The 223,709-nt window shown below is 61.4% G+C and carries 216 protein-coding genes, 1 tRNA gene and 5 pseudogenes (1 of these 222 running past the window's edge); 106 read left to right on the top strand and 116 right to left on the bottom strand.

Annotated elements, in window-relative coordinates; genetic code table 11:
* Positions 1–128, top strand: the final stretch of a protein-coding gene (locus tag CGA22_RS16535; protein WP_041022603.1) for an efflux RND transporter periplasmic adaptor subunit. The gene continues 1,072 nt to the left of window position 1, outside the view; only the last 128 of its 1,200 coding nucleotides appear in the window; its start codon lies off the left edge, out of view; it ends in the stop codon at positions 126–128.
* Between the two features lie 182 nt (positions 129–310).
* On the top strand, positions 311–1,840 hold the full coding sequence (locus CGA22_RS16530; protein ID WP_041021522.1) for a DHA2 family efflux MFS transporter permease subunit: 1,530 nt from the start codon (positions 311–313) through the stop codon (positions 1,838–1,840).
* Between the two features lie 142 nt (positions 1,841–1,982).
* Here the strand turns inward: CGA22_RS16530 and CGA22_RS16525 are convergent, their stop codons facing one another.
* Both CGA22_RS16525 and CGA22_RS16520 read right to left on the bottom strand, forming a co-directional pair.
* Positions 1,983–2,735, bottom strand: coding sequence for a UDP-2,3-diacylglucosamine diphosphatase (locus CGA22_RS16525; protein WP_041021521.1), 753 nt, complete (start codon positions 2,733–2,735; stop codon positions 1,983–1,985).
* Entirely contained in the window at positions 2,732–3,235 is a 504-nt protein-coding gene (locus CGA22_RS16520) for a peptidylprolyl isomerase (RefSeq protein WP_041021520.1), read from the bottom strand. The genes CGA22_RS16525 and CGA22_RS16520 overlap by 4 nt, the downstream gene beginning before the upstream one ends.
* A 250-nt stretch (positions 3,236–3,485) precedes the next feature.
* Between CGA22_RS16520 and CGA22_RS16515 the strand changes: the two genes are divergently transcribed.
* The 3 genes from CGA22_RS16515 to CGA22_RS16505 all read left to right on the top strand — a co-directional run bounded on the left by CGA22_RS16515 (position 3,486) and on the right by CGA22_RS16505 (position 7,358).
* Positions 3,486–5,183, top strand: a complete 1,698-nt coding sequence (locus CGA22_RS16515; protein WP_041021519.1) for a glutamine--tRNA ligase/YqeY domain fusion protein — start codon at positions 3,486–3,488, stop codon at positions 5,181–5,183.
* Between the two features lie 21 nt (positions 5,184–5,204).
* The gene (gene cysS / locus CGA22_RS16510; protein WP_041021518.1) at positions 5,205–6,587 is read left to right on the top strand and encodes a cysteine--tRNA ligase; all 1,383 of its coding nucleotides are present in this window, start codon (positions 5,205–5,207) and stop codon (positions 6,585–6,587) included.
* A 315-nt stretch (positions 6,588–6,902) separates the two neighbouring features.
* Positions 6,903–7,358, top strand: a complete 456-nt coding sequence (locus CGA22_RS16505) for a DUF2214 family protein (protein WP_041021517.1) — start codon at positions 6,903–6,905, stop codon at positions 7,356–7,358.
* A 196-nt stretch (positions 7,359–7,554) separates the two neighbouring features.
* Here CGA22_RS16505 and csrA read toward each other — a convergent pair whose 3' ends face one another.
* Positions 7,555–7,749 carry a carbon storage regulator CsrA gene (gene csrA, locus CGA22_RS16500; RefSeq protein ID WP_003179932.1) on the bottom strand — a complete coding sequence of 65 codons (195 nt, stop codon included), beginning with the start codon at positions 7,747–7,749 and terminating at the stop codon, positions 7,555–7,557.
* Positions 7,750–7,997: 248 nt separating this feature from the next.
* Between csrA and CGA22_RS16495 the strand changes: the two genes are divergently transcribed.
* Entirely contained in the window at positions 7,998–8,363 is a 366-nt protein-coding gene (locus CGA22_RS16495) for an SPOR domain-containing protein (protein ID WP_041021516.1), read from the top strand.
* Between the two features lie 135 nt (positions 8,364–8,498).
* Here CGA22_RS16495 and CGA22_RS16490 read toward each other — a convergent pair whose 3' ends face one another.
* Together CGA22_RS16490 and CGA22_RS16485 are read right to left on the bottom strand one after the other, a co-directional pair.
* The gene (locus tag CGA22_RS16490; protein ID WP_041024381.1) at positions 8,499–9,188 is read right to left on the bottom strand and encodes an endonuclease; all 690 of its coding nucleotides are present in this window, start codon (positions 9,186–9,188) and stop codon (positions 8,499–8,501) included.
* Between the two features lie 5 nt (positions 9,189–9,193).
* Positions 9,194–9,493 carry a DUF1654 domain-containing protein gene (locus CGA22_RS16485; protein WP_052435195.1) on the bottom strand — a complete coding sequence of 100 codons (300 nt, stop codon included), beginning with the start codon at positions 9,491–9,493 and terminating at the stop codon, positions 9,194–9,196.
* Between the two features lie 287 nt (positions 9,494–9,780).
* Here CGA22_RS16485 and CGA22_RS16480 point away from each other — a divergent pair, with 287 nt between their 5' ends.
* Genes CGA22_RS16480 through CGA22_RS16450 form a run of 7 tightly spaced genes read left to right on the top strand, consistent with a single transcriptional unit; the run spans position 9,781 to position 16,733 of the window.
* Positions 9,781–10,737 (top strand): sugar ABC transporter substrate-binding protein, encoded by a 957-nt coding sequence (locus CGA22_RS16480; RefSeq protein ID WP_041024379.1) that lies wholly within the window; start codon positions 9,781–9,783, stop codon positions 10,735–10,737.
* A 56-nt stretch (positions 10,738–10,793) separates the two neighbouring features.
* Positions 10,794–12,347, top strand: a complete 1,554-nt coding sequence (locus CGA22_RS16475; RefSeq protein ID WP_041024378.1) for a sugar ABC transporter ATP-binding protein — start codon at positions 10,794–10,796, stop codon at positions 12,345–12,347.
* The gene (locus tag CGA22_RS16470) at positions 12,344–13,321 is read left to right on the top strand and encodes an ABC transporter permease (RefSeq protein WP_041024377.1); all 978 of its coding nucleotides are present in this window, start codon (positions 12,344–12,346) and stop codon (positions 13,319–13,321) included. Before CGA22_RS16475 ends, CGA22_RS16470 begins: the two co-directional genes overlap by 4 nt.
* A 3-nt stretch (positions 13,322–13,324) precedes the next feature.
* Entirely contained in the window at positions 13,325–14,344 is a 1,020-nt protein-coding gene (locus CGA22_RS16465; RefSeq protein ID WP_041024376.1) for a LacI family DNA-binding transcriptional regulator, read from the top strand.
* Between the two features lie 23 nt (positions 14,345–14,367).
* Positions 14,368–15,282: a ribokinase gene (gene rbsK, locus CGA22_RS16460; protein WP_041024375.1), complete on the top strand. Its 915-nt coding sequence runs from the start codon at positions 14,368–14,370 to the stop codon at positions 15,280–15,282.
* Entirely contained in the window at positions 15,279–15,683 is a 405-nt protein-coding gene (gene rbsD, locus CGA22_RS16455; RefSeq protein ID WP_024779379.1) for a D-ribose pyranase, read from the top strand. Before rbsK ends, rbsD begins: the two co-directional genes overlap by 4 nt.
* Positions 15,684–15,704: 21 nt before the next feature.
* Complete coding sequence (locus CGA22_RS16450; RefSeq protein ID WP_041024374.1) at positions 15,705–16,733, top strand: nucleoside hydrolase; 1,029 nt, start codon at positions 15,705–15,707, stop codon at positions 16,731–16,733.
* Positions 16,734–16,859: 126 nt separating this feature from the next.
* Here the strand turns inward: CGA22_RS16450 and CGA22_RS16445 are convergent, their stop codons facing one another.
* Positions 16,860–17,057, bottom strand: a complete 198-nt coding sequence (locus tag CGA22_RS16445) for a hypothetical protein (protein ID WP_041024373.1) — start codon at positions 17,055–17,057, stop codon at positions 16,860–16,862.
* A 150-nt stretch (positions 17,058–17,207) separates the two neighbouring features.
* Here CGA22_RS16445 and CGA22_RS16440 point away from each other — a divergent pair, with 150 nt between their 5' ends.
* Together CGA22_RS16440 and CGA22_RS16435 are read left to right on the top strand one after the other, a co-directional pair.
* On the top strand, positions 17,208–17,513 hold the full coding sequence (locus tag CGA22_RS16440) for a hypothetical protein (RefSeq protein ID WP_041024372.1): 306 nt from the start codon (positions 17,208–17,210) through the stop codon (positions 17,511–17,513).
* 166 nt (positions 17,514–17,679) lie between these two features.
* Complete coding sequence (locus CGA22_RS16435) at positions 17,680–17,994, top strand: I78 family peptidase inhibitor (protein WP_041024371.1); 315 nt, start codon at positions 17,680–17,682, stop codon at positions 17,992–17,994.
* A gap of 68 nt (positions 17,995–18,062) precedes the next feature.
* On the opposite strand, the gene CGA22_RS16430 is transcribed toward CGA22_RS16435, so the two are convergent.
* Both CGA22_RS16430 and CGA22_RS16425 read right to left on the bottom strand, forming a co-directional pair.
* Positions 18,063–18,275, bottom strand: a complete 213-nt coding sequence (locus CGA22_RS16430) for a cold-shock protein (protein ID WP_003179963.1) — start codon at positions 18,273–18,275, stop codon at positions 18,063–18,065.
* A 290-nt stretch (positions 18,276–18,565) separates the two neighbouring features.
* Complete coding sequence (locus CGA22_RS16425; protein ID WP_041024370.1) at positions 18,566–18,868, bottom strand: hypothetical protein; 303 nt, start codon at positions 18,866–18,868, stop codon at positions 18,566–18,568.
* 495 nt (positions 18,869–19,363) lie between these two features.
* On the opposite strand from CGA22_RS16425, the gene thrS reads away from it, so the two are divergent.
* The 9 genes from thrS (at position 19,364) to CGA22_RS16380 (ending at position 26,830) form a co-directional block, all read left to right on the top strand.
* The gene (gene thrS / locus CGA22_RS16420) at positions 19,364–21,286 is read left to right on the top strand and encodes a threonine--tRNA ligase (protein ID WP_024779373.1); all 1,923 of its coding nucleotides are present in this window, start codon (positions 19,364–19,366) and stop codon (positions 21,284–21,286) included.
* Positions 21,286–21,837, top strand: coding sequence for a translation initiation factor IF-3 (infC, locus tag CGA22_RS16415; protein WP_169432615.1), 552 nt, complete (start codon positions 21,286–21,288; stop codon positions 21,835–21,837). The genes thrS and infC overlap by 1 nt, the downstream gene beginning before the upstream one ends.
* 60 nt (positions 21,838–21,897) lie before the next feature.
* Positions 21,898–22,092: a 50S ribosomal protein L35 gene (gene rpmI, locus CGA22_RS16410; RefSeq protein WP_002553160.1), complete on the top strand. Its 195-nt coding sequence runs from the start codon at positions 21,898–21,900 to the stop codon at positions 22,090–22,092.
* A 30-nt stretch (positions 22,093–22,122) separates the two neighbouring features.
* Positions 22,123–22,479, top strand: coding sequence for a 50S ribosomal protein L20 (gene rplT / locus CGA22_RS16405; protein WP_041024369.1), 357 nt, complete (start codon positions 22,123–22,125; stop codon positions 22,477–22,479).
* A 109-nt stretch (positions 22,480–22,588) separates the two neighbouring features.
* Positions 22,589–23,605: a phenylalanine--tRNA ligase subunit alpha gene (gene pheS / locus CGA22_RS16400; protein WP_041024368.1), complete on the top strand. Its 1,017-nt coding sequence runs from the start codon at positions 22,589–22,591 to the stop codon at positions 23,603–23,605.
* Positions 23,606–23,641: 36 nt separating this feature from the next.
* Entirely contained in the window at positions 23,642–26,020 is a 2,379-nt protein-coding gene (gene pheT, locus CGA22_RS16395) for a phenylalanine--tRNA ligase subunit beta (RefSeq protein WP_041024367.1), read from the top strand.
* Between the two features lie 3 nt (positions 26,021–26,023).
* The gene (gene ihfA / locus CGA22_RS16390) at positions 26,024–26,326 is read left to right on the top strand and encodes an integration host factor subunit alpha (RefSeq protein ID WP_002553164.1); all 303 of its coding nucleotides are present in this window, start codon (positions 26,024–26,026) and stop codon (positions 26,324–26,326) included.
* Complete coding sequence (locus CGA22_RS16385; protein ID WP_003179985.1) at positions 26,307–26,663, top strand: MerR family transcriptional regulator; 357 nt, start codon at positions 26,307–26,309, stop codon at positions 26,661–26,663. The genes ihfA and CGA22_RS16385 overlap by 20 nt, the downstream gene beginning before the upstream one ends.
* 90 nt (positions 26,664–26,753) lie before the next feature.
* A tRNA-Pro gene (locus CGA22_RS16380) sits at positions 26,754–26,830 on the top strand.
* 89 nt (positions 26,831–26,919) lie between these two features.
* On the opposite strand, the pseudogene CGA22_RS16375 reads toward CGA22_RS16380, so the two are convergent.
* The 5 genes and pseudogenes from CGA22_RS16375 to CGA22_RS16355 form a co-directional block, all read right to left on the bottom strand.
* Positions 26,920–27,308 (bottom strand): annotated as a pseudogene (locus CGA22_RS16375) (integrase); the annotation flags it as partial.
* 905 nt (positions 27,309–28,213) lie between these two features.
* Entirely contained in the window at positions 28,214–29,230 is a 1,017-nt protein-coding gene (locus CGA22_RS16370; protein ID WP_156996973.1) for a hypothetical protein, read from the bottom strand.
* 26 nt (positions 29,231–29,256) lie between these two features.
* Entirely contained in the window at positions 29,257–30,756 is a 1,500-nt protein-coding gene (locus CGA22_RS16365; protein WP_041024365.1) for an MBOAT family O-acyltransferase, read from the bottom strand.
* Between the two features lie 299 nt (positions 30,757–31,055).
* Positions 31,056–31,382 (bottom strand): DUF2388 domain-containing protein, encoded by a 327-nt coding sequence (locus CGA22_RS16360; protein ID WP_041024364.1) that lies wholly within the window; start codon positions 31,380–31,382, stop codon positions 31,056–31,058.
* Positions 31,383–31,495: 113 nt separating this feature from the next.
* The gene (locus CGA22_RS16355) at positions 31,496–31,879 is read right to left on the bottom strand and encodes a winged helix-turn-helix transcriptional regulator (RefSeq protein WP_041024384.1); all 384 of its coding nucleotides are present in this window, start codon (positions 31,877–31,879) and stop codon (positions 31,496–31,498) included.
* A gap of 111 nt (positions 31,880–31,990) precedes the next feature.
* On the opposite strand from CGA22_RS16355, the gene CGA22_RS16350 reads away from it, so the two are divergent.
* Positions 31,991–32,725, top strand: a complete 735-nt coding sequence (locus CGA22_RS16350) for an SDR family NAD(P)-dependent oxidoreductase (RefSeq protein WP_041024363.1) — start codon at positions 31,991–31,993, stop codon at positions 32,723–32,725.
* Positions 32,726–32,965: 240 nt separating this feature from the next.
* The gene (locus tag CGA22_RS27145) at positions 32,966–33,103 is read left to right on the top strand and encodes a hypothetical protein (protein WP_223194795.1); all 138 of its coding nucleotides are present in this window, start codon (positions 32,966–32,968) and stop codon (positions 33,101–33,103) included.
* A gap of 28 nt (positions 33,104–33,131) precedes the next feature.
* Here CGA22_RS27145 and CGA22_RS16340 read toward each other — a convergent pair whose 3' ends face one another.
* Complete coding sequence (locus tag CGA22_RS16340) at positions 33,132–33,506, bottom strand: winged helix-turn-helix transcriptional regulator (protein ID WP_041024362.1); 375 nt, start codon at positions 33,504–33,506, stop codon at positions 33,132–33,134.
* Between the two features lie 102 nt (positions 33,507–33,608).
* On the opposite strand from CGA22_RS16340, the gene CGA22_RS16335 reads away from it, so the two are divergent.
* Together CGA22_RS16335 and CGA22_RS16330 are read left to right on the top strand one after the other, a co-directional pair.
* Complete coding sequence (locus tag CGA22_RS16335; protein ID WP_041024361.1) at positions 33,609–34,727, top strand: NADH:flavin oxidoreductase; 1,119 nt, start codon at positions 33,609–33,611, stop codon at positions 34,725–34,727.
* A gap of 464 nt (positions 34,728–35,191) precedes the next feature.
* Entirely contained in the window at positions 35,192–35,530 is a 339-nt protein-coding gene (locus CGA22_RS16330) for a hypothetical protein (protein ID WP_052435194.1), read from the top strand.
* 19 nt (positions 35,531–35,549) lie between these two features.
* Here CGA22_RS16330 and CGA22_RS16325 read toward each other — a convergent pair whose 3' ends face one another.
* Positions 35,550–36,212, bottom strand: a complete 663-nt coding sequence (locus tag CGA22_RS16325; RefSeq protein WP_041024360.1) for a class I SAM-dependent methyltransferase — start codon at positions 36,210–36,212, stop codon at positions 35,550–35,552.
* A 165-nt stretch (positions 36,213–36,377) separates the two neighbouring features.
* Here CGA22_RS16325 and CGA22_RS16320 point away from each other — a divergent pair, with 165 nt between their 5' ends.
* Positions 36,378–37,079: a TetR/AcrR family transcriptional regulator gene (locus tag CGA22_RS16320; protein WP_041024359.1), complete on the top strand. Its 702-nt coding sequence runs from the start codon at positions 36,378–36,380 to the stop codon at positions 37,077–37,079.
* Positions 37,076–37,861, top strand: coding sequence for a pyrroline-5-carboxylate reductase family protein (locus tag CGA22_RS16315; RefSeq protein ID WP_041024358.1), 786 nt, complete (start codon positions 37,076–37,078; stop codon positions 37,859–37,861). Before CGA22_RS16320 ends, CGA22_RS16315 begins: the two co-directional genes overlap by 4 nt.
* A 108-nt stretch (positions 37,862–37,969) precedes the next feature.
* On the opposite strand, the gene CGA22_RS16310 is transcribed toward CGA22_RS16315, so the two are convergent.
* Positions 37,970–40,006 carry an NADH:flavin oxidoreductase gene (locus CGA22_RS16310; RefSeq protein WP_041024357.1) on the bottom strand — a complete coding sequence of 679 codons (2,037 nt, stop codon included), beginning with the start codon at positions 40,004–40,006 and terminating at the stop codon, positions 37,970–37,972.
* 288 nt (positions 40,007–40,294) lie between these two features.
* On the opposite strand from CGA22_RS16310, the gene CGA22_RS16305 reads away from it, so the two are divergent.
* Together CGA22_RS16305 and CGA22_RS16300 are read left to right on the top strand one after the other, a co-directional pair.
* On the top strand, positions 40,295–41,197 hold the full coding sequence (locus tag CGA22_RS16305) for a glycine betaine ABC transporter substrate-binding protein (RefSeq protein WP_041024356.1): 903 nt from the start codon (positions 40,295–40,297) through the stop codon (positions 41,195–41,197).
* A gap of 106 nt (positions 41,198–41,303) precedes the next feature.
* Positions 41,304–41,909: a dimethylsulfonioproprionate lyase family protein gene (locus CGA22_RS16300; protein WP_041024355.1), complete on the top strand. Its 606-nt coding sequence runs from the start codon at positions 41,304–41,306 to the stop codon at positions 41,907–41,909.
* A 44-nt stretch (positions 41,910–41,953) separates the two neighbouring features.
* On the opposite strand, the gene CGA22_RS16295 is transcribed toward CGA22_RS16300, so the two are convergent.
* Positions 41,954–42,421 (bottom strand): MaoC/PaaZ C-terminal domain-containing protein, encoded by a 468-nt coding sequence (locus CGA22_RS16295; RefSeq protein WP_041024354.1) that lies wholly within the window; start codon positions 42,419–42,421, stop codon positions 41,954–41,956.
* 241 nt (positions 42,422–42,662) lie between these two features.
* On the opposite strand from CGA22_RS16295, the gene CGA22_RS16290 reads away from it, so the two are divergent.
* From CGA22_RS16290 to CGA22_RS16275, 4 genes are all read left to right on the top strand, one after another.
* On the top strand, positions 42,663–43,679 hold the full coding sequence (locus CGA22_RS16290; RefSeq protein ID WP_041024353.1) for an AraC family transcriptional regulator: 1,017 nt from the start codon (positions 42,663–42,665) through the stop codon (positions 43,677–43,679).
* A gap of 249 nt (positions 43,680–43,928) precedes the next feature.
* On the top strand, positions 43,929–45,272 hold the full coding sequence (locus tag CGA22_RS16285) for an MFS transporter (protein ID WP_041024352.1): 1,344 nt from the start codon (positions 43,929–43,931) through the stop codon (positions 45,270–45,272).
* 55 nt (positions 45,273–45,327) lie between these two features.
* On the top strand, positions 45,328–46,068 hold the full coding sequence (locus CGA22_RS16280) for a nitroreductase (protein WP_041024351.1): 741 nt from the start codon (positions 45,328–45,330) through the stop codon (positions 46,066–46,068).
* Positions 46,065–47,717, top strand: coding sequence for an AMP-binding protein (locus CGA22_RS16275; RefSeq protein WP_041024350.1), 1,653 nt, complete (start codon positions 46,065–46,067; stop codon positions 47,715–47,717). The genes CGA22_RS16280 and CGA22_RS16275 overlap by 4 nt, the downstream gene beginning before the upstream one ends.
* A gap of 49 nt (positions 47,718–47,766) precedes the next feature.
* Here the strand turns inward: CGA22_RS16275 and CGA22_RS27515 are convergent.
* Positions 47,767–48,303, bottom strand: a pseudogene (locus CGA22_RS27515) (methyl-accepting chemotaxis protein); the annotation flags it as partial.
* 324 nt (positions 48,304–48,627) lie between these two features.
* Positions 48,628–49,710 (bottom strand): annotated as a pseudogene (locus CGA22_RS27510) (cache domain-containing protein); the annotation flags it as partial.
* A 251-nt stretch (positions 49,711–49,961) separates the two neighbouring features.
* Here CGA22_RS27510 and CGA22_RS16265 point away from each other — a divergent pair.
* Entirely contained in the window at positions 49,962–50,990 is a 1,029-nt protein-coding gene (locus CGA22_RS16265; protein ID WP_041024348.1) for a GlxA family transcriptional regulator, read from the top strand.
* 100 nt (positions 50,991–51,090) lie between these two features.
* On the opposite strand, the gene CGA22_RS16260 is transcribed toward CGA22_RS16265, so the two are convergent.
* A complete protein-coding gene (locus tag CGA22_RS16260; protein ID WP_041024347.1) occupies positions 51,091–51,813 on the bottom strand; it encodes a pirin family protein in 723 nt (240 codons plus the stop codon).
* 338 nt (positions 51,814–52,151) lie between these two features.
* Here CGA22_RS16260 and CGA22_RS16255 point away from each other — a divergent pair, with 338 nt between their 5' ends.
* Both CGA22_RS16255 and CGA22_RS16250 read left to right on the top strand, forming a co-directional pair.
* Entirely contained in the window at positions 52,152–53,102 is a 951-nt protein-coding gene (locus CGA22_RS16255) for a GlxA family transcriptional regulator (protein WP_041024346.1), read from the top strand.
* Positions 53,103–53,283: 181 nt separating this feature from the next.
* Entirely contained in the window at positions 53,284–54,747 is a 1,464-nt protein-coding gene (locus tag CGA22_RS16250; RefSeq protein WP_041024345.1) for an ATP-binding protein, read from the top strand.
* On the opposite strand, the gene CGA22_RS16245 is transcribed toward CGA22_RS16250, so the two are convergent.
* Positions 54,694–57,498, bottom strand: coding sequence for an ATP-binding protein (locus CGA22_RS16245; RefSeq protein ID WP_041024344.1), 2,805 nt, complete (start codon positions 57,496–57,498; stop codon positions 54,694–54,696). The two genes, CGA22_RS16250 and CGA22_RS16245, sit on opposite strands and share 54 nt — an antisense overlap.
* 250 nt (positions 57,499–57,748) lie before the next feature.
* Between CGA22_RS16245 and CGA22_RS16240 the strand changes: the two genes are divergently transcribed.
* From CGA22_RS16240 to CGA22_RS16210, 7 genes are all read left to right on the top strand, one after another.
* On the top strand, positions 57,749–58,570 hold the full coding sequence (locus CGA22_RS16240) for an alpha/beta fold hydrolase (protein WP_041024343.1): 822 nt from the start codon (positions 57,749–57,751) through the stop codon (positions 58,568–58,570).
* A 131-nt stretch (positions 58,571–58,701) separates the two neighbouring features.
* Positions 58,702–59,649: a LysR substrate-binding domain-containing protein gene (locus CGA22_RS16235; protein WP_041024342.1), complete on the top strand. Its 948-nt coding sequence runs from the start codon at positions 58,702–58,704 to the stop codon at positions 59,647–59,649.
* On the top strand, positions 59,646–60,059 hold the full coding sequence (locus CGA22_RS16230) for a DoxX family protein (protein ID WP_041024341.1): 414 nt from the start codon (positions 59,646–59,648) through the stop codon (positions 60,057–60,059). The genes CGA22_RS16235 and CGA22_RS16230 overlap by 4 nt, the downstream gene beginning before the upstream one ends.
* On the top strand, positions 60,052–60,678 hold the full coding sequence (locus CGA22_RS16225; RefSeq protein WP_041024340.1) for an antibiotic biosynthesis monooxygenase: 627 nt from the start codon (positions 60,052–60,054) through the stop codon (positions 60,676–60,678). The genes CGA22_RS16230 and CGA22_RS16225 overlap by 8 nt, the downstream gene beginning before the upstream one ends.
* A gap of 74 nt (positions 60,679–60,752) precedes the next feature.
* The gene (locus CGA22_RS16220) at positions 60,753–62,591 is read left to right on the top strand and encodes an amidohydrolase (RefSeq protein ID WP_041024339.1); all 1,839 of its coding nucleotides are present in this window, start codon (positions 60,753–60,755) and stop codon (positions 62,589–62,591) included.
* Positions 62,592–62,732: 141 nt separating this feature from the next.
* Positions 62,733–63,362, top strand: coding sequence for an isochorismate family cysteine hydrolase YcaC (gene ycaC, locus CGA22_RS16215; protein ID WP_041024338.1), 630 nt, complete (start codon positions 62,733–62,735; stop codon positions 63,360–63,362).
* Between the two features lie 254 nt (positions 63,363–63,616).
* Complete coding sequence (locus CGA22_RS16210) at positions 63,617–64,495, top strand: LysR family transcriptional regulator (RefSeq protein ID WP_041024337.1); 879 nt, start codon at positions 63,617–63,619, stop codon at positions 64,493–64,495.
* A gap of 48 nt (positions 64,496–64,543) precedes the next feature.
* On the opposite strand, the gene CGA22_RS16205 is transcribed toward CGA22_RS16210, so the two are convergent.
* Entirely contained in the window at positions 64,544–65,020 is a 477-nt protein-coding gene (locus CGA22_RS16205) for a hemerythrin domain-containing protein (RefSeq protein ID WP_041024336.1), read from the bottom strand.
* A 315-nt stretch (positions 65,021–65,335) separates the two neighbouring features.
* Positions 65,336–66,442 (bottom strand): NAD(P)/FAD-dependent oxidoreductase, encoded by a 1,107-nt coding sequence (locus tag CGA22_RS16200; protein ID WP_041024382.1) that lies wholly within the window; start codon positions 66,440–66,442, stop codon positions 65,336–65,338.
* A 219-nt stretch (positions 66,443–66,661) separates the two neighbouring features.
* Between CGA22_RS16200 and ltnD the strand changes: the two genes are divergently transcribed.
* The 5 genes from ltnD to otnI all read left to right on the top strand — a co-directional run bounded on the left by ltnD (position 66,662) and on the right by otnI (position 71,939).
* Positions 66,662–67,567 (top strand): L-threonate dehydrogenase, encoded by a 906-nt coding sequence (gene ltnD, locus CGA22_RS16195; protein WP_041024335.1) that lies wholly within the window; start codon positions 66,662–66,664, stop codon positions 67,565–67,567.
* Positions 67,568–67,576: 9 nt separating this feature from the next.
* Positions 67,577–68,869: a 3-oxo-tetronate kinase gene (gene otnK, locus CGA22_RS16190; protein ID WP_041024334.1), complete on the top strand. Its 1,293-nt coding sequence runs from the start codon at positions 67,577–67,579 to the stop codon at positions 68,867–68,869.
* Positions 68,866–69,504 carry an aldolase gene (locus CGA22_RS16185; protein WP_041024333.1) on the top strand — a complete coding sequence of 213 codons (639 nt, stop codon included), beginning with the start codon at positions 68,866–68,868 and terminating at the stop codon, positions 69,502–69,504. The genes otnK and CGA22_RS16185 overlap by 4 nt, the downstream gene beginning before the upstream one ends.
* Before the next feature lie 181 nt (positions 69,505–69,685).
* On the top strand, positions 69,686–71,146 hold the full coding sequence (locus CGA22_RS16180; RefSeq protein ID WP_041024332.1) for an SLC13 family permease: 1,461 nt from the start codon (positions 69,686–69,688) through the stop codon (positions 71,144–71,146).
* A 10-nt stretch (positions 71,147–71,156) separates the two neighbouring features.
* Positions 71,157–71,939, top strand: a complete 783-nt coding sequence (otnI, locus tag CGA22_RS16175; protein WP_041024331.1) for a 2-oxo-tetronate isomerase — start codon at positions 71,157–71,159, stop codon at positions 71,937–71,939.
* 187 nt (positions 71,940–72,126) lie between these two features.
* Here otnI and CGA22_RS16170 read toward each other — a convergent pair whose 3' ends face one another.
* The 14 genes from CGA22_RS16170 to CGA22_RS16105 all read right to left on the bottom strand — a co-directional run bounded on the left by CGA22_RS16170 (position 72,127) and on the right by CGA22_RS16105 (position 88,062).
* A complete protein-coding gene (locus CGA22_RS16170) occupies positions 72,127–72,945 on the bottom strand; it encodes a DeoR/GlpR family DNA-binding transcription regulator (RefSeq protein ID WP_041024330.1) in 819 nt (272 codons plus the stop codon).
* Positions 72,946–73,118: 173 nt separating this feature from the next.
* On the bottom strand, positions 73,119–74,582 hold the full coding sequence (gene nuoN / locus CGA22_RS16165) for an NADH-quinone oxidoreductase subunit NuoN (RefSeq protein ID WP_024779325.1): 1,464 nt from the start codon (positions 74,580–74,582) through the stop codon (positions 73,119–73,121).
* 7 nt (positions 74,583–74,589) lie between these two features.
* A complete protein-coding gene (gene nuoM / locus CGA22_RS16160) occupies positions 74,590–76,122 on the bottom strand; it encodes an NADH-quinone oxidoreductase subunit M (RefSeq protein WP_041024329.1) in 1,533 nt (510 codons plus the stop codon).
* A 39-nt stretch (positions 76,123–76,161) separates the two neighbouring features.
* Entirely contained in the window at positions 76,162–78,015 is a 1,854-nt protein-coding gene (gene nuoL / locus CGA22_RS16155; protein WP_041024328.1) for an NADH-quinone oxidoreductase subunit L, read from the bottom strand.
* Positions 78,012–78,320, bottom strand: a complete 309-nt coding sequence (gene nuoK, locus CGA22_RS16150; RefSeq protein WP_024779322.1) for an NADH-quinone oxidoreductase subunit NuoK — start codon at positions 78,318–78,320, stop codon at positions 78,012–78,014. The genes nuoL and nuoK overlap by 4 nt, the downstream gene beginning before the upstream one ends.
* Before the next feature lie 4 nt (positions 78,321–78,324).
* Complete coding sequence (nuoJ, locus tag CGA22_RS16145; RefSeq protein WP_024779321.1) at positions 78,325–78,825, bottom strand: NADH-quinone oxidoreductase subunit J; 501 nt, start codon at positions 78,823–78,825, stop codon at positions 78,325–78,327.
* 9 nt (positions 78,826–78,834) lie between these two features.
* Entirely contained in the window at positions 78,835–79,383 is a 549-nt protein-coding gene (gene nuoI / locus CGA22_RS16140; protein ID WP_024779320.1) for an NADH-quinone oxidoreductase subunit NuoI, read from the bottom strand.
* Positions 79,384–79,394: 11 nt separating this feature from the next.
* Positions 79,395–80,402 carry an NADH-quinone oxidoreductase subunit NuoH gene (gene nuoH, locus CGA22_RS16135; protein ID WP_041024327.1) on the bottom strand — a complete coding sequence of 336 codons (1,008 nt, stop codon included), beginning with the start codon at positions 80,400–80,402 and terminating at the stop codon, positions 79,395–79,397.
* Positions 80,399–83,113 carry an NADH-quinone oxidoreductase subunit NuoG gene (gene nuoG, locus CGA22_RS16130; protein WP_188258647.1) on the bottom strand — a complete coding sequence of 905 codons (2,715 nt, stop codon included), beginning with the start codon at positions 83,111–83,113 and terminating at the stop codon, positions 80,399–80,401. Before nuoG ends, nuoH begins: the two co-directional genes overlap by 4 nt.
* A gap of 137 nt (positions 83,114–83,250) precedes the next feature.
* Positions 83,251–84,609, bottom strand: a complete 1,359-nt coding sequence (gene nuoF, locus CGA22_RS16125) for an NADH-quinone oxidoreductase subunit NuoF (protein WP_041021075.1) — start codon at positions 84,607–84,609, stop codon at positions 83,251–83,253.
* Entirely contained in the window at positions 84,606–85,103 is a 498-nt protein-coding gene (gene nuoE, locus CGA22_RS16120) for an NADH-quinone oxidoreductase subunit NuoE (protein WP_024779316.1), read from the bottom strand. Before nuoE ends, nuoF begins: the two co-directional genes overlap by 4 nt.
* Positions 85,104–85,105: 2 nt before the next feature.
* Entirely contained in the window at positions 85,106–86,890 is a 1,785-nt protein-coding gene (gene nuoC, locus CGA22_RS16115) for an NADH-quinone oxidoreductase subunit C/D (protein WP_041021074.1), read from the bottom strand.
* A 73-nt stretch (positions 86,891–86,963) separates the two neighbouring features.
* Positions 86,964–87,638 (bottom strand): NuoB/complex I 20 kDa subunit family protein, encoded by a 675-nt coding sequence (locus CGA22_RS16110; protein ID WP_024779314.1) that lies wholly within the window; start codon positions 87,636–87,638, stop codon positions 86,964–86,966.
* A 10-nt stretch (positions 87,639–87,648) separates the two neighbouring features.
* Positions 87,649–88,062 carry an NADH-quinone oxidoreductase subunit A gene (locus CGA22_RS16105; protein ID WP_024779313.1) on the bottom strand — a complete coding sequence of 138 codons (414 nt, stop codon included), beginning with the start codon at positions 88,060–88,062 and terminating at the stop codon, positions 87,649–87,651.
* A 658-nt stretch (positions 88,063–88,720) separates the two neighbouring features.
* On the opposite strand from CGA22_RS16105, the pseudogene CGA22_RS27505 reads away from it, so the two are divergent.
* A pseudogene (locus CGA22_RS27505) lies at positions 88,721–89,740 on the top strand (methyl-accepting chemotaxis protein); the annotation flags it as partial.
* A complete protein-coding gene (locus CGA22_RS27500; protein ID WP_370444485.1) occupies positions 89,726–90,643 on the top strand; it encodes a methyl-accepting chemotaxis protein in 918 nt (305 codons plus the stop codon). The pseudogene CGA22_RS27505 and the gene CGA22_RS27500, both read left to right, overlap by 15 nt.
* A 96-nt stretch (positions 90,644–90,739) precedes the next feature.
* Here the strand turns inward: CGA22_RS27500 and aceA are convergent, their stop codons facing one another.
* From aceA to CGA22_RS16055, 9 genes are all read right to left on the bottom strand, one after another.
* Positions 90,740–92,065 (bottom strand): isocitrate lyase, encoded by a 1,326-nt coding sequence (gene aceA, locus CGA22_RS16095; RefSeq protein WP_041021072.1) that lies wholly within the window; start codon positions 92,063–92,065, stop codon positions 90,740–90,742.
* 492 nt (positions 92,066–92,557) lie between these two features.
* The gene (locus CGA22_RS16090; RefSeq protein WP_041021071.1) at positions 92,558–93,319 is read right to left on the bottom strand and encodes a secretin N-terminal domain-containing protein; all 762 of its coding nucleotides are present in this window, start codon (positions 93,317–93,319) and stop codon (positions 92,558–92,560) included.
* 191 nt (positions 93,320–93,510) lie between these two features.
* A complete protein-coding gene (locus CGA22_RS16085) occupies positions 93,511–93,936 on the bottom strand; it encodes a GNAT family N-acetyltransferase (protein ID WP_041021070.1) in 426 nt (141 codons plus the stop codon).
* Positions 93,929–95,095, bottom strand: a complete 1,167-nt coding sequence (locus tag CGA22_RS16080; protein WP_041021069.1) for a cupin domain-containing protein — start codon at positions 95,093–95,095, stop codon at positions 93,929–93,931. The genes CGA22_RS16085 and CGA22_RS16080 overlap by 8 nt, the downstream gene beginning before the upstream one ends.
* An 84-nt stretch (positions 95,096–95,179) precedes the next feature.
* A complete protein-coding gene (gene purB / locus CGA22_RS16075; RefSeq protein ID WP_041021068.1) occupies positions 95,180–96,550 on the bottom strand; it encodes an adenylosuccinate lyase in 1,371 nt (456 codons plus the stop codon).
* Between the two features lie 125 nt (positions 96,551–96,675).
* Entirely contained in the window at positions 96,676–97,299 is a 624-nt protein-coding gene (hflD, locus tag CGA22_RS16070) for a high frequency lysogenization protein HflD (protein WP_041021067.1), read from the bottom strand.
* Positions 97,296–98,420: a tRNA 2-thiouridine(34) synthase MnmA gene (gene mnmA / locus CGA22_RS16065; RefSeq protein ID WP_041021066.1), complete on the bottom strand. Its 1,125-nt coding sequence runs from the start codon at positions 98,418–98,420 to the stop codon at positions 97,296–97,298. Before mnmA ends, hflD begins: the two co-directional genes overlap by 4 nt.
* Positions 98,421–98,479: 59 nt before the next feature.
* Positions 98,480–98,926: an NUDIX hydrolase gene (locus CGA22_RS16060; RefSeq protein ID WP_041021065.1), complete on the bottom strand. Its 447-nt coding sequence runs from the start codon at positions 98,924–98,926 to the stop codon at positions 98,480–98,482.
* Between the two features lie 233 nt (positions 98,927–99,159).
* Entirely contained in the window at positions 99,160–101,385 is a 2,226-nt protein-coding gene (locus tag CGA22_RS16055; RefSeq protein WP_188258646.1) for an NADP-dependent isocitrate dehydrogenase, read from the bottom strand.
* 482 nt (positions 101,386–101,867) lie between these two features.
* Between CGA22_RS16055 and icd the strand changes: the two genes are divergently transcribed.
* Positions 101,868–103,124, top strand: coding sequence for an NADP-dependent isocitrate dehydrogenase (gene icd / locus CGA22_RS16050; RefSeq protein WP_024779303.1), 1,257 nt, complete (start codon positions 101,868–101,870; stop codon positions 103,122–103,124).
* Positions 103,125–103,198: 74 nt separating this feature from the next.
* Here the strand turns inward: icd and cspD are convergent, their stop codons facing one another.
* Positions 103,199–103,477, bottom strand: a complete 279-nt coding sequence (cspD, locus tag CGA22_RS16045) for a cold shock domain-containing protein CspD (protein WP_041023704.1) — start codon at positions 103,475–103,477, stop codon at positions 103,199–103,201.
* Between the two features lie 226 nt (positions 103,478–103,703).
* On the opposite strand from cspD, the gene clpS reads away from it, so the two are divergent.
* Positions 103,704–104,066 carry an ATP-dependent Clp protease adapter ClpS gene (gene clpS / locus CGA22_RS16040; RefSeq protein ID WP_041023703.1) on the top strand — a complete coding sequence of 121 codons (363 nt, stop codon included), beginning with the start codon at positions 103,704–103,706 and terminating at the stop codon, positions 104,064–104,066.
* A gap of 29 nt (positions 104,067–104,095) precedes the next feature.
* A complete protein-coding gene (gene clpA / locus CGA22_RS16035; protein ID WP_041023702.1) occupies positions 104,096–106,366 on the top strand; it encodes an ATP-dependent Clp protease ATP-binding subunit ClpA in 2,271 nt (756 codons plus the stop codon).
* 230 nt (positions 106,367–106,596) lie between these two features.
* On the opposite strand, the gene infA is transcribed toward clpA, so the two are convergent.
* From infA to trxB, 4 genes are all read right to left on the bottom strand, one after another.
* Positions 106,597–106,815 (bottom strand): translation initiation factor IF-1, encoded by a 219-nt coding sequence (gene infA / locus CGA22_RS16030; RefSeq protein WP_002553999.1) that lies wholly within the window; start codon positions 106,813–106,815, stop codon positions 106,597–106,599.
* 100 nt (positions 106,816–106,915) lie between these two features.
* A complete protein-coding gene (locus CGA22_RS16025) occupies positions 106,916–107,623 on the bottom strand; it encodes an arginyltransferase (protein WP_041023701.1) in 708 nt (235 codons plus the stop codon).
* A gap of 56 nt (positions 107,624–107,679) precedes the next feature.
* The gene (aat, locus tag CGA22_RS16020) at positions 107,680–108,360 is read right to left on the bottom strand and encodes a leucyl/phenylalanyl-tRNA--protein transferase (RefSeq protein ID WP_041023700.1); all 681 of its coding nucleotides are present in this window, start codon (positions 108,358–108,360) and stop codon (positions 107,680–107,682) included.
* A gap of 84 nt (positions 108,361–108,444) precedes the next feature.
* Complete coding sequence (gene trxB, locus CGA22_RS16015) at positions 108,445–109,404, bottom strand: thioredoxin-disulfide reductase (RefSeq protein WP_041023699.1); 960 nt, start codon at positions 109,402–109,404, stop codon at positions 108,445–108,447.
* A 318-nt stretch (positions 109,405–109,722) separates the two neighbouring features.
* On the opposite strand from trxB, the gene ftsK reads away from it, so the two are divergent.
* The 6 genes from ftsK to cysG all read left to right on the top strand — a co-directional run bounded on the left by ftsK (position 109,723) and on the right by cysG (position 117,398).
* Complete coding sequence (ftsK, locus tag CGA22_RS16010) at positions 109,723–112,128, top strand: DNA translocase FtsK (protein WP_084213792.1); 2,406 nt, start codon at positions 109,723–109,725, stop codon at positions 112,126–112,128.
* Positions 112,129–112,184: 56 nt separating this feature from the next.
* Positions 112,185–112,808 carry an outer membrane lipoprotein chaperone LolA gene (gene lolA, locus CGA22_RS16005; RefSeq protein WP_024779296.1) on the top strand — a complete coding sequence of 208 codons (624 nt, stop codon included), beginning with the start codon at positions 112,185–112,187 and terminating at the stop codon, positions 112,806–112,808.
* Positions 112,809–113,009: 201 nt separating this feature from the next.
* A complete protein-coding gene (locus CGA22_RS16000; protein ID WP_041023697.1) occupies positions 113,010–114,335 on the top strand; it encodes a replication-associated recombination protein A in 1,326 nt (441 codons plus the stop codon).
* Complete coding sequence (gene crcB / locus CGA22_RS15995) at positions 114,332–114,709, top strand: fluoride efflux transporter CrcB (RefSeq protein ID WP_041023696.1); 378 nt, start codon at positions 114,332–114,334, stop codon at positions 114,707–114,709. The genes CGA22_RS16000 and crcB overlap by 4 nt, the downstream gene beginning before the upstream one ends.
* A gap of 13 nt (positions 114,710–114,722) precedes the next feature.
* On the top strand, positions 114,723–116,003 hold the full coding sequence (gene serS, locus CGA22_RS15990) for a serine--tRNA ligase (protein ID WP_041023695.1): 1,281 nt from the start codon (positions 114,723–114,725) through the stop codon (positions 116,001–116,003).
* Positions 116,004–117,398, top strand: coding sequence for a siroheme synthase CysG (gene cysG, locus CGA22_RS15985; RefSeq protein ID WP_041023694.1), 1,395 nt, complete (start codon positions 116,004–116,006; stop codon positions 117,396–117,398).
* 144 nt (positions 117,399–117,542) lie between these two features.
* Here the strand turns inward: cysG and CGA22_RS15980 are convergent, their stop codons facing one another.
* From CGA22_RS15980 to CGA22_RS15950, 7 genes are all read right to left on the bottom strand, one after another.
* Positions 117,543–118,541 (bottom strand): glutathione S-transferase family protein, encoded by a 999-nt coding sequence (locus CGA22_RS15980; protein WP_041023693.1) that lies wholly within the window; start codon positions 118,539–118,541, stop codon positions 117,543–117,545.
* A gap of 88 nt (positions 118,542–118,629) precedes the next feature.
* Positions 118,630–119,631, bottom strand: a complete 1,002-nt coding sequence (locus CGA22_RS15975; protein WP_041023692.1) for a glycosyl transferase family protein — start codon at positions 119,629–119,631, stop codon at positions 118,630–118,632.
* Entirely contained in the window at positions 119,628–119,963 is a 336-nt protein-coding gene (locus tag CGA22_RS15970; RefSeq protein WP_041023691.1) for a TusE/DsrC/DsvC family sulfur relay protein, read from the bottom strand. The genes CGA22_RS15975 and CGA22_RS15970 overlap by 4 nt, the downstream gene beginning before the upstream one ends.
* Positions 119,960–120,253: a sulfurtransferase complex subunit TusB gene (tusB, locus tag CGA22_RS15965; protein ID WP_041023690.1), complete on the bottom strand. Its 294-nt coding sequence runs from the start codon at positions 120,251–120,253 to the stop codon at positions 119,960–119,962. The genes CGA22_RS15970 and tusB overlap by 4 nt, the downstream gene beginning before the upstream one ends.
* Complete coding sequence (gene tusC, locus CGA22_RS15960; RefSeq protein WP_041023689.1) at positions 120,253–120,615, bottom strand: sulfurtransferase complex subunit TusC; 363 nt, start codon at positions 120,613–120,615, stop codon at positions 120,253–120,255. Before tusC ends, tusB begins: the two co-directional genes overlap by 1 nt.
* Positions 120,615–121,007 carry a sulfurtransferase complex subunit TusD gene (gene tusD / locus CGA22_RS15955; RefSeq protein ID WP_041023688.1) on the bottom strand — a complete coding sequence of 131 codons (393 nt, stop codon included), beginning with the start codon at positions 121,005–121,007 and terminating at the stop codon, positions 120,615–120,617. The genes tusC and tusD overlap by 1 nt, the downstream gene beginning before the upstream one ends.
* 121 nt (positions 121,008–121,128) lie before the next feature.
* A complete protein-coding gene (locus CGA22_RS15950) occupies positions 121,129–121,464 on the bottom strand; it encodes a DUF6388 family protein (RefSeq protein ID WP_041023687.1) in 336 nt (111 codons plus the stop codon).
* Positions 121,465–121,602: 138 nt separating this feature from the next.
* Between CGA22_RS15950 and CGA22_RS15945 the strand changes: the two genes are divergently transcribed.
* Positions 121,603–121,953, top strand: a complete 351-nt coding sequence (locus CGA22_RS15945) for a hypothetical protein (protein WP_041023686.1) — start codon at positions 121,603–121,605, stop codon at positions 121,951–121,953.
* A 180-nt stretch (positions 121,954–122,133) separates the two neighbouring features.
* Here CGA22_RS15945 and CGA22_RS15940 read toward each other — a convergent pair whose 3' ends face one another.
* Positions 122,134–122,559, bottom strand: coding sequence for a GNAT family N-acetyltransferase (locus CGA22_RS15940; protein ID WP_041023685.1), 426 nt, complete (start codon positions 122,557–122,559; stop codon positions 122,134–122,136).
* Between the two features lie 131 nt (positions 122,560–122,690).
* On the opposite strand from CGA22_RS15940, the gene ggt reads away from it, so the two are divergent.
* Positions 122,691–124,418 carry a gamma-glutamyltransferase gene (gene ggt, locus CGA22_RS15935; RefSeq protein WP_041023684.1) on the top strand — a complete coding sequence of 576 codons (1,728 nt, stop codon included), beginning with the start codon at positions 122,691–122,693 and terminating at the stop codon, positions 124,416–124,418.
* Between the two features lie 69 nt (positions 124,419–124,487).
* The gene (locus tag CGA22_RS15930; RefSeq protein ID WP_041023683.1) at positions 124,488–125,021 is read left to right on the top strand and encodes a cysteine hydrolase family protein; all 534 of its coding nucleotides are present in this window, start codon (positions 124,488–124,490) and stop codon (positions 125,019–125,021) included.
* 68 nt (positions 125,022–125,089) lie between these two features.
* Here CGA22_RS15930 and CGA22_RS15925 read toward each other — a convergent pair whose 3' ends face one another.
* The gene (locus tag CGA22_RS15925) at positions 125,090–125,950 is read right to left on the bottom strand and encodes a CAP domain-containing protein (protein WP_041023682.1); all 861 of its coding nucleotides are present in this window, start codon (positions 125,948–125,950) and stop codon (positions 125,090–125,092) included.
* Between the two features lie 165 nt (positions 125,951–126,115).
* Positions 126,116–127,087 (bottom strand): EamA family transporter, encoded by a 972-nt coding sequence (locus tag CGA22_RS15920; protein WP_041023681.1) that lies wholly within the window; start codon positions 127,085–127,087, stop codon positions 126,116–126,118.
* Between the two features lie 279 nt (positions 127,088–127,366).
* On the opposite strand from CGA22_RS15920, the gene CGA22_RS15915 reads away from it, so the two are divergent.
* Entirely contained in the window at positions 127,367–128,458 is a 1,092-nt protein-coding gene (locus tag CGA22_RS15915) for an SMP-30/gluconolactonase/LRE family protein (RefSeq protein ID WP_188258645.1), read from the top strand.
* Between the two features lie 73 nt (positions 128,459–128,531).
* On the opposite strand, the gene CGA22_RS15910 is transcribed toward CGA22_RS15915, so the two are convergent.
* The 4 genes from CGA22_RS15910 to CGA22_RS15895 form a co-directional block, all read right to left on the bottom strand.
* Positions 128,532–128,918 (bottom strand): DUF1850 domain-containing protein, encoded by a 387-nt coding sequence (locus tag CGA22_RS15910; protein WP_188258644.1) that lies wholly within the window; start codon positions 128,916–128,918, stop codon positions 128,532–128,534.
* A complete protein-coding gene (locus tag CGA22_RS15905; protein WP_041020300.1) occupies positions 128,915–130,942 on the bottom strand; it encodes a TRAP transporter permease in 2,028 nt (675 codons plus the stop codon). The genes CGA22_RS15910 and CGA22_RS15905 overlap by 4 nt, the downstream gene beginning before the upstream one ends.
* Positions 130,943–131,018: 76 nt before the next feature.
* Entirely contained in the window at positions 131,019–131,969 is a 951-nt protein-coding gene (locus CGA22_RS15900; protein ID WP_041020299.1) for a TAXI family TRAP transporter solute-binding subunit, read from the bottom strand.
* 102 nt (positions 131,970–132,071) lie between these two features.
* Positions 132,072–133,097 carry a LacI family DNA-binding transcriptional regulator gene (locus CGA22_RS15895; RefSeq protein ID WP_041020302.1) on the bottom strand — a complete coding sequence of 342 codons (1,026 nt, stop codon included), beginning with the start codon at positions 133,095–133,097 and terminating at the stop codon, positions 132,072–132,074.
* A 179-nt stretch (positions 133,098–133,276) separates the two neighbouring features.
* On the opposite strand from CGA22_RS15895, the gene CGA22_RS15890 reads away from it, so the two are divergent.
* The 3 genes from CGA22_RS15890 to CGA22_RS15880 all read left to right on the top strand — a co-directional run bounded on the left by CGA22_RS15890 (position 133,277) and on the right by CGA22_RS15880 (position 136,952).
* A complete protein-coding gene (locus CGA22_RS15890) occupies positions 133,277–134,452 on the top strand; it encodes a Gfo/Idh/MocA family protein (RefSeq protein WP_041020298.1) in 1,176 nt (391 codons plus the stop codon).
* Positions 134,449–135,528 (top strand): sugar phosphate isomerase/epimerase family protein, encoded by a 1,080-nt coding sequence (locus tag CGA22_RS15885; RefSeq protein ID WP_041020297.1) that lies wholly within the window; start codon positions 134,449–134,451, stop codon positions 135,526–135,528. Before CGA22_RS15890 ends, CGA22_RS15885 begins: the two co-directional genes overlap by 4 nt.
* A 194-nt stretch (positions 135,529–135,722) precedes the next feature.
* Positions 135,723–136,952 carry a nucleoside permease gene (locus tag CGA22_RS15880; protein WP_041020296.1) on the top strand — a complete coding sequence of 410 codons (1,230 nt, stop codon included), beginning with the start codon at positions 135,723–135,725 and terminating at the stop codon, positions 136,950–136,952.
* Between the two features lie 26 nt (positions 136,953–136,978).
* Here the strand turns inward: CGA22_RS15880 and CGA22_RS15875 are convergent, their stop codons facing one another.
* Positions 136,979–137,635 carry a polysaccharide lyase family 7 protein gene (locus CGA22_RS15875; RefSeq protein WP_041020295.1) on the bottom strand — a complete coding sequence of 219 codons (657 nt, stop codon included), beginning with the start codon at positions 137,633–137,635 and terminating at the stop codon, positions 136,979–136,981.
* Positions 137,636–137,897: 262 nt separating this feature from the next.
* Here CGA22_RS15875 and CGA22_RS15870 point away from each other — a divergent pair, with 262 nt between their 5' ends.
* The gene (locus CGA22_RS15870; protein ID WP_041020294.1) at positions 137,898–138,233 is read left to right on the top strand and encodes a lipoprotein; all 336 of its coding nucleotides are present in this window, start codon (positions 137,898–137,900) and stop codon (positions 138,231–138,233) included.
* Between the two features lie 58 nt (positions 138,234–138,291).
* Here CGA22_RS15870 and CGA22_RS15865 read toward each other — a convergent pair whose 3' ends face one another.
* Both CGA22_RS15865 and CGA22_RS15860 read right to left on the bottom strand, forming a co-directional pair.
* Positions 138,292–140,055, bottom strand: coding sequence for an L-lactate permease (locus tag CGA22_RS15865; RefSeq protein WP_041020293.1), 1,764 nt, complete (start codon positions 140,053–140,055; stop codon positions 138,292–138,294).
* Between the two features lie 137 nt (positions 140,056–140,192).
* Positions 140,193–140,750: a thioesterase family protein gene (locus CGA22_RS15860; RefSeq protein WP_041020292.1), complete on the bottom strand. Its 558-nt coding sequence runs from the start codon at positions 140,748–140,750 to the stop codon at positions 140,193–140,195.
* 260 nt (positions 140,751–141,010) lie between these two features.
* On the opposite strand from CGA22_RS15860, the gene CGA22_RS15855 reads away from it, so the two are divergent.
* Positions 141,011–142,441 carry a mechanosensitive ion channel family protein gene (locus tag CGA22_RS15855; protein WP_041020291.1) on the top strand — a complete coding sequence of 477 codons (1,431 nt, stop codon included), beginning with the start codon at positions 141,011–141,013 and terminating at the stop codon, positions 142,439–142,441.
* 179 nt (positions 142,442–142,620) lie between these two features.
* On the opposite strand, the gene CGA22_RS15850 is transcribed toward CGA22_RS15855, so the two are convergent.
* The 4 genes and pseudogenes from CGA22_RS15850 to CGA22_RS15835 all read right to left on the bottom strand — a co-directional run bounded on the left by CGA22_RS15850 (position 142,621) and on the right by CGA22_RS15835 (position 145,738).
* Positions 142,621–143,001 carry a RidA family protein gene (locus tag CGA22_RS15850; RefSeq protein WP_041020290.1) on the bottom strand — a complete coding sequence of 127 codons (381 nt, stop codon included), beginning with the start codon at positions 142,999–143,001 and terminating at the stop codon, positions 142,621–142,623.
* A gap of 72 nt (positions 143,002–143,073) precedes the next feature.
* Positions 143,074–143,940, bottom strand: coding sequence for an NmrA family NAD(P)-binding protein (locus CGA22_RS15845; RefSeq protein ID WP_041020289.1), 867 nt, complete (start codon positions 143,938–143,940; stop codon positions 143,074–143,076).
* 20 nt (positions 143,941–143,960) lie between these two features.
* Entirely contained in the window at positions 143,961–144,638 is a 678-nt protein-coding gene (locus CGA22_RS15840; protein ID WP_041020288.1) for an SOS response-associated peptidase family protein, read from the bottom strand.
* 198 nt (positions 144,639–144,836) lie between these two features.
* Positions 144,837–145,738 (bottom strand): annotated as a pseudogene (locus CGA22_RS15835) (LysR family transcriptional regulator).
* Positions 145,739–145,839: 101 nt separating this feature from the next.
* Between CGA22_RS15835 and CGA22_RS15830 the strand changes: the two are divergent.
* Positions 145,840–146,703, top strand: coding sequence for an aldo/keto reductase family oxidoreductase (locus CGA22_RS15830; protein ID WP_041020287.1), 864 nt, complete (start codon positions 145,840–145,842; stop codon positions 146,701–146,703).
* Positions 146,704–146,768: 65 nt separating this feature from the next.
* Here CGA22_RS15830 and kefC read toward each other — a convergent pair whose 3' ends face one another.
* From kefC to CGA22_RS15810, 4 genes are all read right to left on the bottom strand, one after another.
* Positions 146,769–148,595 carry a glutathione-regulated potassium-efflux system protein KefC gene (gene kefC / locus CGA22_RS15825; protein ID WP_041020286.1) on the bottom strand — a complete coding sequence of 609 codons (1,827 nt, stop codon included), beginning with the start codon at positions 148,593–148,595 and terminating at the stop codon, positions 146,769–146,771.
* A gap of 1 nt (position 148,596) precedes the next feature.
* The gene (gene kefF / locus CGA22_RS15820; RefSeq protein ID WP_041020285.1) at positions 148,597–149,118 is read right to left on the bottom strand and encodes a glutathione-regulated potassium-efflux system oxidoreductase KefF; all 522 of its coding nucleotides are present in this window, start codon (positions 149,116–149,118) and stop codon (positions 148,597–148,599) included.
* 98 nt (positions 149,119–149,216) lie between these two features.
* Positions 149,217–150,566, bottom strand: a complete 1,350-nt coding sequence (locus CGA22_RS15815) for an ATP-binding protein (protein WP_041020284.1) — start codon at positions 150,564–150,566, stop codon at positions 149,217–149,219.
* The gene (locus tag CGA22_RS15810; RefSeq protein WP_041020283.1) at positions 150,563–151,273 is read right to left on the bottom strand and encodes a response regulator; all 711 of its coding nucleotides are present in this window, start codon (positions 151,271–151,273) and stop codon (positions 150,563–150,565) included. Before CGA22_RS15810 ends, CGA22_RS15815 begins: the two co-directional genes overlap by 4 nt.
* Positions 151,274–151,602: 329 nt before the next feature.
* Here CGA22_RS15810 and CGA22_RS15805 point away from each other — a divergent pair, with 329 nt between their 5' ends.
* The 4 genes from CGA22_RS15805 to CGA22_RS15790 all read left to right on the top strand — a co-directional run bounded on the left by CGA22_RS15805 (position 151,603) and on the right by CGA22_RS15790 (position 154,687).
* The gene (locus CGA22_RS15805; protein WP_041020282.1) at positions 151,603–152,379 is read left to right on the top strand and encodes a VacJ family lipoprotein; all 777 of its coding nucleotides are present in this window, start codon (positions 151,603–151,605) and stop codon (positions 152,377–152,379) included.
* Complete coding sequence (locus CGA22_RS15800; protein ID WP_041020281.1) at positions 152,372–152,608, top strand: hypothetical protein; 237 nt, start codon at positions 152,372–152,374, stop codon at positions 152,606–152,608. Before CGA22_RS15805 ends, CGA22_RS15800 begins: the two co-directional genes overlap by 8 nt.
* Before the next feature lie 157 nt (positions 152,609–152,765).
* The gene (locus CGA22_RS15795) at positions 152,766–154,067 is read left to right on the top strand and encodes an Nramp family divalent metal transporter (protein ID WP_041020280.1); all 1,302 of its coding nucleotides are present in this window, start codon (positions 152,766–152,768) and stop codon (positions 154,065–154,067) included.
* 140 nt (positions 154,068–154,207) lie between these two features.
* Positions 154,208–154,687 (top strand): VOC family protein, encoded by a 480-nt coding sequence (locus CGA22_RS15790; protein WP_041020279.1) that lies wholly within the window; start codon positions 154,208–154,210, stop codon positions 154,685–154,687.
* 116 nt (positions 154,688–154,803) lie between these two features.
* Here CGA22_RS15790 and CGA22_RS15785 read toward each other — a convergent pair whose 3' ends face one another.
* Positions 154,804–155,205: a RidA family protein gene (locus CGA22_RS15785; RefSeq protein ID WP_041020278.1), complete on the bottom strand. Its 402-nt coding sequence runs from the start codon at positions 155,203–155,205 to the stop codon at positions 154,804–154,806.
* Between the two features lie 136 nt (positions 155,206–155,341).
* Between CGA22_RS15785 and CGA22_RS15780 the strand changes: the two genes are divergently transcribed.
* On the top strand, positions 155,342–156,268 hold the full coding sequence (locus tag CGA22_RS15780) for a LysR family transcriptional regulator (RefSeq protein WP_041020277.1): 927 nt from the start codon (positions 155,342–155,344) through the stop codon (positions 156,266–156,268).
* A gap of 94 nt (positions 156,269–156,362) precedes the next feature.
* Positions 156,363–156,752: a GFA family protein gene (locus tag CGA22_RS15775; RefSeq protein WP_041020276.1), complete on the top strand. Its 390-nt coding sequence runs from the start codon at positions 156,363–156,365 to the stop codon at positions 156,750–156,752.
* A 4-nt stretch (positions 156,753–156,756) separates the two neighbouring features.
* Here the strand turns inward: CGA22_RS15775 and CGA22_RS15770 are convergent, their stop codons facing one another.
* A complete protein-coding gene (locus CGA22_RS15770; RefSeq protein WP_041020275.1) occupies positions 156,757–158,217 on the bottom strand; it encodes an aldehyde dehydrogenase family protein in 1,461 nt (486 codons plus the stop codon).
* A 570-nt stretch (positions 158,218–158,787) separates the two neighbouring features.
* Here CGA22_RS15770 and CGA22_RS15765 point away from each other — a divergent pair.
* The 12 genes from CGA22_RS15765 (at position 158,788) to CGA22_RS15710 (ending at position 173,017) form a co-directional block, all read left to right on the top strand.
* Positions 158,788–159,456 (top strand): haloacid dehalogenase type II, encoded by a 669-nt coding sequence (locus tag CGA22_RS15765; RefSeq protein WP_024779244.1) that lies wholly within the window; start codon positions 158,788–158,790, stop codon positions 159,454–159,456.
* Between the two features lie 35 nt (positions 159,457–159,491).
* Entirely contained in the window at positions 159,492–160,766 is a 1,275-nt protein-coding gene (locus tag CGA22_RS15760; RefSeq protein ID WP_041020274.1) for an NAD(P)/FAD-dependent oxidoreductase, read from the top strand.
* Positions 160,767–160,852: 86 nt separating this feature from the next.
* Positions 160,853–162,496, top strand: a complete 1,644-nt coding sequence (locus CGA22_RS15755; RefSeq protein WP_041020273.1) for an ABC transporter substrate-binding protein — start codon at positions 160,853–160,855, stop codon at positions 162,494–162,496.
* Positions 162,497–162,541: 45 nt separating this feature from the next.
* On the top strand, positions 162,542–163,498 hold the full coding sequence (locus CGA22_RS15750) for an ABC transporter permease (RefSeq protein WP_041020272.1): 957 nt from the start codon (positions 162,542–162,544) through the stop codon (positions 163,496–163,498).
* On the top strand, positions 163,495–164,370 hold the full coding sequence (locus tag CGA22_RS15745; RefSeq protein ID WP_041020271.1) for an ABC transporter permease: 876 nt from the start codon (positions 163,495–163,497) through the stop codon (positions 164,368–164,370). The genes CGA22_RS15750 and CGA22_RS15745 overlap by 4 nt, the downstream gene beginning before the upstream one ends.
* A 1-nt stretch (position 164,371) precedes the next feature.
* Positions 164,372–166,216: an ABC transporter ATP-binding protein gene (locus CGA22_RS15740; protein ID WP_041020270.1), complete on the top strand. Its 1,845-nt coding sequence runs from the start codon at positions 164,372–164,374 to the stop codon at positions 166,214–166,216.
* Positions 166,213–166,521 (top strand): (2Fe-2S)-binding protein, encoded by a 309-nt coding sequence (locus CGA22_RS15735; protein WP_041020269.1) that lies wholly within the window; start codon positions 166,213–166,215, stop codon positions 166,519–166,521. Before CGA22_RS15740 ends, CGA22_RS15735 begins: the two co-directional genes overlap by 4 nt.
* Positions 166,503–167,879, top strand: coding sequence for an NAD(P)/FAD-dependent oxidoreductase (locus CGA22_RS15730; RefSeq protein WP_041020268.1), 1,377 nt, complete (start codon positions 166,503–166,505; stop codon positions 167,877–167,879). The genes CGA22_RS15735 and CGA22_RS15730 overlap by 19 nt, the downstream gene beginning before the upstream one ends.
* Positions 167,876–169,033, top strand: coding sequence for an NAD(P)/FAD-dependent oxidoreductase (locus CGA22_RS15725; RefSeq protein WP_041020267.1), 1,158 nt, complete (start codon positions 167,876–167,878; stop codon positions 169,031–169,033). The genes CGA22_RS15730 and CGA22_RS15725 overlap by 4 nt, the downstream gene beginning before the upstream one ends.
* Positions 169,030–170,187 carry an acetylornithine deacetylase gene (gene argE, locus CGA22_RS15720; RefSeq protein ID WP_041020266.1) on the top strand — a complete coding sequence of 386 codons (1,158 nt, stop codon included), beginning with the start codon at positions 169,030–169,032 and terminating at the stop codon, positions 170,185–170,187. The genes CGA22_RS15725 and argE overlap by 4 nt, the downstream gene beginning before the upstream one ends.
* A gap of 252 nt (positions 170,188–170,439) precedes the next feature.
* Positions 170,440–171,897, top strand: coding sequence for an NAD-dependent succinate-semialdehyde dehydrogenase (locus tag CGA22_RS15715; protein WP_041021341.1), 1,458 nt, complete (start codon positions 170,440–170,442; stop codon positions 171,895–171,897).
* A gap of 40 nt (positions 171,898–171,937) precedes the next feature.
* Positions 171,938–173,017: a tartrate dehydrogenase gene (locus CGA22_RS15710; RefSeq protein WP_041021340.1), complete on the top strand. Its 1,080-nt coding sequence runs from the start codon at positions 171,938–171,940 to the stop codon at positions 173,015–173,017.
* 248 nt (positions 173,018–173,265) lie between these two features.
* Here the strand turns inward: CGA22_RS15710 and CGA22_RS15705 are convergent, their stop codons facing one another.
* From CGA22_RS15705 to CGA22_RS15695, 3 genes are all read right to left on the bottom strand, one after another.
* The gene (locus CGA22_RS15705; RefSeq protein ID WP_041021339.1) at positions 173,266–173,973 is read right to left on the bottom strand and encodes a cupin domain-containing protein; all 708 of its coding nucleotides are present in this window, start codon (positions 173,971–173,973) and stop codon (positions 173,266–173,268) included.
* 27 nt (positions 173,974–174,000) lie between these two features.
* Positions 174,001–174,858, bottom strand: coding sequence for a GNAT family N-acetyltransferase (locus tag CGA22_RS15700; RefSeq protein ID WP_041021338.1), 858 nt, complete (start codon positions 174,856–174,858; stop codon positions 174,001–174,003).
* Positions 174,859–175,310: 452 nt separating this feature from the next.
* Positions 175,311–176,237, bottom strand: coding sequence for a 2-hydroxyacid dehydrogenase (locus tag CGA22_RS15695; RefSeq protein ID WP_041021337.1), 927 nt, complete (start codon positions 176,235–176,237; stop codon positions 175,311–175,313).
* A 194-nt stretch (positions 176,238–176,431) separates the two neighbouring features.
* Here CGA22_RS15695 and gabT point away from each other — a divergent pair, with 194 nt between their 5' ends.
* From gabT to CGA22_RS15680, 3 genes are all read left to right on the top strand, one after another.
* Positions 176,432–177,724, top strand: a complete 1,293-nt coding sequence (gabT, locus tag CGA22_RS15690; RefSeq protein WP_188258643.1) for a 4-aminobutyrate--2-oxoglutarate transaminase — start codon at positions 176,432–176,434, stop codon at positions 177,722–177,724.
* A gap of 89 nt (positions 177,725–177,813) precedes the next feature.
* Positions 177,814–178,470 (top strand): HAD family hydrolase, encoded by a 657-nt coding sequence (locus tag CGA22_RS15685; protein ID WP_041021335.1) that lies wholly within the window; start codon positions 177,814–177,816, stop codon positions 178,468–178,470.
* Between the two features lie 44 nt (positions 178,471–178,514).
* Positions 178,515–179,003, top strand: coding sequence for an Lrp/AsnC family transcriptional regulator (locus CGA22_RS15680; protein WP_003203167.1), 489 nt, complete (start codon positions 178,515–178,517; stop codon positions 179,001–179,003).
* A 127-nt stretch (positions 179,004–179,130) separates the two neighbouring features.
* On the opposite strand, the gene CGA22_RS15675 is transcribed toward CGA22_RS15680, so the two are convergent.
* A complete protein-coding gene (locus CGA22_RS15675) occupies positions 179,131–180,087 on the bottom strand; it encodes an alpha/beta fold hydrolase (protein WP_041021334.1) in 957 nt (318 codons plus the stop codon).
* 279 nt (positions 180,088–180,366) lie between these two features.
* Between CGA22_RS15675 and CGA22_RS15670 the strand changes: the two genes are divergently transcribed.
* Positions 180,367–181,116 carry a substrate-binding periplasmic protein gene (locus CGA22_RS15670; RefSeq protein WP_041021333.1) on the top strand — a complete coding sequence of 250 codons (750 nt, stop codon included), beginning with the start codon at positions 180,367–180,369 and terminating at the stop codon, positions 181,114–181,116.
* A 4-nt stretch (positions 181,117–181,120) separates the two neighbouring features.
* Here CGA22_RS15670 and CGA22_RS15665 read toward each other — a convergent pair whose 3' ends face one another.
* Together CGA22_RS15665 and CGA22_RS15660 are read right to left on the bottom strand one after the other, a co-directional pair.
* Positions 181,121–181,282, bottom strand: coding sequence for a hypothetical protein (locus CGA22_RS15665; protein WP_156996864.1), 162 nt, complete (start codon positions 181,280–181,282; stop codon positions 181,121–181,123).
* A gap of 88 nt (positions 181,283–181,370) precedes the next feature.
* Positions 181,371–182,171, bottom strand: coding sequence for a hypothetical protein (locus CGA22_RS15660; protein WP_041021331.1), 801 nt, complete (start codon positions 182,169–182,171; stop codon positions 181,371–181,373).
* Positions 182,172–182,251: 80 nt separating this feature from the next.
* Here CGA22_RS15660 and CGA22_RS15655 point away from each other — a divergent pair, with 80 nt between their 5' ends.
* On the top strand, positions 182,252–182,416 hold the full coding sequence (locus tag CGA22_RS15655; RefSeq protein ID WP_084213720.1) for a DUF2986 domain-containing protein: 165 nt from the start codon (positions 182,252–182,254) through the stop codon (positions 182,414–182,416).
* 79 nt (positions 182,417–182,495) lie between these two features.
* On the opposite strand, the gene CGA22_RS15650 is transcribed toward CGA22_RS15655, so the two are convergent.
* On the bottom strand, positions 182,496–183,317 hold the full coding sequence (locus CGA22_RS15650) for an AraC family transcriptional regulator (protein WP_041021330.1): 822 nt from the start codon (positions 183,315–183,317) through the stop codon (positions 182,496–182,498).
* Positions 183,318–183,412: 95 nt separating this feature from the next.
* Here CGA22_RS15650 and CGA22_RS15645 point away from each other — a divergent pair, with 95 nt between their 5' ends.
* From CGA22_RS15645 to CGA22_RS15635, 3 genes are all read left to right on the top strand, one after another.
* Positions 183,413–184,624 (top strand): MFS transporter, encoded by a 1,212-nt coding sequence (locus CGA22_RS15645; RefSeq protein ID WP_041021329.1) that lies wholly within the window; start codon positions 183,413–183,415, stop codon positions 184,622–184,624.
* Between the two features lie 490 nt (positions 184,625–185,114).
* Positions 185,115–185,576 carry a hypothetical protein gene (locus CGA22_RS15640; protein ID WP_041021328.1) on the top strand — a complete coding sequence of 154 codons (462 nt, stop codon included), beginning with the start codon at positions 185,115–185,117 and terminating at the stop codon, positions 185,574–185,576.
* A 667-nt stretch (positions 185,577–186,243) separates the two neighbouring features.
* Entirely contained in the window at positions 186,244–188,229 is a 1,986-nt protein-coding gene (locus CGA22_RS15635) for a M10 family metallopeptidase C-terminal domain-containing protein (protein ID WP_041021327.1), read from the top strand.
* A gap of 77 nt (positions 188,230–188,306) precedes the next feature.
* On the opposite strand, the gene CGA22_RS15630 is transcribed toward CGA22_RS15635, so the two are convergent.
* On the bottom strand, positions 188,307–189,059 hold the full coding sequence (locus tag CGA22_RS15630) for an SDR family NAD(P)-dependent oxidoreductase (RefSeq protein ID WP_041021326.1): 753 nt from the start codon (positions 189,057–189,059) through the stop codon (positions 188,307–188,309).
* A gap of 109 nt (positions 189,060–189,168) precedes the next feature.
* On the opposite strand from CGA22_RS15630, the gene CGA22_RS15625 reads away from it, so the two are divergent.
* From CGA22_RS15625 to CGA22_RS15615, 3 genes are all read left to right on the top strand, one after another.
* On the top strand, positions 189,169–190,083 hold the full coding sequence (locus CGA22_RS15625) for a LysR family transcriptional regulator (protein WP_041021325.1): 915 nt from the start codon (positions 189,169–189,171) through the stop codon (positions 190,081–190,083).
* Positions 190,084–190,544: 461 nt separating this feature from the next.
* Positions 190,545–191,504 (top strand): hypothetical protein, encoded by a 960-nt coding sequence (locus tag CGA22_RS15620; RefSeq protein ID WP_041021324.1) that lies wholly within the window; start codon positions 190,545–190,547, stop codon positions 191,502–191,504.
* Between the two features lie 162 nt (positions 191,505–191,666).
* Positions 191,667–192,347, top strand: coding sequence for a phytanoyl-CoA dioxygenase family protein (locus CGA22_RS15615; protein ID WP_041021323.1), 681 nt, complete (start codon positions 191,667–191,669; stop codon positions 192,345–192,347).
* Positions 192,348–192,363: 16 nt separating this feature from the next.
* On the opposite strand, the gene CGA22_RS15610 is transcribed toward CGA22_RS15615, so the two are convergent.
* From CGA22_RS15610 to CGA22_RS15545, 14 genes are all read right to left on the bottom strand, one after another.
* Positions 192,364–192,921 (bottom strand): GNAT family N-acetyltransferase, encoded by a 558-nt coding sequence (locus CGA22_RS15610; RefSeq protein ID WP_041021322.1) that lies wholly within the window; start codon positions 192,919–192,921, stop codon positions 192,364–192,366.
* Positions 192,922–193,084: 163 nt separating this feature from the next.
* Positions 193,085–193,714 carry a response regulator transcription factor gene (locus CGA22_RS15605; protein ID WP_041021321.1) on the bottom strand — a complete coding sequence of 210 codons (630 nt, stop codon included), beginning with the start codon at positions 193,712–193,714 and terminating at the stop codon, positions 193,085–193,087.
* Positions 193,707–194,759 (bottom strand): sensor histidine kinase, encoded by a 1,053-nt coding sequence (locus CGA22_RS15600; RefSeq protein WP_041021320.1) that lies wholly within the window; start codon positions 194,757–194,759, stop codon positions 193,707–193,709. Before CGA22_RS15600 ends, CGA22_RS15605 begins: the two co-directional genes overlap by 8 nt.
* A gap of 60 nt (positions 194,760–194,819) precedes the next feature.
* Positions 194,820–196,124: an AAA-associated domain-containing protein gene (locus CGA22_RS15595; protein ID WP_041021319.1), complete on the bottom strand. Its 1,305-nt coding sequence runs from the start codon at positions 196,122–196,124 to the stop codon at positions 194,820–194,822.
* Between the two features lie 11 nt (positions 196,125–196,135).
* A complete protein-coding gene (locus tag CGA22_RS15590) occupies positions 196,136–197,743 on the bottom strand; it encodes an ABC transporter permease (protein WP_411157121.1) in 1,608 nt (535 codons plus the stop codon).
* A gap of 729 nt (positions 197,744–198,472) precedes the next feature.
* Positions 198,473–199,540 carry a chemotaxis response regulator protein-glutamate methylesterase gene (locus CGA22_RS15585; RefSeq protein ID WP_041020024.1) on the bottom strand — a complete coding sequence of 356 codons (1,068 nt, stop codon included), beginning with the start codon at positions 199,538–199,540 and terminating at the stop codon, positions 198,473–198,475.
* Between the two features lie 2 nt (positions 199,541–199,542).
* Positions 199,543–200,052 (bottom strand): chemoreceptor glutamine deamidase CheD, encoded by a 510-nt coding sequence (cheD, locus tag CGA22_RS15580; protein ID WP_370444469.1) that lies wholly within the window; start codon positions 200,050–200,052, stop codon positions 199,543–199,545.
* Positions 200,049–200,885 (bottom strand): CheR family methyltransferase, encoded by an 837-nt coding sequence (locus tag CGA22_RS15575; RefSeq protein ID WP_041020023.1) that lies wholly within the window; start codon positions 200,883–200,885, stop codon positions 200,049–200,051. Before CGA22_RS15575 ends, cheD begins: the two co-directional genes overlap by 4 nt.
* Positions 200,882–201,418, bottom strand: coding sequence for a chemotaxis protein CheW (locus tag CGA22_RS15570; protein WP_024778565.1), 537 nt, complete (start codon positions 201,416–201,418; stop codon positions 200,882–200,884). The genes CGA22_RS15575 and CGA22_RS15570 overlap by 4 nt, the downstream gene beginning before the upstream one ends.
* Before the next feature lie 38 nt (positions 201,419–201,456).
* Positions 201,457–203,115 (bottom strand): methyl-accepting chemotaxis protein, encoded by a 1,659-nt coding sequence (locus CGA22_RS15565; protein ID WP_041020022.1) that lies wholly within the window; start codon positions 203,113–203,115, stop codon positions 201,457–201,459.
* Between the two features lie 33 nt (positions 203,116–203,148).
* Positions 203,149–205,239, bottom strand: coding sequence for a chemotaxis protein CheA (locus CGA22_RS15560; RefSeq protein WP_041020026.1), 2,091 nt, complete (start codon positions 205,237–205,239; stop codon positions 203,149–203,151).
* Positions 205,240–205,325: 86 nt separating this feature from the next.
* The gene (locus CGA22_RS15555) at positions 205,326–205,610 is read right to left on the bottom strand and encodes a lipid asymmetry maintenance protein MlaB (protein ID WP_041020021.1); all 285 of its coding nucleotides are present in this window, start codon (positions 205,608–205,610) and stop codon (positions 205,326–205,328) included.
* 15 nt (positions 205,611–205,625) lie between these two features.
* Positions 205,626–205,994, bottom strand: coding sequence for a response regulator (locus CGA22_RS15550; protein ID WP_003203044.1), 369 nt, complete (start codon positions 205,992–205,994; stop codon positions 205,626–205,628).
* 11 nt (positions 205,995–206,005) lie between these two features.
* Positions 206,006–206,917, bottom strand: a complete 912-nt coding sequence (locus CGA22_RS15545) for a methyl-accepting chemotaxis protein (protein WP_370444470.1) — start codon at positions 206,915–206,917, stop codon at positions 206,006–206,008.
* A gap of 743 nt (positions 206,918–207,660) precedes the next feature.
* Here CGA22_RS15545 and CGA22_RS15540 point away from each other — a divergent pair.
* Together CGA22_RS15540 and CGA22_RS15535 are read left to right on the top strand one after the other, a co-directional pair.
* The gene (locus tag CGA22_RS15540; protein WP_041020019.1) at positions 207,661–209,007 is read left to right on the top strand and encodes an MATE family efflux transporter; all 1,347 of its coding nucleotides are present in this window, start codon (positions 207,661–207,663) and stop codon (positions 209,005–209,007) included.
* Positions 209,008–209,148: 141 nt separating this feature from the next.
* Positions 209,149–209,814: an HAD family hydrolase gene (locus tag CGA22_RS15535; RefSeq protein WP_188258641.1), complete on the top strand. Its 666-nt coding sequence runs from the start codon at positions 209,149–209,151 to the stop codon at positions 209,812–209,814.
* 126 nt (positions 209,815–209,940) lie between these two features.
* Here the strand turns inward: CGA22_RS15535 and ppnN are convergent, their stop codons facing one another.
* Entirely contained in the window at positions 209,941–211,314 is a 1,374-nt protein-coding gene (ppnN, locus tag CGA22_RS15530) for a nucleotide 5'-monophosphate nucleosidase PpnN (protein WP_024777331.1), read from the bottom strand.
* Positions 211,315–211,531: 217 nt separating this feature from the next.
* Here ppnN and CGA22_RS15525 point away from each other — a divergent pair, with 217 nt between their 5' ends.
* On the top strand, positions 211,532–212,065 hold the full coding sequence (locus CGA22_RS15525; RefSeq protein ID WP_041024893.1) for a DUF3087 family protein: 534 nt from the start codon (positions 211,532–211,534) through the stop codon (positions 212,063–212,065).
* Between the two features lie 57 nt (positions 212,066–212,122).
* Here CGA22_RS15525 and CGA22_RS15520 read toward each other — a convergent pair whose 3' ends face one another.
* From CGA22_RS15520 to CGA22_RS15485, 8 genes are all read right to left on the bottom strand, one after another.
* Positions 212,123–212,350 (bottom strand): hypothetical protein, encoded by a 228-nt coding sequence (locus tag CGA22_RS15520; protein ID WP_084213833.1) that lies wholly within the window; start codon positions 212,348–212,350, stop codon positions 212,123–212,125.
* Between the two features lie 63 nt (positions 212,351–212,413).
* The gene (locus CGA22_RS15515; protein WP_024777334.1) at positions 212,414–212,596 is read right to left on the bottom strand and encodes a general stress protein; all 183 of its coding nucleotides are present in this window, start codon (positions 212,594–212,596) and stop codon (positions 212,414–212,416) included.
* Between the two features lie 264 nt (positions 212,597–212,860).
* Positions 212,861–213,424: an ATP-dependent Clp protease proteolytic subunit gene (locus CGA22_RS15510; protein ID WP_041024891.1), complete on the bottom strand. Its 564-nt coding sequence runs from the start codon at positions 213,422–213,424 to the stop codon at positions 212,861–212,863.
* A gap of 105 nt (positions 213,425–213,529) precedes the next feature.
* A complete protein-coding gene (locus CGA22_RS15505) occupies positions 213,530–214,585 on the bottom strand; it encodes a DNA topoisomerase IB (protein WP_041024890.1) in 1,056 nt (351 codons plus the stop codon).
* A gap of 236 nt (positions 214,586–214,821) precedes the next feature.
* A complete protein-coding gene (modC, locus tag CGA22_RS15500) occupies positions 214,822–215,901 on the bottom strand; it encodes a molybdenum ABC transporter ATP-binding protein (RefSeq protein ID WP_041024889.1) in 1,080 nt (359 codons plus the stop codon).
* A gap of 3 nt (positions 215,902–215,904) precedes the next feature.
* Positions 215,905–216,585: a molybdate ABC transporter permease subunit gene (gene modB, locus CGA22_RS15495; RefSeq protein ID WP_041024888.1), complete on the bottom strand. Its 681-nt coding sequence runs from the start codon at positions 216,583–216,585 to the stop codon at positions 215,905–215,907.
* The gene (gene modA / locus CGA22_RS15490; protein WP_041024887.1) at positions 216,586–217,338 is read right to left on the bottom strand and encodes a molybdate ABC transporter substrate-binding protein; all 753 of its coding nucleotides are present in this window, start codon (positions 217,336–217,338) and stop codon (positions 216,586–216,588) included. It abuts the gene before it with no gap.
* Positions 217,339–217,568: 230 nt separating this feature from the next.
* A complete protein-coding gene (locus CGA22_RS15485; protein ID WP_041022213.1) occupies positions 217,569–218,642 on the bottom strand; it encodes an NAD(P)H-dependent flavin oxidoreductase in 1,074 nt (357 codons plus the stop codon).
* A gap of 149 nt (positions 218,643–218,791) precedes the next feature.
* Between CGA22_RS15485 and CGA22_RS15480 the strand changes: the two genes are divergently transcribed.
* Positions 218,792–219,280, top strand: coding sequence for a GyrI-like domain-containing protein (locus tag CGA22_RS15480; RefSeq protein WP_041022212.1), 489 nt, complete (start codon positions 218,792–218,794; stop codon positions 219,278–219,280).
* Here CGA22_RS15480 and ada read toward each other — a convergent pair.
* The 5 genes from ada to CGA22_RS15455 form a co-directional block, all read right to left on the bottom strand.
* Positions 219,244–220,317 carry a bifunctional DNA-binding transcriptional regulator/O6-methylguanine-DNA methyltransferase Ada gene (ada, locus tag CGA22_RS15475; protein WP_041022211.1) on the bottom strand — a complete coding sequence of 358 codons (1,074 nt, stop codon included), beginning with the start codon at positions 220,315–220,317 and terminating at the stop codon, positions 219,244–219,246. The two genes, CGA22_RS15480 and ada, sit on opposite strands and share 37 nt — an antisense overlap.
* 88 nt (positions 220,318–220,405) lie before the next feature.
* A complete protein-coding gene (gene alkB, locus CGA22_RS15470; protein ID WP_041022210.1) occupies positions 220,406–221,086 on the bottom strand; it encodes a DNA oxidative demethylase AlkB in 681 nt (226 codons plus the stop codon).
* Complete coding sequence (locus CGA22_RS15465; RefSeq protein WP_041022209.1) at positions 221,073–221,783, bottom strand: 2OG-Fe(II) oxygenase; 711 nt, start codon at positions 221,781–221,783, stop codon at positions 221,073–221,075. The genes alkB and CGA22_RS15465 overlap by 14 nt, the downstream gene beginning before the upstream one ends.
* Before the next feature lie 132 nt (positions 221,784–221,915).
* The gene (locus CGA22_RS15460) at positions 221,916–222,086 is read right to left on the bottom strand and encodes a hypothetical protein (protein WP_177329247.1); all 171 of its coding nucleotides are present in this window, start codon (positions 222,084–222,086) and stop codon (positions 221,916–221,918) included.
* A gap of 25 nt (positions 222,087–222,111) precedes the next feature.
* The gene (locus tag CGA22_RS15455; protein WP_041022208.1) at positions 222,112–222,414 is read right to left on the bottom strand and encodes a DUF1883 domain-containing protein; all 303 of its coding nucleotides are present in this window, start codon (positions 222,412–222,414) and stop codon (positions 222,112–222,114) included.
* Positions 222,415–222,697: 283 nt separating this feature from the next.
* On the opposite strand from CGA22_RS15455, the gene CGA22_RS15450 reads away from it, so the two are divergent.
* A complete protein-coding gene (locus tag CGA22_RS15450) occupies positions 222,698–223,048 on the top strand; it encodes a hypothetical protein (RefSeq protein ID WP_041022207.1) in 351 nt (116 codons plus the stop codon).
* Positions 223,049–223,073: 25 nt separating this feature from the next.
* Here the strand turns inward: CGA22_RS15450 and CGA22_RS15445 are convergent, their stop codons facing one another.
* The gene (locus CGA22_RS15445) at positions 223,074–223,355 is read right to left on the bottom strand and encodes a lipoprotein (RefSeq protein WP_041022206.1); all 282 of its coding nucleotides are present in this window, start codon (positions 223,353–223,355) and stop codon (positions 223,074–223,076) included.
* A gap of 116 nt (positions 223,356–223,471) precedes the next feature.
* The gene (locus tag CGA22_RS15440) at positions 223,472–223,687 is read right to left on the bottom strand and encodes a hypothetical protein (protein WP_041022205.1); all 216 of its coding nucleotides are present in this window, start codon (positions 223,685–223,687) and stop codon (positions 223,472–223,474) included.
* Positions 223,688–223,709: the final 22 nt, after the last annotated feature.

Here is a 223,709-nt window from a genome sequence, read left to right as displayed (position 1 = left end):
AGCAACCTCCGCAGAAGGCTTCGTTCAGCACCCAGGTCTACGAGCGCCAGCTGGCCGATGCCGACGCGATGATCACGCGCCTGATCCACGAAAACAGCGCCGCCGCGAGCAAGACTGCGCAGCGTTGATGATCAGGTGAGACATCTATCGACCTGTGGGAGCGAGCCTGCTCGCGATGGCGGCATGACAGTCGACTTTTATGTCATCTGATACACCGCTATCGCGAGCAGGCTCGCTCCCACAGGGGTGGCCTCTCTTCGCCGGATTCGTCTGCGAGTTTCACGTCCGTTTCGCTTCCTAGGATTTCGCAATGAGCAATAACGCATCTTTCTCGCCGCCCAGCCTGTTGCTCAGTACCATCGGGCTGTCGCTGGCGACGTTCATGCAAGTGCTCGACACCACCATTGCCAACGTCGCCTTGCCGACCATTTCCGGCAACCTGGGCGTCAGTTCGGAGCAGGGCACCTGGGTGATCACTTCGTTCGCGGTGAGCAACGCCATCGCGCTCCCGCTGACCGGCTGGTTGAGCCGTCGGTTTGGCGAGGTGAAGCTGTTTTTATGGGCAACCATGCTGTTCGTGCTTGCGTCGTTCCTGTGCGGCATTTCCACGTCGATGCCGGAGTTGATCGGCTTCCGCGTGCTCCAGGGCCTGGTGGCCGGGCCGCTGTACCCGATGACCCAGACCTTGCTGATTGCCGTGTATCCACCCGCGAGGCGGGGGATGGCCCTGGCGTTGCTGGCGATGGTCACGGTGGTGGCGCCGATTGCCGGGCCGATCCTGGGTGGATGGATCACTGACAGCTACAGCTGGCCGTGGATCTTCTTCATCAACGTGCCCATCGGGGTCTTTGCGGTGATGGTGGTGCGCCAGCAGCTCAAGGCGCGGCCGGTGGTGACCAGTTATCAGCCGATGGACTACGTCGGGCTGATCACGCTGATCATCGGCGTCGGCGCGCTCCAGGTGATTCTCGACAAGGGCAACGACCTGGATTGGTTCGAGTCGAACTTCATCATCATGGGGGCCTTGATTTCGCTGGTTGCCCTGGCCGTGTTCGTGATCTGGGAAATGACCGACCGTCACCCGGTGGTCAATCTCCGCTTGTTCGCCTATCGCAACTTTCGTATCGGCACCATTGTGCTGGTGGGCGGCTATGCCGGGTTCTTCGGCATCAACCTGATCCTGCCGCAATGGTTGCAGACGCAGATGGGCTACACCGCCACCTGGGCCGGGCTGGCCGTGGCGCCCATCGGTATCCTGCCGGTGTTGATGTCGCCCTTCGTCGGCAAGTACGCCCATAAATTCGACCTGCGCCTGCTGGCCGGGTTGGCGTTCCTGGCCATCGGCCTTAGCTGTTTCATGCGCGCCGGGTTTACCAACGAAGTGGACTTCCAGCACATCGCCCTGGTGCAGCTGTTCATGGGGATCGGGGTGGCGCTGTTCTTCATGCCGACCCTGAGCATCCTGATGTCCGACCTGCCGCCGCACCAGATTGCCGACGGCGCGGGGTTGGCCACATTCCTGCGGACCCTGGGGGGCAGCTTTGCCGCGTCCCTGACCACCTGGATCTGGATCCGTCGGGCGGACCAGCACCATGCGTACCTGAGCGAGAACATCAGCACCTTCGACCCGGCCACCCGCGAGGCGCTCAACCAGCTCGGCGGCGCGAACCCACCGGCCTATGCCCAGCTCGATCACATTCTGACCAGCCAGGCGTACATGCTCTCCACCGTGGATTACTTCACGCTGCTGGGCTGGGCGTTCATGGGCTTGATCGTACTGGTGTGGCTGGCGAAGCCGCCGTTTGCGGCGAAAGCGGGGCCGGCGGCCAGCGGGCACTGATCGGGACCTGAAACACAATCCGCTGTGGGAGCAAAGCTTGCTCGCGACAGCGGTGTGTCAGTCAACATCCATGCTGGCGGCGATAGTTATCGCGAGCAAGCTTTGCTCCCACAGGTCGTTCCCACAAGGAGGGCTGTGGCTGTCAGTGGGTGGGGGCTGCCAGCTGTGGCGGCGGGGCAAATCCAAACGGCGCCAACGCAAACCCCTGTTCATCCACCTGCAACGCCCAACCCTGCTTATCCCAATCCCCCAGCACAATGCGCCGGGCGGCGTGTTCGCCGAGTTGCAGCTTATGAATGGCGGGGCGGTGGGTGTGGCCGTGGATCAGGGTCTTCACGCCATAGTGCTGCATGATCCGCGGAATTTCCTCGGGGGTGACATCTACGATGTCGTTGGCTTTCATCCGCACCTGGGTCGTGCTTTCACTGCGCAGCTTGCGCGCCAGCTTCTGGCGACTGCCCAGTGGCAGGTGACGCAGGATGAACAGCGTGACTGGGTTGCGCAGCCAGCGCCGCAGCTTCATGTAGCCTTCGTCGCGGGTGCAGAGGCTGTCGCCGTGCATCAGCAGCACCGGTTCGCCGTTGAATTGCACGACACTCGGGTCCTTGATCAGGGTGCAGCCGGCCGCTTTGCAGAAGGCTTGCCCCAGCATGAAGTCGCGATTGCCATGCATCAGGAAAATGGCCGTGCCGCTGTCGCTGAGTTCGCGCAGGGCCTGGCAGATGGAACGCTGGAACGGCGTCATGGCATCGTCACCGATCCACGCTTCGAAGAAGTCGCCGAGAATGTACAACGCCTGCGCCGAGCGGGCGCGGGTGGCGAGTAGATCCAGAAACGCCCGGGTGATGTCCGGGCGCTCCTCTTCCAGATGCAAATCTGAAATCAGTAGGATCACTCAATGATCTCGGCTTTCTCGATGATCACGTCATCCTTCGGAACGTCCTGGTGGCCGGCCTTGGAAGTGGTGGCAACGCCTTCGATCTTGTCGACCACGTCCTGGCCTTCGATCACTTCACCGAATACCGCATAGCCCCAGCCCTGAGCGGTCTTGGCAGTGTGGTTGAGGAAGCTGTTGTCGCTGGCATTGATGAAGAACTGGGCCGATGCCGAATGCGGATCCATGGTGCGCGCCATGGCGATGGAGTATTTCTTGTTCGGCAGGCCGTTGTCGGCTTCGTTCTGGATGCTCGGGCTCTTGTCCTTCTTTTCCTGCATGCCAGGCTCGAAACCACCGCCCTGGATCATGAAACCCTTGATCACGCGGTGGAACACGACGTTTTCGTAGTGACCCTTCTTGACGTACTCAAGGAAGTTGGCAACGGTCTTCGGCGCCTTCTCGGCGTTCAGTTCCAGGACGATGTCGCCGTGGTTGGTGGTCAGTTTGACTTTGCTCATGATGACTACTCTTTCTAGGAATTCGTGGGTTTCGGGGCCCGGAAGCCCGCAACCGGGTCCGGCTGCAATCGGCCAGGTTGGGCAGTTTAGCGTGCCAGGCACGAAATTCGAGGCGGTTTTTCACCCGGCGGCCGATTAAATTCAATCGTTTGCCGGCCTGGCCTGTCAGCGGCTTGACAGCATCGGCTATGATACGGGCTTTGATTTATCAGGCCGCACCCGGCCGCGCACTTGTAAGTTCAAGGATCCTATGAGCAAGCCCACTGTCGACCCTACCTCGAATTCGAAGACCGGCCCGGCCGTACCGGTCAATTTCCTGCGCCCGATCATCCAGGCGGACCTGGATTCGGGTAAGCACACACAGATCGTCACCCGTTTCCCGCCGGAGCCCAACGGCTACCTGCACATCGGCCACGCCAAGTCGATCTGCGTGAACTTCGGCCTGGCCGAGGAGTTCGGTGGCGTCACGCACCTGCGTTTCGACGACACCAACCCGGCCAAGGAAGACCAGGAATACATCGACGCGATCGAAAGCGACGTCAAGTGGCTGGGTTTCCAATGGTCCGGTGAAGTGCGCTATGCCTCGCAGTATTTCGACCAGTTGCACGACTGGGCCGTCGAGCTGATCAGGGCCGGCAAGGCCTATGTCTGCGACCTGACGCCGGAGCAGGCCAGGGAATACCGTGGCAGCCTGACCGAGCCGGGCCGGAACAGCCCGTTCCGTGATCGCAGCGTGGAGGAGAACCTGAACCTGTTCGCCCGCATGCGCGCCGGCGAATTCCCGGACGGCGCGCGGGTGCTGCGGGCCAAGATCGACATGGCCTCGCCGAACATGAACCTGCGCGACCCGATCATGTACCGCATCCGTCACGCCCATCACCACCAGACCGGTGACAAGTGGTGCATCTACCCGAACTATGACTTCACCCACGGTCAGTCGGACGCCATCGAAGGCATCACCCACTCGATCTGCACCCTGGAGTTCGAAAGCCATCGTCCGTTGTACGAGTGGTTCCTCGAGCACCTGCCGGTGCCGGCCAACCCGCGCCAGTACGAATTCAGCCGCCTGAACCTGAACTACACCATTACCAGCAAGCGCAAGCTCAAGCAGCTGGTGGATGAAAAGCACGTCAACGGCTGGGACGACCCGCGCATGTCGACGCTGTCGGGCTTCCGTCGTCGGGGCTATACGCCGAAATCGATCCGCAACTTCTGCGAGATGGTCGGCACCAACCGTTCCGACGGCGTGGTGGACTTCGGCATGCTGGAATTCAGCATCCGCGAGGACCTGGACCAGAGCGCTCCGCGCGCCATGTGCGTGCTGCGTCCGCTGAAGGTTGTCATCACCAATTATCCGGAAGGTCAGGTCGAGAACCTCGAGCTGCCTCGCCACCCGAAAGAAGACATGGGCGTGCGCGTCCTGCCGTTCGCCCGGGAAATCTACATTGACCGTGAAGACTTCATGGAAGAGCCGCCAAAAGGCTACAAGCGCCTGGAACCCGCCGGTGAAGTGCGTTTGCGCGGCAGCTACGTGATCCGTGCCGACGAAGCCATCAAGGATGCCGACGGCAATATCGTCGAGCTGCGTTGCTCGTACGATCCCGACACCCTGGGCAAGAACCCGGAAGGTCGCAAGGTCAAGGGCGTGATCCACTGGGTGCCGGCCGCCGCCAGCGTCGAGTGTGAAGTGCGCCTGTACGATCGCCTGTTCCGTTCGCCGAACCCGGAAAAGGCCGAAGACAGCGCCAGCTTCCTGGACAACATCAACCCTGACTCCCTGCAAGTGCTCACTGGTTGTCGTGCCGAACCCTCGCTGGGCAACGCACAGCCGGAAGACCGTTTCCAGTTCGAGCGCGAAGGCTACTTCTGCGCGGATATCAAGGACTCGAAACCCGGTGCTCCGGTCTTCAACCGTACCGTGACCTTGCGCGATTCCTGGGGTCAGTGATCAAGTCTTAAGGGAAACCCTGTGCTTACGATCTACAACACGCTCACCAAGAGCAAAGAAGTCTTCAAGCCGCTGGATGGCAACAAGGTGCGCATGTACGTGTGCGGCATGACCGTGTACGACTTCTGCCACCTGGGCCACGGCCGCAGCATGGTCGCCTTCGACCTGGTGACCCGCTGGCTGCGTTTCAGCGGTTATGACCTGACGTATGTACGCAACATCACCGACATCGACGACAAGATCATCAACCGCGCCAACGAGAACGGCGAGTCGTTCGAGGCGTTGACCGAGCGCATGATCGCGGCGATGCACGAGGATGAGGCGCGCCTCAATATCCTCAAGCCGGACATGGAGCCGCGGGCCACCGATCATATCCCCGGCATGCACGCGATGATCCAGGCCCTGATCGACAAGGGTTATGCCTACGCACCGGGCAACGGCGACGTGTACTACCGCGTCGGCAAGTTCATGGGCTACGGCAAGCTGTCGCGCAAGAAGATCGAGGACCTGCGCATCGGCGCCCGGATCGAAGTCGGCGAGTCGAAACAGGACCCGCTGGATTTCGTCTTGTGGAAAGCCGCCAAGCCGGGTGAGCCGAGCTGGGATTCGCCGTGGGGCAAGGGCCGTCCGGGCTGGCACATCGAATGCTCGGTGATGTCCACCTGCTGCCTGGGTGAGACCTTCGACATTCATGGCGGCGGCAGCGACCTGGAGTTCCCGCACCACGAAAACGAGATCGCCCAGAGCGAAGCGGCCACCGGCAAGACCTACGCCAACGCGTGGATGCATTGCGGCATGATCCGGATCAACGGCGAGAAGATGTCCAAGTCCTTGAACAACTTCTTCACCATCCGCGACGTGCTCGACAAGTACCACCCCGAGGTCGTGCGTTACTTGCTGGTGTCGAGCCACTACCGCAGCGCCATCAACTACTCGGAAGACAACCTCAAGGATGCCAAGGGCGCCCTGGAGCGTTTCTACCATGCGTTGAAAGGCCTGCCGAACGTGCCGGCTGCCGGTGGCGAGGCATTCGTGGCGCGGTTTACCGAGGTGATGAATGACGACTTCGGTACGCCGGAAGCGTGCGCGGTACTGTTCGAGATGGTGCGCGAGATCAACCGCCTGCGTGAGAGCGATCTCAATGCGGCGGCGGGCCTGGCGGCGCGCTTGAAGGAACTGGCCAGTGTGCTGGGCGTGTTGCAGCTCGAGGCGGACGACTTCCTCCAGGCCGGCGCCGAAGGCCGTGTGGACGCTGCCGAGGTCGAGGCATTGATCCAGGCGCGCCTGACCGCGCGGGCCAACAAGGACTGGGCCGAATCCGACCGCATCCGCGACCAGCTCACCGCCATGGGCGTTGTGTTGGAAGACGGGAAGGGCGGGACGACCTGGCGCTTGGCTGACTAAGGCCTTCGTGTGGGAGCGGGCCTGCTCGCGATGGCGTCAGATCAGTCACCACCTTCGTTGAATGCTGGACCGCTATCGCGAGCAGGCTCGCTCCCACAGAAGTCGGGGTGAGTTTTGATAGCGGGTTCACCCCGGAACAGTGTGGGAGCGAGCCTGCTCGCGATGGCGTCAGATCAGTCAGCCTCTTCGTTGAATGTTGGACCGCTATCGCGAGCAAGCCCGCTCCCACAATTTTTTGTGTCTAACCTCCCGATCTTTCTTTTATGAGCTAGTACTGTCAGGTCGATTCGACGTTCTCTCTGACGGGTACCCTCCATGTTGGCTCATTGGTCTCTCGCGGCAATTCATCTCCTGGCGTTCGCCCTCGGCTTATGGGCAGTGCTTACGCGCGGTACGGCGCTGCGACGCCTGGCCGGTGGTGCGGATGCGGTTCGAAATGTATTGATGGCAGATACCGTGTGGGGCCTGTCGGCCCTGGTCCTGCTGGTGACCGGCGGGATGCGCGCTTTCGGTGGCTATGAAAAGGGTTCGGACTATTACCTGCATCAACCGTTGTTTCACCTGAAGATGACCTTGCTCCTGTTGATCCTGCTGCTTGAACTCGTGCCGATGATCACCTTGATCAAATGGCGGGTAGCGCTGGGCAAAGGGGCGACGGTCGATGCTTCAAGGGCCGGCCGCTTGGCCCGGATCAGCCACATCGAGGCCTTGCTGCTGATGTTGATGGTGATTGCCGCCACTGGCATGGCTCGGGGCGTGAGTTTCGGCTGATCAGCGCGAACGCCCGCTTCACCGCCATTAAAACGAAACGTCCGACAGCCATGCTACGAGTCATGGCATTAATATCGGTTTCACGGGGTGGATGCAAAAGCAGGGGCGGGGTGATGCGGGGAGGCACGGACGGCCTGAATCTTTAGCCAGCCATTGCGATGATGCAAACGGGCTGGCTAACGGACTGCTGCAAGGCTCAGGGAGTTTGCGGCTTGTCGGGGGCAGTGAGGCCCGCCTGAATGCGCTGATAGATCTCTTCGCGATGCACTGCAACGTTTTTCGGGGCATTGATGCCGATCCGGACCTGTTGGCCGCTAACGCCCAGAATGGTGATCGTGATGTCGTCACCAATGTTTATGCTTTCACCGACTTTGCGGGTGAGTATCAGCATGGTGTTCTCCTTGATTACTTTATTAGGGCACCTGATTCAGACAGTGCAGATGTCGGTACTGCTTATAGATTAGTGCTAAGTGTCACAATGTGGGTGCCTCTTTCTGACGTGCAGATGCAGCATTAATTCCCAGGGTGCGACTATACAGAGAGACCGGGCAGGATTCTCGTGTTTTGCGTACTGTTTGCGGGGTTCTTGGTGGATGTGAGTGCTAAAATCTTTCCCTCATGTCTTCCAGAGGAAACGTTGTGCGCAAATTGGCTTGGGTTATCGCGGTGCTGATGCTGGCGGGATGTGGTGAGGGGCGTGAAGTCGAAGCACCGAAGCCGAAGCCAGCAGCGTCCTCCGCACCGGCAGTCGCTGCTGCGCCGCAATGGGGGGTCGAGGTTCGGGGCGAGACGCCGCAGGCTGTCAGCGATCTGACCGGGTGGCTGATCGAGCACAGCTTCATGTCGAGCGTGGTCAGGGAAAATGGCAAGGAGCGGGTCCTGGTCGGACCGTTCAGCTCCAGGGCCGAGGCTGAGGCCAAGCAAGAGCAGGTCACTGCCGCCCTGGTTCGTGCCAAGAAGCGCAACATCGAGACGCAGGTGGTGGATTTCCCGACGCCTCAATGATCGGGTAGCACAAACCCTGTGGGAGCGAGCCTGCTCGCGATAGCGGTGAATCAGTCGCTGCTGAAATAGCTGACATACCGCTATCGCGAGCAGGTTCGCTCCCACAGTTGCTTTGTGCTGTTCACGAATGCAAGGTCAGCCGCAGGCTTTCAGGTCCACCGGGCCCACGAACTCGTTACCACGTCCCATGACGCAGGCCACGCTCTGGTTGCGCTGGCGCTCCCAGCCTTCCACCGGGTAAGTCTTGTCCCAGGCTTCGTAGAGGCGCCGGTCCTGTTTCGACAGCTGCAGGCCATATTGCTTGCTCATGTAGAAATACGTTCGGGCGATCATCCCCCGGATGGACGGGCGGGGCATGACTTTCTTCGCCTTGAAATCCACCTGGGTCAGGCATGAGCCGTACTGGCCCTTCTGCACCGGCAGCCAGCCGAAGCTGAAGTTGTTCCGATCACCATTCACTTCCCCGATGCTGGGCACCAGGTTGTGAAGATCGGCTTCGGCCCGTTGATAGACCGGGTCGTAGCGGGTGCAGTTCTTGCGCCCGCCTTGTTGCCAGCACTGACGCTGATGACCGATCTGCCACGCCGGAACGATATGTTCCCACTCGATACGGGCGGCACGACTGGCGTTCTTGCGCGGCACATAACCGCAGGCCGCCAGGTTGACGCGATTGCCGGTGTACTTGCAGCCGCAATAGAACTCGGTGGATTGCGGGGCGTAGAGTTTCCAGGCGACTTTCTTGGCTTCGTTGAAGGTACGAGGGGCCCCGGCCTGGGCGCCTGTGGCGATGAGCACAAGCAGTAAAGCAACACAGCGGACATTCATCGGACTCAATCTTCCTTCGGCACAACCCAGAAAACCTGCACACCACCATCGTCGCGATAGGCGAGGGTCACGTTGTCGTTCTCGTCGATTTCTTCCAGCAGGCGCTCCCATTCCTCCATGGGCTCGTCGGGAAGGCGAAAGATCAGGGCTGCCTTGGCTTTTTGTGCGGTGGGGGCGTTGATGATTTTCGAGACCCGCAGGCCAAGTTTTGTATAGGAGTCTAAGGGGGTAGTTGCAGCGGAGGGCGTGGCCACAGGATTATCCTCATTAAGCTGTACGTGCATACAGTATTTAACCGTAGGCATTTACGCAACTGCTTAAAATTCAAGAAAATCGTCTGACAGCGCTTTTGACGTTTTGGTGTGGGAAAAAATGATTATTTATCGCTGAGACCGAAAAGCCGACAGCGGTAACTTCAGGTACGCTGTCCGGCGCGATGGGTTCGAAGCGGTGGCGTGATCCAAGACTCTGCGAACGCAACCGCAACGTTGACAAATCCCCAAAGCCTTACCATAGTTCACTTCACGCAAACGTTTGCGCGGCGTTCCGTGCACTGATTTGCTCACAATAATCATAAGATCGGAGTGAACCCATGAAGTTGCCATTCGCTGGACGCCTTCTCGCTGTCGCCATGCTCGCGGCCGCCTCCACTGCATTGCCATTCTCCTCGGCATTCGCCCAGACCGCTGAAAAACCCAAGGTCGCCCTGGTCATGAAATCCCTGGCCAACGAATTCTTCCTGACCATGGAAGACGGCGCCAAGGCCTATCAGAAGGAACACTCCGCCGATTTCGACCTGATCTCCAACGGGATCAAGGATGAAACCGACACCGCCAACCAGATCCGCATCGTCGAGCAGATGATCGTCTCCAAGGTCGACGCCCTCATCATCGCGCCCGCCGACTCCAAGGCCATGGTGCCGGTGATCAAGAAAGCCGTCGACGCCGGTATCACAGTCATCAACATTGACAACCAGCTCGATCCCGCCGTGGTCAAGAGCAAGAACATCAACGTGCCGTTCGTAGGCCCCGACAACCGCAAGGGCGCGCGCCTGGTCGGTGAATACCTCGCCAAGCAGCTCAAGGCCGGTGACGAGGTCGGCATCATCGAGGGCGTGTCCACCACCACCAATGCCCAGGCGCGAACCGCAGGCTTCAAGGATGCAATGGAAGCGGCGCAGGTCAAGGTCGTTTCCCTGCAATCGGGCGACTGGGAGATCAACAAGGGCAACCAGGTGGCCGCGTCGATGCTCAGCGAATACCCGAACATCAAGGCGTTGCTGGCCGGTAACGACAGCATGGCGGTCGGCGCGGTATCCGCGGTGCGCGCTGCGGGCAAGGCCGGCAAGGTGCAAGTGGTCGGCTACGACAACATCAATGCCATCAAACCGATGCTCAAGGACGGTCGTGTCCTGGCGACCGCCGACCAGTTTGCCGCCAAGCAGGCGGTATTCGGTATCGAGACGGCCCTGAAGATCCTCAAGGGCGAGAAAGTCGACAGCGGTGCCAATGGCGTGATCGAAACGCCGGTCGAGCTGGTTACGAAGTAATCGTCCTGACGATGTAGTGGTGCTCGCCCATCCGGGCGAGCGCATGGAGAGTCTTTATGTCCGTTTTCGACCCGAACGCTGTCCTGACTGTCAGTGGCATCGGTAAAACCTATGCCCAGCCGGTACTGTCCGACATCGACCTGACGTTGATGCGCGGTGAAGTGCTGGCACTGACCGGTGAAAATGGCGCCGGTAAAAGTACCCTGTCCAAGATCATCGGTGGGCTGGTGACACCGACGACCGGGCAGATGCAATTCCAGGGGCAGGACTATCGCCCTGGCAGTCGTACCCAGGCTGAAGAACTGGGCGTGCGGATGGTGATGCAGGAACTCAACCTGCTGCCGACCCTGTCCGTGGCCGAAAACCTGTTCCTGGACAACCTGCCCAGCCGCGGCGGCTGGATCAGTCGCAAGCAATTGCGCAAAGCCGCCATGGAGGCCATGGCCCAGGTGGGGCTCGATGCAATCGATCCTGACACCCTGGTCGGCGAGCTGGGCATCGGTCACCAGCAGATGGTCGAGATCGCCCGCAACCTGATTGGCGATTGCCATGTGCTGATTCTCGACGAACCGACCGCCATGTTGACGGCGCGCGAGGTCGAGATGCTGTTCGAACAGATCACTCGCCTGCAGGCTCGGGGCGTTTCGATCATCTACATTTCCCATCGCCTCGAAGAACTGGCACGGGTCGCCCAGCGCATTGCGGTGTTGCGCGACGGCAACCTGGTCTGCGTCGAGCCGATGGCCAATTACAACAGCGAGCAGTTGGTGACGCTGATGGTCGGTCGGGAGCTGGGCGAGCACATCGACCTGGGCCCACGGCAGATCGGCGCGCCGGCACTGACCGTCAAGGGTCTGAGCCGTTCCGACAAGGTCCGCGATGTGTCCTTCGAAGTCCGCAGTGGCGAGATATTCGGCATCTCCGGTCTGATCGGGGCAGGTCGCACCGAACTGCTGCGGCTGATCTTCGGCGCCGATGCGGCCGACAGCGGCACCGTGGCGTTGGGTTCGCCGGCCACCGTCGCCAATATCCGTTCGCCGGCCGATGCGGTGGCCCATGGCATTGCCTTGATCACCGAGGACCGCAAGGGCGAGGGCCTGTTGTTGACCCAATCCATTGCCGCCAACATCGCCTTGGGTAACATGCCGGAGATATCCAGTGCCGGTATCGTCAACGGCAATGACGAACTGTCCCTGGCCCGGCGACAGATCGATGCCATGCGCATCCGCAGTTCCAGCCCGACCCAACTGGTGTCCGAGCTGTCGGGTGGTAATCAGCAAAAGGTGGTGATCGGCCGTTGGCTCGAACGCGATTGCTCGGTGCTGTTGTTCGACGAGCCGACCCGCGGTATCGATGTCGGCGCGAAATTCGACATCTATGCGCTGCTCGGCGAATTGACTCGGCAAGGCAAGGCGCTGGTCGTGGTGTCCAGCGACCTGCGGGAGCTGATGCTGATCTGTGACCGGATCGGCGTGCTGTCCGCCGGACGCCTGATCGACACCTTCGAGCGCGACAGCTGGACCCAGGATGACTTGCTTGCCGCCGCATTCGCCGGCTACCAGAAACGTGACGCGTTGCTCAACGAAGCGGCGCCTAGGGAATTTTCATGAAAACCGCATCTGCCGTCAGCAAGCCGAGTGGCAACTTCTACGGCCTCGGCACCTACCTGGGCCTGGCCGGCGCGCTGCTGGCCATGGTCGCGCTGTTCTCGGTCCTGAGCAGCCACTTCCTCTCCTATGACACGTTCAGCACCCTGGCGAACCAGATCCCTGACCTCATGGTGCTGGCGGTCGGCATGACGTTCATCCTGATCATCGGCGGCATCGACCTGTCGGTGGGCTCGGTGCTGGCGCTGGCGGCCTCGACAGTCAGCGTCGCGGTGCTCGGCTGGGGCTGGAGCGTCTGGCCATCGGCCTTGCTGGGCATGGCCGTGGCGGCGCTGGCGGGGACCGTTACCGGTTCGATTACCGTGGCATGGCGGATTCCATCGTTCATCGTCTCCCTGGGCGTGCTGGAGATGGCCCGCGGCCTCGCTTACCAGATGACCGGGTCCCGGACGGCTTATATCGGCGACTCCTTCGCCTGGTTGTCCAATCCGATTGCATTCGGTATTTCACCGTCCTTCATCATTGCCCTGCTGGTGATCTTCATTGCCCAGGCCGTTCTGACCCGTACGGTGTTCGGTCGCTACCTGATCGGCATCGGCACCAACGAAGAAGCGGTGCGTCTGGCAGGTATCAATCCGAAACCCTACAAGATCCTGGTATTCAGCCTGATGGGCTTGCTGGCCGGTGTGGCGGCGCTGTTCCAGATTTCCCGTCTGGAAGCGGCGGACCCGAATGCGGGTTCCGGGCTCGAGCTGCAGGTCATTGCCGCCGTGGTGATCGGTGGTACCAGCCTGATGGGCGGGCGCGGTTCGGTCATCAGTACCTTCTTTGGCGTGTTGATCATCTCCGTGCTGGCGGCGGGCCTGGCGCAGATCGGCGCGACCGAGCCGACCAAGCGCATCATTACCGGTGCAGTGATCGTGGTCGCGGTGGTGCTGGACACCTACCGCAGCCAGCGCGCCAGCCGGCGGTCCTGAGCCATGGCGACGATCAAGGATGTAGCGGCGCTCGCGGGGATTTCCTATACGACGGTGTCCCATGTCGTAAACAAGACCCGGCCGGTCAGCGAAGAGGTGCGGCTCAAGGTCGAGGCAGCGATCAAGCGCCTCGATTATGTACCCAGTGCGGTGGCCCGTTCCCTCAAGGCCAAGACCACGGCGACCATCGGCCTGCTGGTGCCCAACAGCCTCAACCCTTACTTTGCCGAACTGGCCCGGGGGATCGAGGATTACTGCGAGCGCAACGGTTATTGCGTGATCCTGTGCAACTCCGACGACAACCCGGACAAGCAGCGCAGTTACCTGCGGGTGCTGCTGGAAAAACGCATTGATGGCCTGATCGTCGCTTCCGCCGGTGGCGACGTCGGCCTGGCCCAGGGACTGGCCGGGGTGCGCACGCCCATGGTTATCGTCGACCGTGGGCTGGATGGCGTCGATGCGGACCTGGTGCGCATCGATCACGAATACGGCGCGTACCTGGCGACCCGGCACCTGCTGGAGTTGGGGCACCACGATATCGCCTTTATCGGTGGGCCGGCGGACACCAGCGTGGCGCAGATGCGCCTGGCCGGTTACTGCCGTGCGCTGAAGGAGGCGGGGATCGAGTTGCCCGTCGAGCGCATGTTCGAAAGCGATTTCACCAGCACGGGCGGTTACCGCGCCGCAGCCGAGTTGCTTGAACGCCAGCCCCCCAGCGCGATTTTTGCGGCCAACGACATGATTGGCATCGGTGTACTGCGAGCCGCCGCCGAGCGCAATGTGCGGGTGCCCAGCGAGCTGTCGGTCATCGGTTTCGACGATATCCAGATGAGCCGCTATGTCTACCCTGCGCTGACCACGGTGGGACAATCGATCCTGCAACTTGGCGAGATGGCGGCAGAAGTGTTGTTACGGCGGATCGCCACGCCCGGGCTTGTCACTGATCAACGGATCGTGACGCCCAGCATTGTCTTGCGGGAGTCGACCGCGCCGCTGTCCGGCGCATTCGCCCAATACCGCTGAACCGAATGGATGAGTAGTGACGTATGTCTGCAAAAGTAGTGGTAATTGGCAGCCTGAACATGGACCTGGTGACGCGCGCGCCGCGTCTGCCCCGGGGCGGTGAAACGCTGATCGGCGAGTCGTTCTCCACCATTGCGGGGGGCAAGGGCGCCAACCAGGCGGTGGCTGCCGCGCGCCTGGGGGCGCAGGTGTCCATGGTCGGGTGCGTGGGCAGCGATGCCTACGGCCAGGCATTGCGGGGTGCGCTGCTGGCCGAGGGCATCGATTGCCAGGCCGTCAGTGTCGTGGAGGGAGCCAGCGGCGTAGCGCTGATCGTGGTCGACGACAACAGCCAGAATGCGATTGTCATCGTCGCCGGCGCCAATGGTGCGCTCACGCCTGAGGTCCTGGACGGTTTCGACCAGGCGCTGCAGGACGCCGATGTCATCATCTGCCAGCTTGAAGTGCCCGACGTCACGGTCGGCCATGCACTCAAGCGCGGCCGCGAGCTGGGCAAGATCGTCATCCTCAACCCGGCACCGGCTTCCCGTGCGCTGCCGGCCGACTGGTACGCGTGTGTCGACTACCTGATTCCCAATGAGAGCGAAGCCGCCATGCTGAGCGGGTTGGCGGTGGACTCCCTGGAAACCGCCGAAGCGGCCGCGGCGCAGTTGATTGCCGCCGGCGCCGGCAAGGTGGTCGTGACACTGGGCGCCCAGGGGTTGATGTTCGCCAACGGCTCGAGTTTCGAACACTTCCCGGCGCCGCGGGTCAAGGCTGTGGACACCACGGCGGCGGGGGATACCTTTGTCGGTGGCTTCGCGGCGGCCCTGGCCAATGGAAAGAGCGAAGTCGACGCGATTCGCTTCGGTCAGGTCGCCGCGGCGCTGTCGGTCACCCGCGTCGGGGCCCAGCCCTCCATCCCCACTTTGCTGGAAGTACAGGCTTTCCAATCATGAAAAAGACACCCTTGTTGAATGTGGCCCTCTCACGACTGATCGCCTCCCTCGGTCATGGCGATAAGGTGGTCATTGGTGATGCCGGGCTGCCGGTCCCTCCCGGGGTCGAGTTGATCGACCTGGCCCTGACCCACGGCATTCCCGATTTCGTCAGTACCCTGAAAGTGGTGCTCAGCGAAATGCAGGTGGAAAGCCATGTGCTGGCCACTGAAATTTTCGATAAACAACCCTCGGCCCTGTCGACGCTCGAATCGTTGCAGGCCGAAGGTGCAATGGGGGCACGGGAGTTGGTCAGTCATGAGCAATTCAAGGTCCTCAGCCGCCAGGCTCGAGCGATTATTCGCACTGGAGAATGCTCTCCGTACTGCAACGTTGTGCTGATTGCTGGAGTCACCTTCTAAACCCCGCACAAGGAGTGCACCATGCACCGCTATGCTCAGAAAATGCATCAACTGTTCCGGAGTCTGCTGCTGTTGTCACTGATCACCGCTACGAGCGCCCAGGCGGCGGAAAAAATCGATCTGATCATCGACACCGATCCCGGGGCCGACGACGTGGTCGCCTTGCTGTTCGCCCTGGCCTCTCCCGAAGAACTGCAGATCCGTGCGCTGACCACCGTTGCGGGCAACGTGCGCCTGGACAAGACCTCCCGCAATGCTCGCCTGGCCCGGGAATGGGCAGGGCGCGAAGAGGTGCCGGTGTACGCCGGTGCGCCGAAGCCGATGATGCGCACCCCGATCTACGCGGAAAACATCCATGGCAAGGAAGGCCTGTCGGGTGTCACCGTTCATGAGCCGAAAAAGGGGCTGGCCAAGGGCAATGCCGTCAACTATCTGATCGACACCCTCAAGGCGGCCAAACCCCACAGCATCACCATTGCCATGCTCGGCCCACAGACCAACCTGGCCCTGGCGCTGATCCAGGAGCCGGACATCGTCCAGGGCATCAAGGAAGTGGTGGTCATGGGCGGTGCGCACTTCAATGGCGGGAACATCACGCCGGTGGCTGAATTCAATCTGTTCGCCGACCCGCAGGCAGCCGAGGTAGTCGCCAAAAGCGGCGTGAAGCTGACCTACCTGCCGCTGGACGTGACCCACAAGATCCTCACCAGCGAAGCTCGCCTCAAGCAGATCGCGGCCGTGAACAACAATGCCAGCAAGCTGGTCGGCGATATCCTCAATGAGTACGTCAAGGGCGACATGGAGCACTACGGTATGTCGGGCGGGCCGGTGCATGACGCTACGGTGATTGCCTACCTGCTCAAGCCGCAGTTGTTCACCGGTCGCTCGGTCAACGTCGTGGTGGACAGTCGCGAGGGTCCGACCTTCGGGCAGACCATCGTGGACTGGTACGACGGCCTGAAGGCGCCCAAGAATGCATTCTGGGTGGAAAACGGCGATGCCCAGGGCTTCTTTGACCTGTTGACCGAGCGTCTGGCACGTCTCAAGTAATCCGCCCCAAGCACAAGGCCTGTGGGAGCGAGCCTGCTCGCGATAGGATCTTCAGTCGACAATAAATGTTGGCTGGTCCGCCGCCATCGCGAGCAAGCTCGGCTCCCACCGGTTCCAGGTGTTGCCTCACTTCACGGCGTCGATGACGCTCGGGTAGCGTTCGAATGCCTGCTGGATGAAGTTCCGGGCAACCTCCGTCCCCAGTTCCTTCACCAAAAGCTCTATACCGATGATTGCCAGTTCCTCGGGGCTGCCAGGGCTATAGGAGCTGTGGCCCTCCGACCATTTGGCATTGATGGTGGCTTCGATGCTGATGATGCTCATGGCAGGACTCGCGGGTTGGGAGGTCTTAGGCTTTTCGTACAGAGGCTAGGTTGAGTTAACCACTTTTGCCCTGGGTTTGGCACTGCGACTTAGGCATCAGGGGAGGGCTGTGCGACACTTGTTTTTTTGATTGCTCAAGGAGCCCCTGCCGTGCAGATCGATTTGAACGCGCCTGAAGGGCTGACCCTCGACGCCGTTCGCCAGTTGCTGGCATCGGCCAGCGATGACGAACACACCCAATTGCGCGTGACCAAGGGCGGTATCGCCTATCTGTCTTCAGGCGTGGTAGGTGGTGCCGATATCGATGGCTTGCTGTTTCGTCTCGAAACGTGGGCGAAGGGGTCGGGGTATGTCGGACGGGTCGCTGCCAGTGATGAGGTCTGGGTCATGCAGATCTACAACGCCCTGAAAGACAACTGGCCGAATCCACCCTTCGACTACATTGACGTTTATTGAGCGTCGAACATATCCAGTCACGATTCATGTCTGACCAGCGGTGTCGGGCTCAGGCAAACTGCCGGTTTTCCAGGTAGAGGAGCGGGGCGGTGGCCCTTCTACTGAAACCAAGCTTCGTTTGGGTTGTCGCACGCTCTCTGTTTATTGATCAACGAAAGGAGGCTTCATGCCTTGGAAGCTCGCGTCATTGAGTATTTTGCTGGCCGCCGGGTTCTTGCACGGTTGTAGCAGCAGCGCTGAATCGTCCCCTGATCCGGTTGCCGCCGAGACCCATTACGACCGCTGCGAAGCGAAGGCCGCCGAGTTTGCCATCGGCAAACAGGCCTCGCCGCAATTGCTGGAACAGGCCCGCACCCGTTCCGGCGCGCAGATTGCCCGGATCCTCAAGCCCAACGACATGGTGACGCTTGAGTACCGCTCCGATCGCCTGAATCTCAATACCGATGCCAACCTTGTGGTCAATCGGGTGAACTGCGGCTGAGCCGTTGTTTTCAACCGCCCATAAAAAACCCCGTCACATGGACGGGGTTTTTTTAGCGCGCCGAGAAATTACTCTGGGCGAACTTGTGCAGCTTGCATACCCTTTTGGCCTTTCTCAGCCACGAAGGAAACGGTTTGGCCTTCTTTCAGGCTTTTGAAACCGTCGCTTTCGATAGCTTTGAAGTGTACGAACAGGTCGTCACCGCCACCTTGAGGAGTGATGAAGCCGAAGCCTTTTTCATCGTTGAACCATTTAACGGTGCCGGTTTGGCGATTAGACATGGTGTATCTCCAAGAAACATATATTTTCAGTAGTGCTGTGCTGCTCAGGCCAACTGGGCACACCTGGGTATCATAGTCGAAATGTTCGATTTGGGAGCCCCCCGGACGTGCTGTTTGCCGAACAGTCGTCCTTTCTTTACTGCCTTGACCCGCTGAAAGCCCCGGTTTTAAAGGCTTTCAGCCAAAAGTAAAGGCGATAAAAAAAGCTGTAAAACCTGCAAAATTCGTCTGAAAAAAGGCAAATTCGGGGTTTTTCATGGGCTCAGGACGGTCTTGAAAGGCCTGTCTGCTCATTTTTTCTTCGAGGGATCGGCCTTGCATTTGGCGATCTGTCCGAGTGCTTTCTGCTGCAGTTCCACAGGCGCCTTGTTATCCATCAGGGCCTGGATGTCGGCGGCCGGGTAGGACTTGATCGCATCGGCACCACAGGCGCAGTGGGACTTGGCTGCTGCCGCGCCGATCTGGGGGGTGGCCGCCTGAGTGCACTGGGCCATGTATTTGTCACGCTCGCCTTTTGGCCAGTCGGCGTGGGCGGTCAGCGGGAGCAGCAGGGCGAAGGGGGCGACTGCTGCCAATAACGTGTTCAGACGCATGCTGGGATGCTCCTTTTGGGTCGATGTCTTGTTATCAGAGGTATTGCGGGGCGTTTCAGTTCAGCACTCTGGCATAAAAACCAGGGGTTTACGCTTGTTGCCGAGCAGGGCCTGTGGGAGCAAAGCTTGCTCGCGATGCTCACGATAGTAGGGCGGGCGGGCCTGAAACATTGTGGTCGGCTGTTATACCTGATCGCGAGCAAGCTTTGCTCCCACAGGTTGCAATTCGAGCACGGCGATGACCGTTCATCTGTGCTAGCATGCCGGGCTCGGGTATTTTCAGGCACCGGATGACGACAGGTCCCGGCCGCGGCAAATGTTCGAATAACCCTGATTTGAATCCCAGTCACTCTGGTTCGGTTTCCCGGTTGGCCGCAAGGCTCCTGCCGCTGTAAGGCAGGCGTTCATGATTGAATGGCCTGGACTGGATCTTGTACTGGCTCATCCCAACCCACGTGACCTTTGGTAGGGGTCACCACTAGGAGAGGAGGCGCCATGCCAACTATTACTCTTCCCGACGGCAGTCAACGTTCATTCGATCATCCGGTATCCGTAGCCGAGGTCGCCGCATCCATCGGTGCAGGCCTGGCCAAGGCCACCCTGGCCGGCAAGGTCAACGGCAAACTGGTTGATGCCAGCGATGTCATCGACAGCGATGCCACGCTGCAAATCATCACCCCCAAGGATGAAGAGGGACTGGAGATCATTCGCCACTCCTGCGCGCACCTGGTCGGCCATGCGGTCAAGCAGTTGTACCCGAGCGCGAAGATGGTCATCGGGCCGGTCATCGACGAAGGCTTCTATTACGACATCGCCTTCGAGCGTCCTTTTACCCCGGACGACATGGCCGCTATCGAGCAGCGTATGCAGCAGCTGATCGAGAAAGACTACGACGTCATCAAGAAGGTCACCCCGCGCGCCGAAGTCATCGAAGTCTTCAAGGCCCGTGGCGAGGACTACAAGCTGCGTCTGGTGGAAGACATGCCGGACGAGCAGGCCATGGGCCTGTACTACCACGAAGAATACGTCGACATGTGCCGCGGTCCGCACGTGCCGAACACCCGTTTCCTGAAGTCCTTCAAGCTGACCAAGCTGTCCGGCGCCTACTGGCGTGGCGACGCGAAGAACGAGCAGTTGCAGCGCGTCTACGGCACTGCCTGGGCTGACAAGAAACAGCTGGCGGCCTACATCCAGCGCATCGAGGAAGCCGAGAAGCGCGATCACCGCAAGATCGGCAAGCGCCTGGGCCTGTTCCACACCCAGGAAGAATCCCCGGGCATGGTGTTCTGGCACCCTAACGGCTGGACGATGTACCAGGTGCTCGAGCAGTACATGCGTCAGGTCCAGCGTGAAAACGGCTACCTGGAGATCAAGACGCCGCAAGTGGTGGACCGTAGCCTGTGGGAGAAATCCGGGCACTGGGCCAACTACGCGGACAATATGTTCACCACCCAGTCGGAAAACCGCGACTACGCCATCAAGCCGATGAACTGCCCATGCCACGTGCAGGTGTTCAACCAGGGCCTGAAGAGCTACCGCGAGCTGCCGATGCGTCTGGCCGAGTTCGGTGCGTGCCACCGTAACGAGCCGTCGGGTGCGTTGCACGGCATCATGCGCGTGCGTGCATTTACCCAGGACGATGCGCACATCTTCTGCACCGAAGAGCAGATGCAGGCTGAATCCGCCGCGTTCATCAAGCTGACCATGGACGTCTACCGCGACTTCGGCTTCACCGAAGTCGAGATGAAGCTGTCCACTCGTCCGGAAAAACGCGTGGGCTCCGACGAGCTGTGGGATCGCGCCGAAGCCGCCCTGGCGGCCGCCCTCGATAGCGCGGGCCTTGCGTACGACCTGCAGCCGGGGGAAGGGGCTTTCTACGGTCCGAAGATCGAATTCTCCCTGAAAGATTGTCTGGGTCGCGTCTGGCAATGTGGTACCTTGCAGCTCGATTTCAACCTGCCGATCCGTCTGGGCGCCGAATACGTGTCCGAAGACAACAGTCGCAAGCACCCGGTCATGCTTCACCGTGCGATCCTCGGTTCCTTCGAGCGTTTCGTCGGGATCCTGATCGAGCATTACGAGGGCGCGTTCCCTGCGTGGCTGGCGCCGACCCAGGCAGTGATCATGAATATCACTGATAAACAGGCAGATTTTGCCGCCGAGGTCGAAAAAACTCTCAACCAAAGCGGATTTCGTGCCAAGTCTGACTTGAGAAATGAAAAGATCGGCTTTAAAATCCGCGAGCATACTTTGCTCAAGGTTCCCTTTCTCTTGGTTATTGGAGATCGGGAGGTCGAGATGCAGACTGTCGCTGTGCGTACTCGTGAAGGTGCTGACCTGGGCTCGATGCCCGTCGCCGAATTCGCCGAGTTCCTCGCGCAAGCGGTTTCCCGGCGTGGTCGCCCAGATTCGGAGTAATTATTATTAAGCGTGAAATGAGACAAGATAAACGAGCTGCACCGAAGGCCCCGATCAACGAGAATATCTCGGCACGCGAGGTTCGGTTAATTGGCGCTGACGGCGAGCAGATTGGCATCGTCTCGATTGATGAAGCGCTTCGTATTGCTGAAGAAGCCAAGCTTGATCTGGTGGAAATTTCCGCAGACGCAGTCCCACCTGTTTGCCGGGTGATGGACTACGGCAAGTCGATCTTCGAGAAGAAGAAACAGATTGCTGCGGCGAAGAAAAACCAGAAGCAGATTCAGGTAAAAGAAATCAAGTTTCGTCCAGGGACGGAGGAAGGGGATTACCAGGTAAAACTGCGCAACCTGGTACGTTTCCTGAGTGACGGGGACAGGGCCAAGGTATCCTTGCGATTCCGCGGCCGTGAGATGGCCCACCAGGAGCTGGGGATGGAACTCCTCAAGCGGGTTGAACAAGACCTGCTCGAGTACGGTTCGGTCGAACAGCATCCTAAGATGGAAGGACGCCAGCTGATCATGGTCATCGCCCCGAAAAAGAAGAAGTAATCACCAGGGCACGGCAGGCCTTGCGATTATGTTTATCAACTGAATGCGGAGTATCCGAACATGCCAAAGATGAAAACCAAAAGTGGTGCTGCTAAGCGGTTTCTGAAAACTGCTAACGGCATCAAGCACAAGCACGCTTTCAAGAGCCACATCCTGACCAAAATGTCGACCAAGCGTAAGCGTCAACTGCGCGGTAGCAGCTTGCTGCATCCGTCTGACGTGGCAAAAGTCGAGCGCATGCTGCGCCTTCGTTAATTTTTGGATCAAGAATAGAGGAAGTAACTCATGGCTCGTGTAAAGCGTGGCGTCATTGCCCGTAAGCGTCACAAGAAAATTATGAAACTTGCTAAAGGCTACTACGGTGCGCGTTCCCGCGTATTCCGTGTTGCCAAGCAAGCCGTAATCAAGGCAGGCCAATACGCCTACCGTGACCGTCGTCAGAAAAAACGTCAGTTCCGCGCTCTGTGGATCGCTCGTATCAATGCTGGTGCTCGTATCAACGGTCTGTCCTACAGCCGTTTGATCGCTGGCCTGAAAAAGGCGTCCATCGAGATCGACCGTAAGGTTCTGGCTGATCTGGCAGTGAACGAAAAAGCGGCGTTTGCTGCGATTGTCGAGAAAGCTAAAGCCACCTTGGCTTAAGTACCCCCGGCAGTCACCGGGGTCCACCTCTGTGGGCTCAGGTGTTAAACGTCATAAATAGGGGAAGAGCCTTAAAGCTCTTCCCCTATTTTGTATCTGGAGTCTGTACATGGAAAACCTGGATGCGCTGGTCTCTCAAGCACTAGAGGCTGTGCAAAGCGCTGAAGATATCAATGCCCTGGAGCAAATCCGGGTTCAGTACCTTGGCAAGAAAGGCGAGTTGACTCAGGTGATGAAGACCCTGGGGAACCTGCCGGCCGAAGAGCGTCCGCAGGTCGGTGCGCTGATCAACGTCGCCAAGGAACGTGTCACAGAAGTCCTCAATGCGCGCAAGGCGTTGTTCGAGGAGGCGGACCTGGCTGCCAAGCTCGCTGCCGAGTCCATCGACGTGACCCTGCCTGGCCGCGGCCAGACCTCCGGCGGCCTGCATCCGGTGACCCGGACCCTGGAACGCGTCGAGCAGTTCTTCACCCGCATCGGCTACGGCATCGCCGAGGGCCCTGAGGTCGAAGACGACTACCACAACTTCGAAGCGCTCAACATCCCAGGCCATCACCCGGCCCGGTCGATGCACGACACTTTCTATTTCAACGCGAACATGCTGCTGCGCACCCATACCTCGCCGGTACAGGTCCGCACCATGGAATCGAAAAAGCCGCCGATCCGCATCGTCTGCCCAGGCCGTGTGTACCGTAGCGACTCGGATATCACCCACTCGCCGATGTTCCACCAGGTCGAAGGCCTGCTGGTCGATCGCGACATCAATTTCGCCGACCTCAAAGGCACCATCGAAGAGTTCCTGCGGGTGTTCTTCGAGAAAGAGCTGGCCGTGCGTTTCCGCCCTTCGTACTTCCCGTTCACCGAGCCATCGGCTGAAGTCGACATGGAATGCGTGATGTGCAGCGGCAAGGGCTGCCGGGTCTGCAAGCAGACCGGCTGGCTGGAAGTCATGGGCTGCGGCATGGTTCACCCGAACGTGCTGCGCATGTCCGGGATCGATCCGGAAGAGTTCTCGGGGTTTGCTTTCGGCATGGGCGTCGAGCGTCTGGCCATGCTGCGTTACGGTGTGAATGACTTGCGCCTGTTCTTCGACAACGACTTGCGGTTCCTTGCGCAATTTCGCTAGGTCGCGGGTCCGTAACGAATCTATTAGGAGAGCAGGATGAAATTCAGTGAACAATGGCTGCGCGGCTGGGTTAGCCCGCAGGTAAGCCGGGACGAGCTGGTTGCTCGCCTGTCGATGGCCGGTCTTGAGGTCGATAGCGTGACGCTGGCCGCCGGTGAATTCAGCGGCGTGGTGGTGGGTGAGGTGCTGAGCACCGAACAACACCCGGACGCTGACAAATTGCGGGTTTGCCAGGTCAGCAATGGCGGGGAAACCTTTCAGGTGGTCTGCGGCGCGCCAAACGTGCGCCCGGGCCTGAAGATCCCGTTCGCGATGATCGGCGCCGAGCTGCCGGGCGACTTCAAGATCAAGAAGGCCAAGCTGCGTGGCGTCGAGTCCAACGGCATGTTGTGCTCCCAGGCCGAACTGCAGATCGGCGAAGGCAACGATGGCTTGATGGAACTCCCGGCCGATGCGCCGGTGGGCCAGGACATTCGTGAATACCTGGGCCTGGACGATGCCAGCATCGAGGTCGACCTGACGCCGAACCGTGGCGACTGCCTGTCCCTGGCCGGTCTGGCCCGGGAAGTGGGCGCCTTGTACGACACCCCGGTGACGCGCCCGACGGTCGCGCCGGTTCCGGCAGCGCATGACGAAGTGCGTTCGGTCGAGGTCCTGGCACCCACCGCGTGCCCGCGTTACCTGGGCCGGGTGATCCGTAACGTCGACCTGTCGAAGCCGACACCGTTGTGGATGGTCGAGCGCCTGCGCCGCGCCGACGTGCGCAGCATCGACGCTGCCGTCGACATCACCAACTACGTGATGCTGGAGCTGGGTCAACCCCTGCACGCGTTCGATCTCGCCGAAATCAATGGCGGCATCCGCGTGCGCATGGCCGAGGAGGGCGAGAAGCTGGTCCTGCTCGACGGCCAGGAAGTCACCCTGCGCAGCGATACCCTGGTGATTGCCGACCACTCCCGCGCCCTGGCCATTGCCGGCGTGATGGGCGGTGAGCACAGCGGTGTTTCCACGTCGACTCGCGACGTATTCCTCGAAAGCGCGTTCTTCGATCAGATCGCCGTTGCCGGCAAGGCCCGTTCCTATGGCCTGCACACCGATGCCTCGCACCGCTACGAGCGTGGCGTGGACTGGCAACTGGCCCGTGAAGCCATGGAGCGTGCCACTGGCCTGCTGCTGGAAATCACTGGCGGCGAAGCCGGCCCGATCATCGAAACCGTCAGCGAACAGCACCTGCCCAAGATTGCACCGGTCACTCTGCGTGCCCAACGCATTTCCCAGATGCTGGGCATGGACATGGACGCCGCCGAAGTCGAGCGTCTGCTCAGCGCCCTGGGCCTGAACATCAGTGCCGATGGAGCAGGGCAATGGCGCGTCGAAGTGCCAAGTCATCGTTTCGACATCAGCCTGGAAGTCGACCTGATCGAAGAGCTGGCGCGCCTGTACGGCTACAACCGTCTGCCGGTTCGCTACCCGCAGGCTCGCCTGGCTCCCCAGGCCAAGGCTGAAGCCCGCAGCGACCTGCCGGAACTGCGCCGCCTGCTGGTGGCTCGCGGGTATCAGGAAGCGATCACCTACAGCTTCATCGATCCGCGCCAGTTCGAACTGTTCAATCCGGGTGTCGAGCCGCTGTTGCTGGCCAATCCGATCTCCAACGACATGGCGGCCATGCGCTCGTCCCTGTGGCCTGGCCTGGTCAAGTCGCTGCAACACAACTTGAACCGTCAGCAGGATCGCGTGCGCCTGTTCGAAAGCGGTCTGCGCTTCGTCGGCCAACTGGATGGCTTGAAGCAGGAGCCGATGCTCGCCGGTGTCGTCTGCGGCAGTCGTCTGCCGGAAGGCTGGGCGCAGGGTCGCGATGTCGTCGACTTCTTCGACGTCAAGGCTGATGTGGAAGCGTTACTCGGCTTCGCCGGTGCGCTTGATGCATTCACCTTCGTGCCGGGCAAGCATCCAGCCCTGCATCCGGGTCAGACAGCGCGCATCGAGCGAGAGGGGCGTGAAGTCGGCTATGTCGGCGCCATTCACCCTGAACTGTCGAAAACCCTGGGCCTCGATCGTCCGGTGTTCGTCTTCGAACTGGTTCTGGCCGAAGTGGCACTGGGGAAAATGCCGAAATTCCAGGAGTTATCGCGCTTTCCTGAAGTGCGCCGTGACCTGGCGTTGCTGGCTGACCGCGACGTTGCTTCCAGCGCTGTGCTGGACGTAATCCGTGAAAATGCAGGTGAATGGCTGACGGACCTCAGGCTATTTGACGTGTATCAGGGTAAAGGCATTGATCCGCATAGAAAAAGCCTTGCAGTCGGCTTGACCTGGCAGCATCCATCGCGCACTCTTAATGACGATGAGGTGAATACCGCAACGCAGAATATCCTCACCTCGCTCGAAAACAGGTTGAACGCCACGTTAAGGAAGTGACGTATGGGGGCTCTGACGAAAGCTGAGATGGCGGAACGTCTGTATGAGGAGCTGGGCCTGAATAAACGGGAGGCCAAAGAACTGGTCGAACTGTTTTTCGAAGAAATCAGGCACGCTCTCGAAGACAACGAACAGGTCAAATTGTCCGGTTTCGGCAATTTCGACCTTCGGGACAAACGCCAGCGGCCTGGCCGCAATCCGAAAACGGGAGAAGAAATCCCGATCACGGCTCGCCGTGTGGTCACCTTTCGTCCAGGGCAGAAGTTGAAGGCCCGAGTTGAGGCTTATGCTGGAACCAAGTCATAACGACGAGCTACCCGTCATCCCGGGCAAACGCTACTTCACCATTGGTGAAGTCAGCGAGCTGTGTGCGGTAAAACCACACGTGCTGCGCTATTGGGAGCAGGAGTTTCCTCAACTCAACCCGGTCAAGCGCCGCGGAAACCGCCGGTACTATCAACGACAAGACGTGTTGATGATCCGGCAGATCCGCGCGCTGCTGTACGACCAGGGCTTCACCATCGGCGGCGCGCGCCTGCGCCTCTCCGGTGACGAGGCCAAAGACGATACCACCCAGTACAAACAGATGATCCGCCAGATGATCGCCGAGCTTGAAGATGTACTGGTGGTGCTCAAGAAATAAAATTCTGCTTTTAAATACTTCCAGTTTTCAAAAGCTTGCGTTATATTCCTGAGCGTTCCGCTGAGAAGCGGAACAAGATTCACGCCTAGTCGGGGCGTAGCGCAGTCCGGTAGCGCACTAGCATGGGGTGCTAGGGGTCGAGTGTTCGAATCACTCCGTCCCGACCATTATTCCTGAGTAAAATCAGACACTTAAGCCGATCAGCTGGATCGGCTTTTTTGTGCCTGCGTAAAAATCGCGCAAAACTCGCGTAAAACTATCCGGTGATTTCACTGATATTCAGGTCCGGAATCGCCTCGGACCAAACGATTTCCGCATCGTCCCGCTGGTAGTTTTTTGTCATGGTTTCGCTCGCGTGCCCAGCGATTTTCTGCCCGTCCTTTCCGACTTTCTGATATAGGTGCCGCGCCGATACTCGCACTTCGTGGAAACCCGGCATTTGCTCTTCCTTCCATCCCGCGAAGCAGTTCGCCGCTTCCCTGGCTTCCTTGAACGCACGCGTCAAATATCGCTCCTCGACCTGGGTCCAGTGATCCTTTGTCTGCGCCTGCTTCTGTGTCTTGCGATCAGGCCGGCGATGGGCCAGATAAAGGAGGCGATGTCATCACGGCATCGGCTGATTACGGCCGCGCGAGAACGAAAACGTCGCTGCCGAACTGAACAAGCTGCTCGACGACGTTGAAGATTTATTCCGCTCGAGCTTCCTCCAGTGGGCTCTCGCTCACTGGAGAAGGCAACTGAGCGTCGAGGCGCTCCTGGCTGAGTTTCCAAGCTGCGCTCATCATCGCCTCCGGATGGCATTATTCGGTGGGGATCGGCGGGGCGGCATCCAGTGGCCGGGGTCGCCATACCTGAAGCACCAGCCGAGCGTTGTCTCGCTTGCTCACTTTGCTCTGTTTCATGCCTTATGCAGGTAGGCGGTTATAGGCCGCAGTTTCGTCCACCTCGGGGTGTGATCTGGCCGGGGCTCAACCGGCATTCGGCGGAAGGGGTAGCCCTATAGGCAACCGGGCTCATCCGCGGCCCGAGACTTAGCCTCAGATCATACCCAATGCGCTGTCCATAGAGAGGATGGGGCAGTTAACGACAGGCTGTCGTGGCGCTGGTTGTTCAGATGATCGCGTCGCCCGGCTCGTCAGTATTGGGCTTGTGAAAAGGTCCGTCACACCAGTTCGAAGTAGTCGCGAATGCGGGCTGGAACCTGCTCGAGAGTGCGGGGATATCGAGAGCCAACCAGGCCGCGTTCAGCGAGCACTGACTGGCAATGCATTTTTCCGTAACCGTGTAGATATGGAGCTGCAGAACGGCGGCAGGCCTGACTGGCGGGGGCGAAGGCTACATCGATGTGTGCCAAAGGCCTTGGCGGTTCAGTTGCTGGAACAAGGCGATCCGAATCAGTCGTATCTGTCCGGCGCCAACCGGCGGCGCTACACGCTATTACGCAACCACGATGCCGGCAGCGCCGAAATGCGTGAGTTATGCGAAGACGGCTGCTTGGAAGTCCCATACCAAGCGCGGAAAGATCCTGACAGACAGTGATAAACTGAAGGTTATGTGTCTTTATGTAAGACGTCCTTTAGGATGTTATACATTCTTGATGTGCGCTCTGGAGTTGATTCGCAGTTTATATGGAAAGAAGTATCATAAAAGCTTGTTTTTGGAAAGAAGAAGTCCTCTGGCGTACCCACGGCTGGTATTCCCGCTTTTCTGATTTGGTCCATGATACTTCCCAGCGCTAGGTGGTACCACTGCTGCACAGAGCGTTCGTCCTCAACTGTGACACTCGGCATGATGTAAAAATTCACGCCTTTATCGTTAAGTCTCTGGGCGGTTTGTTTCAAAAGCTTCAAGACTTGAGGGTTTACTTTAGGTTCCAGAGCGAGTTGAACGCTGGCTATTGTAGCGCCAGGCTGGTTACCACATGCCCCTTGCATATCGCCATACTCGTTCATGTTCAAGAATGTGTATGAAAACGGTTGCGGGACGGTCCAGTCTATTTTAGCGTGTTGATCTTTAACTTCTTGGGCTGTGAGCGCCCTGCGGTTTGGAAATTCTTGCAGTATGGCGACTCTGCGAAATTTTGCATCCACATTCACGGAAAGCGTTTTGACATCCACTGCCGAAATATATTTCAATTTTGTTTTTAAAGGAAGGCCATAGAAATAATCGCTATACCATGCAACCATTTCTCGCAGAATCCAATCTTTGGGGACTCTGTAATCATTGAGATAATATATCCACACAGGTGCCAGGACGACAGTATCGCCTGCGCGAGAATTTTTGATGGCTGATTCCGTGATGGCGTCTAATGGCAATGCTCCATGCAATGCCAGGTTGGCAACAGGGACGCCGAGCTTTTCTGACAGGGTTTTGCTATTGACTCCGAAGACCGTGCTTGAATCTCCAAACAGCAACAGGCGTTTACCTTCAGTGTTATTGCCTACAAGCTCTTTATAAGTTATCCAGTTGGCGGCGTCATAACCCGATGCGATTGGAGCTCCGAACTGGTAAAAGAAAAGTGCAATATAAGCCACTACGCAAGCAGCCAGGCTTAAGGCTGCTGTCAAGACGAATTTTCTATACAAGTTCATAGTCAAAATTGAAAATACAGGAAAGGGCTGATGATGTTGCTTCCAAACGTTGAAAGCAGGCTGGTCACCACAATTGCCACGCAGGTCATCGCCGCAGCTACGCATACTGTGGAGCTTATTCTCTGGCCTTCTTGATCGTTAACGGCAACTCGATTTTCTAACAGATCAATGACCTCATAGATATTAGGTAGCGCCCAAATGATAAACATCGACGCGAGGATATAGCTTACATAGGTGATAAAGCTGAGATTTTTGAAAATAGAATCCCAGGAGACAGCTTGTTCAGAACCTAGCATCGCATGAGCTATCGCGATGGCAGAATGGACGTTTTCCGCGCGAAAGAAAACCCACGCGAAAATGACAGCAGCGAATGTCATTGCCACGCAAATCGCATTGGTTGCGAAGCGAGGAATCAACCCCGATAAGTATGAGCGAGGCAGTTTTTGGAAGATATGGTTAACACACAGGTATGCGCCATGGAGCCCGCCCCAAATGATAAAAGTCCAACTCGCGCCGTGCCATAGACCACCGAGTAGCATAGTAAGCGACAAATTCACGAGGCGCCGAATTTCACCTTTACGATTTCCACCTAATGGGATGTAAAGGTAGTCTCTCAAGAACTGAGATAGCGTCATATGCCAGCGACGCCAGAACTCAATTATGTTCGTGGCTTTGTATGGCGAGTTAAAGTTTATGGGTAAGCGTATCCCGAAAAGCAAGGAAAGCCCCACAGCCATGTCGGAGTAGCCAGAGAAGTCGAAATAAATTTGCAGGGTGTACGCCACTGCGCCTGCCCACGCGACCATTGTTCCGATCGCCTGTCCAGTAGCCGCTGCGTGGAATAGTGGATCCGCATAGGTGCTAATCGGGTCTGCAAGTAAAAGTTTCTTTCCAAGGCCTACGGCGAATAAGGCGATCCCTATTGCTATGTTTCTGGAGCTGGGTTTATAAATTGCCGGGTCTTTGAATTGGGGCATCATTTGTCCGTGATGCAGAATCGGACCGGCTATCAAGTGGGGGAACCAAGTTACAAATAGTATGTAATGCGAGAAGTTGTATTCTTTCGCCTTGCCTTTCCATGTGTCTACCAAAAAAGCAATTTGTGTAAATGTGAAGAAAGAAATGCCTAACGGCAGGATCAAACTCAAGGAGGGGATATGGACGCCTGTGAGCCTGCTGATTTCTCCAAGGAAAAAATTTGTGTACTTGTAGTAACAAAGCAAGGCCAGGTTGCTGACTATTCCCACGTATAAGGCTGTTTTGGCTACGTGTATGTTTGCTTCCTGATTTTTGCAGATCAGATACCCAATGCAGTAGTTAAACAGGATGGAAGATAGCAAGAGAGCGATATAGGTCGTACTCCACCATCCGTAGAAAAACAAAGATGCCGCTGCCAACCATATCGCCGCAGCTTCTCGTCCCCAGAAGCGTGCGAGCAGAAAAAAACCCAGAAATGCAACCGGTAGGAACGCGAATATGAATTCGAACGAAGTGAAAAGCATGACGCACGCTGTCCTGATTTTGAGACGCGGAGTTTACGTCACTTGCATGGGCCAAGACAGATAGACGGCTGATCTTTTTGGATCATTACCGACATGCCTATAACTGCTGCGACTGTTCCGGCATCGCGGGCCTTGCAGGCTACGCCAACGGGGTATTACAACAGCTGTGGGGAGCATATATGAACAAGTTGATTGGGGCAGGGCGCCATAGGTCCCTCGATTTTCCTCTTCAAGATCTCAACACCGGCCCCGGGAGTCGGTTGCTGATACCTTCTTTGTCGCCGTAATGAAGGCCTACCTCAGAATGAAGTAGCGATCGCCTGAGCCAACTGCATGTCGGACATGAGGGGAGAATTGTAGTTCGAGCGATAGTACCGAGATGCCTGTTCAAACTGGGCGCCGCGGATCTGTCCATCGGAACCAATGAAAGTCAGCGCATCGTTCTTTGCTTTTTTCATTATTGAAGGTCCGTTGACCGTAAAGGCCGTGGTTGCTCCTAGCACCAGCGTTGGGAACAGGGTCGTGGCTGTCAGCGCTCGCTCGATGGGATTCTCGACATACCACGCCATCGCGTCCGCGCTGATCGATACCATCATAATGGCCGCCAAAGTCTTCCATGAATCCATTCTTCATTGCTTCCATTGCGATACGAGGGCGCCACGATAACAAAGCAATGCGCTTGCCAAGAAGCCCAGCGCTGGACCGGGTTTAGCTAAGCCCCTGCGCAAAATCGTCCCTCTCAGCGATTCGCCTGCATTCCCCCAGGCAAAGCGTCGCGCTCAGCGAAGATGCTTGCCATTTGCGTCGCGTTCTCGTTTCCCCAGGTGCACAGCGGGATGATCGCATCAGCCAGACTATGGCCGAGGGGCGTCAGCGTGTAGTCCACGCGCGGGGGCACTTCCTTGTAGTCGGTCCGTGCAAGCACCTGATCGGCTTCCAGATCCTTCAACTGCTGGATCAGGACCTTGTCGCTGACGCCAGGGATCAAACGCTTGAGCTCGCCATAGCGTTTCGGGCCGCCGCGCAGGAAAAATATGACCAGCGGTTTCCACTTGCCCGAGATGATGCGTAGCGTGGCGTTGAGCCCGCAACCGCTGTCGCAGATTTCAGTTATCTTCGTCATTTTTTTCATACTTACCAAAAGGTGCATACTTGTCCTTAGGTTATCAGCGCTGCATCCTCGTCTCAAGCAAGCAATTTCCTGCTTGGGTACAACCAACGAAGGATGCACATCATGACCAGACTGAATGGAAAGACCGCAGTGATCACCGGTGGCGCTACCGGTATCGGCCTCGCCGCAGCGAAGCGTTTCATCGAGGAAGGTGCCTTCGTCTTCATTTTCGGTCGCCGCCAGGAAGCGCTCGACGCCGCGATGGCTGACCTCGGGTCCAATGCTCGCGCGGTGCAGGGCTCGGTATCCGATCCGGACGACCTCGATCGGCTCTACGCGGTGGTAAAGGCCGAGCGCGGAACCCTCGACATTGTCTTCGCCAATGCCGGGGCGGGAAGCCCGCTTGCGCTCGGCAAGATCACCGCCGAGCACATTGACGAAACCTTCGAGACCAACGTAAAGGGCTTGATCTTCACGGTCCAGAAGGCGTTGCCGCTGATGGGGCAGGGCGGTTCGATCATCCTGACCGGATCGAGCGCCGGTACCACGGGCGCTCCGGCATTCAGCGTCTACAGCGCAAGCAAGGCGGCAGTGCGCAACCTGGCGCGGACTTGGGCGGAAGACCTGAAGGGCACCGGTATCCGGGTCAATGTGTTGTCGCCCGGGCCGACCGCGACTGAACTCGCGAAGACAGCGTTAGGCGAGGAAGGCATGAAGGTCTTCGCCTCGATGAATCCGCTCCAACGCATGGCCGATCCGGCGGAGATCGGAGCGGCAGCCGCGTTTCTCGCGTCCCAGGACAGCAGTTTCATGACCGTCAGTGAGGTCGCCGTCGACGGCGGTCTGGCGCAAATCTGATTCGCTACGTCCGAGCGGTCACTCCATGCCATCTTCGGAGCCCGCAGGGCGTGGTAAACCAAAGGAGATTCTTATGAGCTACGCAATTATCGGCCTCGGCAAACTCGGCCAGGCGCTTGCCAAGGCGTTTGCCCACAGGTGCAAGACTGGTCAAGAGCTTCAACCATCTGGTCGCTGCCGTTCTTGACCAAGACCCGGCCGTAGCGGGTGGCAGGAGAGTCGTGTTCCTGGCCAGCGACGATGACGGCGCCGCTTGCCGAACATCTCGGTTTCTCGCCGATCAACCTTGGCGGGCTTTCTGAAGGTGGGCTGCTTGTGCAGGCACGCGGAAATAGCTGGGGGCAACTGATCTTCAAGGACCTGGTCAAGTTCGATTGATGGATCCGCTCACGGCGGAACGGCTAGATCAACTCATCTCCGCAACCTCATCAAACTTCGACCGCGCCGCCTCCACCTCAGGCAATTTATCAAGCGTCCACTTATGCAGTTCACGAAGCGGCTCCTGCAAGGTTCGCCCCAGCGGGGTGATCTCGTACTGCACCGCTACGGGCGAGAACGAAATGACCTTGCGCGAGACGAGGCCATTACGTTCCAACCGCCGCAGGCACTGGGTAAGCGCCTTCTGCGTGACACCTTCCAAGCGGCGCTTGATGGCGTTGAAGCGATGCGGCCCGTCATCGAGCACCGCCAGGACCATCATTGACCACTTATCTGCAATCTGGTCGAACAGTGCCCGACTTGGGCACTCCGACGAGAAACATTGCGGCTTCAATTCCAGCATTGAGGTTTCCTCGAAGATACCTAGGCGACTCTAGGTGCCTAATTGACATTTGGTTTACAAAATATACTTATGTGGCTTCCAAAAGCAAACCGAGTCCATCCAATGGCAAACCTTGATACCAGCATTTTATTCCGTCCTTTTTCCATCCGGTCGCTTGAGCTGAAAAACCGGATTGTCATGGCGCCGATGACCCGGCAGTTTTCGCCGGAGGGGGTTCCCGGCGAGGGGAGTGCCGCGTATTACCGGCGGCGGGCTGAGGGGCGGGTTGGGTTGATCTTGTCGGAAGGGACCGTCGTTGATCGGCCCGCTTCGCGTAACGATGCCAACATTCCTTTTTTCCACGGCGATGCCGCGCTGGCCGGATGGAAGAACGTGATTGACGCGGTTCACCATGCGGGTGGTCGTATGGGGCCGCAGATCTGGCACACCGGTGCCGTGCGTAACGTCAACGGCTGGGAGCCCGATGCTCCCGTCGAAAGCCCATCCGGTCTCGATTCGCCAAATGACCCGCGTGGTGTGGCGATGAGCGAAGAGGACATTGCAGACACGGTTGCGGCATTCGCCAGGGCCGCGGCGGATGCCAAACGCCTGGGTTTCGACACGGTGGAGATCCACGGGGCTCATGGTTATCTGATCGATCAGTTCTTCTGGTCGGGTACCAACCGGCGCACCGATCGTTACGGCGGACCGACGATCAAGGAGCGCTCCCGCTTTGCCGCGGAGATCGTGTCGGCCGTTCGTCATGCGGTCGGTCCCGAGTTCCCGATCATCATGCGGGTTAGCCAATGGAAGCAGCAGGACTTTAGCGTACGCCTCGCTGAGACCCCGGCCTTGATGGAAGACTGGCTGCTGCCGTTGGTCGAGGCCGGTGTCGATGTTCTGCATTGCTCGCAGCGGCGCTTCTGGGAACCTGAGTTCCCCGAAATCGACGGTGAGAACGGGCTGAACTGCGCGGGTTGGGCGAAGAAGGTCACTGGCGCCACAACCATCAGCGTCGGCTCGGTTGGGCTGGATAATGATGTCACTAACGCTTTCGCCGGCATGGGATCAACCCCTGCGAGCCTGGATCGACTCGTCGAGCGCATGGAGCGCGAAGAGTTTGATCTGATCGCTGTGGGGCGTGTTCTGCTGAGTGACCAGGATTGGGTCGCCAAAGTGGAAAATGCCGATTACACCGATCTGAAGGGCTTCAATCCAGCCTCTCTGGCCGAATTGATTTAAGCCCTATTGCAAAGAGGACAGTAAAAAGCCCGGACTCTGCCGGGCTTTTCTGGAAAAGCATTCAGCGAGAATCCACCTCTTGCAAGCTATCGGCGGCTGATCTTCCCTTACGCCTCCGAACCCAACCAAAGAAGGCGTGAACCGGGTGTAGAACAGCCGTAAGCAAACACAGCAGCAAGATGACGAACATTAGGATCAAAGGGGGGCTTTCGTGCGAGAACATGGTGGGTACTCCTGTAGTCACTATGTTGTAACCCGCAGGGTAGACGCGTTTGATCATGATTGGGATGAACGTATGTTCACCCTCGGGCGCTTGAATTGTGGTACGGCGGAGCTTGCCCAAAGGGTCGATTCTGCTTCGAAAAACCTATTGCGACCTGTAACGATGTTCGCGAAACAGCGTGATAAAGTTCGCCTGTTTTGGCCGACAGATGGCCTGGGTTCTATGATCAAGGAGCGTTTGAATGTCGTCGTTAAGGATGTCCACACTTTCACTGTGCCTGGCAGGGATGGGTTTTGCTGGCGGCGTCTTCGCGAATCAGCAGGATGAAAAGCATCAGGGCCTGGTCGCCATGGTTGCCATGGAGCAGGTGTGCAACAAAACCAACCCTGGCCTGAACGGTGACGTGGAGAATGCCATGGCCGCTGATCCTAGGATCGACGAAGCGACCAAGGCGCAAGTCAGAAAGATAAAATCCGATCCGGCTTATAAATTCCAAGTGATGAGCATGGCGAATAACCTCGTCAACTCGCCATTGGCTGGTGCCGCGCAGGGTATGTGCAAGGATTATGCGCCGAAGTAATCCCGCGCATCGGCGGCCCTCATTCAGCCACCAGCAACAATGATTGCGGCACCGCACGCTGAGGGTGTTGCGGTTCCTGCAGGCCCGTCAGCCGAAAGCCGGCCATGTCCAGGGCATTGAACCAGCTGGGCAGGGTGCGCAGGTACCACGGCATGGGCTGCCATTGTCCCTCGAAGCCGTTGAAGTGCTCCTGCCGCCAGCCATCCTGATAGTCGCCCGCGGCGGCGACCCAGGGATGCAAGGTCTGGATCACCAGGGCGCCGCCAGGGACGAGCAGGGCTTTCAGGGCGGTGAGCAGGGGGATGATGTCCTGGTGCAACAGGGCGAAGTTGGCGCAGATCAGGTCGTAGTCGCTGCCGATATCCACCTTCGCTTGCTCCAGCGCTTCATAGCTGGCCAGGTACACGGGCGAAGAGCCGGCCGCTTGTGCTGACGCCACCAGCGTGGCATCGCCATCCACCCCAACGGCCTGGATGCCTCGCCCAGCCAGGGCCCGCAATAACCAGCCTTCACCGCAGCCCAGGTCGAGCACGCGCTCGGGTTGGCGACCGAGTACTGCCAGCAGGATGGCCTGGTCGGTGACTTCGCGCCGGCTTTCGATGGCGCCGGTGCGGACGGCATCGATCCAGGCCAGGGCGTTGTGCTGCCAGCTTTGAAGGAGCTCTGATTCATGGGTGGGCATGTCGGTGTCCGGTGGAGGCCTGAATACAAGAATAGAATACGTTCTCCAGTCGCTTTATCTTGGGTTCGGCTTCACTTCGACCGACAAGTCGACAAAATGTACTTCGGTGTACATTCTCGGGGCGGCAGGGTACATTCAACTCACGTTTTTTATAAGGTGAGCGAGATGTCCCAGTTGGGTAAGGCCCGTGGCAAAGCGCAGGACACCGGTTGGCGCGGGTCGCCGGAGGGTTGGCTGGAGGCCGCTTACGATGCCTTGAAGGAGTCGGGTATCGACGCTGTCCGGGTCATGCCGCTCGCCAAACGCCTCGGCCTGTCGCGAACCAGTTTCTACTGGTTTTTCGAAGACCGTGAGCAGTTGTTGGCCGCCTTGCTTTCCCGTTGGCGCGAGACCAACACGGGAGGCCTGATCCGGCAGAGCGAAAGCTATGCGGAGAGCATTTCCGAAGCGATCCTGAATGTCTTCGAGTGTTGGCTCAACCCGCGATTGTTCGATTCGCAATTCGAGTTTGCCGTGCGCAGTTGGGCACTGCAGTCGGCTGAGGTGGCCCAGGAGGTCGCGACGGTGGACGAACAGCGGATCAGCGCCCTGGCGAGCATGTTCAAGCGTTTTGGCTACGACAGCCAGGGTGCCGACACCCGGGCCCGAACGATTTACCTGACCCAGATCGGCTATATCAGCATGAACACCAGTGAGCTGATCACTACGCGCTTCGAGCGCATTCCTCATTACGTCAGCATTTTCACCGGCAAGGTCCCCAAGCAGCGCGAGCTGGATCGTTTCTATGGGAAGTTCGGCTACGCCGAGAAAGAACCTGGGGTTTTCGTTCCCTTGACGGACACTTTCGAAGAGGTCTCGGCAAAGTGATCAGCGAAACGCTCGGTATCATCGGCGGAACGGGTTGGTTGGGCGGGGCGATTGCCCAAGCGGTCATGGCGAAGTCCCTGTTACCGGCTGGCAATCTGATCATTTCAAATCGCTCAGGCAGTCATCCGTTGGCGCAACAAGGCGTTTGCCTGGTCACGGACAACCAGGCGCTGGTGACGCGCAGCGACGTGGTCATCATCGCGGTACGCCCCGAGCATTTCGCCAGCCTGGGCATTGACGCGACAGGCAAGATCGTCGTTTCCCTGATGGCTGGGATCACGGCGCAGGCGATTGCCGCACAGACCTCGGCTTTGGCGGTCGTGCGGGCGATGCCCAACGCGGCGGTGGAAATCCGGCAATCCTTTACGCCGTGGTTTTGTTGGGGGGCGGTGAGTGAGGCGACGAAGGCGCTGATGCAGCGGCTGTTCGAATCTGTGGGCATTGCGGCTGAGGTCCGGGAAGAAAGCTTCATCGACTACCTGTCTGCGCTGTCGGGCACCGGTCCTGCCTTGCCGGCCTTGCTGATGACGGCGTTGACCAACCAGGCGGTGGCCGCCGGCCTGCCTGCCGATATTGCGCAATTGGCTGCAAGGAACGTCGTGGTCAATAGCAGCCAGCTCCTGCGAAGCCACGATGCGCAGGAGATGATCGACACCTTGGTCGCCTATCGAGGTGTTACGGCCGCAGCGTTGCAATCAATGATCGACAGTCGCTTCGAGGAGCATGTCGGCCGGGCATTGCAAGCCGGCGCCGCGGTTGCCCGAAAAGGGCTTCATGCCTGATGGGGCTATTTCAGGTCCCTCGCCACAAAACCACTTCTCGTGGCGAGGGAGCTTGCTCCCGCTGGACTGCGCAGCAAGCTCCTAGTGCTTGACGCCAGGGGCACGACCTCAAATGTCCTTGAGCAACCGCAGCGCATCGTAGATGGCGGCATGGGTATTACGCGCCGACACGGCGTCGCCGATCCGGAACAACTGGAAACGGCCCTCGGGGTTGGTCACGATGTTCTGGGTTTTCCCGGCGATCAGATCATGCTGTTCCACCGCACCGTTGTTGCGCGAATGGGGACGCAGCTCAAAGTACAGGTCGTCGAGGGGCAGGGTGCCGTGGTTGATCACCACCTGATCGACCACCCTTTGTTTGTGCACCTGGCCATAATCGCTGCCGAAACTCGCCACCAATTGCCCGTCGCGTTTTTCCACGGAGTCGACCCGATAGGTGACGGTAAAGGTGACGTTCAGGTCTTGCAGGCTGCGCATGTAGGGCACCAGGTTCATCGCCATTACCTCGGGCGCGAACGAACGGTCCGGTGTGACGATCTCCAGTTTCGCCCCGCTGTTGGCGATGACCTCGGCCGCCTGCAGCGCCGCGTGGTCGCCCGCGTCGTCAAAGATCAGCACGTTCTGACCGGGTTTCACGTCGCCGGAAATGATGTCCCAGGTGGACACCACCAGTTCATTGCCGTGCTTGAGCACTTCGGTGTGCGGCAAGCCACCGGTGGCGACGATCACCACGTCCGGGTTTTCCGCCAGTACCGTCTCGGCCTCGGCCCAGGTGTTGAATCGAAATTTCACGCCCAGTCGTTCGCATTGCGCCATGCGCCAGTCGATGATGCTGATCATCTCGCGGCGGCGCTCGCTCTGCGCCGTCAGGCGGATCTGGCCACCAGGTTGATCGGCCACCTCGAACACCGTGACGTCGTGGCCACGTTCGCCGGCCACCCGTGCTGCTTCCAGCCCCGCCGGGCCGGTGCCGATCACCACCACGTTGCGCTTGGTCGGTGCCTTGGATATCTCGTGGGGCATGGTGGTTTCACGCCCGGTGGCGGCGTTGTGAATGCAGTACGCGGCACCGCCCTGATAGATGCGGTCCAGGCAGTAGTTGGCACCGACGCAGGGGCGAATCTCTTCTTCGCGCTTCTCGATGATTTTGCGCACGATGTGCGGATCGGTCATGTGCGCACGGGTCATGCCGATCATGTCCACCTTGCCTGAGGCGATGGCATGGCGGGCCGTGGCAACGTCGGGAATCTTCGCGGCATGGAAGGTGGGGAAGCCGGTGGCCGAGCGGATCTCGCCGGCAAAATCCAGGTGCGGGGAGTTGCGCATGCCCTGGATCGGAATCACATCGGTGAGGCCGGCATCGGTGTCGATGTGGCCGCGAACGACGTTGAGAAAGTCGACCAGGCCGCTGTCCTTGAGCATGTGCGAGATCTGGATGCCGTCGCTCGCACCGAAGCCACCGGGCAAGTCTTCATCGCCGGTGTAGCGAACGCCCAGCAGGAAATCTTCGCCGCAACGCTGGCGGATGCCGCGCAGGACGTCGAAGGTAAAGCGCAAGCGGTTCTCCAGCGAGCCGCCGTAGGGGCCGTCAAGGTCATTGGTCAATGGTGACCAGAACTGATCCATGAGGTGTCCGTAGGCTTGCAGTTCGAGGCCATCCAGCCCGGCGGCTTTCATGCGTTCGGCGGCATCCACGTAATCCTTGATGATGCGGTCGATGTCCCAGTCTTCCAGTTTTTTCGGGAAAGACCGGTGTGACGCTTCACGACGGTGTGAAGGCGAGACCACGGGTAGCCAATCAGCCTTGTCCCAGCGCGTACGCCGCCCCAAGTGGGTCAGTTGAATCATCACCGCCGCGCCATGCTCATGGCATTCGTCGGTCAGGTCCTTCATCCATTTGACCACTTCGTCCTTGTAGGCCAGCACGTTGTTGAACACCGGCGGACTGTCGCGGGAAACCGCGGCGGAGCCTGCGGTCATGGTCAGCGCCACGCCGGCCTTTGCCCGTTCAACGTGGTACGCCCGATACAGTTCCTTGGGCATGCCGTCGACAGGGTAGGCCGGCTCATGGGAGGTGGTCATGATCCGGTTCTTGAGCGTCAGGTGTTTGATCGTATAGGGCTGCAGCAAGGGATCGCTGGACATGGTGTTGCGCTCCGGGAACAGAACATCAGGCTGGTTTTGACATAACCGTATGTTCAATGTTCATGTGTGTCAACAGTGTGTGACACACGTGTACATTTCTCTTGCGTGGCAAAAAAACCGGGACTAGTATCGGTTCGCAACCCGGTCGAACGACCTGAATGCGCGAATCATTTGCATAACTAGATCCAAGCGTTCCCTCGGAGGCGCAGGACCACTGCGCTTCACGAGGGAGCATTAGTCTTTCTGCTGCCCTGCCAATAACGATTAATACAGACGCGGAGATGCATCATGATGACGTTATTCAGCAAAACGAGTATCGGATGGCTCGCCGGCCTGGCGATGGCGTCCAGTTGCCTGATGGCTCAAGCCGAGGAACCCACTCCCATCCGGATTGGCTGGGTGAATTGGTCGGATACGGAAATCGCTGTAAAGCTGGCAGACACGGCGCTGCGAGACCACCTGAAACAACCGGTCAAATTGGTCCTGGCCGATATCGGCATCCAGTTCCAGGCGTTGGCGAACGGCAGTATCGATCTGATTCCGATGGTCTGGCTGCCAAGCACCCACAAGTCTTTTTATGACAAGTACAAAGACAAGCTTGAAGACCTCGGCTCACTGTACGAAGGGCGAATCGGCATGGCGGTGCCCACGTCCATTCCGACCAGTGAGCTCGCCAGTGTCGAAGACCTCAACAAGCCCGAAGTGCGGGAAAAACTTGGCGGCAAGATCCTCACCTCCGAAGTCGGTAATGGTCAGTACAAGCTCACGGAGAAAGCCATCCAGGAATACAAGCTCGATGGCTACAAGATGGTCGCCTCTTCGGAGTCCGGCATGCTGAGTGAGCTGGACCGTAATATCAAACGTGACAAATGGTCGTTGATCAATGCCTGGAGTCCGCACTGGATGTTCTCCAAGTGGTCGCTGCGCTATCTGGATGATCCGAAGCAGATTTTCGGCGGGGCTGAGCAGATCCACGCGGTTGCCCGCAAAGGTTTCAGTGCCGAACATCCCGACGTTGCCCGATTCTTCGCCAACTTCAAGATTCCTCAGGCTGACCTTGAGAAGTTGATGGCGACCGCCCGTGACAGTTCTGCCGACAAGGTGGTGGCTGAATACTATGCTGCCAACAAGCCGCGCTTCGAGGCCATGTTCGGCAATCAAACGGCCTCCACGACAACCGCTCAACCCTGACGGCGGCTGTCCAGAACTCGCAGGAGGTCGAGACCAGTCTTCCGTTGGCACTGCTGGATGAGTGAGCGGTGTCTAATCCACTTCGGGCTCAGAAAGGAATGGAACGATGGCTTCGCCCTTGAATGCGAATTTGATTGAAAGCGCGCAGTTGCTCCAGCGATCGCTGCATAAGCTTCTGTTGAACAGCGCGTGTCCTGGCGCCCAGGCCTGTGCCGCTTCCGTCGACGCGACTCAATGGACGTACAAACCCCCGTCGGATGCCTCGAATGCGCTGCCGAAACGCCTGCAACCCTACTTGTCCCTGGCAATCGATGCAGCACCAAGGACCCACGAGCATCTGGACGGTGTGCTGGATGCGTTAAGTCCCCTGTTGCCCCATGTCGCCTGGATCAAGCGTCAGGCCCAGGCTGGCCAGGACGATTCGTTCGTGCAGAGGCATCGTCATGGGATGATCACTGGCCCCACGGGATTGTTCGAGTGTCCTTCTCTGACCTTGGGCTTGGCGATCATGGCGCCGGATACCTGCTACCCCTTTCACCAGCATCCTCCGGCCGAGTTCTACCTCGTGCTTTCGCCGGGCGAATGGTACCGGGAGGGCGTCGGCTGGTGGAGCCCCGGAGCTGGCGGCGTTGTGTTCAATCCCCCATCGTGCATCCATGCCATGAGGTCGGCGAACGTGCCGCTCCTGGCGCTTTGGGGGTTGATTCATTAATGCCTCGCTGCTGACCAGTCGGACGTTCGCACGTCACCGCTGGATCAGCAGCCTTCGAATCCACGGCGCATGATCAGCACCGACACCTCGTAGGTGAGCACTTTTCTAAGGTTGTCGGTGAACACTTCAACCGCCAGGACAACCCAGCCTCGGTCATTTCTCCGGGGGTGGGAGGTTGAGGTCAGTACCTTGGCGCCGATGCTGATCACATCCCCCGGCAGCACCGGGGACAACATCCGGAATTTATCGAACTGTCCACCCGCGACGATGCGGGTCCGCAGGTACAAGACCTCGCACATGAGGCGTTGCACGATCGCGAAGGTCTGTATCCCGCTGGCACAGTGAACGCCGAGGGGGCTTTTGCGAGCCTGCTCCGGGTCAATGTGCATGTCCAGGGGGTCATACTCCAAGGCAAAGGCGATGATCTCTTCTTCACTCATCGCTTCAGGCCGAGATGCCGTCCATGTATGGCCTGGCTTGAAGTCTTCCCAGAAGAGCGTTGCGTGCGTCATGGGGTCAATCCCCTCATTTGTTTTTCAAACCACGAGTCCTTTACAAGTCCCCCTGATCTTGGAGAGCGTACTTGACTGCGGCAATGTTCAAATACCTCAGCCCAAGTGAACGTTTTGGACATTGACAGAGGAATGCGGGCAATCGAACGTGGTTATGATCGAGCCAGGATCCCGCCGGCAAAGCCACGTAGCGCGGACCGGTGAAGGCAGTCCCGTCCGCACATGGCTTTATGGAGAAAAGATGGCACAGGCTCAATACAAGGGGACCACTTCAATCGGATTGGTACGTGAAGCGTTGTCCGGCGCGATTCAACGTGGCCTGGATGTACAACCGATTCTGCAGTTCGCCCGTATTGACCCTGAACTTCTGAACGCCCCGCAGGCGCGAGTCGAGGCGTCCGCCTTTTCCCGTCTGTGGATCGCCTTGTCGGATCAGTTGGATGACGAGTTTTTCGGAATCGATAGTCATCCGATGCGCAGGGGAAGCTTCCAACTGATGTGCCATGCCGTCATCGGATGCCGTTCCCTGGAACACGCTTTACAGCGCATCCTGGCTTTTCTTCGAAGCATTCTCGATGACATCTACGGGACGCTGGAGATCGAGGGAGATGAGGCGCGGATCATCATTCATGACCATGGGATCGAGCGCCGCCTATTTGCCTATGGCACTTGGCTGATCCTGGTGCACGGCCTGCTTTGTTGGTTGGCCAACAGGAGAATCCCGTTGCAGGAAGTGCGCTTTCGACCCGCCCGTCCAGAGGACGACAGCGACTACCGGATGCGTTTTTGTGCGGACATCGAATACGGTTCGGCGACGACGTGGATTCGCTTTGACCGTAGTTTCCTGAGCCTGAAAATTGCCCAGAACAACAGTCATCTGTCCGCCTTTCTTCGCGAAGCGCCCGGCAATCTTTTGGTGAAGTACCGCAACGATGAAAGCCTGAGTGCTTTGATTCGGCATCGTCTGCGAGAGCAAGGCCCAGATGATTGGCCGGAGTTGGATGCAATCGCCAAAGACCTGCGAATCTCCAGCTCGACCTTCCAGCGCCGTCTCCAGGCCGAAGGCACCAGCTATCAACGTCTGAAAGACGATCTTCGGCGGGACATGGCAATCAACCTGTTGAGCCGGGCTGAGCTGAGTGTGAGCGATGTCGCGGCCCTCACCGGATTTCAGGAAACCAGTGCGTTTCACCGCGCCTTCAAGAAGTGGACGGGCGTCAGCCCAGGGGCCTATCGCAGTAATCCCGCCGCTCCCTAGCGGCCTGTACTTGCCTTGATGCCAGTCAGTTAAAGACCAAACGGTGCAAGTCCCGTGGGAACAAGCTTTGCTTCCACGGTTTGTGGCTTGACTGGCAAGTCCATCGGGTGCCCGGATCGGTCATTCACAACGATGTCTTCGGGCATGGGCCAACTTCATTTTGAATTCTAGGATGCGTCACAGGTAGCCCAACAGATCGGCAACCCCTGTGCACTTCTCCAATAAGAACAAGATCGAAGGAGACACCCTATGCAATCGGTCAATGTGTATGCGCTCACGGGCGACTCAAGGTTCAATCGCTTCCATGGTCTTATCCTGTTCTGGTGCGTGCTCATTCTGATTATCGATGGGTATGACCTGGCTGTCGTGGGCGCGGCATTGCCGGCCATCATGACTGATATGAACATTGAACCGACCAGTGCGGGAGTCATGGCCGGCTCCGCGCTGTTCGGAACCATGCTCGGGGCAATCTTCCTCGGGACGTTGGCAGACCGCATCGGTCGGCCGAGGATGGTCGCCATCTGCGTGGCGCTGTTCAGTCTTTTCACCGCCGCGGCGGGCCTCACGAACGATCCGATCAGTTTCAGCACCGCGCGGTTTATCGCCGGTCTTGGCATTGGCGGCGTCCTGCCGATCTGTACGGCGCAAATGGGCGAGTTCTCTCCCATCAAGTTGCGTACCCGCATGGTGACGCTGGTGTTCGCAGGCTATTCGGTCGGGGGCATTCTGGTGGCCCTGACCGCCAAGCAACTCATCGAAAGCCATGGCTGGCAGTCGGTTTTCTATGTGGCGGGCCTGCCGGTGTTCTTGATCCCCTTCATCTTGAAAACCATGCCCGAGTCCATTGGGAATCTGCTCAAGAAGGGGCGCCAGGACGAGCTGCGTGCAATCGCCCGGAAAATCGATCCGGGGCTGGTGATCAGTGACGACGCGGTCATGACCGGCAACGCGGAAGTATTGGACAAGCAGGAAGCGCCGGTTCGAAATCTCTTTCGAGACGGCCGAGGGTTCAGCACCGTAATGATCTGGGCGGCTTTCATGACCGGCCTGTTCATGGTCTACGCACTCAACTCCTGGCTCACCAAGTTGATGGCCATGGCCGGGTTCAGCCTCGGGTCTGCGCTGAACTTCGTCATCGTCTTCAACGTGGGGGCGATAGCGGGTGCGCTCGGGGGCGGTTGGCTCAGCGACAAGTTGAATATCAAGCATGTACTGGTCGCGTTTTATCTGATCGGTGCAATCGCGTTGACGGTGTTGGGATACACCCGGTCCACGAGCCTGTTATTTGCAGTCGTATTCATCGTCGGTGCATCGACCCTGGGCACGCAGCTTCTGGCGTATGCCTATGCGGGCGATTTCTACCCTTCGACCATTCGCTCTACCGGCGTCGGTTTCGCCTCCGGGGTTGGCCGTGTCGGCGCCATCGTCGCGCCGGTGCTCATTGGCTGGTTGGTGTCGATCAAGTTGCCCCTCGAACAGAACTTCATGGCGATCAGCCTGGCCGGTCTCATTGGCGCCGCCGCCGTTTCCCTGATCAATCAGACCCGCGCCGATTCGGCCCGCGTGCGAAAGGCCGCTGCGCTGCCTGGCTGACCCTACGGTTGAAACGCCGAGGCTTTCCTGAATTCGTCACCCATGGGAAAAGAGCATGAACCGCTTATCACAACCTCCACTCTCGCCTGAATTGCTGAGTCGAACGGTGGATTGGGCGATCACCACGCGTCGCAGCATGAGGGCCTATTTGCCAACCCCGGTGCCGCTCGAAGAGGTCGAAGCCATTCTCGACATCGCTCGTTTCTGTCCCACCGGCGTGAACATGCAGCCGTGGCGGGTCCACGTGGTGACGGGGGAGGTCAAGGACCAGCTGTCCCAGGTCATCGCCCAGCTCGATGACGATCCGGCGTCGAGTCTTGGCCTTGAAGATGCCTACGAGTATTACCCCCGCCAATGGGTCACGCCTTACATCGACAGGAAGAGACAGGTGGGGTGGGAGTTGTACGGCCTGCTGGGTATTGAAAAGGGCGACAAGCAACGCATGCATCAGCAGCACGGTCGCAATTATCGATTTTTCGATGCGCCGGTGGGCCTGCTGTTCACCATCGATCGAGTGCTTCAGAAAGGGAGTTTGCTCGACTACGGCATGTTCCTGCAGAGCGTGATGGTCGCGGCCCGTGGCAGAGGATTGCATACCTGTCCCCAAGCCGCCTTCTTGAAGTATCACCAAGTGATTGCCGAGTTACTCGGTATCCCCTCCGATCAGATGCTGGTGTGCGGTATGAGCCTTGGCTATGCGGACGAGTCCAGCCTGGAAAACAGCCTGGTGACTGATCGAGAGCCGGTGAGCGCGTTCGCAACGTTCCATCACAATAATAAGGAGTCAGTGGTATGAGTCGTGAAGCCTATGAGTACGGTCTCGACCGAAGTCCTGCGAACCATCTGCCTCTCACGCCTCTTGGGTTCCTGGACCGCGCGGCACTGGTGCACCCAAGTCGGGTTGCGGTCATTCATGGCGATCTACGCAGAACCTGGGCTGAAACCCGCGACCGCGCCTTTCGCCTCGCCTCTGCACTGGTCGCCAGAGGAATCGGGAAGGGCGACACGGTTTCGATTCTATCGCCTAACACGCCCGCGATGTTCGAAGCGCATTACGGTGTGCCTTTATCCGGCGCGGTTCTGAACTGCGTCAACTATCGGCTGGATGCAGAGGGCGTGGCGTTCATTCTTCGTCACGGGGAGTGCAAGGTGCTCTTTGTCGATCGCGAATTTGCCGCGCTGGCCGGGGCGGCTACCGAACTGCTTGAGGAGCGCCCGATAGTTGTCGATATCAACGATCATCTGGCGCCGGTGGGCTCAGCGATCGGTGAAATCGATTATGAGTCGCTGCTGCATGAAGGCGATCCTGAGTTTGCTGGCGTTTGGCCGGCTGATGAATGGCAACCCATCGCGCTCAATTACACCTCTGGCACCACCGGCGACCCTAAAGGGGTGGTTGCCAGTCATCGGGGAACGTACCTGATGAGCATGCTGCAACTCACCAACTGGCCGGTCTCCAGAGCGCCGCGCTATTTGTGGACGCTCCCGATGTTTCATGCCAACGGATGGTGTTTTACCTGGGCGATCACGGCGGCGGCGGGTACGCATGTGTGCCTTCGCAAGGTCTCTGCAGACGCCGTGTTCGATGCCATCGAACAACATGGGATCGATCATTTCTGTGCCGCGCCCATTGTCATGGCGATGATTGCCAACTCAACGGCGCGACCACCGCTGGCGTCTCCGGTGCGGGTATTGACTGCTGGTTCACCACCCCCCGCGGCGGTATTGAATGCGGTCGTCTCGCTCGGTTTCGATGTTGACCACGTCTACGGGATCACCGAGGTCTGTGGCACGCCTGTCAGTTGCGTATGGCAGGACGATTGGTCTGATCGCCCATCGTCTGAGCAGAGCTCGCTTCGGGTACGCCAGGGCGCGCGAGCGGCCGCATTCGAAGGGTTGATGGTGGCGGATGCCGAGACCTTCGAGCCTGTCCCGCACGACGGCCGGACCACCGGTGAACTGTTGCTTCGCGGCAATACGGTGATGATGGGCTACCTGAAAAACCCCCGTGCAAACGAAAAGGCGTTTGGCGGCGGTTGGTTCCATACGGGCGACGTCGCAGTGGTGCATGAGAATGGTTATGTACAGATCACTGATCGCTGTAAGGACGTGATCATCTCGGGTGGGGAAAATATCTCGTCCATCGAAATCGAGGACGTGATTCATGGCCATCCGGCGGTGTTGCATGCGGCAGTGGTCGCTCAGCCCGACGATAAATGGGGCGAGGTGCCTTGTGCGTTCATCGAACTCAAGGTCGGCGTAACGCCGCCCGGTGAAGCGGAACTGATTGCCTTCTGCCAGGAACGTTTGGCGCGGTTCAAGTGCCCGCGCAGGGTCGTGTTCATGGAACTGCCGAAAACGGCGACCGGGAAAATCCAGAAATTCATTCTTCGCGAACAAGCGGGAAGTCGGGAAGCGATTATTCGACTGGCGTCGGGAGGGTAAGTCCTCGGCTATAGAGCGAGCCGTCCCTGGCTCGTTCAGGCAATTTTGTTTAGAACTTGAACCGTCCCACCAAGCCTCTCAGTTGACCGGAAATGTCCGTCAGGCGGCCCGAACCGGTCTGTGCCGAGTGGGCAAATTCCTCGACCAACTGCGCATCGGCATGGATCTGCGCGATGTGCCGGTTGATGTCTTCGGCCACTTGGTGCTGTTCCTCGGCGGCGGTGGCGATCTGAGTGTTCTGGTCGCGAATCGAGTCCACCGAGTTGCGGATCTTGTCGAAACTGTCGCGGGCCTGCTGGATACGTTCCACGCTGGTTTGCGACACCTGCAGGCTGCTCTGCATCTGCTGGGTCACTTCCTGGGTACGGCGGGCCAGGTTACCGAGCAGGCTGTCGATCTCGCCGGTGGAGTCGGCGGTGCGCCGTGCCAGGGCTCGCACTTCATCGGCTACCACGGCGAAACCGCGACCCTGATCGCCGGCGCGTGCGGCTTCGATGGCGGCGTTGAGGGCCAGCAGGTTGGTCTGCTCGGCAATCGAGCGGATGGTGTCGAGGATGGTGTTGATGTTCTTGCTGTCCTGCTCGAGCGCCTGCATGGTCTGGGTCGACTGTTGCAGGTCTTCGCTCAGTTTCAGCACGCTGCCGGTGGCTTCGCCGATGTGGTGCTGGCCGTCATGCACGTCACGGTAGCCGGTGTCCGCGCTGGTGGCGGCCTGGCTGCAGGAGCGGGCCACTTCGTTGGCGGTCGCGACCATTTCATTGAAGGCGGTACTGACCAGCTCCACCGCCTGGCGCTGGCGGCCGGCGGCTTCGTTCATGTTGGTGGCGACTTCGCTGGTGTCGGCCGCAGCGCTTTGCAAATCGGAGGAAGCACTGCCGATTCGCTGTACCAACTGCGCAATCATACCCAGGAACTGGTTGAACCAGCTGGCTAGGGTGGCCGTTTCGTCCTTGCCTTGTACGGAGAGTTGACGGGTGAGGTCGCCTTCACCTTCGGCGATTTCCTGCAAGCCGTTTGCAACGCCGCGAATCGGTCGCACGATGACGCTGGCGAAGCTGGCGCCGACCACGGCGAAGATCACAGCCAGTACAGCCGCGATAATGGCGATCAACCAGGTCAGGCTGGAGGCTTCGGCCATGACTTCGTCGCTTTTGATCAGGCCGATGAAGCGCCAGCCCAGGGTCTTGGAGGTCACGATGTTGACCATGTAGGACACGCCATCGATCTCGACCTGGGTCATGCCATCGCTGCTCTTGGCCAGCGCCGCGTAGTTGGGGCCGAGGTCGGCGAGGGGCTTGAAGTTGTGCTTGGCGTCGTGGGCATCCACCAGTACGTTGCCGTTCCCCTCGACGAGGATGAGGTAGCCGCTTTCGCCCAGCTTGATGTTCTTGACCAGTTCGGTCAGTTGCTTGAGCGACACGTCGAGGCCGACGACGCCCACCAGCTTGCCGGCAGCGTCTGACACCGTGTGAACGATGCCGATCAGCGAAATATCATCCGGCGCCCAGTAATAGGCATCTGTACGCACAGTCACGCCAGGCGAGGCGATGGCGGCCTTGTACCATGGGCGCACGCGAGGGTCGTAGTTGGAGATCTTGGGGTCATCAGGCCAGCTGGCGTAGCCGCCATCGGCAAGGCCCACGGAAAGATAGGCAGTGGTCGGGTGGCTCTTGGCGAAGCGGTCGAAAATATCCAGGAGCTGTTTATTGGTTTCAGGGAGTGGCGTTTGTGCAGCGTCGGCGGCGGAATAGTTTTTCAGGTCCTTTGCCGCCACGATCCGCGGGTCCTTGGCGAAGAATTCGACGTTCTGACTGATGCCATCGAAGAACGTCTTCATGCCATTGTCGATCTGCCGGATTTCCCGGCCGCTGCTGTCGAGGAAGTTGGTTTTTGCCGCTTCGCGCAGGTTCAGCACGACGAGCACCGCCACCAGGACGACCGGAAGGCAGGCGATGGTCGCGAACGCCCATGTCAGCTTCTGTTTGATATTCATGACTTCTCCCGCGGGTATTTATAAGTGTTGGGTCGGCGGAAACAATGGCGGTGTACGTTGCGAGTGCTGGAAAGAAAGCGCCCATGTCTACTCTCAGCCTATCGACTAAAGGCGAGCAGACTTTAGAGCCGCAGGTACTTAAAGGCGTCCCGCGTCGCTAATCCACACGATGGCGACGTTCCCCACACCATGGCCCCTTGCCTGAGATGCGAGAGTGACGCAAGTCTGATCGTCTTCAGGAAAGAGGCCCTATGCCAAGCGCATTCGAGAGCGTACTTAAAAACAAGAACATGGCTTATCGGCCACTCGGCGCGCCGGGGGTCGATCAGGCTCCCACCCGTGTCGCGTTCGTGTTGATGGACAATTTCTCGATGATGTCCTTCACCGGTGCGGTGGATGCCCTGGTAACGGCCAACCTGATGTGTGACATGCCCCTCTACGAGATTCTGACGGTCGGCGTGTCGGGGAGCCAGGTGACGAGTGACCTGGGGATTGTCATTTCCACCGACCTCGAGCTGGCGCAATTGCCGGAAAACCAGGACGTTCTCATCGTCGCCGGGGGCTTTCGCGTGAAGCTGCAAGGCGTACCCCTGCTGCGGCGCAAGCTGCGCGCCAATGCGGCATCGGGGGCGATACTGGGAGGGCTGTGGAACGGGGTTTTCTTCGTTGCCGACGCCAGCCTGCTGGACGGTTTCGAATGCGCCGTTCACCCGGAAAGCCGAGCGATGATGGTGGAGGTCTTCCCCCATGTGAAGGTATCGAGCCGGGCCTATGTCGTCGACCGCGGACGGGTTAGTTGTGCCGGCGCAAACAGTTCGCTGCGCATGATGCTCCAGTTGATCCGCCAGACGGGAGGGGAGGCCCTGGTGGGGGCCATCGAGGAAATTTTGCGGTGTGACGAATCGGGCGATGCGTCGGATTTGCCGCCGGTCTTCGTCGAGACGGACCCGAGGCTGCCGGAAAGCCTCAAGCTGGCGCTGGAGTTGATGTGGCAAAACATCGAAGAGCCATTGACCATCGATGAACTGGCGGCCTGCGTGAAGATTTCCAAGCGTCAGCTGGAGCGGCGCTTCTGCAGCTTTCTCGGTGCGACCCCAACCCGTTACTACCTGGAATTGCGCCTGACCCGGGCACGCCAACTCATCCAACAGACGAATCGATCGATGACAGAAGTCGCCGTGGCGACGGGCTTTGTCAGCTCCCCGCATTTCCAACGGCGTTTCCGGGATTTTTTCGGCGTTCCGCCTGGCAGCTATCGTTCGACGTTTGGGCGAAAGTAGGGGCCGGGGCAGCGACGTGTTCGCGGGGTATCAGCCGGCTTGCATCCATGCCGGCCGATATTCCACTGTCGTAAGCAAGCTCGCTCCCCCGGTGAGGGGCTCATGGCATCTGCGGCAGTTCCTGTGGCCGCAGATCGAACACCAGCACCTCGGCATCCTGGCCGTTGCTCAAGGTCAGCACTTGCTCCTTGCGCACTCGGACGCCATCGCCTTCCTGTAGCGACACGCCATTGAGTTCGACGTTGCCCCGGGCGACATGCACATAGGCATAGCGATCAGGTGCCAATGTCAGGGTGGCGCTTTCGCTGCCATCGAACAGCCCGGCATAGACCCGTGCATCCTGGCGCACCTCAAGGGAACCGTCGGCGCCGTCCGGCGAAATGATCAATTGCAGGCGACCGCGTTTCTGCCCGGCGCTGAAATGCTCCTGTTGGTAGCGTGGCTTGGCGCCGCTGACGTTCGGCACGATCCAGATCTGCAGGAAGTGCACTGGCTCATCCGCGCTGTGGTTGAACTCGCTGTGAGCTACGCCACTGCCGGCGCTCATCAATTGCACATCCCCCGGACGAATGACCGAGCCCGTACCCAGGGTGTCTTTGTGTTCCAGCGCGCCTTCGAGCACATAGGAAAAAATCTCCATGTCCCGGTGGGGGTGCTGGCCGAAACCCTTGGCGGCGGCGACCCGGTCGTCGTTGATGACCAGCAGGTCGGAGAAGCCTTGTTGATTGAGGTCACGGTAGTTGGCGAAGGAAAAGGTGTGGAACGAGGTCAGCCAGCCGTGACGGGCGATTCCGCGGTCCGCAGCTTTGCGAAGGGTCAGCATGGTAGTTCTCCTGGTTCAGTGAGCGACGGCTTTGGCCGTTCGCCGGGGACTGAAGAAGGTTAATGGTTATGCCATCGCTTAATAAGTAGGTGGAAAACGAAAGACTGTCACTTATAGGTGGACAATAAGCAGGCCTGTCAGCCGGCGCGGTGCGTTAACATGATGTCGAAGCCGCGCCTGATACTAAATCGGACCTGTGGGAGCGAGCCTGCTCGCGATGGCGTTGATGCAGTCAGCATCCCTGCAAGCTGACCCACCGCTATCGCGAGCAGGCTCGCTCCCACAGGTTTTATCAGGCGAGCTTGCTGTGTTCCTCTGGATTTTTGGCGTGTTAACTGATGAAAACCATTGCAATGGTGCTGTTCCCGGATTTTCTGCTACTCGACATGGCCGGGCCGATGGAGGTGTTTTCCATCGCCAACCGCTATCTTGAGCCGGATCAACGCTATCAATTGCTGACTCTGGGCACTGAGCGCGGCCCATTGCGGGCGTCCAACGGTGTGGCGGTAGAAGCCGACATGCATATCGACCAGGCCTGGGCGGCCTATGATGTACTGCTGGTGCCGGGCGGGCCGGGGGCCTACAACGATCGGCATCCGGGGTTGCACATCTGGCTGCGGGCCGCGACGCAACGGGCCAAGCGCTACGGCTCCATTTGCACTGGGGCCTTTGTGCTGGGTGAGGCGGGATTGCTCGACGACTACCGCGTCACCACGCACTGGCATTACACCGAACGCCTGATCCGGCGTTTCCCCAAGGCATTGGTGGAAACCGACAAGATCTTCCTGCAGGACCGGCGCCTGTTCACCTCCGGCGGCGTCACCGCCGGCATCGACCTGGCATTGGCCATCGTCGCCCAGGACCATGGCCGCAAAGTCGCGCTGGATGTGGCCAAGGTACTGCTGGTGGTCATGAAGCGGCAAGGCGGGCAAGCCCAGTTCAGCCCCCTGGTGGCGGCGGTGGCGTCTCAGGAGTCGGCCATCACCCGGGTGCAGCATTATGTGATGGAACACCTGGAAGAGCCGTTCACCGTCGAGCGCATGGCGACGCTGGCCTCCATGAGCCCGCGGCATTTCGCCCGGATGTTCGCCCGCGAAGTGACGATGACGCCGATGGAGTTCCTGCAAGGAGCCCGTATCGACCGGGCCCGTCAGTTGCTGGAAAGCACGGACTTGCCCCTCAAGACCGTGGCGTTTCGCAGTGGGTTCGGCAGCGTCCGGCACATGCGTTCCCTGTTCAGCGAAAAGCTCGGCCTGACCCCCGTACAGTATCGCCAGCAGTTCAGTTGAGCCTCCGGTGTCCGTCCAGGGCACCGTGATGTCCGTCATGCACCCTGTGCCAGCATTGTTCTCCGGTCGTGGGCTGCCAAGATAACGGCGAACCCTCTGGAAAGGATGCAAGAGAGCCGAGGCAGACGCGTCCGATGACCGCGACGCCATGCCCACACCGGCTTTTTGGCACTGGATCACCATGAACAGTTTCGTCAAACCCGATACCGAACCGACGGTGGGCTTCGGTCCGTTTGCCTTCTACCGGCAGCAGCGGCTGGTCACCCGAGACGGCGAACCGCTCACCTTGGGCGGGCGGGCGCTGGACGTTCTCCAGGTGCTGGTGGATCACGCCGGCAGCTATATCAGCAAGCAAGCGCTCATCGCCGGGGTCTGGCCGGACAGTGTGGTGGAAGACATCAACCTGCGGGTGCACATTGCCGCGCTGCGTCGGGCGTTCGGTGACGGGCGGGACGGGTGCCGGTACATCCTCAACGATCCGCGGCGGGGCTATTGCTTTGCCGCGCCGCTGGCTTCGTCCATACGTGAAAAGCACAATCTGCCTGCACGGCTGAGCCCGGTGATCGGCCGCGATAAAGTGCTGGGCCGGTTGCTGGTCGAGGTGCCACGCCAGGGCCTGACCACCGTGACCGGCCCAGGCGGCGTTGGCAAGTCCACCGTGGTACTGCGGGTCGCGGAACTGTTGTTGGAACACTTTGACGACGGTGCGTGGTTCGTCGACCTGGCGGCTATCACCGAGCCTTGCCAGGTGCGGGCACGGATTGCCTGCACGCTGGGCCTGGAACCCGAGACCCTGATCGGGGGACTCGAACGTCGCCGGATACTGCTGGTGCTCGATGGCTGCGAACACCTGCTGGAGGCCTGTCGTGAGTTGGCCTTGGCGCTGCGGGCGTCGGCACCGGGCGTGTCGCTGTTGTTGAGCAGTCGCGAGCCGCTGCACCTCACCGATGAACACGTCGTGCAACTGCCAGGCCTGACGGTGGCATCGCCCCTTGAGCCCGAACATCAACTACTGGCGTGTCCTGCGGTACAGTTGCTGGTGGACCGGGTCGGTGCCCGGCAGCAAGGTTTCAAAGCCAGCGACCGTGACTTGGTCGCGATTGCGCAGATCTGCCAACGCCTGGACGGTTTGCCGCTGGCCCTGGAGCTGGCGGCGGCCCAGGTCTGTGCCTTGGGCGTGGCAGGCGTGCTGGAGCAACTGGACTTCGGACTGTCACTCCTGAGCTTTGGCCGGCGCACGGCCGTGCCCCGTCACCGGAGCCTGGAGGCCTTGTTGGACTGGAGTTTCGAGCGCTTGAGTGCCCCGGAGCAGGTGGTGTTCCAGCGCCTCTCGGTGTTCGACCGGCCTTTTACTGTCAAGGCGGCCATTGCCGTGATCAGTTGTCCGGAGCTGGGTGTCGGGCAGTTGCCCTGGCTGCTGTCTAGGTTGGCCCAGCAGTCGCTATTGGGCGTCGAACAATGCGCCAGTGGATTGCGTTTCCACTGGCTCCACACCACGCGTGCCTATGCTCAGGAAAAACTGCGGCGCAGTGGCCAAGGGCATTTGTATCAGCGGCGTTATGGGCTGCAGGACGCTTGGGAGCCTGTCCATTCAAGCCCCGCACTGTCCAGACAAGCTGTGGAGCAGCGCGTTGGCCTCCACTAGGTCCGGGGTATCGAAGCCTTCGGTGAAACGTCGATAGACCGGCCCGAGCAATGCTTGCGCGGCCTGTTCCCGGCCCTGGCGTTGCCAGAGTCGCGCCAGGGTCATGGCGCTGCGCAGCTCCCAGGCCAGGGCACCCTGGCTGCGGGCCACGTCCAGGGCGGTCACCAGTTGTTCCTCGGCGCTGTCGTCAAGGGCGGGTTCGTTGCGTGCCAGCAAGGCTTGCGCCTCGGCCCGCAGGATTTCGGCCGTGCACCAGCCCGCGGCACCGCTGCGGGCGCGATCGAGTTGCTCGGCGCTGAGCCGGTCGGCACGCAGGGTCACGACGATGTCCTGGATCAGTCCGCTGACCGGATTCGCCTCGAGGGGGGCGTCATTGAACGCACCGTCGTAGTGGCAGGCCCAGTCATGAAACAGCAGTACCGAATGTTTGTTGGCCTGGTATCGCAACAGATCGAGCCTTTCCCGCGCGACTGAATGATCGCCGTTGTAACGGGCGATCACGCAGCCGGCCAGCGCGAGGGTGTAGCAGATCGAGGTGCCGTGATTGATCTGCAAGGCAATCTGCAGGGCGAGATTGGCGGCCCGCCGGGCTTTTTCGGCAAAGCCTTGCAGCCAGAGTATGCGCGCCAGCGTGGTCAGCGACGCCACGCTCTGGTCGTATTGCACGCCGAAACCATGGGTGAAGCGGCTGAGGTGACCACTCTGGGCCAGGCGCTGGATGACCTGCTCGGCATCTTGTCGGGCCGCGCCCTGGTCGCCGGCAAAGTGCAGCGCCAGCACCCGCAAGCGTTGGGCGCTCAAGGACAAGAGCGGGTCGCCCTGGGTGCCCAGCCGGTCGAAATCCTGGCTCTGTTCCAGTGCCTCTTGGTAATGTCCGCAACTGAGATTGACCGCCATGTGCCCAGACACGGCCCGGAGCTCGCCGGCGCGGTTCTGGCATTGTTGCGCCAGTCGTCGGGCGGTGACGAAGGCGCGGATCGTGGCCGGCGTGCCGCCCTCGGTGTGGTAGTTGAAGCTGGCGTGGGCCAACTCCAGGGCGAGGCTCAGCCTGGGGCAAGGCGACGGGGTGGCCCGCAGTAAGTGCAGCGCCTTGTTGACGTAAAGCCCATGCTCCTTGAGCAATGACAGCTCCTGCCAGAGGGGTAGGGTGCTCGCGGTCAAGCGGATTGCCACTTGATGGGAACCGTGCGGGCCCAAACCCCGGTCGAGGGCGGCGCGGATGTCATCGCGATAAGTGGCGTAGCGCTCGATCCACACTGGCGTGGCGGTGTTTTCCCAATCCTGCTCGGCTTGTTCCATCAGGGCCAGGCAGCGCTCGGCATGGCGTTCCTGGCTGTCTGCCAGTTCACCGGCTTCGGCCAGTTTCTCCAGGGCATAGCTGCGGGTGGTGTCCAGCAGGCGATAGCGCACCTCCTCATCGCCGACTTCGACGTTGAGCAGGGATTTGGCCACCAGCTGACTGATCGACACCAGCACCTGGTCGGGCGCGACATGCGGACCGATGATCACCGCGGCGGCCGACGTCAGGTTGAAACTGCCCATGAACATCGACAACCGTCGCAGGCAGACCTGTTCGCACACGGTGAGCAGTGCGAAGCTCCAATCCAGCGTGGCGCGCAGGGTTTGCTGGCGCGGCGCAACGTCGCTGTCGTTGTGGAGCTGGGTGACGCTGCCTTGCAGTTGCCGGTGAAGCGCCTCCAGCCCGAAGCGGCCCACTTGCGCGGCGGCCAGTTCGATGGCCAGGGGAATCCCGTCCAGTCGCTGGCAGATGTCCGCCACCAAGGGCACCTCGCGGTCGGTCAGCTCGAAGTCTTCCTGGCTGGCCATCGCCCGCTCGGCGAACAGTTGCAGGGCCGGGTATTCGAGAGCCGGGTAGCCTTCGAAGGGGGTCTCCCGGGGTGGGCAGGCCAGGGCGTCGAGGCGCTGCACGTGTTCGCCTTCGGCTCGCAGGCCTTCGCGGCTGGTCGCCAGGATATGCAGGTGCGGGGCACCGCGCAGGAGGGTTTCGCAGAACTGGGCGATGGTGTCGATCAGATGTTCGCAATTATCGATCACCAGCAACAGATGCCGGTCCTTGAGCTGTCGCGCGATGGTCGCCAGCGGATCGCTGTCCGGCTGTGGCAAATCCAGCAGCGCGCACAGCTCCGGCACGATCGAGGCCGGATCGTTGAGTAATGACAAGTCCAGCAGATAAGTGCCATCGCGGTACTGATCGATCAGCCGCTCGGCGACCCGCAGGGCCACGGTGGTCTTGCCGATGCCACCGGTCCCGACCAGGGTGATGAAGCGTTTGCGCGGCAGGTGGGTTACCAGGCTTTCCACTACCGCTTGGCGTCCGATCATCCGGTTACGCCGCGGCGGCAGGTTGTGGGCCAGTGACGCAGGCGGAATATCCGCCATGGGGGCGAGAGGCTCGGTCGACACCGGTGCGACAAAACTGTAGCCGCGTTGCGCCACGGTAACGATGTAGCGCTGCCCGGCCTGACCATCCCCCAGCGCCTTGCGCAGTGCCGCGACATGCACCCGCAGGTTGGTGTCTTCCACGACACTCCTGGGCCAGACACGGGCGATCAGTTGTTGTTTGCTCACCACCTCGCCGGCGTGCTCGAGCAGCACCAGCAGGATCTCCACCGCCCGCCGCCCCAGGCGTAGCGGCTGTCCGCCCTCCAGCACCAGGCGCTGACGAGGATGGACGTGGTAAGGGCCGAAATGCACGGTCTGTTCGACGGGCAGGGCGCTGGGGTGGCTCATTGTGTACTCAATGTCAGATCTGGTGCAGAAGGCATATCCGAGTATGTTCCTCAGGTTTGCTGACAAGTGCAACGGTCCAGAGCCGACCGGTGCAGTCTTCCTGCCTTGCCGCTCCAGGACAGCAATGGAGAATCCACAAAAAACACCACAGTCCTGCCCTCAATCAAAAAAATTAACAACGTTTAACTCACGCATATACCCCCTCTGACCGGACCATGGAGACCTCCACCCCTCTCAAGGAAGTCATGTCATGAGCACTTTCATCACCCGCGACGGCACCGAGATCTACTACAAGGATTGGGGCAGTGGTCAGCCGGTTGTCTTCAGTCATGGCTGGCCGTTGAACTCGGACAGTTGGGAGGCGCAGATGATGTTCCTGGCGTCCAACGGTTATCGGGTGATCGCCCACGACCGCCGTGGGCATGGGCGCTCCAGCCAGCCTTGGGACGGCAACGACATGAACACCTACGCCGATGACCTGGCCGAGCTGATCGAGCGGCTGGACCTGAAGGACGCCGTGTTGCTCGGCTTCTCGACCGGCGGTGGTGAGGTGGCACGCTATATCGGCCGTCATGGCGCCGCTCGCGTCGCCAAGCTCGGGCTGATCTCGGCGGTAACGCCACTGATGCTCAGGACTCCGGCCAACCCGGGCGGCCTGCCCATCGAAGTGTTCGACGGTTTCCGCCAGGCCTCCCTGGTCGACCGTTCTCAGCTATACAAGGATGTGGCCAGCGCGTTTTTCGGCGCCAACCGTCCGGGTGCCAAGGTGTCCCAAGGCATGATCGACTGGTTCTGGATGCAAGGCATGCTCGCCGGCCACAAGAACACGTACGACTGCATCAAGGCGTTCTCGGAGACCGATCTTTCCGAAGACCTGCGCAACATCGACGTGCCGACCCTCGTGGTCCATGGCGATGACGACCAGGTGGTCCCCATCGAAGCCGCCGGCATCGCAGCCGCCAAGCTGCTCAAGCACTCGCAACTGCTGGTCTACCCCGGCGCGCCCCACGGCCTGACCGATACCCACAAGGATCGACTGAATGCGGATCTGCTGGCATTCATCCGAGGCTGATCGAGCATAGAACCTGTGGGAGCGAGCCTGCTCGCGATAGCGGTGGGTCAGCTTGTGACGATGTCGGATGTGCCGACGCTTCGCGAGCAGGCTCGCTCCCACAGGATCGGTAATCCACAGGACCCTAATCGATGAATCGCAACGATTTACGCCGTCTCGACATGAACCTGCTGGTGATCTTTGAGGCGTTGATGTTCGAGAAGAACCTGACCCGCGTCGCTGAAAAGCTGTTCATGGGCCAGCCTGCCGTGAGCGCGGCGCTGGGACGGCTGCGGGATCTGTTCGATGATCCGCTGCTGATCCGCCACGGTCGCGGCATGGAGCCGACGCCGCGGGCGATGGCGATCCTGCGTGAGCTGCAACCGGCCATGGACACGATTTCCGGCGCGGTCAGCCGGGCCAAGGCGTTCGATCCGTCCACCAGTTGCGACGTGTTTCGTATCGGTTTGTCGGACGACGCCGAGTTCGGCCTGTTTCCGCCCTTGCTGAGCCAACTGCGTGAAGAAGCGCCGGGCATCATCGTGGTGGTACGCCGGGCCAATTACCTGCTGATGTCGTCGTTGCTGGGCAGCGGGGAAATCAGCGTCGGGGTCAGCTACACCACCGATCTGCCGGCCAACGCCAAGCGCAAGAAACTGCGGGACATTCCCTGCAAGGTCTTGCGCGGCGACAAGCGTCCGGGCCCGCTGACCCTGGACGAGTACTGCGCGCGCCCCCATGCCATGGTGTCGTTCTCGGGTGACCTGAGCGGCAACATCGACCTGGACCTGGCGCGTATTGGCCGGACCCGCAAAGTGGTGCTGGGGGTCCCGCAGTTCAGTGGCTTGCGGGCGTTGTTGGCCGGCACCGAGCTGATCGCCACCGTGCCCGACTACGCAGCCTGCGCGCTGGTGGAAGGCTGCGCGTTGCGGGCCGAGGATCCGCCGTTCGAGATCAACGCGGCCGAGTTGTCGATGGTCTGGAGTGGCGTGCATGACAACGACCCGGCCGAGCGCTGGCTGCGCTCGCGCATTGCCACCCACATGTCCCAATCATTGCCGGCCGCTGCCTATGCGGACCCGGACGGAGCACACCGATGAACGTCACCGACGAACGTACCCTGCAGGACTGGGGACTGCTGTTCCTTCGCCTCAGTGGCGCGTTGTTTCTGCTATGGGTCCACGGACTGCCGAAGTGGCTGCACTACAGCGACGAGCTGACCCGGATCGAAGACCCGTTTCACCTGGGGGCGAGCCTTACCCTGATGCTGGCGATCTTTGCCGAAGTGCTGTGCCCGTTGCTGATCGCAGCCGGTGTCCTGGTGCGCCTCGCGTGCCTGCCCATCCTGTTCCTGTTGGCGGTTGCGCTGTGGGTGGTCCACCCGCAATGGAGCCTCGAAGAAGGGCAGTTCGGCTGGCTGCTGCTGATCATCTTTACCAGCGTGTTCATCGCCGGGCCGGGTCGCCTGGCACTGAATGCGCGTTTTACCGGAGTGTTACGCCATGTCTGAATCTCAAGTTGTCGAGCCCACAACGGGCACTGCCACACCTGGCTTCGATGAAATCGTGACCCTGATCGTCAAGCACCGGGTCAAGGCCGGCCAGGACGCGGCCTATGAGGCCTGGTTGCGCCGCATCGTGACCGTGGCCGGTAGTTGGCCGGGACACCTGGGCGTCGATGTCGTGCGGGGCAAGCAGGGCGGGTTGTCGCTGTTCACTTGCGTGCTGCGTTTCTGTTCCACCGAGGCCATGCAGCGCTGGCTCGATTCGCCCGAGCGCCGCGAGCTGGTGGAAGAGGCCACGCCGTTGCTGGCCGACGGTGACCAGACCGAGGTCGCCTCCCACAAGGAGTTCTGGTTCGCCCCGCTGGCCGACGCCTCCACGCCGCCACCGCGCTGGAAGCAGGCCGTGGTGACGCTGTTGGTCATCCTGCCGCACACCTTGCTGGTGCCGCTGATCTGGGGCCCCGTGCTGCAACTCAACGCATTTCTCTCCAACTACGTCGTTGCCACGTTCCTGATCACCGTGACCATCGTGCTCTCGGTCTGTTACGTGTGCATGCCGTTGGCGACCCGTCTGTTCGCACCCTGGCTGCAAGCCTCGACAGCGCACGAGCATTTGGAACCATGAGCCTGTCGAGCCGTTGTGCCTAGCCACAACAAGCTCCCTGGTCACACATTTTTTGATAGTTGAAGGAGAACCCTATGAACGCCGATCTGATTCTGTTCAATGGCCAGTTCCACACCGTCGACCGGGAAAAGCCCCGGGCCAGCGCCGTGGCCATCAGCCAGGGCAAGTTCGTTGTCGTGGGCACCGACGCCGAGGCCATGGCCCTGCGTGGCGGCGGTACCCAGGTCATCGACCTCAAGGGCCGCACCGTCATCCCCGGGCTTAACGACTCGCACCTGCACCTGATTCGCGGCGGCCTGAACTACAACCTCGAACTGCGTTGGGAAGGCGTGCCGTCCCTGGCCGATGCCCTGCGCATGCTCAAGGACCAGGCCGACCGTACGCCGACGCCGCAATGGGTACGTGTGGTGGGCGGCTGGAACGAATTCCAGTTCGCCGAAAAGCGCATGCCAACCTTGGAAGAACTCAACCAGGCCGCCCCCGATACACCGGTGTTCGTGTTGCACCTGTATGACCGCGCCTTGCTCAACCGCGCCGCGCTGCGGGTGGCCGGTTACACCCGTGACACGCCGAACCCACCGGGCGGCGAGATCGTGCGCGACAGCAAGGGCGAACCCACCGGCATGCTGGTGGCGCGTCCCAACGCGATGATCCTCTACTCCACGTTGGCCAAGGGGCCGAAGTTGCCGCTGGAGTACCAGGTCAACTCCACTCGCCAGTTCATGCGTGAACTCAACCGCCTGGGGCTGACCAGTGCCATCGACGCGGGCGGTGGTTTCCAGAATTACCCCGACGACTACGCGGTGATCGAGCAGTTGGCCCGGGAAGAACAGTTGACGGTGCGCATCGCCTACAACCTGTTCACCCAGAAGCCCAAGGAAGAGCTCAGCGACTTCAAGAACTGGACCGGCAGCGTCAAGCTGCACCAGGGCGATGATTTCCTGCGGCACAACGGCGCCGGTGAAATGCTGGTGTTCTCGGCGGCGGATTTCGAAGACTTCCTCGAGCCGCGTCCGGACCTGCCGCCCGGCATGGAGCAGGACCTGGAGCCGGTGGTCCGGCACCTGGTGGAGCAGCGCTGGCCGTTCCGCCTGCATGCCACCTACAACGAGTCCATCAGCCGCATGCTCGACGTGTTCGAGAAGGTCAACCGCGACATCCCGTTCAACGGCTTGCCATGGTTCTTCGACCACGCCGAAACCATCACCCCGCAAAACATCGAACGGGTCCGCGCACTGGGCGGCGGTATTGCCATCCAGGACCGCATGGCCTTCCAGGGCGAGTACTTTGTCGACCGCTACGGCGCCAAGGCCGCCGAGGCGACGCCGCCGATCAAGCGCATGCTGGCCGAAGGCGTGCCGGTGGGTGCCGGCACCGACGCCACCCGAGTATCGAGCTACAACCCTTGGACCTCGCTGTACTGGATGGTCAGCGGTCGCACGGTCGGTGGTCTGGCGCTGCACGAAGAAGGCCTGCCGCGCTTGACCGCGCTGGAGCTGTTCACCCATGGCAGTGCCTGGTTCTCCTCGGAGCAAGGCAAGAAGGGCCAGATCAAGGTCGGCCAACTGGCGGACCTGGCGGCGCTGAGCGCCGACTTCTTCAGCGTCGAGGAAGAAGCCATCAAGTGGATCGAGTCCGTGCTGACGGTGGTCGACGGCAAGGTGGTGTACGCCGCCGGCGACTTCGAAAAACTCGGCCCTGCCAGTGTCCCGGTACTGCCGGACTGGTCGCCGGTGGTCAAGGTGCCAGGTCACTGGCGCCCGACCTCGCCGTTGCAGGCCCAGGTTCACCAGTGCAGCGGTCCTTGCACGGTGCATTCCCATAGCCATGAGCGGGCGCGGCTGTCGAACGTCCCGGTCAGCGATTTCCAAGGTTTCTGGGGCGCGTTCGGCTGTTCCTGCTTCGCGTTCTGACCGACATCAACATCCCCCCTGTGGGAGCGAGCCTGCTCGCGAAGAAGTCGGCGCATCCGACACTTTCGCAACAGGCACACCGCTTCGCGAGCAGGCTCGCTCCCACAGGATTTGTAACAACCATGCATAAGGAGTCATCCCATGAGCAACGCCCCTGTCTACAACCGCCTGAACAAAGATGATGCAGTCGTCCTGCTGGTCGATCACCAGACCGGCCTGATCTCCCTGGTCCAGGACTTCTCGCCCAACGAGTTCAAGAACAACGTGCTGGCCCTGGCCGACCTGGCGAAGTTCTTCGGTCTGCCGACCATCCTGACCACCAGCTTCGAAAAAGGCCCTAACGGCCCGCTCGTGCCGGAGCTCAAGGAAATGTTCCCGGACGCGCCGTACATCCCGCGTCCAGGCCAGATCAATGCCTGGGACAACGAAGACTTCGTCAAGGCGATCAAGGCCACCGGCCGCAAGCAACTGATCATCGCTGGCGTGGTGACCGATGTCTGCGTGGCGTTCCCGACCTTGTCGGCGCTGGCCGAAGGTTTCGACGTGTTCGTCGTCACCGACGCCTCGGGCACCTTCAACGAAACCGTGCAGCAGGCCTCCTGGGCTCGCATGACCGCTGCCGGCGCACAGCTGATGAACTGGTTCTCGGTGGCTTGCGAACTGCATCGCGACTGGCGCAACGACATTGAAGGCCTGGGCAACCTGCTGTCCCAGCGCATTCCGAACTACCGCAACCTGATGAACAGCTACGCGGCGCTGACTGCCAAGTAAGCTTCAGTGGTTGTTGCTGGACGACGCCCGCCTTGTGCGGGCGTTTTGGTTTTTGGTCGACTGACAGGCCGCCATCGCGAGCAGGCTCGCTCCCACATGGGTTTTGTGGTGGACATGCCTCTTGAGAACGCCCGAATCCCCTGTGGGAGCGAGCCTGCTCGCGATGGCGTCAGTCCATCCAATCCTTTCCAATCTGTCCCACTCCGACCACAATGCTCAACTGAACTCCCTCACTGTCCACCCCTGGAGTGACAATGAACCCCTTCGAAGAAATGCGCATTTTTGCCCAGGTCATGGAGTCGGGCAGCTTCACGGCGGCGGCGGACAAGTTGGGATTGTCCAAGCAATTCGTCAGCCGCAAGCTCATGGAGCTGGAACAGCGGCTGGGGGTACGCCTGCTCAACCGCTCGACGCGGCGTCTGGATGTCACCCCGTTGGGCCAGCGCTATTACGAGGCCGCCCTGCGCCTGCTCAGCGAGATCGAACAGGTGGAACTGGGCATCAGCGGACAGACCAGCGAGCCTCGGGGCACCCTTCGACTCAGCGCGCCGCTGTCCTTTGCCGTGGCGCACCTGGGCTGTCTGCTGCCGTTGTTCTTGCAGCGTTATCCGCAGGTCAGCGTCGAAGTGGACCTGAGTGACCGCTCGGTGGATTTGCTGGGGGAGGGTTACGACCTGGCGCTACGAATCGGCGTGCTGGAGGATTCGACCTTGATTGCCCGCCGCATCGCGAGCATCGATCGGGTCTACTGCGCCAGCCCGTCCTACCTGGCGCAACGCGGCACACCCTCGCGCCCCGAGGACCTGCGCAACCATGACTGCCTGCCCTATGGTCACAGCCGTCAGGTGCAGTGGCGTTTCGGAGGAGGGGGGAAACCGCTGGTGTTGGAGGTCGCTGGACGCATGCGCGCCAACAACGGTGATCTACTCCGGGATGCGGCCATCGCCGGCATGGGCATTACCTATCTCCCTACCTTCATCCTCGGCGATGCGCTGAAGGATGGACGGTTGGTCAAGGTACTGGAGGGCTTCGAAACCGAGCCGCTGGCGCTGTCGGCGGTCTACCCGCAACATCGCCAGAGTTCGCGCCCGGTGCAGGCGCTGGTGGAATTTCTACGGGAACATATGCAGTAGCTGAGTTTTCAACCGTCCCAGGACGGCTGAAAACTCAGCCAGGCCCGATCAGGCGGCCATATTGGCGCTGCCCAGTTCCTTCTTGTACTGCGCCTTCATGGTTTCCATCTGTTCACCCAAGGCATCCAGCTTGGCTTTGCCCAGCAGTTTCTTGGCTTGCGGGAACATCTCTTTCTCTTCTTCTTCGATATGGTGCTCAAGCAGTTCCTTGACCACTTTCACCCGGCCGGCAAATTCCGGTTGAGAAGGATCGGTGGCCTTCAGGTCCGGCAGCACCAGCGAATCGACTGTGCGATGTTCTTCCTTGGCCTCGTAGTACATTTCAGCCTCGTCCTTGCCCCCCGCTTGCTTGAAGGCCGGGTACAGGATCTCTTCTTCCAGTCGGGTATGAATGGTGACTTCCATTTCCAGCTTCGCCAACAGGTCAGTACGTTTCTTGACGCCGCGTTCGGTGGATTCGCTCAGTTGAGCCAGAATACCTTTGACGCGTTCATGGTCAGCTTTCAACAGATCGATGGCGTTCATATACAGCTCCTCGGCAATTCACGGTTACGAGCCGGCTTCAAGCGCCGACGTCGCGTTAACCAAGGATTGCATCGGCCGTGCCAGCCAGGTGGCTTTGTAAAACCCTTTAAAAACAATTGGTTGGGATGATCGCCGTTTTTATCATCGTGCAGGCTGCATGAAGAGGGGCCAAATTGCCTTGCACTTTGCGCTGCCCTGACCAAGAACCCCCTTGTGGGAGCGAGCCTGCTCGCGATAGCGGTCGTTCAGCCAATGATGATGTCGACTGGCCTGGCCCCATCGCGAGCAGGCTCGCTCCCACAGAGGATTTGCAGTTCAGTCATCGAGCAATTGCCGCACCTGCCCGGCAATCGCCAGGCAAGCGGTCAGCCCCGGCGATTCGATGCCGAACAGGTTGATCAGCCCCGGCACCTGGTGCTCGGCGGCGCTGCTGATGAGGAAGTCGCGGGCGGGATCGCCGGGGGCGGAGATCTTTGGGCGGATGCCGCTGTAGGCCGGTTGCAGGCTGTGGTCGGGCAGGTCGGGCCAGTAAGTGCGAATCGCCGGGTAGAAGGTTTCGGCGCGCGCCGGATCGACCCGGTAGTCCTCGTGTTCTAGCCATTCGATATCAGGACCGAAACGGGCCTGGCCCGCCAGGTCCAGGGTCATGTGGATGCCCAGCCCGGCGGCTTCCGGGGCCGGGTAGACCAGATGCCGGAAAGGCGCACGTCCGGCCAGGCTGAAGTAGTTGCCCTTGCACAAATAGTCAGGGGGCACTGTTTGCGCCAGCAGGCCCTCCATGCGACGGGCGAGGGCGGGCGCCTGGAGGCCGGCGGCGTTGATCAATCGACGGCAGGACAGGTTCATCTGGGCGGTGCCACCCAATTCCAGCAGGAAGTGTCCGGCGCCGATGCGAACCCCCAGCAACGGCGTGTGGAAGGCCAGGTTCGCGCCGGCCGCTTCGGCATCGCCTTGCAAGGCCAGCATCAATGCATGGGAATCGACAATGCCCGTGGAAGGCGAATACAACGCGGCGACACACGCCAGCGCCGGTTCCAGGGCCAACGCCTGCTCCCGATCAAGCAGGCGCAGGTCGTCCACACCGTTCATCAAGCCGCGTTCCAGCAACACCTGGAGTCCGGCCACCTGCGCCGGGTCCTTGGCGACGATCAGCTTGCCGAGCCGACGAGTCATCACGCCGTGGCTTTCGCAATAGGCGTACAGCCGGTGCCGACCTTCGACGCACAACCGGGCCTTGAGGCTGCCCGGTGGGTAGTAGATGCCGGCATGGATGACTTCGGAATTGCGCGAGCTGGTGCCCATGCCGATGGCGCCGCCGGCTTCGATCAGCAGCACCTCATGGCCGGCCTGGGCCAGCTCCCGGGCCACGGCCAGACCGACGACCCCCGCGCCCACCACCACGCATTCGATATCGACGTTCAACCGCATTTCTCCTTCAGGGGCTGCGTGACGTTGCAGGGTAGCCCTGCCTGGGAGTCAGGTGAAGACGATGCCTCTGGAAAAAGAGCTGTGTTAAAAAATGTTAGATTGAAAAAATACTTCACAAGATCTGTTCATTGGTGGATGATCGAAACCAACCTGTAGGACAAAGCTTGCTACAAGACCCACCAGAACGGTTTGCTGTCTCTCCCGGAGTGCCTCATGAATAACAAGAATGTCGGTGTGATCGGTCTCGGCGCGATGGGCCTGGGCATTGCCCACTCGTTGCTGCGCGCAGGCTTCAATGTGCATGCCTGTGATGTGCGTGCCGCCGTCACCGAACAATTTGCCGGCGAGGGCGGGGTGGCCTGTGCGTCGCCTGCCGACATGGCGGCTCACTGCGATGTGATCATCACCGTGGTGGTGAACGCCGAGCAGACCGACACCGTGTTGTTTGGCGAGAACGGTGCCGTGCAAGCCTTGCGCGAGGGCAGCCTGGTCATCGGGTGCGCCACCGTGGCGCCGACCTTTGCCGTGGAACTGGGCCAGCGCCTGGCGCAGACCGGCCTGCTGTACCTCGACGCGCCGATCTCCGGCGGTGCGGCCAAGGCCGCGGCTGGCGAGATGACCATGATGACGTCGGGCCCGGCCCCGGCCTACGCCAAGGCCGAAGCGGTCCTGGCGGGCATGGCGGGCAAGGTCTATCGCCTGGGCGATGTCCATGGCTTGGGCTCCAAAGTCAAAATCATCAATCAATTGCTGGCCGGCGTACACATCGCCGCCTCGGCCGAAGCCATGGCCCTGGGGCTGCGCGAAGGCGTGGATGCCGATGCGTTGTATGAAGTGATCACCCACAGCGCCGGCAACTCCTGGATGTTCGAAAACCGCGTGCCGCACATCCTCAAGGCTGACTACACGCCCCTGTCGGCGGTGGATATCTTCGTCAAGGATCTGGGCCTGGTGCTCGATACCGCCCGCGCCAGCAAATTCCCGTTGCCGCTGTCGGCCACCGCGCACCAGATGTTCATGCAGGCTTCCAGCGCCGGTTTCGGTCGGGAGGATGATTCGGCGGTGATCAAGATTTTCCCGGGCATCGACCTGCCGACCGCCAAGCCCGATTCGATCTGAGGAGCCGCCATGACCCCTTCCAACGCGCGCCCGCTGCTGGGCTGCATTGCCGACGATTTCACGGGTGCCACGGACTTGGCCAACATGCTGGTGCGCGGCGGCATGCGCACGGTGCAGAGCATCGGCATTCCCGGTACCGACGAAGCTGAAGGCCTGGCGGCCGATGCGATCGTGATTGCCCTCAAGTCGCGAACCCTGCCTGTGGCCGAGGCCATCGACGAATCCCTCGCGGCGCTGGCCTGGTTGCGTGAACGCGGCTGCCGGCAGATTTTCTTCAAATACTGCTCGACTTTCGATTCGACCGCCGCGGGCAATATCGGCCAGGTCAGCGAAGCCCTGCTCAAAGCCCTGGACAGTGATTTCACCTTGGCTTGCCCGGCGTTTCCGGAAAACGGCCGGACGATTTTCCGCGGCCACCTGTTCGTGCAGGACCAATTGCTGAACGAGTCGGGCATGCAACACCACCCGTTGACGCCGATGACCGACGCCAACCTGGTGCGTGTGCTGCAAGCCCAGACTTCCCTCGAGGTTGGCCTGTTGCGCTACGACAGCGTCGCCCAGGGCGTGGACGCCGTGCGGGCGAAGATGACCGAGTTGCGCGACCAGGGCGTCGGCATGGCCATCGCCGACGCATTGTCCGATGCGGACCTGTACACCCTCGGTGCGGCCTGTGCTGACTTGTCCTTGCTGACGGGCGGTTCCGGGCTGGCCCTGGGGCTGCCGGACAACTTCCGGCGAGCCGGCCGACTGAGGGATTTCGACGTGTCGACGCTGCCCCAGGTCCCTGGCGGTGAAGTGGTCTTGGCCGGCAGTGCGTCAATCGCCACCAATGGACAAGTGGCCGCCTGGCTCGAGGCTGGGCGGCCGGCCTTGCGCATCGATCCCGTGGCGCTGGCGGCCGGTGAGCCGGTGGTCGCCCGAGCGCTGGCGTTTGCCCGCGACGCGGCGGACACCGTGCTGATCTATGCCACTAACAGCGCCGATGAGGTCAAGGCCGTGCAACAACAGTTGGGCGCTGGGCGGGCCGGTGCGCTGGTGGAAAACGCCTTGGGCGAGATCGCCCGAGGTTTGCGCGAACAAGGTGTACGGCGTTTCGTGATTGCCGGTGGCGAAACTTCAGGCGCGGTGGTCAAGGCGCTGCAGGTGACGTTGCTGCAGATCGGCGCGCAGATCGATCCGGGTGTGCCTGCGACCCTCAGCAGCGGCGCAGAACCGCTGGCCCTGGCGCTCAAGTCGGGCAATTTCGGCGGTCGCGATTTCTTCGCCAAGGCCCTCGCGCAATTGGCCGGAGGCGCCCGATGAGCCCGGAAAGCGCCTTGCGCGAAGAGATCTGCGAAGTCGGCCTTAGCCTCTATCAGCGCGGCTACACCGTCGGCAGCGCCGGCAACATCAGCGCCCTGCTCGACGATGGCTGGCTGATCACGCCGACCGATGCCTGCCTGGGACGTCTCGATCCCGGGACCATCGCCAAGGTCAATGCCGCTGGCGATTGGGTGTCCGGGCACAAGCCGTCCAAGACCCTGGCGCTGCATCGCCAGGTCTACGACCGCAACCCGACGGTCGGGGGCGTGGTGCACACCCACTCCACTCATCTGGTGGCGCTGACCCTGGCCGGTGTCTGGCGGCCCGACGACATCTTGCCGCCGCTCACGCCTTATCAGGTGATGAAGGTCGGGCACATTCCATTGATCGGCTACCAGCGCCCCGGCTCGCCTGACGTGGCGGAGCAGGTGGCGCAACTGGCCAATCGGGTTCGCGGCGTGATGCTCGAACGCCTGGGCCCGGTGGTCTGGGAAAGTACGGTGTCCCGGGCCAGCTACGCCCTGGAAGAGTTGGAAGAGACCGCGCGGCTCTGGCTGATGAGCAATCCCAGGCCCGAGCCGCTCGATCAGGCGGCACTGGATGAGCTGCGCGCTATCTTCGGCGCCGATTGGTAAGGGATCCGCCACAAGAACCAAAGCCTTGCACAGCCAGTGGCGAGGGGACTGATCCCCTTGCTACCGGTGTCGTGCGGGCTGGCTGAAAAAACAATAACAACAGGATTCACTCCATGACCCATTTCAATCGCAGTGTTTGTCGCGCAAGCGTTCTCCCGATCCTCTCCGGAGGGTCGCGCCCATGAGCCCGGTCATCCTGATGATCACGGCCGGTGCCGGGATCGCGCTGTTGCTGTTCCTGGTGCTCAAGTACAAGTTTCAACCGTTCGTGGCGCTGATGCTGGTGAGCATCCTGGTGGCGCTGGTGGCCGGGGTCAAACCGGCCGACCTGGTGGCGACCATTGAAGGCGGCATGGGCAAGACCCTCGGCCATATCGCAATCATCATCGCCCTGGGCGCGATGATCGGGCGCATCATCGAATTGTCGGGCGGCGCCGAGGCCCTGGCGAAAACCCTGATCGAGCGCTTTGGCAACCGGCGTACACCGCTGGCCCTGACCATCGCCGGCTTCATCATCGGCGTGCCGGTGTTCTTCGAGGTGGGTGTCATCATCCTCATGCCGCTGGCCTATGGCGTGGCTCGCAGCGCCCGCAAGCCGTTGCTGGTGTTCGCCTTGCCGATGTGTGCGGCGTTGCTCACGGTGCATGCGTTCCTGCCACCGCATCCGGGGGCGGTGGCGGCGGCCAGCCAGTTGGGGGCCGACCTGGGCCGTGTGTTGATGTTCGGCCTGCCGTTGACCGCGTTCCTGTGTTTTGTCGGCTATAAAGTGGCGGGGCGCATGACGCGTCGCTTCTATCCGATGACCGACGACATCCGCGCCGAAGTCTACGGTCCCCATGTCACCAATGAAGACCTGGCCGCCTGGAGCAACGGTAACGGCAGGGATCCGGTGCAAGCCGCCGTCGCGGTGTCCCATATGGGGCTGGAAGAGTCCACCGGCTCGCTGGTCGCCAAGCTGCCACCGGCACCGCCACCGGGGTTCGGCCTGATTGTCGGGCTGATCCTGTTGCCCATCGTGCTGATCCTGCTGGGCACGCTGTCGACCACGCTGCTGCCGATGGAGTCTGCGATTCGCGGTGTCATGACGGTGCTGGGGGCGCCGCTGGTGGCCCTGCTGATCGACACCTTGCTCTGCGCCTGGCTGTTGGGCTCACGGCGGGGCTGGAGTCGCACCCAAGTGTCCGATGTGATCGGCTCGGCGTTGCCCGGTGTGGCGATGGTGATCCTGATCGCCGGTGCCGGCGGCGTCTTTGGCAAGGTGCTGGTGGATACCGGGATCGGTGCGGTGGTGTCCGAGATGTTGCGCACCACCGGGTTGCCGGTGCTGGCGCTGGGCTTTTTGCTGACCATGCTGTTGCGCGCCGTGCAAGGTTCGACCACGGTAGCGCTGGTGACCACCGCCGGTATCATCAGTCCGTTGATCGCTACGCTCGGCCTGACCCCCAATCACCTGGCGCTGCTGTGCCTGGCCATGGGCGGTGGCGGGCTGGCGATGTCCCACATCAACGACGCCGGTTACTGGATCTTCACTAAACTGGCAGGGCTCAACGTGGCGGACGGCCTGCGCACCTGGACCGTGATTACCACGCTGCTCGGTACACTCGGTTTCGGTATCACCTTGTTGATCTGGCCTTTCGTTTAAGGAATATCGTATGCCTCGTTTCGCAGCCAACCTCAGCATGCTCTATTCGCAACATGATTTCCTCGACCGTTTCGCGGCCGCGGCGGCCGATGGTTTCGATGCCGTGGAATACCTGTTCCCCTACGAGTACAGCCCCGAGGTGCTCAAGCAGCGGCTGGATGACTACGGCCTCGTCCAGGCGCTGTTCAACGCACCGCCCGGGGATTGGGCGGCGGGGGAGCGGGGGCTGGCAACGTTGCCCGGACGCGAGCAGGGATTTCGTCAAGGCTTCGAGCGCGCCCTGGAATACGCCGCTGTGCTCGGCAACTCGAACATTCATGTGATGGCGGGCTTGCTCCCGTCCGAAGCCGAGCGTGCCCGGCACCACGCCGTGTACCTGGAAAACCTCGCCTACGCCGCGACCCAGGCGGCGAAGGCCGGGATCACGGTATTGCTGGAACCGATCAACACCCGGGACATGCCGGGCTTTTTCCTCAACCGCCAGGATCAGGCCCATGCCATCTGCCGAGAGGTCGGGGCGGACAACCTCAAGGTCCAGTTCGATTGCTACCACTGCCAGATTGTCGAGGGCGACCTGGCGAGCAAACTCAGGCGCGACTTCAGTGGCATCGGGCATATCCAGATCGCCGGCGTGCCGGATCGGCATGAGCCGGACCGGGGGGAAGTTCATTATCCGTTCCTGTTCGAACTGCTGGACGAGTTGGGCTATGACGGCTGGGTCGGCTGCGAATACCGTCCCCGTGGTGATACCTCGGCCGGCCTGCAATGGCTGCGGGACTGGAAAGCGCGCTAAAACCTTGTGGGAGCGAGCCTGCTCGCGATGGCGGCGGATCAGTCAACATCGATGCCGGCTGACCCACCGCTATCGCGAGCAGGCTCGCTCCCACATTGGCCTAGGGTGAACAAAAATTCCGGGCTTGGCCCACCCCTCTGTGGGAGCGAGCCTGCTCGCGATAGCGATGGACCGGCTTGCGACGATCTTAGGCAGGCTGCCCATCCGGCAGCAGCAATTCGACGCCCTGCTTGCGAATGCCGTCGGCCGCCGCCGGTGCCAGGGCGTTGTCGCTGATGATGAAGTCGAACTGCTCCAGCCCGGCGATGCGGTACATGCTGAAGGTGCCGTACTTGGAACTGCTGGCCACCAGCACCACTTGCGAGGCCGACTGCATCGCCACCTGCTTGACTTCCACTTTCAAGGCCGACGGCGTGGTGATGCCCCGTTGCAGGTCCCACGAACTGGTGGACATGAAGGCAATGTCCGTCACCACCTGACGCAAGGTCGCCACCGCCAGCCCGCCGACGCAGGAGTGGTTGGAATGATCCAGCTGTCCGCCGGTATGAATCACCGTCACCTGCGGCGCTTCCATCAGCGCCTGGACCACGCCGAAATCGTTGGTCACCACCGTCATCCCCGACAACGCCTTGATATAGGGCACGATCTCCAGCGTGCTGGTGCCGGCATCCAGGTACACCGTCATGTCATCCTTCAACAGCCTGGCCGCCAGTTTGGCCATGGCCTGCTTCTGCGGCAGCTCCACCACAGCCTTGGACTGGTGGCTCGGCTCGCTGTGCAATTGGCTGGCGATACGCACCCCACCCGTCACCGAATAGGCCCGGCCTTCCTGCTCTAGCAGGGCGATGTCGCGACGCACGGTCATGTGCGAGCAATCGAACATCTCCATCAACTGATGGACGCTCAGCACCTGATGCTTGCGCAACTGACGCAGGATCTGTTCCCGGCGCTGCTCGGGAATCATCGGTGCGGGGCTGTCGTTGGCCATGTCCTTGGGGGTGGGCATCGGTGTGGACTCGGTGACTGATAGGGCAGGGGAGCGGACATAGTAACGAATCTGCGGGAGGCGGACGAGGAACAAAGCCGAGCAAGCTCCCGCGCCACGATTGTCTTTCCACAGGCATAAAAAAACCCGCATCTCGCGATACGGGTTTTTTCACAGCGCCGAGGCTCAGGCAATCAGCCTGTCAGGCCCGCCTGCTGGACCAGGGTCAGCAACGGCTGCGGGTACACACCGAGGAAGAACGCCAGGATGGCGATGGCCAGCAGCATCACGCCGCCTGCTTTCTGTTCCCAGTGCAACTCGGCGTCGTGGCGACGCAGGTTGGGTTCCATCAGGTACAGGGTGACCATGACGCGCAGGTAGTAGAACACGCCGATGGCACTGCCCAGCACCAGGGAGCCGACCAGCCACCATTGGTGAGCCTCGACGCCGGTGGCGACGATGTAGAACTTGCCGATGAAGCCGGCGGTCAGCGGGATGCCGGCCAGGGACAGCATCATCACGGTCAGCACGGCGGTCAGGTACGGACGGCGCCAGAACAGGCCGCGGTATTCGTACAGGGCGTCGGCGTCGCGGCCGTTGTACGGCGAGGACATCAGGGTGATCACGCCGAAGGCGCCGAGGCTGGTGATCACGTAGGTGACCAGGTACACGCCGATGGCTTCCACCGCCAGGCCCTTGCTGGCGATCAGCGCGATCAGCAGGTAACCGAAGTGGGCGATGGACGAGTAACCCAGCAGACGCTTGAGGTTGCTTTGGGTCAGTGCCAGCAGGTTACCGAACAGGATCGACACGATGGCGATGATGGTCAGCACGTTGCTCAGCACGCCGCTGCTGGCCACTGGCGAGATCTGGAACAGACGCACCATCACCGCGAACACCGCCACTTTCGAAGCGGTGGCCAGGAACGCCGCCACCGGAGCCGGGGCGCCCTCGTAGACGTCCGGGGTCCAGAGGTGGAACGGTACCAGCGACAGCTTGAACGCCAGGCCGATCAGCATCATGCCCAGGCCCAGTTGCGCGATCGGGCTAGGCAGGCCGGTGGCCGCCAGGGCCTGGCCGATGCCGACGAAGCTCAGGGTACCGGCTTCCGCGTAGAGCAGCGCCATGCCGAACAACAGGAACGCCGAACCGGCCGCCGACAGCACCATGTACTTGATGCCGGCTTCCAGGGAGCGCTTGTTGAAGAAGGCGTAGGCCACCAGGCCGTAGACCGGCACCGACAGCAGTTCCAGGCCGATGAACAGGCTGGCCAGGTGCTGCGCGCTGACCAGGACCAGGCCACCGGCGGCGGCCATCAGGATCAGCAGGTACAGTTCTTCGCGGTTGCCCGGGTAACCCGAACCGCCGTCGCCGAGGTAGGCGTGGGCGAGGGTGACGCAGGCCAGGGTGGCGACCAGGATCAACGCCATGTACAGGCAGGCGAAGCTGTCGATCTGCAGCAACGGCGTGACCGCCAGCGGCGCGACTTTCAGGGCCGGCAGGATCGACAGCAAGGCCAGGTTCAGCCCCGCCACCGACAGCAGGAAGGTCTGTGAGTGATTGCGCCGCCAGGCGATCGCCAGCATCACCACGATGATCGTGGCGCTGGTGATCAACAGCGGTGCAAGCGCGATAAAGTGTTGAATCGTGAATTCCATAGCGCTCTTACCGGGCCGAAGCGAGTTGAGAGAAGGCGGTGCCGAGCCACTGCTGCACGCCATGCATGGTGGCGGCAGACGTGTCGAGGAACGGCTGCGGGTAGACGCCGAGGTAGACCAGCAGCATCGCCAGGCCCAGCACCATGATCAGTTCGCGACCGTCCATGCCGCGCAGCACTTCGTCCGACTTCGACGGGCCGAAGTAGGCGCGGTGGATCATGATCAGCGAATAGACCGAACCGAACACCAGGCCGGAGGTGGCGATGGCGATGATCCACGGCGCGCTGACGAAGCTGCCGATGAGGATCAGGAACTCACCGACGAAGTTGCCGGTACCTGGCAGGCCCAGGGAGGCGGCCGCGAAGAACAGGCTGATGGCCGGCAGGTAGGCGATGCGCGACCACAGGCCACCCATCTCACGCATGTCCCGGGTGTGCAGGCGCTCGTACAACTGGCCGCTGAGGATAAACAGCGCCGCCGCCGACAGGCCGTGGGCGAGCATCTGGATCACCGCGCCTTGCAGGGCGAGTTGGCTGCCGGAGTAGATCCCGATCAGCACGAAGCCCATGTGCGAGACGCTGGAGAAGGCGATCAGGCGCTTGATGTCGGTCTGGGCGAACGCCAGGAACGCACCGTAGAAGATCCCGATCAGGCCCAGGGTCATCGCAATCGGCGCGAACTCGGCCGAGGCGTTGGGGAACAGCGGCAGAGCGAAACGCAGCAGGCCGTAGGCCGCTGTCTTCAGCAGGATACCGGCCAGGTCCACGGAACCGGCGGTCGGCGCCTGGGCGTGAGCATCCGGCAGCCAGGAGTGGAACGGCACCACCGGCAGCTTCACCGCGAAGGCGATGAAGAAGCCCAGCATCAGCACGTACTCGGTACCGCGCGACATCTGCACTTTCAACAGGTCGGCGTAGTTGAAGGTAATCACGCCGGTGTTGTTGAAGTTGACCAGCACCAGGCCCAGGATCGCCACCAACATGATCAGGCCGGAAGCCTGGGTGAAGATGAAGAACTTGGTCGCCGCGTAAATCCGGGTCTTCTTGCCGTCCGAAGAACTGTGACCCCAGAGCGCGATGAGGAAGTACATCGGCACCAGCATCATTTCCCAGAAGAAGAAGAACATGAACAGGTCCAGCGCCAGGAACACGCCGACGACACCGCCCAGGATCCACATCAGGTTCAGGTGGAAGAAGCCGACGTGACGCTGGATCTCTTTCCAGGAGCAGAGTACCGAGAGGATACCCAGCAGGCCGGTCAGCAGGATCATCAGCAGCGACAGGCCGTCGAGGGCCAGGTGCACGCTGATGCCGAAGCGCTCGATCCAGAGGTGCTTGAACTCCAGCGCCCAGGTCGGGTTGGCGCCAGGGGCCGGGGCGAATGAATAGTCGCCGGTCGCCCACAGCCAGAGGCCGAGCGCGAGTTCCAGGGACATGGTCAGCAGCGCAATCCAGCGCGGGAGCGTGGAGCTGGAGCGCTCCGCGATCCAGCACAGCAGGCCGCCGATGAAGGGGATCAGGATTAGCCAGGGCAGAATCATGACGGGCTCGTTTCCTTTCGCAAGTTCGCAAGGTTCATATCAGACCGCTACCAGCACGATGGCGCCGATAACCAGCACGGCGCCAGCCGCCATGGAAGCCGCATACCAACGCAGTTGACCGGTCTCGGTACGGCTCAGGGCAGTGTGGCCGCCCTTGGCCATGCGCGGGATCAGGCCAATGGTCTGGTCGAGCGGGTCTTTGCGCAGAATGTGGCTGATCGCAAGGTATGGCTTGACGAACAGTTTGTCGTAGATCCAGTCGAAGCCCCAGGCAGCGAACCACCAGGCCGAAAGGATACGGCCGAGGCCGCTGTTGGCGATGGCCGTGACGAAGCGACGCTTGCCCAGGAACAGCAGGGCGGACAGCAGGATACCCGCCAGGGCGATGGCACCGGAGGCGATTTCCAGGCTGTGCTTGGCTTCGCCGCCGGCATGGCCGACGCTCTCCGGCAGCACACCGTGCAGCGGCGGGGTGATCATGGCGCCGACGAACGTCGACAGCACGATCAACACCGACAGCGGCAGCCAATGGGCAATCCCGTGGCCGGCGTGGGCTTCGGTCTTGGCTTCACCATGGAACGCGATGAAGATCAGTCGGAAGGTGTACAGCGAGGTCATGAACGCACCCACCAGGCCAGCATAGAGCAGGCCCTGGTTACCGCTGGCGAACGCTTCCCAGAGGATCTCGTCCTTGGAGTAGAAACCGGCGGTCACCAGTGGCAGGGCCGCCAGGGCAGCGCCGCCGACGATGAAGCTGGCGTAGGCCAACGGCAGTTTCTTCCACAGGCCGCCCATCTTGAAGATGTTCTGCTCGTGGTGGCAGGCGACGATCACCGCACCGGAAGCAAGGAACAGCAGGGCCTTGAAGAAGGCGTGGGTCATCAGGTGGAAGATCGCGCCTTCCCAGGCACCGACGCCCAGGGCCAGGAACATGTAGCCGATCTGGCTCATGGTCGAGTAGGCGAGGATCCGCTTGATGTCGGTCTGTACCAGGGCGGCAAAGCCGGCCAGTACCAGGGTCACGCCGCCGACGATGCCGACCAGGTGCAGGATGTCCGGCGCCAGGACGAACAAGCCGTGGGTACGGGCGATCAGGTAGACGCCCGCGGTCACCATGGTGGCGGCGTGGATCAACGCCGATACCGGGGTAGGGCCGGCCATCGCGTCCGCCAACCAGGTCTGCAGCGGCAGTTGCGCGGATTTACCGACGGCGCCGCCCAGCAGCATCAGGGTCGCCAGGACGATCCAGAAGTCGCCGACCTTGAAGTGCTCGGGTGCCTTGACCAGCAGTTCCTGGATGTTCAGCGTGCCCAGTTGTTGGAACAGGATGAACAGGCCGATGGCCATGAACACGTCGCCGATGCGGGTGACGATGAACGCCTTGAGTGCCGCGTTGCCGTTGTTGCGGTTGCTGTAGTAGAAACCGATCAACAGGTACGAGCACAGGCCCACGCCTTCCCAGCCGAAGTACAGGAACAACAGGTTATCGCCGAGCACCAGGAACAGCATGCTGGCGATGAACAGGTTGGTGTAGGCGAAGAAGCGCGAGTAACCGGCTTCACCGCGCATGTACCAGGACGCGAACAGGTGGATCAGGAAACCCACGCCGACCACGACGCCCAGCATGGTGATCGACAGGCCGTCGATGTACAGGGCGAAGTTCGGCGTGAAGCCTTCCACCGCCATCCATTGCCACAGCACCAGGGTGTAGTGACCACCTGCGGGCGGGGCGACGTTGAACTGCCAGATCACGTACGCGGCAACGATCGCCGACAGGCCGATGGAGCCGACGCCAACCAGTGCCGAGAGGTTTTCCGACCAGCGTCCACGGGAGAACGCCAGCAGCAGGAAACCGATCAGGGGAAATACGAAAGTCAGAAAGATCATGTTCATCCGTGCATCTCACTGGCAGCGTCGATATCGAGCGTGTGGAAGCGGCGATACAGCTGCAACAGGATCGCCAGGCCGATACTGGCCTCGGCGGCTGCCAGGCTGATCACCAGGATGAACATGATCTGTCCATCGGGCTGCGCCCAGCGAGCGCCCGCGACGATGAAGGCCAGGGCGGCGGCATTCATCATGACCTCCAGGCTCATCAGCACGAACAGAATGTTGCGGCGGACCATCAGGCCGACCAGACCGAGACAGAACAGGATGCCGGCAACCGCCAGACCGTGTTCGAGAGGGATAGCAGGCATGTGATTACTCCTTCGCCTCGTTACGGCCCAAATGGAACGCCGTGACGGCTGCGGCAAGCAGCAGCATCGAGGCGAGTTCGACCACCAGCAGGTACGGACCGAACAGGCTGATGCCCACGGTCTTGGCGCCTACGGTGGTGTGACCGATGGCCTGGCCGCTCTGGTGAGCGAACAGCACATACAGCAGTTCACCCAGCAGCAGGGCGGCGAGAATCACCGGCCCCGCCCAGATGCCGGGCTTGAGCCAGTTGCGCTCCTGCTGGACCGAGGCCGGGCCGAGGTTCAGCATCATCACCACGAACACGAACAGCACCATGATGGCGCCGGCGTAGGCGATCACTTCCAGGGCCCCGGCAAACGGTGCACCGAGGGCGAAGAAGGTCATGGCCACGGCGATGAGCGAAATGATCAGGTAGAGCAGGGCATGTATGGGGTTGGTGTTGGTGACCACACGAAGCGTGGACACCACCGCGATACCCGATGCGAAATAGAAAGCGAATTCCATCTTTCTTCCTTAAGGCAGCAAGCTCTTCACGTTGATCGGTTCGGCTTCGTTCTGCGCGGCGCCTTTCGGCTTACCGGCAATGGCCATACCTGCAACACGATAGAAGTTGTAATCAGGGTTTTTACCGGGACCGGAAATCAGCAGATCTTCTTTCTCGTACACCAGGTCCTGACGTTTGAAATCCGCCATTTCGAAATCCGGTGTGAGCTGGATTGCGGTGGTCGGGCATGCTTCCTCGCAGAGGCCGCAGAAAATGCAGCGCGAGAAGTTGATGCGGAAGAAGTCCGGGTACCAGCGACCGTCTTCGGTTTCAGCTTTCTGCAGCGAGATGCAGCCTACCGGGCAGGCCACGGCGCACAGGTTGCACGCCACGCAGCGCTCTTCGCCGTCGGGGTCGCGGGTCAGGACGATGCGGCCGCGGTAACGCGGTGCCAGGTAGACCGGCTCTTCCGGGTATTGCAGGGTGTCGCGCTTGCGGAAGCCATGGCCGAAGATCATGACCAGGCTTCGCAGTTGGGTACCGGTACCCTTAACGATGTCGCCAATATATTTGAACATGGGTCAAATCCTCACTGAACCGCGGCCGCAGGCGTGTTCAACAACACGATCGCAGCGGTCACCAGCAAATTGATCAGGGTCAGTGGCAGGCAGAATTTCCAGCTGAAGTCCATCACCTGGTCGTAGCGCGGGCGCGGGATAGCGGCGCGCAGCAGGACGAACAGCATGATGAAGAACGCGGTCTTCAGGGCGAACCACACGAAGGACAGTTGCGGCAGGATGTCGAACGGACCGTGCCAGCCGCCGAAGAACAGCGTCACCAGCAATGCCGAGATCAGGACGATACCGATGTACTCGCCCACGAAGAACATGCCCCATTTCATGCCGGCGTATTCGATGTGGTAACCGTCGGCCAGTTCCTGCTCCGCTTCCGGCTGGTCGAACGGGTGACGGTGAGTCACGGCCACGCCAGCGATGAAGAAGGTACAGAAGCCGAAGAACTGCGGAATGATGAACCACAGGTTCTGGGCCTGGTACTCGACGATGTCGCGCATGTTGAACGAGCCGACCTGGACCACCACGCCCATCAGCGCCAGGCCCATGAACACTTCGTAGGACACGGTCTGGGCCGATGCCCGCAAGCTACCCAGCAGGGCGTACTTGTTGTTGCTCGACCAGCCGGCGAACAGCACCGCGTAAACCGACAGGCCGGCCATGGCGAAGAAGAACAGCAGGCCGATGTTCAGGTCCGCGACGCCCCAGGTCGGGGTGATCGGGATGATCGCGAAGGCAATCAGCAAGGCGCTCATGGCCACCACCGGCGCCAGGGTGAAAATCACCTTGTCGACAAAGGGTGGCGTCCAGTCTTCCTTGAAGAACATCTTGATCATGTCGGCGGCGATCTGGAACATGCCGAACGGGCCGACGCGGTTCGGACCGTAGCGGTCCTGCCACCAGCCCAGCAGACGACGCTCGACAAAGCTCAGCAATGCGCCTGTGACCACCACGGCCAGCAGGATCACGATGGCCTTGAGGACCGTCAGGATCACAGCGATCACATCAGGGGTGAACCAGCTCATTGCGCTGCCTCCTGCAGACCGTCGACGGTTTTACCGAACACCGCCGGTGGGATTCCCGCCAGGCCGGCCGGCAGGGCCACCAGGCCGGCGCCCAGTTCTTCATTGATGCGCAGCGGCAGACGCAGGGTCTGGCCGGCCACGTTCAGGCTCAGCAGGGCGCCGTCGTTGACCCCCAGGCGGTCGGCTTCGGACTTGGCCAGCGCCACGTAGGCGGCCGGAATGCGTTCCTGCACCGGCGCGGCCTTGGAAGAGTTCTCTTCGCTGCCGAACAGGTGATGGAACGGCACGACCTGCCAGGTGCCCGGTGCCGGGTTGAAGGCGCGCGGTACGCTGGCGAACCAGCTCAGGCCATCGCCCTGGCTTTCGATCAGGCGGGTGCCCGGGTCACCGGCACGCAGGTGACCACCGACTTCGTCCTGGAACTTGTTCCAGGCCTGCGGCGAGTTCCAGCCCGGCGACCAGGCGAACGGCACTTGCGAGCGCGGTTCGGCGGAGCCCGAGTAACCTTCCATGGAGAAGGCGAACGCGGTGTCCGTGTCCTGCGGGGTGCGTGGTTCGTGAACGTTGATGTTCGCGCGCATGGCCGTGCGGCCGGAGTAACGCAGCGGTTCACGGGCCAGTTTCAGACCCTTGATGCGGAACGAGGCGGACGGCGCGGCGTCGACGATGCGGGCCAGTTGCGCGGTGCTGGAGGCACAGGCAGCGGTGACGTGGTCGAGTTGCGTCCAGTCGATCGGCTGGTTCAGCAGGGTGGCGCGCAGGGCGTGCAGCCAGCGCCAGCCTTCGTGGACCAGGATGCTGGCGTCCAGGTATTGCGGGTCGAAGACCTGGAAGAAGCGCTGGGCGCGGCCTTCCTGGCTGACCAGCGTACCGTCGCCTTCGGCGAAGCTCGCCGCCGGCAGCACCAGGTGGGCGCGGTCGGTGGTGGCGGTCTTCTGGTGGTCGGCGACGATCAGCACTTTCGCAGCGTTCAGGGCGGCGTCCACACGGGCTTTGTCGGTGCGGGTGTACAGGTCGTTTTCCAGCACCACGATGGCGTCGGCGCTGCCGTCGATGACCTTTTGCAGGGCGGCATCCACCGATTCGCCACCGAGCATGGCGAGGCCGAGGCTGTTGGCTTCCGGCACGACCAGGCTGATGGAACCGTTCTTCTCGCGCAGCTTCAGGGCCTTGGCGATGTTGGCGGCGGCCTCGATCAGGGCCTTGGAGCCCAGGGACGTACCGGCGATCACCAGCGGCCGCTTGGCCGCCAGCAGGGCGTCGGCGATGCGCTGGACCAGGGCGGTCGCTTCGCTGTCCAGGCCTTCGACGGCCGGGGCGCTGGCGTCCAGGGCGTGAGCCACGGCAAAGCCGATGCGCGCCAGGTCGTCAGGCGCGGCGTGAACGCATTCCTCGGCGACGTCGTCGAGCTTGGTTTCAGCCAGACTGGCGATGAATAGCGGGTTCAGCTCATGCTGGCCGATGTTCTTCACGGCAGCGTCGAGCCACGGCTGGACGCGCATGGCGTCGGCCATGTCTTCGGCCTTGCCCTTGACCGACTGGCGCAGGGCCAGGGCCATGCGGGCGGCGGTCTGGGTGAGGTCTTCGCCGAGGACGAACACGGCGTCGTGGTCTTCGATGTCACGCATCGTCGGCACGGGCAGCGGGCTGTCCTTGAGCACTTGCAGCACCAGGCGGATGCGCTCCAGCTCACCGGCTTCGATACCGCTGTAGAAGTGCTCGGCACCGACCAGTTCGCGCAGTGCGTAGTTGCTTTCCAGGCTGGCCCGTGGCGAACCGATGCCGACGATGTTGCGGCCGCGCAGCAGTTCGGCGGCCTTGTCCAGGGCTGCGTCCAGGCTCAGCTTGGTACCGTCGGCCAGCAACGGCTGGCGTGGACGGTCCGTGCGGTTGACGTAGCCGTAGCCGAAGCGGCCACGGTCGCACAGGAAATACTGGTTCACCGAACCGTTGTAGCGGTTCTCGATGCGACGCAGTTCGCCGTAGCGCTCGCCCGGGCTGATGTTGCAACCGCTGGAGCAGCCGTGGCAGATGCTTGGCGAGAACTGCATGTCCCACTTGCGGTTGTAGCGCTCGGAGTGGGTCTTGTCGGTGAACACACCGGTCGGGCAGACCTCGGTGAGGTTGCCGGAGAATTCGCTTTCCAGGGTGCCGTCTTCAACGCGACCGAAGTACACGTTGTCGTGGGCACCGAACACGCCCAGGTCGGTGCCGCCGGCGTAGTCCTTGTAGTAGCGCACGCAGCGGTAGCAGGCGATGCAGCGGTTCATCTCGTGGGAGATGAACGGGCCCAGTTGCTGGTTCTGGTGGGTGCGTTTCTTGAAGCGATAACGGCGCTCGTTGTGGCCGGTCATCACGGTCATGTCTTGCAGGTGGCAGTGACCGCCTTCCTCGCAGACCGGGCAGTCGTGCGGGTGGTTGGTCATCAGCCATTCGACGACACTGGCGCGGAACGCCTTGGATTCTTCATCGTCGATGGAGATCCAGGTGTTGTCGGTGGCCGGGGTCATGCAGGACATGACGATCCGGCCGCGGGTGTCGTTCTCGTCGGTGTACTGCTTGACCGCACACTGCCGACAGGCCCCGACGCTACCAAGCGCGGGATGCCAGCAGAAATAAGGGATGTCGAGGCCTAGCGACAGACATGCCTGTAACAGGTTGTCTGCCCCGTCGACTTCGAGCGCTTTGCCGTCTACGTGGATAGTGGCCATGGTTCAAAGTTCTTCGTTGGCCCGGTGTCAGCGGGCGTGGCTAATGGAATCTTGTCGTTCGTCCGAATCCAAACAGCCTGCAAAGGCGTCATCGGACGAAAGGCGAAGGGCACGGACCCTTCGCCTTCTTAAGCGTGTTACGCGCCGACCATGGTCGGCGTGACCACCTGATTGAGATCGCCTGCGCGGGTAGGCGCGATGCCGGCCTCGAATTCAGAGCGGAAGTATTTGATCGCGCTGCCCAACGGCTCCACGGCACCCGGTGCGTGAGCACAGAAGGTCTTGCCTGGGCCGAGGAAACCCACCAGACCCAGCAGGGTCTCGATGTCGCCGGGCTGGCCTTCGCCGTTCTCGATGGCCATCAGCAGCTTGACGCTCCAGGGCAGGCCATCGCGGCAAGGGGTGCAGAAGCCGCAGGACTCACGGGAGAAAAACTGCTCCATGTTGCGCAGCAGCGAAACCATGTTGACGCTGTCGTCCACCGCCATGGCCAGGCCGGTACCCATCCGGGTGCCCACCTTGGCGATGCCGCCGGCATACATCTGTGCGTCCAGGTGCTCCGGCAACAGGAAACCGGTACCGGCACCGCCGGGCTGCCAGCACTTGAGCTTGTAGCCGTCGCGCATGCCGCCGGCGTAGTCCTCGAACAGCTCGCGGCCGGTGACGCCGAAAGGCAGTTCCCACAGGCCGGGGTTCTTGACCTTGCCGGAGAAACCCATGAGCTTGGTGCCCATGTCTTCGCTGCCGTCGCGGGCCAGGGATTTGTACCATTCCACGCCGTCGGCGATGATCGCCGGCACGTTGCACAGGGTCTCGACGTTGTTCACGCAGGTCGGCTTGCCCCACACGCCCACGGCGGCCGGGAAGGGCGGCTTGGAGCGCGGGTTGGCGCGGCGGCCTTCCAGGGAGTTGATCAGTGCGGTTTCTTCACCGCAGATGTAGCGCCCGGCGCCGGTGTGGACGAACAGCTCGAAATCGAAGCCGCTGCCCAGGATGTTCTTGCCCAGCAGGCCTGCGGCCTTGGCTTCTTCCACGGCACGGTTCAGGTGCCTGGCGGCGGTGGTGTATTCGCCGCGCAGGAAGATGTAGCCACGGTAGGTTTTCAGCGCACGGGCGCTGATCAGCATGCCTTCGATCAGCAGATGGGGCAGTTGCTCCATCAGCATGCGGTCCTTCCAGGTGTTGGGTTCCATTTCGTCCGCGTTGCAGAGCAGGTAGCGGATGTCGATGGATTCGTCCTTGGGCATCAGGCCCCACTTCACGCCGGTGGGGAAGCCCGCACCGCCGCGACCCTTGAGGCCGGAGTCCTTCACGGTCTGGACGATGTCGTCCTGGGCCATGTCGGCGAACGCCTTGCGCGCGGCGGCATAGCCGTTCTTGGCCTGGTACTCGTCCAGCCACACGGCTTCGCCGTCGTCACGCAGGCGCCAGGTCAGGGGATGGGTTTCGGCCGAGCGCTTGATGCGGTTGGCGGGCCCGAAGGAAGTCAGGGTCATACGTAGCCCTCCAGCAATTTGGCGACGCCAGCGGGTGCAACGTCACCGAAGGTGTCGTCGTCGATCATCAGCGCCGGGGCCTTGTCGCAGTTGCCCAGGCAGCACACCGGCAGCAGCGTGAAGCGGCCGTCGGCGGTGGTCTGGCCGAGGCCGATGCCCAGCTTGCTCTGGATTTCGCTGACCACGGATTCGTGGCCACCGATGTAGCAGACCATGCTGTCGCAGACGCGAATGATGTGGCGGCCTACGGGCTGGCGGAAGATCTGGCTGTAGAAGGTGGCGACGCCTTCGACGTCGCTCGCCGGGATGCCGAGGATCTCGCCGATGGCGTAGAGCGCGCCGTCAGGCACCCAGCCACGTTCCTTCTGGACGATCTTCAGGGCTTCGATCGACGCCGCGCGCGGGTCTTCGTAGTGATGCAGCTCGTGCTCGATGGCCGAGCGCTCGGTTTCGCTCAGGGCGAAACGGTCTGTCTGGATAAGCGTGCTGTTCATGCTTAGCGGTCCACGTCGGCCATAACGAAATCGATACTACCCAGGTACGCGATCAAGTCCGCGACCATGCTGCCTTTGATCACCGAAGGGATCTGCTGCAGGTGCGGGTAGCTTGGGGTGCGGATCCGGGTGCGGTAGCTCATGGTGCCGCCGTCGCTCGTCAGGTAGTAACTGTTGATGCCCTTGGTCGCTTCGATCATCTGGAAGGACTCGTTGGCCGGCATGACCGGGCCCCACGAAACCTGCAGGAAGTGCGTGATCAGGGTCTCGATGTGCTGCAGCGTGCGTTCCTTGGGCGGCGGCGTGGTCAGCGGGTGATCCGCCTTGTACGGGCCTTCCGGCATGTTGCGCATGCATTGCTCGATGATCTTGACGCTCTGGCGCATCTCCTCGACGCGAACCATGCAGCGGTCATAGGCATCGCCGTTGACCGCCAGCGGTACTTCGAATTCGAAGTTCTCGTAGCCGGAGTAGGGGCGTGCCTTGCGCAGGTCGAAGTCGCAACCGGTGGAACGCAGGCCGGCACCGGTGACGCCCCATTCCAGGGCTTCCTTGGTGTTGTAGGCGGCGACGCCGATGGTGCGACCCTTGAGGATGCTGTTCTGCAAGGCGGCCTTGGTGTATTCGTCCAGGCGCTTGGGCATCCACTCGACGAAGTCCTTGACCAGCTTTTCCCAACCACGTGGCAGATCGTGGGCAACGCCACCGATGCGGTACCAGGCCGGGTGCAGGCGGAAACCGGTAATGGCTTCGATCACCGTGTACGCCTTCTGGCGGTCGGTGAAGGTGAAGAACACCGGCGTCATGGCGCCCACGTCCTGGATGTAGGTGCCCAGGAACAGCAGGTGGCTGGTGATACGGAAGAACTCGGCCATCATGATGCGGATGACGTCGACCCGGTCCGGCACCTTGATCCCGGCCAGCTTCTCGACCGAAAGCACGTACGGCAGGTTGTTCATCACCCCGCCGAGGTAGTCGATGCGGTCGGTGTACGGAATGTAGCTGTGCCAGGACTGGCGCTCGGCCATTTTCTCGGCACCACGGTGGTGGTAGCCGATGTCCGGGACACAGTCGACGATCTCTTCGCCGTCCAGTTGCAGGATGATGCGGAACGCACCGTGGGCCGAAGGGTGGTTCGGGCCCAGGTTGAGGAACATGTAGTCCTCGTTGGCGCCCGAACGCTTCATGCCCCAGTCTTCAGGCTTGAAGCGTGCGGCCTCTTCCTCGAGCTGTTGCTTGGCCAGGGACAGGCTGAACGGGTCGAACTCGGTGGCACGGGCCGGGAAGTCCTTGCGCAGCGGGTGACCTTCCCAGGTCGGCGGCATCATGATGCGCGTCAGGTGCGGATGGCCGGGGAAATCGATCCCGTACATGTCCCACACTTCACGTTCGTACCAGTTGGCGTTCGGCCAGATGCCGGTCACGGTCGGCACGCTGAGGTCGCTCTCGGACAAGGCGACCTTGATCATTACGTCACTATTACGCTCGATCGACATCAGGTGATAGAACACGGTGAAGTCGACGCCGTCGGGCAGGCCCTGGCGCTTGGTGCGCAGGCGCTCGTCCACGCCGTGCAGGTCATAGAGCATGACGTACGGCTTGGGCAGGTTGCGCAGGAAGGTCAGGACCTCGACGAGTCTGGCGCGGGCAACCCAAAGCACCGGCATGCCGGTGCGGGTCGGCTGGGCGGTGAACGCCTCGGGGCCAAAACGGTTGTTCAGTTCGACGACCACATCCTGGTCGTCTGCCTTGTAGGGCGGGATGTACAGAGCACTGCCTGTAGTCATGGTTATTTATCGCTTTCGGTCAACGTAAAGAATGAAGCCAGGTTCGTGTTTCTTGTTCAGGAACAGAGCTGGATCAGACTTCGTCGGGGCTGCGCAGGTTGGTGACTGCGATACGCTGTTCGCGGCGCTGTTCCTTTTGCGACGGCATCTCGGCGCGATACACGCCTTGATCGCCAACGACCCAGGACAGTGGGCGACGCTCCTGGCCAATCGATTCCTGCAACAGCATCAGGCCTTGCAGGAAAGCTTCGGGGCGGGGCGGGCAGCCAGGCACGTAGACGTCCACGGGCAGGAACTTGTCCACCCCTTGAACGACGGAATAGATGTCGTACATGCCACCGGAGTTGGCGCACGAACCCATGGAGATGACCCACTTCGGTTCGAGCATTTGCTCATAGAGACGCTGGATGATCGGCGCCATCTTGATGAAGCAGGTACCGGCGATAACCATGAAATCCGCCTGACGCGGCGATGCCCGGATCACCTCGGCGCCAAAGCGCGCGATGTCATGGGGCGCCGTGAAGGCGGTGGTCATTTCCACGTAGCAGCACGAAAGGCCGAAGTTGTACGGCCACAGGGAGTTCTTGCGACCCCAGTTGACCGTGCTGTTCAGCACGTCTTCGAGCTTGCCCATGAAGATGTTTTTGTGGACTTGATCTTCTAACGGATCGGAGACGGTTTCCCGTTCGCCAATCGGATACTGCTCGTTAGGAGCATCGGGGTCGATCCTGGTGAGATTGTATTGCATTGCCAAAGCCTCATTGTTTCAGCTTCGCTTGCCGCTTGCGCCGAGCTTCCGGAGCCCAATCAAGTGCCCCCACCCGGAATAGGTAGACAAGACCTGCCAACAGAATTGCTATGAAAACGAGAGCTTCGACAAATCCGGTCCAGCCGCTTTCGCGGACGGACACAGACCAGGCAAAGAGAAAGAGGGCTTCGATATCGAAGATCACGAAGAGCATCGCGACCAGATAGAATTTGGCTGAGAGCCGCAAGCGGGCGCCACCGGTAGGCAGCATGCCGGACTCGAACGGTTCATTTTTGCTGCGGCCCCAGGCTTTTGACCCGAGCAGGCTCGACAGCCCGAGCATGAAGGCACACAGGCCGACGACACCCAGAAGGAAAATGGCAAAGCCCCAGTTGTGGGCCATGAGTCCTGTCGCTTCGGGCATGCTGGAAATCCTTAACAGAGGGCAATGGCCTCTGAGCTTGAAAGAAATAACGCAGTGACGATATGTCGCAGCAATCAATCGCGGTGATTTTATGGCTAAACACCGGGCAAGTAAAATTCCTATAGCGAAATTATTTATTGGAATAAGGACATAGCGCACCTCCAAGGCTGCGCAGCCCAGGCCCAACGGGCATTGGCCGTTAATTCGATCCATTTATTCCGTGCGCGCTGTAATAATGATAATGCCTTCCAAATGATAATTATTATTGTTTGTCGAGGCTTTTCATGAATTACCTATGCAGTAGCTGAGAACTTTTCTTACAGGGGCGCTACTGCAATTGTCAGCGCCGGCCGTTTTACTCTTTTTCAGACTGCCCGTTACTGCGTTCGATCAATTTTTCTGTCGGGGCCGCTCCCCTGGAAGCCAGGCTTGTTCGCGCTGTCAGCAACGCGGTCCCGGGGCATTGGAGCGTCAAGCTAAACCTCTTTTCAGAAAAAATCGGCACGAGGCCCGGCCTAGAGCCTTGAAGGATTGATGGCAAATAGCTATCTTTGCTATTCACTCATCTAATCATCTATATCAATGTTTGGTTAGACAATCGCTCCCTTCATAGCTGCGTCAGTGTTCACCGTTCGCGGCTGATTACCAAAGGAATGTCATGAACTCTTGGATCGCGAATATCAGCGTTATGCTCAAGCTGGCTTTGGGCTTTGCCGTTGTGCTGCTTCTGACCGCTGTCCTTGCCGCGACCGGCTGGTTCAGTCTGGGGAAAATGATCGAGCGCACTGATCGAATGACCAGCATTACCGAACTCGGCAACCGTCTTGATCTCTTGCGCAGGGCTCGCTTGCAATACCAGCTGGACAAGGGCGATGAACAAAAGGGGGCATTGATCCAGGCGGCGCTGGAGCAGTTTGTCGCCAAGCAGAAAAGCCTTGCAAGCGAGTTGAAGAAGCCTGAAAACCTGAAAAAACTTGCGCTGATCGAGCAGGCCAGCACGCAGTATCAAGTGGCACTGAATGCGATGCGCGAGGCCTATCGCAATGACGCAGCCATGCGCAAGGAGATGGGTGTCAATGCGGTCAAGGGGGCCGCGCTGATTGCCAAGGTCATCAATGACGTAGAAGCAATGCCTGCTTCGGATGAGCGACGTTTCGAGTTGTACAGGATCATCCTCAAGGCCAAGGAGGACGTGGCGTTGGTCCGTTATGAAGTGCGTGGCTACACCGGCAATCCCAACAGCACCACCGAACAGGCCGCCAGCCGCCAGATCGAAAATACGCTCAAGGGCATTGAAACCCTCAACGGCGCTTTCGGCCCGGCCTATGCCGACACCATCAAGCAGCTGGAAACCGCACTGATTGCTTACCGCCGTTCCGTGCAGAACTTCACCGCCAGCAACCAGGCCATTGGCAAGGCTGTGCAGGACACCATCGATTTGGGTGACACCATTACCCGTCTCTCTGAAGAAATGTATGCCAGCCAACTGGTCTCCCGTGACGAAGACAGCGCCCAGGCCCGCATTCTGCAACTGAGCTGTACGGCCTTGGCAATGCTGTTGGGGATTCTTGCGGCCATGATCATCACTCGCCAGATTACGCGGCCGTTGCAGGACACATTGGCGGTGGTCGAGCGCATTGCAGCAGGCGACCTCACGCAAGACATGGTCGTGACCCGCAGTGATGAACTGGGTGTCTTGCAGCAAGGTATCCAGCGCATGGGCACCACGTTGCGCGACCTGATCGGTGGCATCCGCGATGGTGTCACCCAGATCGCCAGCGCCGCCGAAGAGTTATCGGCCGTCACCGAGCAGACCAGTGCCGGGGTCAATAGTCAGAAGACCGAGACCGACCAGGTGGCTACCGCCATGCACGAAATGTCGGCCACCGTGCATGAAGTCGCGCGTAATGCCGAACAGGCTTGCACGGTCGCCTCGGAGGCCGATGCACAGGCCCGTATTGGCGACCAGGTCGTCGCGCAGGCCATCGTTCAGATCGAGCGTTTGGCCAGCGAAGTCGGGCGCTCCGTCGACGCCATGGATGAGTTGGAACAGGAAAGCGCGCGCATCGGCAAGATCATGGACGTGATCAAGGCGGTGGCCGAGCAGACCAACTTGCTGGCCCTTAACGCCGCTATCGAAGCTGCCCGCGCGGGTGACGCCGGGCGCGGTTTTGCCGTGGTCGCCGATGAAGTGCGTGGGCTGGCCCAGCGTACCCAGCATTCCACCGAAGAGATTGAAAGCCTGGTGGCGGGCTTGCAGAACGGCACGCGCCAGGTGTCGAGCATCATGCGAAATAGCCGCGAACTGACCGACAGCAGCGTGGAATTGGCTGGCAAGGCTGGCATCTCCCTGGGCAACATCACCCAGGCGGTTTCTGGCATCCAGGCCATGAACCAGCAGATTGCCGCTGCTGCGGTGCAACAAAGCTCGGTGGCCGAGGACATCAGTCGCAGTATCCTGAGCGTGCGCGATGTATCCGAGCAGACCGCCTCGGCCAGCGAAGAAACCGCCGCTTCCAGCGTCGAGCTGGCGCGCCTGGGTAACCAGTTGCAGCAACTGGTCAGTCACTTCAAAGTGTAAAAAACGGCGAAAAAAAAGCCCCGAACCAGTCGGGGCTTCAGATCGTCGGCTTTGCGTTTAGTTTTTATTCGGTCCGCAAGGGCCGTTACTCATCGATCAGTGGAACTGTTCTTCTTCGGTCGAACCGGTCAGAGCGGTCACCGACGAAGTGCCGCCCTGGATCACGGTGGTCATGTCGTCGAAGTAGCCGGTGCCCACTTCCTGTTGGTGAGCCACGAAGGTGTAGCCCTTGGCGGCGTCGGCGAATTCCTGCTCCTGCAGCTTCACGTAGGCGGTCATGTCGTTGCGGGCGTAGTCGTGCGCCAGGTTGAACATGCTGTGCCACATGTTGTGAATGCCGGCCAGGGTGATGAACTGGTGCTTGTAGCCCATGGCGGACAGTTCGCGCTGGAACTTGGCGATGGTCGCGTCGTCCAGGTTTTTCTTCCAGTTGAAGGAAGGCGAGCAGTTGTACGACAGGATCTGGTCCGGGTATTCCTTCTTGATGGCTTCGGCGAAACGGCGAGCCTCGTCCAGGTCCGGCTTGGCGGTTTCGCACCAGATCAGGTCGGCGTATGGCGCGTAGGCCAGGCCACGGGCGATGGCCTGGTCGAGGCCGGCGCGGACCTTGTAGAAGCCTTCCTGGGTGCGGGTGCCGGTCACGAACGGCTGGTCGTACGGGTCGCAGTCGGAGGTCAACAGGTCAGCGGCGTTGGCGTCGGTACGGGCCAGGATGATGGTCGGTACACCGGCAACGTCGGCGGCCAGACGGGCAGCTGTCAGTTTCTGCACGGCTTCCTGGGTCGGTACCAGTACCTTGCCGCCCATGTGGCCGCATTTCTTCACCGACGCCAGCTGGTCTTCGAAGTGAACGCCGGCGGCGCCTGCCTCGATCATGCTCTTCATCAGTTCGTAGGCGTTCAGGACGCCGCCGAAACCGGCCTCGGCGTCAGCCACGATTGGCGCGAAGTAGTCGATGTAGCCTTCATCGCCCGGGTTCTTGCCGGCTTTCCACTGGATCTGGTCGGCGCGACGGAACGAGTTGTTGATGCGCTTGACCACGGTCGGAACCGAATCCACCGGGTACAGCGACTGGTCGGGGTACATCGATTCGGCGGAGTTGTTGTCCGCGGCCACTTGCCAGCCCGACAGGTAGATCGCCTGGATGCCGGCCTTGACTTGCTGTACGGCCTGGCCGCCGGTCAGGGCGCCCATGCAGTTGACGAAATCTTTCTCGGGACGGAAGGATGGCTTGGCGCCCTGGGTCACCAGGTTCCACAGCTTTTCGGCGCCCATTTTCGCAAAGGTGTGCTCAGGTTGAACCGAGCCACGCAGGCGGACGACGTCAGCAGCGGAATAATTGCGCTTCACGCCTTTCCAGCGTGGGTTCTCAGCCCAGTCTTTTTCAAGGGCTGCAATTTGCTGTTCGCGTGTCAGTGCCATGGAAATAAACCTCGTCGCATCGTCGGGTGTGGAAGATTCCTGCTCCTGCCGATCCGCCAGTCATTGGCGAAGAAGGCTGCTCGCTGGCCAGGGGGCCGGGCATACAAGTCGGTTCAGGCGGGGAGGCGACGGGATGAACGATGGGCTCGAGGGGAAAGTGAGCAGGTAGAGGCGAACTGCGGGCGCATTCGGGCGTCGTGGGCCCTTGTACGAACTCAGAGTGATGCCGGGTTACCTAGTTACGCTTCCGTCCCTCGGGACAACTTCGTTCCAGTCGCAACCTCGTCAAACACACCTTGTGGGCAGTACAGACACGAATCGGCTTGCGGGGTAGGTGCAAGCGGCGACCCGAAGGCCCTTGCCAGGGCCCCTGATTAGCGGGAGCGAGGCCATCATGCCTTCGGTTTTTTGGCTCGTCAAACGTTTTGTAGTGCTTTTTTTCAAGCACTACATCTTTGGTCTAATACGACTCATCAGTCAGTTTTTGGTGCTTCAGTTCAGGGTATCGACTTTGACCCGCAGAATCATGTCGTCGCGGCCTTGTGTCGAGTAGCTGCGGGTCAGGCCCTGTTTATCGGCCTGAGTCTGGCGATTCACGCCCGCCAGGGTGATCCATTCACCCAGCCGTCCGCTGACAGTTGTGTCGGTACTCTGAACGTTCACTACATCGGGACGTTCCTGGCTCATGCGGTCACGGTTGGTACTGATGCTCAGATGAACGGTCTCGCCGGTGACGCTCGCCGTGACATAAAAACCCTGGGTGACGTTGCGGTATTCGGTCTGGCTTTGCATGCGACCGTAGCTGTCGGTCTGGTTGCTGGTGAACGGTACGCTCTGGCCGACCTGGATCAGCGCCGGTTGGCCTTCGCTGGCTTGTACCTGTTGCACGCCACCGTCACGGCTGGCCGTGCTGCGGTTGATGATGCGGGTCTGGCTGGGGGCGGCACCGTTGATGGAATACCCCTGGTCGCCTTGTAAGTTGTTTTCGTTGGTGTCGACCGTGATCAGCAGACGCTTGGGGGCGGTGTCCAGTTGCGCGAGGAATTGCCGGAGTTCCTCGATCTTGCCGGGCTCGGCATTGACGATCAGTTGATTGCCATAGGCGCTGACCTGGCCATCCTTGCCGATGAAGTTCTGCGCCACCGGAAGCAGGTCGGCGCTGGTGCGGTAGTTCAACGGCACGATTTGCGTGTCGGCCATGACCGACAGGCTGCAGCCGAGCAGCAGGGTGGCCAGGAGGGTGCGTAGCGACATTCCATTTCTCCGCGGGACAAAGGCTTGATATTGCCAGTTTGTCGGCCCAGGGTGGGGCAAGTTGAATGATAGACGGCAAAACGCCCCGGCATCGGTGGGTGGCGGGGCGTTCCAGGTGTTGCAAGGTGGTCTTGTGGCGAGGGGATAAATCCCCTCGCCACAGATAAATCCCCTACTCACAGAGGATCGCATCAAGCCGAATGCCGCACCATATCCACATGGGGAATCCCGGCTTCCAGGAATTCCTCGCTGACCACCGCAAAACCCAGCCGCTCATAGAACGGCGTGGCATGCACCTGGGCGCTGAGCTTCTGTTGCTGGAGCCCGCGCTTCTCGGCTTCGGCGATCAGCGCGTGCATCAGCGCATCGCCCACTTTCAGGCCGCGCCAGTCCTTGAGCACCGAAACACGGCCAATATGACCGTCGGTCAGCAGGCGTGCGGTGCCGATGGGGAAGTCGCCTTCGAAGGCGAGGAAGTGCACCGCGCCCTGATCGTCGGCATCCCATTCCAGCTCGGGCGGGACGCATTGCTCGACAATGAACACGCTCTCACGAATGCGCCGGATCTCGGCGTTATCCTTTTGCCAGTCTGCGACACGAACGTGGATTTTATTCATCGGCGAACCCCAGGCTGCCTTGCTTGACCAACTCGCAGATCAGGCCGCGACCGTCTTCGTCGGCCAGCCATGGGCCGAGGTTTTCAATGTGCAGGGCATCGGCCGCGCAGATCATTTTCAACAGCTCGCGCAGCTTGCCCGGCAAGTAGCGGCTCTGGCCGCTGGCGAACAGCAGCAGGTCGTCATCGACTTCCGACCAGGCCAGGCGCGCGCTCGGGTTACGGATGATCACGGCGCCCTGTTCAAGGCCGGCCAGCAGGTCGTCTTCTTCCAGCTCGGGGCCTACCACCAGTTCCGGGTAGCGCGGCTCGGTCATGAACTGGCCGAACCAGGTCAGCAACAGGCGCTCGTCGCTCATGTGCTCGGCCAGCAAACCCTTGAGGCGGTCGAGGGCGTCGTGTTGGATCTGGTGCGGATCGCTCACCGGGCGCGCGTCGGCGTCGGTGTAGCGTTCCTCGTCCGGCAGGAACTGGCTAAGGAAATCGGTGAAGTGGGTCAGCACTTCGGCGGCGCTCGGTGCGCGGAAACCCACGGAGTAGGTCATGCAGTCATCCACGGCCACGCCGCAGTGGGCCAGGCGTGGCGGCAGGTAGAGCATGTCGCCCGGCTCCAGGACCCACTCGTCGGTGGCCGCGAAGTCGGCGAGGATGCGCAGGTCGGCGTGGGGCAACAGGGGGCTGTCGGAGTCGCACATCTGGCCGATTTTCCAGTTGCGCTTGCCATGGCCTTGCAGCAGGAACACGTCGTAGTTGTCGAAGTGCGGACCTACGCTGCCACCCGGGGCGGCGAAGCTGATCATCACGTCGTCGATACGCCAGCTCGGCAGGAAGCGGAAGTGCTCCAGCAGTTCGCTGACTTCCGGGACGAACTGGTCGACCGCCTGCACCAGCAGGGTCCAGTCACGCTCCGGCAGTTTGCTGAATTCGTCTTCGGCGAACGGGCCACGACGCAGTTCCCAAGGGCGCTCGCCGTGCTCGAGCACCAGGCGCGATTCGACTTCTTCTTCCAGGGCCAGGCCGGCCAGTTCGTCGGCATCGATCGGGCTTTCGAAGTCGGGAATCGCCTGGCGGATCAACAGCGGTTTTTTCTGCCAGTAGTCGCGCAGGAACTCCCGTGCCGTGATGCCGCTCAGGAGTTGCAGAGGAATGTCAGGATTCATGTGTAACCTATTGAAAAAATATACTTTTCAGACGCGAATAAAAACGCCCGGCGCGGCCGGGCGTCTCAAGGGTGCAGCGATGTGTCAGATGCGCTTGGCTTGTGCCGCCGCGTTGCCGATGTAGCTGGCCGGGGTCAGCTTCTTCAGCTCCGACTTGGCATCGGCAGGCATGTCCAGGCCGTCGATGAAAGTCTGCAGCGCTTCAGGGCTGATGCCCTTGCCACGGGTCAGTTCTTTCAGCTTTTCGTACGGGTTTTCGATGTTGTAGCGACGCATCACGGTCTGGATCGGTTCGGCCAGGACTTCCCAGCAGGCGTCCAGGTCGGCGGCGATCTTCTGCTCGTTCAGTTCCAGCTTGCCGATGCCCTTGAGGCTGGCTTCGTAGGCGATGACGCTGTGGGCAAAGCCCACGCCCAGGTTGCGCAGCACGGTGGAGTCGGTCAGGTCGCGCTGCCAGCGGGAGATCGGCAGTTTGCTCGCCAGGTGCTGGAACAGTGCGTTGGCGATGCCCAGGTTGCCTTCGGAGTTTTCGAAGTCGATCGGGTTGACCTTGTGCGGCATGGTCGAGGAACCGATTTCGCCGGCAATGGTGCGCTGCTTGAAGTAACCCAGGGAGATGTAGCCCCAGATGTCGCGGTCGAAGTCGATCAGGATGGTGTTGAAGCGTGCGATCGCATCGAACAGCTCGGCGATGTAGTCGTGCGGCTCGATCTGGGTGGTGTACGGGTTGAAGCTCAGGCCCAGTTCGTCTTCGATGAAGGCGCGGGCGTTGGCTTCCCAGTCGATCTGCGGGTAGGCCGACAGGTGGGCGTTGTAGTTGCCCACGGCGCCGTTGATCTTGCCCAGCAGCGGCACGGCGGCGACTTGAGCGATCTGACGCTCCAGGCGGTACACCACGTTGGCCAGTTCCTTGCCCAGGGTAGTCGGCGACGCCGGTTGACCATGGGTACGGGACAGCATCGGCACGTCGGCAAAACGGATTGCCAGCTCGCGGATCGCCTGGGCGACCTGGCGCATCAGCGGCAGCATCACCTCATCACGGCCTTCGCGCAGCATCAGCGCGTGAGACAGGTTGTTGATGTCCTCGCTGGTGCAGGCGAAGTGGATGAACTCACTGACGTTGGCCAGTTCCGGCAGCTTGGCCGCCTGCTCCTTGAGCAGGTATTCGATCGCCTTGACGTCGTGGTTGGTGGTGCGCTCGATCTCTTTGACGCGCTCGGCGTGCTCCAGCGCGAAGTTGTCCGCCAGGGTGTTGAGCACCGCGTTGGCTTCGGCGGAAAACGCCGGGACTTCGCCGATGGCGGGGTGGGCGGCCAGGCGCTGGAGCCAGCGCACTTCAACCAGGACGCGGGCACGGATCAGGCCGTACTCGCTGAAAATCGGGCGCAGGGCCTGGGTTTTGCCGGCGTAGCGGCCGTCTACAGGGGAAACCGCAGTGAGCGAAGAGAGCTGCATGGGGTGTTCTCGGACAGTCGGGCAACGAAATGGGGCGCGTATCATACATGAAAACAAGCGCCGGTCCGTCGCCAACTGACCGGCGTATTACGCGTGATGAAGTAAAAAAAACGGGTTGAGGCGACTTATTCGTTGCGCATCAACGGGTAAAGCTCTTTCAGCAATTTGCGTCGGCTGATCACCAACTGCCAGCGATGCCCACCCAATTGCCGCCACAGCCGTGCCGAACGGATGCCCGCCAGCAACAGGGCGCGAATCTTCGAGGCGTTGCTGGGTTGCTGCAGGTTGCGCATGTCGCCGTGCACCTGGATACGCTGGCGCAGGGTGCTCAGGGTGTCCTGGTACAGCGCGCCGCAGGCGGCGATGACGTTTTCGTGGGAGGGGCCGAAATGCTCGACCTGGGACTGGATCTGCGGCAGGCGCTTGCCGATGGTGTCCAGCAGGTCGTCGCGCTTGGCGAGCTGGCGCTCGAGGCCCAGCATCGACAGGGCATAGCGCAGCGGCTCGCGTTGCAGGGCGCTGGGGTCGCGCTCCAGGGCGCCGATCAGCGCACGATAGCCTTCGCGCAGGTTCAGGTCGTCGCCGCCATAGACTTCCAGGGTGTCCTTGGGGTCGCGTACCAGCAGGCTGCCGAGCATGCAGCTCAGGCCGGCCTCGGAGGTCTGGCCGGTCTTGGCGATCCGGTCCACCAGCACGGCGGCGAGGAATACACCGCCCAACGCTGTCAGTTGCTCCTGGGTCGGGCTCATACCTTGCTGCTCCACGGCTCAGCGACTTCGATCACGCCGCCGCCCAGGCAGATTTCCCCGTCATAGAACACCACGGACTGGCCGGGCGTCACTGCACGTTGTGGATCGTCGAAGGTGGCACGGTAGCCCGTGGCGGTCTTTTCCAGGGTGCAGGGCTGGTCGCTCTGGCGATAGCGCACCTTGGCCGTCAGGCGGCGCGGCTCGCTCAGGTCGATGGGGTTGACCCAATAGATGTCGGAAGCGAGCAGGGCGCGGGAAAACAACCAGGGGTGGTCGTTGCCCTGGCCGACGATCAGCTCGTTGTGCTCCAGGTCCTTGATCAGCACGTACCACGGTTCTTCGCCGGCGTCCTTCAACCCGCCGATGCCCAGGCCCTGGCGCTGGCCGATGGTGTGATACATCAGGCCATGGTGACGGCCGATGACTTCGCCTTCGGTGGTCTTGATCTCACCCGGTTGGGCCGGCAGGTACTGCTTGAGGAAATCGCTGAAGCGCCGTTCGCCGATGAAGCAGATCCCGGTGGAATCCTTCTTCTTCGCGGTGGCGAGGGCGTGTTTCTCGGCGATGGCCCGGACTTCGGGCTTTTCCAGTTCACCTACCGGGAACAGGGTCTTGGCAATCTGCTCGCCGCCGACGGCGTGCAGGAAGTAGCTCTGGTCCTTGTTCGGGTCCAGGCCCTTGAGCAGTTCGGTGCGCCCGTCGATGTCGCGGCGGCGCACGTAGTGACCGGTGGCGATCAGGTCGGCGCCCAGCATCATGGCGTAGTCGAGGAACGCCTTGAACTTGATTTCGCGGTTGCAGAGGATGTCCGGGTTCGGCGTGCGGCCGGCCTTATACTCGGCCAGGAAGTGCTCGAACACGTTGTCCCAGTACTCGGCGGCGAAGTTGGCGGTGTGCAGCTTGATGCCGATCTTGTCGCACACGGCCTGGGCGTCCGCCAGGTCGTCCATGGCGGTGCAGTATTCGGTTCCGTCGTCTTCTTCCCAGTTCTTCATGAACAGGCCTTCCACCTCATAACCCTGCTCGATCAGCAGAAGGGCGGAAACGGAAGAGTCCACGCCGCCGGACATGCCGACAATGACGCGCTTCTTGGTGGTGCCGGAAGGAGCTGGATCACGCATAGGGATTCAATGAGTGTCTTGAAAAAGGACGCGATTCTATCAGGCCCGGGCGCGCAAGGCTAAAGGGAAGGACGGATCAGTGCCAGGCTGTGGCGATGGCCGGCCAGATAATCGTCGATGCAGCGGATGATCAGCTCGCTGCGCCAATGGTCGCGTCGTTCGAGCAGTTCGTCGCGGCTCAGCCAGCGGGCCCCCAGGATGCCGTCGTCCAGTTGATAGTCGGGGTGGTGCTTGAGCGCTCTGGCGGCGAAGCAGACCCGCTGGTAGGTCACGCCATTGCTGGGGGCGGTATACAGGTAGATGCCGATCACGCTGGTGGGTTCGACGTCCCAGCCGGTTTCTTCCAGGGTCTCGCGCACGGCGGCTTCGATCAGGGTCTCGTCCGGGTCCAGGTGCCCGGCGGGCTGGTTGAGCACGGCGCGCCCGCCCTTGGATTCTTCCACCATGAGGAAGCGGCCGTTGTCCTCGACGATGGTGGCGACGGTGATGTGGGGTTTCCAATCCATGTGGTTTCCTCGAAATTTGAATAGTGAAACACAAGCCCTGTGGGAGCGAGCCTGCTCGCGATAGCGGTGGGTCAGCCAATACAAGTGTTGGATGATAAACCGCTATCGCGAGCAGGCTCGCTCCCACAGGGGCGGTGAATTCAAAAACTGCAGCTGATCCCCAGCCAGAAGTGAATGGGCTGGAAACACAAACCCCGGCACAAGGCCGGGGTTTGTGTTGCTTCCTTACAACCTTACACCAGCGCAGCGATGGCCGCGTTGAAGGTGGCGCTCGGGCGCATGGCCTTGCTGGTCAGCTCAGGGTTGGCGAAGTAGTAGCCGCCGATGTCCACTGGCTTGCCTTGAACGGCATTGAGCTCGGCAACGATTTTTTCTTCGTTGTCGGTCAGCGTCTTGGCCAGGGTGGTGAACTGCGCCTTGAGGGCTGCGTCGTCATCCTGGGCGGCCAGTGCCTGGGCCCAGAACAGGGTCAGGTAGAAGTGGCTGCCGCGGTTGTCGATACCGCCGACCTTGCGCGAAGGCGACTTGTTGCGGTCCAGGAACTCGCCAGTCGCCTGGTCGAGCGTCTTGGCCAGCACCAGCGCTTTCGGGTTGTTGTAGGTCACGCCCAGGTGTTCCAGGGAAGCGGCCAGAGCCAGGAATTCGCCCAGGGAATCCCAACGCAGGAAGTTTTCTTCCAGCAGTTGTTGGACGTGCTTGGGTGCCGAACCGCCAGCGCCGGTTTCGAACAGGCCGCCACCGTTCATCAGCGGCACGATGGACAGCATCTTGGCGCTGGTGCCCAGTTCCATGATCGGGAACAGGTCGGTCAGATAGTCGCGCAGTACGTTGCCGGTCACCGAGATGGTGTCCTTGCCTTCGCGGGTGCGAGCCAGGGTGAACTTCATCGCGTCGACCGGCGACATGATGCGCAGGTCCAGACCGCTGGTGTCGTGGTCCTTCAGGTAAGCCTGAACCTTCTCGATCACCACGCCGTCATGGGCGCGCATCGGGTCCAGCCAGAAGATGGCCGGGGTGTCGCTGGCGCGGGCACGGTTGACGGCCAGCTTGACCCAATCCTGGATCGGTGCGTCCTTGGTCTGGCACATGCGGAAGATGTCGCCAGCCTCGACGTTCTGCTCCAGCAGGGTGCGACCGGTGCTGTCCGAGACACGGACCACGCCGTCGGCCTTGATCTGGAAGGTCTTGTCGTGGGAGCCGTACTCTTCGGCTTTCTTGGCCATCAGGCCGACGTTCGGCACGCTGCCCATGGTGGTGGGGTCGAAGGCGCCATTGGCCTTGCAGTCTTCGATCACCGCCTGGTAGATGGTGGCATAGCAGCGATCCGGGATCACGGCCTTGGTGTCGTGCAGCTGGCCGTCGGTGCCCCACATCTTGCCGGAGTCACGGATCATGGCCGGCATCGAGGCGTCGACGATGACGTCGCTCGGCACGTGCAGGTTGGTGATGCCCTTGTCGGAGTTGACCATCGCCAGGGATGGGCGCGCCGCGTAGACCGCCTGGATATCGGCTTCGATCTGCGCCTGCTGCTCGGCCGGCAGGGCCTTGATGCGGGCGTACAGGTCGCCGATGCCGTTGTTCAGGTTGAAGCCGATCTGCTCCAGGACCTGGGCGTGCTTGGCCAGGGCGTCTTTATAGAACTCGGCGACGATCTGACCGAACATGATCGGGTCGGAGACCTTCATCATGGTGGCCTTGAGGTGAACCGACAGCAGTACGCCTTTTTGCTTGGCGTCTTCGATTTCGGCGGCGATGAAGTCGCGCAGGGCGTTCTTGCTCATCACGGCGCAATCGAGGATCTCACCGGCTTCAACGGTGGTCTTTTCCTTCAGGACGGTGGCAGTGCCATCCTGGGCGATCAGCTCGATTTTCACGCTGCCGGCGGCGTCGATCAGGGCGGCTTTTTCGCTGCCATAGAAATCGCCGGTGCTCATGTGGGCCACGTGGGATTTGGAGTCGGCTGCCCAGGCGCCCATCTTGTGCGGGTGCTTGCGGGCATAGTTCTTGACCGACAGCGGTGCGCGGCGGTCGGAGTTGCCTTCACGCAGGACCGGGTTCACGGCGCTGCCCTTGACCTTGTCGTAGCGGGCCTTGGCTTCTTTGTCGGCTTCGCTGGTCACGGTTTCCGGGTAGTCCGGCAGTGCGTAGCCCTGGGCCTGCAATTCCTTGATCGCGGCCTGCAGTTGCGGCACCGAGGCGCTGATGTTCGGCAGCTTGATGATATTGGCTTCAGGCGTAACGGCCAGGTCGCCCAGTTCGGCGAGGTGGTCGGCTACGGCTTTGTCACCCAGTTGCTCGGGGAAGCTGGCCAGGATGCGCCCTGCGAGGGAGATGTCGCGGGTTTCCACGGCGATCTCGGCCGAAGCGGTGAAGGCTTCGATGATCGGCAGCAGTGAATAGGTGGCGAGGGCGGGCGCTTCGTCGGTGAAGGTATAGATGATCTTCGAGCGGGTGGGCATATTCGGATTAACTCTCTTCTTTGCTAAAGCATGCGCAGAAACTCGAGGGGCGCCGGGTAAGCGCGTTCGTTCAAAGTCAGCCGTGAGCCGAATGTCGAGGTTTCTTCGCGGTGATGTTGGGTGCATCAGTCGAGCGTCAAGCGGTCGGGCCGCGGTAACGGTCCGGCTTTGCAACTGGCGGGAAGGCCCTTGGTAGAGCAGTCAGCCGTCGTGACCCTGCGGTCAGCGGCGGCATTATACATAGGTAGCTGGCAATCTGCCGATGGTTCATAGACCTCCGTACACGTCCATTGGTCTAAACGTCGCAGGCCCGGCGTGGTGGGCTATGCTCATATTTGGCGCTTTTCCCTTGTTTTTCAGGCTTGTACGCCTCGAACTGTGCGACTTTCCCGTCGATGGGCCTAACGTAGGGTTTGCGCGTCGATTCAACTGGGGTACGCTCGAACGCAGCCAGATGTTCAATCCAAGCAATGGAGTTCAGCATGGGGTATCAAAAGATTCAGGTTCCGGCCGTCGGTGACAAAATCACCGTCAATGCAGACCATTCTCTTAATGTTCCCGACAACCCGATCATCCCCTTCATTGAAGGCGACGGCATTGGCGTCGACATCAGTCCGGTCATGATCAAGGTTGTGGACGCTGCGGTTCAGAAGGCCTACGGCGGCAAGCGCAAGATTTCCTGGATGGAAGTCTATGCCGGTGAAAAAGCCACCCAGGTCTACGACCAGGACACCTGGCTGCCCCAGGAAACCCTGGACGCGGTCAAGGATTACGTGGTTTCCATCAAGGGCCCCCTGACCACGCCGGTCGGTGGTGGTATCCGTTCGTTGAACGTGGCCCTGCGTCAGCAATTGGACCTGTATGTCTGCCTGCGCCCGGTGCGCTGGTTCGAAGGCGTGCCGAGCCCGGTGAAGAAGCCTGGCGATGTGGACATGACGATCTTCCGCGAGAACTCCGAAGACATCTATGCCGGCATCGAGTGGAAGGCCGGTTCGGCCGAAGCCACCAAGGTCATCAAGTTCCTGAAAGAAGAAATGGGCGTCACCAAGATCCGTTTCGACGAAGATTGCGGCATCGGCGTCAAGCCGGTCTCCAAGCAGGGCACCAAGCGTCTGGCGCGCAAGGCCTTGCAATATGTGGTCGACAATGACCGCGATTCGCTGACCATCGTGCACAAAGGCAACATCATGAAGTTCACCGAAGGTGCCTTCAAGGAGTGGGCCTACGAGGTGGCAGCGGAGGAATTTGGCGCCACGCTGCTCGATGGCGGGCCGTGGATGCAGTTCAAGAATCCGAAGACCGGCAAGAACGTGGTCGTCAAGGACGCCATCGCCGATGCGATGCTCCAGCAGATCCTGCTGCGTCCGGCCGAGTACGACGTGATCGCAACCCTCAACCTGAACGGCGACTACCTTTCCGACGCCCTGGCGGCGGAGGTGGGTGGTATCGGTATCGCGCCGGGGGCCAACCTCTCCGACACCGTGGCGATGTTCGAAGCCACCCACGGTACCGCGCCCAAGTATGCGGGCAAGGACCAGGTCAACCCGGGGTCGCTGATCCTGTCGGCAGAAATGATGCTGCGTCACATGGGCTGGACCGAAGCGGCCGACCTGATCATCAAGGGCACCAACGGCGCGATTTCGGCCAAGACCGTGACCTATGACTTCGAACGCTTGATGGAAGGCGCCAAGCTGGTGTCGTCCTCGGGCTTCGGCGATGCCTTGATCTCGCATATGTAAGCGGAATCGCACAATAAAAACGCCCGGCTCGAGTGATCGAGCCGGGCGTCTTGTTGACCGATGACTACAGCTGGTCAGTGGGTTTCGGTGACTCTGGTTTTGACTTTGATTTTTTCGGGAGTGGAGGGCTTGTCGACCTCGACCGGCGAAATATTGACCGCATGCAGGCCCTTGGGCCCTTGAATCACTTCAAATGTCACAGGCTGCCCGGCCTTCAGGGTTTTATAACCATCCATCCTGATTGCCGAGAAATGTGCGAAAAGGTCTTCATCCCTGCCAGACGCCAGAATAAAGCCGTAGCCCTTGGCGTTGTTGAACCATTTCACCTTGCCACTCATCTTGACGACCGACATAGACCATTTCCCTCTGCAACGCACTCCATCACTGGAGTATCATCCAGTTCATCCGCAATCTAATCTTGTTTTAAGGATCGATTCCACGGACCTTTTTAACCCACGATGGGCTCTATTGGTTGTAACACCGTTTTGCTGATAGTCAAGGTGACCTGGCGGCGGCGGTTGAAATCGCCAGCCAGCGCCCCCATCACTGTATTTGCCAACTAAACGAACCTTTCTTTCCATGCATGCAATCAGCCAGATTCGACTAACATTCAATCAGGATCGCCCGGATCTACATGACGACGATTCCGCAGGCATTGCTGTTCAGGAAGCAAAGCCTACGTTGCAGGCGCCACCGATGTATAAGGTGGTTTTGTTCAACGATGACTACACACCGATGGATTTCGTCGTCGAAGTGCTCGAGGTGTTTTTTAACCTGAATCGCGAGCTGGCGACCAAGGTCATGCTGGCCGTTCATACAGAGGGACGGGCAGTATGCGGAGTGTTTACCCGCGACATCGCCGAGACAAAGGCCATGCAGGTCAACCAGTACGCCCGGGAAAGCCAGCATCCGCTACTCTGTGAAATCGAGAAGGACGGTTAACGCCGACCACTTGGGTATGAGGTGAAGCCATGTTAAACCGCGAGCTCGAAGTCACCCTCAATCTAGCCTTCAAGGAGGCCCGTTCGAAGCGTCATGAATTCATGACCGTCGAGCACCTGCTGCTGGCCCTACTGGATAACGAGGCTGCCGCCACCGTTTTGCGTGCCTGTGGCGCAAACCTCGATAAACTCAAGCATGACCTGCAGGAGTTCATTGACTCCACCACGCCATTGATCCCCGTTCATGACGAGGATCGTGAAACCCAGCCAACCCTGGGCTTCCAGCGTGTCCTGCAACGTGCTGTCTTTCATGTGCAGAGCTCGGGCAAGCGTGAAGTCACCGGTGCCAACGTGCTGGTTGCCATCTTCAGCGAACAGGAAAGCCAGGCGGTCTTCCTGCTCAAGCAGCAGAGCGTTGCCCGTATAGATGTCGTCAACTACATCGCCCATGGCATTTCCAAAGTGCCGGGGCATGGCGATCATTCCGAAGGTGAACAGGATATGCAGGACGAGGAGGGTGGTGAGTCTTCTTCTTCGGGCAATCCGCTGGATGCCTATGCCAGCAACCTGAACGAACTGGCGCGCCAGGGACGTATCGATCCGTTGGTCGGGCGCGAAGTCGAGGTCGAGCGCGTTGCGCAGATCCTGGCCCGGCGTCGCAAGAACAACCCGTTGCTGGTGGGCGAGGCGGGCGTGGGTAAAACCGCGATTGCCGAAGGCCTGGCCAAGCGCATCGTCGACAACCAGGTGCCGGACCTGCTGGCCAACAGCGTGGTGTACTCCCTCGACCTGGGCGCCCTGCTGGCCGGCACCAAGTACCGCGGCGATTTCGAGAAGCGCTTCAAGGCATTGCTGGGCGAGTTGAAGAAACGTCCGCAGGCGATTCTGTTCATCGACGAGATCCACACCATCATCGGTGCGGGTGCCGCGTCCGGCGGGGTCATGGACGCCTCGAACCTGCTCAAGCCCCTGCTGTCGTCGGGCGATATCCGTTGCATCGGGTCGACCACCTTCCAGGAGTTCCGCGGGATCTTCGAGAAGGACCGTGCCCTGGCCCGGCGTTTCCAGAAAGTCGATGTCTCGGAGCCTTCGGTGGAAGACACCATCGGTATCCTGCGCGGCCTGAAGGGACGGTTCGAGCTGCACCACAGTATCGAGTACAGCGATGAAGCCCTGCGGGCCGCGGCCGAGCTGGCATCGCGCTACATCAATGACCGACACATGCCGGACAAGGCCATCGACGTGATCGACGAGGCGGGTGCCTATCAGCGCCTGCAGCCGGTAGAGAAGCGCGTCAAGCGCATCGAAGTGCCTCAGGTCGAGGACATCGTGGCGAAAATCGCACGTATTCCGCCCAAGCACGTCACCAGTTCCGACAAGGAACTGCTGCGTAACCTTGAGCGTGACCTGAAGCTGACGGTGTTCGGCCAGGACGCGGCCATCGACTCGTTGTCGACCGCCATCAAGTTGTCCCGCGCCGGTCTCAAGTCGCCGGACAAGCCGGTCGGTTCCTTCCTGTTCGCCGGTCCTACCGGTGTGGGCAAGACCGAGGCTGCGCGGCAACTGGCCAAGGCGATGGGGATCGAGCTGGTACGTTTCGACATGTCCGAGTACATGGAACGCCACACCGTATCGCGTCTGATCGGTGCGCCTCCGGGGTATGTCGGGTTCGACCAGGGCGGCCTGCTGACCGAAGCCATCACCAAGCAACCCCACTGCGTGCTGCTGCTCGATGAAATCGAGAAGGCGCACCCGGAAGTCTTCAACCTGCTCTTGCAGGTCATGGACCACGGTACGCTCACCGATAACAACGGGCGCAAGGCGGACTTCCGCAACGTGATCGTGATCATGACCACCAACGCCGGTGCCGAAACCGCGGCGCGCGCTTCGATCGGTTTCACCCATCAGGACCACTCGTCCGATGCGATGGAAGTGATCAAGAAGAGCTTCACGCCTGAATTCCGCAACCGCCTGGATACCATTATCCAGTTTGGTCGCCTCAGCCATGAGGTCATCAAAAGCGTGGTGGACAAGTTCCTCACCGAACTTCAGGCGCAGCTCGAAGACAAGCGGGTGCTGCTGGAAGTCACCGATGCGGCCCGCAGTTGGCTGGCAGAAGGTGGTTACGATGTGACGATGGGCGCGCGGCCGATGGCTCGCTTGATCCAGGACAAGATCAAGCGTCCGCTGGCCGAGGAAATCCTCTTTGGCGAACTGGCCGAGCATGGCGGTGTGGTCCACATCGACATCAAGGACGGCGAGCTGACCTTCGACTTCGAAACCACGGCCGAAATGGCCTGATCGAAACCTGTAATAAGCAGAAAGGCGCCGGAAGGCGCCTTTCTGCTGTCTTGAAGATATCGAGCCTGTGGGAGCGAGCCTGCTCGCGATAGCGCCGACACATTCAGCATCAATGCAGGCTGATCCACCGCTATCGCGAGCAGGCTCGCTCCCACAGGGAATCTGCGTGGTTATCAAATCCCAGGCAAACAAAAACGCCCGGTATCAGCCGGGCGTTTTGTATTGACCTGTTAGCGGGCGCGGTAAGTGATGCGCCCTTTGCTCAAGTCATAGGGCGTCAGCTCGACGCGCACTTTGTCGCCGGTAAGAATACGAATGTAGTTCTTGCGCATCTTGCCGGAGATGTGCGCGGTAACGACGTGCCCATTTTCCAACTCCACGCGAAACATGGTGTTGGGCAGGGTGTCGACGACAGTGCCTTCCATTTCGAAGCTGTCTTCTTTCGACATGCAGTAAAGCCCTCGGTATCCAGTGAATGGCCCGGTGCAACTGCGCCAGGCAAAAGCGGCGTGCATTGTGCCCGAAAAAGGGGGGGCAAGCCAAGGGGTTCTAGCTGAGGACAACCCAACGTTGGTTAATCAGCAGTTCAATCGGCCGATATTGGGTCTTGTAGTTCATTTTCTTGCAGTTTTTTATCCAATAGCCGAGGTACACCGCTTCCAGGCCAAGGCGTCGTGCTTCGTTGATTTGCCAGAGGATGGCAAAACGTCCCAGGCTGCGCCGTTCTTCTTCCGGCTCATAAAAGGTGTACACCGCCGACAGCCCGTTGGGCAGCAAGTCCGTGACGGCAATCGCCACCAATCGCCCTTCGAGACGGAACTCATAGAAGCGGGAAAACGGCAGGTCGCGCACCAGGAAGGTCGAAAACTGATCGCGGCTGGGCGGGTACATGTCGCCGTCGGCATGGCGCTGCTCGATGTAGCGCTGGTACAGGTCGAAATATTCTTCGCTGAACTGTGGCTTGGCCGGCCGGACCTGGAGATCGGCATTGCGCTTGAAAATGCGTTTCTGCTGGCGATCAGGGGTAAATTGCGCCACGGGAATACGCGCCGGCACGCACGCATTGCAGTGCTGGCAATGGGGCCGGTAGAGATGATCGCCACTGCGCCGAAAACCCATTTCCGACAGGTCTGCATAGACATGCACATCCATGGGCTGGCTAGGGTCGAGGAACAGCGTCGTGGCCTGCTCTTCGGGCAGATAACTGCAAGAGTGAGGTTGAGTGGCATAAAACTTCAAGCGCGCCAACTCGGTCATGATCAACCCTCGGGGTAAGCTTTGGATTAAGTGTAAGCCAATGGGGCAAATGTCGCTCAGCAAACCCAGGTTGCGTGGTTGGGCTGGTCCAGGTGCGCCTTGAGGTAGCCGGCAAATGCCGTGCGGGCAATCGACCGGGCGCCCAGGCTGTGCAAGTGCTCGGTGGGCATCTGACAGTCTATCAGCACAAAACCGGCCGCCTTGAGGTGTTGGACCAGGGTAGCGAAGCCGAATTTCGACGCGTTGTCGGCCCGGCTGAACATGGATTCGCCGAAAAACAGCTGGCCCATGGCCAAGCCGTACAGGCCGCCCACCAACAGGCCCTGGTCCCAGACCTCCACCGAATGGGCGTAACCGCGTCGATGCAGCTCCAGATAGGCGGTTTGCATGGCTTCGGTGATCCAGGTGCCTTCAGCATACGCCCGCGGCGCAGCGCAGGCCTGGATGACCGCGGCGAAGTCCTTGTCGAACGTCACTTCATAGCGCTGCTTGCGCAGGAGCTTGCCCAGGCTGCGCGAGATGTGCAGTTCGTCGGGAAACAACACCGTGCGAGGGTCGGGAGACCACCACAGGATCGGTTGTCCCTCGGAAAACCAGGGAAAACAGCCATGGCGATAAGCCTGGATCAGTCGGTCCGCAGACAGATCGCCACCGGCGGCCAGCAAGCCGTTGGGATCGCGCATGGCTTTTTCCAGGGGTGGAAAGTCGAATGTGTTGCGTTGTAACCAGGTCAGCATTGTTGTCCGAACTTGCAGAAGGGGAGGGCGATGTGGCGAGGGGGTGAAGCCCCTCGCCATGAGCACTGGTTCGAAGATTAACCGTCAAACGGCCGGGATGTCATCGAGATACTTCTCCGCATCCAGCGCGGCCATGCAGCCGGCACCGGCCGAGGTAATGGCCTGTCGATACACATGATCGGCCACATCGCCGGCCGCGAACACGCCTTCGATATCGGTGGCGGTGGCATTGCCTTCGCTGCCGCCGCGCACCAGCAGGTAGCCGTCGCGCATGTTCAACTGGCCCTGGAACAAATCGGTATTGGGCTTGTGGCCGATGGCGATGAACACCCCGGCCAGTTGCAATGTGCTGGTTTCGCCGCTCTGGCTGTTGCGCAGGCGCGCGCCGGTCACGCCGCTGGCGTCCCCGAGCACTTCGTCGAGGTTCTGGTTCCAGTGCAGCCTGATATTGCCGTTGGCGGCTTTTTCGAACAGCTTGTCCTGCAGTATTTTTTCCGAGCGCAGCTTGTCCCGGCGGTGGATCAAATGCACCTCCCGGGCAATGTTGGAGAGGTACAGGGCCTCTTCTACGGCGGTGTTGCCGCCGCCGACCACGGCCACCACCTGGTTGCGGTAAAAGAATCCGTCACAGGTCGCGCAAGCGGAAACGCCTTTGCCGGCGAAGGTTTCCTCCGACGGCAGGCCCAGGTACTGGGCTGACGCGCCGGTGGCGATGATCAGGGCATCGCAGGTGTAGGTGCCGCTGTCGCCGATGAGCTCGAACGGTCGCTGCTGCAACTTGGCGGTGTGGATATGGTCGTAGACGATCTGCGTGTCGAAGCGCTCGGCGTGTCGCTGCATGCGCTCCATCAGGACCGGGCCGGTCAGCCCTTCGACGTCGCCGGGCCAGTTGTCGACCTCGACCGTGGTGGTGAGCTGGCCTCCGGCCTGCATGCCAGTAATGACGACGGGCTTGAGGTTGGCTCGGGCCGCGTAGACGGCGGCACTGTACCCGGCGGGGCCGGAACCGAGAATGATCAGGCGTGAATGCTTCACTTCGTTCATAAAAACACCTCATAAGCCTTTGTCACAAAAGACAATGCATGGTCCAATTGGCGCTTGTACGGTCCGTTTCCGGCTGGCCTGTCACCCGGCGTGCGGGCAATGCCTTGGAGCCGACAAACCCGTACAATGCTTGAGTTTTGAACGCAGGATGGGCTAAAGATCAACATCTTCGGCAACACCTGCGGTTTTCTGGACGCACCTCTCAGTGGTAAAAGTAGTACCGGTTGTGCACATTCACTTTTTTACCTGCTTGTAATGAGCAGTTTTTTATAGTCATTCAACAGATGGACGCGCCATTGGCGCAGGAAAAGAAGCGTTTTGAAGAAATCCACCGCAGCACCTAAAACAGTCGTTCCGCTCTGGCGCCAGCAATTGCACTACCGGCTCAAGGAAGGTGCATTGATCGCCATCGGTGCCTTGTGCCTGTTCCTGATGATGGCCTTGCTGACCTACGGCAAGGACGATCCGGGTTGGAGCCATAACAGCAAGATCGACGACGTGCAGAACTTCGGCGGTCCGGCCGGCTCCTACAGCGCCGACATCCTGTTCATGGTGCTGGGTTATTTCGCCTATATCTTCCCGCTGTTGCTGGCGATCAAGGCGTACCAGATCTTTCGCCAGCGCCACGAGCCGTGGCAGTGGAGCGGCTGGCTGTTCTCGTGGCGGTTGATCGGCCTGGTGTTCCTGGTGCTGTCGGGGGCCGCGCTGGCCCACATCCATTTCCATGCGCCCACCGGCTTGCCGGCAGGGGCGGGCGGTGCCCTGGGGGAAAGCCTCGGCGATCTGGCCAGGAACGCCCTGAACATCCAGGGCAGCACGCTGCTGTTCATCGCCCTGTTCCTGTTTGGCCTGACGGTGTTCACCGACCTGTCGTGGTTCAAGGTCATGGACGTCACCGGCAAGATCACCCTCGACCTGATCGAACTGATCCAGGGTGCCGTGAATCGCTGGTGGGCGGCGCGCGTCGAGCGCAAGCAACTGGTGGCGCAACTGCGTGAAGTGGACGACCGGGTCCATGACGTGGTGGCCCCGACGGTGCCCGACAAGCGCGAGCAGGCCAAGGTCAAGGAACGCCTGATCGAGCGCGAGCAGGCCCTGAGCAAGCATATGTCCGAGCGCGAGAAGCAGGTGCCGCCGGTGATCACCATGGCCCCGGCCAAGGCGCCGGAACCGAGCAAGCGCGTGCAGAAGGAAAAACAGGTGCCGCTGTTCGTCGACAGCGCGGTGGAAGGGACCTTGCCGCCGATCTCGATCCTGGACCCGGCGGAAAAGAAACAGCTCAATTATTCCCCCGAATCCCTGGCGGCCGTCGGTCATCTGCTGGAGATCAAGCTCAAGGAATTCGGTGTCGAGGTATCGGTGGATTCGATTCACCCTGGCCCGGTCATCACCCGTTACGAAATCCAGCCGGCCGCCGGCGTGAAGGTCAGCCGCATCGCCAACCTTGCCAAGGACCTGGCGCGTTCGCTGGCCGTGACCAGCGTGCGGGTGGTGGAAGTGATTCCCGGCAAGACCACCGTGGGTATCGAGATTCCCAACGAGGACCGTCAGATCGTGCGCTTCTCCGAAGTGCTGTCGACCCCCGAGTACGATAACCACAAGTCGCCGGTCACCCTGGCCCTGGGCCACGACATCGGCGGCAAGCCGGTCATCACCGACCTGGCGAAGATGCCCCACCTGCTGGTGGCCGGTACCACCGGTTCCGGTAAGTCGGTGGGTGTGAACGCGATGATCCTGTCGATCCTGTTCAAGTCCGGCCCGGAAGACGCCAAGCTGATCATGATCGACCCGAAAATGCTTGAATTGTCGATCTACGAAGGCATTCCGCACCTCCTGTGTCCGGTGGTCACTGACATGAAGGACGCCGCCAACGCCCTGCGCTGGAGCGTCGCCGAGATGGAGCGCCGCTACAAGCTGATGGCGAAGCTGGGCGTGCGCAACCTGTCGGGCTTCAACGCCAAGGTCAAGGAAGCCGAGGAGGCCGGTACGCCATTGACCGACCCGCTGTACCACCGCGAGAACATCCACGACGAGGCGCCGCTGCTGCACAAGCTGCCGACCATCGTGGTGGTGGTGGACGAATTCGCCGACATGATGATGATCGTCGGCAAGAAGGTCGAAGAACTGATCGCCCGTATCGCCCAGAAGGCCCGTGCGGCCGGTATCCACCTGATCCTCGCCACGCAGCGGCCGTCGGTGGACGTGATCACCGGCCTGATCAAGGCCAACATCCCGACCCGCATGGCGTTCCAGGTGTCCAGCAAGATCGACTCGCGGACCATCATCGACCAGGGCGGCGCCGAGCAACTGCTCGGTCACGGTGACATGCTCTACATGCCGCCGGGCACCAGCCTGCCGATCCGGGTGCACGGTGCGTTCGTCTCCGACGATGAAGTGCACCGCGTGGTGGAAGCCTGGAAACTGCGCGGCGCTCCCGAATACAACGACGACATCCTCAACGGCGTCGAAGAGGCCGGCAGCGGTTTCGAGGGCGGTGGCGGCGGTGGCGACGAGGACGCGGAAACCGATGCGCTCTACGACGAAGCGGTCCAGTTCGTTCTGGAAAGCCGCCGGGCATCGATCTCTGCCGTCCAGCGCAAGCTCAAGATCGGCTACAACCGTGCCGCACGCATGATCGAAGCCATGGAAATGGCCGGGGTCGTGACGGCCATGAACACCAATGGTTCGCGCGAAGTGCTGGCGCCGGGCCCGATGCGCGACTAATGACCCGAGCGGCCCGGTACGCGCCGCTCGCCCCCCACGAATTCATGAGGACTCCCATGCGCCTGATTCGCATGCTGCTGTTGCCCGTACTGGCCCTGACCACCTTGTCGGCCCATGCCGACGAAAAGGACGTGGCTCGCCTGACCCAGCTGTTGGAAACATCCAAGACCCTGACCGCACGCTTTTCCCAGCTGACCCTGGATGGCAGCGGCACCCAGTTGCAGGAAACCGCCGGTGACATGGCGCTCCAGCGTCCGGGGCTGTTCTACTGGCACACCGATGCACCGGCCGAGCAGCTGATGGTGTCTGACGGCAAGAAAGTCTCCCTGTGGGACCCGGACCTGGAGCAGGTCACCATCAAGAATCTCGACCAGCGCCTGACCCAGACGCCGGCTTTGTTGCTGTCGGGCGATATTTCCAAGATCAGCCAGAGCTTCGACATCACGGCCAAGGAAGCGGGCGGCGTGATCGACTTCACCCTCAAGCCCAAGACCAAGGACAGCCTGTTCGACAGCCTGCGCCTGTCGTTCCGCAACGGCCTGGTCAATGACATGCAACTGATCGACAGCGTCGGCCAGCGCACCAATATCCTGTTCACCGGGGTCAAGGCCAACGAGCCGATCGCGGCGTCCAAGTTCAAGTTCGACATCCCCAAGGGTGCCGATGTAATCCAGGAATAAACACAGCCCCCTGTGGGATGTGTCCTGTGGGAGCAAGGCTTGCCCGCGATACAGACATCTCGGTGCATCAGGTAGACCGAGGCGATGCAATCTCGGGCAAGCCTTGCTCCCACAGAGCTGTTCCAGCAGAGCTGCTCCAACAGAGCAGCCCTCCGGTAGAGAGTATCGGCACCAGGATCAAGTGAGGTTGCATAAGCAGTGATGGACCTGTTTCGAAGCGCCCCGATTGCCCAGCCATTGGCCGCCCGCCTGCGCGCGACCAATCTGGATGAGTACGTCGGCCAGGAGCATGTGCTGGCTCGGGGCAAACCCCTGCGCGAGGCCCTGGAGCAGGGTGCGCTGCATTCGATGATCTTCTGGGGGCCGCCGGGTGTGGGCAAGACCACCCTGGCCCGGCTGCTGGCGGAAGTGTCCGATGCCCATTTCGAAACGGTTTCGGCGGTCCTGGCCGGGGTCAAGGAGATCCGCCAGGCGGTGGAAGTCGCCAAGCAGCAGGCCGGGCAGTACGGCAAGCGCACCATTCTGTTCGTCGACGAAGTGCACCGCTTCAACAAGTCCCAGCAGGATGCGTTCCTGCCGTATGTCGAGGACGGCACGCTGATCTTCATCGGCGCCACCACCGAGAACCCTTCGTTCGAGCTCAACAACGCCTTGTTGTCCCGGGCGCGGGTCTATGTGCTCAGGAGCCTCGACGAGGCCGCGATGCGCAAGCTGGTGCACCGGGCGCTGACCGAAGAGCGCGGCCTGGGCAAGCGCAAGCTGAGTCTCAGCGACGAAGGTTTCCAGATTCTGTGTTCAGCCGCCGATGGCGATGGCCGCCGCCTGCTCAATTTGCTGGAAAACGCTTCGGACCTGGCCGAGGACGACAGCGAGATCGGTGTCGAGCTGCTGCAAAGCCTGCTTGGGGACACCCGGCGGCGTTTCGACAAGGGCGGCGAGGCGTTCTACGACCAGATCTCGGCGCTGCACAAGTCCATACGCGGTTCCAACCCCGATGCCGCCCTGTACTGGTTTGCGCGGATGATCGACGGTGGCTGCGATCCGTTGTACCTCGCGCGGCGGGTGGTGCGCATGGCCAGCGAGGACATTGGCAATGCCGATCCCCGGGCCCTGAGTCTGTGCCTGGCGGCCTGGGATGTGCAGGAGCGCCTGGGCAGCCCCGAAGGCGAGCTCGCCGTGGCCCAGGCCATCACGTACCTGGCCTGTGCGCCGAAAAGCAACGCGGTGTACATGGGCTTCAAGGCGGCCATGCGCAGCGCCACCGAACATGGTTCCCTAGAGGTGCCGCTGCATTTGCGCAACGCGCCGACCAAGCTCATGAAGCAGTTGGGCTATGGCGAAGAATACCGTTACGCCCACGATGAGCCGGACGCCTATGCCGCCGGCGAGGACTATTTCCCCGAAGCGCTCGACCCTCAGTCGTTCTATCAGCCGGTGCCCCGTGGCCTGGAGCTGAAGATCGGCGAGAAGCTGAACCATCTGGCGCAACTGGATCGTCTGAGCCCACGGCAGCGGAGAAAGCCTTGATCCCCCTGATACTTGCAGTTTCCGCTGGCGGTATCGCCGGCACCCTGGCACGTTTCGCCGCCGCTAATTGGGTCAATGCAAATTGGCCCCGGCACTTCTATACCGCGACGCTGACCGTTAATATCGTGGGCTGTCTGCTGATCGGCGTTTTATACGGTCTGTTCCTGATTCGTCCCGAGGTGCCTGTCGAAGTGCGCGCGGGGCTGATCGTCGGCTTCCTTGGCGGCCTGACGACCTTTTCGTCCTTTTCACTGGATACGGTGCGCCTGCTGGAAAGCGGGCAGGTGCCGCTGGCCCTGGGCTATGCGGCTGCCAGCGTATTCGGCGGGCTGCTCGCCACCTGGGCCGGCCTGTCCCTGACCAAACTTATCTAAACGAGAGACCGACATGCTCGATTCCAAACTGTTACGCAGCAACCTTCAGGACGTAGCGGACCGCCTGGCGTCCCGTGGCTTCGCCCTGGACGTTGCGCGCATCGAAGCGCTGGAAGAGCAGCGCAAGACCGTCCAGACCCAGACTGAAAAGCTGCAAGCCGAGCGTAACGCGATCTCCAAGAGCATTGGCCAGGCCAAGCAGCGCGGTGAAGACATCGCGCCGTTGATGGCGAACGTCGAGAGCATGGGCACCGAGCTCAACAACGGCAAGGTGGCCCTGGACAAGATCCAGTCCGAACTGGATTCGATCCTGCTGGGTATCCCGAACCTGCCCCACGAGTCGGTGCCGGTCGGTGAAGACGAAGAGGGCAACGTCGAAGTCCGTCGCTGGGGCACGCCAACAGCGTTCGATTTCCCGGTGCAGGACCACGTGGCCCTGGGCGAGAAGTTCGGCTGGCTGGACTTCGAAACCGCCGCCAAGCTGTCCGGCGCCCGTTTTGCCTTGCTGCGCGGGCCAATTGCCCGCCTGCACCGCGCCCTGGCCCAGTTCATGATCAATCTGCACGTCACCGAGCACGGTTACGAGGAAGCCTACACCCCGTACCTGGTCCAGGCCCCGGCCCTGCAAGGCACCGGCCAGTTGCCGAAGTTCGAGGAAGACCTGTTCAAGATCGGCCGCGACGGCGAAGCCGACCTGTACCTGATCCCGACGGCCGAAGTGTCGCTGACCAACATCGTGGCCGGCGAGATCGTCGACGCCAAGCAACTGCCGATCAAGTTCGTCGCCCACACGCCGTGCTTCCGCAGTGAAGCCGGGGCGTCGGGTCGCGATACCCGCGGCATGATCCGCCAGCACCAGTTCGACAAGGTCGAGATGGTGCAGATCGTCGAGCCGACAAAATCCATGGAAGCCCTGGAAAGCCTGACCGCCAACGCCGAGAAGGTCCTGCAACTGCTGGAGCTGCCGTATCGGACGCTGGCCCTGTGCACCGGCGACATGGGGTTCAGCGCGGTCAAGACCTATGACCTGGAAGTGTGGATTCCGAGCCAGGACAAGTATCGCGAGATTTCGTCGTGCTCCAATTGCGGCGACTTCCAGGCCCGTCGCATGCAGGCGCGTTTCCGCAACCCTGAAACCGGCAAGCCGGAACTGGTCCACACCCTCAATGGCTCCGGCCTGGCGGTGGGCCGTACCCTGGTGGCGGTGTTGGAAAACTACCAGCAGGCCGACGGTTCGATCCGTGTGCCTGAGGTGTTGAAACCGTACATGGGTGGCATCGAGGTCATCGGCTAAATGGACTATCTGCCACTGTTCCATAACCTGCGCGGCAGCCGCGTGCTGGTGGTCGGCGGCGGCGAGATTGCCTTGCGCAAGTCCCGTCTGCTGGTCGATGCCGGCGCGTTGCTGCGGGTGGTCGCACCCGAAATCGAGCCGCAACTGCGGGAACTGGTCAGTGGCAGTGGGGGCGAATGCGTCCTGCGCGGTTACCTCGAAACGGACCTGGACGGTTGCGGGTTGATCATCGCCGCCACCGACGACGAAACCCTCAACGCCCGGGTGTCGGCCGACGCCCACAAGCGTTGTGTGCCGGTCAACGTGGTGGACGCGCCGGCGCTGTGCAGCGTGATCTTCCCGGCCATCGTCGACCGCTCGCCACTGGTGATCGCGGTGTCCAGTGGCGGCGATGCGCCGGTGCTGGCAAGGCTGATCCGGGCCAAGCTGGAAACCTGGATTCCCTCGACCTACGGGCAACTGGCGGGTTTGGCGGCGCAGTTTCGCAACCAGGTCAAGCGGCTGTTCCCGGACGTGCAACAACGCCGGGCGTTCTGGGAAGAGGTGTTCCAGGGGCCCATCGCCGACCGTCAACTGGCCGGGCAGGGCGCCGAAGCCGAGCGCCTGCTGCGCGAGAAAATCGCCGGCCAGGCGCCGCACGCACCGGGCGAAGTCTATCTGGTGGGGGCCGGGCCGGGGGATCCCGATCTGCTGACTTTCCGCGCCCTGCGCTTGATGCAGCAGGCCGATGTGGTGCTGTACGACCGTCTCGTCGCGCCCGCGATCCTTGAGCTGTGCCGGCGTGACGCCGAGCGGATCTACGTCGGCAAGCGCCGCGCCGAGCATGCTGTGCCCCAGGACCAGATCAACCAGCAGTTGGTCGAGTTGGCCCGGCAAGGCAAGCGGGTGGTGCGCCTCAAAGGCGGCGATCCGTTCATCTTCGGGCGTGGCGGGGAAGAGATCGAGGAACTGGCGGCCCAGGGCATCCCGTTCCAGGTCGTGCCGGGCATCACCGCAGCCAGTGGTTGCGCGGCGTATGCTGGCATTCCACTGACCCATCGCGACTACGCCCAGTCGGTGCGTTTCATCACCGGCCATCTCAAGGATGGCACCACTGATCTGCCGTGGGCGGACCTGGTGGCCCCGGCCCAGACCCTGGTGTTCTATATGGGGCTGGTGGGGCTGCCGAGCATCTGCAGCGAGCTGATCAAGCACGGTCGCGCGGCCGATACGCCGGCGGCGCTGATCCAGCAAGGCACGACGTCCAACCAGCGGGTGTTTACCGGCACCCTGACGGATCTGCCGAAGCTGGTGGCCGAGCATGAGGTCCATGCGCCGACGCTGGTGATCGTGGGGGAAGTGGTGCAGCTGCGCGAGAAACTGGCGTGGTTCGAAGGGGCTCAGGGGCAGGTCTAGCGATAGACCGTGTCGCCTTCAATCGCGAGCAGGCTCGCTCCCACAAGAGATCTGTGTACAGCCATGAATTTTTGGTTGCACCCAGTCCAGTGTGGGAGCGAGCCTACTCGCGATGAGGCCTTTACATCCACGACAAATCCCGGATCAATTCTCGCCCCAGATCCCTTTCCCCACCAACCGCGCCCGATCATGGGCCCCGCTGAAGTCCTGCTCCGGCCCCTTGGGCACGATCCCGTTGGGATTGATGGTCTTGTGGCTACCGTAGTAATGCCGCTGGATGTGGGTGAAATCCACCGTCTCGGCAATGCCCGGCCATTGGTACAGCTCCCGCAGCCAGTTCGACAGGTTCGGGTAGTCGGCGATGCGCCGCAAGTTGCATTTGAAGTGGCCGAAATACACCGCATCGAAACGGATCATGGTAGTGAACAAGCGGATATCCGCTTCGGTCAGGTAGTCGCCGGCCAGGTAGCGCTGTAATCCCAGCAGTGCATCCAGCCGATCGAGCTCGGCGAACAACTGATCGAACGCTTCTTCGTAAGCCTGTTGGGTGGTGGCGAACCCGGCACGGTAGACGCCGTTGTTCACCGCCGGATAGATCCGTTCGTTCAGCGCATCGATCTTGCCGCGCAGGTGTTCGGGATACAGGTCCAGGTGGTTGCCGGTCAGGTCATTGAAAGCGCTGTTGAGCATGCGGATGATTTCCGCCGATTCGTTATTCACGATGCGCTGTTGCCGCTTGTCCCACAGCGCCGGCACGGTGACGCGCCCGGTGTAATCCGGCGTGTCGGCGGTGTAGCGCTGGTGCAGGAAGCGCAGGTTGTCCAGTTTGTCGCCGGTGGAGCCGTGGGCCTTGTCGAAGGTCCAGCCGTTTTCCAGCATCAGATAGCTGACCACCGAGACATCGATCAGGTCTTCCAGGCCCTTGAGTTTGCGATAGATCAGGGTGCGATGGGCCCAGGGACAGGCCAGGGACACGTACAAATGATAGCGCCCGGCCTCGGCGGCAAAGCCGCTCTCGCCGGTGGGGCCGGCGCTGCCGTCGGCGGTGATCCAGTGACGGCGTTGCGCCTGTTCGCGCTGGAAGGTGCCGTCCTTGCTTTCATACCACTGATCTTGCCAGCGGCCTTCGACTAACAAGCCCATCTCGATCTCCTCGGCCAATAAACATTGGAGGCGAGTCTATTCCGATAGGTTCGAACTAAAAGCGCAAAGGTTGGGCGTTGATCATCGATTAAATCGATCGATCCCGGGCGTCCCAATACTGCCGGGCCCGCTCGAACGCGTCTTCACGGGCCAGGCCGAGGCCGCGCAAGGCCAGGGCCATGGTGGCGACCAGGGCCAGTTGCGGGTAGCTGTCCTCCACGTCGCCGCGCCAGATGGCTTTCAGATGCTCGGGGTCGAGGCTCTCCGGCTTGACGTGACGCTGTTGTGACAGCCGTGGCCATTCTTCATCCCAGCTCGCGCCGCCGCTGGTGCCATACAGGTGGCTGTCGGCATCCGGGTTGACTTCGATCTCGCCACCGTCGCCCTTGATCACGAGAGCCGTATCCCCCAACAAGCCGCTGGCATCGCGATGCACGGCCTGGTAGCCAGGATGGAAGATGCTTTGCAGCCCGCACCGGGCTTTCAGCGGATTGAGGATCCGCGCCAGGGAATGGATCGGCGAGCGCAGGCCCAGGGTGTTGCGCAGGTCGATCATGCGTTGCATCTGGGGTGCCCAGTCCACCAGCGGCATGAAGGCCAGGCCGCCGTTGTCCAGCGCTGTGCCGGCCTGCTGCCAGTCACGGCACAGCGGGATTTGTAGAAACCCCAGCAACTGCTCGGTATAAAGCCGACCCGCCGTATGGGCACCGCCGCCGTGCATGAAGATTCGCACGCCGTTCTGTCCGAGGCATTTGGCTGCCAACAGGTACCAGGGCAGATGACGTTTCTTGCCGGCGTAGGTTGGCCAGTCGAGGTCCACCGCCAGCGCCGGGGCATCCAGGCGTGCACGCAGGGCTTCGGTGAAGCCGGCCATTTCCTCGGCGCTTTCTTCCTTGTGCCGCAACAGCATCAGGAAGGCGCCAAGCTGGGTGTCCTCGACCTGCTCGTCGAGCACCATGCCCATGGCCTCACGGGCTTCTTCACGGGTCAGGTCACGAGCGCCGCGCTTGCCTTTGCCAAGGATGCGCACGAACTGGGCGAACGGATGTTCGGCCGGGGTCTCGAGGGTCAGCGATGGAAAGTCGGTCATAAGCAATTCGTCGGTTTGGGCAGGCCCGCCAGCTTGGCGGCGAGTTTGGCGGGAGTGCCTTTGAACAATCGGTTCAGGTGCAGGCTGTTGCCCTTGTCGGCGCCCAGTTTCAGCGCGGTGTACTTGATCAGCGGCCGGGTGGCGGGGGAAAGCTGGAATTCGTCGTAGAAAGCCCGCAGCAGTTCGAGGATTTCCCAGTGCTCGGGGCTCAACTCGATGTCTTCGGCGGCGGCCAGGGCCGTGGCCACCTCTGCTGACCAGTCGTCCCGGTCGGCAAGGTAGCCGTCCTTGTCCAGCGCGATGGCGCGTTCGCCTACGTTCAGCGCATTCATAGCCAGGTGTTGACCTTGTCATGCAGGATCGACAGTTCGACGAAGGCCGGGTAGTCGATGGCCTCGGCCCAGTCAGGGGCCGGCAAGCCTCGGGCCTGGAGGTCTTCGGCCAGTGCGAACAGCTTCAGGCCGGCGGCTTGCACTTTTGCAAACGCTGCGGTGCCGGGTTGCAAGGCGTAAGTCGCATCGCCACACAGCAGCAGCGCATCCTGGTCTCCCAGGACCCGCAGGCAGCTGGCGAGGCGGTTATCGCCAAAAGGTGAATGGGACAACACATGCAAAGTCGACATCAGAGGGTAATCACCTGGTCGTAACGGTCAATGAGGGCGGTGATGTCCGGCGCGGTCAGTATCTTCAGGTCAGCCAGGGCCAGGGCATCGGTGTCGATGCCGCGTTCGGCGGCGCTGTCTGCGCAGACGAAAAGGTCTTCGACGCCGAACATGGGCAATGCCTGCAGGTTCGCGCTCAGGTCTTTTTGCTGGACGGCCTTGGCGTTCTGGCCGGGGATCAACTGGTGTACGCCGTCATCGAGAAACAGCAGGCCGATGGGCAGGTCGAACGCCCCGCCGGCCAGGACGATGTCCAACGCTTCCCGGGCGCCGGGGCCCGACCATGGGGACTGGCGGCTGATGAGCAACAGGGACTTGGCCATCATGGGCCTCCAAAACAGATCAAGCGGTCGGCATCCTGGATCGCATCGTGCAACTGACCGAGCCCGGACAGGGCCCAGGGGGCCTCGACGCTCACGGCCGAGCGTTGGTAGCGCTGGGCTTCCTCGGCATTCAACACCCCACGGCGCAATGCCGCCGCGATGCAGACCACGCCGTCGAGCTGGTGGTCGCTGACAAAGCTGCGCCACTGTTTGGGCAGGTCCTGTTCGTCCTGGGGGGGGACCACGCCGCTGTCGGCGTTGTAGACACCGTCCTGATAGAAAAACAGCCGCACGATCTCATGCCCGCCGGCCAGCGCGGCCTGGGCGAACAGCAAGGCACGGCGCGAGGACGGCGCATGGGCGGCGGAAAACAGCGCAATGGCGAACTTCATGGCAGATCCGATCAGCAAAACTGCGGCCATGATAAAGCTTTATCGGCAGGGGGGCGATTGGCACTGCAGGTTCGTGGGGACATCCTTGTGGCGAGGGGATAAATCCCCTCGCCACACTGATTCAGCGGTCGTCCGTGAGCCCGTGCAATTCGCAATATTCCGCCCAATCCATCCCCGCCATCTCTGCCACTTCCCTGTGCACGTCCATCCGCTGGGACTGGTAGTCCTCTGGCGAAGCGGCGGTCAATTGCAAGGTCAGTTCCCAGGCGAACAGGCCCTGGCGCTCGGCCTCGGCTTCGAAGGCTTCATGCAACCGTTCGGCGCGGTATTGTTCCGCTGTCTCGCCCTTGGCCTGGGCCAGCAGTGGGTTGAGGTGGTCCAGTTCGACGCGCAGTTCGGGGCGTTCATCGAGAAACTTTTCCAACGCCCGCTCATGCTGCTGTTCGGTTGCCGCCATGCTGACTCCCTGGTTGTGATGAAAGGCGTGACAGGTTGCGCGAATCGTCGTCCGCTGTCGCGTATAAATTTCAGCAAAGCCGCACGAAGACTGGGGGCGCGGTGCTACAGTCCGTTTTTTTCTCGATGAGTGAACGCAATGCGAATGCTGACGGTGGCCCTGGCCGCCACCTTGCTGGCCGGCTGCGCGGGTTCGGCGATGAACCAGGCCCGGACCCAGGCGCCTTACAAGACGCTGGCCTCGGACAAGCCGGAACAGGTCGTGGCCCAGTGCGTGCAGTTTTCCTGGCAGGACGAAACGGTGTTCGGCGTCGATGCCGGGGCTTACCTGCAACCAAACAAGAAAGGCGGCTCGACGGTGTACACCCGCTCCGCTGAATCCTTTGTCGACCTGGAAACCGGCGCTACCGGTACGACGTTGAACTACTACGCCAAGCACGACGACTTCATGGCCAAGCGCCGGTTGGCGGCGTTGGCGACTTGCCTGTAGGCCGGTAGAGCATCGCGAGCAGGCTCGCTCCCACAGGGATTGGTGGTGGATAGAGATCTTGCGGCCAGTCCGGAACCCATGTGGGAGCGAGCCTGCTCGCGATGGCGGTGGATCAATCGACCACAGTGTTGACAGGCAGACCGCGTTCACGAGCAAGCCCGCTCCCATGGGATGTGTGTTTCAAGTCAGGCGCTTCTGAAGGAAGAAGTGCTGGTGCCCCGGTGGGTAATCGTCGATCTGGCCGATGTCCGTGAAGCCGTGTTTGCGGTAGAACTCCGGCGCCTGGAAGTCGAACGTGTCCAGCCAGATGCCGACGCAGTTCTTCTCCCTGGCCAGTTCTTCGGCCTTGCGCATCAATGCCGACCCGGTGCCTTGGCCGCGGGCCTGTTCCGGCACCACCAACAACTCGATATAGAACCAGCGGAAAAACACCCGACCGTAGAGCCCGCCCAGGATTTCATTGCTGTGTTCGTCCCGAACCAGCCAGGCGACCAGTTCCGGCACCGTGCCGCCGGTCTTGGCGGTGTTGTAGGCGCGCAGCGGCGCCAGGATGGCCTGGCGCTCTTCGTCGGTGGGAGCGTCGGTACGTTCGATTCGCAGCGTCATCGGCGATGTCCTTATTGCGGGGAGGATGAACGGCATGAGCCTACCCCAAAAGACCGTCCGGCAGCGAACGGGCGTATTTCGCAAACCGGGCCATACTTCCTGGGATTTCCAAAACAAGAAGAGAGCGACTCATGAAGTTCGAATCCTTGACCCGGACCCTGGTTGCGACATCCCTGACCCTCAGTTGCTTTTACGTGCAGGCCGCGTCCCAGGCTCCGGTCGCCGCCGAGAACGGCATGGTGGTCACCGCCCAGCACCTGGCGACCCATGTGGGCGTCGATGTGCTCAAGAACGGCGGCAATGCCGTGGATGCGGCGGTGGCGGTGGGGTATGCCCTGGCGGTGGTGTACCCGGCGGCGGGGAACCTGGGGGGCGGTGGTTTCATGACCCTGCAACTGGCCGACGGGCGCAAGACTTTCCTGGATTTCCGCGAAAAAGCGCCGTTGGCCGCCACGGCGGACATGTACCTGGACAAGGACGGCAACGTCGTCCCCGATCTCAGCACCCGTGGGCACCTGGCGGTGGGTGTGCCCGGCACCGTGTCTGGCATGGAGCTGGCGCTGAAGAAGTACGGCAGCAAACCCCGGGCCGAGCTGATCGCCCCGGCCATTCGCCTCGCCGAGGACGGTTTTACCCTGGAGCAGGGCGACGTCGACCTGCTGGAGACGGCCACTGACGTGTTCAAGAAGGACATGCGTGACTCGGGTTCGATCTTCCTGCACAACGGCGAGCCGATGCAGGTCGGCCAGAAGCTGGTGCAGAAAGACCTCGCCAGGACCCTGCGGGAAATCTCCACCAAGGGCGCCGATGGCTTCTACAAGGGTTGGGTCGCCGATGCCCTCGTCACCTCCAGCCAGGCCAATAAAGGCATCATCACCCAGGCCGACCTGGACAAGTACAAGACCCGTGAGCTGGCGCCGGTGGAGTGCGACTATCGCGGCTACCACATCGTCTCGGCGCCGCCGCCCAGTTCCGGCGGCGTGGTGCTGTGCCAGATCATGAACATCCTCGACGGCTATCCGATGAAGGAGTTGGGCTTCCATTCGGCCCAGGGCATGCACTACCAGATCGAAGCCATGCGCCATGCTTATGTGGATCGCAACAGCTACCTGGGTGACCCGGACTTCGTGCAGAACCCCATCGACCATCTGCTGGACAAAAGCTACGCCGCGAAACTGCGGGCCGCCATCGAACCGCAAAAGGCCGGTGACTCGCACGCGATCAAGCCCGGTGTGGCGCCTCACGAAGGCAGCAACACCACCCACTACTCCATCGTCGACAAGTGGGGCAACGCCGTCTCCGTCACCTACACCCTCAACGACTGGTTCGGCGCGGGCGTCATGGCGAGCAAGACCGGGGTGATCCTCAACGACGAAATGGACGATTTCACCGCCAAGATCGGCGTCCCCAACATGTATGGCCTGGTGCAGGGAGAGGCCAACGCCATCGCGCCGGGCAAGGCACCGTTGTCGTCCATGAGCCCAACCATCGTCACCAAGGACGGCAAGACCGTCATGGTGGTGGGGACGCCGGGCGGCAGCCGGATCATCACTGCGACCTTGCTGACCATCCTCAATGTGATCGACTACGGCATGAACCTGCAGGAAGCCGTCGACGCACCGCGCTTCCACCAGCAATGGATGCCCGAACAGACCAACCTGGAAACCTTCGCCGCCAGCCCCGACACGCAAAAGATCCTGGAAAGCTGGGGGCATAAGTTCGCAGGTCCCCAGGACCCCAATCACATTGCCGCCATTCTGGTGGGCGCCCCGTCGCTGGGTGGGAAGCCGGTGGGCAAGAATCGGTTCTACGGGGCCAACGATCCGCGTCGCAACACGGGGTTATCGTTGGGCTATTAAGCCGAGGGGGGGCTGCGGCAGACTTCGGCAGCCCCCAGGCCGTTTATCACTGTTTTGAAGAGGAAAACCATGAGCACCGCTTTGCTGATCATCGATGTCCAGAGCGCCCTGTGCACCGGTGAAGAAGAATGTTTCGAGAGCCAGCGCGTCATCGGGACCATCAACGACCTCAGCGCCCGGGCCAGGGCTCTAGGCCTGCCGGTGATCCTGGTCCAACACGAAGAACTGCAAGGTTCGCTGGTATACGGTTCGGCAGCCTGGCAACTGGCCGACGGCCTGTTGACCGCTGCGGACGATCTGCGGGTGCGCAAGACCACGCCAGACGCGTTCTACCAGACGGACCTGCTGTCGTTGCTGCAGGCCCGGAGCATCGACCGCCTGGTGATCTGCGGCATGCAGACCGACTATTGCGTCAACGCCACGGTGCGCCAGGCCCACACCCTCGGGTATGAAGTGGTCCTGGCCGCCGATGCCCATACCACGGTGGACAACGGCAGCCTGGCGGCGGAGCAGATCATCGCCAACCACAATGATCGGTTGGGACGCCTGAGCAGCGCGGTGTCGCGGATTGATGTGGTGCCGGCGGCTGAGGTCCGTCTGTAAGCGATATCAACCTGTGTGGGGAGCAAGCTCCTTGCCACAACGCTACGAGAGAGGGTGTTCGCACTCGCTCAAGGCGCCCCGAATACCATCGTCCAGTACACCCCCGCATCGCTGCGTGAGTCGCTGGCGGAGGCGGCGCCCACTTGCGTGAACATCGGGTTCATCAGGTTGGCGCAATGTCCGGGACTGGCGATCCAGTCTTGCATGGCCTGGTTCGGCGAGCCTTGGCCGGCGGCGATGTTTTCGCCGAACTTGCGGCCACGGTAGCCGGCGCCCTTGGCCCGGTCGGCGACGGAGCGGCCGTCGGGGTCGCGGTGGGCGAAATAGTTGCCGTGGGCCATTGCCTGGCTGTGTCCCAGGGCGGCCGACCCGAGTGCGGCGTTCCAGCTCAGTGGCCGGGCGGCGGCAAAGCGTTGGCGACCACACACACGGGACTTGGCCCTTGCCGCGTTGACCTGGGCCAGCAGTGCCTTGCCGATCGATGAAGTGTCGCCGACCGGTGCACCGCCCATGGGCTGTGCCAGCACCACTCGCCACTCATCACCGACCCGGTTGACGCCGATGTCGGCGTACTGGTTGTCCAGCAAGGCGTCGCAGTGCTCGTCTGCCAACATGTCGAAAGCCTCTTCGGCATCCCGCGCATCCGTCAGGCGGATGCTGCGCACGGCTTGGGCTCGATAGCCGGCATCTTTCAAGGTTTCCCGCAAACCGTCACGGAAGCCGATCGGCAAGGCCAGGCGCGAGCGCAGCACCAAGGGCGGAGAGGCCCGGACCGTGCGCCATTCGCAGCGGCGGGACTGGCTGCGGTAGTCGTTGATGGCGGCCACCAGTTGCCCCTCGCCTCGGGCGTGGGCAGGGCTGGCGAATAAGGGCAGCAGGGCGAGCAGGCAAAGCGAAGCGAGACGGCAAGAGCGAACAGGGTGGCGCATGGGGCGGACGGCTCAAGAGGGGGAGTTGCGAGGGCGCCAGGCCTGGCGCCGATCAGCCGCGAAGCGCTTCGCACAGGATGGCGAGGTGTTCACGGCTGGGGTAGGACTGTGGGTTTGAAGACAAGTTTCAGAGGGGCACATAAACCCCTCGCCACAGATGCGAGTTCAGTTGTGCCCAGGCGCTCCGGCCACGGGCGCCTTGACCCGTTCGACCTTGCGATAGGTCAACAGCACGATCCCGGCCACCACGATAGCGCCGCCGAGCACCTGGCCAGGGCTGAGCATCTGGTCCAGCACCAGCCAGCCGATCAGCAGGGTGGCCAGCGGTTCGACGTTCATCACCGGGGCATTGCGCGGCATGTCCAGGCGCGGCACGGACATGAACAGCACGATAAACCCGGTGCCGTAGAGTGTCATCAGGGTGGCCAGGGCCAACCAGCCGGTGCTGGTGGCCGGCAGGTTGAAGCCGCCGGGGAGGGCACCGCTCAGGCCGGCGAGGTTGACGCTGCTGAACACAATGAAGATCGTCAGCAGGCTGCGCACCGAGCCGCGTACCTGAGACAGCTTGTGATCGGTGATCCACAACGCGCAAGCGAACGTACAGGCCGCGCAGAAAGCCAGGCCGACGCCCAGCAGCCATTGCGGGCCGACGCTCTGTTCGGACGATAACCGGGCTGGCACCTCCAGCACGAAGACCAGGCCCACCAGTATCATCCCCATGAGCGCGGCGGTGCGGGTAGTGGGGCGGGGGCCACCCAATGCCCAGGTCAGTAGTGCGAGCAGAATCGGGAACACATTGCCCACCAGCAGTGCCAGCGCCACCGGAACCCTCGCCACGGCCGAGTATAGACACAGGCTTTGCGTGCCGATCAACAGTCCAAGCAGCAACTGCCAACGCCAGGCGCCCGGTGGAAGGCGCAGCCTCTGGCGCTGCCACAGCACCATCAAGGCCAGGACCAGCAGCGTCCCACCCGAGCGCATCAGGATCGCCAGCAGCACACCGGCACCGTCATCGAACGCCACTCGCGCCGCGACATGGTTGCCGGCGAAGGCACACCCCATGCACAGCAGGATGAGCACGGCGAGGTGACGTGGAAACGGGGCGGGGGTGTCCGATGCGGCGGTGGAGCGGGCCATGGCAGGATTTCTCAAATGAACGCCCGCCGAAGCGAGGGGGGCCGGCGGTAGATTTTTAGTTATTGTTGTCGTACAACGTGTCGGAATTTTTACCGTATCTTGTCCATTGAGACAAGTGGTGAAAAGGTCGTAGACCTCTATAGAACTTCGCATAAGGCTGCCTTGAGCGCTCGCTCGTTCGTATTCTTTCAACGGCGAGTAAATGACATTCTTGTACGATGTCTTATCACGTAGTAAAACTGTCGTCCCGTCCAATAATAATTAACGGAGAGACGCACGATGGAGATTTCGCAACTGACAAGCCCCGCCGACCAAGGCCGTCGGGTATTCCTGAAAAAATCCCTGGTGGTCTCGGCGGCTGCCGCCAGCCTCGGGAATCTGCCCGGGCTCGCCCAGGCCGAGCCGTTGAGCCAGCGTTACCCGGACCCGCTGATCAACCTTCTCGACCCCAGCTTCATGGACCTGCGTATCTTCAACGCCAGCGTGGAAAAACTTGCCACGGGCCTGCGCTGGGCCGAAGGGCCGGTGTGGGTGGGTGACGGCCGCTACCTGCTGGTCAGCGACATCCCCAACAACCGCATTGTGCGTTGGGATGAGATTACCGGCGGCCTGTCGGTGTATCGCGAAAACTCCAATTTCTCCAACGGCATGTGCCGTGATCGCCAGGGGCGGTTGCTGGTGTGCGAAGGCTCCACCACCTCGAACGAGGGACGGCGCGTCACCCGTACCGAACACAACGGCACCATCACGGTGCTGGCCGACAGTTTCGAGGGCAAGCCTTTCAATTCGCCCAACGATATCGTGTGCAAGCGCGACGGTTCGGTCTGGTTTACCGACCCGCCGTTTCAAACCGGCAACAACTACGAGGGCCACAAGGTCACGCCGTCCCAGCCACACGCGGTGTACCGTATCGATGGCGAAACCGGCAAGGTCAGCCGGGTGATCGATGACCTGGCGGGGCCGAACGGCCTGTGTTTCTCCCCGGACGAGAAGATTCTCTATGTGGTGGAAGGCAGGGCCAAGCCCAACCGGCTGATCTGGGCAATCACGGTTAAAGACGACGGTTCGCTGGGTGAGCGGCGCAAGCACATCGAAGGCCTGGACTACGCCGCCATCGATGGCATCAAGTGCGACGAAAGCGGCAACCTCTGGTGCGGTTGGGGCGGCAACGGCGACCCCAAGGCTGACCTGGAAAAGCTTGATGGTGTACGGGTGTTCAACCCGGAAGGCAAGGCCATCGGGCACATTTCCCTGCCGGAACGCTGCCCCAATATCTGCTTCGGCGGGCGGGAGGGTAATCGCTTGTTCATGGCCGGCAGCCATTCGCTGTATTCGCTGTTCGTGAATACCCGAGGCGCCACATTCAGCTGATTGAATGGCTTGGACAGCGAGCCGCGTCGCTCACTGTGGCGAGGGCTGAAAAGCCTCGCCGCAGTGGGTTGGCTCAGGACGGGTCACAACTCCATAATTCGACGAATGGCCGATCTGCCGCAGGCGGCCCCAGCCAATGGCTCATTGGCTGGCAGTGTCCATTCAGACACAGCTGATAATCGCCAGCCTGGGGTGTACGGCCCAGTCTCAGTGGTTGCAGGGGCGGCAGTTGGCGCAGGTAGTGCCAGCTACCGTTTTTCAGCCAGGCACCGTCGGGAATGTCCATGCCGGCGCCGTTGCCTTTGACCCTGGCCTCACCCAGAACCAGCCCTTGCCGGGTAACACGGTAGTCTTCCTCCCAGCGGATTTTCTCGATGGTGTGATTCCACGCCAGCGTGAAATCATGGAGGGGAAGCTGGGCCCAGGCCACACCGGCCAGGCCCAGGCATAAACCGATCACGCCAGGGCCCGTCCGATGCGCCGCGAGCGCCATAGGTGCTGGAAAATCAACAGCCCCGCCAGCACGAAGCCAATCTCATCGGTCAGCGGCAACGCGACGACCAGCAAGGCGCCTGCGGCAAAACACAGCAGGCGCTCCCAGATCGGCATCCTCTGTTGCAGATGGCCGGTGGACGCCATGCCCCAGAGTCCGACGGCGAGCATCGTCTTGATCAGCATGTAAGCGGTCATCCACAGATTGTCACCCTGAAGCATCAGTGCCGGGTTATAGACCGCCATGAACGGAATGACGAAGCCGGCCAGTGCGATGCGCACGGCCCAGAAGCTGATTTTCAGGCCGGTTTCCCTGGCAATGGGGGCAGCCGCGAAGCAAGCCAGCGCCACCGGTGGCGTCAGATCGGCGAGGATGCCGAAATAGAACACGAACATATGGGACACGATCAGCGGTACGCCCAGTTCCAGCAGGGCGGGCGCGGCGATCGAGCTGGTGATGATGTAGTTGGGAATAGTCGGGATGCCCATGCCGAGCACCAGACAGGTGAGCATCGTCAGGATCAATGACAGCAACAGGTTGTCCTTGCCGATGGCCAGGATGTAGCCGGCGAAGGTCGACGCCACCCCGGTCAGCGACACCACGCCAATGATGATGCCGACCAGGGCACAGGCAATCCCTACAGGAACCGCATGCCGCGCGCCGTCCACCAGTGCATCGAGGCAAATCGTCAGGGTTTCCCGTGCGCCTTTGATGAACCAGCAAAGAAGGACCAGCACCGCGATGACCGCAAAGATGACGCCGATGCCCAGCTGGAAAAACCCCACGCACAGGATACCCAGGGCGATCCAGAAGGCGCAGCGCAGGGCAAAGTTCGACACGCGCAGGATGATCGCCGAGCCGAGGATCACGATGGCGGTGAGCGCCAGTCCCACCATGCCGGAAAAAAGCGGCGTGCGCCCGGAAAACAGCAGGTAGATCAGCACCGCGAGCGGGATCAGCAAGTACCAGTTGTCTTTCACGGCGCCCAGCGCGCTGGGGCACTGGTCCTTGGGTAATCCCTTGAGGTTGGAGCGCTTGGCTTCGAGATGAACCATCCAGAACACCGAGCCGAAGTACAGGCACGCGGGAATCAAGGCAGCCTTGGCGACTTCAACGAACGGCACGTTGATGGTCTCGGCCATGATGAACGCCACGGCACCCATGATCGGCGGCATCAATTGGCTGCCCATGCTGGAGGTGGCTTCCACGCCGCCGGCGAACGCGGCTTTGTAGCCGAAGCGCTTCATCAACGGGATGGTGAATTGCCCGGTGGTCACCACGTTGGCAATGCCGGAGCCGGTAATGGTCCCCATCAACGCAGAGGAGGCGACGGCGACTTTGGCCGGGCCGCCGAGCTTGTGGCCGAACAGGCCCATGGCAAAGTCGGTAAACAGCTTGATCATGCCGGCCTTTTCGAGGAAGGCGCCGAACAGAATGAACAGGAAAATGTAGGTGGCCGACACGTAGGTCGGCGTACCGTACAGCCCCTCGGTACCGAAGGACAGTTGATTGACGATCTGATCGAAGCCGTAGCCGCGATGGGCCAGGTCGCCTGGCAGGTATTCGCCGAACAGCCCGTAGGCCAGGAACAGACCGCAGATCAACGGCAGCGCAATGCCCATCACCCGTCGGGCTGCCTCGAACACCAATACGATCAGCACGATACCGACGATGAGGTCCGTATCGGTCAGGTCACCGGAACGCTGGATCAGGTCGGCTTCAAATACCCATTGGTACAGGGCCGTAGTTACGCCGGCCAGGGACAACACCCAAGCCAGTGGCTGCCAGGGGCGACCTGTGCCGTGGGCGGGATAACTCAGGAACACCACCCACAACAGGAAGCCCACGTGCACGGCACGCAATACCTGGCTGGAGACTGGGGCGAATGCAGCGGTGACGATCTGGAATACTGAAAACAGCAGCGCCACGTAGAACAGTGTTCTGGGCCAATCCCGAGGGTCGGCGGGAATGCCGGGCTGAATCTCACTCATCAAGGATGTCCTCTTGCCTGCATCGAAGGTGCGAACCGCAAGGGCGCGGCGACGGTCACCGCCGCGCCGGATCGGCTTACAGGGCGCCGGCTTCCTTGTAGTAGCGCTCGGCACCGGAATGGAGGGGGATAGGCAAGTTTTTCGCGGCTTTATCCAGTGTGATGTCTTTGGCTGCGGAGTGGGCGCTGCCTAGACGGGGGAGGTTTTCGAATAGCAGCTTGGTCATCTGGTAGGCCACTTCGTCCGAAACGTCTTCACGGGTGACCAGGATGTTGGTGATTGCCACGGTGGGCACGGCTTCGGCCTGGCCGTCATAGGTATTGGCCGGAATACTTGTACTCTGGTAGGCCGGGTTGCCGATTTTTGTCACTACCTCCGTCGGGATCGACACGTAGTTCAGTGGCATGGTCGAGGCCAGGTCGCGGATCGCCGCCATCCCCAGCCCCGAAGACTGGAGCGTGGCGTCCAGTTGACGGTTCTTGATCAGGTCCACCGATTCGGCGAAGGGCAGGTACTGAACCTTCATGTCGCTGTAGTTCAGTCCCGCTGCCTTGAGAATGGCCCGCGCGTTCAGCTCGGTGCCGGATTTTGCCGCCCCCACGGAAATGGATTTGCCCTTGAGATCGGCCAGCGTCTTGATGCCCGACTCCTGGCTGGCAACGATCTGGATGTAATTGGGGTAGGCGCCGGCGATGGCGCGCAGTTTGGTCAGGGGGGTCTTGAAGCCGGCATCTTCCACGCCATTCTTGGCGTCAGCCACCGAGTCGCCCAGTGCGAGGGCCAACTCTCCGCGCCCGGCCTGCAGCAGGTTCAGGTTTTCCACCGACGCCTTGGTGGCTTGCACCGAGGTCTTGGCGTCCTTGATGCCGGTGCTGTAGATCTGCGACAGCCCGACCCCGATCGGGTAATAGACCCCACTGGTGCCCCCCGTCAGAATGTTGATGTACACCGGAGCTGCCTGGGCCGTGGTCGTGACCACCAAGGCTGCCGCGGCGGCCAGAAGGGTAAAGCGCTTGTTGACTCGCATGGAAGACTCTCCGTCTTGTTATGGCTTTATGCAGAGTCTTTCCACTGTAGTCGAAACGGACCGGCAGGTAGGAATCAATAGCGCATCAACGGGAATGGGGCGTCACTTTTCTTCATCCCCCGAAGGCGCTGAGCCGGGTGCGGCGCTGCTACCCCGCACGGTCAACTCAAACGGCAACGTCACATGCCGTTCGGCGACGGGCGTTTTTTCGATCAGCGCGATCAGCATCTCTACAGCCCTGCGGCCAAAGGTCTCGGCAGGCTGCGCAATAGTGGTCAGGGGCGGATCGCAATACGCCGCGAACGGAATGTCGTCGAAGCCCACCAGGGAAATATCCTCGGGCACCCGCAACCCCGCCTCCTTGATGCGCTTGAGGGCGCCGATGGCCATCTCGTCGTTTTCGCAGAACAGCGCGCTGGGGCGCTCGGCCAGCGCCAGCATCGCACCGGCTCCGTCGTACCCGGCACTCAAGGTGAAGTCGCCGTGGCAGATCAAGCCTGGGTCGACCGCCAGGCCGGCCTGGCGCAAGGCATCCTCGTAGCCGGCCACGCGGTCCAGGGTCAGGGGGCTGCTGCGGGGGCCCTTGATGATGCCGATGCGGCGGTGACCTAGGCCGATCAGGTATTCGGTCATGGCCTGGGCGGCGGCGCGGTTGTCGAGACTGATGGTGGGATAGTCGGCATCCTTGAGCACTTCGCAGGCGTTGACCAGCGGCAGGGCTTCGGCGCCGGGAGGAAGTGACGCGAAAGGATTGCTTGCCCGCAATTGGATCACGCCGTCGGCCTGGTGCGCATAGACCAGCGCGGCGAACTCCTGCTCGACTTCAGCCTGGCCCTGGGTGTCGCACAACAACAGCCGATAACCCGCCGCCTGGGCGGACTGCTGGGCACCGCTGATGACCCGGGCAAAGAACGTATTGGCGATGGTCGGCACCAGGATCACCAGGTTGCCGGTGCGCCGGGAGCGGAATTGCACGGCCATCAGGTTCGGCCGGTAGCCGGCCTGTTCCACCGCCGCGTTGACCTTGTCCCGCGTCTCGGGCAGGACCCGTTCGGGAGATTTGAGCGTTCTGGAAACCGTAGCCACCGACACGCCGGCCAGCCTGGCCACTTCACGGATATTGGACAAAAGCACCTCGATCGAGCGCCGGAACATAGCGGCACGAAGGGGAGCTTACCGCAGGTTGGTTGCCTCACAAACGTCCCTGCATGAAGACGGTCGGGTTTGACACGTCGCGAAACTGCGCCTAGATTCCGCTGTGATGTAACCGGTTACATTGTCATCAGCCCTGGCCTGAGAGAATCGTGATGAGTCCTGTAGCACCGAAAATAAGACTGGGTTTCGTGGGCGGCGGAGAGGGCGCTTTCATCGGCCAGGCCCATCGTCAGGCCGCGGGCCTGGATGGCGGGTTCGAGTTGGTGTGTGGGGCGTTCAGTCGCGACGCCCGCAACAACCGGCAAACCGGCGCAGCCCTGGGGCTGGCCGCTTCCCGCTGCTACAGCGATTGGCAGCAACTGTTGGACGCCGAAGCGGCGTTGCCTGCGGACCGGCGCATGGAGTTGCTGGTCATCGTGACGCCCAATCATCTGCACGCGCCGATTGCCGGTCGGGCGTTGAAGGCTGGCTTTCATGTGTTCAGCGAAAAGCCTGCGGCGTTGAACCTGCGTGAGTTGCTCGCGCTCAAGGATGTGCTGGACGGCAGCGACTCTCTGTATGGCCTGGCCCACACGTACCTGGGGTATCCCATGGTCTGGCAGGCGCGGGAGATGGTGCGCACCGGCGTGATCGGCGCCGTGCGCAAAGTGCTGGTGGAGTATCCCCAGGGCTGGCTCAGCCAGGACGTCGCCGGGCAGGGCAACAAGCAGGCCGGTTGGCGCGATGACCCCGAGCAGTCCGGCCTGGGCGGCTGCATTGGTGACATCGGCACCCATGCGTTTTCCCTGGCGGAGTTCGTGACCGGACAGCATGTCGAACAGCTCTGTGCGGCGTTGGGCACCCACATTCCAGGCCGGCAGTTGGACGACGACGTCGCGATGCTGTTGCGCATGAGTGACGGCGCCAGTGGCGTGTTGATTGCCAGTCAGGTCTGCGCCGGTGAAGAGAACCCTCTGAAGATCCGCGTCTACGGCGACAAGGGCGCCTTGGAGTGGCGCCAGGAGGAACCGTCGAGCCTGATCCATCGTGCCCTCGACCAACCCCTGAGCATCCTGCGTTGCGGCGTCGGCCAGCCGTGGTTGTGCGAGGCCGCGACACGCCGCATGCGCCTGCCGGCAGGGCACCCCGAGGGTTACCTGGAAGCCATGGCCAACCTTTACGGCGATTTCGCCCGTGCCATTCGCGGACGGATCGAGGGCCCCGATGCGCCTGGCGTACCTGGCATCGAAACCGGTTTGCGCGGCATGGCGTTCATCGAGGCCGCCCTTATCAATCATCGTGGCGAGGCGAAGTGGACCGCGCTGCAAACCGGAGAATCGCTGTTGTGAATACCGCCGATCAAACGCCGAGCGGCCTGCGCGGGCCGGCTATCTTCCTGGCCCAGTTCATGTCCGATGAGGCGCCGTTCGACACCTTGGCGAACATCGCCCGGTGGGCCGCTTCACAAGGGTACAAAGCCATTCAGTTGCCGACCCTGGGTACGCGTTACATCGACCTGGCCCGGGCCGCCGACAGCCAGGCCTATTGCGATGAACTCAAGGCCATCTGCGCAGAGGCCGGGGTCGAGATCAGCGAACTGTCGACGCACCTGCAAGGCCAACTGGTGGCGGTGCACCCGGCGTTCGATGCGCTGTTCGACGACTTCGCCCCGGTCCACTTGCGTGGCCAACCTCAGGCCCGGACCGAGTGGGCCATCGAGCAGCTCAAACTGGCGGCCCGGGCCAGCCAACGCTTGGGGCTCAATGCCCATGCGACGTTTTCCGGCGCGCTGTTGTGGCCGTACATGTACCCGTGGCCCCAACGCCCGAGCGGGCTCGTCGAGCAAGGGTTCGCCGAGCTGGCCCGACGCTGGTTGCCGATTCTCGATTGCTTCGAGGCGGCCGGCGTGGACTTGTGCTACGAAATCCATCCCGGCGAAGACCTCCATGACGGCGCCTCGTTCGAGCGCTTCCTGGAAGCGGTCGATCATCACCCACGAGCCGCCATTCTCTACGACCCCAGCCACCTATTGCTGCAACAGATGGACTACCTGGGTTTCATCGACCGCTACCACGCGCGCATCCGCATGTTCCACGTCAAGGACGCCGAGTTCCGCCCCGATGCCCGCTCCGGTGTGTACGGCGGCTACCAAGGCTGGGTGGAGCGCCCCGGCCGGTTCCGCTCCCTGGGCGATGGGCAGATCGATTTCAAATCGATCTTCAGCAAGTTGACCCAGTACGACTTCAGCGGCTGGGCGGTGCTGGAGTGGGAGTGTTGCCTGAAGGATTCACAACAGGGCGCCGCTGAAGGGGCGGCGTTCATCGAGCGGCACATGATCAACAAGAGCCGCAAGGCGTTCGATGATTTTGCCGGGGTGACGGCGGATGAGGCGTCCAATCGGCGGTTGCTGGGGCTGCCGAGGTAACCGAAACCAAAAAAACTGTGGCAAGGGAGTTCATTGTGGGAGCAAGGCTTGCCCGCGATAAAGCCGACGAGGTCCTTAGGGAGAATGAGGCGCCTGCATCGCGGGCAAGCCTTGCTCCCACAAGAGTCCCCTGTCCACAAAGTGCTTTTCCCAACTGGCTGGCTTACAAGAACAACAAATAGACGGTGACTGTCATGACCACAATGAACGCACGCTTGAGCGTGATGATGTTCCTGCAGTTCTTTATCTGGGGCGGCTGGTTCGTCACCCTCGGGACCTTTCTTTCCAGCACCCTGGGCGCCAGCGGTGGGCAGATCGGCATGGCGTTTTCCACCCAGTCCTGGGGCGCGATCATTGCGCCATTCGTGATCGGCCTGATCGCCGACCGCTACTTCAATGCCGAACGTATCCTGGCGGTGCTGCACCTGCTGGGCGCGGTGCTGCTGTATCAGCTGTATTCGGCGCAGGACTTCAGTGGCTTTTATCCGTTCGTGCTGGCGTACATGGTGGTCTACATGCCGACGCTGGCCCTGGTCAATTCCGTGGCGTTTCGCCAGATGCGCGATCCGGCGCTGGAGTTCTCCCGCGTGCGGGTGTGGGGCACCATCGGCTGGATCGTCGCTGGCGTGGTCATCAGTTTCGTGTTCGCCTGGGATTCACGGGAAGCCATTACGGCAGGCGGCTTGCGCAATACCTTCCTGATGGCGGCGATCGCCTCGCTGGCCTTGGGCATCTACAGCCTCACGCTGCCGACCACGGCTCCGCTCAAGGCGCAAGCCGGTGGCGGCATCAAGCAGCTGCTGGGCCTGGATGCCCTGGGGCTGCTGAAGGACCGCAGTTACCTGGTGTTCTTCATTGCCTCGATCCTGATCTGCATCCCGTTGGCGTTCTATTATCAGAACGCCAACCCGTTCCTGGCCGAAACCGGTATGACCAACCCCACGGCGAAGATGGCCATCGGGCAGGTGTCCGAGGTGCTGTTCATGCTGCTGTTGCCGCTGTTCATCCAGCGCTTCGGGATCAAGCTGGCGCTGTTGGTGGGGATGCTGGCGTGGGCGTTGCGCTACCTGCTGTTCGCCTATGGCAACAACGGTGACCTGGCGTTCATGCTGTTCACCGGCATTGCCCTGCATGGCATCTGCTATGACTTCTTTTTTGTCTCGGGGCAGATCTACACCGACACCAAGGCGCCGGACCATCTGCGCAGTTCAGCCCAAGGGTTGATCACCCTGGCGACCTATGGCCTGGGCATGTTGATCGGCTTCCGGGTGGCGGGGCAGGTCACTGATCATTTTGCCGAGGCGGGTGGTCATGACTGGACCAGCATCTGGCTGTTCCCGGCCGGGTTCGCGTTGCTGGTGTTCGTCTGTTTCCTGGTTGCCTTCCGTGGCCGAGAAGTGGTCGCCGTCCCTTCAAAGGCCTGAAGCGCAAGCATCGGGCTGGACGGCGGTCATAGATGACTGACGTCCAGTTTGGTGTAGGTGACTTTTCCGCCTTCGCTGGCATAGCCGACGTTGTCGAGGGTGTAGACGCCGGCCTTGAAATAGAAGTCGTAGCCGTACCAGGACGGGTCCAGCTTCACCTGTTTGCCGAGGTTGTTGATCAGCACGGTGACCTTGCCTTGGTTGTCCATCTGCAGGGAGTAGGTGAAGACTTTGTTCAAGGCAACGTTCGGCACAGTGAACATCACCGGGCTTTTTTCATCCTTGGGCTTGACCCGGTATTCGACATCCAGGTTGCCGACGCCCTTGGTGAATCGATAGACGAGCTTGAGCAGGGGGGCGGGCGCATCCTTGGCGTGGATCTGCGCGACGACCACGCGACCGGCCGAGGGCACCTGATTCACGGCCAGGGTGCCTTTGAGGGTATTGACCCCGCTGTTATATCGCCAGTTGCGCAGCTTGCCGTCTCTCGAGGTTTCCCGCAGCTCGGAGCGCGGGAACTCGCTTTGGCCCGTGTGGGAGCCGGTCACCGGAGCCCAGAACACGATCTTGTCACCGCTGTTGGTGAAGTACTGATTGCGCAGGGTCGGAACCGCTTTGGTCGCAATGGTCAGGGCCGGGGTTTGTATCGGAAGGGTGAGGTTCCAGACAGTCAGGTCAATCATGGTCAAGCGCTCCAACGGTGTAGCCGGTGCAGTTCGTGTCAGCCGGCAAAGGCAGGACTGCCTTCCGTGGCGCGATCATTTGGTTATCGACGTGCCGCTGATTCGCTGGAGGGGACGGGAGGAGCAACTGACGAATGGCTCTAACTGGGGCGTCCAGTGGGGTTGTCGGAGTTGTGCGTAGATGATGTCAATCTGATGTTGATCGGGTAGAGTACGCGCCGCCCGAGAGATGGATCCCGGGCGTTTCCCCATGGAGTAGTCAATGAAAAGTTTCAGCAAAGTTGTCGCCACCGCACTGTTCGGCCTGGTTCTGGCGGGTTGCACCGGCACCCCGATGAAGACCCAGCAGTACGACAGCAGCCAGTACACCGTTGTCGGCCACAGTGAAGCGAAGGCCACCGGCCTGCTGCTGTTCGGGGTGATCCCGATCCGCCAGAACAACCGCTTCGTGCGTGCCCAGAACGCCGCGATCCTGGCCAAGGGCGGCGATGCCATGATCAACACCCAGGTGCAGGAAAACTGGTTCTGGGCCTGGGTCCTGACCGGTTACACCACCTCGGTGTCCGGGGACGTGGTCAAGCTGAAGAACGTTCAGTAAAGGTCAGCTCGATCGTATCCACGCTCTGCGTGGGTACGTCGCCCGGCAGACGTGCCGGTCAATGTCCGCCAACCACCATGCGACTGAACGGCTCGACATACGCCTGCAACGTCACCAGCCCGCCTACCAGAATCGCCAGTACCACCGAGTGGAAAAACACGTAGCGCAGAATTTCCCCTTCATGGCCATACCAACGGGTGGCGGTGGAGGCGACCACGATCGACTGGGCATCGACCATCTTGCCCATCACCCCGCCGGAACTGTTGGCGGCGGCCATCAACACCGGGCTCAGGCCCAACTGCTCTGACGTTACCCGTTGCAAGCCGCCGAACAGCACGTTGGACGCGGTGTCCGAACCGGTCAATGCCACGCCGAGCCAGCCCAGCAGGGTGCCGAACATGGGGTAGAAAATGCCTGTTGCGGCGAAGGCCAGGCCCATGGTGGCGTCCAGGCCCGAATAACGCGTCAGGAACCCCAGCGCGAGCATCGCGACGATGGTGATCAGTGAGTAACGCACCACCCACAACGTACGCAGGTACTGACGCACCAATTGTGGAATCGAATAGCCCATCAACAACCCACCGAGAATCGCCGCCAGGAAGATGCCGCTGCCGGTGGCCGTGAACCAGTTGAACTTGTAGATCGCTTCCTCGGTTTTAGGTTGCGGTACCACGGGCGGGACTTTTTCGATCTGCTGGTGCAGGGTGCTGAAAGTCACCATGGGCGAGAACAGCGGATTTGCCTCGCGCATCGGCTTGCCTTGAGGATCGAGTCTGGCCGACTGGGTCTGCGGGTCGATCGCCGGGCGGGTATCGAACAGGTTCTTGAAGCCCTGGGTACCCCAGGCGAACACGAATACCGTGAGGATGATCCACGGCATCCAGGCCCGCAGCACCGCCGGCCGGGTGTCACTGGAGAACGCCGCGCAGGTCACCGGCTGCTGTTCTTCGCTGGCGTCGATCTTCGAATCGTCGTGGCGTCCCGACAACGCTGCTGAGGTATGCACCGTCGCTGGCTTCCAGACTTTGAGAAATCCGGTAAGGCAGGCCATGGAAATCAGCGCGGCAATCACATCCACCAGCATCGGCCCGTGGTAGTTGGAGACCACGAACTGCGGGATGGCGAAGCTGACGCCGGCCACCAGGATCGCCGGCCAGACCTCCAACATCTTGCGCCATCCGGCAAAGGCCCAGATCAGCCAGAACGGCACGATCACCGAAAAGAACGGCAGCTGCCGGCCCACCATCATCGACAGCTCCATTTCATCCAGCCCGGTGACCTTGGCCAGGGTGATGACAGGGGTGCCCAAGGCGCCGAACGCCACCGGCGCGGTGTTGGCGATCAGCGCCAAACCCGAGGCGGCCAGCGGCGAAAAGCCCAGGCCGATCAGGATCGCTCCAGTCACCGCCACCGGCGTGCCGAAGCCTGCCGCTCCTTCGAAAAACGCGCCGAAGCAGAAGGCGATCAACAGCAATTGCAGGCGCCGGTCGTCGGTGATGCGTGCCAGGGAATCCTGCAGGACCTTGAACGAACCGTTTTCGGTGGTCAGCCGATGCAGGAAGATAATGTTGAGCACAATCCAGCCGATGGGCAGTAGCCCATTGGCCGCGCCATAGAGTGCCGCCGAGCCGGCCATGCCGGCCGGCATGCCGAAGGCGAAAATCGCGATCAGCAGGGCCGACGCCAGGGCCAGCAACGCCGCCAGGTGGGCCTTGATATGAAAAAACGCCAGGGACGCCAGCATCACCACCACCGGGACCGCCGCCAGGAACGTCGACAGCACCGCATTACCGAAGGGATCGTAGACTTGTTGCCAGACCATGTTCCACCTCTGCTTTTTATTGTTGGAAGTGCAGGCCCCAGGGGGGATTGGCAGAAGAGTATAGGCGGGGATCGGCGGGGGCATGGGGCATGCCCTGGCCGAGGAGCAGGCTGGACACCTGTGGCGAGGGGGGCTGGCTAACGTGCGTCGGTGCGGCCACCTTCTTCCAGTCGAAGCTCGAGGCTCAAGTCATCGCAGCTCTGCGACCAGGCCGTCAGCCATTGCGGCATGGCCGACGACTGTTCGGCCAGCCCCAGTTCGCGGACGAATTCATCCGGTGCCACCGTGCCTTTGGCAGAGCGGAACAGGCCACGCATGATCACCACCCCGACCACACGCCCGCGGCTCATGAAACGGTGCTCCATGAAGGTCCATTTGTCATCCCAGCCCAGTAGCCGGGTATGCACCTCAAACGCTTCGAACAGTTTCAATTCCCGTCGGAACTTGCCCCAGACATCTCCCACGATGGGCACCGCTCGGTTGCGCAGGGCCACTTTGTAGGCGCCGCTGCGCAGCACGTAATCCATGCGTCCAACATCCGCCAGAGTGAAATAGCGGCCATTGGTGACATGGCGGTTGAAGTCCAGGTCCAGCGGCCATACACGCATGCGCACCACGGTTATGTCCAGGGGGGCCGTCGGCTTGCGCCAGGGACGACGAAACAGCATCAGCAACAGTCGGAACCAGAGATTCATGGAAATACCGCAAGGGGGAAAAACGCTCACTTTAGATAGGTGGAGTGGCCTGGGCCAGGTGCGAAAATGACTGTTTGCCCGGAAAACGTGCATTTGGGACATGTCTGTAAGTGGCCTGTGCGGCTCAAATTAACGTACAGGCCACTGGATCGCTCATACCCAGGTATGAGCCGCTAGCACCGATGTAGAAATGCCCGCCGTGGGGCTGTCCTTTACAGTGCATGGCCAGTGCGTCCGGTCACGCGCCGGGGAGGTCCGTCATGATCACGTTAGTGCAACATCATCCGCTGGTCTGTGGCGTCATTCTGATCCTGATCGACCTGGCGCTGTGGCAGCTCATCGGCGCTTCGCGACGTCATCTGCGGATGTGCACACGTGTCGGCGTCTTCGTGATGTTCTGCTGGGTCATGACCGCTGCCGGCATCAGCCCGCTGCAACCGCCGCTATGGCCCGACGACGCGATCCTGAACCTGATGGGCACCGTGCTGGGCATCGGCTGGTGGCTGTTCGCGGCCAGGACGCTGACAGTGGTGCTGGGTAATGGCCTGTTGTCCCGGGTCGGTCACAGCGCGCGTTTATTCCAGGACCTGATGGGAGCGGTCATTTTCCTGATCGGTATCATCGGCGCCGCGGCGTATGTCTTGCAGTTGCCGGTCAAAGGGTTGCTGGCGACCTCTGGAGCAATGGCGATCATCGTGGGCCTGGCGTTGCAGAGCACTCTCAGTGATATGTTTTCCGGCATCGTACTCAACACCACCAAGCCTTATCAGATCGACGACTGGATCTCCATCGATGGCATCAAGGGCCGGGTTGTGGAGATCGATTGGCGCTCCACTCACCTGATGACCGATATGGGTGGCATGGCGGTGGTGCCCAACTCGCTGGCGGCCAAGGCGCGCCTGCTCAATTTCAGTCGGCCGGGAGACGCCCACGGCGTCAGCGTCTGTATCGCAGTGCCCAGCCACGTGCGCCCGCGTCGCGTTATCGATGCCCTGGAAAAAGCCTTGCATGGCACCCGGGCGCTACTGCCGGCGTTCTCCACCAAAGCCTCGGTCAAGGCTGCTCATCTGGAATACACCGAATATGAGCTCAAGGGTTTCATTGCGTCGGCCAGGCACAAGACCGAAGTCTGCAACCTGATGTTCGACCTCGCCCATCGTCACCTTGAAGCCTCCGGCGTCATCTGGGGCAGTGGCCCGGCCGCTGAGCCATGGAGCCGTCAGCGCCAGTTGCTGGAGGACGTGCGTATCTTCCGTTCGCTGGATAACGACGAGCGCGAACGTCTCGCCGATGACATGACTCCGGTGGACTACCAGGCCGATGAGGTGATCCTGGCGTTTGGCGAGGTTGCCGATTGCCTGATGGTCATCAGTAGCGGCGTGGTTTCCGTCTCGATCCATGACGGCGAGAAAATGGTCGAGGCCGGGCGCATGGGACCCGGGGAAATCCTCGGTGAGGAGGGAATCCTGGCCGCCAACCCGTCGCGAGGCGAATTCCGCAGCATCACCAGCGGACGGCTGTTCCGCATAGAAAAAGCCGCCCTGTGTCGGGAGCTGGTACACCTCGGCGAATTGAAAGCAGCCTTGAGCAATCTGCAAGGCCAGCGCGAGGAAATCCGCGAGACCGTAGTCATGCAGAAAACCGTGGAGCCCAAGAGAAACCGCTTTTTACACTGGTTGAGGCACAGGTGAGCGCAGCACCCAGCATCACTGCAAGCAGACCCACCGCTATCGCGAGCAAGCCCGCTCCCACAGGGATCAGAGATGTACGTTGGATCTGTGAGCGCCCGGGGATAAACGGTGGGAGCGAGCCTGCTCGCGATGGCGTCGGTCCAGCCAACGCCACTGCAAGCAAGCGTGCTGCGAGCCCTTCAGCCCTTGGCCGCCATCGCCGTGACTTCCACTCGCATGCCCTCGACCCCCAGCGCCGCCACGCCGATCGCGGCCCGGACCGGCCAGGGTTTGGCGAAGAAGCGTTTGTACACTTCGTTGAAGGCTGCGCGTTCGGTCATGTCGGTGAGGTAGATGGTCAAGTGCAGGACCCGGTCCATGGAGCTGCCGGCACGCTCCAACGCTGTCTTGAGCGCTTGTAACGTGCACTCGCTCTGCAGGGTGATGTCGCCCAGCTCCAAACTGCCGTCGGCGCGGGTCGGGATCTGGGTGGTGACCAGCAGGCCGCCGAAGCCGGCGACGTCGGAGGAGATGGAGTCCGCATCCGGGTCGGGAGTGAACGTGATGTCTGGGTTAGCCATGCGGTGCCTCATGCAGGAAAGGAAAAAGACGCCGCAGTCTACCGTCCATTGATGCGCTGTTCCCGGTTTCCTTTATCCATCCTCGCTTCGCACCAGCGCCTGGATATAGGCATCAATCGCGGTGGTGCCGCGCAGCCCATCCTCGACAATCTCGAAGCCGCTGTCGACGCTGACCTCGGTCATCCGCGTGTAGGATTGCGCGGCGGCGGGGCTGAAGCCGAGGTCCAGGAAGGCCTGTTCCCAACGATCCCTCGGTATCACCTGCACCTCGACCGGCCGACCGAGCGCCTGGGAAAAAGCCTGCGCAACATCGTTGGGCGAATATAGGCGAGGCCCTTGCACATAACGAACGCCAACATCGGTCACCGGTGACAACAGCCTCGCCGCTGCTATTTCGCCCATGTCCTGGGGGGCAACCATGGGCAGGGCCAGGTCGGCGGGAAGCAGGGTGGGCAGCTTGCCTGTGGTGCGAACGGTGTCGAGCAGGCCGTCCCAGTTGCTCATGTAGTAAACGGCGCGATTGATCGCCGCCGGGATCGATTGATTGCGCAAGCCTTCTTCCAGCTCCCACAAGACACTGAGGTCGCCGAGACGCTCGCCGGGTTGGGCACCGGCGGTGGACTGGGCGACGATCTTCTCCAGGCCCGAGCCGTCCAGAGCGGCGAGAATGTTGGCCACAGTGTGCCGTTCCACCGCATCGGTATCGGTACTCGGAGGGGCTGGCGGGTTGAGGATTAAAGCCCGGCGCCCGAGTCGGAAGGCGGCCCGCAGCGATTCGACATCCTGCGCATCCGCCTCGACGATCCGAGCGCCTTTGGCGCGCCATTGCTCCCCATGGGTGGCATTGCGGGTCAGGACAATCACCGGCGCTGCCTGGGCCAGCAGCGCCTCGACGGTGGCTGAACCTACATGTCCCGTCCCCCCCATGATCACATACATGATTCACCTCCCGCCCAGGGTCAAAGGTTGACCGGGACCTGGGCCGTCATCGCCGGTTCAAGGTGTGGTTCCGCGCTGTTCAGGCACTCTGCCAATTGTTGTGCCTGCTCCCATCCGAAGTCGGGTTCCAACCAATCGAGTGCCTCGTCTGCGCTCAAGGCCAGGACACGCTGCTGTTGGCTGGCAAGATCGCCATAGGTCACCAGGGCCAGGCCGTCGCAGCCCAAGGCGGTTTCGCTGGCCTGGGCCAGGGCTGCCAGGAAAATCGGGGCCGATTGCCGGGACGTCGTGTAGCTGGAATGTTGAAGTTGGGACGAGTCAGAGGGCGTTAGCGATTCGTACCAGCCTTCCACGGCCACCAGTACCCGACCTTCGCGCTTGATGGGATCAAAGACCTTGGAGCGCATCACCAGATGCAGCGGCAGATGCGTCAGCGGAGGCATCGTTCCCACCGACCAGATGGGTGACCAGCCCCAACGAACCTTGATGGATTCCAGGTGCCCGCCACGGCGGCGAATGGCGCTGACTTGCATGTTCGGCTTGATCAGGTTGTGCCGCTCCTGTGGCCTGGCGGGGACCGTCCTGTACAAGTCCAGGTGCGTCACGCCCGTATCGAAACGTCCGCCCGGGGTGTCTCGCTGGGCGAAATACGCCAGGGCGTCTTTTGACGAAACGTGCTGAACAAAACCCTCACACATGGCGAAAACTCCCGGAATCGAAACGCAACCGACCGCTAGCCGCTCGCGTCTCGACTGCTCAAGCGCGTCATCACTGATTTCAGCGGTGTCATCTAGGTCCGAGCCGTGTGCAGGGGCTTGGTTCGAAAAAATTCGGGGTGGGGAGACGAGCGGCTGTAACTGCCCTCATGAGGCAGGATGAGTCATGCAGAGGGGGTGTCAGTTGAGCCGGTTCTCATTGATGAAATCCACGAAAGCCCGCAACGGTGAGGGCAGGTAGCGGCGGCCGGGGTAGTAGAGGTACGGCCCGCTGAAACCCTGCCACCAGGGCTCCAGCACCGGCACCAGCGCACCACTGTCCAGATAGGGCTTGAGCCAATCCTCGAACAGATAGATCACCCCCAAGCCATCCAGGGCGGCTTTGATGGCCAGGTCCACCGCGCCTGCCACGCGGAAAACCAAGGGGCCGCCCGGGTTCACGCTGATGGTTTCGCCGTCACGTTCGTAGTCCCAGAGCGGCATGGCCCCACTGGGAAACTTGCCCCGCAGGCAGGCATGCTGGAGCAGGTCCCGAGGGTGTCCGGGGCATCCCCTGGTTTCGAGGTAGGCCGGTGAAGCGGCCGTTGCGAAGCGCTGCACGCGTGGACCGATGGGAATGGCGATCATGTCCTGTTCGAGGCGATCGTCGTAGCGGATACCGGCATCACACCCGGCTGCCAGCATGTCGACGAAACTCTCTTCGGTGACGATCTCCAGGCGAATATCGGGGTAACTTTTCAGAAACGGGGTGATGATCGAGGGCAATACCAGCGTCGCTGCGCTGACCGGCACATTCAGCCTGAGGGTGCCCGAAGGACGATCACGGAACTCGTTGACCACGTCCAGCGCAGACTCGACTTCACCCAGGGCCGGCACGATGCGCTCCATCAACCGGGCCCGGCCTCGGTTGGCACCACGCTGCGGGTGGTGCGGTTGAGCAGGCGCACACCCAGCCGGGTTTCCATCCGTCGTACGGCATCGCTGAGGCTGGAGGCGGACTTGCCGCTCAGCCGAGCGCCTTCCCGAAACCCTTTTGCATTGACCACGGCCACGAAGGACAGCAGGTCTTGGATATCCGTCATAGTGTTCTCTGTGCCGTACAACCTGTGCGGATTGCACCTGATTATCAGTGGAGTGGTCAACGCCTATAGTCGGCTCACGCATTTAATCCGAGGTATTCACGATGAGCAGAGTAGACAAGGCAGGCAGTTTTTTACTGGGCGACCGCAAGGTCAATCGCATGGGCTATGGCGCGATGCAACTGGCGGGGCCTCACGTGTTCGGGCCACCGAAAGCCCCGGCAGCGGCCATCGCCGTGCTGCGTGAAGCCTTGGCGGCTGGGGTCAACCATATCGACACCGCTGACTTCTACGGGCCCCATGTCACCAATCGCTTGATTCGCGAAGCGCTGCACCCGTATGCCAGCGATCTGGTGATCGTCACCAAGGTGGGTGCCGTCCGTGGCGCCGATGCCTCGTGGAATCCCGCCTTGAGTCCCGCCGAGTTGATCCAGGCCGTCCACGACAACTTGCGCAACCTGGGCGTGGACGTGTTGGATGTGGTCAACCTGCGGGCCTGGGGCAACATGCAAGCGCCCATGGAGGGCTCCATCGAGGAGGCGTTTTCCGCATTGGCGGACTTGCAGCGCCAAGGCCTCATCCGCCACCTGGGGCTGAGCAACGTCACGGCTGCGCAGGTCAAGCAAGCCCAGGACATCGCCAACGTGGTGTGTGTGCAGAACCACTACAACCTGACCCATCGAGGTGACGAGTCACTCATCGCCGATCTCGGTCGGCAGGGCATCGCCTACGTGCCGTTCTTTCCCCTGGGGGGCTTCACGCCGCTGCAATCTCAGACCCTCTCCAGCGTCGCGGCGCGCCTGGAGGCGTCACCGCTGTGCGTTGCGCTGGCGTGGTTGCTGCAACGTGCGCCGAATCTGCTGCTGATTCCCGGTACGTCATCCGTGGCGCACCTGCGGGAAAACCTCACGGCCAGCGAGCTGCGGATTCCGGCGCCGATGCTGGCCGAGTTGGACGCGTTGGCCTAAGCCGCCTGGAACCCCGGCGTCTCGCCGTCTTCCGGTTTCCGAGCCCGTCGACCATTGCAGCGACCTCAGCTACGGGCCTCATCCGTCTCGTTGCGATGGTGTTCAGGCCAGCGGTCGACGGGACGTGCGCGGTCTTCGTTGAACATGTCCGTGAGCAGCGCATTGGCGCGGCGGTAGGCGTCGTGCCGGAACTTCAGGTCGTCTTCCGGCTGGGCAACGATTTCTTCCAGCATTTGCAGGTTCAGGCGGCGGAATTGATCCGCCCGTTCGCGGGCTTCGTAAGGCCCGACGCCCATTTGCATCAGCGCGCGTCGACCCAAGGACAGCGCACTCTCGAAGGTTTCCCGTTCGGCCGCCTCGACCCCCATCTGCCGCAGGGTGATCAGGTGCCCCATGTCCCGCGCCCGCACGATCAGCTTCAACGTAGGGAAATGCTCCTGGACCAGGCGGGTCAGTGCCAGGTTGTCCTCTTGATCGTCAATGGCATTGATCAGCACGACGGCCTGGGCCGCGCCGGCCGCGTGCAGCAGGTCGAGGCGCGTGGCGTCGCCGTAGAACACTTTCACACCGAATTTGCGCAGCGTCTCGATGTTGTCGGGGTCGTGATCCAGAACCACCACTTCGACACCGCAGGACATCAGCAGACGACCGGCGATCTGCCCGAAACGGCCGAACCCGGCAATGATGATGCGCGGGTTCTGCTGATCGACGAGGTCGGATTCCTCGCGGTTTTTCTTGGTGACGGATTCCAGCCGCCCCAGCAGCAGGATCAGTAGAGGTGTCAGGCACATGGACAGCGCCACCGCCAGCGTCAGGCTCTTGCCCCACTGATCGGTCAGGATGCCCGCCAGGGTCGCGGCACCGAACACCACGAAGGCGAATTCGCTGCCCTGGCCCAGCAACACCGCCTGCCAAGAGCGTTGGCCCGCGGGGACGTTGAGGAATCGGCTCACCGTCTTGATCACCAGCAGCTTGATCAGGATGAAGCCCAGGGTCAGGGTGGCGACTTTCAACGGTGCGTTGATCAGGGTGCCGAAGTCGATCGACATGCCCACGCCGATGAAGAACAGCCCCAGCAGCAAGCCTTTGAACGGCTCGATGTCGCTTTCCAGGGCATGCCGGTATTCGGAACTGGCCAATAGCACCCCGGCGAGGAAGGCGCCCATGGCCATCGACAGGCCGGCTTCTTCCAGGAGAAAACCGAAGCCGAACACCAGGAACAGTGCCACGGCGCTGAAGATCTCCCGCAGGCCCGAGCGGGCGGCGAAGCGCAGCAATGGCCGTGTCACATAGCGTCCCAGTAGCACGACGACGCTGATGGCCGCGACGATCTTGACGATCGACAGCGCCAGGGCAGTACCTGACGGTGTTTCACCGTGGGCCGACAGCAGAGGGATCATGGCGACCAGGGGAATGGCCGCGATGTCCTGGAACAACAACACGGCAAAGCTGCTGCGGCCGACGGCGGTTGCCGTCAGGTTGCGTTCATTCATCGCCTGCATGGCAATGGCCGTGGAGGAAAGACTCAGGGTCAGGCCGACCAGCAACGCGGCCGTCCAGTTCAGGCCCAGGGCTGCGCAGAACACTGCGATAGCGGCGCCACAGGCCAGCATCTGCAAGGCCCCGCCACCGAACACCATCCGCCGCAGCGCCCACAGCCGTTTGGGGTCGAGCTCAAGACCGATGATGAACAGCATCAGCACGACGCCGATTTCGGCGAATTCCAGAATGGCCTTGACGTCGGTAATGAGCTTCAGTCCCCACGGGCCGATGACGCACCCGGCCAGCAAGTAGCCCAGCACCGGGCCCAGGCCCAACCTGACGGCAATCGGTACGATCAAGGTGGCCGAGGCCAGGTAGATGAGCATCTCGATCAGGCTGTGAGTCTCCATTTCAATCTTCCTTCCAGGAGGCTAGGCGGGCGCGGTAGTGTTCGATTTGTACGTGTTGGGCTTGCGTTTCGGCGGCATAGGCGCCATGGACGACGACCGGATCCAGCCAGCGCATGCGGCAATAGACAGCCGTTGCATGGAGGGGCTGGGCCAACACGGAGAAGCCCGGATGGGCACCGATCTCGAAATGGTCGGGCTCGCCACCCGTGGTGACGGCCCACAGCAGGCTCTTGTCCTTCAATGCCGTGGAGCCTTTGCCGTATGCCCAACCATGGGTGAACACCTTGTCGATCCACAATTTCAGCAGGGGCGGCATGCTGTACCAGTACATCGGGTGCTGGAGGACGATCAGGTCCGCCTGCTCGACGACGCGCTGTTCGGCGTCGACGTCGATGTCGAAATCCGGGTAGAGATCGTAGAGGGACCGTACGACCACGTCCGGAAGACTGGAGGCTCGTTCGAGCATCTGCTGGTTGACCCGCGACTGGTCGGGGTAGGGGTGGGCGTAGACAATCAGGATCATCGGGGCGATTCCAGGGCGGGTCCAGGCGGAAAGGCCGGCCATCCTACCGAGGATGGCCCCGGTTGTTTAGGCTTTGTTTGCCAACGGGTCCGCAGTGGTCAGCTCAATGGCAGCGAAATCGTCACTTCCAGCCCGCCATCGCGCCGATTACCGAGGGTCAACGTTCCACCGTGTTCGAGCACGGTCGCCCGCGCCGCCGAGAGGCCGAGCCCGACGCCTCCGGTGTTCTTGTTGCGCGAGCCTTCGAGACGAAAGAACGGGGTGAAGACCTGCTCGTGGTACTTGGCCTCGATGCCCGGACCCCGATCCAGAATGCGGATTTCAACGTGGTCGCTCCAGGCCTTGAGCTGGACACTGGGCTCTGCGCCATATTTGATCGCGTTGTCGATCAGGTTCACCAACGCTCGCTTGAGCCCGATAGGCCTGCCTACGTAAACGAAGCGGGGTGCGCCCTCGAAGGCAACCTCGCTGCCGGCGTCCTTGAAATCGTCGACGACGGTGTGCAGCAGCTCAGCCAGATCGAAGGCGGTGGCATGTTCGAGCCGTGCATCGTCGCGGAAAAACTCCAGGGCCGAATTGACCATCGCCTGCATCTCGTCCACGTCCCTGAACAACCGGGATTGCTGCTCGGTGTCCTCGATGAATTCCCCGCGCAGGCGCATGCGGGTCAACGGCGCGCGCAGGTCATGGGAGATGGCGGCGAGCATTTGCGTGCGGTCTTCGATGAAGTGCTTGAGCTGGGCCTGCATGGCGTTGAAGGCGAGAATGGCCTGGCGGATTTCGTAGGGGCCGATGACCGGAATGGGCGGTGCCTTGTGGTCCACGCCGAAACGCCTGGCGCCTTCGGCGAAACGCTCCAGTGGCGCGGCCAGGTGCCGGGTGGCAACCAGCGCGACGATGAATGCCGACAGCAGGATCAGCGCGATGATGATCAGATTGCGCTCCCACTCCTCCAGCCCCCAGTTGCGCGCGGGCATGGAAAACATCACCCATGAATGGTCGCTCAGCTCGATCAGCGCGGCGTAGCGCCCGCCGGGCTGGCCGGCGGGCCAGTCGCTCGGCTCGTAGCCTTCTATCCGTGCATCGGGCCTGCCCAGTTGCTGGCGCAGCCGTGCCGCGCCGTCGCTGTATTCCGGGTCGTCGTCGACCACCGGCACTCGCGCCTCGTCATGGTCTTGCAGCCATTGGGTGGTGAATTCCCGGTCGCTGGCGGCCTTGGCAATGGCGGGCCGCTGTTCAAGCGCTGCCGAGTCGATGATGCGCGCGATGGCGGAGATCTTTTCAAACAGGCCGGTTTCCATCAGGGGCGGGCGTGCCCAGGCTCCGGCCAGTTGGCTGAACAACGCGTTCAGGGCCAGCAGCGTCAGCATGGCAACCAGGGTGGTCAGGGCGATCCAGCGCGCCAGGGTATCGCGCGGGCGGCGGGTGCCGGGGCTCGGCGGTTTCATCGTTTCACCACCTGGGGGCTGAAGTAGTAGCCGCTGTTGCGCACGGTGCGGATCATCGACGCGCCGCTGATATCGGTCTCCAGTTTGCGACGCAAGCGGCTGACCTGGACGTCGATGCTCCGGTCAAACGCATCGAAGGTTTCGCCCCGCGCCAGATCCAGCAATTGTTGGCGGCTCAGCACCCGGCGCGGGTGCTCGGCGAATACCAGCAACAGTTCGAACTCACCCGCGGACAGCGGAATCATGACCTTGTCCGGGGAGCGCAATTCACGCCGGGTGACGTCCAGCTGCCACTTTTCGAACTCCAGGACCGGTCGCGAGGCGTCGTTCGGCGTGCCCCTGGCTTCGCCGGTACGCCTGAGCACGGCCCGCACCCGGGCCAGCAGTTCCCGGGCGTCGAAAGGTTTGGTCAGGTAATCGTCAGCGCCCATCTCCAGGCCAACGACCCGGTCGCTCAACTCGCCCATGGCGGTAAGCATGATGATGCCGACCCTGTGCTCGGACCGCAGTCGCTGGCAGAGCACCAGGCCGTTGTCTCCTGGCAACATGACGTCGAGGATGATCAGGTCCGGCAATTGACGCTCGACCGCCTGCCACAGGGCTGCACCGTCGGCGGCCACATCGACGCTGTAGCCATGTTGTTCGAGGAATTTGCGTAAGAGGGCGAGGACTTCGAGGTCATCGTCCACCAGTAGTAAATGGCTCACGGTGGGTACGTCAGGGTCATGGATACAGGGAGCGATACTAGGGTCAATCCGGGCCCTGCGTCATATATTTCAATCCTGCAATGAAGTTGCCGGCGGGCAATATTCCGGAAATCTCCAGGCAAGAAAACAGCGGCAGGATTGCCCAATGCCCGTCCCGTTGAGCGCAGAACCTGTGGGAGTCGAGCTTGCTCGCGATAGTGGCTGGTCAGTTGATAAAGATGTTGGCTGAACCACCGCTATCGCGAGCAAGCTTGGCTCCCACGGGAACTGTGAATGGCATCACTCCTCGACTGACCGGCATCGCCCATTCCTTGCCGAGACAGCCCTGTATGCCGCTCACCGATCCCGCCTCGCTCCGCGTCCGTTACTCCGTGGTCATCATGCTCGCCGCACTCGCCAGCGGCTGCACCAGCACACCCGCTGCAAAGCCTGGCAGTTGCGAGAGTGTTCCGTACACCGTTTACGATCCCGGACAACCCGTCAACCGCGGCATCTTCGCCTTCAACCGCACCGTAGACGACTACGCACTGGCCCCCATCGCTCGTGGTTATCGCCATCTTCCGGATGCCATGCAGACCGGCATGCACAACTTCGTGGCGAACTTCGGAGAGCCCAAGGTGTTCATCAACGACCTGCTGCAAGGCAATGCACAGCGTTCGGTCAATACCTTGGGGCGGTTTGTCATCAACACCACGGCCGGCATCGTCGGCCTGATCGACGTGTCGGGCAAACTCGGCATCGAGCGCCACAAGGCCGATTTCGGCCAGACCTTCGGCGTCTGGAACCTCTCCCCGGGGCCGACGGTGGAATTGCCGCTGCTGGGGACGGCCAACCTGAGAGACGCCACCGGCAAGGTGATCAGTTTCGCGGTCGACCCGTTTGGCGACAACAGCAGCACCGTCGACACCCTGGGCACGATCAATACCGCAGGCGGCATCGTCGATGGCCGCGCCCAGGCACTGCCACTGACGGACCAACTGCGGACCCAGCCGGATTACTACGTGGCCTTGCGTGATGCGGTGGCACAGCAACGCGCCGATTTTGTCGCGCAGGGCAAGCTAGGGGCGGTGACCCCTCAATGCCAGGGAGGGCAGGGCGATGACTAACGATGCCTTGATCCTGCGGCGAAGCATGAAGGCGCTCAGCCAGGGGGGCCTACAGTGCCGCGAGGTTGAACTGCGGCTGGCGGAGGATGGCCGTCATGTGGTGCTCAGCCGTTACATCGAACGCTATCGCCATGAGCAAAACGGTGAGTGCGTCATCCAGCATCACCAGGTGTCGATGACGCACCTGATTCGCTGGATGATGGCGCAGGGGGAGCGGGTGACGGCATAGCCGGGGGCGCTGGCAGTGGGGAAACGTCTCGCTCCGCCCACGCATCTGGCGACGTGCAACAAGAAACATTTTTACACAGTTCGATGTTGTACGATGTCATATGTAGTGTGTTCGACTGTCTCCGTTTCTTACAAAAAAAATAAACGGAGACTCCATCATGACGAGCATCCCTTCCGTCAAGGATCAGGCCGCCACGTCCACGCAAAGCCGTTTCATGCGCCTATTGAAGCTGCTTGGCCCCGGCATCATCGCGGTATTGGCGTGGCTGGGCGCAGGCGACCTCATCACCTCTTCCGTGGCCGGTGCGAACTATGGCTACGCCATGATGTGGGTGCTGGCGGTGTCCTTGCTGTTGCGATTCCTGATCGTCAACATCATCGCGCGCTTCCAGCTCTGCAATAACCAGGGCATGACCATCCTGCAGGGCTACGCCCAACTCAATCCGTTTTTCGCCTGGTTCCTGTTGGTTTACGCGCTGCTGATGGGGCATTTGATGAATGCCTACATGATCAAGGGCGCCGGAGAGGCGTTGGCCATGTTGTTGAAGATCGACCGCCCGTTGCTCTGTTCGGTGGCGGTGGTGCTGGCGGTGTGGCTGCTGGTTGGGCGCAATATCTACTCGATGATCGAAGGGGTGATGAAAGCGCTGTTGGCGATCATGACGTTGGCGTTCCTGGCCCTGGCCGTCATGTCCGGCCCGGATGTCGCCGGCATCGTCAAAGGCACCATCGGCTTCAGTATTCCTCCCGACGAAGGCGTGCACGGTGCGCTGCTGGTGGCTGTTTCGGTGATCGGTGCGGTCGCGGGCTCCATCGCCAACTTCGTGCACCCGTATGTCATGCGCCAGAAGGGCTGGACTGGCCCGGAGCACAAGCGCGTCCAGCGCAACGACCTGCTGTTCGCGGTGTTCGTCGGGATCGTCATCAATCTGGCGATCTGGATCGTCGGTGCGGAAATCCTGCGACCCAATGGCATCGAGGTCAACACCCTGGGGGATCTGGGCAAGGCGCTGGAGATGTTCTTCGGCCCGATCGGTTGGTACGTCTTTTTCGTCGGGGTGTTCGCCACGTTGTTCGCCAGCATTTCGGGCAAGACCACGGCATTCCCGATGCTCATCACCGACGCCTTCCAGCACGTGCGGCCCGAACGTCGGGAACGCTATGGCAAAGAGTTCCACCGTGACCCGGCGCACAAATGGTTCATGTTGTTCATCCTCGTGACCCCGCTGGTCTGGTCACTGCCCGGCATGCCGGACTTCGTCACGCTGACCATCGGCGTCAATGCCTTGAATATCGTCGGCTTGCCGGTCATTTCCCTGGGCCTGCTGATCATGTCCAACCAGAAGTCGTTATTGGGCAAGGAATACCGCAACAACCTGTTCGAGAACATTGCGCTGGCCTTTGCCACGGGCCTGGCACTGTGGGTGGCGTTCCAGTTGGGGGTGGAGCTGTTTACCTGATCGACCTGAGAGAGCCGTGGTGATCCGTCACCGCGGTTTTCAGCAAGCGGCGTCCGAGGTAAAAACCGTCCATCACCTGATCGATGCCGGAAAAAGTGCGCTGCTAGACTGCACCGACCAATCCCTCTCGGAGAAGCCGGATGAACAACAAGAACAGGATCTGTCTCTGGTACGAAGGCGATGCCCTGGGAGCGGCGCAGTTCTATGCCGCGACGTTTCCAGACAGCGCGGTACACGCGGTCCATCACGCGCCTGGCGATTATCCATCGGGCAAGGAAGGCGATGTGTTGACGGTGGAGTTCACCGTGATGGGCATTCCCTGCATCGGGCTGAACGGCGGCCCGGTGTTCAAGCACAACGAGTCCTTCTCGTTCCAGGTGTCCACCGATGACCAGGCCGAAACCGACCGTTTCTGGAACGCGATTGTCGGGAACGGCGGCGAGGAAAGTGTCTGCGGCTGGTGCAAGGACAAGTGGGGCCTGTCATGGCAGATCAGCCCGCGCGTCCTGACCGACGCCGTCGCCGGCCCCGACAAGGCAGCCGCCAAGCGCGCGTTCGAGGCCATGATGCAAATGACCAAGATCGACGTCGCAGCGATTGAAGCGGCGCTGAAAGGCTAGCCGACCGCTATCGCGAGCAGGCTCGCTCCCACAGTGGATCTTCAGTGGGCTCGGTACCCGCAGCACCCTCAAAACCCTGTGGGAGCGAGCCTGCTCGCGATGGCATCATCACTGACTCACCGCCCAGCGTCAGGCAACCTGGCAATCACCTTGATTTCGAACTGAAACCCATACAGCCACGTCACGCCGACCGCCGTCAGTGTCGGGTGCGGTGCGTTGCCCCAGAATTCAGGCACCACTTTCCAGATCGTCTCGAACTTCGATTCGGGGTCGACGATGAAAACGGTGACGTCCACCACATCGTCAAAGGTGCAATCGGCAGCGGCGAGAATCGCCTCCAGGTTCGTGAACGCACGCCGGACCTGAACCTCCAGATCGGCTTCCGGCGAACCGTCGTCGGTGCTGCCGACTTGTCCCGATACGAAGAGAAAACCATTGGACCGGATCGCCGGCGAATAACGATTACGCTCGTAAAGTGCTTGGCGTCCAGGTGGGAAAACTACATCACGCGATGTCATGGGGAACCTCCATCGGAATCAGGGTAGGGAAATCAACGATGAAGTCACTCTAGGGGCTTGTGCCCGGGCGATAAACGCGCAACCTTGGCGATCACTGTTTGTAAAATCCAAACAATCATCGACACGCGGAGCAGCAATGGATCGTTTTGACGCCATGCAGGCATTCGTCCGAGTGGTGGAGGCGGGCAGCTTCACCAAGGCCGCCGAGACCCTGCACATGAGCAAGACCACCGTGACCCAGTTGGTGCAGCAATTGGAGGCGCGCCTGCGGGTCAAGCTGCTCAACCGCACGACACGCAAGGTCAATGTCACCGCCCAGGGCGCTGTCTATTACCAACGGGTGTTGCGCTTGCTCGCCGACATGGACGATGCCGAAACCAGCCTGTCCGATGCCCAGGCCTTGCCCAGGGGCCGCTTGCGGGTAGACGTCCCGAGCCCGCTGGCCGCACTGATCCTGATGCCGGCGCTACCGGCATTCCATGAGCGATACCCGGACATCCAGATCGACATGGGCGTCAGCGATCGCATCGTGGACATCATCGATGAGAACGTCGATTGCGTGGTGCGCGGCGGCGAATTGACGGACCAGTCGCTGATCGCCCGGCGCATCGGTGATCTTGAGCTGGGCGTCTTCGCGGCGCCGAGCTACCTGGCACGCGTCGGCACTCCCGCGCATCCACGAGACCTCGAAGACTCCCTGCATCGTATCGTCGGCTTCCTCTGGGCCCGCACCGGCAAAGCCGTGCCCTATGCCATGCACAACGCTAATGAGCACCTGCACATCAACGGGCGCTACGCCCTGGCGGTCGACGACGGCAACGCCTACCTCGCGGCCGGCCTGGCGGGGCTGGGGGTGCTGTGGCTACCCAGATACATGTCCAGGCCCCACGAAGCGAACGGCGAGCTGGTGCCGCTTTTCGAAACGTGGCGCATCGATCCGATGCCGCTCTACCTGGCTTATCCGCCGAACCGGCATATCAGCGCCAGGTTGAGGGTGTTCATCGAATGGATGGTGGAACTGATGGCGGGGCATGCGCCGGTTGCTGATCGAAGGGGTATGTAGACAGGCGCCTGACTTGCCGGGCACCAACGGATTAAACCCGTAGAAACGAGGACGGTCGAAGGTTTACACCGCTCGATTGCAGAGGAGACGCACCATGGACCGATTCACCGGTGGTTGCCTGTGCGGCAACGTTCGTTTCGAAGCTTCGGGCCGCCCTTATCGGGTCGGCCTCTGCCACTGTCTCGACTGTCGCAAGCACCATGGCGCGCTGTTTTACGCAGCGGCCATGTTCCCCCGGGAAGCAGTGAAGATCGAAGGTGAAACCGGTGACTACGCCGGTCGCTTCTTCTGTCCTCGCTGCGGCTCGTCGGTCTTTGTCCGCAGCGGTGACGAGATTGAAGTGAACCTGGGAAGCCTGGATGCCCCTGACCAGCTGATGCCTAGCTACGAATGCTGGACCGTGCGTCGCGAGGCGTGGCTGCCGGCGTTTCCGTTGACACGGTACGAGCATGATCGTGCCGGGAAAGGTCGGTCCGAGGAGTAGGCGATCAAGCAAACCCGACAATCGCCTTGATCTCCGTGTACTCCTCGAACCCATGAACCCCGTACTCCCGGCCATTGCCCGAGCGCTTGTAACCGCCGAACGGCGCCAACGGGTTCCACGCCGGGTAGTTCAAGAGTACCTGCCCGGCGCGGATGCGCGAGGCCGCGGCGCGTACGGCTTCAAGGTCCTGGCCTTGCACATGGGCACTGAGGCCGTAGACGGTATCGTTCGCCAGGGTGATGGCTTCTTCCACCGTGTCATAGGGGATGAGGCACAGCACTGGGCCAAAGATTTCTTCCTGGGCGATGCGCATGGCGTTATCCACCTCGGAGAAGACCGTTGGCCGGGCGTAGAAGCCTTTTGCAAAACCCTGCACCCGTCCCGGGCCTCCGCACAGGAGTTTGGCACCGTCATTCAAGCCCGCCTCGATCATCGCCTGCACGCGATTGAACTGGGCTTCGTTGGCGATGGGGCCGAGTTGCGTTTCTTCCGACCGGGGATCGCCGACGATGATCGCGCTGACTGTGGCGATGACCAGCGCTTCGACTTCCGCCAGCCGTTTGCGCGGCACGATCATCCGGGTCGGCGCGCTGCATGACTGGCCGACGTTACGGAATGCAGACATCACGCCGGGCGGCACGGCCTTGGCGAAGTCGGCGTCCGGCAAGAATACGTTGGGCGACTTGCCGCCCAGTTCCTGGGTGACGCGCTTGACCGTCGGGGCGGCAGCCTGGGCCACCAGGGCACCCGCACGGTTGGAGCCGGTGATGGAGATCATGTCGATATCGGGGTGTGCTGCCATGGCTGCGCCGACGTCGGCACCACTGCCGTTCACCAGATTGAACACGCCTGGTGGAAGGCCGGCGTCATGCAGCAGTTGGGCGAACAGCAGGGCGCTCAGGGGCGAGAGTTCGCTGGGCTTGAGCACCACGGTGCAGCCGGCGGCAATCGCCGGTGCGACTTTGGCGGTGATCTGGTAGAGCGGCCAGTTCCACGGCGTGATGAGCCCGCAGACGCCGATGGGTTCGCGCTCGATAGCCGTACCGTTTTCGATTCTGCGGAAACTGTAGGTGGACAGCAGGTCACGGGCGACCCGAACGTGCTCGGCCGCCAGAGGGATCTGCATGGCCCGCGCGAAACCGATGGCCGCGCCCATTTCCAAGGAGAGCACCTGGGCCAGTTGTTCTTTTCGTTCGAGAATCAGTTCGTGGATCTTGTCCAGCATCTGCGCACGGGATGCGACCGGGGTCGCGGACCAGCCGGGAAACGCCGCCCGTGCCGCCGCCACCGCCCGGTCGACGTCCGCAGAGGAGCCCTGGGCGACCTCGGCGACTATCTCCTCGGTGGCCGGGTTGATCACCGGCAGGGTGGTCGGATGCTCCGGAAACGACCAGGCGCCATTGATATAAAGCTGCCGCAAGGTCTGTGGGTCGGTGTGGTAGCTATTAGAGGATAAGGTTGTCATGCAACGGGCTCCCATAGAGCGGTGAGGGCATTGCCAGCAGCAGATCGTGATGCTGTGTCTGCTCAATAAGCTAACAAAGCGGTCCTGACGGGATGTGCCGTTCTTGAGGTTGGCAAAGGAGAATCTGCTGAATCTGCCGGGCTAACCGGGCAAAACACGTATTGAGGAGCCCTCGACCCCTCGCCATCGCGTTTTTTGATCCAAGCCAAACCCGTGGGAGCGAGCCTGCTCGCGATGGCATCGGCCCACTCGATAAAGATGCTGAAACCACCGCCCTTCCTACGCAGATTCTGCCGCAGACTGCCCGCCGCAGTGCCGTTTGGCGCACCATAACTGCCCGCAAACCCACTGAAACATGGGCGCAACGCCCGTGCCTGGAGCATCCCGCAAAGTCTGCTGAGGGAGCCCCGCAAAACGGTGGTTTGTACCAAGCCGCCACTATTTTTAACCGATTATCCACGGTCTCATGGTGTTGTAATGAAAATGTGATGCAGCGTTGTGCCGGTGCTTAACGAATGGCGCCGATGCTTGCCACGTTCATGTCTTCAACAACCATTCAGGACCGCACTCATGAGCTTTCTTCGACCCAAGTACATCACCTTCGATTGCTACGGCACGTTGACCAACTTCCAGATGGGAAGCATGACCCGCGAGCTGTTCGCCGATCGTGTCGGTGCCGGGCAGATGGATCAGTTCGTCACGGACTTCGCCGCTTATCGCCTGGATCAGGTGATGGGTGACTGGCGCCCCTATGATGAAATCATCAAGACGTCCCTGGCCCGCGTCTGCAAGCGCTGGGGTGTTGAATATCGGGGCGAAGGTCAGCTCTACTACGACGCCGTGCCTACGTGGGGCCCTCACGCCGATGTACCGGCGGGCCTGTCGAAAATCGCCGACAAGATTCCCCTGGTGATTTTTTCCAACGCGATGGACGAGCAGATCATGTCCAACGTCGACAAGCTCGGCGCGCCTTTCCATAAAGTCTTCACCGCTCAGCAGGCACAGGCCTACAAGCCGCGCCTGGCGGCCTTCGAATTCATGCTCGATAACCTCGGCTGCGGTCCGGAAGACGTGTTGCACGTATCGTCCAGCTTCCGCTACGACTTGATGTCTGCCCACGACATGAAGATCAAGAACAAGGCCTTCGTCGCCCGTGGTCACGAGCAGCCGGGCAATGCCATCTATGGCTACCACCAGATCCCTGATATCGGCGGGTTGGCCGGTCTGGTCGGGCTCTGAGACGCAGGCACTTTCCAAGGCGAAAGGGGTTAGACATGGGCAGTGAGTCCTATTGGCTCGATACCGCACCGGCCTTCACAGGTGCTCAGCTCGGCGGGTTGCCGAGGCAGGTTGATGTCGCTGTCGTCGGTGGTGGTTTCACCGGGCTGGCGGCCGCCCGTGCCCTGGCCCTGAAAGGGGCCAGCGTGGCGGTGCTGGAAGCGGGACGGGTGATTGGCGAAGCGTCGGGGCGTAACGGCGGGCATTGCAGTACCGGCGTCGCCCAGGATTACGCGGCACTCACCGCCAGTCTCGGCGCCGACAAAGCACGGGCCTATTACCAGGCCTATGAGAGCGCCGTGCAGAGCGTCGTCGCGCTGGTGGAGCAGGAGGGGATTGCCTGCGACCTCAAGCGCAACGGCAAGCTCAAGCTGGCCGCCAAGCCGATGCATTACGAAGGGCTGGCGCGTACCTGTGAGTTGATCCGCAAGGAAGTCGATGCCGAGGTCGAGCTGCTGTCCGCCCAAGAGACGCGGGCGGAGGTCAAGTCCGACCAGTTCCATGGCGGCCTGCTGCAGCGCAATGGCGTGCAGATGCACATAGGGCGGTTCGGTGTCGGCCTGGCCGAGGCGGCCGCGCGTCACGGCGCGTTGATTTTCCAGGGCGTGGCCGTCAAGGACTGGAAGGCCAGCGCCGGTGGCTATCAGGTCAACACCAGCAAGGGGACGTTGCATGCCTCGCAGGTTTTGTTGGCGACCGGTGCCAGTCAGCATGGCGGTTTGGGCTGGTATCGGCGGCGAATCGTCCCGGTGGGCAGTTTCGTGATCGCCACCGAAGTGCTGCCCCAGGCGCTGATCGACAGCTTGCTGCCGGCGCGTCGTTCCTATGTCACCAGTCGCATGATCGGCAACTACTTTCGCCTGACCCCGGACAACCGTTTGCTGTTCGGTGGTCGTGCGCGGTTTGCCATGTCCGACAGCGTTTCCGATGCCAAGAGCGGCAAGGTGCTGCAAGCGGCGATGGTGCAGATGTTCCCGCAACTGGCCAACGTCCGGATCGACTACTGCTGGGGTGGATTGGTGGACATGACGTCCGATCGATTGCCCCGGGCCGGCCAGCATGCTGGGGTGTATCACTCCATGGGCTACAGCGGCCACGGCGTACAGATGTCGGTGCACATGGGCCAGATCATGGCCGAGGTCATGGCTGGCAAGGTCGAGGCCAACCCCTGGCGCGAGCTCGATTGGCCGGCGATTCCCGGGCATTTCGGCAAACCCTGGTTCTTGCCGTTGGTAGGCGCGTATTACCGCCTGCAGGACTACTTACACTGATCCATCGGACGTTGTTTTACGTTTCAACCACGTTGCGTCAACCGTGCGCAACCGAGCCCTTATCACTAGCGAAAGGTAGAACTGACATGACTGACAATAAGAGCAGCATCGATAGCCAGTTGATTACCGGCACAGACAGTCTTCGTGTTTTTGAAGGGCTCAACCGGGGCATGTCGCGCCGTCATGCGCTGCAGATGCTGGGCTTGGCCGGGGTGGCCGCGGCAGGGGCCGGGAGCCTGTTCGGCGCCGCCGGCAAACTGCTGGCCGACGAAGCCGCGACCCCTGGCAAGGGCAAACCGGGTGGTCGCATCCGTGTCGCCGGCAGCACCAGTTCCACCAGCGATACCCTGGATCCGGCCAAAGGCTCGTCGTCCACCGACTATGTACGCCACTACATGTTCTACAACGGCCTGACCCGTTTCGACAGCCACATGGTGCCGCAACTGGAACTGGCCGAGCGCATCGACACGACCGACGCCACGCTTTGGGTGATTACCCTGCGCAAGGAAGTGACGTTCCACAATGGCAAGGCACTGACCGCCGCGGACGTGGTGTTTTCCCTGCTGCGCCACAAGGACCCGATCACCGGCTCCAAGGTCCTGCCCCTGGCAGCGCAGTTTGCCGAGGTCAAGGCCAACGGCACCCATGAGGTGCAAATACAGCTGAGCGGGCCGAACGCGGAGTTGCCATCGATTTTTGCCGTCTCCCATATGTTGATCGTGCCTGAAGGCACCACCGACTTCAGCCAGGGCATCGGCACCGGCCCCTTCAAGGTCAAGGAGTTCAAGCCGGGCGTGCGGTCAATCGGTGCACGCAACACCAATTATTGGAAACCGGGCTTGCCTTATCTGGACGAGATCGAGTTCATCGGCATCGCCGACGAGCCGTCCAGGGTCAATGCGCTGCTCTCGGGCGATGTGCAGATCATCAACGAGGTCAACCCGCGCTCGACGACCCGCATCAAGGACAGCACCGGCCACCGGGTCGTGGACTCGCCGTCGGGTAACTACACTGACTTGATCATTCGCCAGGACCAGATGCCCGGCCAGAGTCCGGAGTTCACTGAAGCCATGAAACTGCTGCTGGACCGGGAACAGGTCAAGTCAGCGATTTTCCGCGGGTTTGCCAGGGTCGGCAACGACCATCCGATTGCCCCCGGTTCGCGTTTCTACAACGCGGACCTGCCGCAACGGACCTATGATCCGGAGAAGGCGCGCTTCCTGCTGAAGAAGGCTGGCATGGAAAGTATCAGCATGCCGGTCATGTGCTCGCCGGCCGCCACCGGCTCGGTGGACGTTGCAGTTCTGCTCCAGCAGTCGGCCAAGGAGGCCGGGCTCAAGCTCAACGTCAACCGTCTGCCGAGCGACGGCTACTGGTCCAACCACTGGGCCAAGCACCCGTTGAGCTTCGGCAACATCAACCCTCGGCCCAACGCCGACATGCTGTTCTCGCAGTTCTTCCAGTCGACGGCACCGTGGAACGAATCCGCGTGGAAGAATCCGCAGTTCGACCAGCTCCTGGTCCAGGCCCGGGGCGAAACCGACGAAGCCAAGCGCGGCAAGATGTACGCCGACATGCAAACCCTGGTGCATGACCATTGCGGCATCGGCATCCCGGTGTTCATCAGCAACATCGATGGCGCCGACCAGCGTGTGAAGGGCTATGGCACCAACCCGCTGGGCGGCTTCATGGGCTACATGTTCGCCGAGCAGGTCTGGCTGGACGCTTGATGAGCGTCGGTTTTTCGCAGGGTGACAGTGCACGAGGATAGGGTGATGAATAGCAACACACTGTGGTTGATCGGCCGGCGCCTCGGCGCCGCGATCGTGACCCTTCTGATTGTATCGATGGTGGTGTTCGCCATCACGGCGGTATTGCCGGGAGACGCGGCACAGCAGGCCCTCGGACAATTCGCCACGCCAGAGCAGGTCGCGGCGCTGCGGGTGAAAATGGGGTTGGATCAGCCGGGTGTGTTGCGTTACCTGCACTGGCTGACGAACCTGCTCAGCGGCGACCTCGGGGTGTCGGCGTCCAATGCCACTTCGGTGACGGAGCTGATGGCGGGACGGGTACCCAACACCCTGATGCTGGCGGCCGCGACGGCGCTGGTGTCGGTGCCGCTGGCGCTGATCCTGGGCATCGGTTCGGCCATGGGTCGCGGCGGTCGCGTCGACGGCTTCGTGAGTTTCTTTACGCTGATGATGGTGGCTGTGCCGGAGTTCCTGGTGGCCACCTTGGCGGTGCTGATTTTCGCGGTGAACCTGGGTTGGCTTTCGGCGCTGTCCTACTCCAGTGAAATCACCTCGCCGTTGCAATTCATGCGCACCTACGCCTTGCCGGTGATGACGCTGTGCTGCGTGATCGTTGCGCAGATGGCACGCATGACCCGGGCGGCGGTGATCGATCAACTCGACAGTCCTTACGTGGAAATGGCCCGCCTCAAAGGCGTGAGTCCGGTGCGGGTGGTGCTGCGTCACGCGCTGCCCAACGCCATCGGGCCCATTGCCAATGCCATCGCACTGAGCCTGTCCTACCTGTTGGGCGGCGTGGTGATCGTCGAGACGATTTTCAATTACCCCGGCATCGCCAGCCTGATGGTCGATGCCGTGACCAACCGCGACATGGCGTTGGTCCAGGCCTGCACCATGCTGTTCTGTACCGCGTACCTGTCGCTGGTGTTGATTGCCGACCTGTGCGCGATCCTTTCCAATCCGAGGCTGAGAAACCAATGAACAATCCCATTGTGAAATCCCCGACAGCGGCGGTCGCACTGGCATTGGGCAAGGACGCTCATGGCTCGTCCTGGCTTGGGCTGATCGGCGCCGCGATGTGTGCCATCTGGCTGCTGGTGGCGATTTTCGGTCCGTGGCTGGCACCCCACCCGGTGGGAGAAGTGGTGTCCGACAACGTCTTCGACGGCCTCAGTGCCGCTTACCCGCTGGGCACCGACTACCTGGGCCGCGACATGCTCAGCCGGATCCTGGTCGGCGCACAGTTTACCGTGGGCCTGGCGTTGGTCGCCGCGGTACTGGCGAGCGGGCTGGGTACCACTTGCGCGCTGCTCTCGGTGGTATCACCGAAGTGGCTGGACGAACTGATCAGCCGCCTGATGGACGCGTTCATTTCGATCCCGAGCAAGATGCTGGCGTTGATCATGGTTTCGGCGTTCGGCTCGTCGGTGACCTTGCTGGTGTGCACGGCGGTACTGAGTTACACCCCGGGGGCGTTCCGTATCGCTCGCAGCATGGCGGTGAACATCGAGGCCCTGGAGTACGTACAAGTGGCTCGCACCCGTGGCGAGCGTCGGCTGTACATCGCCTGCGTGGAAATCCTGCCCAATATGCTCAACCCGGTGCTGGCGGACCTGGGCTTGCGCTTCGGCTTCATCGTGCTGCTGCTCAGCGGCATGAGCTTCCTCGGCCTGGGCGTACAGCCACCGGACGCCGACCTCGGCTCGCTGGTGCGCGAGAACATTGGTGGTCTCAATCAGGGCGCGCCGGCCATCGTGATTCCGGCCCTGGCCATCGGCACCCTGACCATCGGTGTGAACCTGTTTATCGACCGCTTGTCTTCGCGGCGCAATCGACGTTCGGGAGGCCATTGAGATGAGCGAATTGATCCGAGTCGAAAATCTGCGCGTAGTCGCCGGTGACGAGCGCGGCGAAGTCGAGATCGTCAAGGGCGTGAGCTTCTCCCTGGAGAAAGGGGAAGTGCTGGCGCTGATCGGCGAATCCGGCTCCGGCAAGACCACCATCGCCCTGGCGCTGCTCGGTTATGCCCGACGCGGTTGTCGCCTGGCCGGCGGCAGCGTGCGCATCGGCGAGCATGACATGCTGGCCCTTGGTGAAAGCGAACTGCAAGGCCTGCGCGGCAATCGCGTCTCGTACATTGCCCAAAGCGCCGCCGCGGCGTTCAATCCGGCCAAGAAGCTGATCGACCAGGTGGTCGAAGGCGCGCTGATCCATGGCCTGGGCAACCGGGCCACGCTCGAAGCCAAGGCCATCGGACTGTTCCGGGACCTGGCACTGCCGAACCCCGAACGCATCGGCCAACGCTACCCCCATCAGGTCTCCGGCGGGCAACTGCAGCGGGTGATGGCCGCCATGGCACTGATCAGCGATCCGTTGCTGGTGGTGCTCGATGAGCCAACCACGGCCCTCGACGTCACGACCCAGATCGACGTGTTGCGTGCCTTCAAGCGGGTCGTGCGCGAGCGTGGCGCGACGGCGGTCTACGTGTCCCACGACCTGGCGGTCGTCGCGCAGATGGCCGACCAGATCGTTGTGCTCAACGGCGGGCAGATCTTCGAGCAGAGCGCCACCGCGCCACTGCTCAAGGGGCCCGCTCACGAATACACCCGCAGCCTGCTGGCGGCGGCACGGCCGGATACGACGATTCGTCCACCCTGTGGTGTGGCGGCAGACACGCCACTGCTGACCATCCAGGGCCTGACCGCCGGCTATGGCAACAAGGATCGTCACGGCATGCCGATGATCCGCGTGCTCGAGGACATCGACCTGACCGTGCGCCGGGGCCAGGCCATCGGCGTGATCGGCGAATCGGGGTCGGGCAAATCCACCCTGGCGCGGGTGGTGGCGGGGTTGTTGCCGCCGGCCCTTGGCGGGCTGACGTTCGATGGCCAGCCGTTGGGTGGCAGCCTGTCCGAGCGCACCGATGAGCAGTTCCGGCGGATTCAGATGGTGTTCCAGAACGCCGACACCGCGCTCAATCCGATGCACAGCATCAGCACCATCCTGAGCCGACCATTGAAAATGTATTTCGGCCTCAAGGGCGCAGCGCTGCGCGAGCGTATCGGCGAATTGCTGGACCTGGTGCGCCTGCCGCGAACCCTGGCCGAGCGCCGTCCGGGCGAGCTCTCTGGCGGGCAGAAGCAGCGGGTCAACCTGGCCCGTGCGTTGGCGGCCAAGCCGGACCTGATTCTCTGCGATGAAGTGACCTCGGCCCTCGATACCGTGGTGGGCGCGGCGATTCTCGAACTGCTGCGAGACCTGCGCCAGCAACTCGGGGTTTCCTACCTGTTCATCAGCCACGACATTTCCACAGTGCGGGCGCTGTGCGATGACATCGTGGTGATGTACAGCGGCCACAAGGTCCAGGAGGGCTCACGGCAATCGTTCGCCCAGGCACCGTTCCATCCCTACACCGATCTGCTGATCCATTCGGTGCCGGAGTTGCGCCAGGGCTGGCTGGAAAGCTGCGGCACGACCACCTGCGGCACGCTCCCGGCTTTGGGTGAAAAGGCCGATGCGCCGACGCTGTGCACCTTCCTCAATCGCTGCCCGGTGCGCGTCGACGGCCTGTGCAACCGCACCGCGCCACCCCGTCGCGTCATCGAGGGTGGCAGCGAGGTGCTCTGTCATCACGACGGTGGCGAACTGCTCAAAACGCAGCAAGGGTCAAACAGCATGATCGCCGGAGCCTACGCATGAGCGCTCGTTTCGTGAGGCTGGCCGAACAGGGCCGGCCCGTCGTCAAACTGACTGTGGACGGCGTCCCCGTCGAGGCGTTGCAGGGCGACACGTTGATGGTCGCGCTGCTGACTCACGGCCCGGCGTTGCGCCAGTCGGAGTTCGATCCCGGTAGTCGTGCCGGTTTCTGCCTGATGGGTGCCTGCCAGGATTGCTGGGTCTGGACCCGCAGCGGCGAACGCCTGCGTGCCTGCTCCAACGAAGTACGCGAGGGTTTGGACATCATTACCCGGCAACCGGAGGCGATATGGCCACTGCGCGGATAGCGATAGTCGGCGCCGGGCCGGCGGGCATACGGTGTGCCCAGACGCTGGTCGCGGCGGGCTTCAGGCCGATCCTGATCGACGAAAACCGGCGCGACGGCGGGCAGATCTACCGGCGCCAGCCCGAAGGGTTCACCCGTACCTACGCCACGCTGTACGGCACCGAGGCCGGGAAAGCCCGGGACCTGCACGCCAGTTTCGACCGTTTGCGCCAGCAGATCGACTACCGTCCGGACACCCTGGTCTGGAACCTGACACCGGGGCAATTGTGCTGCGTCAGCCAGGGCGAACATTCGACGGTTGATTACGACGCGCTGGTGCTTTGCACGGGCGCCACCGACCGCCTGATGCCCGTTGAAGGTTGGCAGCTGGGCGGCACCTACAGCCTCGGCGGGGCGCAGATCGCATTGAAGGCCCAGGCGGTTTCCATCGGCCATCGGGTAGTGTTCATGGGCAGCGGGCCGTTGCTCTATCTCGTTGCCAGCCAATACCTCAAGGCCGGCGCCAATGTGGCGGCGGTGCTCGACACCTCGCCCCTGGGCAAACGTATCAAGGCCTTGCCCAAACTCATGGCACGCCCCCGTTTACTGTTCACCGGCATGAAGCTGCTGGCGCAGTTGCGCCGGGCGAAAGTCCCGGTGCACCTGGGGATTTCACCGCTGCAAATACTGGGGGAGGCGGACAGTGGTGTCAGTGGCGTGCGTGTGCGTACCGCGGCTGGCGTGACGCTGACGGTGGATTGTGACGCCGTCGCCCTGGGGTATCACTTGCGTCCGGAAACCCAGTTGGCCGATCTGGCGGGCTGTGTCTTGCGTTTCGACGAGGTATCCAGCCAGTGGCTGCTCGCGACTGATGAAGAAGGGCGAACCTCGGTCAGCGGTGTCTATGCCGCCGGCGATGGTTCGAACATCCGTGGCGCCGATGCCGCCGAATGCGCCGGTCGCCTGGCCGCCTTGGCGGTGTTGAGCGATCTGCAACAGCCGGTGGACGCCGCCCAGGTCGCCGAACAGCGCCAGGCGCTCAAGGTGATGGATGCGTTCCGCCACGGCCTGGCCCAGGCGTTTCCCTGGCCGGCGGCGCAAGCCAAGGCGTTGCCGGACGAGGCCATTGTCTGCCGTTGTGAAATGATCACCGCTGGCGAGCTGCGGTGTACCGTCAGTGAAAAGAGCGCCTGCGAAGTCAACCGGGCCAAGGCCTTCAGCCGGGTCGGCATGGGCCGTTGCCAGGGGCGTTATTGCGCCCAGGCCGGGGCCGAAGTGATTGCCGCCGCAGCCGGTGTCGACGTCCGGGAGGTCGGCCGCCAACGTGGCCAGGCGCCGGTCAAACCGCTTTCGATGCTCACCCGGGAGGTGGCGCCATGACCCAGAACGAAGCCGATGTGGTGATTGTCGGCGGTGGTGTGATGGGGGCGGCGTCGGCATTTTTCCTGCGTCGGCGGGGACTGTCGGTGATCCTGCTGGAACGCGACCTGATCGGTCAGTACGCCAGCGGCGTCAACTTCGGCAATGTCCGGCGCCAGGGGCGTTACCTCGGCCAACTGGAGCTGGCGAATCGCTCCTTCGCCCTGTGGAAACGCTTGCCTGAACTGATCGACGATGACCTGGAGTTCATCGCCAGCGGGCACATGCGCGTGTGCTATCGCGAAGACGAGATTGCTGAGCTTGAGGCTTACGCGGCAGCCCCTGAAGCGGCGCAGCTGGATTTGAAGATCTACCGTGGGGCCGAGCTGCACGAGCGTTTTCCGTTCCTCGGCAAAGACGTGAAGGGCGGTTCCTATGCGCCTCACGATGGTCACGCCAACCCGCGTCTGGCGGCGCCTGCGTTCGCGCGGGCGGCCAGGCGACTGGGGGCGCGCATCGAAGAACGGACTGAAGTGGCCGAAGTGCAGAAGGTCAACGCCGATGCGTTCAGCATCACCACCGCTGACGGTCGCCGGTTCAGCGCCGGCCGGTTATTGATCACGGCGGGGGCGTGGGGCCAGAAGCTCTCGGAGCAATTCGGTGAACCGGTACCGCTGGAGGCCAACGGCCCGCAGATGGCGGTCACCGAGCCGGTGCCGTATGCCTTGCCGACGGTGATCGGGGTGTACACCAAGATACCCGAAGAGGTGATCTACTTCCGTCAGATCCCCCGGGGCAACATCATTATCGGCGGTGGCTATCGCTGCAAGCCGGACATGCTCAACCGTCGGGCCCATGTCGAGCCGCGCAGTATTCTCAACCAGCTGGACCAGATGCGCCGCCTGGTGCCGGGTATCGGCAACCTGAACATCATCCGCGTGTGGAGCGGCATTGAAGGCTACCTGTCCGATTCGCTGCCGGTGATGGGGCCCAGCGGCAACGTCGATGGTCTGTACTATGCGTTCGGTTTCAGCGGTCACGGCTTCCAGCTCGGCCCGGGCGTCGGTGATGTCATGGCCGAACTGATCAGCACCGGCAGCACCAACACTTCCATCGAGCCGTTCTCCATTTGCCGGTTCGCCTCTTCTGCCGAGCAACGGAGCAAGGCGTCATGAAACCAAGGGTACTGGCGATTTTCGAACGCCTGCTGGCATTTGAAACGGTCTCTTCGGAGTCCAACCTGGCCTTGATCGAGTATGTCCGCGAGCTGCTGGCGAGCAAGGGTATCGAGTCGCTGATCGTCAAGGACGAGAGTGGCAAGAAGGCCAACCTCTTTGCCAGCACCGGCCCCCGTGAGCAGCCGGGAATCCTGTTGTCCGGGCACACCGACGTGGTACCAGCGGCGGGGCAGGCATGGACCGTCCCGGCCTTCCAGGCGACGCTGCGCGATGGCCGGGTCTACGGACGCGGCAGCTGTGACATGAAAGGGTTCATCGCGCTGGCCATCGACGCCATGCTCGATGCCGCCGATTGCTCGTTGAGCCGGCCGTTGCAACTGGCGCTGTCCCATGACGAAGAGATCGGTTGCGTCGGCGTGCGTCGCCTGCTCGACGTGCTTCACCTGGCGCCGGTCCGGCCGTTCCTCTGCGTGATCGGCGAGCCCACCAACATGCAGTTCGTGCTCGGGCACAAGGGCAAGGGTTCCTATCGCACCTATTGCCGGGGCCTGGAAGCGCACTCGTCGCTGGCACCGCGTTCGGTCAACGCGATTCACGTGGCCTGCGATTTCATTGCCGCGCTGCGCCAGAGTCAGCAGCAACTGCAGGAGCGGGGCGCCCAGGACGCGGATTACGACGTGCCCTACAGCACCGTGCATGTCGGCCAGATCGTCGGTGGCAAGGCCCTGAACATCGTGCCGAACCTGTGCACCCTGGATTTCGAAGTGCGCAACTTACCGGCTGACAACCTGGATCAGTTCCTGGAGCAACTGCGCGAGCGCGCCGAAATGATCGTCGGCGAAGCTAAAAAGCTCTCCAGCGTGGCGGACATCGAGATCGATACCTTGAACGTCTATCCGGGCCTGGACACCCATCCGAGCGTGGAGGCAGTGCGCTTCCTGAAAAACTTCGCCGCCCCGGACACCGGTACCGCCAAGGTCTCCTTCGGCACCGAAGGCGGCCTGTTCAAACAGCGTCTGGATGTACCCGTGGTGGTCTGTGGTCCGGGCTCCATCGAGCAGGCGCACAAGCCCGATGAGTTCATCGAGGTCAGCCAGATGGACGCGGGCGAACGGTTTCTGGAAGGGTTGCTGGGGTCCTTGAAGCTGTAAGCACCTACACCGCCCCCTGTGGGAGCGAGCCTGCTCGCGATAGCGATGCCACAGCCGGCATCGTCGTCGACTGACTCACCGCTATCGCGAGCAGGCTCGCTCCCACAAGGGTTGTCGGTGATTTTCATGTCCCGGTAGAGCCTGCCGTGCCACCCCGCAACTTCAGCATCCCACACTGCCCAAACACCGCTTTCAGCATCCTGCGCCGCGGCATCTCCCTAGACTGGAAATACCTCGGAACAGGACACCACCATGCTCAAGAATCTATTGAAAGACCCCAGCCTGCTGGCAGAGCTTGCCTATATCGACGGTCAATGGAGCGCTGCCGACGATGCCGCCACCCTTGACGTCATCAACCCGGCCAGTGGCGAGCTGCTCGCCCGTGTACCGGCCCTGCAGGGTGTGGAAACCCGCCGTGCCATCGAGGCCGCCGAGCGTGCCTGGCCGGCCTGGCGCGCGCGGCCGGCGGCGGAGCGTGCAGCGCTGTTGGAGCGGTGGTACCAGGCCATGGTCGATAATCTCGACGACTTGGCGTTGATCATGACCTGCGAGCAGGGCAAGCCGCTGAACGAGGCCAAGGGCGAAATCCGCTACGGCGCCGGTTTCGCCAAATGGTTTGCCGAAGAGGCCCGCCGGGTCTATGGCGAAACCATCCCGGCGCCCAGCGGCGACCGCCGCCTGCTCACCCTCAAGCAGCCGGTGGGGGTCTGCGCGGCCATCACCCCTTGGAATTTCCCCAACGCGATGATCACCCGCAAGTGCGCCCCGGCCCTGGCGGCGGGTTGTCCGGTCATTGTCAAACCCTCGGACCTCACGCCGCTGTCGGCCCTGGCCCTGGCGGTGCTGGCCGAGCGGGTCGGGATTCCGGCCGGCGTGTTCAACGTCGTCACCGGCATGCCCGCCGGCATCGGCGAAGAGCTGACCGGCAACCCGACGGTGCGCAAGATCTCCTTTACCGGTTCCACGGCGGTCGGTCGACTGCTGATGCGCCAGAGCGCCGAACACATCAAGCGCCTGAGTCTGGAGCTGGGCGGCAATGCCCCCTTCATCGTGTTCGATGACGCGGACCTGGAACAGGCCGTGACCGGCATCATGCTCAGCAAGTTTCGCAATGCCGGGCAGACCTGCGTCTGCGCCAACCGCATCCTGGTGCAGGACGGCATTTACGAGCGTTTCGCCGAACGCCTGGTGCAAGAGGTGGGCAAGCTCAAGATCGGCAATGGCCTGGAGGCGGATGTGATGATCGGCCCGCTGATCAACCCGGCGGCGGTCAGGAAGGTCGCCCGGCACATCGATGATGCATTGAGCCAGGGCGCTCTTCTGCTCTGTGGCGGCATCCCCGAGGGTGACAGCCAGTTCGTGCAGCCCACCGTGCTCGGCGAAGCCCATGCCAGCATGTTGCTGGCCAACGAAGAAACCTTTGGTCCGGTAGCACCGTTGATGCGCTTCACCACCGAAGAGGAGGCGCTGGCCCTGGCCAATGCCACGCCGTATGGCCTGGGCGCTTACTTCTTCACCCAGGACCTGCGTCGTTCCTGGCGTTTCGGCGAAGCGCTGGAGTTCGGCATGGTCGGCCTCAACACCGGGATCATCTCCATGGAGGTCGCGCCCTTCGGCGGCATCAAGCAGTCGGGCCTGGGTCGCGAGGGTAGCAAGTACGGCCTGGACGAATACCTCGAGGTCAAGGCCTTCCACATCGGTGGGTTGTGAGTCGGTCATCGTTTGAACAGACAGCAGGGGACCAGGATTGATGAGTAAACCATTCAGAATCGCCGCCATTGCCGGCGATGGCATCGGCAAGGAAGTCTTGCCGGAAGGGCTGCGAGTGTTGGAGCAGGCGGCGAAGAAGTGGCAGTTGGATTTGAGCATCGAAGTGCTCGACTGGGCCCACTGCGACTACTACCTCGAACATGGGCAGATGATGCCCGGCGACTGGTTCGAACAGCTCAAGGGCTTCGACGCGATCTACTTCGGCGCCGTGGGTTGGCCCGAGAAGGTGCCGGATCATATTTCCCTGTGGGGCTCGTTGCTCAAGTTCCGTCGCGACTTCGACCAATACGTGAACATCCGCCCGGTGCGCCTGTTCCCCGGCGTGCCATGCCCGCTGGCCGGACGTGAAGCAGGGGACATCGACTTCGTTGTCATCCGTGAAAACACCGAGGGCGAATATTCCTCCGTCGGCGGCAAGATGTTCGAAGGCACCGAGCATGAGTTCGTGCTCCAGGAGTCGGTGTTTACCCGCCGTGGCGTCGACCGGATTCTCAAGTTCGCCTTCGACCTGGCCCAGACCCGGCCACGCAAGCGCCTGACGTCGGCGACCAAATCCAACGGGATTTCCATCAGCATGCCGTACTGGGATGAGCGCACGGCGTTGATGGGCGAGCAGTATCCCGAGGTGAAATGGGACAAGCAGCACATCGACATCCTGTGTGCACGTTTCGTCTTGCAGCCTGACCGCTTTGACGTGGTGGTGGCGTCGAACCTGTTCGGCGACATCCTTTCCGACCTCGGCCCGGCATGCGCCGGCACCATCGGCATTGCGCCCTCGGCCAACCTCGATCCGCAACGGCGTTTCCCGTCGCTGTTCGAGCCGGTACATGGCTCGGCCCCTGATATCTATGGGCAGAACATTGCCAACCCGATTGCGATGATCTGGTCGGGCGCCTTGATGCTCGACTTCCTGGGGAATGGGGATGAGCGTTACCGGGCGGCCCATGACGGGATTCTCAAGGCCATCGAACGGGTGATCGCCGAAGGACCCATCACACCAGACCTGGGCGGGCAGGGTTCGACCCAGGACGTCGGCGGGGCGATTGCTGCGGCGCTTTGAACCCACAGTCACGCAACACCTTTTGCCCGCTCACACTGCGGGCTTTTTTTTGCGTGGTTTTCCTTGTGGGAGCGGGCTTGCTCGCGGAAGCGGTGGGTCAGTTGAAGGTGATGGTGGCTGTGCTGCCGTCATCGCGAGCAGGCTCGCTCCCACAGGGGATCTGAGGTGGACATCATTTCTGTGAACAGCCGGAACCACTGTGGGAGCGAGCCTGCTCGCGATGGCGATAGCACTGCCTCAATCAGAAACTACCTGACGACATAGAACTTGCGCACATAGACACTGCTCTTCCAGGCACAACGCGCATTGAGGGGAACGAAGACCGTGTCGCCGGTGTTGACGATCAGGTCGCTGCCGTCCGCCGTCTGCAAGGTGACGCTGCCTTCGATCAGGTGCATCAGTTCATGCAGCTTGTGAGGTCGCGCCCGGCGGGTGTAGGGGGTCGAATCCAAGACACCGATGCGCAGGTCGGTGGCTTGCTCGACGAACAGGTTGTACGAGCGGCACTGCGGCGTCGGGCTGAGCAGGATCTCGTCATCGGGTGCGGCGGAAGGAGAGAGAGGGGTGTTCGCAGGCAGTGCCGTAAGCCCGGGGCCGCTGACTGCGACGGGTTGGGTGTCGGCGCAGAAGGCCCAGCGCGAATCGGGTTGTGCGTCGATCTCCACCGCTGTACCGCGGGCAATCACCGCGCTTTCACCGGGTTTGAGTTGGAGCGTCTGCTCCTGACTGCGCAGGGTGACGGCCCCGGCGTGGACCACGATCATTTCGCTGAAGGGGTAGTGATCGACACGGGTCTGGCCGCTCACCTCGACCACACCGGCCGTGATGCCGTCCTCCCCGGCGTAGGCGATCAGTCGGTCGAATGGATCGTTGGCGCTCAACGAGGTCAGGATGAAAGTCGTGGCGACAGGACTGCCGTCGGCGCGGGCCAACAGCATTGCAGTAGGTTCGGGCATGAAGGTGATTCTCCAGGGAAGTGTATGTTAGCCAATGGCCTGGGTCACCAGCGCGAACTGTTGCACCGCGCCGGTGGCCTGGGGAGGTGTGCCGAGGGCCATTTGGGCGACGGTGTCGACTTGCTTGAGCCCGGCTTCTTCCAGAAAGGCCGTCAGGCCGCTGTTGGAAGGAATGTCGATGCGTACAAAAGCGTCCGGTACCCGGGCCAGCAGCACCGCGATCATGTGCCGGGCCTGTTCCAGGGTCTGCGCAACGACCGGACCGATGCTGCGTCCACGCCCGAACGGGCGCAGCAGCGCGAAGCCGCACAGGTGGCCGTCCCGCTCAATGCCTACGGCATGCTCGACGACATCGAACAGGTCGTTCAGCACGACCGTTCGATCCAGGCCGCTTCCGGCATTGGCCAGTTCGATCACTTCGGTCTGATCGGTTTCGGTTAGTGGGCGGCAGCGTTCGCCAGGGGACAGCGGCTGCGGTACAAGCGAAATCGCTTGTCCTTGATGTTGTTGGATATGCCCGAAATCGACGAAGCCCTGGCTGGCGTACAAAGGCGCCCCGGCCAATGTTGCGTTGAGCATGGGTGTGCACGTTCCGCATGCCTCGAGGGCCAGCTCCATCAGTCGGCGGCCGATGCCCTGGCCCTGATATTCGTCATCGACGATGACCAGGCCGATGCTGGCATGGCTGCCTTGTGGGCAGGTGAACGCGGTGCCGATCAGGCGGCCCTGGTCTTCCACGACAAAGCCTTGGGCGACACGCTCCAGCATCGCCCAGTCTTCCAGGCGATGGGGCCATTTCAGCTTCACGGACAACGTATGGGCGTTGGGGACATCCGCCGCGGTCATCGGGCGATAGAGATAAGCAGGGCGTTGCGAAATGGACATGGCAGATCCCCATTAGGAAGGCGTGCAATCGGACGGATTCATCCGCTCAGAGCCCTTGTATCTCACCTGCAACCGGGCCTGACAAGAGCCTGAAATGGATTCGGCAGGTTCCGTTGACGACGGCTTGGGCAGCCACATTTATTGCTCAAATCCCGTGTCGGGTCAGCAGTAAATATCGGGGCGGTTTTGCGACGCGGTGGGGCAGTTGGAAGTGTTGCCTGCAGTGCCGCCATCATCGCGAGCAAGCCCTAATGCCAGTCAGTTAAGGATCAAACGGCGCAACGCCTGTGGGAGCAAAGCTTGCTCGCGATAGCGATGGACCCGTCAACGTTGTTGCTGACTGACTTACCGCAATCGTCGGATCGCCGCCCGGAGCAAGCTTTGCTCCCACGGGTTTGTGGCTTAACTGACTGACATTAGGGCAAGCCCGCACCCACAGTGTTTTCGAAACGTCAGTAGGCCCGTTCCCGATCCACCTGGCCAAGCATCGATTCGCCCCGTTGATGCCGGCGGATATTCTCCAGCAGGACCCCAAATGCACTTTCAGGTTGGGTCATTGCCGCGATATGCGGGGTCAGCAGAATCTGTGGGTGATGCCAGAAGGGATGTTCCGGTGCGGCCGGTTCCTGTTCCAGTACGTCGAGCACGGCCGCGCTGAGCTGGCCATCGGCAAGCGCCTCCAGCAGATCCGCTTCGACCAGGTGCCCACCGCGGCCCATATTGATCAGGGCCGCGCCTTTGGGCAGTTGCTGGAATACCTCGCGGTTGAGAATCCCCCGGGTCTGCTCGGTCAACGGCAGCACACACAACAGGATGTCGCACTGCCCCAGAAACGCTGGCAGTTGTCCGGCCCCTGCAAAACACGCCACCCCGGCGATCTGGTGTTCACTGCGGGCCCAACCCGACAAGGCGAAGCCGAATGGTTGCAGGGCGGCGAGTATGTTCCGGGCCTGCAGACCCAAGCCCAAGACTCCGACCCGGCGCTGCCCGGCGGGAACCAGCCGATGTGCCTGCCAGCGTCGTTCGACCTGTTGCTGTCGATAGCGCACCATGTCCCGATGCAAGCCGAGCACGGCGAACGTGGCGTATTCGCACATGCCCTGGCTGATGCCCGGGTCGAGCAGGCGCACCACTGGCAGACTCGTCGGCAAGCGGCCGAGATCGAGCTGATCCACCCCGGCCGACAAGGCGAACAGCACCTCAAGATTCGGCAGCACCGTTTCGATATCGTCCGGTGCCTGCCAGGCCGCCAGATAGCGAATATCCCGTGGGTCACCGATGTCCGGCCAGGCTCGCCATTCGATATCCGGAGCGTGTTCGGCGAACAGGCGCTTCCACTGTTCGCCACGTACCGGGTCAGCTTTGTAGAGCAGGGCCATGGGTCTTCTCGCCAGGAAATAAGGAGTATCCAGCATGCATCAATGGGGCGAGAGGATTCTGCTGTTTGCCGGGGTGTAAACAGTCGATCCGGATTTCTCAGCGGGCAAGTTCGGCTTAGACCATTGTGACGAACGCTTAACCTGTGAACACATCGCAGCCGCTTCGGGTTGCCTGGCTCACTATGGGAAATGCCATGAACAGTAAAGTCGAAGAAACCCCAAGTCTGCTCCGTCAGCGTGATCAATTCGTCCCCCGTGGTCTGGTGACCGCGCATCCCCTGGTGATCGATCGGGCCCAGGGCTCGGAATTGTGGGATGTCGACGGCAAGCGCTACCTCGACTTCGTTGGTGGTATCGGTGTGCTGAACATCGGCCACAACCACCCCAAGGTGGTGGCGGCGGTGCAGGCGCAACTGCAAAAGATTTCCCATGCCTGTTTCCAGGTCGTGGCTTATAAGCCGTACCTGGACCTCGCCCAGCGCCTGTGCCAGATGATCGGCGGCCAGCACGCTTATAAAGCGGCCTTCTTCACCTCCGGCGCCGAAGCGGTGGAAAACGCGGTGAAGATTGCCCGCGCCCACACTAGCCGTTCGGCGGTCATCGCCTTTCGCGGCGGGTTCCATGGCCGGACCTTGCTTGGCACCACGCTGACTGGAATGAGCCAGCCCTACAAACAGAACTTCGGGCCATTCGCGCCGGAGGTTTTCCACACGCCTTACCCGAATGCCTATCGGGGTGTCACCAGCGAGATGGCGCTCCAGGCACTGGACGAACTGCTCGCCACCCAAGTGGCGCCTGAGCGGGTCGCGGCGATCATCATCGAGCCGGTGCAGGGCGATGGTGGTTTCCTGTCGGCGCCGGTAGAGTTCCTTCAGGGCCTGCGCGCGCTGACCGAAAAACACGGCATCGTGTTGATCCTCGATGAAATCCAGACCGGCTTCGGGCGCACTGGCAAGTGGTTCGGTTTCCAGCATGCCGGTATCCAGCCAGACCTGGTCACTGTCGCCAAAAGCCTGGCCGGTGGCTTGCCATTGTCGGGTGTGGTCGGCAAGGCCGAGATCATGGACGCACCACTGCCTGGCGGCCTGGGCGGGACCTATGGCGGCAATGCGCTGTCGTGCGCGGCGGCGCTGGCGGTGATCGAAGCCTATGAGCAGGAACACCTGCTGGCGCGCGGCGAAGCCCTGGGCGAGCGCCTGCGTCAGGGCCTGTTGCGTCTGCAAGCCCGCTACCCGCAGATCGGTGACGTTCGCGGCAGCGGTTTCATGCTGGCCATGGAGCTGATCAAGAATGACGAAGCGCGCACCCCGGACGCGGACCTGAACCAACGCCTGATCGACGAAGCCCGTGTGGGCGGGCTGTTGGTCATCAAGTGCGGCGTCTACCGCAACGTGATGCGCTTTCTGGCACCGCTGGTGACCAGCGAAGCACAGATCGATGAAGCGTTGCAGATTCTCGAAGGGGCACTGACGCGGGTCTTGAACTGACCCCCGTGGCGAGGAAGCAGGCTGCCTCGCCATACCCATTCCAACGCGTTGGATGAATTGCATTAGGGACTCATCGGAGGCTTTTAGCCATGAGGCTGACTGAATATCGAGCGTTGTTGATCGACTGCGACGAGGTCCTGGTGGATCGGGATTCCGGCATCTGGGCGGCCTTGCAGCCGCTGCTGGAGAACCATGGCGACCCACCGGACAAAACCCAGGTGCTGACTGAATTCGACGAGGCGCTGCGGGCTCTCTATCCACGCTTTGGCGAGCTGGGCTTCAGTGGCCTGCTGTGCTTCGCCCATCGTCAGTTGGCCGAGCGCTGGATGCTCAAGGCCAGCTGGGAGGAGGGCATGAGCTTCGCCCGCTCGGCTGCCAGTTGGACGCTGTTCGAGGATGCACCGGGTGCGATGCTTTATCTGCGCAAGTTCTACCGTCTGTTGGTGCTGGGCGACCGTGACGCCGAGGACCGGGGCGTGCTGTGCGAGCGCCTGGGCGTCGAGCCGGAGGATTTCATTTCACTGGCGAGCGACCCTTTGCAGGATCCCGATTGGCTGGCGGCCAACGGTCTCGATCCCGGCGCTATTCTCCAGATAACCCGTCCGGGAGCCCATTCACGCCGGGATGGAGCTGTTTGCCTGATCTGCCGCAACCCCGAGCTGCCACTCCAGCCGTGCGCGGCGGACTACTGCATCAGCAGCATGGCGGATCTGGTCGCGCAGCACCAGTTGTCGCTACGTCACTGATTTTGTTAGAAGATGGTCTACAAACGGCACGCAAGGGGTATGCGATGGAAGGTTTAGCGAAACTGGACCGTATTGACATCAGCATTTTGGTCGAACTGCAAAAAGACGGCCGCATGACCAACGTCAGCCTGGCCGATGCCGTGGGGCTTTCCGCCAGCCCGTGCCTGCAACGGGTCAAGCGGCTGGAGTCGTTGGGGTACATTTCCAGCTACAAGGCCCACCTGAACCTGGCCAAGATCACCGATTCGGTGACGGTCTTCACCGAAGTCACCCTCAGCGACCACAAGCGCGAAGACTTCGCCAAGTTCGAATCCAACATCCGCTTGGTAGACGAAGTGCTCGAATGCCACCTGATCAGCGGGGGCTACGATTACCTGGTGCGCTTCATGACCCGCAGTATCCAGGATTACCAGGACGTGATGGAGAGCCTGCTGGACAAGAACATCGGCATCTCCAAGTATTTCAGCTACATCGTCATCAAGTCGCCGGTACGCAAGGATGAGATCCCGTTGCGCAAGTTGCTGCGGCACTGATCCGGTTACCCTACCAGGAACAAATGTGGGAGCGAGCCTGCTCGCGATGGCGGTGTATCAGACGCATAAGATGCTGACTGATGTTCCGCCATCGCGAGCAGGCTCGCTCCCACAGGGGTGTGCTGGTTTATTCCTTGAGGAAGGTCAGCAGGTCCTGGTTCAGTCGATCCTTGTGCGTCTCGGTCAACCCGTGCGGCGCGCCAGGGTAGACGATCAGTCGGGCGCCCTTGATCAATGCCGCCGAAGCCCGGCCGGCAGCGTCTATCGGCACGATCTGGTCGGCGTCGCCATGGATCACCAGGGTCGGCACGTCGAACTTCTTCAGATCGTCGCGGAAATCGGTGGCGGAGAACGCCGCGATCGAGTCATAGGTGTTCTTGGCGCCACCTTGCATGCCCTGGGCCCAGAACGATTGGATCAGACCCTGGGACGGCTTGGCGCCCTTGCGGTTGTAGCCGTAGAAGGGGCCGGAGGCGATGTCCAGGTAAAGCTGCGAGCGGTTCTCCAGGGACGCCTTGCGCAGGCCGTCGAACACCGCGAGCGGCAGGCCACCGGGGTTGGTGTCGGTCTTGAGCATCAATGGCGGAACAGAGGACACCAGCACCGCTTTCTTGACTCGGCCAGTCCCGTGGCGACCGATATAGCGAGCCACTTCACCGCCCCCCGTCGAGAAGCCCACCAGGGTCACATCCTTAAGGTCCAGCGCTTCGATGACTGCCGCGAGGTCGTCGGCATAGTGATCCATGTCGTTGCCTTCCCACGGCTGGCTGGAACGGCCATGGCCGCGACGATCGTGGGCGACGACCCGATAACCTTTCGACGCGAGGAACATCATCTGCGCTTCCCAACTGTCGGAGTCCAGCGGCCAGCCGTGGCTGAAGGTGACGACTTGGCCATTGCGCGGGCCCCAGTCCTTGTAATACAGCTGAACGCCGTCCTTGGTGGTGATGTAGCTGGCGGACTGGATGACGCTGCCGACAGCCGAAGCAGTGGTCGTAGCAGTAGTCTGTGCTGGCGCGGCTTCTGCGCCGAGGGTCGCGAGTGCCAAGGTAGCGATGGCCAGGGTGCGGTTGAGTGTGTTCATTGGGCTCTCTCCATAAGGGCTGATTGACTGTCGCGACCGCTGTCGATCGCGTTGGTGGGCAGATTAGAGAGAGAGGGCGATGAAGAGAACGCTGCTGGTATCGATAACAACTATAGGAATAACAGATACTTGGGGGCTTTGGTTGGGGGAGCTGGCTTGCGATGAGGTCGTGAAGGTGCTCGCCTGAGCAGGCCAGCACACCAGGGTTTGGGTCTATGCTTACCTTGTCCTTCCAATCAGCCCCACCTGTGAAAAGCCCACAGCCCTCCTGGAGAACACGTGAAACCTTCGATACCCGCCACGGCGCTGCTCTGTCTATTGCTCGGCACGGCGGCTGTCCGGGCCGAGGAATATCAGGTCGTCACCGAGGAGTGGGCACCGTACAACTATCAGGAGAATCATCAGCTCACCGGCATGACCACCGAGATCGTCCGGGCCATCATGGCGCTGACCGGGGATGAATTCGAGGTGGTGCTGCAACCCAGTATGCGCGCCACCCAGGTGTTGAAGACGCGGCCCAGGACGATCATGTACTCGATGTTTCGCACGCCGGAGCGCGAGCCGTTGTACAAGTGGGTCGGACCGATCGTGGAGGAATCCATTTATCCCTATCAACTGGCGAGTGCGCCGCCGGTAAAGTCACTGGAACAACTGCTGGGTGCCCCGCAGATCACCACGCGGCACGCCGGGCTGGTGCCTGAAAAACTGCAATCGCTAGGCTTCAAGAACCTCGACAAAAGTGCAACCGAGAGCAAGCTGCTCTACCGCATGCTATTGGCGGGGCGCACCGCTATCATCGTGGGTGACACCGATGCGGGGGTGGCGTACTACAGCCGTCAGTTGAACATCGCCCCCGGCACGCTGCGAAAAATACCTATCGAACTGTATCGCTCCTCGCTGTACATCGCCTTCAGTCCCGACAGTGAAGACAAACGGGTCGCCGCGTGGGCCAAGGCCTTGGAACAGCTGCGCCAATCCGGCGAGTTGAGGCGTATCCAGCATCGGTACGAGCAGCCCGCCGGGCAATGAACGGTTAACCGAAAGAAGGCATCGGCCCCAACGAGTTCAGAATCCAGGTGATCGCTGCCGCCCCCACGAGCACCACGACTACCACGCCGATAAACAGCCACTTCAGGACTTTCGGCAACACCGGCGGCTTGGACCTAGGCGCGAGGGTTTCTACAGTGAGCCTCATCTCCTCGGCGCATCGCGGGCAGGCCGCGTTGTCGTCGAGGATAAGGCTCCTGCATTGATCACAGTTTTTCATGTCGTCGACTCGAGGCTCAGAATTTGTAGACGATACCCAGCCTACCCATGATTTCCAACGCATTGATCAGGCCCAGCCCATTCATGGGCAGGCAGGCAAAGGTCTGGTGCTCATCGAAGTGAGTGCCGATGGCCAGCAGTTTCAGATCATGGGGATCCAGCTGTGCGTTGAAATACTGAAGCAGTGCCCGTTCCCAATCGTCGGCGCCGTTGACGGTATCGATGGCTTTACGGTCGGGCGTAGCGATCTCGATGTTCAACTGCCGGAGCGGGGCAAGGGTATTGACGGCGGTGACCCCGCAGGACGACCACTCTTTCCATTCGAATCCGGCCAATTGATTGGACTGGGCAAGGGCTGATTCGACTTGAGTCCACGCCCAATCCCACTGTGCCGTTGGCGGCGCAGTGCCCTGGATGAGCGCCTGTGCGTGGTCCTCGTCGAACAGGCAGTCGAACAGATCGGCCAAGCTATCGACCTGATCAAGCTGTGGCTCCGGCCCTTGGGTGTCCAGGTCCCGGCTCAAACGCTGCCACAGATTGCCCAGCTCCTCCCAGTCTTCCTCATCCATGTCATCTTCGATCACCTTTGCCTTGTCGCCGCGCTGGTAGTTGTCCAGCCGTGTCTTGAGGACACGTATCGCGCCGTCGACAAGATCGACTTCATAGCTGCGGTAATCCAGATAGTTGGTCTGGAAAACGATGCGATCGGGAAATATTTCCTGGACGAGGTCTTCTTCAGCGTCGAAATACGCCGCGCCCTCGAGCGAGCCATGGGCGGCGATGATGCGTTGGAACGACAGGGCGTCGATTGGGTTCATGTGGGTCCGATCATAGGAGTATGGCGCTCACGGGTTGGGGTCTGTCATTATCCTGAAAGCCAGGATTTGAGCAGAAGCGTATGAATCGTCAGAAAAAAATCAAGCAGTTACTAAAGGCCCACGCTAAAAAGGCGAGTGCCAAGTTGGCGCCGAAAAACAAACCTAAGTACATCAGTAAAGCGGATCGATTGAAACTGGCTGCTGAGTCCAGTGAAGAATCAGCCACTACCCCTGAAACTGAGTAGATCACAGAACCTGTGGGAGCGGGCTTGCTCGCGATAGCGGCCAGTCAGCCGCCGCTGGTGCATCTGAAAACGCTCCTTTTCAGATAAAAAACTTGCTCGGCGTCTTGCCAAACTGCTTTCTGAACATGTTCGTGAACGCGCTCGGGCTGTCGTACCCCAGTGCCAGCGCGACATCGATAATTTTTTCTCCCACCGCCATTCGCTCCACCGCTTGCAGCAGGCGAGCCTGCTGTCTCCACTGCCCGAAGGTAATCCCGGTTTCCTTGCGGAACAGCCGCTGGATCGTCTTCCCATCAAGGCCGAGGCGGGCGCTCCAATCCGACAGTGTCGAGCCATCGGCAGGATCGCCTTGTAGCGTGACGCAGATCTTCTTGATCCGCGGGTCCGTGGGTTGCGGAAGGTGCAGCGGCAGGGTGGGGAGCAGGGCGAGCTCATCCAGAATCAACTCCATCACCCTGGCTGCGCGGGTGTTCGGGGCGTGGGGGAGCGGCAGGTGTACGGCGACCTTGATCAGTTCACTCAACAGGGCGGAAATGCTGACGGCCTTCGTTTCGGTCGGCAGGTCTGCCACTGCATCAGGCCGGACGAATACGCTGCGCATTTTGACGTGCCCCACGCACCGCACGGAATGCGTCTGCCCGCACGGCATCCACAGCCCCCGATTCGACGGGACCGTCCACTGGCTTGACGCCGTGTGCACGACCATCACGCCTTCGACGGCGTAGATCAACTGGTGCTTTTCATGAGCGTGCGGTGGGATGAACCAGTCCGCAGGGTAATCGGTTGCCCGCCCGATCATGGTCCAGGCGCCTTCGTCGATTTCGAGCAACGCTTCATATAGAGGTTTGATCATGATGTCCTTTTTGCGACGGTTGATTCCCTTGTCCAGTGAGACAGACATTTCCGTGGATTCTAGGATGACGACGCGCCTGTCAGAAAGTGCTGTCACCTTCTGCCCAGGTTTTTTTTCAGACCTATCGCCTGGAAGCTTTTGTCATGTCCACCACTGCCACAGCCTCGACCACTGCCTCAGTCGTCAACCAGACGAGCCCGCTCGTCATGCGGATCATCGGCGCCTGCGCGCTCGCGCATTTGATCAATGACCTCATTCAGGCCGTACTGCCTTCCATCTACCCAATGCTGAAGGCCAACTATGGGCTGAGTTTTGCCCAGGTGGGGCTGATCACTTTGACCTTCCAACTGACCGCCTCCCTGTTGCAGCCCTGGGTGGGCTATCACACCGACCGTCACCCCAAGCCCTGGCTGCTGCCTGCCGGCATGGTCTGCACCCTCATCGGCATCATGATGCTGGCGTTCGTCGGCAGCTTTGGCGCGATCCTCCTGGCCTCCGCGCTGGTGGGCATCGGCTCGTCGACCTTCCACCCGGAAACCTCGCGTGTGGCCCGGCTCGCTTCAGGCGGTCGCTATGGCCTGGCGCAATCGACCTTCCAGGTCGGCGGCAATGCGGGCAGTGCCTTCGGTCCGTTGCTGGCGGCGGCCATCGTGATTCCGTTTGGCCAAGGCCATGTTGCCTGGTTCGGCCTGTTTGCCGTCTTCGCCATCTTCGTACAGTACGGCTTGAGCCGTTGGTACCGTAACCACCTCAACCTGTTCAAGCTGAAACAGGGCGGCAAGGCAACCCATGGCCTGTCCAAGGCGCGGGTGACCGCCGCACTGGTGGTCCTGGCATTGCTGGTGTTCTCCAAATATTTCTACATGGCGAGTTTCACCAGCTACTTCACGTTCTACCTGATCGAGAAATTCCACCTGTCGGTGACCAGCTCCCAGTTGTATCTGTTCCTGTTCCTGGGAGCGGTGGCCGCCGGTACGTTCTTCGGTGGCCCCATCGGCGACAAGATCGGTCGCAAGAAGGTCATCTGGTTCTCGATCCTGGGCGCGGCACCTTTCACTCTGGCGCTGCCTTATGTGGACTTGTTCTGGACCGGCGTGCTCAGCATGATCATCGGCTTCATCCTCGCCTCGGCGTTCTCCGCCATCGTCGTCTTCGCCCAGGAGCTGGTGCCGGGTAATGTCGGCATGATTGCCGGCGTGTTCTTCGGCCTGATGTTTGGCTTCGGCGGCATCGGCGCGGCGTTGCTGGGGTACCTCGCGGACATCCACGGCATCGAGTACGTCTACACGCTGTGTTCCTACCTGCCGTTGCTGGGTGTGCTGACCATTCTGCTGCCTTCGACCAAAGGCGTTTAAAAGCGGGACGGCTTTATTGGGCGGTGTCCCACATTTCCTGAGGTGGTCACAGGGTTCGCGTCCGCTGCAAATCCTGTGGGAGCAAAGCTTGCTCGCGATTGCGGTAACTCAGTCAGCAACAATGTTGACGGGTCTGTTGCTATCGCGAGCAAGCTTTGCTCCCACAGGTCTATGGCTTAACTGACTGGTATCAGGGCAAGCCCAGCCCCCACAGAGCCGGCGCTGTACGCAGATGGCGTGTACCTCGCAAATCCCCTGTGGTGCCATTGGAATCAAGTTTTCAGGGTGACTAACTGCTTGGGATGGGATCGTCGGCTATGACGAACGGTGGTGAATCAAAAAATGCCTTTTGTGACCGGCAATAATCAGCCAAAAGCAGGCATGACCAAACGCTACTGATATTGGCTGCTAACTACCCAATACAGACACGCTTCGCATTCCTTTATACACCGTGTAAAAAGCAGGCAATCAATTACTGGACCCAAGAGAAATGACGGGTGGCGATACCTTGCGAATACAGCATCCCGAAGGTGAACTGCTGAATGTTCTCGAAGAGCTGGGCGCTCTCGCATGGAGGCGATACGGTCGGCGGATAGTCCAGACTTGGAATGGTCGCGAATTTGTGGATGTTCCTGGCGGCCTACCATGGGTGGCCTTTCGTTTCGAGCAGGAAGACGATGCCACGATGAAACGCCTGGAGGTGGCAGTTTCAAGTTATGGAAGCCCTGAGCATTGGCTGCTGATTGCCCATGTTCGAGACTCGCTACCAGGTACCAACTGGGTGGTTTGCCTCGAGCGCGCTGGACTGCTCGAGCTTCAGGCAGCGAATGCGAACCTTCCAGTCTGGCAGTACCTCGAACGAGTGGATCCTGGCTATTTAGATTTTATATATGAAGATTTCACTGGACTGACGGTACACGTCAAGGCGTGCCTGGACCTCCACCATCCCTGATGAATTTGATGTGCGTCCAGGCAGTGACGCTGTAGTTCGCTTTCAGCCCAGGCTTGGTGAAAACGTCTGCGTCGATAGGGACAGGACATCTCCACGTGAAGTCTGTAGATATTCGGAATCATCTTCACGTCCCTACAGGTCTGTTCGATATCATTCTCTCGCCTCTCTCAGATCGGGTCATGCCATGAACCACCATCCTATGGAATCCTGCCCCCGCTGTGGGTCCGTCCAACACGTCAGACCAAAGGGAATTCTGATAGGAGCAGCAAGCCCAAAAAAACGCTTCAATGGGGAAGAAAAAGCAGGCTATCAACGCTTGGATCAACTAGCAGTTGATGAATGCAAACCTACCCTTCTGAAACCAGCGCCGCTGAAGCAACTGGTTGATGGTTTTTTTTGCGATCATTGTGGGGTGGGTTTTGTAACAAGCGATCTGGCCCCTCGTGAAAGAGGCGCAGATTAGGGGCTGTAAGTTAGCCGGCAAGCTTGGAGAAAGACAGGCTGGTGGCCCGGATCGGCTGGGGCCACATTTAGTGGAAATGAGTCTGGTTGCTTCGATAGCAGGGTAGAGGGTCGTCCAAGGAACCTCCTTTCGTCTCGTAAAGTGGCAACCCGATTGACCCGTGTCTATGGTTTCGGGCGACAGATAGCTAACGGAGGCATGGACATGGGCCAGAGCATTTCGCCCGCCGCTTCAGCTGTGCGGAACACAGGCATGGTGGTCACGCCCTTATGGGGCTCGGACAAAATCGGAGGTATCACGGTCGATCCGGACGGTACTATCTGGCTCGGCGCTTATAGTCGCCTCGGACTAGGAGGTGAAGAGGATTCGGGCTTTACCGGCAGTGTGGTCCGCTTCAATGCCAACGGTAGCCTGGACCGCAGCTTCAGTGGAGACGGTAAATCCCTGCTGCCTGTGACGCTCGATATCGAGGACGGCGGTAATGCCGCGGTGCAGCCGGGAGGCGGGTACCTGGCGACGCATTACGTGCAAGTTGGCGGCGCCTGGGTGTCGGGCATAAGTCGCACTTTGGCTGACGGAAGCCTCGATATGAGCTTTGGAAATGGCGGCGTTGCGACAGTGCCTTTCTACTGGAATGACTTCCTGAGCCAGCAAGCGTCGTTCTCGGTACAAACCGACGGCAGTTTTTTCGCAAGCGCTGGGTATCCCTCCGGAGAGATCCATATCGCCCGCTTCGACGCGACGGGGACCTTGGTCTCGTCTTTCGCCGAGGACGGGATCCTGGACCTGACGGCGTCCGTCGGCATTCACCCCGCCAGCATCATCGACGTTTCGCTGCAGGAAGACGGAAAAGTATTGGTCACGGGGCGAGATACCCTGACCCGCCTCAACCAGGACGGTACTCTGGATAGCAGCTTTGCGAATGGGGGCAGCCTGGCCCTGGATGTTCACGCAAACGCCCTCGTCATCCAAGACGACGGCAAAATCCTCCTGGCGGGCGCCTCGGGCGGCGTGGCGACCGTGATCCGGCTCAACGTCGACGGCTCGCTCGACACCGATTTCGGTCATCAGGGGCTGGTCAGTTGGGGCTCGGAAAGCGCTCCTTTCGCAGTAGCGGACATGATCGTGCTGGCCAACGGCAAATTGTTGATTGGTGGAAGCCAAGGAACGAGCGCGGACGGCTATCTGGCTGCCTTGGTTCAGTTGAACGCCGACGGCAGCCTGGACCACAGCTTTGGCAATCCCGACGATGGCTATCACCACCTTGATGGTGGCGGCAACGATGACTTCTTGCTGGGTACCGCCTCGTTCGACGATGCGATCCTGGGCGGGGCTGGCAACGATCTGCTCGATGGTCAGCAAGGTCGTGACCTGCTGACCGGCGGTGCCGGGACCGATACGTTCCGTTATCAGTCAGTCTCGGACAGTTACCGAACCGCAACGGAGGCCCATAGCGACCGAATCACCGACTTCGATCCCAGCACCGATACCATCGAGCTCTTCTCCCTGGGCTTCCTCGGGCTGGGCGATGGACATGACGGAACGCTGGCGATACGAGTCAATGAGAGCGGGACGCGGACCTACCTCAAAAGTTTCGATGCCAACGCGGATGGGGAACGCTTCGAATTGGTCTTCGACGGTGATTTGAGCCAAACGCTGAATGAAACCAACCTTCTGTTTCAGCAAGCCAGCTTGATGGGCACCGAAAAGGCCGATCGTTTACAAGGCAACGCTCGAGGCGAAATCATCGAAGGATTGGCGGGCGATGATCGTCTTCATGGCGCGCTGGGGAATGACATATTGGTTGGCGGGGAGGGCCGGGACCTGTTGGTGGGGGGCGGCAACAACGATGTGTTCCGCTTCGACGCACTGAGCGACAGCTACCGTACCGCCACCGAGAACCACACAGATCGCCTGATTGATTACACCGTGGGTGAAGACAGGATCGATTTGTCCGCCTTGGGCTTTACGCAGTTGGGAAATGGTTACAACGGCACTTTGGACGTGGTGTTCAATGAAGCCAAGAACCTGACGTCCTTGAAGAACTACGAAACCGACGCCCATGGGGCTCGATTCGAGTTGAGCTTGGTAGGGGACCACTCCGGTTACCGGAACCTGGACATCATCTTCGCCGAGCCTTCGGGAAATGAGGTCTTTCAATTGATCGGAGTGGCGGATCTCTGGGGGTAGAACCCGGAAAAAGGGGTTCATAACTGTTCCTCGTGAAATGGGTTGGCGGGCGACCGTGGCGGTCGCCCGCTGGGTGGTCAGATTTGCGCCTGGCCGCCGTCAACAAACAGCTCGATACCGTTGACGAAGCTGGCGTCATCCGAGGCCAGGAACAACGCGGCGCTGGCAATTTCGTCAGCTTCACCGACACGCCCCATGGGGATCAGCGACGCCATGTAGTCCAGCAAGCCCTGCTGCTGAGCGGCATCGGGGCCGGCCAATTCAACCAGGCCAGGAGTGCGGGTGGCGCCGGGGCTGATGGTGTTGATGCGCACCTGGCGGTCTTTCAAATCCAGAATCCAGTTGCGTGCAAATGAGCGTACGGCGGCCTTGGACGCGGCGTACACACTAAAGGCGGCAGTGCCTGAACTGCCTGCCGTGGAGCCGGTAAGAATCACCGAGGCTTTTTTGGCCAGTAACGGCAGGGCCTTTTGCACAGTGAACAGCACGCCTTTTACGTTGCGATTGAAGGTGTCGTCGTACTGCTGTTCTGTGATGTCGCCCAGTGGCAGCATGGAACCGCCACCGGCATTGGCGAACAGTACGTCGATTCGGCCGTGGGCCGCGCCAATCTGGCGGTATAGCGCGTCCAGCTGGTCGAGTTTGGCAGAGTCCACCTGCACGCCGGTGGCGTTGCCGACAGCGGCGACGGCGGCGTCCAGTTCGGCTTGGCGACGGCCCGTGATGTATACGTGGGCGCCTTCCTGAGCGAAGCGTTTGGCAGTGGCCAGGCCGATGCCAGTAGTGCCGCCGGTAACCAATGCAATTTTGCCTTCGAGTTTGTTAGCCATGGTGTTTCTCCCGTATTCCGCTTGATGGAGTTGGTGTGTGGGAGAAGCTTATCGACGAGGCATGGCTTTCAAAATAGAATTGTCTGAAACCTATCGTTGCAGAAATGAAATGAGCAAGCTTCCAGATTTCGAGGGGTTGGCGATGTTTGCCAAGGTAGCCGAAGAAGGTTCGTTCGCCGGTGCTGCGCGTGTCATGAGCGTGTCGGTGCCAACGGTATCCCGAGCGGTCGCGCGCCTGGAGGAGCGTCTGGGTGGGCGCTTGTTCAACCGTACCTCGCGGCAACTGGCACTTACAGAATTCGGCGCGAGCATGGCGGCCAAGGCCGGGGAGATTTATCGGCAGGCCGAAGAGGTGGAGAGCGAGGCTCAGGAGTTATCGATCCAGCCCCGCGGCCAGGTACGCCTGGCGATCCCCATGTCGTTTGGACTGCGTTGGGTGGCACCGCTGATGCCGCAGTTGATCCGGCAGTATCCCGAGCTGTCGATTGACCTGCACCTTTCAGACGCCTCGGTAGACCTGATCGCCGAAGGCTTTGATGCGGCATTGCGCATTGCCGTATTGCCGGACTCATCGCTGGTTGCAAGGCATCTCTGCGCTGTCACCCAATATCTGGTGGCCTCACCGGCTTATCTGGACGTCCATGGCCACCCCGGTCATCCCCGCGAACTGGCGGCCCGCACGTGCCTGAGTTATGCCTACCGAGCCCGTAGCCAAGTGTGGCGGTTCACCCATAAAGACGGCACTGAAGAAGACGTGGTACCAAGCGGCCCGTTAAGAGTGACCAACTCGGATGCGTTATTACCCGTGTTACTTGAGGGACTGGCCATCGCCGAACTGCCGGAATTCATTGCCAGCGAATACCTGGCAGATGGGCGCCTGGTCTTGGTGCTACCGGAATGGAGCATGGCCCGTGGCGGCCTGTATTTCGTCACCCCCACGGCCCGTACCCGGCCGGTAAAAATCAAAGCGCTGTCGGACTTTTTTGCTGAGCATTTAAGCGAGCCCGTATGGCGATGGCCGTGATGAGGTGTTGATCAGAGGATCCATGGCCTGGAGGTGCCTGTACATGATTGCCTGTACATGGAAAAAGGGGACTGGGCTAATGGGTGTCCCCTTTTCGGTCGTATCGTTGGCAATCTCTGATCGGAACGCGATGTTCTCCAATAGCTGAGTCACCACACGAATGCGGTAATCAGCGGTTGCGTGCAGAATGTCTAGCGGTGCTTGGGTATTGATGAGTAGGGACGCGGGGGTGCAGTCGATGCCGGTGATGGGGATGGGATTGCTCCAATTTTTTTAAAGGGCTATCCGATACGCAGGTCGCCAAACCTGATCGCCATCTTAAGCGACGGGAAGACTATAGATTTACGCGCCCAAACCGGACAAGGTGAGAGATTCCGAGTGCATCGTAGGAATCGTGAGAGTTCTGCGCGGAAACGAACCAACATTTTCAGGATTCGTAGGACGGTGAGAAGGAGTTCTGCATGTTGATCGGCCACCGCTTCGAGCGCACCGCCCAGGATGACTTGCTCATCCATTCGCACAATAAGGTGCAGAGTACCGCCGTGTTGCTGGTAGGCGCGCTTACCTTCCTCTTGCCGATGGCGTTCGCCGTGTTCGCGGTCGCTGAGGGACTTTCGCCATCGGCTGGCCTGGATCCGCTGTCCTCATTACTCATCGTTCTCGGGCTGCTGCTGATTCCGGCCCTTGGCCTGATGCTGATGGTTTACACCGGCATCCGCGAGACCTTGCTGTTGTCGCGCGTCGACTGTGAAGGCAAGCGCCTGACCCGGAATTTTTTTGGACGGCGTGAGCGTGTGCAGTCGGTATTCAGAATCAATGCCGTCAAATGCCTCGAACTTCGTCGTCTTCCGCAGGCTGAGCAAGCCCGCACCCAACTTTGGTTGGTGATGCGCGATGGCAGTGAGCATCGCCTGACCACCGATACCGTTCCGGTAGTGCCGGGCAGTCAACGCACCGATTTGTGGTTGCGTGAGTTGGCCGATTACCTGAACGTGGCGGTGCCTACCGAGGTCGTCGGTGCTTCGGCGATGGCGGCTAAGGCCGTCTACAGGCCGGCTCCAGCGCCCACCAGCGGTAAGGTGGTGAGGGAAGCCAGAGGACGCAGAGGGAAGGGGGCCGCGGCTGCGTCCGAATCGAGCGCGGAGCTTGGTATGCCTGCCCGCGCCTTGCTCATACTGTTGGGTACTTTCCTGGCGGTGCTGGAGCTGATTAACCTCGTCGCATTGGTGCCGTCTGTGTTTACCGGACGGTTGCACGCCAGCGGTTTTCGAACGGGGTCGACGATTTTCTATTGGGCCGCGCAACCGCTGACTTTTTCATTCAATTTGCTGATTGGTTTAGCCGAAGTGTTGATCATTGGAGCCATAGCCTGGGGATGTCTTCGCATGGCGTTTCGGGGGCGGATGGGCTCCAATTCCTGAGAATAGTTCTGAAGTCTCGATGGGGGCCGCTTCGCAGCCCAGCGGGGATGAATCCCCTCGCCACAGGGATCTGTGGGGGATTAGGGCAGAGGGCAATTCGCAAAAGCAGCCGCTGATTTCTACTCTTACTCGACGCGTGGACACAAGGAAATTGCCAGCGCCATGACCAACCGCAATCAACTCCACCTGGAGGGCTACGTCCTCCTGCATCGTGCGATCCCAACCGAGTGGCTCGCAGAGCTCCGTAGCCTATTCGACGCGGGCGTAATACCGTCGGATCAATGGCCAACCCCTCGTGGCTGGGACTGGCGTCATTCCCTGTTGGACCGCGATCCAACGATCCAGGCGGTGTGTCGTCTGCCACCGTTGCTGGCGGCAGTGGGGGAGTTGATTGGCGAGCGGTTCTTTCTCGCGCAGGTAGAGGGACGCGAGCCCTTGGCGGGCGGCGGTCATCAGCAGTTGCACCGCGACCTGTCGGCCCAACGGCCAGGCGATACGGCAGTCGCGCTGGCTTTTTTCGACGACTACGGTCCCGAGAACGGCGCGACGCGTATCGTGCCTGGCAGCCATCGCCAGCCGCCGGGAGCGCCACCCTTCGACTTCGCTGACGAGTCCCGCTCCGTGCAGCTTTCAGGGTGTGCCGGCGACATTCTGGTGTTTGATGCCGAGCTGGTTCACGGGGCCAGTCTGAACGTGAGTGGGGCTCGTCGTCGTTCGATCTTGGTGGGCTATTTTTCGGAACAGCTTTATGCGTCGCACCTGGAGACTGCGCACCTGCGCAATATCCGGATGGACACGAGCGAGCGGTTCGAGCCTGCCGATTTTGTCTTTGGCTCGATATAGCCGATGTAGCCGTCAATTACCGTATCTGCGCAGTACGCCCCAACCACTGCTCACGGTCCAACGCCCATACTTCCTTGTCCAATTCCCCGCCGACAAATCGCCCCCGTTCAATCCTGAGCAATCGCATCCCCTCACGTTCGGAAATACGCCGCGAGCCCTGGTTGCCAACCGCCTTGGGCACCACCATCACTGGGCGTCCAAGTGTGACGAACCAATAATCATTGATCACTTTGCACGCCTCGCTCATGTAGCCGAGCCCTTGCCATTGCGGTGACAACCAGAAGCCGCGGTGGTTGTCTGGTTGGTCGAAGAGGGAAATGCTACCGATGATCTGGGTCGGGTCTGACGCCAAACGGATCATCCAGTGCCACTCTTCGCCGCGCTCGATGGCGGGCAGGGCGTGGTCGCGCACGTAGCCCAGTGCACCGTCGGCGGGGTAGGGCCAGGGCACTCGGCTGTCAAGGTAGCGGACCACTTCCCAATGGGGGAACAGCGCCTGGATGGCGGGGGCGTCGGTCAGTTGCAGTGGAGTGAGGATCAGGCGTTGGGTTTGGAAGGTGGGCAGGTGAGGCATGGCGGTCGGTCCTTGAGCGCGGATGGATGAAGGTAATTGGATTCCGGTATCGATGTCGACTGGGATGGGAGTGAAAACGGTAGGTCTGTTGGCATCGGTGCTGGATGTGCTGCCGCTATCGCGAGCAGGCTCGCTCCCACAAAAAGCAGAGCCTCGGGGTTCCTTAGTGACCCATACCCTTGAGCCGCTCCGACATCTTGACCAACGCCGCCAACGAGTCCGCCTCCATCTTGCGCATCAACGCGCCGCGGCGGACCTTCACGGTCACTTCGCTCAACCCCAAGCGCCCGGCCACTTGTTTGTTCAGCAAGCCTGACACCACCCATTCCATCACGTCCCGTTCGCCGTCAGTCAGGCTGTCATAGCGCCGTTTCAGATCGTCCATCACCGAGGCCGCCTTGCGCCGTTCCCTGTCCCGGTTCAGGCCCTGGCTGATGGCGTCCAGCAGGTCCTGTTCGCGAAACGGCTTGGTCAAGAATTCCAATGCCCCGGCCTTCATGGCTTTCACCGACATGGGGATGTCGCCGTGGGCGGTGATGAAGATCACGGGGAGCTGGAGGTTCAAGCGGGCCATTTCCTGCTGGAAGTCCAGCCCGCTCATCCCCGGCATGCGCACGTCGAGGATCAGGCAGGCGGGGATGTCCGGCAGCGTGGCGTCCATGAATTCACGCGCCGAGGCGAAGGCCATGCTCGGCAGGTCCACGGACGCCAGCAGGTCTTGCAGCGAGACGCGTACGGAGCTGTCGTCGTCGACGATGTAGACCATCGATTCGGCAATATCGGGCTTAGTCATCGGATTCCCTTGTCACCGCCGGCAGGGTGAAGTGGAAGGTTGCGCCGAATTGCGGGTTGCTGGACACCCAGATACGCCCGTCGTGGGCCTCGATGATCGAACGACTGATGGCCAGCCCCATGCCCATGCCGTCTGGCTTGGTGCTGTAGAACGCGTCGAACGCCCGCTCATGGTCGTTGCCGGAGAGGCCCTTGCCTTGGTCGGACACGGAAAACAGCAGTTGCTGGCCGGACTCCAGCTCGGCATGAAATTCCAGGACGCGCTGGTCGGCATCGATTTGCCGCATCGCATCGATCCCATTCATCGCCAGGTTCAATATCACCTGTTGGATCTGCACCTCATCCGCCAGCATCGGCGGCAGGCCTTCCTGGATATGCACGCGCAGGGTGATGCCTTGCTCGTTCAGTTCTCCGGCCAGCAGCCGCAGGGCGGTATTGACCGTGTCGGCGACGTTCAGCCATTGCTTGGTGGGGGCCTGGTGCCGGGCCATGCCGCGCAGGCGGGTAATGATTTCACTGGCCCGATGAGTGTCGGCGATGATGCGTTCCACCGCCAGGCGGGCCTTGGGCAGGTTGGGTGGCTCCGTCGCCATCCAGCGCAGGCACGCGCCGCTGCTGTTGGCGACGGCGGCCAAGGGCTGGTTCACTTCGTGGGCGATGGAGGCGGCAAGCTCGCCCAGCATATTGACCCGGGCGATGTGCGCCAGGTGCGCACGGGTTCGATGCACGGTTTCGATGGCGGCGGACAGGCGCAGGGCCAGGTAGGTCGTGCCGGCGATGGCGGCGAGACTGATCAGCACGTTGATCTGGCCGGCCTCCGAGTCTCCGAAGCGTGTGAGCCGATAGCTGAGGATCGTCAGCACCATGCAGATGAACGACACACCCGCGACCGCACGCGCCGGCAGGATCCTCACGGCAATCAGCACCACGACGATCTGGAAGACCCCCACGGCGATCTCGAGATCGGTGATGGTGTCTATCGCCGCGATGCCGAACGCCAGCCCCAGCAGAAGCAGCAGACGCAGCGCCCATTGAGTCTTTCTCATTGAGTATTCATCTCGTATCGCTCGATGTGTCCGGGCTTCGACCCTGCCATTTGAATCACCTCAGGACGGATTGTCCAGGCTGAACTGATCGGCCACTTCATCGTAGGCGAACAGTTCCGCATAGCGCCCCCATTGCGTGATGCAGTCCAGGGTATGGGCGGCGTCGTGCTCGGACATGAAGTCCTCCAGTTGATCCCGGAAACGTCGGGCGGGCGCCGTGCGGGTCGGGCGGTCGTCCAGCACTCTTCGCACATGCCCCACCAGCGGGACATACCGGAGCAGGTGCCGGGCGAACAGCTGCTTGCGTTCATCGACATCCGATTCGGCATAGCGGTGCCCGGCGGGGAGCAGGGTAAGGATCCCATCGCGAAGGTCGGCGAAACGCATCAGTTGCAGCACCTCGGCGACCGGAAACAGATCGCTGTCGCTGTAGCGCAATGCCCCGGCCAGTTCCCGCAGATCGGCCTGGCCGTCAAAGGGGTGATCCTGGACCGCCTCGATCAACCCGGCCAGTGCGTTGGTGGAAATCGGCGGCAAGACCATGCCCACGCCGGTGCCGGCAAACACACCCTGGCGCGGAGAATCCGAACGTCCGCCGCCGGCCATTTGCACATAAATGTGCTCCACCAGGGCCTGGAACGCCGGGTCGGAGCGATTGCGCGGCTGGGGTAGGTCGACGCTGAGTTCCTGCATGATGCGCCCCGGATTGGAGGAGAAAATCAGAATCCGGTCGCACATCAGCACGGCTTCTTCGATGTTATGGGTGACCATCATGATCGACTTGAGCGGCATCCGTCCTTCGCGCCAGAGGTCCAGCAAGTCGGTGCGCAGGGTTTCGGCGGTGAGCACGTCCAGTGCGGAGAACGGCTCGTCCATCAACAGCACATCCGGGGCGACCACCAACGCTCGCGCCAGGCCGACACGCTGGCGCATGCCGCCGGACAGTTCCTTCGGGAAGGCGCTTTCAAAGCCGTCGAGGCCGATCATGTCGATGGCGGCCAGGGCCCGTCGGCGGCGCTCGGGCACCGGCACGTTCAAGGCTTCGAGGCCGACCTCGACGTTCTGCAACACCGTGAGCCAGGGGAACAGGGCGAAGCTCTGGAACACCATGCGCACCGAACTCGGTAATCCCTGGGCATCGACGGGGAAATCAACCGCGCCTGCAGTCGGCGAAATCAGGCCTGCGATGGCGCGCAGCAAGGTCGACTTTCCAGACCCCGAGCGCCCCAGCAGACCGACGATTTCGCCCTCGTTCAGGCGCATGCAGACGTCGTCCAGGACCCGCCGTTCGGCGCCGCCGGCCGAGCCATAGACATGACCCACTTGCTGCACGTCGACCAGGCAGCGCTTCTCCATCACTTGCATTGGTTTCATCCTCAACCGATTCGCAGTCGGCGCTCGGCGAAACCGTACAAGGGTCGCCACAGCAGTTGATTGAAACCCACGACAAAAATCGCCATGACCGCCACCCCCAGTGCCACCCGTTGCATGTCGCCCGCCTCGGTGGCCTGGGCAATGAAGGCGCCGAGCCCTGACGCGTACAGATGCTCGTTGCCCCAGGACACGGCCTCGGCGACGATGCTGGCGTTCCACGATCCGCCCGCCGCCGTCAGGGCGCCGGTGATGTAGTAGGGAAAGACCCCGGGCAGGGCGAACCGTCGCCACCATTGCCAGCCGCGCAGGTGGAAGCTGCGTGTGGCTTCCCGCAGGTCGGTGGGCAGCGCGCTGGCCCCGGCGATCACGTTGAACAGGATGTACCACTGGGTGCCCAGCACCATCAGCGGCGACAGCCAGATATCGGGGTTCAGTTTCAGGGTGACGATGGCCACCACCGCAAACGGAAACAGCACATTGGCGGGAAAGGCCGCCAACAGTTGCGCGACGGGCTGGAGGCGTTCGGCCCAGCGCGGGTTGAGGCCGATCCACACGCCGATGGGCACCCAGACCAGGCTGGCGAGCGCGATGAGTACGGCGACGCGCAGCAGGGTGGCAAGCCCCAGGCCAAAGGTGCTGATGACATCTTCCAGGCCCAAGGTGCTGCCAATGAAGCGTGACAACTGAAAGATACCGGCCATGCAGGCCAGGACAATCAAGGCAATCCAGAGCAGGTCGGTAGTGCGGCTGAAACGGGCGCTGGCCTTGAAGCGCAGGCGTGGCAGCCTGGGGAGTCTGTCCAGGAGTAAGCAGGCCCTGAGGCTGTCCAGGGCCAGCAACGCCAAGGGCACCAGGCGCGTCGAGCGCAGCAGGTCATAAACCCTGGAGCGAGGACGCTTCTGGGAGGCGGTCTGCTCGAAGCGAAACCGGTCCGCCCAGGCCACGATCGGCCGGAAGAACAGCAGGTCGTAAAGCATGATCACCGCGACCATGGCCAGCACGGCCCAGGCGGTCGCGGCGATGTCCTTGCGTGCGATCGCCAGCGCCAGCCAGGAGCCGATCCCCGGCAAACTCACGGTGGTGTTGCCGACGGTAATGGCCTCGCACGCCACCACGAAAAACCAGCCACCGGACATGGACATCATCATGTTCCACACCAGCCCTGGCGTGGCGAAGGGCAACTCCAGCCTGATGAACCGCTGCCAGGGCGAAAACGCAAACTGCCGGCTGACCTCGTAGAGATCGTTGGGGACGGTCCTCAGCGATTGATAGACGCTGAAGGTCATGTTCCAGACCTGGCTGGTGAAAATGGCGAAGATCGCTGCGCACTCCACACCGGATTCCTTGCCGGGGAGAAGCCCCATGAAGAATACGACGGTGAAGGTGAGAAACCCAAGGACTGGCACGGATTGAAAAATATCCAGCGCCGGCAGGATGACCAGGGCGGCCTTGCGGCTTTTCGCGGCCAACGTGGCGATGAGCAGGGAAAACGCAAAGGACGCAAACAACGCGATGAACATGCGCAAGGTGGTGCGCAGGGTGTATCCCGGCAAGTGGGCCAGATCGAGCGACAACGGCGAGGCATCCAGCACAGCGAGCGGCTGGTTCATTTGCTCGACGCCATAGGCGATGAATACGACCAGTACCCCGATGAGGCCAACCAGCGTGACATCGGCCCACCAGGCACGTGGCTCGTTGTATTTGAACGGAGTCAATGCTGAGGCGGCGAGTGGAGAGCGCATCGTGCACCTCTTTTGTAGCGTCGGTGTTTGAGTGCGGCGAGATTAAGTCCAGCCTCTGGCGATGACCACTGAGATTAAGGGCGGGAAAATATACGTTGGTATATCGACGGTCGTGGCGAGGGGATCTGATCCGGTTTTTTTGCTGGCAGGTGCGGCTGTAATGCAACCTGAGTCACGAGCCAAAATACTGCAGGGTATTCATCGGAAATCGAGTTCACCTCAGAACCCTGTGGGAGCGAGCCTGCTCGCGATGGCGGTCTGTCAGTCGGCAAGGAAGTTGACTGTGCCGACGTCATCGCGAGCAGGCTCGCTCCCACAGGGGTGTGAAGTGGCTGCTCGCTGTGTATTTGTTTCTGGAGTGCTTATGACGAAGATGGCGATTTTTCTGGGTGGTTTCCTGGCGTTGACCCTGCTGATTGGCGTGCTTGCGACGATTCCGCCGGTGTAAATGACTGTGGCGAGGGGATTTATCCCCGCTGGGCTGCGAAGCAGCCCTGAAATCAGCCGACTCGGTGCCAGGTAGATCGAGTGGACCGCTTTGGGGGCCGCTTCGCAGCCCAGCGGGGATAAATCCCCTCGCCACAAAGCCCCCGATGGCTAGCGATGCAAAATCACCTGGGCAATCTCCTGCAACCCCATCACCCGCTGTGCGGCATTGAGCTTGATGGCTTCCTTGGGCATGCCGAAGACCACGCAGCTGGCTTCGTCCTGGGCCACGGTGGTGCTGCCGGCGTCGAGCATTTCCTTCAGGCCGCGGGCGCCGTCGTCGCCCATGCCGGTCATGATGATGCCGGTGGCATTGCGGCCGGCGAACTTGGCCACTGAGCGGAACAGCACGTCCACCGACGGGCGATGGCGATTGACCAGCGGCCCGTCCACCACCTGCACATGATAGAACGCGCCGCTGCGGGTCACCATCATGTGCTTGCCGCCGGGGGCGATGAGGGCCAGGCCCGGGTGGATGCGGTCGTTGTTGCGGGCTTCGCGGACTTCGATCTGGCACAGGCTGTTGAGCCGGGCGGCGAACGAGGCGGTGAATTTTTCCGGCATGTGCTGGACGATGACGATGCCCGGACACACCCGCGGCAGGGCGGTCAGCACCGCTTCCAGGGCCTGGGTGCCGCCGGTGGAGGTACCGAGGGCGACGATGCGTTCGGTGGTCTGTGCCATGGCGTGGCCGTTCGCGGCGGGCAGCATGGCATCGGCGCTGAGTTTGGTGGCCGGTGCCAGTGGCGCGGGGCGCTTGCCCAGGTTGCGGACGTTGACCTGGGCGGCCCCCCTGATCGCCGCCACCAGTTCCGGCGCCGATTCCAACAGGAAGTTCTTCAAGCCGCTGGTGGGTTTGGTGATGATTTCCACCGCACCGGCGGCCATTGCCTGCAAGGTGGTTTCCGCGCCCCTGGGGGTCAGTGATGAGCAGATCACCACCGGGGTCGGGCGCTCGCTCATGATTTTCTTCAGGAAGGTGATGCCGTCCATGCGTGGCATTTCCACATCCAGCACGATCACGTCCGGCCACTCCCGGGCCAGCTTGTCCATGGCGAAAATCGGATCGGAGGCCGCGCCCATGACGTGGATGTCCGGGGTGTCACTGAGAATCGCCAGCAATACCTGGCGAACCACGGCAGAGTCATCCACCAGCAATACATTGATCTTTTTTGACATGGTTAATGCCGGGTCCTTATCGGTTGGTGCCTGACCCACACGTCGCCGCTGCACAGGTCGAAGATGATGCTCCGGTAGCCGGTGCTGCCCATGTCCTGGGCAATGAGGTCCAGGCGGTAGAGGGCGGCCATTTCCAGCGCAGCATTGACGTTCAGCCGCGCGACGTCGCCGAAGGGGACTTGCCGTTGCAGCTCGGGGAACATCTCGCCGCCGCCGAACAGCTTGAGCTGGTACTCCTCGGGTTCGGTGTGATGGGCCCGCGCCTCACGGATGAACAGTTCGATGGCTTCGTCGGCGTACATACCGTTGAGAGCCGTGGAGCAGCGCACGCGGCTGGGCAGCATGAAGTGGCACATGCCGCCGATCCGGTGTTCGGGATGCCACAAGGTGATCGCCACGCAGGAGCCGAGGATGGTGCGCAGCCGGGTCGGGCATGTGGCGAAGCGGAATTCCCCCGGTGCCAGGTAGACCTCGGCCACGTCCCTCATCGCAGGTTGCAGGGCGGCGCTCATGGCTTGCGATAAATCGAGGGTGCCACCAGTTTCAACGCATCGGACACACCGTTGAGGCTTTCCGAATGGCTCACGATGAAATACCCGCCGGACTTGAGCCGGGGGATCAATCGGGCAACCACTTTGCTTTTGGTGGGTTGGTCGAAATAGATCATGACGTTGCGCAGGAAAATCACGTCGAACTCCCCCAGCTCCGGCAGGGTGTCATTGAGGTTGACCTGGACGAAGTTGACACGGTTGCGCAACGCCCGGTCGATCAGGAACGTGCCTTGCTGGCTGCCGGTGCCCTTGAGACAGTATTTCTTCAGCATCGGCTGGGGCAGGGTGCGGGCGCGCTCCATCGGGTAATGCCCGGAGCGGGCCTTGGCCAGCACCTGGGTGCTGATGTCCGAACCGATCACTTCCCAAGGCGTGGTGGCCAGCCCTTCGGCCAGGGTCATCGCCAGGCTGTAGGGCTCTTCTCCCGACGAGCTGGCCGCGCTCCAGAGGCGAAAGGTCTTGCCCGGTACGGCGTGGGGCAGCACGTGCTGGCGCAGGAAATCGAAGTGCTTGGGTTCGCGGAAGAAGTAGGTTTCGTTGGTGGTGAGCAGGTCCAGCGCCACCTGCAGTTCGTCGCTGCGCTGGCCGTTCATGATCAGTTTGAAATACTCGCCGTAGCTGCCCAGCTCATAGTGCTTGAGGCGCTTGAACAATCGCCCGGCCACCAGGGCTTTCTTGGCGTCGGACAGGTTGATGCCGGCAGCCTGGTACAGCCAGGATTGAAACTGGCTGAACTCTCGATCACTGAGTGCCAGTGAGTTCACGGTGCGTTCCTTGCAGGTGTCGGTGTTCACTGGCTTTCAAACTCCAGCGCGGTGGGGCTGGCTTCGGCCAGTTGGGACATTTCGTCGATGGACAGCACGCGGCCCACCTCCAGCACGATCACGAACTTGCCGTCGACCTTGGCCATGCCGCTGATGAAGTCGGCACGGATCTTCGCCCCGAAGCTCGGTGGCGGTTCGATCTGCGAGGCCGGGATTTCCAGCACCGCCGATACCGTGTCCACCAGCAGGCCGATGTCCTGGGCGTGGCCGTCTTCGGTGTTGGCCTCGATGATCACCACGCAGGAACGCCGGGTAATCGACGAGTTCTGCCGGCCGAAACGGGCCGACAGGTCCACCACCGGCACGACCGCGCCGCGCAGGTTGATCACCCCGCGGACGAAGGCCGGCATCATCGGCACCACGGTCAGGTTGCCGTATTCGATGATCTCCTTGATGCAGAGGATGCCGATGGCAAACATTTCCGTGCCAAGCATGAATGTCAGGTATTGCGCTTCTTCCTCGACCGCGATGGCGGTTTGACGGGTGGTAGCGATGGCGCCCATGGCTTTTCTCCTTTAAGCGAGCCTGTGGAAGCGGACCGTCAGAACCGGGTGAATTCGGATTCGTCCGGTGCGCTGGCCATGTTGTAGGCAAACGCCTTGGGCAACGTGGTCACCGAGGCCCGCGCCGGCTTGCGGCTGGACGGCCCGGGTGTGTGGTCGACCTTCACCGGCAGGCTGGCCGACTTGGGCGGCGTGTCCAGGGTGAAGAAGCTCATGGCCTGTTGCAGTTGTTCGGCCTGGCTGCTCATTTCTTCGGCGGTGGCGGCCAGTTCTTCGCTGCTGGAGGCGTTCTGCTGGGTCACCTGGTTGAGCTGGGTCATGGCGGTGTTGATCTGCGCCACGCCGGCGGCCTGTTCTTCGGAGGCAGCACTGATTTCCTGCACCAGGTCCGAGGTCTTGTTGATCGAGGGCACCATCTCATCGAGCAGGTTGCCGGCCTTCTCGGCCATGTCCACGCTGCTGGAGGACAGTTCGCCGATTTCCTGGGCGGCGACCTGGCTACGTTCGGCCAGTTTGCGTACTTCGGCGGCGACGACGGCGAAGCCCTTGCCATGTTCGCCGGCGCGGGCGGCTTCGATGGCGGCGTTGAGCGCCAACAGATTGGTCTGGTAGGCAATGTCGTCGATGATGCTGATGCGCTGGGCGATTTTCTTCATCGCCACCACGGTCTGCTGCACCGATTCGCCACCGTCGGTGGCTTCCTTGGCGGCCTTGCTGGCCATGCCGTCGGTGACCTTGGCGTTCTCGGTGTTCTGGTTGATGCTGGCGCTCATCTGCTCGATGGAGGCGCTGGTTTCCTCGACGCTGGCCGCCTGCTCGCTGGTGGCCTGGCTCATGGACTGGGCGGTGGCGCTGACTTCTTCGGAGGCGCTGGCCAGGTTGTCCGCCGCGTTGCGCACTTCACCGATGATGTGGGACAGCTTGCCTACCATGTTCTGCATGGCGTTGAGGACCATGCCGGTTTCGTCCCTGGAGCCGGCTTCGATTTTCGCGTTCAGGTTGCCTTCGGCCAGCTGTTCGGCCACCGATGCGGCTTGCTTCAAGGGACGGGAAATGATCCGGGAGATGAACAGCGCCAGGGCCAGGCCGATCAGCAGGGCCGCAGCCAGCACGGCAATGATCGACAGACGGGATTTTTCAAACAACGCCGTGCCGCGGTCACTGGCCGCGCCGGCACCGGCGTCATTGAGCTCCACCAGTTTCTGCAGATCACTGGTTACCAGCTCGAAACGACGCCGGGACTCGCCCTTGAGCAGCGCATGGGCTTGGTCGGTGAGGTTTTGCCGGGACAGTGCCATCAGGTCTTTACTGATTGCCAGATAGGCGACCCAGTCGTTGCGGGTCGTCTCGAACAGCTGACGGTCTTCGGCATTGGAAAGCAGTTTTTCGTAGGTCGCCAGACGGGTCTCGAAACCTTTCTTGGCTTCTTCCGCTTCCTGTTCGACTGTGGTGCGTTCCTGCTCGGAGTCAGCGGTGATGTGGCGGTTTTCCTTGAGGCGATAGTTCGCGCCGTAGAAACGCATACCGGACGCCGCGCGCATCGATGGCATCCAGTTTTCACGGATTTCCGTGGTGGTGCCGTTCACTTCGCCCAGTTGGATGATCGAGAACACTCCCATGACAGCGGTCAGTGCCAGCACCACAAGAAATGACGTGATCAGTTTGGTGGCGATTCTAAGATCGTAGAACCATTTCATTGGGAAATACCTCTCCATGGAGTTGCTAAAGCGTCAGCGAGCGTTGGCTTGTGAGAATTGGGTGGGGGTGTAGCGGTTTTCTATCTGGGCGATCTGAGTGAGCAGCGCCGGCACGTCGAGAATCAGGGCCACGGCGCCGCTGCCCAGGATGGTCGAGCCGCTGATGCCGCGCAGCGCGCCGAACAACTTGCCCAAGGGCTTGATGACGGTCTGGAATTCGCCCAGCAAGTCGTCCACCACCAGGCCAGCCTTGAGTTCGGCATAGCGCACCACCACCACGTTCTGCCGGCGCGAAGCCCGGCCTTCATGATTGAAGTGGTCGCGCAGGTACACCAGGGGCAGCACCTCGCCGCGCAGGTCCAGGTAGCCCTGTTCGCGACTGGCGGTGCCGTCGTCTTCGCTCAGCTCGATGCATTCCTGGACCATGTCCAGCGGAATGACATAGGTGGACTGGTCGATGCCCACCAGGAAACCATTGATGATCGCCAGGGTCAGCGGCAAACGGATGCGCACCACGGTGCCCTGGCCCGGTTGGCTGTCAAGGTCCACGGTGCCGCGCAGCAGGGTGATGTTGCGCTTGACCACGTCCATGCCCACGCCCCGTCCCGACAGGCTGGTGACGGCCTGGGCGGTGGAGAAGCCGGGCTCGAAAATCAGGTTGTAGATCTCCTGGTCGGTCGGGCTGGCGCCTGGTGCGACCAGGCCGCGTTCCTGGGCTTTTTCCAGAATCCGGTCGCGGTTCAGGCCGGCGCCGTCGTCGGCAATTTCCAGCACGATGCTGCCCGAGTCGTGATAGGCGTTGAGGTGCAGATGCCCCTTGGCCGACTTGCCAGCGGCCAGTCGGGCTTCGGCGGTCTCGATGCCGTGGTCCATGGCGTTGCGCAGCAGGTGCATGAGCGGATCGCCGATTTTTTCCACCACGGTCTTGTCCAGCTCGGTTTCTGCGCCGCTGATGATCAGGTCGATATCCTTGCCCAGTTCCTGGCTGACATCGCGCACCACCCGGCGGAACCGGTTGAAGGTTTCACCGATGGGGATCATGCGCAGGCGCAAGGCGCCGTCGAGGATTTCCTCCACCAGCCCGGACACCGTCGAAGTGGCTTCCTGCAACGAGTCGTCGTGGCAGTTACGGGCCAGCAGGCTGGTGCCGGCGCTGGCGATGACCAGTTCACCCACCAGGTTGATCAGCTCATCGAGCTTGTCGGCATTGACCCGTACATAGGCGCCGTCCTTGGCCTTGTTTTCACTGCTGGCCGATGGTCTGTCGGCCGGGAGTTGGCCAGACGTTCGTGGCGTCTTGCGTTGGTCTGGCAGCAGTTCGCCGGTGGTGACCAGCGCCGTGCTTTCGTCGTTCGGTTCCTGGGCGGTGGCAACCAGCCCGGTATTCGCTCGGTCATCCACGGCCACGATCTCGATCAGGCAGTCTTCCCGGACGAAATCGAAGACTTCATTGATTGCCCCGTGGCTGGCGGCCGAGCGGAAATCGATGTCGAATCCCAGGTAGCAGGATTCGGCGTCAAAGGCTTCGACACTGGGCAACGCCTCGGTCAGCGTGTCGAGGTGGACGATTTCACCGAGGGTCTGCAAATAGCGCAGGAATGACAGCGGGTCCATGCCGTTGCGGAACACGTCCTGGCCGAAGCGCAGGCAAATACGCCAGAGGCGCGTTTCGGAAGGCTCCTGCGTTGTGGTTTCAGCCGCCGGTGCCGGGGCGTCGTCAGGCGGGGGCGCCTGGTACTCCTGCAGGACCTGACACAACTCCATTTCCCGTTTCAGGGCCGGTGGCGTCAGTGTCCCGCCCTGGTTGGCCACCACGTTGATCAGTTCCAGCATGTGATCGCTGGACTTGAGCAGCACCGCGATCAGGCCGGTATCGACCTCGACGCTGCCATTGCGCAGGCGATCGAGCACATCTTCGACGATGTGAGTGAAGCTGACGATCGGTTCCAGGCCGAACAGCCCGGCCGAGCCCTTGATGGTGTGGGCCGCACGGAAGATCGCACCGATAGCGTCATCGTCGGCCGGGTCGTTTTCCAGTTGCAGCAGGGATTCTTCCATCGCCTGCAACTGCTCCCGTGCCTCGACGATGAACGTCTGTTGTGCCTGGTCGAGATTGATGCTCACGCTCATATCCTTTGTCGTGTCGGGCGGTGATGCGGGCTAGTGGCCTGTGTGGCTAATTCGTTTACTCAAATTAACCGTACAGGCCATTAGGCCAGCAGGTTGCACAGCTCGAGTGTTTCGCTAACGGTCTTGCTGCGAGCGGTCAGGGTCAGTTGGGTACCGGCCTTCGGCGCCTCGCGCTGGGCTATCAGCAGCAGTTGCAGGCCGGCGCCGTCCATCTCGGTCACCTGTGACAGGTCCAGTTCCAGGCGCGGTGTATTGCCCAGGCAGGGCAGCAATTGCGCGGCCAGGTCGGCGGCGGTGTAGATCGTCAGCTCGCCGTCGATCTGCACCTGCGCGGTGTCACCCTGTGTTTCGTACAGCAGTGGCATCACAGCCTCCGGCCATCAAGGAAGGATCAGTTTGGACACCGCCGCCAGCATTTGCGCGGGCTGGAACGGCTTGACCACCCAGGCTTTGGCGCCTGCCGCCTGGCCCTCCTGTTTCTTCGATTCCTGGGATTCGGTGGTGAGCATGATGATCGGCGTGAACTTGTAGCTGGCCAGCTTCTTGACCTCCTTGACGAAGGTGATGCCATCCATGTTCGGCATGTTCACGTCACTGATGATCAGGTGCACTTTCTGCCCGTTGAGCTTGCCCAGCGCGTCCTTGCCATCGCTGGCTTCGATCACGTCGTAGCCGGCACTTTTCAACGCAATGCCGACGACCTGCCGAACGCTCGCGGAGTCGTCGACAACCAATACACTTTTAGCCATGAACGGCTCTCCTAGAAGAAGGTTATTTCCTGTGAAGCTTGTTGCACGCCCGAGTCGCCGTGGTGGTTGCGGCGTTGCTCGTCGGTGGCATAGGTGGTTTCCATGCGGGCCAGCCATTGGCGGGCATCGATGGACACGGCCTGGTCGGGCGACTGCTGGGCCTGCTGCATGTGTACATGCAGGTCCTCGATGTTGTCGCGCACGTGGCTGAGGATCTGGCTGACCCGATCCTGGAATTGCAGGCTGACCAGCACCTCGGTGAGTTCGTCGCGGATGCCGTAGCTTTCCTGTTGCAGCAGGTCCGCCGAATCGGCGAGCTGCCCGGTGACGCTTTTGAAGCGCTCCAACACACGCTGGATGCTGTCCTCGGAACTGGACACCGAGTGGCTGTCCTGATCGGCGCCACTGGAGGCGGCCTGGACCAATTGGGTGATGGCGGTATTGATGATGTCGACCTTGGCCGACATCTGCTGGCCGGTCTCGCTGGACTTGCTCGACAGGCTGCGCACGGCGTCGGCCACCACCGCGAAACCGCGCCCGGCTTCACCGGCCCGGGCGGCTTCGATGGCGGCGTTGAGGGCCAGCAGGTTGGTTTGCGCGGCAATCGCGGCGACGTCGGCGGCCATGGTCCGCAGTTCGCCGGTGTAGGCGGTGAGGTTGCGCACCTGGGCCAAGGTTTCGTCGCGGCTGGCTTGGGTGGCTTTCAAGGAATCGATCACCCGCACCAGTTCGCTTTCGCTCTGGGCCAGCACCTGCACGGCGCCGCCACTGCTTTTTCCGGCCAGCTCGCCGGCGGCCAGTTGCGAGGCTTGCACGGTTTCTTCCAGGCGTGACGAAATACCGGTGAAGCGGCTGGTCAGCGAAACGATCGCGGTCTCGGTCTGCTGCCGGGAGCTTTCGACCTGCTTGGCCCAGATCGGCATGGCACCGAGGATGACTTCGTTGAGCTGTGCGCTGGCTTTATGGGTGGCGTGCTCGGTGGCTTGCTGGTCGTGCCGGACGGTGGCAGCCAGCGCGTCATCGAACTGCCGACGTCGCACCCGCGCGCCCCACAGGCCGGTAACGAGGCCGAGGACCAGAAGCACTGCGCTTAAACCGATGTTCTGTGCATTCGTCTCGTTGAGCAGCAGCACGCCGATGACAGCGGCGACGGCCACGAGCAGGGGACTCCAGAGGAGGCGAGGTTGGATGGGAGAAAAGGAATGACCGTGTGGGTACGACGTCATGGTTCGGTCCTTGAACAGTGTTGCTAACAGGTTATTGGCGAATAACTGGTTATCTGCGATCTCGGATTTGACTTGAAGACCAGTCGTCCGATTTCTGACATCTGTAGGCAAGGGCCTACTCAGAGCGTGGCACTGTGCTACTTCAGATTAGCCACAGTCTGTGAAATGTCGAATCGGGCTGACGGGATGAAACCTGTGGGAGCAAGGCTTGCCCTGATACACGAACCTGTGGGAGCAAAGCTTGCTCGCGATTGCCGTAAGTCTGCCAGCAACCATTTTGGCTGGTCTGCCGCTATCGCGAGCAAGCTTAGCTCCCACAGTTTTTGCGCCGTTTGATCCTTGACTGACTGGCATTAGGGCAAGCTTTGCCCCCACAGGTTGCTCAGGATTGCGCTAAATTACCGACACCTGAATTGTCGAACCTGCCATCAAGAGCCCCCATGCCGACCCAGCCGCTCTGGAAAACCTACCTCCTGTTCCTCACCCCCATGGTCCTGTCCAATTTCCTACAGTCCATGTCCGGTACGCTCAATAGCATCTATATCGGCCAAATGCTTGGCACCCAGGCATTGGCGGCGGTGTCGGGCATGTTTCCGATCCTGTTCTTCTTCATTGCGCTGGTGATCGGCCTGGGCGCTGGCGCCGGGGTGTTGATCGGGCAGGCCTACGGTGCGCAGGAAACCGGCACGGTGAAGGCGATTGCCGGCTCGACGCTGCTGTTGGGGGCGATCATCGGACTGGTGGCGGCGGTGCTCGGCAGTGTCTTTACGCGCCAGGCCCTGCAAGGCTTGGGTACGCCGGCCGATGTGTTGGAGGACGCGGTTGCCTATGCCCGGGTCATGATGTGGATTCTGCCGATATTGCTGGTGTTCGTATTGTTCACCCAGCTGTTGCGCGGGGTCAGCGATACGCTGACGCCTCTGCTGGCATTGCTGATGTCCACCGGGGTTGGGATGCTCCTCACGCCGGCGTTGATTCGTGGTTGGCTGGGACTGCCGCAGATGGGCATCCAGAGCGCGGCACTGGCGGGACTGGTGGGCACGGCGTCGGCCATGGTGTTGCTGGCGTGGCGCTTGAACCGCCGCGAGCATGCCTTGGCACCGGACCGGGCGTTATTCGCGGCGATGCGCCTGGACCGGGAGATCCTCGCCAAGGTGCTGCGCATCGGCCTGCCGACGGGGTTGCAGATGGTGGTGATCTCCTTGTCGGAGCTGGTGATCCTGGCGCTGGTCAATCGCCACGGTTCCCAAGCCACCGCGGCCTACGGCGCAGTGACGCAGATCGTCAACTACGTGCAGTTTCCGGCGTTGTCGATTGCCATCAGCGCCTCTATCCTCGGTGCCCAGGCCATTGGCGCCGGACGCTTGGAGCGCCTGGGGCCGATCCTGCGCACGGGGCTGCTGATCAACGTCTGGCTGACGGGTGGACTGGTGTTGCTGGGGTACCTGTTGTCCCATTGGCTGCTGGGGTTGTTCATTACCGACCCGGCGGCACGGGTCCAGGCCGAACACCTGTTGCATATCATGCTCTGGAGCTTGCTGGTGTTCGGTTTCCAGGCCATCGTCGGCGGCATCATGCGCGCCAGCGGCACGGTGTTGATGCCGGTGGCGATCTCGATTTTCTGCATTGTCGGCGTACAGGTGCCGGCGGCTTACCTGCTCGACGCCCACTTCGGCCTGGAAGGGGTATGGATGGCGTTTCCCGTGGCGTACCTGAGCATGTTGTTGCTGCAGGTGCTGTATTACAAACGGGTCTGGCAACATCAGTCGATCGAGCGGTTGATATAAATCCCCCAGACACCATAGCCCCTGTGGGAGCGAGTCTGCTCGCGATAGCGGTGTGTCAGGCAACCTCCATTCGATGGTGCCGACGCCTTCGCGAGCAGGCTCGCTCCCACAGGGGACCAATGTTTTGACTGTGAGAATCCGATGTCCGTAAAACACTCATCCAAGGCCTACCACGCCTTCCTCTTCGACATGGACGGCACGCTGCTGAACTCCATCGCCGCCGCCGAGCGGATCTGGACCCGCTGGGCGCTGCGCCACGGTGTGGACGTGGCGACATTCCTGCCCACCATCCATGGCGTGCGGGCCATCGATACCATCGCTCGCCAGCATCTACCGGGGGTGGATGCCCAGGCTGAAGCCGAGCGGCTTACCCAGGAAGAAATCGAAGATGTCGAAGGCGTGGTGCCCGTGCCGGGCGCCGTGGCGTTCTTGAACGATCTGCCACCCGAGCGCTGGGCGATCGTCACCTCGGCCCCCCTGACATTGGCCCTGCACCGGATGAAAGCTGCCGGCATTCCACGCCCCGCCGTGATGATCACCGCCGAAGATGTCAGCGACGGCAAGCCCAACCCCACCTGCTATCGACTGGCTGCCGAGCGGTTGGTGGTGACGCCGGAGGATTGTCTGGTGTTCGAGGATGCCGACGCCGGTATCCGGGCCGGCGAGGCGGCGGGGGCGGATGTGATGGTGGTGACGGCGACGCATGCGCATCCGGTGGACACGGTTCATCCGTCGATCGAGGATTACCGTGGGCTTGGCGTCACTGTAAACACTAATGGCTTCCTGCGGCTGACCCGGATTCCATAACCGCTACATGATCCCTGTGGGAGCGAGCCTGCTCGCGATAGCGCTGCTTCAGCTGCATAGATGCTGAATGTACCGCCGTCATCGCGAGCAGGCTCGCTCCCACAAAGGGCAGGGTGTTCCGGAGGATCAGGTCACCACGCGATAACACGGCACATAGGCCGCGCCGCCCGGCAATTTCATCCGGTGCTGGGCGACGAAGGCCTGGAGCAGGCGGTCGAGGGGTTCCATGATGGCGGGATCGCCGTGGATCTCGTAAGGGCCGTGTTCTTCGATCAGGCGGATCCCCTTGTCCTTGACGTTACCGGCCACGATCCCGGAGAACGCACGGCGCAGGTTGGCGGCCAGCTCATGGGACGGCAGGTCGAGGCTCAAGCCCAGACTGGCCATGTTGGCGTGGGTCGGATCGAACGGACGCTGGAAGCCTTCATCGATTTTCAGCAACCAGTTGAAGTGGAAGGCGTCGTTGCGCTCGCGGCGGAACTGCTTCACTTCCTTGAGCCCCTGGGTCATCTGCCGTGCCACTTCGGCCGGGTCGTCGATGATGATCTGGTAATGCTTCTGGGCCGCTTCGCCGAGGGTCGCACCGACAAAGGCATGCAGTTGATCGAAGTACGGCGCGGCGCTTTTCGGCCCGGTGAGGACGACCGGGAAGGGCAGGTCCTGGTTGGCCGGGTGCATCAGAATGCCCAGCAGGTACAGGAACTCTTCCGCTGTACCGGCACCGCCCGGGAAGATGATGATGCCGTGGCCGACACGCACGAAAGCTTCCAAGCGTTTCTCGATATCCGGCAGGATCACCAGCTCGTTGACGATCGGGTTCGGTGCCTCGGCGGCGATGATGCCCGGTTCGGTCAGACCCAGGTAGCGGCCGCCATGGATGCGTTGCTTGGCATGGGCAATGGTGGCGCCTTTCATCGGGCCTTTCATCACGCCGGGTCCGCAGCCGGTACAGATGTCCAGGCTGCGCAGGCCCAGTTCGTGGCCGACCTTCTTGGTGTACTTGTACTCTTCGGTATTGATCGAGTGACCACCCCAGCACACGACGATCTTCGGCTCCACGCCAGGACGCAAGGTGCGGGCGTTGCGCAGCAGGTGGAACACGTAGTCGCTGATGCCCTGGGACGAACTCAGGTCGATGCGCTGGCTATCCAGTTCGTTCTCGGTGTAGACGATGTCGCGCAGGGCGCTGAACAGCATTTCCCGGGTGCTGGCGATCATCTCGCCGTCGACGAAGGCGTCGGCCGGCGCGTTCAACAGTTCCAGGCGCACGCCACGGTCCTGTTGATGAATGCGGATCTCGAAATCCTTGTAGGCTTCCAGGATGGTCTTGGCGTTGTCGACATGGGCGCCAGTATTGAGGATAGCCAGGGCGCACTGGCGGAACAGGGTATAGATGCTGCCGGAACCGGCTTCGCTCAGTTGCTGGACTTCGCGCTGGGACAGGGTCTCCAGGCTGCCTTTCGGGCTTACCGAAGCGTTGATTACATGTCTTTGAGTCATTCAGCTTTCCTTGAAAACGATGCCGTGCACACTGAGGCGGCATCTTGAAAAATACGTCCACACAGAAAGATCGCACGATCCTTGCGGTATCGCCATGGACTTTGATCCGGATCCTTCGGGTCGGGTGCAACACAAAATGAGCCCCAGCATAGCTAAATCGGCCGGGCAGGCGATAATGCTCGACTCTTTTCGTGCCGTACAAGGAAATTGCACAGCGATGTTCGAGCTCAAACCGTGGGACGCCAACCTCTACCGACAGCAGACCCGCCGCAGCACACTGATCATCGCTGTGGTGTTCCTGGCGCTGGCCATGCTGTTGTCCAGCCTGGCGGTGATGCTGTTCGGCACACCAGGGGGCGATAACTTTCGCATCAACCTGGGCGGGGTGATTGTCGCGGTGCTGGTGATGGCCGCGCTGATGCGCCTGTATCTCTGGACGCAACCCTGGATGGCCGCGGCGGTGTATGGTTGGCAGCTCAAGCGCAGCCTGATGCGCGTCACCAACGTCATGCATCAGGTGAGGGCGGGTGTGCAGGCCCATGACCCGACCGCCATGAAGGTGCTGCGGTTCTATCACTTGGGGCTGGACCAAATGCATCAGCTGGACGCCAATTCCAGCGACCAGGGGACGTTGGCGCGAGAAGCCGAGGAACATCTGGAGAGGATGCAGCAGATGGGCCTGGATATCGGACAGTCATGCCTGGATCCGGCGTGGATCGATACGGTGAAAAGTACTTATACCCAGCGCTGATCGGTTAAGAGACTATCAATGCGTCAGATAATCTTATAAACATTTAAACATTGTCGGCTATGGCTGTTTAAAGTGTCCGGGCACGCCATGTTCTTGTTCAGTGGGGCGTGTTTTTTTCTGAACTTGAACATCACTCAATCGAGCGTCTTTGAGTTCGCTGAAAGAAACTCTCAGCAGGGCTTCGGCCTCGCTGACACTCAATGTCTCACTGTCGGCTTCCATCACTCGGCTATCGGGTTGGCCGTTGGCGATAAAGCTGACAATGAACCGCTCCTGATTGCTCATGTCTCACCTCGACTCATCCAGCACCAGGGCGCAGCAAGGCTGCGCCCCAGCGGGTCTCAGGAGTTATGACTTCCGGCCACCGCCGCTTTGGCCGCGTTCGCTGCCTTTGCTGCCGGCGCCAGAGCCTTTTTGACGGTCGTTGGTGTTGTTGCCGCCCGACGCCTGTCCGCCTTTCTTACCGGCTTCAGATGCTTTTTCACGATCGTTTGCGAAGTTGCCTGGGTTTTTGTTTCCGCTGTTAGCCATTTCGAGAATCCTCATACTGGTTTAAGCGAGCAACGTGCCTCGCATTAAATGTGAAAGGTAAGCGGCGGGGGAAGTTTAATAAAAGCGTTGCGCTGGCGACGAATGGTCATTCCTGGTAATTAAAAAGCACATCGCCGTTTCGTTTCGTTGTTGTAAGGCATTGAGTATTTTTATACAGGGAACAGCGGATATCTTGTTTTATTAATTACAATTTCCCCTGTCGGAAAAATGGCTTGACTGAAGTGGTGGGGGCCTCATGAGCGCCTAATCCTCGCCACCACTGACTTTCCAATGTTTGGCATCCGTAGGAAATACCACCTGCTCGACCCGGTGGGCGATACCAAAGGCCAGGGAGTTTTCCGCCGGGATGACCCGCTCCTCGTTGCACAGGCATTTGAAGATATCCAGCTGCGTGGCGGCCCCGGCGGTTTCCTTGACGTAGATCTCCACGTATCGCGCGACGTCGTTGTCCAGGCTGGACAGGTATTCGCGCAGACGCGAGTGATCCACCGATTTCTGGCCGAAATACCAGTTCATGGGATGGATCAGGAAGCGCGAATGAGGGGTCGTGGTACGGTCGCTGGCGGCCAGGTACATGACGATGCCCATGGACTCGATATTGCCGGCGTTCACCGCACGCACCGGCACCGGGAGGGACTTGATAAAGGTATAGAGGGTGAAGCCGAAGTTGGTGCTGCCGCCGACCGTGGAGAGATTGAGCATCAGCGAATCCGCGCCTTTCTCGATCGCCTCCAGGCAGTTGTCGCGGAAGCGTTCGGTGGTTCCCTGATCGATCTGGCAATGAAAATGGACAATGTGTTCGGACATCGAGGACTCCTGTCGATTTCACGCGTGAGGTGTTGCGGGACCGTACAGTTGGGAGTTCACCGTTGGCTGGATGTTCCTGATGGGGGAGCCGTTGTTCGGGTCGTGTCAGCTTTCGAATTTCGACTCGCACGCTTGCGTGGCTTGCATCACCTGTTGCAAAAACATCGCCAGCCCGGCTTCCTCTTCGCTGAGGCCTTTACGGGCCCGGGGCTTGGGCAGTTGCTTCAACGTGCCGAGCAGGAAACCTTCCAGCACCGCAGGATGAATGTAGCATTTGCGACAGACGGACGGCGTGTTGCCCAATTGCCGGGCGACCTGCCTGACCATCTCGGCGATGTGTTTTTTCGCTTCTGTCTCGGTTTCCCAGCGCAACGTCCGCAAGCCCGCCAGGGCCGCCGCGCTGCCGGCCCAGGTGCGGTAATCCTTGGCGGTGAACTCGGCACCGGTCAGGGTCTTGAGGTAGGCATTGATGTCCGAGGAACTGATGGCGTGGCGTTCACCGTGTTCGTCCAGGTACTGGAACAGATTCTGCCCCGGCATTTCCTGGCAGCGCTTGATGATCCGCGCCAAGCGTCGGTCCTTTACGGTGATCTGGTGCTCGACGCCGCTCTTGCCGCGGAACTGGAAGGCGATGGCGCTGCCGTTGACCTCGACGTGTTTGCTGCGCAGGGTGGTCAGGCCGTAGGAGCGATTCTCCCGGGCGTATTGGCTGTTGCCGACGCGGATCAGGGTCACGTCCAGCAAGGTGATGACGGTGGCCATGACTTTGTCACGACTGAAACCGGGTGTAGCGAGAATCGCCTCCAGGCGTTTGCGCAAGCGGGGCAGGGTGCGACCGAACTCCAGCATCCGCGAATACTTGTCGGCATCGCGCACCTCGCGCCAGCGCGCGTGGTAACGGTATTGCTTGCGCCCACGGGCGTCCCGGCCGGTGGCCTGGAGATGCCCGCGCGGGTCGCTGCAGATCCACACATCGGTGTAGGCCGGCGGCACCGCCAGGGCATTGATGCGCTTGATTTCGGCCGCATCGGTGATGCGTTGGCCCTGCGGATCGAAATAACAGAACTTGCCCCGCAACTTCCTGCGGGTGATGCCCGGGCTGGTGTCATCGACATAATGCAGGTCGGCCGGCAATGCTTCCGGTGGCGAGGTGTCGGGCATGGGGAAATCCTTGGGCAGCGAATGCAGTGGCCTATGGATTCATTGACCGCGGCCGATTGCGGTCGTGCCGAATTTCTGAGAAGACCCAGAACCCCTGTGGGAGCGAGCCTGCTCGCGATGACGGCGGTACCTTCAGCATCAATGCAACTGAACCACCGCTATCGCGAGCAGGCTCGCTCCCACAGGGAAGGGCGTACGCTCCGAAAGACAGGACGGCTGTCAGGCCGCGTCACGCCTCAGGCCAACACCGCCACCGCCTTGATCTGCGCCCACAGCACCTGCCCCGGATGCAACGCCAACTGATCGCGGGAGTAGCGAGTGATGCGGGCCAGCAGCGGCGTGCCGGCCGCTTCCAGGCGGATCAGCACGTGGGCGGCGTTGTCGGCGGCCAGTTCGCCGGTCACCGTGACCGGCAAGCGATTGAGGATGCTGGTCTGGGCATCGTTCGCCAGGCTGAGGCTGACGTCCCGGGCCTGGACCTTGAAGCGCAGCGGCTGTCCGATGGCCAGCGGCGTATGAGCCACCCGCACGTGCAGCGGGCTACCGGGCAGTGTCAGGGTGAGCAATTGATAGGCAGGGTCGTAATCGCTGACCGTGCCCTGGATCACCACGCCTGCGTCGTCCCCCAGGGCCAGCGGCAGGTCGAGCCGCGCCAGGGTCTCGCCAATCGGCCCGCTGGCCAGCGCGCGACCGCCGTCGAGCAACACAATGTGGTCGGCCAGGCGCGCCACTTCGTCCTGGGAGTGACTGACGTACAGCACCGGGATGTCCAGCTCATCGTGGAGCCGTTGCAGGTAGGGCAGGATCTCGTTCTTGCGGCGCGTATCGAGCGCGGCCAATGGCTCATCCATCAACAACAGGCGTGGGCTGGTCAGCAGGGCGCGGGCAATGCCCACCCGCTGGCGCTCACCGCCGGACAGGTTGTGGGGCTGGCGCTCGAGCAAATGGCCGATGCCCAGTAGTTCGCTGGCCTGGGCCATGTCCACCCGCCGTTGTCCCGGGGCGATGCGCTTGAGACCGAATGCGAGGTTGCCCCGCACCGACAGATGGCTGAACAGGCTGGCCTCCTGGAACACATAGCCCACCGCCCGTTGATGGGGCGGCACGAACACACCGCGTTCGCTGTCCTGCCACAGGTCGCCGTTGATTCGCACGAAGCCCCGTGGCGCACGCTCCAGGCCTGCGATACAGCGCAGGCAGGTGGTCTTGCCGGAGCCGGACGGACCGTACAGCGCCGTCACGCCCCGGCCTGGCAGTTGCACATCCAGGTCCAGGGAAAAACTGCCGTGGTCGAGCTGCAAGCGCGCCTGAATCATCGATCAGCTCCAGGCTGTCCGGGTCCTGCGGCTGGTGTACAGCGCCAGCAGCACAACGAATGAAAATACCAGCATCGCCGCCGCCAGCCAGTGGGCCTGGGCGTATTCCAGGGCTTCGACGTGGTCGTAGATCTGCACCGACACCACCCGGGTCTTGTCCGGGATATTGCCGCCGATCATCAGCACCACGCCGAACTCGCCGACAGTGTGGGCGAAGCCGAGGATGGCGGCGGTGATGAAGCCGGGGCGGGCCAAGGGCAGGATGACGCTGAAGAAGGTATCCCAGGGACCGGCGCGCAGGGTGGCGGCGACCTCCAGGGGGCGACGGCCGATGGCCGCGAACGCGTTTTGCAAGGGCTGCACCACAAACGGCATGGAATAGATCACCGAACCGATCACCAACCCGGTGAAACTGAACGTGAGGGTGCCCAACCCCAGAGTCTGGGTCAGCTGGCCGATCCAGCCATTGGGCCCTAACGCCAGGAGCAGATAGAAGCCGATCACGGTGGGCGGCAACACCAGCGGCAGGGCCACCACCGCACCTATCGGCCCGCGCAACCAGGAGCGGGTGCGCGACAGCCACAGGGCGATGGGCGTGCCGATGAGCAACAGGATCACTGTGGTCAGCGAGGCGAGTTTGAGGGTCAGCCATATCGCTGAATAATCGGCACTGGTCAGCGGCATTTAGCGTTGGTAACCGTAGGATTGAATGATGGCGGCGGCTTTCGGACTCTTGAGATAGTCCATCAACGCCTTGGCGGCGGGGTTGTCACGGCCTTTACTGAGGATCACAGCGTCCTGTTTGATCGGGTCGTGCAGTTCGGCCGGGACGATCCATGCCGAACCGCTGACGAGCTTGCCATCCTTGTACACCTGGGACAGCGCCACGAAGCCCAGTTCGGCGTTGCCGGTGGAGACGAACTGATAGGCCTGGGTGATGTTCTGGCCTTCGACGATCTTGCCCTTGACCTGCGCGGTCAACCCCAATTTGTCCAGCACCTGGGTCGCGGCCAGGCCGTAGGGTGCGGCCTTGGGGTTGGCGATGGACAGGTGCTGGAAGCCGTTGCTCTTGAGGACCTGGCCCTGGTCGTCGACATAGCCGTTCTTGGCCGACCACAGCGCCAGCGTGCCGATGGCGTAGGTGAAGCGCGAGTCCTTGACGGTGTTGCCTTCGTTTTCCAGTTTGGCCGGGGTGGTGTCGTCGGCGGCGAGGAACACTTCGAAGGGCGCGCCATTCTTGATCTGGGTGTAGAACTGCCCCGTTGCGCCGTAAGCCGCGACCAGTTTGTGGCCGGTGTCTTTTTCGAAGTCGGCGGCGATGGCCTGGATCGGTGCGGTGAAGTTGGCGGCTACGGCCACCTGTACTTCATCGGCCTGGGCGGCGCCAGCGATCAGGAAGGTGGTCAGCAGCAATGGCGCGAAGCGGGTGGGGCGCATTGAAGACTCCGTAGGGGTAGTTTCGCTATATACGGAAATATATAGCGAATGCCTGACAAACGGAATGTGAGTTTTGTGCTGTTGCAGTTGGCAGTGGTTGAATGTGCCGGCCTCATCGCGAGCAGGCTCGCTCCCACAGGATGCGCGGTATGAGCAGAGGCTCGTGTTTACCCCGGATCCCTGTGGGAGCGAGCCTGCTCGCGATGGCGTCCTGGGCGGCGATGCAGTGCTCAGGCACCTGAACCCTTGCCAAGCCGCGCCAGTGTTTCATCAGCCAGGCGCCGGGTCAGCTCACCGGTTGGCAACTCCCGGCCCATGGGAAACGCCTGGCCCGCCCAGAGGTTGCTGAAGTCGGCTTCATCCTTGGCCCGCAGCGGCATCAGCGCACCGCCTGCCAGAGGGAATGCCGGTGCCAGCGGGCTCATCGGGCCGACCTCGCGCATCACCCGGTTGACGATGCCCCGCGCCGGTCGTCCGGTGAACAGGTTGGTCACAGCGGTCTGGCTTTCCCTGGCGGTGCGCAGCGCCCGGTGATGGGATGCGCTGATCTTGGCCTCGGGGGTGAACAGGTACGCGCTGCCCAGTTGCACGGCCGATGCGCCAAGGGCAAACGCCGCAACGATCCCCCGCGCATCGCCGATGCCACCGGTGGCGATCACCGGTACTTTCACCGCATCCACCACCTGGGGCAGCAAGGCGAACAGGCCTACCTGGGTGTTGAGGTCGTCGCTGAGGAACATCCCACGGTGGCCGCCGGCCTCGTAGCCCATGGCGATGATCGCGTCGCAACCGTGCTGCTCCAGCCAGATGGCTTCCTCGACGGTGGTCGCCGAAGAAAGGATTTTCGCCCCGGTGGCCTTTACCCGATCCAGCAGGGATTGCTCCGGCAACCCGAAATGGAAGCTGACCACTTTCGGTCGCATCTGCTCCAGCACCCGGCAGGCTGCATCGTCGAACGGCGTGCGGTTGGACACCGGCGTCGGTGCCTCGAAATCGGCGCCCAGTTCCTCATAGTAGGGCTTGAGCCGCTGTTTCCAGGCCTCGGCCCGCTGCTCATCGAAGGCCGGCGGCTGATGGGAGAAAAAATTCACGTTGAACGGCTTGTCGGTCTGCTCGCTGATCGTCGTCAATGCCTGGCGCAGTTGCTCGACGTCCAGCATCGCCGCCGGCATCGAGCCCAGCCCGCCGGCATTGCAGGTGGCGACCACCATGGCGGGCCCGGTCACCCCGGCCAGCGGCCCCTGGATGATGGGCAGCTCGATACCGAGCAGGTCGAGAATGCGGGTGTCTGGCCATTGGCTCATGTGCAGGGTGCTCCGGCAGGGCAGGAAACCTTGTTTGTAGCAGGTGTGACCCCGCCAGGGCCAGTCGAGTTTTTCAATCGAAGGCGAGTGCTTGATCCCTCGGGTGAGAGGATTACCATGCGTGCTCCACTTACCCAGGAGCCTAAGTCATGGACGTCAAACTCAAGGCAGTCGAACCCTTCAGCGTGGCGGGTTTGCAGGTCCGCACCCGCAACACCGATGAGCAGCAACCCGACACGGCAAGGATCGGTCCGATGTGGGAGCGGTTCTTCACCGAAGGACTGTTCGACCTGATTCCGGCCAGGCGCTCGGAGTCGTTCGTCTATGGGGTGTATTCCAACTATGAGTCCGATGCGACCGGGCATTTCGATGTGACGGCCGGCGTGGAGGTCGACGCGACGAGCCCAGGCTACCCCGCCGTGGACATCGAAGGTGGGGACTACCTGGTGTTCTCGGCCAAGGGGCCGATGCCCGACTGCGTGATCCAGACCTGGGGCCTGATCTGGGCGTACTTCGCCGACAACCCGCAGACCCTGCGCCGCTTCGCCACCGACTTCGAGGTCTACAGCGGCCCCGATTCGGTGGCGATCTACATCGGCGTTCAGTCCCCGGACGAGCGCTCCAGCGCCAGCAACTGACGCTTGCGCTCCACGCCCCAGCGATAGCCCGAGAGGTTGCCGTCGCTGCGCACCACCCGGTGACAGGGGATCGCCACGGCCAGGCTGTTGGCGCCACAGGCCTGGGCCACCGCGCGCACGGCTTTGGGCAGGCCGATGCGCTGGGCGATCTCGGCGTAGCTGGCGGTGCTGCCCGGCGGAATCTCCCGCAGGGCCTGCCAGACCCGCTCCTGGAACGCCGTGCCCTGCAAATCCAGGGGCAGGTCCAGGCCCAGGGCGGGCGCTTCGATGAAACCGACCACCTGGGCGACCAATTGCTCGAATGCCCGGTCGGCGCCGATGAGGTTGGCGCGGCGGAATTTGTCCTGCAGGTCGCGGACCAGCGCGTCCGGGTCGTCTCCCAGCAGAATGGCGCACACGCCTCGTTCGCTTTGCGCCACCAGGATCGCCCCCAGGGAACATTGCCCGACGGCGAAGCGGATGTCGGTGTTCTGCCCGGCGGCGCGGTAGTCGGCGGGTTTCATGCCCAGCACTTTATCCGCCGCCTCGTAAAAGCGGCTGTTGGAGTTGAAGCCGGCGTCGTACAACGCTTCGGTGACGGTGCCTGCATCGGCCAGGCGTTCGCGCACCTTGCGCGAGCGGTGGGCGGCGGCATAGCCCTTGGGGGTCAAGCCGGTGACGGTCTTGAAGATCCGATGGAAGTGGAAGGGGCTCAAGCCGGCGCTTTGCGCCAGTTCATTGAGCCCTGGCAGTTCCTCGGCCGCCTCGATCTGTCGGCAGGCCGCCGCGACCCGGGCGGCTTGTTGGGCGGCCACCTGGGTCTGGTCCCTAGCGGCGCGTTTGCTGGGACGATAGCCGGCGGCCTGGGCCTGTTCCGGCGTGTCGAAGAATTCGACGTTGCGCGGATTGGGCAGGCGCGACAGGCTGCTGGGGTGGCAGTAGATACCGGTGGTCTTCACGCCGTAGACGAATTGTCCGTCTGCGCGTGGGTCCCGGGCGAGCACGGCGGCCCAGCGAGGGTCCAGTTCAGGGGCGAGGGTGTTCGAAGTGGTGTTCATGGTCGTTCTGTCCATTGGCCCGTTTTGGCTACAGTAACCAGCCTGCGAGAAGGCGACACTCCGGGTCTTGCGGTTGAATTCTGCATGGTTATCCGGCGGTGCGGAATGTCAGGTTGATCCGCTGCGCGCCCAGCCGTGGATGCCGGCCGTCCTTGAGCGGCAGCACGCCGTGGTAACGCAGCCGGTCGACGCCGCCCCAGACCACGGTGTCGCCGTGAAAGAGCGGAACACGCAGGGGCTTGTCGCTGCGCTCGAATCCGCCGAACTGGAACACCGCCGGCAGGCCCAGGGAGATCGAGACGATGGGGGCCGCAAGACTGCGTTCATCCTTGTCCTGATGCAACGACATCCGCGCTCCCGGCACGTAGCGGTTGATCAGGCAGGCGTCAGGGTCGAAGTCCTCGAAATGCGCTGCTCGGGCGGCGGCCTGGGCCAGTTCGCGGAACAACGCCGGCATGTCGGGCCAGGGGCGGCCGGTCTGTGGGTCATGGGCGGTGTAGCGATAGCCGCTGCGGTCGGTGGTCCAGCCCAGCGCGCCGCAACTGCTCAAGGCCACCGACATGGTAAAGCCGCCGGGCGTGACCATCTGCCGGAACGGCGCGGCCTGCAAGACCGTTTCCAGGGCTGGCAGCAATCGCTCCAGCCAAGGTAGGGCGAACCCGCGTAGCACGAACGCCTGCTGGCCAATCTGTTCGATCTGGCCGGACATCGCCGGCGGCTCGTCGGCGAACAGGTCCAGCGTGATCGGGTTGTCGTCATTGCGCGTCATGAAAAATGATTCCCAGGGTGTGCCGTTGGCCGCTGTGCACGCGGCTGACGCCATGGCGCATGTTCACCCGATAATAACCGCGAATGCCTTTGACCGGTCGTTGATGCACGGCAAACACCACGGCATCGCCCTGTTTCAGATCGATGACCTGGGGGCGCGACTGCATGCGCGGGCGTTGTTCGGTGAGCACGAACTCGCCGCCGGTAAAGTCCTGGCCAGGTTCCGACAGCAGTATCGCCACCTGCAGCGGGAATACCTGCTCGCCGTACAGGTCCTGGTGCAGGCAGTTGTAATCCTGAGGGCCATATTGCAGGAGCAACGGCGTTGGACGCTGTTGCCCGGCGCCATGGCAGTCCCGGATGAAATCGCCGTGCGCGTCGGGATACCTCACCTCAAGGCCCATGCATTCGTTCCAGCGGTTCGCCAGGGGCACTAGCAGCGGATACAACGCTTCACGCAGCTGCTGGACGATAGTGGGCAACGGGTAGCGGAAATACTGATATTCGCCGCGCCCGAATCCGTGGCGGGCCATGATCACCCGGGAACGGAACAGCCCGGGCTGCGCGTACAGGCCGCTGAGCTGTCGACATTGAGTTGCCGACAGCAGATGGCGAAGCACGCCGCTGCCATCCTGTTCGAGGCTCTGCTCCAGGGCGGGTTGGTCGATTGCATTTATGAACTGGGGCGGAGGAGACATGGTGACAATCCTGGGGGGAGAGGATTGGTCAGTTTGGCGGATGTCCTGTTGGCCAACACCCCGGGGCTTGCGGTCAATGTTCCATTCTGGACCGGGGGCCATCTCTCACGCCGCATCACCCCACAAAAAGCTTTACAACGCCTTGCTGACCTTGACCTCGCTGATCACATCGTCGGTTTTTCCATGCAATGCTTCCAGCGCCGCCCGGGCTTCTTCCTCGGTGCCGGTTTCCAGCTGCGCGAAGTCGAAGCGGCGTTCGTCGTTGAGTTTGTACTTGATGACATATTTGGTTGTCTGGGCCACGGTTTTACCTATGTGAGCGGGGGGCTCAGCTCAGTTTCGAGCTGGAGCGCCGGATGATTTTGATCTTGTGGGTCAGGGTCGGTTTGCGCGTGACGCTGATGGCCCGACGGCTGACGGTGTCGATGGTGATGTTCCAGAAACCGGTGCTCGGTGCGGTGATCCGTGCCGGGAACGTATCGAATGCGCCGCCATGGTAAGTGTGCCGTCCGCCATTCTTGAAACTGCGGAAGTTCGCGTCGTTCATCAAGCGGATGTTGCACGTTTGGGAGCACTCGATGACGACTATGTCGTCTTCGTTGAGGTGCTCGCGTTGGTGGATGAATTTCATGGGCGCCTCCAGAAGGGCTTTTTCTACTCGCTTGACACGGTAGGGCTGCAATAATAGGTCGCAGTTTATCAGCACCGAGGGTTAAATAGCCTGCCCTCGATCCTGATACGGCGCAAAACCTGTAGGAGCAAAGCTTTGCTCCCACAGGTTTGTGGCTTGACTGACTGGCATTAGCCTTCGACCCGGCTTTGCTGGTTTAGCGCAGCGTGCCGGATAAAAAAACGCAAGGCACTGGAGCAAAACGGCTTCTACGCTGTCGGAGGGTCTTTGTCGGAGGAATCATATGAAGCGTAGTGTGTGGGTGTTGGCAGTGGCCATGAGTGGATGTGCATCGGTATCGGACATCAACCAGACGCCGCCCACCATGAGCGTTATCTCCGGTAAGAAACCTCACGAGTATGCCAAGTGCATCGCCGACAAGTTGGCCGACAGTCGCGGCGCGTTGCAGATGGAACCCCACAAGAACGGTGTCCGGCTGATCGTTCCCGGCAAACTGTCGAGCCTGCCGGCAGCGGTGTTCGACATTGACGAGCGCTCCGGTGGCAGCAGCATCAAGCTGCATGAAAGCATGTCCAATGTACCGGTTCGCCCGGGTGATGTGCAGGCTGCGGCCAACGCCTGCATTTCCGGCTGAGGAAGGTATCAGCTCCGTCCGCAGCTTACTTGCACACCACCACGACACTGCGGCTGGTGAAGTTGCCGACATTCACGCCCAAGGTCTTGTCGCTTTCATTGGCCTGGGGCGTACCATCGGTGCCGACGATACGGTAGCCGGTGCCGGCGCAGGAGGCATCTGCCTTTTCATAGCAGGCGGCCCAGGAATTGGCTTCGCCTGAACAGTCGATGGTCAGGCCCTGCTCGCCGTTGGCCAGATAGGTATTTTCAGTCGAGGCACAGCCCGCCAGGGCCAGGACCGTAAACAGCGCCAGAAACGTTTTCATGGAGTGGTCATCGCAAGGGAAGGGACAGCGCGAGGTTATAGCGAATGGTCATTTCGGTACAGATAAACAACAGGCCTGCGCCAAAGCCACAAGGCATTTGACCCAGGCCTGTCCGGTTATTTCTTGCGGCGATCGGTGCGTGCCGGAGCTTTTTCGCGTTCCTTGGCGGCGGGCGCAGGGCGCTCATCCTGGAACACCGCGGCCACTTCCACCGCCATGGTCTTGGTGGGCAAGGGACCGGCAACCTGCTCGCCATGGTAATTGACAATCCACCACTGGCCGTCCTTGTCCTGACTGACCGAATAACCGTTTGCGTTTCGTGTTGCCGACATCTAGCTGCCTCATTGGCGGGAT

Origin of the sequence: Pseudomonas sp. PSB18 (assembly GCF_014596565.1) — a bacterium.
Lineage (GTDB): Bacteria > Pseudomonadota > Gammaproteobacteria > Pseudomonadales > Pseudomonadaceae > Aquipseudomonas.
The sequence above is the reverse complement of the archived record's forward strand: the minus strand, read 5'-3'. Positions and strand labels throughout refer to the sequence as shown.

What these genes read in the sequence shown, in the direction of transcription:
- CGA22_RS16530 (WP_041021522.1), top strand. Translation starts at nt 311, where the DNA reads ATGAGCAATAACGCATCTTTCTCGCCGCCCAGCCTGTTGCTCAGTACC.
- CGA22_RS16520 (WP_041021520.1), bottom strand. Translation starts at nt 3,235, where the DNA reads ATGAGCAAAGTCAAACTGACCACCAACCACGGCGACATCGTCCTGGAA.
- CGA22_RS16515 (WP_041021519.1), top strand. Translation starts at nt 3,486, where the DNA reads ATGAGCAAGCCCACTGTCGACCCTACCTCGAATTCGAAGACCGGCCCG.
- CGA22_RS16505 (WP_041021517.1), top strand. Translation starts at nt 6,903, where the DNA reads ATGTTGGCTCATTGGTCTCTCGCGGCAATTCATCTCCTGGCGTTCGCC.
- csrA (WP_003179932.1), bottom strand. Translation starts at nt 7,749, where the DNA reads ATGCTGATACTCACCCGCAAAGTCGGTGAAAGCATAAACATTGGTGAC.
- CGA22_RS16490 (WP_041024381.1), bottom strand. Translation starts at nt 9,188, where the DNA reads ATGAATGTCCGCTGTGTTGCTTTACTGCTTGTGCTCATCGCCACAGGC.
- CGA22_RS16485 (WP_052435195.1), bottom strand. Translation starts at nt 9,493, where the DNA reads ATGCCTACGGTTAAATACTGTATGCACGTACAGCTTAATGAGGATAAT.
- CGA22_RS16480 (WP_041024379.1), top strand. Translation starts at nt 9,781, where the DNA reads ATGAAGTTGCCATTCGCTGGACGCCTTCTCGCTGTCGCCATGCTCGCG.
- CGA22_RS16475 (WP_041024378.1), top strand. Translation starts at nt 10,794, where the DNA reads ATGTCCGTTTTCGACCCGAACGCTGTCCTGACTGTCAGTGGCATCGGT.
- CGA22_RS16470 (WP_041024377.1), top strand. Translation starts at nt 12,344, where the DNA reads ATGAAAACCGCATCTGCCGTCAGCAAGCCGAGTGGCAACTTCTACGGC.
- CGA22_RS16465 (WP_041024376.1), top strand. Translation starts at nt 13,325, where the DNA reads ATGGCGACGATCAAGGATGTAGCGGCGCTCGCGGGGATTTCCTATACG.
- rbsK (WP_041024375.1), top strand. Translation starts at nt 14,368, where the DNA reads ATGTCTGCAAAAGTAGTGGTAATTGGCAGCCTGAACATGGACCTGGTG.
- rbsD (WP_024779379.1), top strand. Translation starts at nt 15,279, where the DNA reads ATGAAAAAGACACCCTTGTTGAATGTGGCCCTCTCACGACTGATCGCC.
- CGA22_RS16450 (WP_041024374.1), top strand. Translation starts at nt 15,705, where the DNA reads ATGCACCGCTATGCTCAGAAAATGCATCAACTGTTCCGGAGTCTGCTG.
- CGA22_RS16445 (WP_041024373.1), bottom strand. Translation starts at nt 17,057, where the DNA reads ATGAGCATCATCAGCATCGAAGCCACCATCAATGCCAAATGGTCGGAG.
- CGA22_RS16435 (WP_041024371.1), top strand. Translation starts at nt 17,680, where the DNA reads ATGCCTTGGAAGCTCGCGTCATTGAGTATTTTGCTGGCCGCCGGGTTC.
- CGA22_RS16430 (WP_003179963.1), bottom strand. Translation starts at nt 18,275, where the DNA reads ATGTCTAATCGCCAAACCGGCACCGTTAAATGGTTCAACGATGAAAAA.
- CGA22_RS16425 (WP_041024370.1), bottom strand. Translation starts at nt 18,868, where the DNA reads ATGCGTCTGAACACGTTATTGGCAGCAGTCGCCCCCTTCGCCCTGCTG.
- thrS (WP_024779373.1), top strand. Translation starts at nt 19,364, where the DNA reads ATGCCAACTATTACTCTTCCCGACGGCAGTCAACGTTCATTCGATCAT.
- rpmI (WP_002553160.1), top strand. Translation starts at nt 21,898, where the DNA reads ATGCCAAAGATGAAAACCAAAAGTGGTGCTGCTAAGCGGTTTCTGAAA.
- rplT (WP_041024369.1), top strand. Translation starts at nt 22,123, where the DNA reads ATGGCTCGTGTAAAGCGTGGCGTCATTGCCCGTAAGCGTCACAAGAAA.
- pheS (WP_041024368.1), top strand. Translation starts at nt 22,589, where the DNA reads ATGGAAAACCTGGATGCGCTGGTCTCTCAAGCACTAGAGGCTGTGCAA.
- pheT (WP_041024367.1), top strand. Translation starts at nt 23,642, where the DNA reads ATGAAATTCAGTGAACAATGGCTGCGCGGCTGGGTTAGCCCGCAGGTA.
- ihfA (WP_002553164.1), top strand. Translation starts at nt 26,024, where the DNA reads ATGGGGGCTCTGACGAAAGCTGAGATGGCGGAACGTCTGTATGAGGAG.
- CGA22_RS16385 (WP_003179985.1), top strand. Translation starts at nt 26,307, where the DNA reads ATGCTGGAACCAAGTCATAACGACGAGCTACCCGTCATCCCGGGCAAA.
- CGA22_RS16365 (WP_041024365.1), bottom strand. Translation starts at nt 30,756, where the DNA reads ATGCTTTTCACTTCGTTCGAATTCATATTCGCGTTCCTACCGGTTGCA.
- CGA22_RS16360 (WP_041024364.1), bottom strand. Translation starts at nt 31,382, where the DNA reads ATGGATTCATGGAAGACTTTGGCGGCCATTATGATGGTATCGATCAGC.
- CGA22_RS16355 (WP_041024384.1), bottom strand. Translation starts at nt 31,879, where the DNA reads ATGACGAAGATAACTGAAATCTGCGACAGCGGTTGCGGGCTCAACGCC.
- CGA22_RS16350 (WP_041024363.1), top strand. Translation starts at nt 31,991, where the DNA reads ATGACCAGACTGAATGGAAAGACCGCAGTGATCACCGGTGGCGCTACC.
- CGA22_RS27145 (WP_223194795.1), top strand. Translation starts at nt 32,966, where the DNA reads ATGACGGCGCCGCTTGCCGAACATCTCGGTTTCTCGCCGATCAACCTT.
- CGA22_RS16340 (WP_041024362.1), bottom strand. Translation starts at nt 33,506, where the DNA reads ATGCTGGAATTGAAGCCGCAATGTTTCTCGTCGGAGTGCCCAAGTCGG.
- CGA22_RS16335 (WP_041024361.1), top strand. Translation starts at nt 33,609, where the DNA reads ATGGCAAACCTTGATACCAGCATTTTATTCCGTCCTTTTTCCATCCGG.
- CGA22_RS16330 (WP_052435194.1), top strand. Translation starts at nt 35,192, where the DNA reads ATGTCGTCGTTAAGGATGTCCACACTTTCACTGTGCCTGGCAGGGATG.
- CGA22_RS16325 (WP_041024360.1), bottom strand. Translation starts at nt 36,212, where the DNA reads ATGCCCACCCATGAATCAGAGCTCCTTCAAAGCTGGCAGCACAACGCC.
- CGA22_RS16320 (WP_041024359.1), top strand. Translation starts at nt 36,378, where the DNA reads ATGTCCCAGTTGGGTAAGGCCCGTGGCAAAGCGCAGGACACCGGTTGG.
- CGA22_RS16310 (WP_041024357.1), bottom strand. Translation starts at nt 40,006, where the DNA reads ATGTCCAGCGATCCCTTGCTGCAGCCCTATACGATCAAACACCTGACG.
- CGA22_RS16305 (WP_041024356.1), top strand. Translation starts at nt 40,295, where the DNA reads ATGATGACGTTATTCAGCAAAACGAGTATCGGATGGCTCGCCGGCCTG.
- CGA22_RS16300 (WP_041024355.1), top strand. Translation starts at nt 41,304, where the DNA reads ATGGCTTCGCCCTTGAATGCGAATTTGATTGAAAGCGCGCAGTTGCTC.
- CGA22_RS16295 (WP_041024354.1), bottom strand. Translation starts at nt 42,421, where the DNA reads ATGACGCACGCAACGCTCTTCTGGGAAGACTTCAAGCCAGGCCATACA.
- CGA22_RS16290 (WP_041024353.1), top strand. Translation starts at nt 42,663, where the DNA reads ATGGCACAGGCTCAATACAAGGGGACCACTTCAATCGGATTGGTACGT.
- CGA22_RS16285 (WP_041024352.1), top strand. Translation starts at nt 43,929, where the DNA reads ATGCAATCGGTCAATGTGTATGCGCTCACGGGCGACTCAAGGTTCAAT.
- CGA22_RS16280 (WP_041024351.1), top strand. Translation starts at nt 45,328, where the DNA reads ATGAACCGCTTATCACAACCTCCACTCTCGCCTGAATTGCTGAGTCGA.
- CGA22_RS16275 (WP_041024350.1), top strand. Translation starts at nt 46,065, where the DNA reads ATGAGTCGTGAAGCCTATGAGTACGGTCTCGACCGAAGTCCTGCGAAC.
- CGA22_RS16265 (WP_041024348.1), top strand. Translation starts at nt 49,962, where the DNA reads ATGCCAAGCGCATTCGAGAGCGTACTTAAAAACAAGAACATGGCTTAT.
- CGA22_RS16260 (WP_041024347.1), bottom strand. Translation starts at nt 51,813, where the DNA reads ATGCTGACCCTTCGCAAAGCTGCGGACCGCGGAATCGCCCGTCACGGC.
- CGA22_RS16255 (WP_041024346.1), top strand. Translation starts at nt 52,152, where the DNA reads ATGAAAACCATTGCAATGGTGCTGTTCCCGGATTTTCTGCTACTCGAC.
- CGA22_RS16250 (WP_041024345.1), top strand. Translation starts at nt 53,284, where the DNA reads ATGAACAGTTTCGTCAAACCCGATACCGAACCGACGGTGGGCTTCGGT.
- CGA22_RS16245 (WP_041024344.1), bottom strand. Translation starts at nt 57,498, where the DNA reads ATGAGCCACCCCAGCGCCCTGCCCGTCGAACAGACCGTGCATTTCGGC.
- CGA22_RS16240 (WP_041024343.1), top strand. Translation starts at nt 57,749, where the DNA reads ATGAGCACTTTCATCACCCGCGACGGCACCGAGATCTACTACAAGGAT.
- CGA22_RS16235 (WP_041024342.1), top strand. Translation starts at nt 58,702, where the DNA reads ATGAATCGCAACGATTTACGCCGTCTCGACATGAACCTGCTGGTGATC.
- CGA22_RS16230 (WP_041024341.1), top strand. Translation starts at nt 59,646, where the DNA reads ATGAACGTCACCGACGAACGTACCCTGCAGGACTGGGGACTGCTGTTC.
- CGA22_RS16225 (WP_041024340.1), top strand. Translation starts at nt 60,052, where the DNA reads ATGTCTGAATCTCAAGTTGTCGAGCCCACAACGGGCACTGCCACACCT.
- CGA22_RS16220 (WP_041024339.1), top strand. Translation starts at nt 60,753, where the DNA reads ATGAACGCCGATCTGATTCTGTTCAATGGCCAGTTCCACACCGTCGAC.
- ycaC (WP_041024338.1), top strand. Translation starts at nt 62,733, where the DNA reads ATGAGCAACGCCCCTGTCTACAACCGCCTGAACAAAGATGATGCAGTC.
- CGA22_RS16210 (WP_041024337.1), top strand. Translation starts at nt 63,617, where the DNA reads ATGAACCCCTTCGAAGAAATGCGCATTTTTGCCCAGGTCATGGAGTCG.
- CGA22_RS16205 (WP_041024336.1), bottom strand. Translation starts at nt 65,020, where the DNA reads ATGAACGCCATCGATCTGTTGAAAGCTGACCATGAACGCGTCAAAGGT.
- ltnD (WP_041024335.1), top strand. Translation starts at nt 66,662, where the DNA reads ATGAATAACAAGAATGTCGGTGTGATCGGTCTCGGCGCGATGGGCCTG.
- otnK (WP_041024334.1), top strand. Translation starts at nt 67,577, where the DNA reads ATGACCCCTTCCAACGCGCGCCCGCTGCTGGGCTGCATTGCCGACGAT.
- CGA22_RS16185 (WP_041024333.1), top strand. Translation starts at nt 68,866, where the DNA reads ATGAGCCCGGAAAGCGCCTTGCGCGAAGAGATCTGCGAAGTCGGCCTT.
- CGA22_RS16180 (WP_041024332.1), top strand. Translation starts at nt 69,686, where the DNA reads ATGAGCCCGGTCATCCTGATGATCACGGCCGGTGCCGGGATCGCGCTG.
- otnI (WP_041024331.1), top strand. Translation starts at nt 71,157, where the DNA reads ATGCCTCGTTTCGCAGCCAACCTCAGCATGCTCTATTCGCAACATGAT.
- CGA22_RS16170 (WP_041024330.1), bottom strand. Translation starts at nt 72,945, where the DNA reads ATGCCCACCCCCAAGGACATGGCCAACGACAGCCCCGCACCGATGATT.
- nuoN (WP_024779325.1), bottom strand. Translation starts at nt 74,582, where the DNA reads ATGGAATTCACGATTCAACACTTTATCGCGCTTGCACCGCTGTTGATC.
- nuoM (WP_041024329.1), bottom strand. Translation starts at nt 76,122, where the DNA reads ATGATTCTGCCCTGGCTAATCCTGATCCCCTTCATCGGCGGCCTGCTG.
- nuoL (WP_041024328.1), bottom strand. Translation starts at nt 78,015, where the DNA reads ATGAACATGATCTTTCTGACTTTCGTATTTCCCCTGATCGGTTTCCTG.
- nuoK (WP_024779322.1), bottom strand. Translation starts at nt 78,320, where the DNA reads ATGCCTGCTATCCCTCTCGAACACGGTCTGGCGGTTGCCGGCATCCTG.
- nuoJ (WP_024779321.1), bottom strand. Translation starts at nt 78,825, where the DNA reads ATGGAATTCGCTTTCTATTTCGCATCGGGTATCGCGGTGGTGTCCACG.
- nuoI (WP_024779320.1), bottom strand. Translation starts at nt 79,383, where the DNA reads ATGTTCAAATATATTGGCGACATCGTTAAGGGTACCGGTACCCAACTG.
- nuoH (WP_041024327.1), bottom strand. Translation starts at nt 80,402, where the DNA reads ATGAGCTGGTTCACCCCTGATGTGATCGCTGTGATCCTGACGGTCCTC.
- nuoG (WP_188258647.1), bottom strand. Translation starts at nt 83,113, where the DNA reads ATGGCCACTATCCACGTAGACGGCAAAGCGCTCGAAGTCGACGGGGCA.
- nuoF (WP_041021075.1), bottom strand. Translation starts at nt 84,609, where the DNA reads ATGACCCTGACTTCCTTCGGGCCCGCCAACCGCATCAAGCGCTCGGCC.
- nuoE (WP_024779316.1), bottom strand. Translation starts at nt 85,103, where the DNA reads ATGAACAGCACGCTTATCCAGACAGACCGTTTCGCCCTGAGCGAAACC.
- nuoC (WP_041021074.1), bottom strand. Translation starts at nt 86,890, where the DNA reads ATGACTACAGGCAGTGCTCTGTACATCCCGCCCTACAAGGCAGACGAC.
- CGA22_RS16110 (WP_024779314.1), bottom strand. Translation starts at nt 87,638, where the DNA reads ATGCAATACAATCTCACCAGGATCGACCCCGATGCTCCTAACGAGCAG.
- CGA22_RS16105 (WP_024779313.1), bottom strand. Translation starts at nt 88,062, where the DNA reads ATGCCCGAAGCGACAGGACTCATGGCCCACAACTGGGGCTTTGCCATT.
- CGA22_RS27500 (WP_370444485.1), top strand. Translation starts at nt 89,726, where the DNA reads ATGGTCGTGACCCGCAGTGATGAACTGGGTGTCTTGCAGCAAGGTATC.
- aceA (WP_041021072.1), bottom strand. Translation starts at nt 92,065, where the DNA reads ATGGCACTGACACGCGAACAGCAAATTGCAGCCCTTGAAAAAGACTGG.
- CGA22_RS16090 (WP_041021071.1), bottom strand. Translation starts at nt 93,319, where the DNA reads ATGTCGCTACGCACCCTCCTGGCCACCCTGCTGCTCGGCTGCAGCCTG.
- CGA22_RS16085 (WP_041021070.1), bottom strand. Translation starts at nt 93,936, where the DNA reads ATGAATAAAATCCACGTTCGTGTCGCAGACTGGCAAAAGGATAACGCC.
- CGA22_RS16080 (WP_041021069.1), bottom strand. Translation starts at nt 95,095, where the DNA reads ATGAATCCTGACATTCCTCTGCAACTCCTGAGCGGCATCACGGCACGG.
- purB (WP_041021068.1), bottom strand. Translation starts at nt 96,550, where the DNA reads ATGCAGCTCTCTTCGCTCACTGCGGTTTCCCCTGTAGACGGCCGCTAC.
- hflD (WP_041021067.1), bottom strand. Translation starts at nt 97,299, where the DNA reads ATGAGCCCGACCCAGGAGCAACTGACAGCGTTGGGCGGTGTATTCCTC.
- mnmA (WP_041021066.1), bottom strand. Translation starts at nt 98,420, where the DNA reads ATGCGTGATCCAGCTCCTTCCGGCACCACCAAGAAGCGCGTCATTGTC.
- CGA22_RS16060 (WP_041021065.1), bottom strand. Translation starts at nt 98,926, where the DNA reads ATGGATTGGAAACCCCACATCACCGTCGCCACCATCGTCGAGGACAAC.
- CGA22_RS16055 (WP_188258646.1), bottom strand. Translation starts at nt 101,385, where the DNA reads ATGCCCACCCGCTCGAAGATCATCTATACCTTCACCGACGAAGCGCCC.
- icd (WP_024779303.1), top strand. Translation starts at nt 101,868, where the DNA reads ATGGGGTATCAAAAGATTCAGGTTCCGGCCGTCGGTGACAAAATCACC.
- cspD (WP_041023704.1), bottom strand. Translation starts at nt 103,477, where the DNA reads ATGTCGGTCGTCAAGATGAGTGGCAAGGTGAAATGGTTCAACAACGCC.
- clpS (WP_041023703.1), top strand. Translation starts at nt 103,704, where the DNA reads ATGCATGCAATCAGCCAGATTCGACTAACATTCAATCAGGATCGCCCG.
- clpA (WP_041023702.1), top strand. Translation starts at nt 104,096, where the DNA reads ATGTTAAACCGCGAGCTCGAAGTCACCCTCAATCTAGCCTTCAAGGAG.
- infA (WP_002553999.1), bottom strand. Translation starts at nt 106,815, where the DNA reads ATGTCGAAAGAAGACAGCTTCGAAATGGAAGGCACTGTCGTCGACACC.
- CGA22_RS16025 (WP_041023701.1), bottom strand. Translation starts at nt 107,623, where the DNA reads ATGACCGAGTTGGCGCGCTTGAAGTTTTATGCCACTCAACCTCACTCT.
- aat (WP_041023700.1), bottom strand. Translation starts at nt 108,360, where the DNA reads ATGCTGACCTGGTTACAACGCAACACATTCGACTTTCCACCCCTGGAA.
- trxB (WP_041023699.1), bottom strand. Translation starts at nt 109,404, where the DNA reads ATGAACGAAGTGAAGCATTCACGCCTGATCATTCTCGGTTCCGGCCCC.
- lolA (WP_024779296.1), top strand. Translation starts at nt 112,185, where the DNA reads ATGCGCCTGATTCGCATGCTGCTGTTGCCCGTACTGGCCCTGACCACC.
- CGA22_RS16000 (WP_041023697.1), top strand. Translation starts at nt 113,010, where the DNA reads ATGGACCTGTTTCGAAGCGCCCCGATTGCCCAGCCATTGGCCGCCCGC.
- serS (WP_041023695.1), top strand. Translation starts at nt 114,723, where the DNA reads ATGCTCGATTCCAAACTGTTACGCAGCAACCTTCAGGACGTAGCGGAC.
- cysG (WP_041023694.1), top strand. Translation starts at nt 116,004, where the DNA reads ATGGACTATCTGCCACTGTTCCATAACCTGCGCGGCAGCCGCGTGCTG.
- CGA22_RS15980 (WP_041023693.1), bottom strand. Translation starts at nt 118,541, where the DNA reads ATGGGCTTGTTAGTCGAAGGCCGCTGGCAAGATCAGTGGTATGAAAGC.
- CGA22_RS15975 (WP_041023692.1), bottom strand. Translation starts at nt 119,631, where the DNA reads ATGACCGACTTTCCATCGCTGACCCTCGAGACCCCGGCCGAACATCCG.
- CGA22_RS15970 (WP_041023691.1), bottom strand. Translation starts at nt 119,963, where the DNA reads ATGAATGCGCTGAACGTAGGCGAACGCGCCATCGCGCTGGACAAGGAC.
- tusB (WP_041023690.1), bottom strand. Translation starts at nt 120,253, where the DNA reads ATGTCGACTTTGCATGTGTTGTCCCATTCACCTTTTGGCGATAACCGC.
- tusC (WP_041023689.1), bottom strand. Translation starts at nt 120,615, where the DNA reads ATGGCCAAGTCCCTGTTGCTCATCAGCCGCCAGTCCCCATGGTCGGGC.
- tusD (WP_041023688.1), bottom strand. Translation starts at nt 121,007, where the DNA reads ATGAAGTTCGCCATTGCGCTGTTTTCCGCCGCCCATGCGCCGTCCTCG.
- CGA22_RS15950 (WP_041023687.1), bottom strand. Translation starts at nt 121,464, where the DNA reads ATGGCGGCAACCGAACAGCAGCATGAGCGGGCGTTGGAAAAGTTTCTC.
- CGA22_RS15945 (WP_041023686.1), top strand. Translation starts at nt 121,603, where the DNA reads ATGCGAATGCTGACGGTGGCCCTGGCCGCCACCTTGCTGGCCGGCTGC.
- CGA22_RS15940 (WP_041023685.1), bottom strand. Translation starts at nt 122,559, where the DNA reads ATGACGCTGCGAATCGAACGTACCGACGCTCCCACCGACGAAGAGCGC.
- ggt (WP_041023684.1), top strand. Translation starts at nt 122,691, where the DNA reads ATGAAGTTCGAATCCTTGACCCGGACCCTGGTTGCGACATCCCTGACC.
- CGA22_RS15930 (WP_041023683.1), top strand. Translation starts at nt 124,488, where the DNA reads ATGAGCACCGCTTTGCTGATCATCGATGTCCAGAGCGCCCTGTGCACC.
- CGA22_RS15925 (WP_041023682.1), bottom strand. Translation starts at nt 125,950, where the DNA reads ATGCGCCACCCTGTTCGCTCTTGCCGTCTCGCTTCGCTTTGCCTGCTC.
- CGA22_RS15920 (WP_041023681.1), bottom strand. Translation starts at nt 127,087, where the DNA reads ATGGCCCGCTCCACCGCCGCATCGGACACCCCCGCCCCGTTTCCACGT.
- CGA22_RS15915 (WP_188258645.1), top strand. Translation starts at nt 127,367, where the DNA reads ATGGAGATTTCGCAACTGACAAGCCCCGCCGACCAAGGCCGTCGGGTA.
- CGA22_RS15905 (WP_041020300.1), bottom strand. Translation starts at nt 130,942, where the DNA reads ATGAGTGAGATTCAGCCCGGCATTCCCGCCGACCCTCGGGATTGGCCC.
- CGA22_RS15900 (WP_041020299.1), bottom strand. Translation starts at nt 131,969, where the DNA reads ATGCGAGTCAACAAGCGCTTTACCCTTCTGGCCGCCGCGGCAGCCTTG.
- CGA22_RS15890 (WP_041020298.1), top strand. Translation starts at nt 133,277, where the DNA reads ATGAGTCCTGTAGCACCGAAAATAAGACTGGGTTTCGTGGGCGGCGGA.
- CGA22_RS15880 (WP_041020296.1), top strand. Translation starts at nt 135,723, where the DNA reads ATGACCACAATGAACGCACGCTTGAGCGTGATGATGTTCCTGCAGTTC.
- CGA22_RS15875 (WP_041020295.1), bottom strand. Translation starts at nt 137,635, where the DNA reads ATGATTGACCTGACTGTCTGGAACCTCACCCTTCCGATACAAACCCCG.
- CGA22_RS15870 (WP_041020294.1), top strand. Translation starts at nt 137,898, where the DNA reads ATGAAAAGTTTCAGCAAAGTTGTCGCCACCGCACTGTTCGGCCTGGTT.
- CGA22_RS15865 (WP_041020293.1), bottom strand. Translation starts at nt 140,055, where the DNA reads ATGGTCTGGCAACAAGTCTACGATCCCTTCGGTAATGCGGTGCTGTCG.
- CGA22_RS15860 (WP_041020292.1), bottom strand. Translation starts at nt 140,750, where the DNA reads ATGAATCTCTGGTTCCGACTGTTGCTGATGCTGTTTCGTCGTCCCTGG.
- CGA22_RS15855 (WP_041020291.1), top strand. Translation starts at nt 141,011, where the DNA reads ATGATCACGTTAGTGCAACATCATCCGCTGGTCTGTGGCGTCATTCTG.
- CGA22_RS15850 (WP_041020290.1), bottom strand. Translation starts at nt 143,001, where the DNA reads ATGGCTAACCCAGACATCACGTTCACTCCCGACCCGGATGCGGACTCC.
- CGA22_RS15845 (WP_041020289.1), bottom strand. Translation starts at nt 143,940, where the DNA reads ATGTATGTGATCATGGGGGGGACGGGACATGTAGGTTCAGCCACCGTC.
- CGA22_RS15840 (WP_041020288.1), bottom strand. Translation starts at nt 144,638, where the DNA reads ATGTGTGAGGGTTTTGTTCAGCACGTTTCGTCAAAAGACGCCCTGGCG.
- CGA22_RS15830 (WP_041020287.1), top strand. Translation starts at nt 145,840, where the DNA reads ATGAGCAGAGTAGACAAGGCAGGCAGTTTTTTACTGGGCGACCGCAAG.
- kefC (WP_041020286.1), bottom strand. Translation starts at nt 148,595, where the DNA reads ATGGAGACTCACAGCCTGATCGAGATGCTCATCTACCTGGCCTCGGCC.
- kefF (WP_041020285.1), bottom strand. Translation starts at nt 149,118, where the DNA reads ATGATCCTGATTGTCTACGCCCACCCCTACCCCGACCAGTCGCGGGTC.
- CGA22_RS15815 (WP_041020284.1), bottom strand. Translation starts at nt 150,566, where the DNA reads ATGAAACCGCCGAGCCCCGGCACCCGCCGCCCGCGCGATACCCTGGCG.
- CGA22_RS15805 (WP_041020282.1), top strand. Translation starts at nt 151,603, where the DNA reads ATGCCGCTCACCGATCCCGCCTCGCTCCGCGTCCGTTACTCCGTGGTC.
- CGA22_RS15800 (WP_041020281.1), top strand. Translation starts at nt 152,372, where the DNA reads ATGACTAACGATGCCTTGATCCTGCGGCGAAGCATGAAGGCGCTCAGC.
- CGA22_RS15795 (WP_041020280.1), top strand. Translation starts at nt 152,766, where the DNA reads ATGACGAGCATCCCTTCCGTCAAGGATCAGGCCGCCACGTCCACGCAA.
- CGA22_RS15790 (WP_041020279.1), top strand. Translation starts at nt 154,208, where the DNA reads ATGAACAACAAGAACAGGATCTGTCTCTGGTACGAAGGCGATGCCCTG.
- CGA22_RS15785 (WP_041020278.1), bottom strand. Translation starts at nt 155,205, where the DNA reads ATGACATCGCGTGATGTAGTTTTCCCACCTGGACGCCAAGCACTTTAC.
- CGA22_RS15780 (WP_041020277.1), top strand. Translation starts at nt 155,342, where the DNA reads ATGGATCGTTTTGACGCCATGCAGGCATTCGTCCGAGTGGTGGAGGCG.
- CGA22_RS15775 (WP_041020276.1), top strand. Translation starts at nt 156,363, where the DNA reads ATGGACCGATTCACCGGTGGTTGCCTGTGCGGCAACGTTCGTTTCGAA.
- CGA22_RS15770 (WP_041020275.1), bottom strand. Translation starts at nt 158,217, where the DNA reads ATGACAACCTTATCCTCTAATAGCTACCACACCGACCCACAGACCTTG.
- CGA22_RS15765 (WP_024779244.1), top strand. Translation starts at nt 158,788, where the DNA reads ATGAGCTTTCTTCGACCCAAGTACATCACCTTCGATTGCTACGGCACG.
- CGA22_RS15760 (WP_041020274.1), top strand. Translation starts at nt 159,492, where the DNA reads ATGGGCAGTGAGTCCTATTGGCTCGATACCGCACCGGCCTTCACAGGT.
- CGA22_RS15755 (WP_041020273.1), top strand. Translation starts at nt 160,853, where the DNA reads ATGACTGACAATAAGAGCAGCATCGATAGCCAGTTGATTACCGGCACA.
- CGA22_RS15750 (WP_041020272.1), top strand. Translation starts at nt 162,542, where the DNA reads ATGAATAGCAACACACTGTGGTTGATCGGCCGGCGCCTCGGCGCCGCG.
- CGA22_RS15745 (WP_041020271.1), top strand. Translation starts at nt 163,495, where the DNA reads ATGAACAATCCCATTGTGAAATCCCCGACAGCGGCGGTCGCACTGGCA.
- CGA22_RS15740 (WP_041020270.1), top strand. Translation starts at nt 164,372, where the DNA reads ATGAGCGAATTGATCCGAGTCGAAAATCTGCGCGTAGTCGCCGGTGAC.
- CGA22_RS15735 (WP_041020269.1), top strand. Translation starts at nt 166,213, where the DNA reads ATGAGCGCTCGTTTCGTGAGGCTGGCCGAACAGGGCCGGCCCGTCGTC.
- CGA22_RS15730 (WP_041020268.1), top strand. Translation starts at nt 166,503, where the DNA reads ATGGCCACTGCGCGGATAGCGATAGTCGGCGCCGGGCCGGCGGGCATA.
- CGA22_RS15725 (WP_041020267.1), top strand. Translation starts at nt 167,876, where the DNA reads ATGACCCAGAACGAAGCCGATGTGGTGATTGTCGGCGGTGGTGTGATG.
- argE (WP_041020266.1), top strand. Translation starts at nt 169,030, where the DNA reads ATGAAACCAAGGGTACTGGCGATTTTCGAACGCCTGCTGGCATTTGAA.
- CGA22_RS15715 (WP_041021341.1), top strand. Translation starts at nt 170,440, where the DNA reads ATGCTCAAGAATCTATTGAAAGACCCCAGCCTGCTGGCAGAGCTTGCC.
- CGA22_RS15710 (WP_041021340.1), top strand. Translation starts at nt 171,938, where the DNA reads ATGAGTAAACCATTCAGAATCGCCGCCATTGCCGGCGATGGCATCGGC.
- CGA22_RS15705 (WP_041021339.1), bottom strand. Translation starts at nt 173,973, where the DNA reads ATGCCCGAACCTACTGCAATGCTGTTGGCCCGCGCCGACGGCAGTCCT.
- CGA22_RS15700 (WP_041021338.1), bottom strand. Translation starts at nt 174,858, where the DNA reads ATGTCCATTTCGCAACGCCCTGCTTATCTCTATCGCCCGATGACCGCG.
- CGA22_RS15695 (WP_041021337.1), bottom strand. Translation starts at nt 176,237, where the DNA reads ATGGCCCTGCTCTACAAAGCTGACCCGGTACGTGGCGAACAGTGGAAG.
- gabT (WP_188258643.1), top strand. Translation starts at nt 176,432, where the DNA reads ATGAACAGTAAAGTCGAAGAAACCCCAAGTCTGCTCCGTCAGCGTGAT.
- CGA22_RS15685 (WP_041021335.1), top strand. Translation starts at nt 177,814, where the DNA reads ATGAGGCTGACTGAATATCGAGCGTTGTTGATCGACTGCGACGAGGTC.
- CGA22_RS15680 (WP_003203167.1), top strand. Translation starts at nt 178,515, where the DNA reads ATGGAAGGTTTAGCGAAACTGGACCGTATTGACATCAGCATTTTGGTC.
- CGA22_RS15675 (WP_041021334.1), bottom strand. Translation starts at nt 180,087, where the DNA reads ATGAACACACTCAACCGCACCCTGGCCATCGCTACCTTGGCACTCGCG.
- CGA22_RS15665 (WP_156996864.1), bottom strand. Translation starts at nt 181,282, where the DNA reads ATGAGGCTCACTGTAGAAACCCTCGCGCCTAGGTCCAAGCCGCCGGTG.
- CGA22_RS15660 (WP_041021331.1), bottom strand. Translation starts at nt 182,171, where the DNA reads ATGAACCCAATCGACGCCCTGTCGTTCCAACGCATCATCGCCGCCCAT.
- CGA22_RS15655 (WP_084213720.1), top strand. Translation starts at nt 182,252, where the DNA reads ATGAATCGTCAGAAAAAAATCAAGCAGTTACTAAAGGCCCACGCTAAA.
- CGA22_RS15650 (WP_041021330.1), bottom strand. Translation starts at nt 183,317, where the DNA reads ATGTCTGTCTCACTGGACAAGGGAATCAACCGTCGCAAAAAGGACATC.
- CGA22_RS15645 (WP_041021329.1), top strand. Translation starts at nt 183,413, where the DNA reads ATGTCCACCACTGCCACAGCCTCGACCACTGCCTCAGTCGTCAACCAG.
- CGA22_RS15640 (WP_041021328.1), top strand. Translation starts at nt 185,115, where the DNA reads ATGACGGGTGGCGATACCTTGCGAATACAGCATCCCGAAGGTGAACTG.
- CGA22_RS15635 (WP_041021327.1), top strand. Translation starts at nt 186,244, where the DNA reads ATGGGCCAGAGCATTTCGCCCGCCGCTTCAGCTGTGCGGAACACAGGC.
- CGA22_RS15630 (WP_041021326.1), bottom strand. Translation starts at nt 189,059, where the DNA reads ATGGCTAACAAACTCGAAGGCAAAATTGCATTGGTTACCGGCGGCACT.
- CGA22_RS15625 (WP_041021325.1), top strand. Translation starts at nt 189,169, where the DNA reads ATGAGCAAGCTTCCAGATTTCGAGGGGTTGGCGATGTTTGCCAAGGTA.
- CGA22_RS15620 (WP_041021324.1), top strand. Translation starts at nt 190,545, where the DNA reads ATGTTGATCGGCCACCGCTTCGAGCGCACCGCCCAGGATGACTTGCTC.
- CGA22_RS15615 (WP_041021323.1), top strand. Translation starts at nt 191,667, where the DNA reads ATGACCAACCGCAATCAACTCCACCTGGAGGGCTACGTCCTCCTGCAT.
- CGA22_RS15610 (WP_041021322.1), bottom strand. Translation starts at nt 192,921, where the DNA reads ATGCCTCACCTGCCCACCTTCCAAACCCAACGCCTGATCCTCACTCCA.
- CGA22_RS15605 (WP_041021321.1), bottom strand. Translation starts at nt 193,714, where the DNA reads ATGACTAAGCCCGATATTGCCGAATCGATGGTCTACATCGTCGACGAC.
- CGA22_RS15600 (WP_041021320.1), bottom strand. Translation starts at nt 194,759, where the DNA reads ATGAGAAAGACTCAATGGGCGCTGCGTCTGCTGCTTCTGCTGGGGCTG.
- CGA22_RS15595 (WP_041021319.1), bottom strand. Translation starts at nt 196,124, where the DNA reads ATGCAAGTGATGGAGAAGCGCTGCCTGGTCGACGTGCAGCAAGTGGGT.
- CGA22_RS15590 (WP_411157121.1), bottom strand. Translation starts at nt 197,743, where the DNA reads ATGAACCAGCCGCTCGCTGTGCTGGATGCCTCGCCGTTGTCGCTCGAT.
- CGA22_RS15585 (WP_041020024.1), bottom strand. Translation starts at nt 199,540, where the DNA reads ATGTCAAAAAAGATCAATGTATTGCTGGTGGATGACTCTGCCGTGGTT.
- cheD (WP_370444469.1), bottom strand. Translation starts at nt 200,052, where the DNA reads ATGAGCGCCGCCCTGCAACCTGCGATGAGGGACGTGGCCGAGGTCTAC.
- CGA22_RS15570 (WP_024778565.1), bottom strand. Translation starts at nt 201,418, where the DNA reads ATGGGCGCCATCGCTACCACCCGTCAAACCGCCATCGCGGTCGAGGAA.
- CGA22_RS15565 (WP_041020022.1), bottom strand. Translation starts at nt 203,115, where the DNA reads ATGAAATGGTTCTACGATCTTAGAATCGCCACCAAACTGATCACGTCA.
- CGA22_RS15555 (WP_041020021.1), bottom strand. Translation starts at nt 205,610, where the DNA reads ATGCCACTGCTGTACGAAACACAGGGTGACACCGCGCAGGTGCAGATC.
- CGA22_RS15550 (WP_003203044.1), bottom strand. Translation starts at nt 205,994, where the DNA reads ATGGCTAAAAGTGTATTGGTTGTCGACGACTCCGCGAGCGTTCGGCAG.
- CGA22_RS15545 (WP_370444470.1), bottom strand. Translation starts at nt 206,917, where the DNA reads ATGCCGATCTGGGCCAAGCAGGTCGAAAGCTCCCGGCAGCAGACCGAG.
- CGA22_RS15540 (WP_041020019.1), top strand. Translation starts at nt 207,661, where the DNA reads ATGCCGACCCAGCCGCTCTGGAAAACCTACCTCCTGTTCCTCACCCCC.
- CGA22_RS15535 (WP_188258641.1), top strand. Translation starts at nt 209,149, where the DNA reads ATGTCCGTAAAACACTCATCCAAGGCCTACCACGCCTTCCTCTTCGAC.
- ppnN (WP_024777331.1), bottom strand. Translation starts at nt 211,314, where the DNA reads ATGACTCAAAGACATGTAATCAACGCTTCGGTAAGCCCGAAAGGCAGC.
- CGA22_RS15525 (WP_041024893.1), top strand. Translation starts at nt 211,532, where the DNA reads ATGTTCGAGCTCAAACCGTGGGACGCCAACCTCTACCGACAGCAGACC.
- CGA22_RS15520 (WP_084213833.1), bottom strand. Translation starts at nt 212,350, where the DNA reads ATGAGCAATCAGGAGCGGTTCATTGTCAGCTTTATCGCCAACGGCCAA.
- CGA22_RS15515 (WP_024777334.1), bottom strand. Translation starts at nt 212,596, where the DNA reads ATGGCTAACAGCGGAAACAAAAACCCAGGCAACTTCGCAAACGATCGT.
- CGA22_RS15510 (WP_041024891.1), bottom strand. Translation starts at nt 213,424, where the DNA reads ATGTCCGAACACATTGTCCATTTTCATTGCCAGATCGATCAGGGAACC.
- CGA22_RS15505 (WP_041024890.1), bottom strand. Translation starts at nt 214,585, where the DNA reads ATGCCCGACACCTCGCCACCGGAAGCATTGCCGGCCGACCTGCATTAT.
- modC (WP_041024889.1), bottom strand. Translation starts at nt 215,901, where the DNA reads ATGATTCAGGCGCGCTTGCAGCTCGACCACGGCAGTTTTTCCCTGGAC.
- modB (WP_041024888.1), bottom strand. Translation starts at nt 216,585, where the DNA reads ATGCCGCTGACCAGTGCCGATTATTCAGCGATATGGCTGACCCTCAAA.
- modA (WP_041024887.1), bottom strand. Translation starts at nt 217,338, where the DNA reads ATGCGCCCCACCCGCTTCGCGCCATTGCTGCTGACCACCTTCCTGATC.
- CGA22_RS15485 (WP_041022213.1), bottom strand. Translation starts at nt 218,642, where the DNA reads ATGAGCCAATGGCCAGACACCCGCATTCTCGACCTGCTCGGTATCGAG.
- CGA22_RS15480 (WP_041022212.1), top strand. Translation starts at nt 218,792, where the DNA reads ATGGACGTCAAACTCAAGGCAGTCGAACCCTTCAGCGTGGCGGGTTTG.
- ada (WP_041022211.1), bottom strand. Translation starts at nt 220,317, where the DNA reads ATGAACACCACTTCGAACACCCTCGCCCCTGAACTGGACCCTCGCTGG.
- alkB (WP_041022210.1), bottom strand. Translation starts at nt 221,086, where the DNA reads ATGACGCGCAATGACGACAACCCGATCACGCTGGACCTGTTCGCCGAC.
- CGA22_RS15465 (WP_041022209.1), bottom strand. Translation starts at nt 221,783, where the DNA reads ATGTCTCCTCCGCCCCAGTTCATAAATGCAATCGACCAACCCGCCCTG.
- CGA22_RS15455 (WP_041022208.1), bottom strand. Translation starts at nt 222,414, where the DNA reads ATGAAATTCATCCACCAACGCGAGCACCTCAACGAAGACGACATAGTC.
- CGA22_RS15450 (WP_041022207.1), top strand. Translation starts at nt 222,698, where the DNA reads ATGAAGCGTAGTGTGTGGGTGTTGGCAGTGGCCATGAGTGGATGTGCA.
- CGA22_RS15445 (WP_041022206.1), bottom strand. Translation starts at nt 223,355, where the DNA reads ATGAAAACGTTTCTGGCGCTGTTTACGGTCCTGGCCCTGGCGGGCTGT.
- CGA22_RS15440 (WP_041022205.1), bottom strand. Translation starts at nt 223,687, where the DNA reads ATGTCGGCAACACGAAACGCAAACGGTTATTCGGTCAGTCAGGACAAG.